Source organism: Erwinia sp. Leaf53 (genome assembly GCF_001422605.1).
Taxonomy (GTDB): domain Bacteria; phylum Pseudomonadota; class Gammaproteobacteria; order Enterobacterales; family Enterobacteriaceae; genus Erwinia.
The window spans coordinates 114,004-344,689 of the sequence record NZ_LMLK01000023.1 but is presented as its reverse complement, the minus strand read 5'-3'; the positions used below and the strand labels follow the sequence as shown (position 1 = coordinate 344,689).

Here is a 230,686-nt window from a genome sequence, read left to right as displayed (position 1 = left end):
CTACCCGAACCTGCCGAAAACGCCGGTGCTGTACGCGATTGCCGACCAGAACCAGGCGATGGCCGACCAGGCCGCCCGCCGCTTTGGCGCGCTGCACGCATTTGGCGACTGGCGTGAAATGCTGCAGGATCCGAATATCGACGTGATTGATATCACCTCCCCCAATCATCTGCATCATCAGATGGCGCTGGAGGCGATCGCCGCCGGTAAACACGTTTACTGCGAAAAACCGCTGGCGGTAACCGAGCCGCAGGCGCGCGAGATGGCGGAAGCGGCGCGCCGCGCAGGGGTGAAAACCATGGTCGCCTTTAACAATATCAAAACCCCGGCGGCACAGCTGGCCCGGCAGCTGATCGAACGCGGCGAGATCGGCACCCCGGTGCGCTTCCGTGGCACCTTCGATCAGGGCTTCTATAACGATCCGGAGCTGCCGTGGTCGTGGCGCTGTTCAAAAGAGCTGGCCGGTTCCGGCTCGCTGGGCGACCTTGGCGCGCATACCCTGTCGGTAGCACAGTACCTGATGGGCGGCGTCAGTGAAGTGTGCGCCAGCGGCCAGACCCATCTGCAAACCCGCCCGGTACCGGGTGTGGACAGCGGCTACGCCAGCAAGGTCGAGGCCAACGCCGAACGCCGTACGGTAGAAAACGACGACCAGATGCAGTGCCTGGTGACCTTTGACAGCGGTGCCGCCGGGGTGATTGAGTCCTCACGCATCGCCGCCGGCCGCATTTTCGGCGTCTACTGGGAGGTCTCCGGCACCGAAGGCACCCTGTATATGGACGGCGAGCGCTTTAATGAGCTGCAGGTGTTCCGTTTCAACGACGACAAACGCGATCGCGGCTTTAAAACGCTCTACGCCGGCAGCCAGATCCCCGCTTACTCAGCGTTCTTCGGCTTCGACTTTGGCGGAGGTGGCTTAGGCTACTTCGACGTCAAGGTGCTGGAGGTCCATGACCTGGTGCAGGGGATCTGCCGCGACGAAGACTGCTACCCGAACTTCGCCTTCGGCTGGGAGAATCAGCGCATTCTGCAGGCGATTGAAGACTCAATGGAACAGCGCCGCTGGGTGAACGTGACTAAAGGCTAGCTCGGTATCGCTGACAGAAGTCGCTGCAGATCCCGGTGCCCGGCTTATCGGGTCTTTCCGGAACGCGGACACGCTATGAACACGTCCGTGTGCGCTCGGCAGCGGCCGTCCCTGGCCGCTGACGGTCCGCTTATCCGGAAAGACCCGATTGCCCGAAATTTCTGNGGACACGCTATGAACACGTCCGTGTGCGCTCGGCAGCGGCCGTCCCTGGCCGCTGACGGTCCGCTTATCCGGAAAGACCCGATTGCCCGAAATTTCTGACGTCGCTGCCTTAACTCGGTCCGGATAGTGATCCTGTAGCAGCTCTTACAGACGTCTCATGTAGACAATGCCTTTTGCGTCCTTGAGGAAAGCACAGCCCTTCGACGCCGGATACAGTGTTTTCGGCCAGACGACTCGAAACGTAAAGCGAGGGGAGCCTGTACACGGAGCAAAGCATCGCGGGCCAGGGATGGCCCGCGCTGAGCTGTCAGGGATGACGTTTTTTGCGTCTTTGCGGAGTGTACAGGCTCCCTGAGNGGGAGCCTGTACACGGAGCAAAGCATCGCGGGCCAGGGATGGCCCGCGCTGAGCTGTCAGGGATGACGTTTTTTGCGTCTTTGCGGAGTGTACAGGCTCCCCGAAGCCGGATGCGGTGTTCCAGCAGACAATGCTTTTAGCTTTTAGCGACTTCGTATCTGATTACAGCGCGTGGAACCACGCGGCGATTTCCGCACCGTGGCTGTCGTACAGCAGTTTGGCGCTCATCACCGCCGAAACGATAACGATCATCGGGCGGATCAGCCTCTGCCCTCTGCTCAGCACCATCTTCGCGCCGAGCCGCGCACCTAACACCTGCCCCGCCATCATCACCAGCCCGACAACCCACACCACCTTGCCACCGATAATAAACAGCAACAGCCCGCCGAGGTTAGAGGTAAAGTTCAGCACCTTGGCGTGGGCGGTGGATTTAGCGAGGTTATAGCCGCACAGGGTAACAAACGCCAGCGCGTAAAAAGAGCCCGCACCGGGGCCAAAGAAGCCGTCGTAAAAACCCACGCAGCCCCCGGCCACCAGCGCAAACGGCAGCCCGTGCAGGCGACGCTGGCGATCCTCTTCACCGATCTTCGGCATCAGCAGGAAATAGAGGCCGATGGCGATCACCAGCAGCGGCAGCAGCTGACGCAGAATATCGCCCTTCACGTGCTGCACCAGCAGCGCACCGGCCAGCGAGCCGATAAAGGTCATGGCGATATTCAGCTTCTGCTCGCGCAGATTCACCGCCTTCATACGAATAAAGTACAGGCTGGCGGAGAACGAACCGCCCACCGACTGCAGCTTGTTGGTCGCCAGCGCCTGCGCCGGTGACAGACCGGCGGCCAGCAGCGCCGGCACGGTCAACAGCCCGCCGCCGCCGGCGATTGAGTCAATAAACCCGGCCAGCAGCGCCACCAGAAACAGCACGCCCAGCAACCACGGGGCAACGCTAATCCATTCCATAGAGATCCTTAACCATAAAAGCGATGCTGTCGCGGCGCAGGATCACACCGGTCGCAGCAAAGCCATTGAACAGCAGGTTTACAGGAGCGGCACAGGCTGGCCGGATCCGTTTCAAGTGAACTACAGCAGATGTTTATCCAGCAGCGCCTGGCAGGCGGCAGGCAGCGGCGGCGGTTCGCGCTTAACCGGCGGCGTACTGCCCGGTTTCGGCGGCAGGAACCAGCTGTCGAGCTCGGCACCGCAGCCGTCACCGCCCGGCGGCAGCGGCTGGTCTTCGCACTGCAGGCTGCCCGCCGGGCAGCGCAGGCGCACGTGCATATGCGCGCGGTGCTGGAACCACGGCCGCACCTTACGCAGCCAGTCGCGGTCGGCACCGGCGTCGGCACACAGCTGCTTTTTAATCGCCGGATTCACGAAGATGCGCGTCACCTCATTGTCCTTCGCCGCCAGCTTAATCAGGCTGTCGATCTCCGGCCGCCAGTGGCGCGCCATCACGCTTTTACCGTCTGCGGCCACCAGATCCAGCGGCTGCGGCTTCAGCAGCATCTGCTGCGTCCAGCGCTGTTTCGGCAGCTGCAACCAGATATCAACGTCCAGCCCCGACTGGTGGCTGGCGTGGCCGCTGCTGAAGCGCCCGCCGGCCGCCATGCCCATATCACCGACCAGCACTTCGCCCAGCCCGCGCTGCGCGGTCTGGCCGCTGAGCCGCTGAATAAAGGCGATCAGGTCCGGGTGGCCGAAGTAGCGGCGCTGGTCGGTACGCATAACCTGGTAACCCGGTGCCTCCAGCGGCAGCGGCTGCGCGCCAACGATACAGCCGTTGGAAAACGCGCCGATCGCCTGCGGCGCACCGGCGATCGGCTGGTGAATGCTCTGCCACGGGGTGGCGGCCTGCGCCAGCGTCGCCGCCAGCAGCGCGGTCAGGGCGATCAGCGTGTTTTTCATCATTTACCAGCGTGGATAATCGGTGGTGACGTCGGCATTCTGCGCACGGTGGCGCAGCAGGTGATCCATCAGTACGATCGCCATCATCGCTTCGGCGATCGGCACCGCGCGGATGCCGACGCAGGGATCGTGACGGCCTTTGGTGATCATCTCCACCTCTTCGCCGCTGCGGGTCAGCGTTTTGCCCGGCACGGTAATGCTGGAGGTCGGCTTCATCGCCAGGTTAGCGATAATCGCCTGACCGCTGCTGATACCGCCAAGGATGCCGCCGGCGTGGTTGCTCTGGAAGCCGTCGGCACGAATTTCATCGCGGTGCTCGCTGCCGCGCTGGCTGACCACGGCAAAGCCGTCGCCGATCTCAATGCCTTTCACCGCGTTGATGCTCATCAGCGCGTGCGCCAGGTCAGCGTCCAGCCGGTCAAACACCGGTTCGCCCAGGCCGGCCGGCACGTTTTCTGCCATTACCGTCACTTTCGCACCGATCGAATCGCCCTCTTTCTTCAGGCCGCGCATCAGCTCATCCAGCGCTTCCAGCTTATCCGGGTCCGGGCAGAAGAACGGATTCTGCTCGACCTGCGACCAGTCTTTCAGCTCGCAGGCCACGTCACCGATCTGCGCCAGATAGCCGCGCACCACGATGCCGTGTTTCATCTCAAGGTACTTTTTGGCAATCGCTCCCGCCGCTACGCGCATCGCCGTTTCACGCGCCGACGAACGACCGCCGCCGCGGTAGTCGCGGAAGCCGTACTTCTGGTCGTAGGTATAATCGGCGTGGCCGGGGCGGTACAGATCTTTGATTGCGCCGTAGTCCTGCGAACGCTGATCGGTGTTCTCAATCAGCAGGCCGATGCTGGTACCGGTGGTTTTACCTTCAAACACGCCGGAGAGGATCTTCACCTGGTCCGGCTCGCGGCGCTGGGTGGTGTAGCGTGAGGTGCCCGGGCGGCGACGGTCGAGATCGTGCTGCAGATCGGCTTCGGTCAGCGGAATGCCCGGCGGCACCCCGTCAACAATGCAGCCAAGGGCGATGCCGTGCGACTCGCCAAACGTCGTGACCCGAAATACTTGTCCTATCGTATTACCCGCCATACTGGCTCCTCACTCAATCGGTGTTTTTAATTAATCTTTGTAGATTTTGAAGTGGTGCTGCGCCGCCACGATCTGATCGCGGGTCAGCATAAATACGCCGTCGCCGCCGTTTTCAAACTCCAGCCAGGTGAAAGGCACGTCCGGATACTGGTCGATCATATGCACCATGCTGTTGCCCACTTCGCACACCAGCACGCCTTCTGCGGTGAGGTAATCCGGCGCACAGGCCAGGATACGCCGTACCAGCTTCAGGCCGTCGCTGCCCGCCGCCAGGCCCAGCTCCGGCTCGTGGCGGAACTCGTCCGGCAGGTCGTCCATATCTTCCGCATCAACGTACGGGGGATTGGTGACGATCAGGTCGTACTGGGTTTTCGGCAGTTCGCGGAACAGGTCGGCACGGATCGGCGTCACCTGATGATCCAGCCCGTGGGCGGCGATGTTCTGCTCGGTAATCGCCAGCGCGTCGGTGGAGATATCCACCGCGTCCACTTCGGCTTCCGGGAAGGCGTAAGCGCAGGCGATGGCGATGCAGCCGCTGCCGGTGCACATATCCAGAATGTGCTGCGGCTGGCCGCTGATGATGCCGGCAAACTGACCGTTAATCAGCTCACCGATCGGCGAACGCGGTACCAGCACGCGTTCATCGACGTAGAATTCGTGGCCGCAGAACCAGGCCTTGTTGGTCAGATAAGCCACCGGGATGCGGTCGTTAACGCGACGGATCACCCGTTCAACGATGCGCTGGCGCTCGCTGGAGGTCAGCCGCGCGCGGTACATCTGCTCCGGGATATCCAGCGGCAGGTAGAGCGTTGGCAGCACCAGCTGAACGGCTTCGTCCCAGGGATTGTCGGTGCCGTGGCCGAACCAGATTTCAGCAGCAGAAAAGCGGCTGACCGACCAGCGCAACATATCCTGAATAGTGTGCAGTTCACTGACTGCCTCATCGACGAAAATTTTGTCCATAGTGCCCTCCGCAGGCCGTACTGTTAAACCCGGGCGCTAGTTTGCCATGAAGCGGCAGAGAATTCAGCGCGAGGTGGCGAAAAAGCTAAGAATTATTAGAGAAAGAACGGCAGGCTGGTGGCGCGGGAACCGGGATTTGTTGGGGAACAACGCGGAGATTTACTTAAGCCTGAGGGCGGGAACAGGTAGACTACCGCCAGGAATATGAGATGACGACGACCTGCCGGGACACCGTTACGCAGCAGGCTGAGAGAGCAGTGACTGAAAAATGAATAAAAAAGAGAAGCTAAGCGTTGAAGACCAGGCGCTTTTTCGCGGGCTGATGACCGGCACGCGCAAAATCCACCAGGACACTATCGTCCATCCGCCCGAGCGTAAGAAAGCGCGCGAGCTGCCGCAAAAGCGGCTGTTGTCCGAGCAGATGGACGCCAGCCACTATTTCTCCGATGAGTTTCAGCCGCTGCTGCCCGCCGAGGGTGCGGTGCGCTACGTGCGCAGCGACGTCAGCCATTATGAGCTGAAAAAGCTGCGGCGCGGCGACTATTCGCCGGAGATTTTTCTCGATCTGCACGGGCTGACGCAGAAGCAGGCCAAGCAGGAGCTGGGTGCGCTGATCGCCGCATGTCGCCGCGAGCACATCTTTTGCGCCAGCGTGATGCACGGCCACGGCAAACATATCCTCAAACAGCAGACGCCGCTGTGGCTGGCGCAGCATCCGTGGGTGATGTGCTTTCACCAGGCGCCAAAACTGTTCGGCGGCGATGCCGCGCTGCTGGTGCTGATTGAGGTGGAAGAGTGGCAGCCGCCGATCCTGCCCTGAGCGATATGCACCTGACCACAGCCAGACGTATCTGTTGAGAAGCCGATGATGGCTGAAGCCGTTGCTTTGCCGTCGTAGGGTACAGGCCGACGAAAGTAGTCGGACATTCGGACATTCGGACAGCCGGACAGCCGGACAGCCGGACAGTCGGACAGCCGGACAGTCGGACAGTCGGACAGTCGGACAGTCGGACAGTCGGACAGTCGGACAGTCGGACAGTCGGACAGTCGGACAGGGAGTTTACGTCGTCGGGGGGAGTCGTGCCACTGACAGCGAGCGGCCCGGGTTTAGCGGGCCGCCTGCCGGGGATTACATCGCCTTCGCCAGTTTGGCCGGGCTGACCTGCCACTGCAGGGTGCCGTGGCCGCTGGCGTCGAGATCGACGCGGGCGATGGCCGAGGTGGCAAACATCGGCGGCGACTCCTGCGGGCAGAGCTCCGCCACCAGGTAGCCGACCAGCGGCAGGTGTGAGATCACCAGCACCGATTTTACTCCCTGATCTGCCAGCATCTGCAGATAGCCACCGACCGATTTCGGATCGCCACCCGGCGTGAGTTCCGGCAGCACATCTTCCCCCGCCGGCAGCGGTAGCGCTTCGCGCACCGCGTTCAGCGTTTGCCGCGCGCGCAGATACGGGCTGACCATCACCCGTTCAATCGTCACCGACTGGCCGTGCAGCCAGGCTGCCATCTGGCGCGTTTCGTTACTGCCGCAGTGGGTCAGAGGTCGGACAGAATCACTGGCTGCATCCAGAGCCGCATCGCCGTGACGCATTATGAAAACTTGCATAGAGCACCGCTGTTGTTAAACAAAAACGCCGGGGGACAACGCCACCCGACTCTTCATTCATTGAATGAACGGTGTGTTGTACCCCAATGGCTTGAGTATAGTCAACCGATTGTTTACTTAGTGAACGATGGCCGAAAAAACGCCCCGCTCACTCCTGCTGCCTGGCCAGATTAACCCGCTGCCCCGGCGTCATCCGCCAGCGTAACCGGCGGTGATAAGAAGCTTTCCCGCGCTTCCATCATTTTTTTCAGCCGTTCACAGGGGGCGAAACGCGGCCCGTAACGACCGGCCAGCTGTTCAAGCCGGCTGACCACCGTTGCTGCGCCCAACTGGTCGATATAGCGGAACGGACCGCCGAGAAACGGCGGGAAACCGATGCCAAACACCGCACCGATATCGCCGTCGCGCGCGGAGCGGATCACCGCTTCATCCAGCGTGCGTACCGCCTCATTTAACAGCATCATGACACAGCGTTCTGCCAGATCTTGTGCGCTGAGACAACTTTTTGGCGTAACGGCCAGCAACCGGTAAATGGCCGGATCCGGCCGCCTGCCACGCGGCCAGCGCTGGCCGTACAGGTAGAAACCTCGCCCGTTTTTGCGCCCTTTGCGGTCATCCTTCTGCAGCGCCGCCATCGCCGCCGGCAGCGCGAAAAGATCTCCCCAGGCCTGCTGCAGCACCGGCATCATATGGCTGGCGATATCGATGCCCACCTCATCCAGCAGCTGGAACGGACCGACCGGAAAGCCAAACTGCACCAGCGCGGCGTCCACCGCATCGATCGGTTCGCCCTCCAGCAGGCAGTGCAGCGCCTCCAGCATATAGGGGGCCAGGATCCTGTTAACGTAGAATCCGGCGCGGTCGGCCACCACAATCGGCGTTTTTCCCTGTTTTTTCGCCAGCGCCACCACCGTCGCCAGGGTCGTGTCTGCACTGCCCGCATGGGGGATCACCTCGACCAGCGGCATTTTTTCCGGCGGGCTGAAGTAGTGCAGGCCGATCACATTTTCCGGCCGCTGCGCCTGGCGGGCGATATCGGCGATTGGCAGCGAGGAGGTATTGGAGGCAAAAATGGTGGTCTCTGCACAGTGTGCCTCCACCTCCGCCACCATCTGCTGCTTCAGCGCCAGGTTTTCGAACACCGCTTCAATCACTACGTCGCGCTGGCTGAACCCCTGCCAGTCGGTGCCGCCGCTGAGCAGCGCCATCTGCTGCTGGCGCTGTGCGGGGCTGAGGCGGCGGCGCTGCACCTGCTTGCCGAGCACGTCCCAGCTGGTTTTCAGCGCACGGGCGACGCCCGCAGGCTGCAGATCTTTGATGCGCACCGGTAGCCCGGCGCGGGTGGCGGTAACGCAGGCGATACCGCCGCCCATCAGGCCGCCGCCCAGTACGCCGATGCTGCGCAGCGGGCGGGGTTCTGCACCCGCCCCGCTCTCTTTTTTCAGCGCGGTGCTGGCAAAGAACAGCCCGCGCAGCGCGGCGGACTGCGGGGTCATCGCCAGTTCACCAAACGCACGCGCCTCGGCGGCGTAACCGGCCGCGCTGCCCTGCTCCAGCCCGCAGCGCACCACGGCGATAATGCTGTCCACCGCCGGATAGTGGCCGTGGCTTTTGGCCCGCGCCCGGCGCTGCACCAGTGTAAACAGCACGGCGCGCCCCGGCGGCGTGGCCAGCAGGCGTTCACGCAGCGGCCGTGGCCGCGGCTTCGACTGTCGCCTTAACTGTGACTGTGACTGTGACTGTGACTGTGACTGTGACTGCGGCGGTGCCTCACCCGTCTGTGGCTGTGGCTGCGGCCGTGCCTTACCCGTGTGAGTCCCCTGCAGCGCCAGCGCCACCGCCGTTTCCAGCAGAATGGCGTGCGGCACAGCGTCGTCCACCAGGCCGCATTTACGCGCCGCCGCCCCGCGCAGCGTGCGGCCGCTGAGCATCAGATCCAGCGCGGTGGACGCACCGATCAGCCGCGGTAAGCGCTGAGTGCCGCCTGAGCCGGGCAGCAGGCCAAGCTGCACCTCGGGCAGGCCAAGGCGGGTAGTATCTTCCAGCGTGCAGACCCTGTGGTGGCAGGCCAGCGCCAGCTCCAGCCCGCCGCCCAGGCAGGCGCCGTGGATCGCCGCCACCACCGGCACCGGCAGCGCCGCAATCTCCGCCATCACCTGCTGCCCCTGCTGCGCCAGCGCCTGCGCCTGTTCTGCCGTGCGGCAGGCGGCGATCATGCCAATGTCGGCACCGGCAATAAAGGTATCCGGCTTGCCCGAGATCAGTACCACACCCGCCAGCTGCGGGTTAGCGCGCGCCTGCTGCAGCACCTCACGGATCTGCCCGGCAAACTCGACCTTCAGCGTATTGACCTTCTCACCGGGAACGTCAATGACGATCACCGCCACGTTATCCAGCCGCATTTGCAGCGTAAATGCCGATCTCTGTTCCATTATTCCGCCTCCAGAACCATTGCCGCACCCAGACCACCCGCCGCGCAGGCGGTGACCAGCCCCAGCCCGCCGCCGCGCCGCCGCAGCTCGTGTAGCGTCTGGGTAATCATCCGCGCGCCGGTGGCGGCAAACGGGTGGCCGTAGGCGATTGAGCCGCCCAGCACGTTAAATTTCTCCATATTCACCTCACCGAGCGCGTGCGGCCGCCGCAGTATCTCGCGGGCAAAGCGTTCGTCGGCGAAATGCTTGAGGTTGGCCAGCGTCTGGGCGGCAAAGGCTTCGTGCATATCAATCAGCGTCAGGTCGTTCAGGCCGATGCCGGCGCGATCCAGCGCCAGCGGCGAGGCGTAGGCCGGCCCCAGCAACATATCCTGGCGCACATCAATCGCGGTGAAGGCGTAGCTGCGCAGCCAGCCAAGCGGCTTCACCCCCAGTTCGCGGGCGCGGGATTCGGTCATCAGTACCACCGCGGCGGCGCCGTCGGTCAGCGGCGTGCTGTTGGCGGCGGTCACCGTGCCGTGCCGCCGGTCAAACGCCGGGCGCAGCCGGGCGTAATCCTCCGGCTTTGAGGCCTCGCGGACGTTGTTATCCTGGCGAAAAGGCTCGCGCCAGGGCGGCACGAACGCGGTCATCACTTCGTCGTCCAGCAGCCCCTGCTGCCAGGCTCTGGCGGCATGCAGGTGCGAGCGGTGCGCCAGCGCGTCCTGCTGCTCGCGGCTGATGCCGTGGCTTTTCGCCATCTGTTCGGCGGTATCCCCCATCCGCAGGCCGGTGGAATACTCCGCCACCGCCGGCGGCACCGGCAGCAGGTCACCGGGGCGCAGCCGCGTCAACAGCTTCAGTTTTGCGCCCAGCGAGCGGGCGCGGCTGAGATCCAGCAGCAGCCGCGCCAGGTTTTTACTCACCCCCACCGGCAGCACCGAAGTGGAGTCCGCCCCGCCGGCAATGCCGGCCTGCACCTGGCCTGCCAGCATACTCTCCGCCAGGCTGGCTACCGCCTGAAAACTGGTGGCGCAGGCGCGGCTGACGCTGTAAGCATCGGTATGCACGCTCAGCCCGGCGGCCAGCACGATTTCACGGGCAATGTTCGGCGCCTCCGGCATCTGCACCACCTGGCCAAACACCAGCTGTTCAATTGCCTCCGGCGGCAGTTCGCTGCGCACCATCAGTTCGCTGACCACCATCCGCCCCAGCTCCAGCGCCGGGATGCCGTGAAAGGCGGTAGCCTGACGAACAAAAGGGGTGCGCAGCCCGTGGGTGATGGCGATACGATCGCCCTGTCGGGTCAGTAAAGGGTGTGAGCTCATTATTTTCACCTGTTCGCATCGGTGCCGGCATCATTGCCAAAGAGGTCTGACCTGATCAGTGTTAACCAGAACCGTTATGGGTGCCACGGCAGAAGGGAAAAAATGCGAGACAAAACACGCTTATGGCAGTGAAAAGAGCGGGGCAGCCGGCGGTAAGCCGACCTTCAGAGTCGTCCCTTTACGTTAATCGCCGCTGCACGGAGCAGCGGCCGGGTCAGGGTGCGGCTGGCCGCAGGGTGATTAACGCAGGGCGAGCTGGAAAATCAGCGACTCCGCCTGGCAGCAGAAGGTAAATTCGCACTGCAGCTGCACGCCCTGCGGGCTCTCCGTCAGGCGGCTGGTGATTTCGCAGGGGTCGGACGCCACCGCCTGTGCACGGGCGCTCAGCGATTCCAGCATCGCCCGGGCGTCAGACTGAAAGGTGAAGTGCTGGCTGTAGCTGGCGGTACAGTCGCTGTTGTCGATCACGGTGCCGACATCGACACAACAACAGGCCGCCGTTTCACGGGCGGTACAGGCATTCAGGGCATCGCTCATCAGTTCCTCCGGTTAGCCACCCCCAGCGGGCGGCCGTCGCATTCAGATGCGATTGAGTCTACGCCCGCCGGGGGGAATGGCTCCAGCCATTCAACGAAGATCGCGCGCTTTATGATGAAAATCACGCTATTAATTGATCTGAAACAGGTGATACTGTGCCCGCCAAAAACATACCTGTAAGTTTTTGTTAGCGAGATCTCTTTTCTTGCATCATTTTAGCAATAACACGAAAACATGATTGCAACATGTGTACGGGTCAGTCCTATACTCTGGCAACTGGTCTGATTTGTTGTGCATGGGTCAGTCTGTGACATTCATGTTTCCTTGTTACGTCTGTAACAACGTTTAATAATAAATTATGAGGGTTGTGGTCATGAACCATAAAAACCTGTTTACCAAGTCTGCGCTGGCAGTGGCAGTGGCGCTGGTTTCAACTAACAGTCTGGCGGCTGGCTTTCAGCTGAATGAATTCTCCTCCATCGGTCTTGGCCGCGCCTATGCCGGCGAAGGTGCAGTCGGCGATACCGCCGCCTCCGCCAGCCGTAACCCCGCGACCATGGCGCTGATGGATCGGCCGATGTTCTCGGTTGGCGCGGTATTTATCGATCCGGATGTTAACCTTGACGGCACCAGCGGCCAGGGTAACAGCCTGAAGGCGGACAACATCGCCCCGACCCAGTGGGTGCCGAACATTCACTACGTGCAGCCGATTAACGACCAGTGGTGGATTGGCGCGTCATCCACCACCAACTATGGCCTGGCGACGGAGTTTAACGACGGCTACGCCGGCGGCCCGTTCGCCGGTAAAACCGACCTGATGACCCTGAACCTTAACCTGAGCACCGCCTACCGCCTGAACCAGCACTTCAGCTTCGGCGTCGGTTTTGATGCGGTTTATGCGCGGGCCAAAATCGAGCGTAACATTGGTGAGCTGGGTGCCGTATTGCCGGCAGCAGGGCTGCCTGCGGCTCCCGCGAACACGCAGATCGCCCACCTTAAAGGTGATGAATGGGGCTACGGCTGGAATGCCGGCGTGCTGTATGAGGTGGATGATAAAAATCGCTTCGGCCTGACCTATCGCTCTGAAGTTAAAATCGACTTTGACGGTGACTACCGCAGTGATATCCCGGTCGCCTATAACCCGATTGGCGGACAGTTCGGTCTGCCAACGGGCACTGGCGGCGCGACCATTCCCGGCTCCCTCTCGCTGCATCTGCCGGAGATGTGGGAAGTGTCCGGTTATCACAAAGTGGCACCACAGTGGGCGGTTCACTACAGCATGGCTTATACCAGCTGGAGCCAGTTCCAGGAGCTGAGAGCCACCGGCAACGACGGCAAAGAGCTGTTCTATAAAGATGAGAGCTATCACGACGCTTACCGCATCGCGCTTGGCACCAGCTACTACTACGATGACAACTGGACCTTCCGCACCGGTATCGCTTTCGATGACAGCCCGGTACCGGCGGACAAACGTTCAATCTCAATCCCGGATCAGGATCGTCTGTGGCTCAGTGCCGGTGCCTCTTATGCCTTTAACCAGAATGCCTCGGTCGACGTCGGTGTTTCCTATATGCACGGCAAAAAAGTCACCATTGAAGAAGGTACTGACCCGGTCGCCACTGCGCGGAACGGCGGGGTCGCCACGCCTTATACCTTTAACTCGGAAGGGAAAGCCCTGCTTTATGGTGCGAGCTTTAACTATAAGTTCTGATCGCATTTCATAAACGGTCGTGATCTGACGCCTTGCTCTTGCAGGGTGTTTTTTTAGTGCTGTTTATTATCGTAAAATCTTTATATTCACGAAGCGCACTTGACTGCTATTACCTCAATCTTTACTTTCACCCTGCTAAATTAGCGCACACAGATAAATTGAATGATATTAACAAGGAGCAGTTAAATGAAAGTTTTATCCCAGAGTGATATTGAACAGGTAAGCGGTGCAGGTGCGTTTAAGGATTTTCTGGTTGGCATCACTGAAACGACCTCAAAATTTGCTTATACCTGCGAAAAGGCGTTTGGCACCCTGAAAAACCCAACAGAGACCAGTAACGCTTATGTGGCGCGCCACACCCAGCCGGTGAAAGTATTTAGCGAAGGCGTGGAAAGCTTCTTCCAGGGACTTTTCGGCAACTCTGCCGCTTAATAATTCGCTCTGCTGTACGGGATAATTATTAGCACAATAAAAAAAGCATCTCATTTGAGATGCTTTTTTAACGTCATTCAGCCACGTTATTCTGCGTCAATGTCGTTCAGTTCGTCCTGAATTGCCGCCGCGTTCGGGTTAGTCTGCGGGGTCAGCTTGCCGTCGCTGGCGAGGAAGTCATGATGCTGGAAATAGGCGGCGCGCACGAAGGCGTACGGATCTTTCGAGTTGCTCAGCAACGCATCGGAGTCCAGCAGCTGGGCACGGGTTTCCACCCCTTCCAGCGCCCACTTACCGGCGGACATCCACCAGGTCAGCCAGGCCAGCGGCGGGTAGACGTCATCCACCAGCCCGCCGATATCCTCACGCGGGGTGGCGCTGCCATAGCCCGGCACCACCACATAGGTGCCGTAACCGACGCCGTAATGGCCCAGCGTGCTACCGAAGCCGCGCGGCTCTTCCTTAGCCAGTTTCGGGTTGGCCATGGTCGCCACGTCAATAAAGCCGCCCATCCCCAGCAGGGTATTCAGGAAGAAGCGGTTGAAGTGCACCATCGCCTTGTACGGATTACCCTCAATAAAGTAGTTCACCATCGTGGACGGTTCATCAAGGTTGCTGAGGAAGTTGCCCAGCCCGGTACGCGCCGGCACCGGCACGTAATCGCGCCAGACCACCGCCACCGGCCTCACCACGTAGGGATCCAGCACGTTGTAGTTGAAGTTAAACATCGTGCGGTTGAAGCCTTCCAGCGGATCTGAACGGCCCTGTGGATCGTCGGCATTTTTCGAGCTGGCACAACCTACCAGCAGCACGCTTGCCAGCGCCAGGCCCGTCAGGCGATAGTTCATCATGTTCTCCCTGTACTGATTTATTGATTACCGCCCGTCACCTGCTGGTTAATCTCCACCGCAAGCTGCTGCTGACCGTCATAGGGGGTGACCGCGCTCTGACCGAACCAGTCACCCGGCTGCGGGTTGGCGCTGCCGTTGCGCGATATGCGCACCCGCACCTGCACCTGATGCTGCGCCGACAGCAGCCGCTGCGGCATCATGGCGTTGCTGTCATCCAGCGTGAGCGATAAAGGAAAATGGCTTAACGGCATCTTTTTTACCGCGACGGGAACCGGCGTGCTCCCGTCAGAGACGGAAATATACAACACTCCGCCCGCCGGTAACATTTTTTCTGCCCCGGCGGCCAGGCTGACCGTTAACGCCAGGTGACTGTTCTGCTTGCCGGATTCCGTCTTTGCCTGCTCGATACTGCGCTGAATCATCGCCACGCGCGCATCGTCAGGCGGTAATAACTGTAACATTTTTTGCCAGACTTCGATGGCCTGCGCATAGCGCTGACGCTCAAAAGCATTAAATGCCAACAAGCCCAGAATGCGCAGGTTACTGCCGTCCGCGGCCGCCATCTCATCCAGCAGCGCGGTGGCCTGCTGGTTATCCTGCGGGTCGGAAGAGCGGGTCAGCACTTCAGCATAGCTCAGCTTTGCCTCGGCATCCTGCGGTGACAGCTGCAACGCATGCCGGAACGCCTGGCCGGCGGTAGCGGCGTTGTTCAGCACCATCCCTAACCGGCCCAGCATCATCCAGTCGTTGACGTTCTGCGGATCCTGCTGCAGCTCGCTGCGGATACCCAATGCCAGCCGCGCCAGCTGCTCCATACTGAGCGGCTTCGCGTTCGGGTCCATCACCTGGGCGCGCAGCGCCGGCAGTTCGTTTTTCACCTGCTGCCAGGCCAGCACCTGCGGCAGCCCGCCGGTCTGCAGGTACAGCCCGAGGCTGGCCAGCACCAGCACCAGCGCCCCCGGCAGCAGCCACAGGCGGCTGACCTGCCGCGCCTGAGGCGGCTGCTGGCCCGGCACGTCCAGCAGCAGGGTTTGCTGCAGCTCACGTACCATCTCCGGCCGCTCCGCCACCACGCCCTGTGCCTCATCTTCCTCCAGCTCCTGCAGGCGGCGCTGGTAGAAGGCGGTATTCACCGTATCACGATCGTCGGTGACGCCAGGCGGGCGCCGGCTGCCGGCGATCAGCAGCAGGGCCACCGCCGCGATCAGCAGCAGCAGTATCGTCAACATCAGGGCGCTCATGGTTGTTTCCTGTCTTTCTGCAGCAGCGCATTGAGGCGCTGCTGCTGCTGTGGATCCAGTTCGGCGGGCTGCACGCGTCTGCGGCTGCGCAGAATAATCACCAGCGCGCCGATCGCCACAAACAGCGCCGGGCCAACCCACAGGATCAGCGTTGAGGGGGTGACCGGCGGCTGATAGGAGACAAAGTTGCCGTAGCGGGCCACCATCCACGCCTTGATCTGTTCCGGCGTCTGCCCCTGGCGCAGCAGCTCATACACCTTCAGCCGCATATCCGCCGCGATCATCGCATTGGAGTCGGCAATGCTGTTGTTCTGGCATTTCGGGCAGCGCAGCGATTCAGTAATGTGGCGGTACTGCTGCTCCTGATTTACCGAATCAAATTTATAGGTATCAATATTGTCCGCCAGCGCACAGAGGCTGCTGACCATCAGCGCCAGCAGTAGCAGGTAACGTTTCACGATCCGGCCCCCTGGCTGTATTTCTGCCACAGCGGCTTCACCTGCTCATTCCACACGCGTTCGTTGAGATCGCCGGCGTGACGGTAGCGAATAATGCCGTTGCCGTCGATCAGGAAGGTCTCCGGCGCGCCGTAGACGCCGAGATCCAGCCCGAGCATGCCGTCACCGTCGTACAGGCTCAGCGCATAAGGGTTGCCCAGCGTATTCAGCCAGTTCACCGCCTTTTGCCGGTCATCCTTGTAGTTCATACCCACCACCCGCACGCCCTCAGCGGCCAGCGTATTCAGGTACTGGTGCTCGGCGCGGCAGGTCGGGCACCAGGTGGCCCAGACGTTAAGCAGCAGCGGCTTGCCGTCATGCAGCACCGACTGGTCAAAGGTTTTTCCCGGCTGGTCCAGCGACTCCAGCGTAAACACCGGCACCGGTTTACCCACCAGCGCCGACTCCAGCCGGGTGGGATCGTCGCCGTTGGCGTTACGGGTCAGCTGCCACAGCAGCGCCGCCGCCAGCAGCAGAAACAGCACCAGCGGGATATAAAGAATTTTCTTGTTCATGCCAGCTCCTGCGGCGCTTTCTTACGCGCACGGTAGCGCGGGTCGAGCAGGCAGAAAATGCCGCCCAGGGCCATAAACAGGCCGCCGAACCAGATCCAGCGCACAAAAGGTTTGTAGTAGATGCGTACCGCCCACGACCGGTCGTCCAGCTGTTCACCGAGCGCCGCGTAGAGGTCGCGGGTGATACCGCCGTCGATCGCCGCTTCGGTCATCATGGTACGCGCCACGCTGTAGTAGCGTTTCTCCGCCCGCAGCGTGGCCTCCGGCTTGCCGTTGCGGGTGACGTCAATAATGCCGACCCCGCCCGAGTAGTTCGGCCCCTGCAGGTTATGCACGTCGCGGAAGGTGAAGTGGTAGCTGTGGATGTCCACCGTATCGCCGGCCTTCATCCGCACGTCGCGCTCGACGCTGTAGTTCTGGCTGAAGGCGATGCCGATCACCGTCACCGCCACGCCGAGGTGCCCGAGCACCATCCCCCAGTGGCTGCGCGACAGATGGCGCAGGCCGCGCAGCAGGCTGTGACGGTGGGTGGCACGCTCGTGCAGCTCCATCAGCGTCAGGATAATCACCCAGACCGCCATCAGCAGCCCGACCACGGTCATCGCTTCGATACGGTCCTGCATCAGCCACGGCAGCAGCACCGACAGCAGCAGCGTTGCCAGCATGGCGATCGCCAGCCGCTTCCACAGCTTCTGCGGCTCATCGCGCCGCCAGCGCACCAGCGGGCCGATGCCGAGCATCAGCGCCAGCGGTGCCATCAGCCAGCTGAACAGCAGGTTAAAGAAGGGTTCACCAATCGAGATGCTGCCCAGCCCCAGCTGCTTATGCACCAGCGGCAGCAGCGTGCCGAGCAGCACCACCAGCATCGCGGCGATCAGCAGCACGTTGTTGCCCAGCAGGAACGACTCGCGCGACCACACCTCGCTCTGCACGCGGCTGCGTACCTTGCCGCCCTTAATGGCGTACAGCAGCAGCGAACCGCCGATGACGATAATCAGGAAGGCGAGGATAAACATGCCGCGCGCCGGATCGGAGGCGAACGAATGCACCGACACCAGCACCCCGGAACGCACCAGGAAGGTGCCGAGCAGGCTGAGCGAGAAGGCGGTGATCGCCAGCAGCACCGTCCACGCCTTAAAGGTGCCGCGTTTCTCGGTCACCGCCAGCGAGTGGATCAGCGCGGTGCCGGCCAGCCACGGCATAAAGGAGGCGTTTTCTACCGGGTCCCAGAACCACCAGCCGCCCCAGCCCAGCTCATAGTAGGCCCAGGCGGAGCCAAGCACGATGCCGATGGTCAGGAACACCCACGCGGCGGTGGTCCACGGCCGCGACCAGCGCGCCCAGGCGGTATCCAGCCGGCCGGCCATCAGCGAGGCGATGGCAAAGGCGAAGGCCACCGAGAAGCCAACGTAGCCCATATAGAGCAGCGGCGGATGGAAAATCAGCCCGATATCCTGCAGCATCGGGTTCAGATCGCTGCCGTCAATCGGCAGGTCCGGCAGCGTGCGGGTAAACGGGTTGGAGGTCAGGGTGATAAACAGCAGGAAGCAGAAGTTAATCATCCCCATCACCGCCAGCACGCGGGCGATAGCGTCGGCCGGCATGCTGCGGCTGAACAGCGCCACCGCCAGCGTCCAGGTGCTGAGCAGCAGCACCCACAGCAGCAGCGAGCCTTCGTGTGCGCCCCAGGTGGCGGCCACGCGGTACCACACCGGCAGCAGCGTATTGGAGTTATTGGCCACGTAGGCGACGCTGAAATCGTTGACCACAAAGGCGTGCACGAGGATCAGAAATGCCCCGGCGATGCAGGCAAACAGGCCGTAGCTGAGCGGACGCGCCAGCCCCATCAGCCGCTGGTCAAGGCGCGACGCCCCCCACAGCGGATAGACGCTGAGCAGCAGTGACAGCCCCAGCCCGAGGCACAACAGGAAACTGCCGATTTCCGGGATCATGGCTGCCCCTCCGCCGGCGCGGCGGCCGGATGGTTGTTCTTCATCGCGTCGCTGATCTCCGGCGGCGTGTACTTCTCATCGTGCTTCGCCAGCACCTCTTTAGCGACGATATGCGTGCCGTCCTGCAGCACGCCCTGCGCCACCACGCCCTGCCCTTCACGGAACAGGTCGGGCAGGATGCCCTCGTAGCTGACGCTGACCACGCCGCTGTTGTCATACAGCTGGAAGCTGACCTGCAGCGTTAACGGGTCGCGGTGTACGCTGCCCGGCATCACCATGCCGCCGACGCGCAGGCGCTGGCCCGGCTGCGGCTTCTGCAGGTTTTCGCCCTTGCCGTTGATGATTTCACTCGGAGTGTAGAACAGGTCGATATTCGAACGCAGTGCGTACATCACCAGCGCCGTTGCCAGCCCCAGCCCGACGATCACCAGCAGCACCAGCAGCAGGCGGTTTTTACGGCGCGGATTCACGGTGCTTCTCCTGCCGCAGCGGCGGCTTTTTTGGCTTTGGCGGCGCGGATGCGCTGCTCGCGTAACTGGCGCTGGCGGATCTCATCCAGCAGGCTGCGGCGCTGCAGCAGGGTGTGCAGCAGCAGCCCGGCCAGCGGGATCAGCGTGCAGGCCACCGCCAGCCAGACGTAAAAGGCGTAGCCGCCCATGGCGAAGAACTGCGCCCATGAAGAAAAAGCCGGCGTCATGCTTTGCGCCCTCCGTGGTTAACCAGCGCCAGCACCCACGGGCGATGGCGTTCGGCGGAGAGCAGCAGGTTGCGCAGGCGCATCAGGGTCAGAGAGACGAACAGCAGCAGGTAACCGAGGATCGACCAGCGCAGCGGAATGCGCATGCTTGGATCTATCGCCTGCTGCAGCACGCCGGAGGAGCCCTGGTGCAGGGTGTTCCACCACTGCACCGAGTAGTGGATGATCGGCAGATTCACCACGCCAACCAGGATCAGAATGCTGGCCGCGCGCCCCGCCGTGCGGCGGTCGTCAAAGGCGTGATACAGCGCGATGGTGCCCATGTAGAGGAACAGCAGCACCAGTTCCGAGGTCAGGCGCGCGTCCCAGATCCACCAGGTGCCCCACATCGGTTTGCCCCAGGCCGAGCCGGTTACCAGCGCGATAAAAGTGTAGACCGCGCCCACCGGAGCCATCGCCGCGGCGGCGAGGTCGGCGGTTTTCCACTGCCACACCAGCCCGGTGAAAGCGGCGATGGCCATTGAGGCATAGATGCCCATTGACCACATCGCCGCCGGCACGTGAAGGTAAATGATACGGTAGCTGTTGCCCTGCTGATAATCGGCGGGAGCAAAGCCGAAGCCCCACGCCCAGCCGAGCAGCAGCGCGGCAACGCCGGGCAGGGCAAACCACGGGATAAAACGCCCGCATAACCGGTACAGCCGCTCAGGCTGGCCCAGCTGATGGATCCATTTCCACATTGTCTTCTTGCTCACAGTAAAAATAATCGTTCTGAATCAGGTGCGCCGTCAAGGGTGACAGTCGGTTTTATTATTTTCTTAACGTTTACTGCACGCTTACCCGCAGCGCGGCTGCGGTAGCAAAAGGTGCCAGCGCCGCGCTGCCCGCCAGCAGCGCGCCGAGGATCGCCAGGTAGCCGTCGATCGGCAGCCCCTGGCCGGCGGCATCGATCGCCGCCGTGGCAAAAATCAGCACCGGTACCGCCAGCGGCAGTACCAGTAAACTCAGTAACACCCCGCCGCGCCGCAGGCCGACCGTCAGCCCGACGCCGATCGCCCCGAGGAAACTCAGCGTCGGCGTGCCCAGCAGCAGGGTCAGCGCCACCGCCCGCCAGCTGGCCATATCCAGCGACAGCAGCAGCGCCACCAGCGGCGACAGGATCAGCAGCGGCAGCCCGGTCACCATCCAGTGCGCCGCCACTTTTCCCAGCACGGTCAGCGGCAGCGGCGCGGGCAGCAGCAGCAACTGCTCCAGCGATCCGTCGATAAAGTCATCGCGGAACAGCCGCTCCAGCGCCAGCAGCGAGGCCAGCAGCGCCGCCACCCAGACGATGCCCGGCGCGATGCGCGCCAGCAGCTGCGGCTCCGGCCCCACGCCGAGTGGAAACAGCGTAATCACGATCAGAAAGAACCACAGCGGATTGGCAATCTCGCCGCCGCTGCGCAGGGCGATGCGCAGCTCGCGCTTTAACACCCGGATAAACATCAGGCGGCCTCCGGCGCGGTGAGGCAGATGCGGCCGATCGGGTGCATCGCTTCCGGCAGATCCTGGTGGGTGGTGAGGATCACCGCCCCGCCCTGCCGCGCATGGCGCACAAACAGCGCCGTCAGCGCCGCCACGCCGGCTTTATCGATCGCCGTCAACGGCTCATCGAGGATCCACACCCGCGCCTGGCTCAGCCACAGTCGCGCCAGCGCCACCCGCCGCTGCTGGCCGGCGGAGAGCTGGCCTGCCGGCACCGTTTCATAACCGGCGAGGTCCACCTGTTCCAGCGCCTGCCACAGCGCGTCCTGGCTGTGGTCAGGGTGGTAAAAACGCAGATTCTCAAACGGGGTCAGCACCGCCTTCACCCCCGGCTGGTGGCCAAGGTAGAGCAGCTGCTGATGCCAGCTCTCCCGCTGCTGCAGAATACTTTTCTGCTGCCACAGCACCTCGCCCTGCTCCGCGCGGCTCAGCCCGGTCAGCAGGCGCAGCAGCGAGGTCTTACCGGCACCGTTCGCCCCTTCCACCTGCACGATATCCCCCGCAGCCACGGTAAAACTGAGATCGCAAAACAGCACCCGCTCGTCGCGGACAAGGGTCAGGTTTCTGGCTTCAAGCATGAGGGAAGCATCGCGTGATGTTAAATTTGATGGCGGATAGTACCACAAAGATCGCGCCTTCCGAAGGCAGGGCAGGCCTGCAACCCCCAGCCGGTCGGGTATTAAGGGCTTTTTCTGCTCAAAATCGCGCCGTTTTTAAAGCTTTGTTACCCTTTTAAACGACTGATGTTACGTGTTGATGTCCGTCCCGCCCTCCCTGACGCGCCGCGTATTTTCTTCTTTTTTGCACCCGAGTGCAAGAAAAGCCGGGCTATGCTTACTATTTGACACTCAGATTGCCGGGGAAATGATGGAAAACGCTCAAAATGATAAAAACGAAACCAACGAAGTCGACAGCGAAGAGAGCGAGCGCGGGGAGGAGATTGAGGTAGACGAAGAGGCCCTGCCCTCGCGGGCGGCGGCGGTGCATGAACAGATCCGCCAGGAGGGCGAAAAGGAGCTGGAGCGCGACGCGATGGCGCTGCTGTTTTCCGCCATCGCCGCCGGGCTGTCGATGGGCGCGTCGCTGATGGCCAAAGGCATTTTCCAGGCCAACCTGGAGGGGGTGCCCGGCGCGTTTCTGCTGGAGAACCTCGGCTACACCTTCGGCTTTGTGATCGTGATTATGGCGCGCCAGCAGCTGTTCACCGAGAACACCGTCACCGCGGTGCTGCCGGTGATGCACAAGCTGAACGGCGGCAACCTGCTGCTGCTGCTGCGCCTGTGGGGGCTGGTGCTGGCCGGCAACCTGCTCGGTACCGGGCTGGCGGCGCTGGCCTTCAACCATCTGCCGGTATTTGACGACGCGGTGCGCGAGGCTTTTGTCAGCATCAGCATGAAAATCATGCATAACTCGCCGTGGGAGATGTTTGCCAACGCGATGATCTCCGGCTGGATCATCGCCACCATGGTATGGATGTTCCCCTCCGCCGGGGCCGCGAAGATCTGGGTGATTATTATGATGACCTGGCTGGTGGCGCTGGGCGACCTGACGCATATCGTGGTCGGATCGGTGGAGATCCTCTACCTGGTGTTTAACGGTGACATCAGCTGGCAACAGTTTATCTGGCCGTTCGCTCTGCCGACGCTGGCCGGCAATATCATCGGCGGCACCTTTATCTTTGCGCTGATCAGCCACGCGCAGATCCGCAACGATATGAGCAATAAGGCCAAAGCCAAGGCGCAGGCCGAGGCGAAGAAGAAGAAGAAACAGCAGGAGCAGGGACAGAAACAGGAGCAGGAGCAGGAGCAGGAGGGTTAAAGTTTAGCCGCCCTGCCCCCCGGGCAGGGCAATGCTTTCTGTCAGCCAGCCGGCAAAATCGCGCATCGCGTCGGTCTCAACACGGGACTGCAGGCGGGTCAGCCAGTAGCCGCCGAGGCTGACGGTGGTGGCAAACGGCTGCACGATCCGCTCGCCGCGCAGCAGATGTTCAAACATCGACGGCGGGGCGAGCGCGATCCCCAGCCCGGCCTGTGCCGCTTCCAGCATATTCACCGACGAATCAAACATCATCACCTGCTGGGTGGGCAGCGGTGCGGGTTCCCCCACCGCCGCCAGCCACGTGGCCCACTCGTCGCGGCGATAGGACCGCAGCAGCACGCAGCGCTGCAGATCGGCAGGCTCACGCAGCCCGGCCGCCAGCGCCGGCGTGCACAGCGGGGCCAGCGGCGCGTCACAAATCAGCTGCGCCTCGGTGCCGTGCCAGGCACCGCTGCCATAACGGATGGCATAGTCCAGCCCCTCGGCAACGCTGTCCACGCGGTTGTTATGGGTGGAGAGCTGCACGTCGATATGCGGATAACGCTGGCTAAACGCCGCCAGCCGCGGCAGCAGCCAGCCGGTGGCAAAGGTGCCCACCACGCCAATCTTGATTTTTTCCCGCAGCTGCCCGCGTAAAAAACGATCGAGGCTCTCGGCGATACGGTCGAAGGCGTCGTTCAGCACCGGCAGCAGGCTTTCGCCCTCCGGGGTCAGCACCAGCCCGCGCGAATTGCGGATAAACAGCTGACGCTGCAGCTGCTGCTCCAGCGACTTAACCTGCTGGCTAATCGCCGCGTGGGTGACGTGCAGTTCGATAGCCGCCTTAGTAAAACTTAACTGCCTGGCCGATGCTTCAAACGCACGCAGCGCATTAAGGGGAAGATAGCTGCGGGTCACGGGGTTTCCTGTTAGATTTTCTATTATCAGCCGTTATTTATCATCGATTGCCCTCGCCGGTCAATCTCTGCACAATCCACCACAGGAACCCGTACCCCGCCGGGCCAGATCACCCTCCATGGAAGATGACACAATGCTAAAGAAAACCTTAACCACCCTGCTGTTCACCGCTTTTGCCAGCGCACCGCTGATGGCGCAGGTGCAGACGCCGCTCAGCCAGCAGCAGGTGGCAAAAATCGTTAACGACACCCTTAGCCCGCTGATGGCGGAACAGCAGATCCCCGGCATGTCGGTGGCGGTGCTGGTCAACGGCACGCCGCACTACTTCAACTACGGCGTGGCGAATATCAAAAGCGGCCAGCCGGTAACCGCCGGTACCCTGTTTGAACTGGGCTCGGTCAGTAAAACCTTTACCGGCGTGGCCGGCGGCGTAGCGGTGCAGCGTGGTGAAATCCGCCTCGATGACCCGGCAGCGGACTACGCGCCACAGCTGAGCGGCCACTGGCGCGGCATTACCCTGCTGCAGCTGGCCACCTACACCGCCGGCGGCCTGCCGCTGCAGGTACCGGATGCGGTGACCGACCAGGCCGCGCTGTGGCACTACTACCAGCAGTGGCAGCCGCAGTGGCCGGCGGGCAGCATGCGCAACTACTCCAACGCCAGCATTGGCCTGTTTGGCCAGCTGGCGGTGCAGCGCAGCGGGCTGTCGTTTGAAACCTATATGAATAAATACCTGTTTACGCCGTTAAAGCTTAACGACACCTTTATTACGGTGCCCAAAGCGAAAGAGGCTGACTACGCATGGGGCTACCGCGACGACAAACCGGTGCGCGTCACGCCCGGCATGCTCGATCAACAGGCCTACGGCGTAAAATCGACCGCACGGGATATGGCGCGCTGGATGCAGGCCAATATGGATCCGCTAAGCCTGCCCGCCGGCGACGCCACGCTGAAGAAAGCCATCGCCAGCGCGCAGACCCGCTACTACCGGTTCGGCGATATGTACCAGGGGCTGGGCTGGGAGACGCTGGACTGGCCGGTTGATGCAAAACGGCTGGTTGCCGACAGCGCCAACGGCGTTGCGCTGCAGCCGAAGAAGGCCCAGGCGCTGCTCCCCGCGCAACCGCCCGTCGCCGCCTCGCTGGTCAATAAAACCGGCAGCACCAACGGCTTCGGCAGCTATATCGCCTTTGTGCCGCAGCAGAAGATCGGCATCGTGATGCTGGCCAATAAGAACTTTGCGCTGCCGGTGCGGGTTGAGGCGGCACTGAAAATTCTGCAGGCGCTGGACCGGGAGCAGAGTACGGCGAAGGAGCAGCAGCAGAGCGCGGCGCAGCAGTAAACGGAGGCTCCTGGTGCGGTTTCGCACCGGGAGATTTCGATAGTGCAGGGCTGACTAAGGCCGACTGCTGGTTTAATGCGCAGTCAGCCGGGTAAGTGGTTAATCTTTGTCGAGTATTGCGCTATACTGCCCGCCGCTGTCTCCTTAGTTAAATGGATATAACGAGCCCCTCCTAAGGGCTAGTTGCAGGTTCGATTCCTGCAGGGGACACCATATCGACATCCAGCCACATCTTCCCTAGTCTACAAAACCCCATCAAGCCATGATTATTAAAGGATTTTCGTTATCCTGACGTCCAGTTACATCTATTGAAATCCAGTGCATGTATGGGGCATAATCCGGGGCACTTCTGGTTCGATGTAAAATATGCCCCCAAAATGAATAGAAACGTCCGTGACAAACTCTCAGCACAAACCTGTAAAACAGCCAAACCCAAAGAGAAAAGTTACAAACTATCTGACGGTGGCGGCTTGTATCTTGAAGTATCCCCAACAGGTTCTAAATACTGGCGTATGAAGTATCGCCGTCCTTCTGACAGAAAAGAAGATCGCCTTGCCTTCGGTGTGTATCCCGATCTGAGTCTCGCTGGTGCCAGAGTAAAACGAGATGAAGCCAAAGGTCTCCTCCTACAAGATATCGATCCGAAGGCGAAGCAGAAAGAAGAGAAAGCAACTGCTAACGGAACCTATACTTTTGAAGCTATCGCACGCAGCTGGGCAAACCATCAGATGTGGAGTGCAGATCATCAGAAACGGGTATTAAGCAGTTTAGAGCGATACATTTTTCCTGCCATCGGCACATTAGATATCCGTAAACTGGAGAGCTTCACCATTACACCGCTATTTCAGAAAGTGCACGAGATGGGAAAGCACGATACTGCAGATCGATTGAAACAGCGGGTAAAAGATGTGGTGCGCTACGCCCGATTGAGTGGTGCTAAAACTGAGATTATCCCTGATGACCTCAATATCCGGTTAAAGAAGCGTGATACAAAACATCATGCAGCATTAAAAACAGGCGACCTAGCCCTATTTTTCCAAAAGTTAGCAGACTTTAACGGAAACCAGATAACACGTCTGGCTATCGAGTTAACCATGCTGACCTTTGTTCGCTCAAGCGAACTTCGCTTTGCTCGCTGGAGTGAATTTAATCGCGATGAATCTCAATGGGTAATTCCTAAAAAAAGGGAATTAATCGAAGGTGTAAAGTTTTCCGATCGTGGTACTAAAAAGGGAAAAGTCGAACACGTTGTTTTCCTCAGTCGACAAGCGGTCTCTGTAATCGAACGTTTAAGGCAAATCACTGGTAACTATGATGTGGTCTTTCCCAGTGAACGCAATCCTAAAGGTGTGATGAGCGAGAACACTATCAATAAATCACTCCGTTTGATGGGGTATAACACGCAAGAAGAGGCTACCGCTCATGGCTTTCGTACCCTCGCCTGTAGCGCTCTCTATGAGTCAGGTTTATGGCAACAGGATGCTATAGAACGGCAGATGAGCCATAGAGAAAAAAATGATGTCAAGGCGACTTACAGCCGCGATGCAACCTATAACGAAGAACGCGCAACCATGATGCAATGGTGGGCTGATTATCTTGATGCCAATCGCGAAACACATGTCACACCCTATGAATTTGGAAAGTTGAATCACAATGGATAGAGTTACAGGACTAACCGCATTTTTTCATAACTCAGAAGATGCTATTTATTTTGAAAACTTAATAAATCAGCTTTATATAAAGAACAAAAAACATATAGATAATCTTGATAAAGAAACGATTACTGCTGCAATCTTAAGCAACTACAGATTAAGCAAATCAGAACTAAACTCCTTTGGTCGTTTAGGCTTATACCAATATGATCGATCGTCAGAATTAACGACCAGCGAAGAGTTCGAAATGCAATGTATTGAATTTTTAGGCTACATTGCGAAGGGTTACGAATATCGTGAAAACCCTATTCCGGGGAATGAAGGCTCTTTTCACATACGTAAAGGTAGAAATTTTCCATATCCAGACGATGAAGATGTTTGGTATGGAAATTATGAGGGATTTTTCTTTCGACGATCTGAATTGGTGAAATTCTTCCCAGAACTTGAAATTGATATCTCTGATGATATTGACGATGAAAAATTAGTTAGTACCGAGTGTGTTTCTGAAGATTGGCACGGTAAAGAGACTGCATGGAAAATGATCGCAGGGTTAGTTATTGCACTTGGTGAAGTAGATAAGGAGTGCAGAACTGCAGCAAGTGATAGAGTAAAGATATCGTCGATATATCATCGAGCAGCGAATACGCTTGTAAAACATGAAGGTATTGAGGTCGAGACAGAAACCTTAAAAAAACTACTGGCAAATGTATTAAAAAAATATGCTACCAATTTTTTGGAAAATAATAAAACCCCCAAGAAATAACCTTCCCAAATTAACAAAATCCTTTCCCAAAATGCGCCCAGCATGGCGCATTTAACTTCCCTAATATTTTTCTTCAAATGCCCAGCATTCCATTCTAAACAATGATTTACTACCTCACATCGTCAAGCAACGTATTACGAGGTCAACATGAAAAACTCCCTGATTCGTTTACATGAGGTATTGAATCGTACTGGTTACAGCAAGGCATGGATCTACGCTCTGATGAGCAAAGGTGAGTTTCCCCAGTCGGTAAAAATAGGCACTCGTGCCATCGCCTTTATCGAGAGTGAGATCGATGACTGGATTGAACAACGCATAGTCGAGTCTCGTGCACACTGGCAGTGCCATAGTTAAAAAACTGATTTAGTTGTGTACAACGAAACGCCAATATGAAAACGGAAAAATAATGAACAGCATTCACAAGCTGAACAAAAATCAGTCATGGAAAGCCAAAGCAGCATTAATACTAAATGACATGGAAGTAAAATCAGCAAAATTCGTCGACATTGATTCATTTTGTGTAGCGATCAGTTTGCCAAAATCCACTATGCGCCAAGAAGATGGTGACATCATAATCCATGATGTTTATTTGAACGATAAGCACCTCATGGCAATTTCTACCGGAAATACTCATCTCATTACAAGAATGAGTTAGTAAAAAGGTTGCCAGTCAAGACATTATCGATATATCTTAATCGTGATTGAGCAGGAAGCTCAATCACCACTTACATGATGTAAGTGGTGATATTTATAAGGAATTAGAATGAAAGATCAATATCTGGTTGCAGACGATGCAGCCGCTCATCTCAATATCAGCCGCGCCCGTTTTTTCGACTTTCGCAGATTCATCCCCACTTTTCCCAAACCCATCAAGACACGTGTAAATGGCTCTCGCCCTCGCCTTGTCTGGACACCTGATCAGCTAGATGCCTTCGCGTTATCTTTCTGGGGAGATCGCTCACATGGTTAATCTGACACGAAGCGAAGTAGCCAAGCTTATCCGGGACAGACTGCTAAATGGCAGCACACTGACCCCAAAGCAGTTTGACCGCATATTGCAGAAGCATGGTAATCACGAGCGTAGCCGCGTTCTGGAGCTGTTGCGCTGTAAGTGGGGCATTCCCATCACCATAGACCGGAAAGGCTGTTACAGCATCGCCGAGAGTCATTTACAATGCTTTAGAGATGACCCCGATGATGTTCTATCTGGCTGGAAGGAAGACGCGACAAAGAATCGTGAATATCGCCAGCTTTACCGCTTTGTTGCGACGCTTTCCAATTTAACTGGTATCAGCCGTGGGGCAAAAGGCGAAGTTCTGGCAGCAGTGAAAGCTCGGATTTAAGACAAAGAAAAGCCCGCTTTGCAGAGCGGGCTAGTAACACTTACTAATTGAATGTATTAGAAAAACACTGTGAAATCATACCACTTATCGCCAGAAAAGCCAAAAGCAAAACACGCCTTTAAATCCAATGACAACCACGCCAGCGTATTTGTGCGCAGAGAGGGGCATATCATTACAGCGGAGCATCGGGCATCAATGGGAGCAGGCAAAGCCAAAAGAAAAACCAGCAGACTCCCGCACAGCGCCGCAAAGCTTACAACGTTCAGGAAAAACGCCCGCCTTATCGATCTGAACAAAACACCCGGCACGCCTTATTTCTTCACGCTGAAGCCTTTGAACGATATTGAACCGGGACACCTCAACAAGGTGTTGATAGGGTTAACAAGGCTTCTGAGAACCGCCTGCGCAGAGTATATCTACATACAGGAATGGGCAAAGCATGAGAAGACGCCGCACGTCCACCTTGTCGCCAATATACCTGGAGACACGATTGCAGAGGTGGAAGCATTTGCAGAGAGGGTTATCCGTTATTGGCTAAAGGAAATGCCGAAGAATACCAGCACCAGAATCAAGCAGGACGCCAGACCCGTTTACGATGCAATTGAATTATTTGGCTACATGTCGAAGGGAACACCCGACGAGTTCAACGACAGAGCGATAGCGACAGGCAAAGACTGGTCAGTAATTAACGTTACGGGTCGCTCAAGAGGCTGGGAGGAATCTAAGTTCATCGTTACCGAGGTGAGCCGCGAGATTGGGTTAGAAGTAAAACGAGAGATGAAGCGTGTTTCCAGTTCCAGAGGCGTAAAGCTGAGTAAGCGACCCAAAGGCTGCGACGACGAGACGAAGAGAACCATCTCGGAGGTTTCGCCTTTTACCATATCTGGGTTGTCGCGCACAGAGTCTGCGCGGTTGCTTGCTCAGGTCATTGACAACCAGCTACAGAAAGAACGGCAATTTCTCATAGAGATGCGTGATTTGTATCGCCAAGCACATGAGCGGGGTTCTCAAGAGGTAAAGGGCGAAATAGAACGGCTGTTACTCAACAAAGGCTATGACATGCACCATATGTTCTCTAAATGGGAAGCGCCGCAAATGAACAGGTCTGAACGATACAATGCCGATCCCATTTTCAAACGGGTGTGTAACGCCCTGAAAGTGGTAAAGGCAGCGAGAACAAAGTCTCTGGTTTCTGTTAGTAGTATGAGGGAATGACAGTTATTTGGTTATCGACCAGTAAGAATCATCGATACAAAGTAGTCGCAAGCGGCGGTATTCACCGCCAAAAGCGACATAAGAATAAGTTAAGGCAACAAATGGTCATCAAGCGCAAACGGCGGTTTCACCGCCAAAGTCGCAAAACGTCCACGGTCAATCTAGGCGCTCCGCGCCAACGTTGAGAACGGACGGAAACGGAAAACCAAAGTCCTAGAAAAAAAGCTAACTATCTCGAAGGGCATCCGTAGAGAGAAACTGAATTGAGGGAAAAATACTTACACCTTTTTATTGATTGTCTTTGTTTATCAAAAGTCAAAAATTTGACATTAAAACGTTGGTTCTATAAGAACTGTTTGATCATCACTTGATGTGCAGCGAAAGCACGCCGGAAAAGGCATGAGAGGTTAAAACGTCGTGAAAGCCTTGCAACGTAAGGTCAAAAGAAAACCATTTTTTTATCTGTAAGAACAAACGGAGCAATTTCGCCCCGCTTAGTACTCATAAAAATCACCGCTGGTGGTTTCACCAATCGAAATCAATATCCAGTGGTTCGATCTCAGGTATCGTTTCAGCGGCAAGGGAAGCGGTCAACGCTGCGAGTTCAGGTTCCCAATTTGCCAGTTGCTTTTCGACCTCAGCCATAGACACGGCGAGGTCTCGTTCCAGTTCAGCCAAAAACTCAGCATCCGCCAGAGTGAATCCAGTATTCATATTAAAGTCCTTTTTTTAAGGGCATCCATTGCCCAACTAAATCATTATCCCATATCTGCCGTGCTGTGTCGGTATTTTTCAGCTTTTCCCCCAATGGGGATTTTTGCTAAAAACAACAGGTTATCCTCAGATTGAGAGAAAACCACCAGCAGACCAGAGCCGTTCTAATAAAGCACCCTATTTCACTACACTTAAATTTGGAATAAACCGTAGTGATTTGTCTTGATTTTTATCTGACACATGCGTAGTGTTCAGGCGCTAGGGCAAATCACCACAAAAGGTTTTCGCATGGCTAATATTGGTTACATCCGCGTATCATCCGTCCAGCAGAACACAGAACGCCAGTTAGCTGGTGTTACCCTTGATAAGGTGTTTGAAGAAAAAGCTAGCGGAAAGAATATTGAGCGCGAACAGTTCAAAGCCATGATGGATTATTTACGTGAGGGAGATACTTTACATGTTCACAGCATCGATCGTCTTTGTCGTAAAACTTCTGATTTGCTGGCAACCGTTGAAGAACTTACCAAGCGCGGCGTAATCGTCCAGTTTCACAAAGAGGGTGTTAAAACAGGTAAAGAAAGTGCATTTGGTAACTTTATGTTAACTGTTCTTGCCGGGGTCGCCCAGATGGAGCGTGAATTTATGCTTGAACGCCAGCGAGAAGGCTACGAAGCAGCTAAGCAAGCTGGACGTCTTACTGGGAGAGGAAAAAGCTCAACTATAGATCGTAGAGCAGTCATGAACGAAATTTTAGCAGGATTGTCAGTTAGAAAGACCGCCGAGAAATTTAGAATAAGCACTCAAACTGTCATGAAAATAAAGAAGGAATTGCGTTAGCTTTTAGTTATTAACATAACAAAATTAAAATTTTGATAAAAAAGAATCACCAGAATAATTTGCAGGCAACTTTTGGAAAAAAATCATAAAAATAAAATTTTATTGTGGGCTGACTCAATGGTCAGCCCTGTACATATCATTTCAATCCAATAATAAATCTTTCGTATGAACCTTGAGCGTTACTTAGATGAGTATTTAATTCATGCAGTGGTCGTCCGAGTTTAAAGCGTCTTTGTTGTCCAGAGCCGCGATTTTCGATTTCTTCAACTACACGAGAATCGATTAGTTCTGGCAGAGTAAAGTCAATAAATGAACGCCCCTTTTCACCTAACTTTATTTTAATCACAGACTCACTAATATGCGTACTCCTCATGAAATAGCGAAGTAATTTTTCCACACTCATTAATTTCTCGTCCATAGACAAAAAACTTATATCGGTTGAAATGTCAGATAAATCATTTAGAGAAGTGATATTTTGTTTTTTAAGATAAGCATCAATCGCTCCTGGCTCCCAAATCTCTATACCTGACTCTTCAATTTTTAATGAGTCAAAAGAACAATCGATGAATTTATTTCCACTTAAAACGGTTGATGAATGGATTCTCATTTGTCCTAAATTACAATCTTCAAAACTGCTATTTTTTATTTTAGTTCCTTCATAACTTCCATGTGAAAAATAACAGTTTTTGAAAAGTACATTGTCAAGCTTACAATCACGCATTGCATCGACACCGAAGACCATATCTGACAACTCGATCCCTTCGGAATTAATATCGCTCAATATCTTTAAAATTATATTCCCGCAATTTTCCTTAGTGTATGAAGCTTGTCCATCAAGTTTATTTACAGAAGAAATAAATCTTGCAATTTCGATTAATTTTTGATCGCAATCACGTTTCAAGTTTCTAATTAATGCAGATAGAGAGTTTTCTGGTAAAACTCCTCTTCGCAGAATGCTTAATGTCTCGGAAGAAGAATCTTTATTCAAAGGACGTATAGAACGAGCTAGTCCATCACCTAAAAAATATTGGCGAAACTCATCATGATCAAACTCCACAGCAAGATTTACATCTGGTGAAGAAATCAATAAAGCATGACCTTTGATTCTCTCCGTGACTTGATATGCTTGTTGAGATGTAAGCCTTTTGGATTCACAAAAATACTCTGTAATTGATTCAAGATGATCGTTCTTAAGATATTCAACACGAGTTTCCCACATATTTACTGCAATAAATGATAGCAGTTCACAATGTTCATCGACGGTTATCAAAGTAGCACCAACATCACCTGAACGGTCAATCCATTTTTCATTAGCTTCTCGCTCAATTATACTTTGAACAAAAAATGCAAAGAAATCAGTACCAGATGAATAAATTTTCTCGATGAATTTATCCAGAGATTCACTTTGCTGAGCAATGTCGACTAATCGCTTGGCTAACACAGGACGAGTTAGCAAGGAATGATCGTGACCTAACCGGTCGGCTACTCTATCGTAAATATTTTTAGCATCTGATAAATTACGATTTTTACAGTAGGCTAAAAACTGCGCCTCCTGCCAACGATTTAATTCAAGCTTTGAAAAACCTACTGAAAAGCTACTTATAGTATCGTATAGCTTTTCTTGTGACCTCAAGTTTTCAAACTCAAAATATGCCTTACGTGCAGCAATCGCTACTGTCCCGGTAGAATCTAACGAGTTAACTAGTATCCCCATTGCTGATAAAGCTTCACCAGAGCTATTCTCAACAAACATTTCTTCAAATCCATCAAAAGCTGGCACGATAACCCCCATTCGTACTAATGCCAAGAAGGAATTGTAATATAAGAATGGGAAACGATATTTATTCTGTAATGCACCTACAGTAATATCATCAAATCGCAAAAAATGTCTACCACCTAAAATAATAGGAACCAGAAGCCAATCCGAAGATCCTTGACTAAATTTTTTCGCTTGTTTTCTCGCGGCTGCATTAATTAAAGATGTTTTACCCTCACCTGCGTCACTGGTGATATACAAAACAGAAGTTTCGAATGAACTTTGTGAGCCTAAATTTTTTAAAACCTCATCAAGAGCATCTTCCACATGAACTGTCTTTTCTTCAGGACTTAAATCTAAAGAGTTTAGTAAATCTGCAGTTGGAGATACATAATTACTATGCTCTGGTATCTGGTCCAAGATACGCGAACTTAGCAAGTCTAATTTCGCTAGTCGCTTAACAATCCATTTACTTGCAGGTATTCTATCTACAGAGTCATTTTCGATAACATAAATATCCCCAAAATCTGAATGGATCCGAATCTCAATCAAATCACTATTAATAGTGAACATTACAACTTGAGAATCATAAATTATTTCGGTTCCGGGATCGGAAAAAGTTGAAATAATCGATTTAAAAGTATCAATTTGCATACTAAATTCCTAATTCTATTAGAGTTGAAGTCCCGACCCTTATTGGTTTAATCTCATTGCTAATTTTAGGATGAACACGGATTATTTTCTTCCCTTTGAGCAATAATGTTCTGATCGGTGGTAAGAAATCATCGTCAGCACTAATTATAAAAATCAAATCATTATTCTTCCCTGAAACATGTATTAGATCACATGTCAGCATCGTATCTACAAGTTTTTGCTCGTGTCTATATACGACAGAGGTACTTGTTGAACAACAATTTTGTACAGTACAACGTCCTTTTTGTAGGATTCTTTTTACAATCGGTAATGGGCAACATGTAGAGTCACAACCTACAACAGCTGGAGTTTCAACTCGAATATTACTGGGTCGTCCTTTTCGACGATATGTATTGAACAACTGATGACTAGGCTCTTCCAATAAAGATACTGCAAGCTCTGCAGTAGTTCTAACAACCGCTGTTTCTCCATTATCTCGGAGTATACGCATTATTGCAGGAAATTCATTTTGGATACTCACCGTTAGTTTCTGTGAAAGAACACTGAGAGTGTCGCCTTCATACCATCCTCCATACAATCTTATTTCACAAGAAACAATATTTTCAAAAATATGAGAAGAAGACTGAGTCAAGGTTTTTTGTACAATATCGAAAACCCCAGAAGTTTTTTGTATGGTACTGAGATTATCATAATCAATAAATATAATAATATTCATGTATAAAACCTAAAGTTTAAAAAATAATTAATTACTATTCCTGTCAAGATAAATTAAATTTCTTTGAATCTTATTACATAAACACTTTATAAACTACCATATAAAAATGATGTCACGTCACGTCACGTCACGCCACGCCACGCCACGCCACGCCACGCCACGCCACGCCACGCCACGCCACGCCACGCCACGCCACGCCACCAATACACCTCTAGACTATGAAGTCAAGGAAATTTATAGTAACAACCTTAATGAAGGTATCGTAGCTTTTTTTACTATATATCATTCTCTAAATGGCACCATACTCAAAGCTGAAAAAATCCTGAATCCTAGTGAGGTTACTATGATTTAGATGGTCAATGGTCTGATCATAGAGTAAAAAACTTCAGCCCCCCTAAAACCAAGGGGCACATTAGGGGGAACGCAAGTAATTACAAAAAAATATATTCAAAAATATCAATTATTTATATACAGATTCGATTCCTGCAGGGACACTTTCCTACAGTTCGCCACCCTCCGTAGTAGTTCGCAATAACCCTTTAAACTCAAGTAGTACCATAAACATCAGTTCGTGCCAGTTCGCAACAGTTCGTTGACAGCCGCACGCTTCAGCGGGTAAAAAACGAGTAAATAAATTTACTCACCGGAATTTTACCCATGCTCACGCTAAAGCAGGTAGACGCAGCCAAGCCCACAGAGAAGTCCTACTGACCTCTTCCCTTCGTTCATTACCGGCGTAAAGTAGGAGGTCCGACCTTTCTTTCTCTGAACAAATGAGGTCATCCGGCATGAAAAAAAACACAGTGTTCAAAAACAACCGCAGTCAGGCGATGCGCCAGACCAAAGCTGTTGCCCTGCCTGATGATATGAAGCAGGTCGATATCGTGGCAACTGTCCGCACGCGTATCATTACGCAAGCAACTGAAAGCTGGGACTCCTGGTTTGACGGCAACGCTGTCACCTCTGATTTCATGATCACCAGGGAACAACCAGCTGACCAGGTCAGACAGACTGGTCCCACCCCCACAGACGATGCTATCCGCGACTAACCCGAACCTTTAGATCTCTCCGCCCTACCTGGCAACCGCACTCTGAACCGATTCTCCCCCTGCTGATGCTCCACCTCAATATCCCCACCATGCAGCTGCACAATTGCACGGGTAATCGCCAGCCCCAGCCCGCTGCCGGGGGTGTGGCGGGCGTTGTCGGCGCGCCAGAAGCGGGTGAAGAGTTTATCGGCGTCCGCGATTGGGTCGCCGCAGTTAGTCACGCTGAGGGTAACGCCGTTATCGTCGCGGTCGCTGTCGATCCGCACGGTTTCCCCTTCAGGCGAGTGGCGGATGGCGTTGGTCAGCAAGTTGGTCAGCGCCCGCTGCAGCAGCAGTTCGTCGGCCAGCACCTCGCCGCTGGCGGTGACCTCCAGGCGGATCTCGCGCTCTTCCGCCAGCGGCGTCAGAAACGCCACCACTCTGTGGGTAAAACGTTGCAGATCGACCGCCATCAGGTTGAGGGCGATGTTGCGGTGATCGGCGCGCGACAGGAACAGGATGTTTTCAATCAGCCGGGTCATCTGCTCCAGCTCTTCTATATTGCTCTCCAGCAGCCCTTCATACTCTTCCGGCGATCGCGGGCGTTGCAGCATCACCTGATTCTGCGCCAGCAGCACGTTGACCGGCGTGCGCAGTTCGTGGGCGAGGTCGTCGGCAAACTGCGTCAGCCGGGTGAAGTCCTCCGCCAGCCGCTGGCGCATCTGGTTAAGCGCGCTTCCCAGCGGCAGCAGTTCGGCAGGCAGACCCTGCAGCGGCAGCGGCGCGGCCAGCCCGCGGCTGTCGGTTTGCGCGGTTTGCTGGCTGAGCTGCGCGATGGCGCGCAGGCTGCGGCGGATCGCCAGCGGGCCGATCGCCGCCGCCAGCAGCACCGCCGCCAGGCAGAACAGCAGGCTGTGCTGGCGATACTGCCGCAGCACCTGCTGACGCTCTTCGGCGATACGCGCCACGGTAATGATCAGCGGACCCTCGGCGTCGCGGCCGGTCAGCGCCAGCGCCGCGGCATCGGTGCCTTTGCCGGTTTGCCACTGGTGTAGCCGCGCAACGGTGGGGGCGACGTCGGCCGGCAGCGCGTCCATCGCCGGCAGCCGCAGGCCGCTGTGGTTAATGTCGACGATCGCCCCCTCCTCCCCGCGCGTGATGCGCAGGATATCCTGCCGCGTGTTCATCATGCGGTTAAAGTAGAGCGGCAGCGTGCGCGCTTCCGCGCCGTCGAGCAGCAGCTGGCGCAGCTGGGCGGCGCGGTTGACCAGCGTCTGGTTATCGCGCCAGACCAGTTCGGCGGCCAGCGAGCGGTAAAGCGAAACGCTGACCAGCCCGCAGGTCAGCGCCACCAGCAGGGTAAAGGCCACGGTCAGTCGAACGGTCAGCGAGGGGCGCAGCATCTCAGCCCTCCCCCACGCTAAGCCGGTAGCCCATGCCGCGCACCGTCTCAATCAGTTTGACCTCACAGGGGTCGTCAATTTTGCGGCGCAGGCGGCGGATCGCCACGTCGACGATGTTAGTTTCACTGTCAAAGTTGATGCCCCACACTTCGCTGGCGATCAGCGTGCGCGGCAGGATTTCGCCGGCGCGGCTGGCGAGAAACCACAGCAGCGCAAACTCCTGCGGCGTCAGGGTAATCGCGGTGCCGGCGCGGCTGGCGCTGTGGCGTAGCGCATCAATCTGCAGGTCGGCGAGGGTCAGCTGGCTGGCCACCTGGCTGTGGCGGCGCAGCTGCGCGCGCACCCGCGCCAGCAGTTCGGCAAATGAGAAGGGTTTGATCAGGTAGTCGTCGGCCCCCAGCTCCAGCCCCTTTACCCGGTCGGCCACCGAATCACGGGCGGTCAGGCACAGCACCGGGGTGGATTTGGCGGTGCGCAGGGTGCGCAGCACCTGCCAGCCGTCCATGCCCGGCAGCATAATATCCAGCACGATCAGCGCGTACTCCTGCTCCAGCGCCAGCTGCAGCCCGTCGCGGCCGTCGGCCACCGCGTCCACCTGGATGCCCGCTTCGCGCAGGCCTTTGACCAGCCACGCCTGAGTGCCGGCGTTATCTTCAATCAGCAAAATTTTCATGGAGGAATTCTGGCAGAGTTCCCGGCGTGCGGCACCGGCTTTTTGCTCAGATGACAGGATTGTCATCAGGCTGTCAGCATGGGCGGCGGCCGGGCATGCGAGGATGGCGGTCACTTACTCAGGAGAACTACGATGAAATACACACTGTTAAGCGCGACCTCCGCGCTGCTGCTGGCCGCTGCCTCCCCGCTGCAGGCCGCCACCCCGGCCGCTAACCTGCTGAGCGTCCACGTGCTGAACGAACAGACCGGCAAACCGGCGGCGGGCGTTACGGTTACGCTGGAGCAGAAACAGGGCAGCGGCTGGAAATCCCTCGCCCGCGACGTCACCGATGAACAGGGCCGTATCAAGGCGCTGATGCCCGACGCGGTGAAGCAGACCGGTACCTATCGCGTGGTGTTCGCCACCGGCGACTATTTCCACGCCCACCAGCAGGAGAGCTTCTTCCCGGAGATCCCGGTGGTGTTCACCATCTCCAGCACCCAGGAGCACTACCACGTGCCGCTGCTGCTCAGCCAGTACGGCTATTCCACCTATCGCGGCAGCTAAGTCCCGGTATCTGTGACCGCTTCCCCCGGCTGAACGGGGGAAGCCAGCCGCGCTGGAGGTAAACCCGGATATCGACGATTGTGGAACCTCTTCAGAACCTGCCTTTTATCTCCACTATCGCGGTGGAAAATCTGCTTATCCACTCAATTTCCTCCGCCAGCTGCCGATAACCCTTGCCTGAGCATCCAACTCCGCTTACTTCACCGCAAAGGGATTTCCTATGACCATCCGTTCCCGCTCTGAACTAAATTTCCGTTACACCGCTGGCGCACTGGCAACGGTAGAGATTAACCTGGACAGCCTGGAGCGCGCTGGCTTCGGGCTGGAGGATATTCTTGCCCCGGCGCTGGCCCGGCTGGCGGCAGAGGATCCGGCTGCGTCCGCAACGGTCTACAGCCAGTCTCTGGCCAGCGTTAATTTCGGCCAGCCGTGCTGGTCGCTGTTTCTCGCCGTCTGCGGCAGCCCTGCGGCGCTGCGCGCGCTGGCCGCTGCGTTTCGCCCGTTGCCTGGGGTTGAGTCCCGTTTCAGCGATGAGATTGCGGTTAAGCGCGCTCAGGCCCGCTATCACCTGCAGGACGGTGCGCTGTGGCTGCCCGCCGACGAGTTCAGCTGGCAACGTTTCGCGCTGAACGACTCAGAGGGAGAAGATGGCGATGCCGTTGAACCCGCAGCCTCAGCGGACTCTGATGATTGTGCTTATGCCGACAGCGATGATGATAAAAGCCATCTGCAGGTGGGTAAGACGAAGACGAAGACGAAGACGAAGACGAAGACGAAGACGAAGACGAAGACGAAGACGAAGACGAAGACGAAGACGAAGACGAAGACGAAGATGAGTCTGAGCCGGACGACAACGGCGCGTCAACAGATACCGCACGCCGCAACGGCCGTAAGGTTCGCCGCCAAATCGCCCGCGCCGATGCCAGCGTGGGTACCATCAGGCAAACCATTGAGGAGCTGTTTGGCCTGCCTGCCGGATCGGTCGCGCTGCGCGGTCCCGATGGTCGCCCGCTGCGTGCCGATGCCACCATCAGGACGTTACGTAACCGCTGGTGGGGTGCTTAACGGCAAGCCTGAAAATCGCCCGGCACAGGCCGGGCGTTGTCGGCGCACCGGCTCAGTAAATCCGGTCGGCCTTCGCCTCGTCCAGCCAGGTCTTGAACTCCTCCAGCAGCAGGTCGTAAAGCCTTTCGTCCGGCAGGCTGGCAACGTCGTCGATGGCGAAGAAGTGGGTGTTATCTATACGCCGGTCTGTGAAGCGAAGTCGTCATCGCCGCGGACCTTACCGGCCGCGTTGAGCAGGAACACGCAGGTGTCGGGTTCACTGCGAAACGCGGCGCCTGCCTCATACTCCAGCCGTAGCGTCAGCGTCGGGCGGCTTAACGGTATGTTCTGACCAGCCTGCAAATCCATCGGGCCATCTCCTCAAAAAAAAGCTAAAAAAAACCCCGGACCGGCCGGGGTTTGCTGCTGCGGGGTGATTAGATGTTAACACCGTGCTGGGAAGCCAGCGCGGAGAGGCCACCGGCGAAGCCCTGGCCGACCGCTTTAAACTTCCACTCTGCGCCGTGACGGTACAGCTCACCGAATACCATCGCGGTTTCGGTTGAGGCATCTTCAGACAGGTCGAAACGGGCGATTTCGCCGCCGTTGTCGTTGTTGAAAATGCGCATGTAGCTGTTGCTGACCATGCCGAAGTTCTGCTTACGCGCTTCCGCATCGTAAATGGTGACCGCGAACACCAGCTTTTTCACCTCTGCCGGCACCTGAGACAGGGTAATTTTAACCTGCTCATCGTCGCCGTCGCCTTCACCGGTGCGGTTGTCGCCCTGGTGCTCAACGGAGCCACAGGCGCTGGTTTTGTTGTTGAAGAAGATAAAGCTGCTGTCGCTCAGCACTTTACCGTCGTCGCCGACCATAAATACGGAGGCATCAAGGTCAAATGCCTGACCGTCGGTGACGCGTGAATCCCATCCCAGACCCGCCATGGCAACGTTCATGGTTGGTGCTTCTTTAGTCAGGGATACGTTACCGCCTTTTACCAGAGAAACTGCCATTTTAAAGCTCCTGCATATGAGTGGTGGAGACGGGCGACGCGTGGCCGCCCGCGATGAGCATTAGATTAGGATGCGTTGATGCCGTACTGCGCGCAGACGGACGCCAGACCACCGGCATACCCCTGGCCGACCGCACGGAATTTCCACTCCGCGCCGTGGCGATAGAGTTCACCGAACAGCATTGCGGTCTCGGTAGAGGCATCTTCGGTCAGGTCGTAGCGCGCCACTTCCGTCTTGTCATCATCGTTAACCAGACGGATAAAGGCGCCGGAGACCTGGCCAAAGCTCTGACGACGGGTCTGCGCGTCGTGGATGGTGACAACGAAGACCACTTTGTCGACGTCGGCCGGGATCAGGTCGAGCTTAATTTTCAGCGATTCATCATCACCGTCGCCCTCACCGGTGCGGTTGTCGCCGGTATGCGAAACGGAACCGTCTTTTGAGGTCAGGTTGTTGTAAAAGATAAAGTCAGTGTCACCGCGCACTTTTCCGCTGGCCGTCAGCAGGAAGGCAGACGCATCCAGGTCAAAGTCCTGACCATCGGTGGAACGTGCATCCCAGCCGAGGCCAACGAGCACGTTCTTCATGGTTGGTGCCGCTTTGCTCAGCGAAACGTTACCGCCTTTAGAAAGAGAAACGCCCATTGTTATTACCTCTTAGTTATCTTTACTCAGATTAGTCGATGGCTACCGCGATCAGTTTCCTGCCTTTTCCTCGGGCTTGCCGGGGAACATCACGCTGATGATGATACCCGCTGCCAGCACGCCAAGGACGACAAACAGGCTTGCCGTGGCCGAAATACTGTAACCGTGGTGCCAGATGTGATCGGTTGCGTTGAGGCCCAGCTTCACCGCGATAAAGAACAGCAGCACGATAACCGCTTTCTCCAGGTGAACCAGATACTGCTTCAGGGCTTCCAGTACAAAGTACAGCGTACGCAGGCCGAGGATAGCAAACATCATGGCGCTGTACACAATCAACGGCTCGCGGCTGACGGCGATAATCGCCGGTACGGAGTCGAAGGCGAACATCACGTCCGAGAGTTCAACCACCGCCACACACAGGAACAGCGGGGTGGCATAGAACGCCGCTTTGCCGCCGCGGCCGATGGTCACGTCTTTGTTTTCCGGCTTTTTCAGCTCCTCATCCACTTCATGCTGCTTCAACAGGAACGCGTTGCCGCGCAGCTTCGGCCAGATCGGGAAGAACCGTTTCACCATGCGGTACGCCAGGTGCTGAGAGTAATCTTCGATCTCGTCGCTGTCATCGCCGCTTTTCAGCATCATCACCGCGGTCCACGCCACGATCAGCGCGAAGACGATTTCAACGTACGGGCCGAGGCTCAGTAAGCCGGTACCGATGGCAACGAAAATGCCCCTGAAGACGATCGCGCCGATAATGCCCCAGTAGAGCACGCGGTGACGATAGCGGTCCGGTACGGCAAACCACGAGAAGATCGCCATCATCACGAACAGGTTGTCGACCGAGAGGACTTTCTCCAACGCATAGCCGGTAACGAACAGGCTGGCGACTTCAGCACCGTGGTGGATGTAGAGGAAGCCGGCGAAACCCATGGCGACCGCCACCCAGAACAGCGACCACAGCGCCGCGCTTTTCAGCGAGATGGGCTTATCGCCCCGGTGCATAAACAGGTCAATCAAAATAGCGCCGACGGAGAGGGCGATAAACACAATCACCGTTTCAGTCGGGAAGCCGATATGCGTGGAAACCATAGAAAATCCTTAGAGAAAAACGACGTTACAGACCGAAAATGGTCGGATCAAAGCCCAGCGCGACGGCAATTTCGCGCACGGCATTTTGTTCATCAGCATCAAAGTTGCCGTCACTTTTACCCACGGCGATACCGACGCGGATCGCCAGCTGGGCGGCTTCAGGCTGGTCTTTCAGCGCGAGAATGTATTTCATGGTCTCGCCCTTACCCACTTCAATGTCGAAATCGAAGCTGGTCACCAGCTTGTTGAAGAATTCGATCACTTCCGTGGTGTCAAACACCTTCAGCTCTTCGGAGTTGCGTAAAAAGCCGATCATTTTCTGCTTCTCATCGGCGCTGACGCCGTCAGAGGCCACCGCGATACGGGCGCAGACGGCGACGGTACCCTGCATAAACTTCTTGTTTTTGAAGCGGCTAACCTGTTTAGTCAGCTCTTCGCGGCCGGAGTTAAATGCCCCTTTAACCTTGTTTAAAAAACTCATGTTTAATCCTCTGTCAGTATTTATTTGGAACCCGCGCGCCAGTTGAATCCCCAGCCGAACGCGTTGTCCATATCAGAATGGCCGCTAAAGAACTGGTTGATACGCTCAACCCGGATGCTGCCGTTATCGTTGACCAGCCGGGCAATCGCGCACATGTTGCGGCGGTTTTGCCCCTCGGTGAGACGGGTTTCAATCGGCGGCTGGTCGGGAACGTGCAGCGTGACCACGCCGTCGGTTTTGTCCCAGCTGGCCGCGCCTTCATAGATAAAGGCGAAAATCAGCACCTCACGGATGTTTTTCCACTCGCGGCCGTTAACGTGCAGCCACTCACCGCTGCTGACGTCGCCGGTGCGATCGTCGCCCTGCAGCTGAACGTAAGGTTCCTGCTGCAGTGAACCAAAATTGCCGCCCAGCGCCTGGATCACGCATTTGTAACCGTCATCCAGCTCAACGAAGGCACCAAGGTCAAGATCCACGCCCTTGTTACCGCCAAACATGCCGCGCAGGCCGCCGCCCGAGGTGGTGTCGCGGTGCCAGTTGAGGTTGATGCGGATTTCGCCAAAGTTATCCCGCTTGGTCAGGCTGATCGACGGTTTTTCCTTGGTCAGCGAAACCTTGCTCAGGCTGATTTTAGCGGCCGGTGGCGCGGCAGGAGCCGGGGCTGGCGCAGCCGCTGGCGTCGGGGCAGACGCTGGCGTCGGGGCAGGCGCTGGCGCCGGCGCGTCCGAGATATCTACGCCAAAATGCTCGGCCAGCGGCTTCAGGCCGCCGTTAAAGCCCTGGGCGATAAAGCGGAACTTCCATTCGTTATTACGGCGGTAAAACTCGCCGAGGATCAGCGCGGCTTCCTGACGGCCGTGCAGCTCAACGTTGCCGCTCAGCAACAGCGTGCCAGCCTGTTCAATATGGATCGCCAGCCGCTGCAGCCCGGCCACGGTCTGGTTGCCGTCACAGGTGACGGTAAAGGCGATCTTCTGCACGTCCGCCTGCAGGCGGTTGAGGTCAACGGTAAACGCCGTGTTATTCCCCGCGCTGCTCAGGCTGACGGTCTGGTCATCATTTTTTGGCTGACCGTAGAACACCATATCCGCGTCGCCGTTGACCTTGCCGCTGGCATACAGGCGGAAGGCCGAGGCGTCAACCGCGGCACCGGCGAGCACGCGAACGGTCAGCTGCGCGGCAGGAACGGCGGCATTGCTGCCCGGAGTCATGGTCATTAGCGCACCACCGTGGCGAGGATATCGCTCTGCATCGCATCGATGGTTTTGCCGCTGCTCGCCTGGCCATGGGCGGTGAAGTCCCACTGGCCGCCGTTGCGGCGCAGCGAGGCGATCACAATACCGGTATGGCTGCCCTGCTCGTTCAGCTGATAGCGGGCCAGCTCTTTACCGTTCTGATCGACCACGCGGCAGAAGGCATTTTCCACTTCGTTAAAGGTCTGGCCGCGGAAGCTGTTGACGGTGAAGGCGAGGTACTCGACCTGCGCCGGCAGCCGCGTCAGGTCGACGTTAATCACTTCGTCATCGCCATCGCCTTCGCCGGTGCGGTTATCGCCGCTGTGCACCACCGATCCACAGGAGGAGTCGAGGTCGCGGAACCACACCGTATCAATTTTGTGCCCGGAGGCGTCGAGCAGGATGCAGCTGGCATCAAGGTCGATGGCATCGTTACCGCCGCCAAACAGCTTGCCCATCAGACCTTTCTTTTTGATCGGATCCCAGCCCAGGCCGAAATGCAGTTTGTTCAGCGCGGAAGAGTGCTTACTCAGTGAAACCGTCTGGTTCTTGCTTAATGAAACCATGTCATCATTCCTTCAAAAGGGGTTTGAAAAGGCAATGGTGTTCACCACCCTGCTCCATAAGTCAAAAATCATATCATGATGCCCATTTCTCACAAGAATAATTTTTTACCATTGCAGAGAAATTTTATTTATATATTATAAACAATAAGTTAATAACTTATGCGAATGAGTAACGACGCCCGGTAAATGACATTACTTTACATTAAAATGTCTATATTTACCCAACCAGTCTTTCATCATATTATGATTGACAGCATTTTGACGGCTTACTACACTGCTACCCCATTCCCATCCGCAAACCCTCAGCACGGAACCGACTAATGACGCGTAAAATTTGGCTTATGGAAGGATTATCCTCCCAGCGGGATATCATTCAGGGCATCCAGGCGGGTGCCGGGCAGTACCCGCATCCGGTATCCGTTTATGCCTCGCACCGCCATCAGCGTCATGAGATCCTCTCGCTGGCCGATTATGCGCTGAGCGAACCGGCAGACGATGAAGAGCGTCTGGCCTTTATCCTGCACACCGTGCGCAGTCACGGCATTGAGGCGATTCATACCGGCCGCAACGTGCGCTGGTTTGCCGCACGACGCGAGGCGATCGAAGCCAGCGGTGCCCGCCTGACCACCGGCGCGGTGAGCGATGAGTGGCTGGCGCTGGCGGATGATAAGGTCGCCTTTGCCCGCCATATGGAGAGCCTGAATCTGCCGGTGGTGCCCTCGCTGCGCGCCGACTCCGCCAGCCAGCTGCGCGAGCTGATCGCCAGCCGTCCGTTTGACGGCCTGCCGCTGTGCGTAAAACCGGTACAGGGTATTTATGGCATGGGATTCTGGCGATTTGATGACGGTGCGTCGCCGATGGCGGCTTTCAGCCAGCCGGATTCGCGCCGGGTGCAGACCGCCACCTACCTGCAGGCGCTGGAAGCGGCGCCGGAGAGCGAGCCGCTGGTGCTGATGCCGTGGCTGCCGGGGCCGGAGTACTCGGTCGATATGCTGGTGGAGCGCGGAACGGTGCTGGCCGCCGTGGCGCGGCGCAAAGAGGGCGCGCTGCAGCATCTGGAGAACAGCGGCGCGGCCTTCGAGCTGGCGCAGGCCTGCGCGGCGGCGATGCAGGCGGACGGTCTGGTCAACGTACAGACCCGCAACGACCACAGCGGCAATCCGCTGCTGCTGGAAATTAATATGCGCCCCTCCGGCGGCATCGGCTATACCCGCCTGAGCGGAATCAACCTGCCGGCGCTGTTTGCCCTGCGCCAGTTTGGCCTGCTCAGCCAGCAGCAGGTGATGGATGAGGCCCGCCAGGGTTTCACGCCGGCCACCGTGCGCGCGCTGACCACGGCAGTCACGTACTGCCCGTCCCTGACCAACCGCATTGATTAAGGATAGCTTTATGACATCCCCCTGGAGCCGAACGCTCTCCTGCGGCACGCTCAGCGTTACGCCGACCGGCGGCCACAGTCTGCCGGACGATCTGTTTGAGATCGCCGAACGCCGTAACCCGAAGCGGGCCTTTCTGTTCGTCAGCAAGGTGCTCGGCCGGCATATTCCGGTCCGCCCGCAGACCATGCGCGGCGTCTATCGCCAGCTGGCCGACCGCTTCCCGCCGGTTGCCGATGGCCCGGTGCTGTTTATCGGCATGGCCGAAACCGCCGTCGGGCTGGGTGCCGGGGTGTTTGATGAGCTGCGCGGCCGCTTCAGCGAAGCGATCTATCTGACGTCGACACGCCATCCGCAGCCGGGCGAGCTGCTGTGCGAGTTTAAAGAGGCGCACAGCCACGCCACCGATCATCTGATCTACCTGCCGGCCGACCCCGCGCTGCGCCAGCGCGTGCTGGCCACCCGCACGCTGGTGCTGATCGACGATGAAGCCACCACCGGCAATACCTTTATTAACCTGCTGGAGGCGCTGCAGAAAGAGGGCGGCCTGGATCAGGTTGAGCAGGTCATTGCCGTGACGCTGACCGACTGGAGCGGCGACGCGCTGCCGCAGCGCAGCCCGGTGCCGGTCAGCAGCGTTTCGCTGATCCAGGGCCACTGGGACTGGCAACCGCTGCCGGACGCGCCCCTGCCGGTGATGCCGGCGGTGAACGTCAGCGCCGCCGGCAGCGTAACCATCACTGGCAGGCAGAGCTGGGGCCGTCTGGGGATGACCGCACCGGCCGCCGATCTCGGCCGCCACCTGCAGGCGCAGACGGGCGAGACCATTCTGGTGCTGGGCACCAGCGAGTTTGTCTGGGAACCGTTCCTGCTGGCAGAACGGCTGGCGGCGCAGGGGGCCGAGGTGCGTTACAGCTCCACTACCCGCTCGCCGATCGCCCCCGGCTTCGCCATTGAGTCGGCGATCGCCTTCAGCGATAACTACGGCCAGGGTATTCCTAATTTTGTCTATAACGTGGCGCACCAGCGCTTTGACCGCATTCTGCTGTGCAGCGAGACGCCGGCAGAGAGCATCGATCCGCAGCTCACCGAGGCCCTTAGCCGCGTTGCCGACCGCGTGGAGATCGTCAGCTATGATTAAACCAGTAATTTTTTCCGATCTCGACGACACCCTGTTCCAGACCCGCCGCAAAATGGTCGACGAGCTGGCGCTCGAGCCGTTCCGCACCGGCGCGCTGGATCGCAGCCTGCAGCCGCGCAGTTTTATGACCGAAGAGCAGGCGATGCTGGTGGACTGGATGCTGGAACACGGCGAGCTGATCCCGGTGACCGCGCGCGGAACCGAAGAGATCGCCCGCGTGAAGATCCCGTTTCACTCCTGGGCTGTCGCCACCCACGGCGCGGTGATCCTTAACCCGCAGGGTGAGGAGGACGCCGGCTGGCGCGCGCAGATGCTGGAGCAGCTGCGCCCCTATCGCGACGAACTGCTGGCCATGCAGCAGACGATTACCGCGCTGATGGCCGAACGCAATATTAACGGCTGGGCGCGGATCAACTACGAGTATGACGACACGCCGGTGTACCTGGTGATGAAGCACCGCGACAGCACGCAGCTGGATGAGCTGTACGCCATCGCCGATGAGATCGACCGGCGCTTCCCGGCGACAAAATATTACCTGCACCGCAACAGCAACAACGTCGCCTGGCTGCCGCTGGTGGTGGAAAAAGGGCTGGCGGTCAGCTACCTGCTGGAAAAGCTGCGCGCCGAGCGCGGGGTATTCCCGGTGATCGGGCTGGGCGACAGCCTGAGCGATCACCGCTTTATGAAGCTGTGCAGCTGGTACGGTTTACCGCGCCAGAGCCAGTTTGCCGAACGTATTAACCAGACTATTTTTGGAGAATCGCCGCATGGCTGAGTCGGGCTCTTTTTCCGGATCGTACCGGGCGCAGGACGTCCATTTTCTGCTGAAGCCGGTAGAGATCGAGATGACGCCGGTCGAACGCAAAGAGCAGCTGATCCAGTCCGGCTCGCGCCACTACTCTGAGATGCTCAGCCAGGAGCCGGAGCCGGGGCGCGAGCATCTGGCGCTGTTTGAACAGGCGCTGGAGCAGGGAGCCGACCGGCTGGCGCGCGAAGTCACGCAACTGGCGCGGGCGCTGGCCGCACAGTATGGCGAAACGCCGGTGGTGCTGGTCAGCCTGGTGCGCGCCGGCGTGCCGCTGGGCGTGATGCTGCACCAGGCGCTGCGCGCGATGGGCCACCCGTCACACCACTACGGCATCAGCATTATCCGCGATCGCGGCATTGACAGCGCGGCGCTGAACTGGATTGAGGCACGTCATGGCACCGCGGGCACGGTGTTTGTCGATGGCTGGACCGGTAAAGGGGCGATCACCGGCGAGTTAATTCGCTCGCTGCGCGGGCGGCCCGGCTATCCGGCGCAGCCGCGGCTGGTGGTGCTGGCCGATCCCTGCGGCCGCGCCTGGCTTTCCGCCAGCGATGACGACTGGCTGATCCCGTTCGGCATTATGGGCGCGCCGGTCTCCGGGCTGATTTCACGCTCGCTGTGGGCCGATGAGGGGCTGCACGGCTGCGTGCTCTGCAGCCATCTGGCGCAGTACGACTGCAGCCAGCGGTTGACCGATCTCGTTGCCGCCCGCGCCGCACCGCTGGCCGGGGAGCCCCTGCCCGCCTGCGTGCAGGACCCGCTAGCACAGCAGCGCCTGGCAGCACGCAGCGACGCCACCATCGCCCTGCTGGCGGCGCGGTATCAGGTCGACAGCGTTAACCGTATCAAGCCGGGCATCGCCGAAGCTACCCGTGCCGTTTTGCGCCGGGTACCCGATCACGTGTTAGTGCGCTCGCTGGACGACGCGGACGTAGCGCTGCTGGTATCGCTGGCGCGGGAAAAGGGGCTGACCATTACCGTCGCCGGTGACGATATCGGTCAGTATCGTGCTGTGACTATCATCAAAAAGGTGCTGTGATGACGCCACGTCTCTCCCCCTGGCAGCTGGGGGCCACGCTGTATATGCCCGCCGTACGCGATGATATTGCGGACGTTATTCTGCATAACAAAATCCCCGGCCTGCGTTCGCTGGTGATCTGTCTTGAAGACGCCATCGGCGAGGACGATCTGCCGCAGGCGCTGCACAACCTGCAGCAGGTGCTGAACAGCCTCAACGCGGCGCGCCAGTCCGCCGGCGGCGCGCACTGGCCGCTGGTGTTTATCCGCCCGCGCCACAGTGAGATGGGCGCGTGGCTGGTGGAAAACTGCGATCTGGCCGCGGTAGACGGGCTGGTGCTGCCGAAATTTACCCGCGATTCGCTGCCGGTCTGGTGGCAGATCCTCGAGCACAGCCACCTCAGCCTGATGCCAACCCTGGAGACGGAAGAGGTGTTTGACGTGCTGCAGATGCGCGAGCTGGCAGAGACGCTGCAGCAGCATCCCGTAAGGTCGCGTATCCTGGCGCTGCGCATCGGTGGCAACGACCTGATGAACATTCTTGCGCTGCGCCGTTCGCGCCACTACACGCTGTACGACAGCCCGATGGGTTACACCATTCAGATGCTGATCGCCGTGTTCGGCTCGCGGGACTTCGCGCTGACCGCACCGGTCTGTGAGCATATTGACGACCGGCAGATTATGGACAGCGAACTGGCGCTGGATATCGCCCACGGGCTGGTGGGTAAAACCGCCATCCACCCCAGCCAGATCGCCATTATTGAGCAGGCGCTGATGGTGTCGGCCAGCGATCATGAGGATGCGTTACGTATTCTTAACTCCAGCCAGGCGGTGTTTAAGTCGCAGGGTGCGATGTGTGAACCGGCAACGCACCGGCGCTGGGCGGCGGCGATCCTCGCCAGGGCGCAGGTGTACGGCATCGCGCCGGAAGCGGGCCAGCCGCTGCGCCGTTTTTCCGCCGGTTATTTACCTGAGATTTAAGAAATTACTGATATTGTCACCCGGGTTGATGCCAGGAGGGCGCCACATCACCTTCATCTATTAACGCAGGCGTTTACAGAACATGCAGCTGAGTACCCGTCAGGCACGTATTTACCGGTTAGCGTCACTGCTCGGCAGTGGCAAACCCGTCTCGGCAACCGCGATTTTAAACGATCTCGACTGTTCGGAACCGACCCTGACGCGGGCGTTGAAAGAGCTGCGCGACACCTGGTCGGCCGAGATCAGGTACAGCCGCGCCAGCCACACCTACCAGCTGACCGTCGCCGGGCAGCTGGATAAAAAGAACCTGCGGCGCATGACCGAAGCGCTGGAGGTGAACGCCCGGCTGAAGCAGAGCGAACAGGTCAGCCACGTGTCGCTGGATAAAGAGAAGAAAAAAGCCGTCTCGCTGTCGCTGCGCATGTCTGTGCTGCGTAAAATCGACCGCATCGTCCGGCTGAGCGAAACCACGCGCAGTGAGGCGGTAGAGATGCTGGTGGAGAGCGGCCTGGATGACCTGCTGAAGCGCCTGCAGGCGCAACAGCCGCCGCGCAGATCCTGATCTCAGGCTTGCCCCCCACCCTGCCGTTACCTGCCGCCGCCTGGCGGCGGGTAACGGCAGAACGGCAGGCCATTTACCCTATCCTCACCTGTTACTCCCCCTGCCGCAGCGCCGCCAGCGACCGCAGATCGCTGCCGGTCGGTGACTGGTGAATGCGCAGGCCAAACTCGTCGACCACCGCAAAGATATGGTCGAAGATATCCGCCTGAATGCTCTCATACTCCAGCCACACCACGGTGCTGGTAAAGGCATACACCTCCACCGGCAGCCCTTCTGCGCCCGGCGCCAGCTGGCGCACCATCAGCGTCATATCCTGGCGGATGCGCGGATGCTGACGTAAATAAGCGTTAAGGTAAGCGCGGAAGGTGCCGATATTGGTCATCCGCCGCTGGTTAAGCGCGGAATCATCCGCCTTGTTATCGACGTTCCAGCTGGCGATCTGCTCGCTGCGCTCGGCCAGATAGGGCTGCAGCAGCCGCGCACGGGTCAGCCGCTGCAGTTCATCTTCGGTGAGAAAACGAATGCTGGTGGTATCAATGTTGATACAGCGCTTAATGCGTCGCCCGCCGGAGGCCGACATGCCGCTCCAGTTTTTGAAGGCGTCGGAAACCAGCGCATAGGTCGGAATAGTGGTAATGGTGTTATCCCAGTTGCGCACCTTCACCGTGGTCAGGCCGATATCGGTCACCGCGCCGTCGGCACCGTATTTGGGCATCTCCAGCCAGTCGCCGAGCTTGAGCATGCTGTTCGCCGACAGCTGAATACCGGCCACCAGCCCGAGGATCGGGTCCTTAAACACCAGCATCAGCACCGCGGCCATCGCGCCCAGCCCGCTGATCAGGATCGCCGGTGATTTACCGATCAGCAGCGAGATAATCATAATGCCGAGCAGAATCGCGCTCAGCAGCTTTATCCCCTGAAACAGGCCCTTCAGCGGAAACTGTGAGGCAAAAGCAAAGCGGTGCGACAGGCCGAAGATTACATCCAGCAGCGAGAAAAAGGCCATCAGCGCGAAGACCATCACCCACAGCTGGGCACAGGTGGTGACGATCGCCGCCACGTCGCTGCCCGGCTGCAGCCACAGCAGCGCCTGCACGTTGACAATCACCCCCTGCAGGGTAAACGCCAGCCGCTGGAACAGCTTATTGCCGGTAATCACCTGCAGCCAGAGATGGCTGCTGGCGGCGGCGCGCTTCTCGAAGGTGCGCAGCACCACGCGGTGCAGGATCAGGTGAACCAGCAGCGCGGTGAACAGGATGATGCCAAAGATAACCAGCGGCGAGGTGGTCGGGGTCAGCACGATACCGACGTGCCCGAGGAGTGATTCCAGATGCTGCATGATGCCTCCATAATTTCCAGCGAGGAGGAATGATGCCCAATGATAGCCGGGGGTTCAAGCCTGACGGCCTGCGGGATCGCTGGCCGCCAGGCGAACGACGGCTAAAATAAACGTTTCAGCGCCTCCATCAGCACCTGTTTCAGCGGTTTTCGCGGCCCGCGCTGCGCCTTTTTCAGCGCCTTCTGTTCTTTCTCCCACGCCAGCAGGTCTTTATAGTTACCTAACAGGCCTGACTTTTTGTGGTGAGAAATGGGTTTTTTGAATTCGCCAAGATAACCACGGGCGATAGCCGGCAATAACGTACGCTTGCCGCCATTATCAAGATCGAGAAAACTGTTAGTTTCGTCAAGCTTTTCAGGGATAGACATAACCAATTCCTCAGGCAATATTGATAAAATAGATGAAAACAGCAAAAACAATAAACCCACAGCCGGTAAAAATCATATCATTAAATGCTTTTCCGACCAGTAACGACTTCGCGTTATATTGAACCTCAACGTCTTTAATCACTGCTGAGTACCAGTTAATCAGTAATGAAAGAGTACGCTCCCGATCTTCATTATGAAAATCATCATCCACCTCTTCAAGAGGAAATTCGGCCCGATTGGCGGATGCAACAGCTCTGAATACATAAGACCAGGCGCTGCAAAGAGTAACGAAGGCCACGCCTGCTGCCGTCAGTGCAGCGGCCTGCGCGGGTGAAGGAGCCACATGCAGAAGGACCCCGGTGTTATAGCGGATAATAATCACAAATACCGTGACAAAAATGCTCAGTGATGAAAAAAGCTTAAGCACGTTGCTCTCAAGATTTTTTAACGTCTCAAGAACATCCTGATAACGACTCGTCTTATATTGATACAGAAGAGTGGCACGGGCAATCTTCTCCTCATATTCATCAATAATGTTACTGACGCGGTTAACCTCTTCCATCCTTCACCTCAGTGCGCTAAAAAGCCACCCTACCACCCGCACTGATTTTTCAAACCCGAAAAAAAATTATTTACGACACTGCACGCAAAATAGATTTTGATTTTCACCGATTGCATAAAAAACCCCGCTATTACGCGGGGATGTTATTAATACAGGTTACTCATTTATCCAACCTGTTTACGCGACTTTAAATACCGCGATATCCTCTGCCAGCTGTGAGGCTTCGGCGTGCAGCGCGTGGGTATTTTCCGCGGTCTGGTTAATCAGCATCAGGTTTTGCTGATTGCTGCGCTCCATCTGCGAGACCGCCAGCGTGACTTCGGCGATGCCTTTGCTCTGCTCGTCGCCGGCGATGCGAATTTCGCCCACCGCCTCTTTCACCTTATGCACGTCCTTCACCAGGTCGGCCAGCTGGCGGCCCGCCCCCTCCACCAGCCGGCTGCCGGTCAGCACGTTGCCGTCAGACTGACCAATCAGCGCCTTGATCTCATGGGCGGCCGTGGCGCTGCGCTGGGCCAGCGCTCTGACCTCGGCGGCCACCACCGCAAAGCCGCGCCCCTGTTCGCCGGCGCGGGCGGCTTCCACCGCCGCGTTCAGCGCCAGGATATTGGTCTGGAAGGCGATACCGTCAATCACGCTGAGGATCTCGCCCACCTGACCGGAGGAGGTCCTGATGGTTTCCATGGTATCGATCAGCTGACGCATCGCTTCGCTGCTGGTCTGCGCGATCGCCGCCGTCTGCTCGGTGAACTCATCCGCCAGCCGGGCGTTAACCGCATTCTGCTGTACGGTGGCGTTCAGCTGCTCCATCGCCGCTGCGCTCTGCTCCAGCGCGGCCGCCTGGGCGCTGATTTTATCGGTCAGCTCCTGGTTACTCAGCTCCAGCCCGCTGGCGTTGTGCGCAACGTGCAGGCCGCTGGCCTGGACCCGCACGATTACCCCGGCGATCTTATCGACAAACTGGTTGAATGAGTCGGCTATCTGCGCGATCTCATCGTTACCGCGGGTATCCAGCCGGCGGGTCAGATCGCCGTCGCCGTGGGCGATATCGTCCAGCGCCTGACGGGTCGACTCCAGCCGTTGCGACATCTTACGGGCGATAAACCACGAGGCCAGCAGCAGCAGCAACATCGCCGGGATCAGCAGCATAAAAATATCCTGCATGATGTTGCGCGACAGCGCCGTCACCTGCCGTTCGGGCGTGACCAGGCCAATCACCCAGCCGGTGCCCGGCATGCGGAACAGCGTCAGCTGGCTCTGCTGACCGAGGTAGCCATCCTGCAGAGCGTTGATGATGGCAGGCGTCGCCGCCAGCGACGGCAGCGCCCTGGCCACCGGCTCCAGCCAGCGCTGCTGCTGCACCAGCGTGCTGAACTTACCCAGCTCGCCCGCTTTTACCCCAGGGAACCAGAGCACGTTACCTGCGGCATCCAGCGCAAAGGCGTAACCGCCGGTGACGCCGCCGCTCTGCTGCATAAAGGCGGAGAGGTTATCCAGCAGCACGTCCAGCGTGGCGACGCCGGCAAACTTGCCCGCCTGCTGCCAGGGCACGCTGCAGGTAACCATATTGACCTTTGAGACCGGGTCCTGGTAAACCTCAGACCAGCTGCAGCGATTGGCGGCGGCCTGGCGGCCAGCGGTGTACCAGCTCTCCTGGTGGTAGCTGCTGGCGGCCGGGTCGTTGTAGCCGTCGGAGTAGTCGAGGGTACCGGCCGGGTTACGCGCCCAGAAGAAGCTGCGGCGCTCCACGCCGGCCGTAAAGGCGGCGGGCTCCGGCCAGATGCCACCGCCGGCAATATTTTTATCGCCGCTGCTGTTAATCAGCCCCGGCAGCAGCTGCCTGACCAGCGCCTCATCGTGCGGCACCGCCTCAGCCAGCCGAGCAAGGCTCACCGCTTCCCCCTCAATCCGCAGCAGCTGCTGGTTAAGCTGGCCGACGATGTTCTGCCCGCTCTGCTCAATCAACCGGTTGCTGGCATCGGTAACCCGCGGCTGACCGCGCAGCACCATCGCCAGCCAGACAATAAGCAGGGTCAGCAGCAGCATCAGAACCCCGCCTGCAGTTAATTTCCCTGATAAACGAACCGGCACCCACGACATAATGATTTCCTTGCTAATGAAAGTGAAAACACCCGATCAGAGATAAGTAAAAGGCTTATAAGTTGTTGTAATGGCCTTTTGCGCAGCGCCTTATGCGCAATCTGCAAAAGAGATCATCGGCCGGGGGTGGGGAAAGCTTTAGCTTTTTCAATAAATTGATGCAGATCAAACTATTACCCACAGGCTGCGGTAGCGAAAAAAACGGTCAATGTCATTCATGGTGCCAAATATGCATTTCATTCCCTCACCACGGCATTTCATGCCGTCTGCAGCCGTCCGCGGCAAGCGGCGTTTTATCATGGCCCCAGTGAAGTTTTTTAATTTTCCCCGGGAGAAACCCATGAGTCGATCAACCCCACGCCCTGGCAGCCACCGCACCCGCTGGTTTACCCTGTGCGGCACCATCATCACCCAGTTTGCGCTGGGTTCGGTGTACACCTGGAGCCTGTTTAACGGCCAGCTGTCGCAGAAGCTGGACTCCACGGTCAGCCAGGTGGCGCTGGCCTTTGGCCTGCTGAGCCTCGGCCTGGCCGTCGCCTCTTCGCTGGCCGGCAAGCTGCAGGAACGTTTTGGCGTGCGTAACGTCACTATCGGGGCCGGGGTGCTGATGGCGATCGGCCTGATGCTGACCTCCCAGGCAAATAGTCTGTGGATGCTCTATATCAGCGCCGGGGTACTGGTAGGGCTGGCCGACGGTGCGGGGTATCTGATGACGCTCTCCAACTGCGTGAAGTGGTTCCCGGAACGCAAAGGGATGATCTCCGCCTGCGCTATCGGTGCCTACGGTCTTGGCAGCCTCGGCTTTAAGTTTATCTGCAGCTATCTGCTCAGCGTTTTCAGCCTGGAGACCACCTTTATGATCTGGGGCGCGATGGCGATGACCCTGATCGTTTGCGGCGCGCTGCTGATGACCGAAGCACCGAAGCTGAAGGCCAGCACCAGCCTGGCACATACCGCACGGGATTACTCGCTGGCCGAGTCGGTGCGCACCCCGCAGTACTGGATGCTGGCGCTGATGTTCCTGACCGCCTGCATGAGCGGCCTGTATGTGATCGGCGTAGCGAAGGATATTGGTGAAAGCCTGGTGCACCTGAGCGCCGCTACTGCCGCCAGCGCGGTGACCATTATCGCCATTGCCAACCTCAGCGGCCGCCTGGTGCTCGGGGTTCTGTCAGATAAGATGGCGCGTATCCGGGTGATCAGCATTGCGCAGGTGGTGTCGCTGGCCGGGATGAGCATCCTGCTGTTCGGCCAGATGAATGAAACGCGCTTCTTTATCGCCGTGGCCTGCGTGGCGTTCAGCTTTGGCGGCACCATTACCGTTTACCCTTCCCTGGTCAGTGACTTCTTTGGCCTGAATAATCTGACTAAAAACTACGGCCTGCTCTACCTCGGGTTTGGTATCGGCAGCGTGCTCGGCTCGCTGATCGCCTCGCTGTTTGGCGGCTTTACGGTCACCTTCAGCCTGATTATGGCGCTGCTGGTAATCTCACTGCTGATGTCTGCCACCATCCGCCTGCCGCATAAACCGGTGGAGGAGCGTGCTGAATTGCAGCATGCCCGCGCTCAGTAATTTTCCCGCCCGCATCGTTTACGGTGCGGGCTTATTTCGTCCTGCGGCATAAAGGGTTTTAGTTGACGACCGCTGATATTTGGGATTATTCTCACCACCGGCTCACTGCTTTCATCTTATTCTTATTCAACAATCCTACCTTTCCTTTTCAATGCCCTTCTGCTGAATTATTTTGAAATACCTTTTCCAGTAACTCGACATTCGCTGCATTATTCCTCCACTTTCCTGGCGTAATCTTGTATTCATTGCAAAAGCGCAGGAGAAGTATCATGAAAAATATAATCAAAGCGACCTCTGTTCTGGCACTGGTAGTGATGCTCAGCGGCTGTATTGTTGCCCCGCCTCACCACGGCGGCGGTGGCGGCTGGCACGGCGGTGGCTGGCACGGGGGCGGACATCATGGTGGTGGCCCGCGCGGCGGCTGGCACCGCTAAGGATTTCCGGGTGAGTCATTCACCCGACGCGGGCAAAGCCTGCACACGGCAATAATAAAAAAAGCAGTAAAAAATTGGGCGGGGATTTCCCCGCCCTGCTTATTTTAACTTTTTATCTGATAGTTGCACTGATACCAGGCTTTCATCAGCCCGGGCACGTTGCTCTCTTGTGGATTCAGCGCTTCAACCTTATCAAACCCGCGGTCGCTGCAATAACGTTCAACGTCCTGCGTCATCGCCGTACGATTCACCTTCTGCGGGTCAAAACGATACTGCACGGTATTTACCGCCGGATCTTCATCCACTTTTTCAAATGCGCCGGGCTTACTGGCGGTACAACCGCTGAGTAATAACAGTGCCAGCGCGGACGTAATACATTTTTTCATCATGGCTCCCCTCTTGCAGTGCAACATGATAACAACCCGGTCTTCTGCGCCTATCAGACAATGGCCTATTTGCACTCCTTTACCTTTAACCGGCGTGGCACGCACGCGGCAATCCGCCCTGTGCCGGATAAAAGATAAGCAATGCAAAATTTTACCGATGGAATTGATACGGGAAGACGTTTAGCGTTATCCGCGCTGCGGTGCGACTATGCACTCAGACATCGCGAGTTGTCTGCACAACACCAAGGTTTGTTACTAAAATTAGACTGTTTTATGCCCGCGGCGAGCGGGCTTTTTTTTGGAATCAACTACCTGTTCCACTAATAATTATACGTAAAACACTGGCAGCATCTTTACCAGGAAGTGCCAGAACCGACTGATAAAGGTCGATAGTCATATCGCATAACTTACCCCGATCCACATCCGCTTCCGCCGGTGCGTTCAGCGTTTGCAGATCGCTGCCCCAGCGCGCATAGAGTTTTGCCACCACCGTCTGCAGCTGGCTGCGCCCCAGCGACGCATCGAAAGGTTGCCCAGCCTGGCTGTTAGCCAGCAGGCTGTCCATTGCCCGCATCTCCCGGGCCACCAGCCCGGCGGGTAACACCTCCGCCACGCTGACGCCTCCCTCAACCTGCGGGAACAGGTAACGGAAGCACAGCCCGGAGCCGGACTGTTTAAACTGCTGCATCTCCTCCAGCACCACCTGCATATAGCGCAGCAGATCTTCATCACGCGCGTCGTTGACGCGCTGGTTCAGCAACTCGGCCATCAGCGGACGCAGGCCGTCAGTCGCCTGTTTCTCCTGCACCCCGGCGCGCAGCTGGCTGACCAGCTGCTCGTTCGCCTGCTGCCAAAGCGCAGGCTGCTGTACTTTGATAATCCGCCACACCGGCTGCGTGGCAAGCCGCGCCTGCGCATCGGCGATCGCGACGGCCCGCTGCTGCTGGGGCTGCAGCCAGCCGTAAAACAGCAGATTACCCGCCAGTAGCGGTAACACCGCCAGCAGCAGCGCCGCGATACGGCTTATTCTGGCGCGTTTCAGCAGCCAGAACACCAGCAGCAGCCAGATTGCCGCACTGAGGAGTGAAACGGGGATTGCGTAATGATTCACAAAAAATATCCTGAGCCGGGCCGCCGTTTGGGCAGGCCCGGAGAGTGAGGGTTAGTCCGCGCGGACGTCAATCAGCACCGGGCAGCCGGCGCGTTCGATCACCGCCGCGCTGCACGAGCCTTTTAACAGGCGGTTAAACGGCGAGAGGTGGCGGCGGCCCATGATAATCATCGTTGCATCAAGCAGCCGCGCCTGCGCGACGATAGTATCCGCAGACTCACCGGCGACCACGCGACCACGGGCGTTGATCCCGGCGCGCTGCAGTTCGGCCAGCGCACCACGCACCACCGATTCAGCGGTGTTCTGCTCGTCCTGGGCCAGGCTGAAGTCGCCGGGATCTTCACCGGCTTCAATTTCGTTGATGCCGCTAACCGCATAGCTGGCATCCACGCAGCACAGCACGACCACCCTCGCCTGCTGCGCCAGCGCCTGTTCAGCCGCCAGCGACACCACCTTGCGCACCGCCGGCGAATTATCAACGGCGACCAGTAACGTTTTCATATCCCTCTCCTTAATCCCGTAAAGCGGCTTTGCCGATTTCGTCAATCAGCGCCAGTTTGCATTTGAGAATTTCGGCGCGGTTACGCGCTTCATGCTGCGCGAAACGCGCGCCGGGGATCAGCAGGCTGATGGAAAAGCGCCCGAGGATGGTATCGATGGCCACCGCCATGGTGGAGATACCTTCCAGCGTTTCGCCGCGGTCATAGGCCAGACCGGTACGGCGGATTTCCGCCAGGTGAGCGGTAAGCGCCGGGAAGTCGCGCACCGTCAGGTCGGTCATCGCCTCGTAGGCTTCACCAACCAGCTGACGCGCGGCGGCGTCATCTTCCAGCGCCAGCAGCGCCCGGCCACCGGAGGTGCTGTACAGGGGCAGATTCATGCCGATACGCGGCACCACCCGCAGTTCGCGGTCGGCGACCACGTAATGCACGATCGCCAGCTGCAGGCCGCTGGCCCTGGCCAGCGACACCGTTTCGCCGGTAGCATCAGAGAGCGCCTGCAGCCACGGCTGGGCAATGGCCACCACGTCGGTATGCACGCTGGCAATCAGGCGCAGCAGCGCCGGGCCGAGACGCACGCCACCGGCAGTACCGTTGCTGCGCACCAGCTGCACCGAATCCAGCGCGCTGACGATGCGCTGCACGGTGGAACGCGGTAAATCAACTTCCTGAGCGATCTCACCGAGGCTCATGCCGTTCGGTGTCGCGCCCAGCGCATCAAGAATTCTGGCCGCGCGGCTGATGACCTGAATTCCACTGGTCTTATCATCATCGCGGCACTGTGCAGATTCAGCCATAAAAAAGTCTCTTTCCTTGCTATCGCAGCCCACTTTACCACTAAATGCACGTCCGGACACGCTGTACCACATTGCAATACAGCGAATCACGCTGTAATATTCACGACCAATGTACCACGATGCAATACATTGCATCGATAATGAAAATTTCGGAGTCCTGCTATGAATCCCCAGCCCGCGGTGCTGCCGCCGCCGCATCCCTTTTCGCTTCGCCTGGCGCTGGGGCTGGTCGGCGTGCTGATGGCGACGCTCTGTTCCGGCTTAAACGATCGCGTCACCGACATTGCTCTGGCCGATATCCGTGCGGCGATCGGCATCGACTATGACGCCGGCAGCTGGATCACCTCGGCCTACCAGGCCGCCGAAGTGGCGATGATGATGCTGGCACCCTGGCTGGCGGTGACCTTTTCCCTGCGCCGTTTTACGCTGGTAATCACGCTGGCATTTGCGCTGCTGGCCGCGCTGCAGCCGCTGGTGGTTAACCCGACGCTGTTTATCGGCCTGCGGGTGGTGCAGGGTCTGTCTGGCGGCGCGCTGCCGCCGATGCTGATGACGGTCGCCCTGCGCTTTCTGCCGCCGACCATCAAGCTGTATGGCCTGGCGGCCTATGCGCTGACCGCCACCTTCGGCCCGAATATGGCCACTTCGCTGGCGGCGCTGTGGACCGACTCGGTCGGCTGGCAGTTCACTTTCTGGCAGGTGATCCCGCCGTGCCTGATTGCCGCGCTGCTGGTCGGCTGGGGCATCCCGCAGGACCCATTGCGGCTGGAGCGCTTTCGTCAGGCCGACTGGCTGGGCGCGCTGACCGGCTGCAGCGGCATCGCCCTGCTGGTGTTGTCACTCACCCAGGGGGAGCGGCTGGAGTGGTGGGATTCGCCGCTGATTAGCGGCATGTTGCTGGCCTCGCTGGCGCTGCTGCTGGTGTTCTTTATTAACGAATGGTTCCACCCGCTGCCGCTGTTTAAGCTGCAGATGCTGGCGCGGAAAAATCTCACCCACGGCCTGCTGGTGCTGGCCGGGGTGCTGATGGTGTCGCTGTCCGGTTCTGCGCTGCCTTCCGCCTATTTTGGCCAGGTGGCCGGCTTCCGCAGCGCGGAGTTTGCCCCACTGGCGCTGACCATTGGCCTGCCGCAGCTGCTGATTGCGCCGCTGGTGGCGTCGCTGCTCAATCTGCGCTGGATCGACTGTCGCTGGGTGCTGACCGCCGGTGCCGGGCTGATAATCCTCTCCTGCCTGCTGGGCAGCCAGCTGACCGGCGACTGGGCGCGGCAGAACTTCTGGCTGATCCAGAGCCTGCAGGCCTTTGGCCAGCCGATGCTGATCCTGCCGGTGCTGATGAGCGCCACCAGCGTGGTACAGCCGCCGGAAGGGCCGTTTGCGTCGGCGATGTTTAACACCGTGCGCGGTTTTTCCAGCGTGGCGGCCGGCAGCCTGGTGGAGAACTTTCTCAGCCATCGCGAGAAATTTCACTCGCAGGTGCTGGTCGACGGACTGGGTAACCGCCCGTGGCTGCTGACCGCCGCAGACGCCAACAGCGCCAGCGCGCTGCGGCCGCTGCTGGCCGACGGGTCGGTGAGCTCCGCGGAAAACCTTGGCCACTTCAGCACGCTGCTCAGGCACCAGGCGACGATCCTTAGCATCAGCGACGCCTATCTGATGATTATCGGCTTCGCGCTGCTGCTGGTGCTGCTGACCGCCTGGCTGCCGAAGCGCGTCTGGCCGCCACAAACCCTTTTATCCCCCGTTATGCCATCCGCGAGAACATAATAATGAGCTTTACACCTGCGAAACGCACCGCCCTCCTCGTTCTGTTACTGCTGATTTTGCTGGCGGCCGCGTGGTGGGTCTGGCTCGCCGTCAACCGTCACAGCTACCGCACCGATGATGCGGTGGTCAGCGCCGACTACACGCTGGTGGCACCGAAAATCTCCGGCTATATCCGTGAGGTCAACGTGCGTGATAACCAGCAGGTACAGGCCGGTGACGTGCTGGCCACGCTGGACGATCGCGACTACCGCGTGGCGCTGGAAACCGCCGAAGCCAGCCTGCAGGTCAGCGAGGCGAAGCTGAGCAGCGTGCAGGCGCAGCTGGAACAGCAGCAGGCGAGCATCGCCCAGGCGGAAGCGGCGGTCAGCGCCAGCCAGGCCTCGCTGAGCTATGCCGGGCAAAACGCGGCGCGCTACCGTCAGCTGTTGAAAAGCGGCACCGCCACCGCCGATGAGCAGCAGAAATCCAGTTCGACCATGCTCAGCGCCGCCGCCCAGGTGAAGCAGTATCAGGCCGCCGCGCTGGCCGCCCGTAAAGAGGTGGCGGTGCTGCAGGCCAGCCTGAAGCAGGCGCAGGCGGATATCGCCGTCTCGACCGCCAGCGTCGACCAGGCCAGACTTAACCTCTCCTATACGCGCATTACCGCGCCGATCGCCGGTACCGTCGGCCAGCGCGCGCTGCGTCAGGGAGCGTGGGTGTCGGCCGGTACGCGGATGCTGGCGGTGGTGCCATTGCAGCAGAGCTACGTGCTGGCAAACTTCCTTGAAACCCAGCTGGCGCACGTCAGCCAGGGGCAGCCGGTTAGCATCATCGTGGATGCGCTGCCGGGGGTGACCCTGCGTGGTCATGTGGACAGCATCGCGCCGGCCACCGGTTCGACGTTTGCCGCTATTACCGCCGACAACGCCACCGGGAATTACACCAAAGTGGTTCAGCGGCTGCCGGTAAAAATCGTTCTGGATCAAGGGCAAGCCGATCTGGCCCGGCTGCGCGTGGGGATGTCGGTGGTGCCTGAATTAGAGATGCCATAAATGTGATAAAGATCGCAGCAAGATGATCTTTATTTTGCAAGGGTTTGCGGGTAGATTAGCCGACGATCCTGCCGTGAGTTACTCACGGCGACCCGATCCCGCTACCGTGGTGCTCTGCCCGGCCGGGATCGATTCTGTTCGCGTTACGCAGGTCCGGGATCGCCATTGCCGTAACCGCGCAGAGGAGCAGTACGTGAAATACGCGATGATGGGGATCTCTTTTATCCTGTTTATCTGGGCAGGAACATTTTACCTGATGCTGTAGCAGGTAAAACGGCGGGGCAAGCCGTGGCCTGCCCCGCAACGTTTCTCAGCCCTCTTCCGCGCCCGGTTTTGCCACCGGCGGGGCAATGCCGTCGTCTCGAAACATCGCCTTAATTCCTCTGACCGCCTGACGAATGCGATCGCTGTTTTCAATCAGCGCAAAGCGCACGTGGGTGTCGCCATAATCACCGAAGCCGATGCCCGGCGAAACGCAGACTTTGGCCTTCTCCAGCAGCAGTTTGGCGAACTCCAGCGAGCCCATCTGCGCATAGCGATCGGGGATTTTCGCCCAGACGTACATTGAGGCTTTCGGGTTATCCACCATCCAGCCCGCCTCATGCAGCCCTTTCACCAGCACGTCACGGCGGCGCTTGTACTGCTCGGCGATATCACGCACGCACTGCTGATCGCCCTCCAGCGCGGCGATCGCCGCCACCTGCAGCGGTGTAAAGGTGCCGTAGTCGTGATAGCTTTTGATGCGTGCCAGCGCCGCCACCAGCTCTTTGTTACCGACCATAAAGCCGATACGCCAGCCGGCCATATTGTAGCTTTTCGACAGGGTAAAGAACTCCACCGCCACGTCGCGCGCCCCCGGCACCTCCATAATCGACGGCGCTTTCCAGCCATCGTAAACGATGTCGGCATAGGCAAGGTCGTGGATCACCAGCACGTTGTACTGCTTCGCCAGCGCGATCACCCGCTCGAAGAAGTCCAGCTCCACGCACTGCGCGGTCGGGTTAGACGGGAAGCCGAGGATCATCATTTTCGGCTTGGGATAACTTTCGCGGATCGCCCGTTCCAGCTCGTTGAAGAAGTCCACGCCGGCCACCAGCGGCACCGAACGCACCTGTGCCCCGGCGATCACCGCGCCGTAAATATGAATCGGATAGCTGGGGTTCGGCACCAGTACCGTATCACCGTGATCCAGCGTGGCCAGCATCAGGTGCGCCAGCCCCTCTTTCGAGCCGATGGTGACGATCGCTTCCGATTCCGGGTCGATCTCCACCTGGTAGCGATCGGCGTACCAGCGCGAGATCGCCCGGCGCAGGCGCGGAATGCCGCGCGAGGTTGAGTAGCCGTGGGTGTCGTCACGCTGCGCCACCGCGCAGAGCTTCTCCACGATGTGCGGCGGCGTCGGGCCGTCCGGGTTACCCATGCTGAAATCGATAATATCTTCGCCGCGTCGGCGCGCGGCCATTTTCAGTTCGGCGGTGATGTTAAATACGTAAGGGGGCAGGCGTTCAATACGGGAAAAACGGCGAGCGGAGCTGTTATCAGCCATAGTTATTTTCTCTCTTAACGTTAGCGCCCGGACCATCCGAGCGACGCTGACCACTGCGGTGGTCGAGCAATGAACATAACCGGAGAACGGAACCGCTGTCGAGAGGCTGATTAAAATTTTTATTCGCCGGGATTGATGCGTCCGAACAGCCAGTCGTTGACCCAGCGGCCGCGCAGCAGGTAGTTATCACGCAGCGTGCCTTCCAGTTCAAAACCGTTTTTTTCCAGCACCCGGCGTGATGCCCTGTTGCCCTCCACCACCTGCGCCTTGAGCTTGTGAAACTCACAGTCGGCAAACAGCCAGCGGCTCACCACCCCCAGTGCTTCCGTGCCGTAGCCCTGGCCAAAGGCGTCGCTGCACAGGGTGTAGCCGATCTCTGCCTGGCGGTACGGTGCCCACTCGGCGGTAACGCCGATCATCCCCAGCGACCGCCCGTCCTGCCGCCGACGGATGACGAGGCACAGCATATGAAAACTGGTCACCTGCCAGGGTGCCAGCCGGTCCTGGAATCGCTGACGAATATCCGCCAGCTGCGGTACGGCGCTGATAAATTCCATGCACACCGGATCAGAGTGGATCTGCAGGAACAGCGGCCAGTCTGTCGGCTGCATCAGGCTCAGAGTCAGTCGTTCACTGTTCAGCTGCATTTTTTGCTCACTAAAAGGGGAAGTCTCAACGAAAATGCCTCTCTATTACCTGCCGCTTTTCGTCGTGTAGTGGACCATCATCGCAGATAACTTCGCGAAGAACGACCATGACCCGTCTCAGAATCGACAATATTCCGGACGCGATTCGACCGATCGCCGCGCGGCTGCGCAGGGCGCTGCCGGAGCATGTTCAGATCTTTCAACCGGCCAGCAGCTGGACGACGTGGCGGACGATTTTGAGACGGATTTTCACGGCCGCCTTACGCCAGCCGATCTTACGGTGACGGGAGAACGGCAGATGAAGTAGCGGATTACGCTGGCTTTCCCTATCATAGGCCTATTCTGTTCCGCCAGCCGAGACGCCCGTGCATTCGATGTTTGAGATGTTGCTCGCCGTGTTTGATCGCGCAGCGCTGATGCTAATCTGCCTGTTTTTTATCACCCGCACCCGCCATTTTCGTCAGCTGTTGCAAAAGGAGGAGCACTCCCGTCAGGAGCTGGCGGCGGTCACCGCCATCTTCTCGCTGTTCGCGCTGTTCAGCACCTGGACCGGCGTCAACGTCGACGGCTCGCTGCTCAACGTGCGCACCATCGCCATTATGTCCGGCGGCATTCTGTTCGGCCCCTGGGTCGGCATCGCCACCGGGGTGATTGCCGGCACCCACCGTTTCCTGATCGACATCCACGGCGTCACCTCGGTGCCCTGCCTGATTACCAGCATCACCGCCGGCATTATTTCCGGCTGGATCAACCTTAAGGTGCTCAGGGAGCAGCGCTGGACCGTGGGTATTCTCGGCGGCATGCTGTGCGAATCGCTGACCATGCTGCTGATCGTGCTGTGGGCGACGCCGACCTCGCTGGGGGTGGCGATCGTCAGCGATATTGCGCTGCCGATGATCCTCGGCACCACCAGCATCGGCATTATCGTGCTGCTGGTGCAGAGCGTGGAGGGAGAGCGCGAGGCGATAGCCGCCCGCCAGGCCAAACTGGCGCTGGATATCGCCAATAAAACCCTGCCGCTGTTTCGTCAGGTCAACAGCCAGTCGCTGAGCCAGATTTGCGCCATTATCCGCGAGGATATTCACGCCGACGCGGTAGCGATGACCAGTAAAGAGCAGATCCTCGCCTACGTCGGCGTCGGCGAGGAAAATTACCATAACGGCGATGACGGCATCAGCCCGACCACCGCCACGGCGATCGCCGAGGGTAAAATCATCATTAAGAACAATGATGAGGCGCACCGCACGCCGGAAATCCACTCGATGATCGTCATCCCGCTGTGGGAAAAAGGCGAAGTGACCGGCACGCTGAAAATCTACTACCGCCACGCGCACCGTATCACCTGGTCACTGAAGGAGATGGCGGTCGGGCTGTCGCAGATTATCTCCACCCAGCTGGAGGTCTCCCGCGCCGAACAGCTGCGGGAAATGGCCAATAAAGCCGAGCTGCGCGCGCTGCAGAGCAAGATTAACCCGCACTTCCTGTTTAACGCGCTGAACGCAATTTCCGCCTCGATCCGCCTCAATCCGGACACCGCCCGCCAGCTGATCACCAATCTGTCACGTTATCTGCGCTATAACCTTGAGCTGAATGACGATGAGATAATCGATATCAAGAAAGAGCTGTATCAGGTGATGGATTATATCGCCATTGAGCAGGCGCGCTTCGGCGACAAGCTGTCGGTATTTTACGATATTGAAGAGGACGTCAGCTGCTCGCTGCCCAGTCTGCTGATCCAGCCGCTGATTGAGAACGCCATCGTGCACGGCATCCACCCCTGCCGCGGCAAAGGCGTGGTGACGCTCGGCATCAACGACCTCGGCGATCGGGTGCGGATTACCGTGCGCGATACCGGCAACGGCATCAGCGAAGAGGTGATGGCGCGCGTGAGAAACAACGAGCTGCCCGGCAATAAAATCGGCCTGCTTAACGTTCACCACCGGGTCCGCCTGTTATATGGCGAGGGGCTGTCCATTCAGCGCCTGAATCCCGGTACCGAAATTTCCTTCTGCGTGAGTAAAAACGGCGACCTGCTGCCGGGAAACCCACGCGTAACGCTGTCGGTCTGAGGCGGATAAACATATGAAAGCGATTATCGTTGAGGATGAGTTCCTCGCCCAGCAGGAGTTGAGCTGGCTGGTGCGCCAGCACAGCCAGATCGAGATTGTCGCCACCTTTGACGACGGGCTGGAGGTGCTGAAGTACCTGCAGACCCACCAGGTGGACGTGATTTTTCTCGACATCAACATTCCGTCGCTGGACGGCATGCTGCTGGCACAAAATATCAGCAAGTTTGCCAGTAAACCGCTGATCGTGTTCATTACCGCCTACAAAGAGCATGCGGTGGACGCCTTTGAGCTGGAGGCGTTTGACTACATACTGAAGCCGTATCACGAGATGCGCATCATCACCCTGCTGCGCAAGCTGGAGAGCCACAGCCAGCAGCATCCGCCGCTGAGCAGCGCGGCGTCACGCCCGGCGGCGCACACCGTCAATCTGGTGAAGGATGAGCGGATTATCGTTACCGATATCAATGATATCTACTACGTGGAAGCCCATGAGAAGCTGACGTTTGTCTATACGCGGCGGGAAGAGTATGTGATGTCGGTGAATATCAGCGAGTTTTGCAGCCGGCTGCCGGAAGCGGAATTCTTCCGCTGCCACCGCTCGTACTGCGTCAATATCAGCAAGATCCGCGAGATCGAACCCTGGTTTAACAGCACCTATATCCTCAAGCTTCGCGACCTGGAGTTTCAGGTGCCGGTCAGCCGCAGCAAGGTGAAAGCCTTCCGCCAGCTGATGCGCCTGTAGCGCAGCGGCTGGCGAAGCTTAGGCTTACAGCACGCGGCCCAGCGCCTGGCGCAGGTGCGCACCGGCGCCCAGCAGGCCCGGCTGATCGTGGGTGATCAGGTACACCGGGATATCGGCAACGTACGCTTTAAAACGCCCTTTATCTTCAAAGGCCGCGCGGAAGCCGGAGGCCTTAAAGAATTCGAGGAAGCGCGGCACGATGCCACCGGCGATATAGACGCCGCCGAAGGTGCCAAGGTTCAGCGCCAGGTTGCCGCCGAAGCGCCCCATAATCACGCAGAACATCGCCAGCGCGCGGCGGCAGTCGGTGCAGCTGTCGGCCAGCGCGCGTTCGGTAACGTCGCGCGGCTTCAGCGGTTCCGGCACCCGGTCATCGGATTTGACGATCGCCCGGTAGAGGTTAACCAGCCCGCCGCCCGACAGAATGCGTTCGGCGGAGACGTGGCCCAGCTCGCCGCGCAGCACTTCCAGAATCTGGTCTTCTTCTTCACTGTTGGCAGCGAAGTCAACGTGGCCGCCCTCGCCCGGCAGGCTGACCCAGCGCTGGTCAACGTGAACCAGATGCGCCACCCCCAGCCCGGTACCGGCACCGTAAATCGCTACCGGCTTGTCTTTGACCGGCGCGCCGCCGCCGAACTGCAGCAGATCGTCGGCAGACAGCATCGGCACCGCCATCGAAACGGCGGTGAAGTCGTTGATGATCTCCAGCTGATGCAGGCCAAGGTTGCCCTGCATCTCGCGGGTGGAGAAGCTCCAGTCATGGTTGGTCATCTCAACCCGATCGCCGGTAATCGGGCAGGCGATAGCGATGCACGCCTCGCGGATCTCCAGCTTCTGCTCGTCCAGGAACGTGCGGATCACCGCCTCCAGACTGGCGTAATCAGAGGTTGAAAAAGTTTTGGCCTGTGAAATGGCCCCGGTTTCGATCTCGCACAGCGCGAGACGCGCGTTGGTGCCGCCGACGTCGCCGACTAGGGCAAACTGCGTCATGGTGGTTTAGCTCCGCTGAAAAGAATGAGCGTTACTATAAGTATCTGCAGGCAAAACAACAACTGCCGCCCTCACTCCACGCTGTTACGCTGCTCCAGCGACTGCGTCACCGCCGCCAGCAGCGGCGGAACATCCTGCTGCGGCAGCACCACCTCAATCAGTGACAGGCGCGAGGCATCCGCAATCTGTTCCAGCACGCCGTGCAGCTGCACGCCCTGGGTCACCCGCCAGCACTGCGCCTGGCTGCCGAGCTGCATCGCCTGCGGCAGGCGCGTCCAGTCCCAGCCGGGGATGTCGTTGTAGCGCTGTTCGGCACCGTGGATCGCCCGTTCGACGGTGTAGCCGTCGTTATTCAGCACGAAGATCAGCGGGTGCAGCCCGTCGCGCTGCATGCTGCCCAGCTCCTGGATGGTCAGCTGGGCGGCCCCGTCACCGATAATCAGGATCGTACGGCGCCCGCTGTCGGCCGTCTGCGCGCCAAAGGCGGCGGGCAGCGTGTAACCGATCGATCCCCACAGCGTCTGTACCACCAGCCGCGCCTCCGCCGGCAGACGCAGCGCCGCCGCGCCAAACGCGGCGGTGCCCTGATCGGCCAGCAGGATATCGCCGGGGCGCAGGAAGGCCTGTATCGCCTGCCAGAACCCCCGCTGGGTCAGGTCGTCCGCGTCCTCCTGCTCCATCTCCGGCGGGGCAATAATCTGCCGCTGCCACCCGCTGCCGTACCGCAGCGCCAGCCGGTGCAGCTCCGCCAGCGCCTGCGCCATCGGGATGCCGCTGAACTCGCGGCCGGCGACCTGGCTGCTGAACAGGCCAACGTCGATATTTTTTTCCACGGGGATCTGCTGGGTGAAACCGGCGGTGATGGTATCGGTGTACTTAACGCCGACGGTGATAATCACCTCGCTCTGTTCAATCACCTCGCGGGTGGCCGGGGCGCTGCAGCGGCCGGCATAGGTGCCGGCAAAGCCGTACAGCGACTCCGGCAGCACGCTTTTGCCCATCAGCAGGGTGGCAAACGGCATCGGCACCTCGCTCAGCCAGGCGCTGAGCCGCTCGCGCTGCTGCGCCCGGTCGGCGAGAAAGTCGGCCAGCAGGGAAACGCGTTGAGCGGCGGCCAGTTGCCGCTCTGCCGCCACGCTAAAAGCCTGCAGCTGTTCGCTATCCACGCTCTGAGCGCGATCCAGCGGCGTTACCGGCGGCAGGATGCGGCTGGCCGCTACGTTGGTCGCCAGCAGCAGGTAGACCGGGCGGCGCTCGCGCAGGGCGCAGACCAGCACCCGGTCAATTTCCGCCGCAGCGTTGTCGGCGGTCAGCACGCTGCTGGCGACCACCACCTCCTGATGCATACGCAGAAAGTGGCGGAAGTCGCCGTCGCCCAGCGTGTGGTGCAGCAGTTCCGCGCTGCGCTGCGAGGCCTGCGCCGGGGCACCGACAATGTGCACCACCGGCAGATACTCGGCGTAGCTGCCGGCCACGCCGTTCAGCGCGCTCAGCTCCCCCACGCCGAAGGTGGTCAACAGGGCCCCTGCGCCGCGGCAGCGGGCGTAACCGTCTGCCGCGTAGGCGGCGTTCAGCTCGTTGGCACAGCCGACCCACGCCAGCTGCGGATGCGCAATCACGTGATCGAGAAACTGCAGGTTGTAGTCACCGGGCACGCCAAACAGATGATCGATGCCGATCTCATTCAGGCGGGCCAGCAGATAGTCGCTAACGGTATAGCTGTTCATCGCACACTCTCCGGTTGAGCTAACGCTTTGAGTATCTGCGATAATCAGACCTCTGGCCGCAATCGAACGTGCGACAGCCGCAGAATTCCCACGGCAAAACTGGCAAGCCAGCGTTACGCGCTACAAAGTCTCTGAGTTGCGATCTGCCGCGCGCTTTCGCATAGTGTAAACGTATACACTAAACCGCTGCGTTACCGGACTCATCTTCTTTTTATGGGATAATATTATGTTTTATCAGGCAGATGGACATCGTTATGACGGCATGACCTACCACCGCTGCGGGCGCAGTGGCCTTAAGCTTCCGGCGATTTCTCTTGGGTTATGGCACAATTTTGGTGACAGCACCCGCGTCGATAACAGCCGTGACCTGCTGCGCCACGCGTTTGATAACGGTATCACGCATTTCGATCTGGCCAATAACTACGGCCCGCCGCCCGGCTCCGCCGAGGAGAATTTTGGCCGCATCCTGCGCGAAGACTTTCGCCCGTGGCGCGATGAGCTGGTGATCTCCAGCAAGGCCGGTTACACCATGTGGGATGGCCCTTACGGCGACTGGGGTTCACGTAAATACCTGATTTCCAGCCTTGATCAGAGCCTGAAGCGCATGGGGCTGGAGTACGTGGATATCTTCTATCACCACCGTCCCGATCCGGAAACCCCGCTGGAAGAGACCATGACCGCACTGGACCACATCGTGCGTCAGGGCAAGGCGCTGTACGTCGGGCTTTCCAACTACCCGGCCGGGCTGGCGGCAGAGGCGATTACGATGCTGAAACAGCTGGGCACCCCGTGCCTGATCCACCAGCCGAAGTATTCGATGTTTGACCGCGCGCCGGAAGGTGGCCTGCTGGACGTGCTGTCTGAGCAGGGCGTTGGCTCAATCGCCTTCTCACCGCTGGCCGGCGGCATGCTTACCGACCGCTATCTGAACGGTATTCCGCAGGACTCGCGCGCCGCCAGCGGCAGCCCGTTCCTCAGCAGCGACCGCTTAACGCCGGAGACGCTGGATAAGGTCAGCCGCCTGAACGCGCTGGCGCAGCAGCGCGGGCAGAAGCTGTCGCAGATGGCGCTGGCGTGGGTGTTGCGCGGCGACCGCGTGACCTCGGTGCTGATCGGTGCCAGCAAGGTCAGCCAGATCGACGATGCGCTGGGCATGCTGCAGCAGCGCACCTTTAGCGAGCAGGAGCTGGCGCAGATCGACGCTATTCTGGGCTGACACGATCCTCTGAGCGAAACCGTATTCTTTGCAGTCTGTTACGGGCGATGGGCCCTGACAGGCTGCCCTGAATCCTGCTTTATGCCCCAGGCTGACGGGAGCCTGAAATCTGACGGCTCCCGGACCTGTTACCAGGCTGTTTTGCACTTTCAGCGTATCCGGACCTGTGCTTACCCGTTAGTTCCCGGCCGATCTGCCCAGCCGGTTTCACGTTGTCATAACGTCTGTAGCAGCGCAGTGAACCCCGCCCTGTGTCCAGAGACCTTCTCCAGACAACTCTTAAATCCGCGCCGGGGCCGATTTTTCAGAATCAGCCAGATAGTCTCACCGGACGACGCCTTATACTCTCCCCGTCAGAGCGGTGACGTTATGCCGCTGATAAGGAGAAACAATGAAACGCTTTCTGATTATTGCCAGCCTGCTGGCAGGTTTAGCACTTCCGCTTTTCAACACAGCACAGGCCACCGGTGCCAGCATTTCACTGCTGCCCGGCGTCACCCTCCATTTAGGCGACCAGGACGATCGTGGCCGCTACTGGGACGGCGGCCGCTGGCGCGACCGGGGCTGGTGGAAGAATAATTACCGCTACGACGAAGGGCGCTGGTGGCGGCACGCCGAATGGCGACGCCATGAGCAGATGCGCCGCCATCATCAGTGGGAAAAAGAGCGCCGCTGGCACGAGCGTGAGCGGCAGCGCGAGTGGCGTCACCACGAGAAAGAACGTCGCCATCACGAAAAGGAGTGGCGTCGTCACCATTAACCCACAGCACAGCGCATCATGGCGCAGCTAACTGAACGCCATCGCTAAGGCATCATGCGAGTGACAGCGTTGCGCAGTTAAAAAAAAGCGGCTCATCAGGAGCCGCTTTTTTGCGTAAGGGTTCAGGTCTTCCCCGGATGAGCTCAGGTAACGCCATCAGCGCAGGTGGTGACGATCGCAGCGTTGCCTAGCGCAGCATCGATACCAGCAGATAGCCGTTCAGGATCACCACCAGGATGACGATCAGCCAGCCGATGTTCTGCATCAGCCGCGAGTTGGTCATGTCGCCCATCAGCTGACGGTTGCCGGTAAAGGCCAGCAGCGGCACCAGCGCCAGCGCGATACCAAAGCTCAGCAGCACCTGGCTCATCACCAGAATGCGCGTTGGCTCGATCCCGGAGAGGATCACGATAAACGACGGCAGCATGGTGATCACCCGTCGCACCAGCAGCGGGATATGGAAGTGGATAAAGCCCTGCATCACCACCTGGCCTGCCATGGTGCCGACGACCGTCGAGGAGAGCCCCGCCGCCAGCAGGCTCAGGCCAAACACCAGCGCGGCGGAGCGGCCCAGCAGCGGGTCGAGGGTGACCCACGCCTCCTCCAGCTCGGCCACGCCGCTGTGGCCGCTAAAGTGGAAAGCGGCGGCGGCGGTGGCCATCATCGCCAGGTTAACGAAACCGGCGATGGTCATGGCGACCGCCACATCCATCCGCGTGGCGCTGTAGCGCTCGCCGCGCGTGCCGCCTTCATCCTTTTGCGTCAGCGACGAATGCAGGTAGATGACGTGCGGCATAATGGTGGCACCGAGCACCCCGGCCGCCAGCAGCACGGCGTCCGCCGTCGGCAGTGACGGGATCGCCATCCCTTTCACCAGCTCGACCACGTTGGGCTGCGAGAAGAACAGTTCAATAATGTAGGCCGCGGCAACGAACAGCAGCAAGCCGCCGATCAGCAGCTCCAGCGGTTTCTGCCCGCGGTTCTGCAGCATCAGGATCAGGAACGTGGCCACGCCGGTCAGCACCGCGCCCTGCAGTAAGCTGACGCCAAACACCAGTTTAAAGCCGATTGCCGCGCCGATAAATTCCGCAAGGTCGGTGGCCATGGCAATGATTTCCGCCTGTACCCAGTAGAACCACACCAGCGGGCGCGGATAGCGGTCGCGGATATGCTCACAAAGGTTTTTGCCGGTAGCTATGCCAAGCTTGGCGGACATCAGCTGGATCACCATCGCCATGATATTGGCCCACACCACCACCCACAGCAGCGTGTAGCCGTAGCTGGCGCCGGCCTGGATATTGGTGGCGAAGTTGCCGGGGTCGATATAGCCGATTGCGGCGATAAAAGCCGGCCCCATCAGGGCAAATTTGACTTTTCGCTGGCTGCGGATGCGCTGTTCTGCAGTACGACTTTCCTGCATGGTGGTTACCCCTGGTTGGCGTGGCTTCACGCCCGGTTCTGACAACGTAGTGATGAATACACCGGCATATCGGGTGTTTTATATCCACCAAAATAGCAAGCGCTAAAAGTTATAGCAATGGCTATAATTTGTATAAATATGTCAGCATGGCGCAAAAATGCGTCCTCAGACACTGTAGGGGATTGAGAATCTGCTTTCCAGACGCAGGCTGTTTTTTTCATCATCATTGAGCGCGTATTGCACTAAAGGCCCCCCTGCGCGGATAATCAACCACGCTGACGGCCGTTTACGGCCAAAAACCTGTGACGCCTCAAGCTTTTCTGCAATCCCATGCAATAGGTAATTGTTATATTGCGACGCAGTTCTCGTTTTTCCGCTCCTTGTTACATAGAATGTGCAACGAAATATAACTGCCCTCAAATTTGGAGCATACATGTCCCGCTATCTTCACTTCGCTTTGGCGCTGGCGCTGGTTGCCGTGCTGGCCTTACTGGTCAGCCGTGACCGCAAAAATATCCGCGTCCGCTTTGTCATACAGCTGCTGGTGATTGAAGTTGTGCTGGCCTGGTTCTTCCTGAACTCAGAAGCCGGCCTTGGATTCGTGAAAGGCTTTTCGGATCTGTTTGAAAAACTGCTTAAATATGCCGCAGAGGGGACTAACTTCGTCTTCGGTAATATGAGCGATAAGGGACTGGCCTTCTTCTGGCTGAACGTGCTTTGCCCGATCGTGTTTATCTCCGCGCTGATCGGTATTCTGCAGCATTTCCGCATCCTGCCGATCATCATCCGCGCCATCGGTACGGTGCTGTCGAAGGTGAACGGCATGGGGAAACTGGAGTCATTTAACGCGGTCAGCTCGCTGATTCTGGGACAGTCAGAGAACTTTATCGCTTATAAAGATATCCTCGGCAAAATGTCTGAACGCCGCATGTACACCATGGCAGCTACCGCGATGTCGACCGTGTCGATGTCAATCGTCGGTGCCTACATGACCATGCTGCAGCCGAAGTACGTGGTCGCCGCACTGGTGCTGAACATGTTCAGTACCTTTATCGTGCTGTCGCTGATCAACCCGTACCGCGTGGACAGCGAAGAAGATCTGAAGCTGAACAATACCCATCAGGGACAGAGCTTCTTTGAAATGCTTGGCGAATATATCCTCGCAGGTTTCAAAGTGGCAGTGATCGTGGCCGCGATGCTGATCGGTTTTATCGCTCTGATCTCCGCCATTAACGCCCTGTTCGACACCATCTTCGGCATCAGCTTCCAGGGCATTCTCGGCTACGTCTTCTTCCCGTTTGCATGGGTGATGGGCGTTCCGGCCGGTGAAGCGCTGCAGGTGGGCAGTATTATGGCCACCAAACTGGTTTCTAACGAATTTGTTGCCATGATGGACCTGCAGAAGATCGCCGGTACCCTGTCGCCACGTGCGGAAGGTATCCTGTCGGTGTTCCTGGTCTCCTTCGCTAACTTCTCGTCGATCGGCATCGTCGCCGGTGCGATTAAAGGTCTGCATGAAGAGCAGGGCAACGTGGTGTCACGTTTCGGTCTGAAACTGCTGTACGGCTCGACGCTGGTGAGCGTGCTCTCCGCTTCCATCGCCGGTCTGGTGCTGTAATTCTCTGGCGGGGCCGCCCGGCCCCGCCCGTAATTGCTGATTTTTTCTTTCTTATCAATTATTACGCATTTCCCCTCGCTGCCTTTCGGATCCAGGATTGAGCCTCACCTCCCCTGCCCCGCGAACGACGCTCGCGTCATCGCCCCGATTCGGAACCGCTGATATGTCTGAGAAAAACCTGTTAATCCGTGATACACAACACCTCCTGAACGCGCTGAACGCCGGCGAAGAGCTGGCGCTGGTCGACGCCCGTGAAGAGGTGCCGTTTGCCGGTGGACATCCGCTGTTTGCAGTCAATATCTCGGTATCAAAGCTGGATATTGAGATCCTGAACCGCATTCCCCGGCTGAACACGCCGGTCACCCTGTACGATAACGGCGAGGGCCTGGCACGCGTGGCGGCCGAGCGGCTGCGGGAGATTGGTTATACCGACGTCGCCCTGCTGGCCGGTGGGCTGGCAGGCTGGGTGGAAGGCGGCGGTGAGCTGTTCAGCGGCGTTAACAGCCCGGCAAACGGCTTTGCCAGCCTGGTCGACAACTCTACGGCCACCCCACTGCTTGGCACAGAACAGCTGGCGCTGCAGCTGGAGAGCCAGGACAACGGCGCACGGTTAAGCGCGGTGGAAGCGCGTACGCTGGCCGATCGTGCCGGGGTGCAGCGCATCACGCTGGCCGGGTTGCAGCAGTGGCAACAGCAGGAGCGGACGCTGTACCTGTTTGATGTACGCGTGCTGGCGGAGTATCAGCAGGGGCACCTGCCTGGCTCACGCTCCGTACCTGCCGCGCAGCTGGTAAAAGAGACCGATCAGTTCGCCAGCGTGCTGAATGCGCGCATCGTGCTGATCGACGACGGTGACGGCGTGCGTGCCACCGTCGCGGCCAGCTGGCTGGCGCAGCAGGGCTGGCAGGTGGCGATCGTTGATGGCCTGCAGGCGGCAGACTTCAGCGTCAGCGGTGGCTGGTCACCGAAGGTGCCTGAACTGGATGCTCAGCCTCAGGTGACACCGGCCGAACTGACGGCGCGGCTGGCGGAAGGTGATACCCAGGTACTGGACTTCACCACCAGCGCCAACTACGTCAACGCGCATATTCCCGGCGCGGCCTGGCTGCAACGCGCGGCGCTGACCACCGCCGGGGCAGACGCGCTGCCCGCAGCAGAGCGCTACGTAGTGACCTGCGGCAGCAGCCTGCTGGCCGCTTACTCTGCGGAGCAGCTGCGCCAGCTGACCGGCAAAGAGGTGCAGGTGCTGACCGGCGGCAATACCGCGTGGAAAGCGGCCGGGCTGCCGGTGGAACAGGGTGAAACCACGCTGCTGCTGCCACGCATCGACCGCTTTCTCCGCCCGGAGGAGCGCAGCAACCCCAGCGCGGCAGAAATCGCCCTGCAGGACGCCTGGCGCCAGGGCCTGCCTGCGCAGCTGGCGCGTGACGGCAGCCACCGCTTTAAGGTGCTGGCCGCGTAAAGCGCAGCGTGGTGAGCGGCCAGCCACGAACGGTGCATCGTCAAACGTGAACTGTGAACTGTGAACTGTGAACTGTGAATCGTGAACTATGGGTTGCAGGCTGTAAGCGGTGAGCAGTGAGCAGTGAGCAGTGAGCAGTGAGCAGTGAGCAGTGAGCAGTGAGCAGTGAGCAGTGAGCAGTGAGCAGTGAGTGATGAATAGCGGGTGGCGGGTCGGCAATGCCGGCCCGTTCTGTTTTCGGGGCGTGATTAAAATAGCCACCCGCCGATTTCAGACCGCAGAAACGACAAAAATCCGCCTGAGCAGATTTTGTGTTAAATCAGAAGATTTAAGAATTTTGGTGGAGATAAGCGGGATCGAACCGCTGACCTCTTGCATGCCATGCAAGCGCTCTCCCAGCTGAGCTATACCCCCACTGCATAAAACTTCGGCTTTCGGTGCCACCTCATCCTCTGGTAAAGATTTGGTGGAGATAAGCGGGATCGAACCGCTGACCTCTTGCATGCCATGCAAGCGCTCTCCCAGCTGAGCTATACCCCCAGTCCGAAAAGCCGTGTCGTGTTGACGGGGTGCATATTATGGAACGGGGGCCGGAGTGTCAACGGCAAATTTTAAAACTGCGACCGATCGCTGAAAAAGCCGCCACCGCGCTGAAAAAAGCACTAATTTGTCGGTTAATTCAACAGGCTAAGGCAAAAAGAAGGCGGCAATTCGCACCACTGCGCAGAGCAAAAAGGCGTTTGCAGACAGCAACTGGAGAAAAGAGTGCGGGCCGACAGGCAGATGAGCATGACAACGGCTTTACCCTGTGAGGCAGATAACCGTGATAATGGCTTTTGCCCTGTGAGGCAGATGATGACGATCGCGGCTCATGCTTTAGTCAATGGGTGACAAGGGTGAGAAGTGCCTTGCCAGTTCGCAGACAATGGAAAGATCGGCGGCGGTGGGGACATCATTAAGTGAGTCACGTCACGGCTTTTGGGCGAATGCGCAGCAACGCACATTGACCACAAAGCGGGCAAGGTTAAGAAATAGCACTACACATCAGTAATTTAGCATTTTCTGTTAAGTAATCGTTATTATGAAGAAAATTCACACTTGTATTTGTTAAAATCCCATGCAAAACTGCGCCCGCTTACGGATACCGGGGCCGTTATCGCGCAGGATAAGCGCCGCCGCCTCCGGTAGTTTCTCCTGTTACTTACATCCAGAGTCTCCCATGTCTTTGCATACACCAAAAGAAATCGCCGCCATTGCCGTGCAATCCGGCGTGGCGAAAAGTCATACCCCGATCTCCGCCATTCTGATCCTCGGTTTCATGGCCGGTTCCTTTATTAGCTTCGGCTTCCTGCTCTATATCCATATTGTTTACCAGTTGCCTGCTGAATGGGGTTCATTCAGCCTGCTGCTGGGCGCTGCGGTGTTTCCGGTGGGGATTATCCTGACCGTTCTGTGCGGCGGTGAGCTGCTGACCGGTAATATGATGCTGCTGCCGATGGCCTGGTTCTCACGCCAGATCCAGCTGAAACACGTGCTGCAAAACTGGTTCTGGGTGACGCTGGCCAACTTCCTCGGCAGTATTACCGTTGCATGGCTGTTTGGCCATATGCTGGGTATGACCGAAGGCGTGTTTCTGAAGAAGACGCTGGCGATTGCCAACGCCAAGGTCAACGCGGATTTCCTGCAGGCGTTTATTTCCGGCATCGGCTGCAACTGGCTGGTGTGCCTGGCTACCTGGCTGGCGTACTCCAGTAAAGACGTGGTCGGCAAGATCCTCGGCATGTGGTTCCCGATCATGGCCTTCGTGGCGATCGGCTTCCAGCACGTGGTGGCTAATATGTTTGTGGTACCTGCGGCAATCTTTGCGGGGTATCTGAGCTGGGGCGAGTACCTGCCTAACTTTGTTGCCGTGTTCCTCGGCAATACCGTTGGCGGCGCGGTGTTTGTTGGCCTCGCCTACTACCTTGCTTACCGCCCGCGCCCGGAAGAGAGCGCCCTTTCCCGCTGATCGCTCCCTCCCCTGCGGTCAGCGGGGGAGCATTTCCCGTCATTTCGCTCTTTTTCGCTCGTTTTGCTGCAAGGTTCGGCATTCTAATTGGTTGTTCGCGTGATGAATTGTTGTAATATGTTCAATTACTTTATTCGGCAAAAGGGACATTAAAGTGAAAAAGGATTGGTTAACACCGGAAGAACTGGCACAGCAAACGGGCTTCAGCAGACAAACCATCAACAAGTGGGTGAAGAAAGAGGGCTGGACCACCGCGCCGAAACCGGGCGTTCAGGGTGGAAAAGCGCGCATCATCCATATTGATGAGCGGGTAAGGCAGTATCTGAAATCAACACGCCACGCTGCCGAGCCGGCGGCGCATTATCGCGTTAATCAGAATACGTTACCGGCGCTGCTGGTCAGTTCGTTACAGCAACTCAGCAACGAAGAGCAGGAACAGCTGGCGGCACTGCTGTTGCGGGAAGGGATTCAGGGTATTCTGCAGCGGCTGGGCATCGGTAACAGCTGAAAAAAAACCGGCCATCAGGCCGGTTTTTTATTGCGCTTACTGCGCTTCGCGGGCGCTGATGTACTCCAGCGCTTTGCCAATCCGCGCCACGCTGCGCGACTGACCGATAGCGTGAACGGTTACGTCCAGCCCGGGTGACTGCCCGGCACCGGTCACCGCGACGCGCAGCGGCATACCGACTTTACCCATCCCCACTTCCAGCTCATCCGCGCTGGCCTGAATCGCCGCGTGCACGTTTTCCGCCGTCCAGTCGCTCAGGGCGGCCAGCTTGTCGCGCACCACTTCCAGCGGCTGACGCGCTACCGGGCGCAGATGCTTCTTCGCGGCGTCCGCGTCAAACTCATCAAATTCTTCATAGAAGTAGCGGCAGGAGGCGGCCATCTCTTTCAGCGTCTTGCTGCGTTCGCCCAGCAGCCTGACCAGCTGCGCCAGCTCAGGCCCGGTGCGGGTGTCGATGTTTTCCTGCTCGATATGCCACTGCAGCTGGGTAGCCACGTATTCCGGCGCCAGCGTATTGATATAGTGGTGGTTCAGCCACTGCAGTTTCTCAGTATTAAAGGCACTGGCAGACTTGCTGACCTGATCCAGCGAGAACAGTCTGGTCATCTCTTCCACGCTGAAAATTTCCTGATCGCCGTGAGACCAGCCCATGCGCACCAGGTAGTTCAGCAGCGCTTCCGGCAGGTAGCCGTCATCGCGGTACTGCATCACGCCCACCGCGCCGTGGCGCTTGGACAGTTTTTTGCCGTCGTCGCCGAGGATCATCGACACGTGCGCATAAACCGGAACCTGCGCGCCAATCGCCTTCAGGATGTTGATCTGACGCGGGGTGTTATTGATATGGTCTTCACCGCGGATTACGTGGGTGATGCCCATATCCCAGTCGTCAATCACCACGCAGAAGTTGTAGGTCGGCGCGCCGTCGGTACGGCGAATGATCAGGTCATCCAGCTCCTGGTTGCTGAACTCGATCGGTCCGCGGATCTGGTCGTCGAAAATCACCGAGCCTTCCTGCGGGTTACGGAAACGCACCACGTGCGGTTCATCATCCGCGTGATGGTCGTGGCTGTCGCGGCAGCGGCCGTCATAGCGCGGCTTCTCGCCGTTGGCCATCTGCGTTTCACGCAGGGTTTCCAGCCGCTCTTTTGAGCAGTAGCATTTATAGGCGCTGCCCGCTTCCAGCATCTGGTCGATCACGCTGTTATAACGGTCGAAGCGTTTAGTCTGGTAATACGGGCCCTCATCCCAGTCAAGATTCAGCCAGTTCATCCCATCCATGATCGCATCGATCGCCTGCTGGGTGGAACGCTCCAGGTCGGTGTCTTCAATACGCAGCACAAACTCGCCGCCGAGGTTACGGGCAAACAGCCAGGAGTAGAGCGCCGTGCGTGCGCCACCAACGTGCAGATAGCCGGTTGGGCTGGGAGCGAAACGGGTTTTGATTTTCATTAATGACTGCCTTATTACGCGAATGCTTTGGCCTGAGGCAGAGCCGATACCGGCCCTGCTTTGAGTGGCACATATTCTATCACCGCAGGGCGAATCCTCAACGCCAATCCCCCCTTATGCCGCAGTTGCATGAATAAAATCCGCCAGCCCGCGGCGGTTTTTGCCTGCAAACACAGCAGGTTGATTATTTTTACGACGAACGCACCTTTTCCCCGTAAAAAGCGTTGACTCATTTTGGCGGTTCCCTATAATGCGACTCCACACAGCGGGGGTGATTAGCTCAGTTGGTAGAGCATCTCCTTTACACGGAGGGGGTCGGCGGTTCGAGCCCGTCATCACCCACCATTCAAATTGAATGATGCCCGCAGTGTTAAGCAGTACCCGGAAATTCGCGTTATGGGTGATTAGCTCAGTTGGTAGAGCATCTCCTTTACACGGAGGGGGTCGGCGGTTCGAGCCCGTCATCACCCACCATAATTTGCGATATGTCCGGCAGCAGTAACGATATGGGTGATTAGCTCAGTTGCCCGTCATCACCCACCATATCGGGTCGTTAGCTCAGTTGGTAGAGCAGTTGACTTTTAATCAATTGGTCGCAGGTTCGAATCCTGCACGACCCACCAGTGTTAAGAAGGCGCCCTAAAGGCGCCTTTTTGCTGTGCGCAAATCGTCAGGGTTCGAACCTGCAGCAGGTTCGGGTCGAGCGACAGCGAGACAACGTTGCCAGCGGCAACGGCTTCCCTTTCACTTTCTTATCGCTTCTTTTACGCTTTACTGCCTCAAGCTCTGCGCCCCCGCTCCGATAACCGTTAATGGTTAACCAGAAAGGAGTAAACCATGTCCACTATCAGTACCAGCACCCCCTCGGTGACGTCCGGTTCATCTTCCGGCAGCGGCGGGGCTTCCCAGACGGCCAGTATTGCTAAACAGATCACCGCCCTGCAGCAGCAGTTGAAGGACCTCAGCTCGGACAATACCCTGACCACCGAGCAGAAACAGGAAAAACAGCAGCTGATTCAGGCGCAGATCCAGCTACTGGAGGCGCAGCTGGCGCAAATCCAGCAGCAGCAGGCGGAAAAGGCCGCCGCCCAGGCGCAGCAGAGTAAAGCCGCCGACAGCGGCAGCAGCAAGGTGGCCGACGGCGTCAACCGTCCAACCGAAACCAATACCCTGAACGTCTATATCTAAAACGGTGATGTCAGGCGGCGCTGTTGCGTCAGCAGTTCGGCCTGCTGGCGCACCAGCTGCCAGATTGCCTCACCGGCGGGCGTCAGCGAGCGGTTTTTACGCCGTACCAGCATAACGGAACGGTTTATTTCCGGCAGCAGCCGCCGCACCAGCAGCGGCCGTCCCTCCGGCAACGGCAGTGCCAGTGCGGGCAGAATGCTGATGCCGATGCCCGCTTCCACCATCGGATAGAGGGTCACCGGGTGACCGATCTCCTGAGCAATCTCCGCCTGCACCCGTTGCTCCCGCAGCGCCCGATCGATCAGCACCCGACTACCCGAGGCATAGTCCTGCAGCACCAGCGTACGCTGGTTGAGCATCTGCCAGCTGACCGCGGCTTCCCGCGCCAGCGGATCGTCGCGGCGACACAGCAGCAGAAAGGGTTCTTCCAGAATCGCCTCGCACTCCAGGTCGTCATCCTGCAGCGGACCGATAACGATGCCAAAATCCACCTCGGCGTTACGCACGCTCTGCAACACCCACTGCTGCGGGCGATCGCGCAGCATCACCTTAATCTCCGGGTAGTGCTGCTGGCCGGCTGCAAGGCACTGCGGCATAAGATGGGCGGAAACCGTCTGGCTGGCCGCCACCCGCACCGTCCCGCTGCGCTGCTGACCGTAGCTGCGCACGTCGAGCAGCGTATTGTTCAGCTCCTCCAGCAGCCGCTCAAGCCGGCTGGCCAGCTGCTCGCCGGCTTCGGTCAGCAGGACTTCCCTTGTGGTGCGATCCAGCAGACGGATGCCCATCTCCGTCTCCAGCTCTTTAATGCTGTGGCTGACCGCCGACTGGCTGAGGCCAATCAGCTGCCCGGCCCTGCTGAAGCTGCCCTGCTGCGCCACCGCCACAAACACCCTGAGCTGACGTAAGGAGTAATTCATCTGTTTATTTCATATATGGATTCAATAAATCGATTTTATTTATAAACCGGCCAGATGCACAATAGCATCCATGATTTTTTAACCAGGCATTAACAATGGGCATTTTCCGTATCGATCCACTGATGTTGAAACTGATTATCACCGTGTTGCTGGCCAGCTTTCTGCCGGCGCGCGGTCACTTCGTTGATTTCTTTGAGTGGCTGACCACCGCCGCTATCGCCCTGCTGTTCTTTATGCACGGTGCCAAGCTCTCTCGTGAGAAGATCATCGCCGGCGGCGGCCACTGGCGGCTGCACCTGTGGGTGATGTTCAGCACCTTTGTGCTGTTCCCGGCGCTCGGCATGCTGTTTGTCTGGTGGCACCCGCTGCCGCTCAGCACCGAGATGTACACCGGCTTTATGTATCTGTGCATTCTGCCGGCCACCGTGCAGTCATCGATTGCCCTGACCTCACTGGCCGGAGGCAACGTGGCCGCCGCCGTCTGCAGCGCCTCAGCCTCCAGCCTGCTTGGGGTGTTTATCTCCCCCCTGCTGGTCGGGCTGCTGATGAATGTGCACAGTGACGCCGCCGGCGGCAGCGTTGAGCAGATTGGTAAAATTATGCTGCAGCTGCTGCTGCCGTTTGTACTTGGCCATCTTTCACGCCGCTGGATCGCCGGCTGGGTTGAGAAAAATCGTGGTCTGATTGGCAAAACCGACCAGGCGTCGATCCTGCTGGTGGTCTATTCCGCCTTCAGTGAAGCGGTGGTGAACGGCATCTGGCAGCGCGTGAGCGGCATGACGCTGCTGTGGATTGTGGTAGGGAGCCTGGCGCTGCTGTTCCTGGTGCTGGCGATTAACCTCGCCGCCGCACGGCTGTTTGGCTTCAACAGGGCTGACCAAATCACCATCCTGTTCTGCGGCTCGAAAAAGAGCCTCGCTAACGGCGTGCCGATGGCCAATATTCTGTTCCCGTCCGCAGCGGTGGGGATTATCGTGCTGCCGCTGATGATCTTCCACCAGGTACAGCTGATGGTCTGCTCTATGCTGGCGCAGCGCTATAAAAAAGCCGGTGAGAAGCAGGCTAAACGAGAAAAAACGGGCAGCGTGGCGGTGGAATCGCAAAAATAACGCCCTGCGAGGGCCGGTAATGCTGACAGGCTTTACCGGCTCCCCGTTGAGCGTTTACGCCCGTTAAGAGCCGAGCCCGCGCCCCGGCAGGGTTTTACAGGCCGGAGCCTTGTCCGGCGGTGCTACGGTCGGGAATTTATCGTCCGGCGTGATGTACACTGGCGTCGTTGCAACATAGCCATCACTGGAGGTGGCTTCGACAAAGGTCGCCTGCCAGCCCTTCTCCTGCGACGGGAGCATCAGGTTAAGCTTATCGCTGACCGGTAACGACGAGGGCTGATAGGTGATATCACAGGCAAAGCGGAAATCACGTGCCTCCGGGTTGACCGCCTGCCACATCTTTATCGACGCGGGCGTTTCTGAAAATGCCACGTTCAACTGACCGTTCTGCACCGCAGAGGTTACCTCAGGCAGCGCACTCCCCTGCTGAATCCGCTTCACAAAGGTGGTCAGCGACTGCTCAGCGTAATTCCGGATGCCGGCATGCCCGGTATTTGGCGCATAGCGCAGTGATTTAACCCCTGGCAGGCTATCGAAGTAAAACCGGGAATTATCGGGTACGTAAAAGTCATCGCCGCTGGCGTTGATGATGTACTTGGGAATCGACAGTCGTTCGCCATATTCGGTTTGCTGATAGGCCAACGGATCCTCGATCTGCAGCAGGCTGGCAAACTCGCGGGTTTCCACGCGGGTATCGATCCCTTCCTGATAATAGGGATTAAAGGCCATCGGCCAGTTATCACCATAACTGTGATACATATGGGTTAATGATGATTGGATCCCCAGCAGATCCATGACAAACGGTGCGATCGCCTCAACGCGTTCATCCGCTATCGCAGTCAGCCAGGTTGCCCACCCGCGCTTGGATAATCCCGAGACGATAAATTTATCCACTTTCCACTGCCACAGTTCACGCTCCGCCAGCGACATAACCTGTGAGACCGCTGCCGCCATTGGCACATGCAGAGACATTCGCGGCAGGGCGTCGGGCGCTTTCATAAACAGTGACCAGCTGTGCGCGACGCTGTCGTCTTCGGCGCGGGCGCGCTGGTCATCGGTGTAGGTCAGCAGCTGATTGGGTACATCGCTCACTGACACAATGATGGTACGGGTGTTGCGCGCCAGCGAAGCCAGCTTATCCGGGGTCATATCGCTGGGAACGCCCGGCGGTTTTCCTGCGGCCGGTTTGTTGGTGCCGTTATTGATAAATACCACCGCACGCCGGGTCAGCGGGTTTTCCGGAATGTAGATATCCACATTGTGGAACCACTCGGCGGGCAGCACCATTCCGGCGGGGGACCAGGACTGGGACTTCAGGCGGTAATGGGTCAGTACCACATCCGTCAGGGTTTCATTGCCGACAAAATGATAGTCCAGCGGAGCATTCGCCAGCTCGGCACGATAGCATGGGATCACCGCACTAAAGCCGTCGGCGGGATTATCGCAGCCTGGCGCGACAGGCTGGGCAAAGGCAGCGGTGGTGCACAACAGCAGCGCGGCCGGGGCGGCCAGCGGCAGGGTATGTTTTATAACAGGCATAATAATGTCCCTTTTCAGGTCAGGTAGTGACTCATTTTCAGGAGTCTCACTCTGGCTAAAAAAGGGACAGCGGAGAACCTTAACCTTATTATTTAAGGAGTTTTAATGCGGCTCAACCACGTTTTAAGGGGTTTATCAGCCCCTCCAGGCCTTCGATCTTAATCGCCAGCGTCAGCTGCATCAGCTCACCCAGGTGCCCTTGCGGGAACTCATCCTTGCGGGCAAACCACAGCAGATACTCCTCCGGCAGGTCGATCAGCACCCGTCCTTTGTATTTACCGAACGGCATCTGCGTATTGGCGATCTCCAGCAGGTGCTGCCTTTCCATCTTACTCTCCCAGCAGGCGGACCATCTCCGCTTCGTCAATCACCGCAATGCCCAGCTCCTGCGCTTTCGCCAGCTTGGAGCCAGCGGCTTCACCGGCGATCAGCAGATCGGTCTTTTTCGAGACGCTGCCGCTGACCTTAGCACCCAGCGCCACCAGCCGGTCTTTGGCTTCATCACGTGACAGGATGCTCAGTGAACCGGTCAGCACCACGGTTTTACCGGCGAACGGGCTGTCGATCTCCTCCGGCCTCACAACCACCACGTCCGGCCAGACGACGCCCTTCTCAATCAGCAGGCGGATCACCTCACGGTTGCTCTCCTCATCGAAGAAGTTACGCACGTGGCTGGCGACCACGCTGCCGACGTCCGGCACCGCGATCAGCGCTTCCAGATCGGCCGCCATCAGCGCGTCCAGCGTGCCAAAATGCGCGGCGAGGTTGGCGGCGGTCGCTTCACCGACTTCGCTGATGCCCAGCGCGTAGAGGAACCGCGCCAGCGTGGTCTGCTTCGCCTTCTGCAAGGCATCAACCACGTTTTGCGCCGACTTTGGCCCCATACGATCCAGCCCGGTCAGTTTCCCCGCCGTCAGGTCGAACAGATCGGCCGGATTTTTGACGTACTCTTTATCCACCAGCTGATCGATGATCTTCTCGCCCATGCCGTCGATATCCATCGCGCGACGCGAAACGAAGTGTTTTAAGGCGCCTTTACGCTGTGCGCCGCAGATCAGGCCGCCGGTGCAGCGGGCGATCACTTCACCTTCGACGCGCTCAACGTCCGAGCCGCATACCGGGCAGTGGCGAGGAAAAACGACCTTACGCGCATCAGTGGCCGATTCCACCACGCTGACCACTTTTGGGATCACGTCGCCGGCGCGGCGGATCATCACCCGATCGCCGATCTTCAGCCCCAGCCGTTCAATTTCATCGGCGTTATGCAGCGTGGCGTTGCTAACCATCACCCCGGCCACCAGCACCGGCTCCAGCCGGGCAACCGGCGTGATCGCCCCGGTGCGCCCGACCTGGAACTCCACGTCACGCACGGTGGTCAGCTGCTCCTGCGCCGGGAACTTGAAGGCCACCGCCCAGCGCGGCGCGCGGGCAACAAAGCCCAGCTGCTCCTGCAGATCCTGCGAATCCACCTTGATCACCACGCCATCAATATCAAAGCCCAGCGTCGGCCGGTCGGCTTCCACCTGCTGATAGAACGCCAGCACCTCCTGCGCCGTATGGCACAGGCGCACCCGGTCACTGACCGGCAGGCCCCAGGCCTGCAGCTGCTCAAGACGCGCCAGATGGCTGCGCGGCATCTCGCCACCGTCCACCACGCCAACGCCGTAGCAGAAGAAGGTCAGCGGACGTTTGGCGGTGATGCGCGGGTCCAGCTGGCGCAGCGAGCCGGCCGCCGCGTTGCGCGGGTTGGCAAACACCTTACTGCCGGTGCGCCGCGCCTCGTCGTTCATTTTCTCAAAGCCGTCCTGCGGCATAAACACTTCGCCGCGCACCTCCAGCCGCGCCGGGATCTGCTCCCCGCGCAGCACCAGGGGGATGGCGCGGATGGTGCGCACGTTACTGGTGATATCTTCACCGGTCGTACCGTCGCCGCGCGTGGCCGCACGCACCAGCAGGCCATTTTCATACAGCAGGCTGACCGCCAGGCCATCCAGCTTCAGCTCGCAGCAGAAGGTGACCTCATCGCTGCTTTTCAGCCGGTCCTGTACGCGCTTGTTAAAGGCGAGATAGCTCTCTTCATCGAAGGCGTTGTCCAGCGACAGCATCGGCACCTCATGCCGCACCTGGCCAAACGCCGCCAGCGGGGCCGCACCGACGCGCTGGGTCGGGGAGTCCGGCGTGATCAGCTCAGGGTGCTCGGCTTCCAGCGCGCGCAGTTCACCGAGCAGCCGGTCATACTCGGCGTCCGGCACCTCCGGCGCATCAAGCACGTGATACTGGTACTCGTGGTGGCGCAGCAGGGTGCGTAAATGGGTTAGTTGGTCGTGTACGGATTGCATAGCGGCACCATCAGAGATAAAAAACCCCCGGCGGGCGGGGGTTCAGAAAACGGGTCGGTGAGTGAAACCTTAGTGACTGTTGGCGTCAATCACGTCGCGAATGCGCGACTTGTAGGTTTCCAGCTTTTGCGGCGTCATCATCCGGCGGTCGTCATCCAGCACCACGCCGCCGACGTCGTCGGCGATACGCTGGGCAGACTGAAGCATCAGCTTGAAGTTCTGATGCGCATCACCGTAAGAGGGCACCATCATAAAGATTGATACGCCAGGGGTGGTAAAGTCCGACATGTTATCCGGGTTAAAGGAGCCGGGCTTAACCATATTCGCCAGGCTGAACAGCACCGGGCCACTGCCCGCCGGGTTCAGGTGACGATGGAAAATATTCATTTCGCCAAACTGGAAGCCGGCCTGCAGCACACCCTGCAGCAGCGCTTCGCCGCTGATGGTGCTACCGGCGTGGGCGGTAACGTGCAGCACCAACACCGTCTCTTTACGGCGCGCCTCTTCACGTGGCGAGGATGCGGCAGGCTGTGCCGGTTGAGCATGCGGCTCGTGGCGAGGCGCACTGGCCTCAACCCGCGGCGCCGCCGGCGCATGCGTCGGCTGAGCAGCAGCCGGGGCATGTGGCACCACCCCAGGCTGATGCTGAGGCTGATGCGGCGCTGTTACCGGCGCTGGCGCGTGCGGCTGAGGTGCAGCCGTATGAGGCTGAACCGGAGCAGCGGCGTGCGGCTGAGGAGCAGCCGTGTGAGGCTGAACCGGAGCAGCGGCGTGCGGCTGGGGTACGGCGTGAGCCGGCTCACGCGCCGGGGCGTAATGTGGCTCCTGCGGGTCGGCATAGCGCGCTTCAGGGCGCGGCGTACCGAACAACGGATCGGATTCCGCTGCAGGCGCTGGCGGCGCATAATGGGCCGTTTCCTGACGAATTTCAGGCTGACGCGGTGGCTCATCCCCGGCGTTAAATCCGCTGAGCGACGGTTCTGACGGCTCCGGCTGGCTGCGATGCACGCGCACCTCACCCACGCCTTCGTGGTCATCCTCGAAAGACTCTTCTGGTTCCTGCTTTAAGCGCTTGTGCGGGCGATCGCGAAATACCGATGAGCGCTCTTTACGGCTGGTCCACAGACCGTGCAGTAACAGCGCTATGATTGCGATCGCGCCAACAACGATTAATATCAGACGCAAATCCTGCATCATTGTATTCTCTGTTGTTCCAATACCTTGCCACCGCGGCAAACTTTACCCTCTAACTGTATTTGCCAGCGTACACAAGTGCAAGTCTGTGCAGTATTTTCTGACAAATATCTCATTAATCGGGCGTTTTATCGCTGTTTTTTCAGCCAGCGCCGTCCTGTAAAGCGGAAAAAGCTGAGTTATGATAGCGAATCATTGACCGTTCACAGGAGTAACGCCGTTCATGGCACGTCCAAATAGCGATCCGGATCATAGCGGAATCCATTATTTCACCGAAGGCTGGCGGCTGATTACGCTGCCCGGTATTCGCCGATTTGTCATCATGCCGCTGCTGGTTAACATCCTGCTGATGGGTAGCGCGTTTATCTGGCTGTTCCGTCGCCTGGGCCAGTGGATGCCTGACCTGATGGCGCGGGTGCCGGACTGGTTGCAGTGGTTGAGCTATCTGCTGTGGCCACTGGTGGTGCTGTCTATCATTTTAGTCTTTAGTTACTTTTTCTCCACCGTAGCTAACTGGATTGCGGCACCTTTTTGCGGGCTGCTGGCGGAACAGCTGGAAGCACGGCTTACCGGCGAGGCGCTGCCGGACGGCGGCTGGGCCGGAATGGTGAAAGATATTCCCCGCATTATGAAACGCGAATGGCAGAAGCTGGCGTATTACCTGCCGCGGGCGCTGGTGTTACTGCTGCTCTATTTTATCCCGGGATTTGGCCAGATCGTTGCCCCGGTCCTGTGGTTCCTGTTCAGCGCATGGATGCTGGCGATCCAGTATGGCGACTACCCGTTCGACAACCATAAGGTGAGTTTTCCGCAGATGCGGGCCGCGTTGCGCCAGCATAAAACGGTGAATATGCAGTTTGGTGCGCTGGTCAGCCTGTTTACCCTGGTGCCGGTGCTGAACCTGGTGATTATGCCGGTTGCCGTCTGCGGTGCCACGGCGCTGTGGGTGGATCGCTATCGCTCGCAGCTGGCCAGCAGCGCTTCGGGCCGTTAACCTCCCCCCTTCTCACGACGCCAGCGGTTGATCTACCGGCATCATCACCACCTTTTGCGGTTCAGGGCAAAAATGGTGGTGATGGTGCCCACCTCTTAGTCCGCCCGCGCTTATGCCTTTTCTTCAGGGCTTATTTCAGCAGAACATATATATATACGATTTCTTCACTTCCTTGAGAAATTGAACAAGGTATGCTCTAGGTCGTTCCCAATATTTCATACAGTTAAGGACAGGCTATGAGTAAGATCTATGAAGACAATTCTTTAACAATCGGTCATACGCCGCTGGTTCGACTGAACCGCATCGGTAATGGACGCATTCTGGCTAAAGTGGAGTCGCGTAACCCTAGCTTCAGCGTCAAATGCCGTATCGGTGCCAATATGATTTGGGACGCGGAAAAACGCGGCATCCTGAAGCCGGGTATCGAACTGGTTGAACCGACCAGCGGTAACACCGGTATTGCTCTCGCCTACGTGGCCGCGGCGCGCGGATATAAACTGACGCTGACCATGCCGGAAACCATGAGCGTCGAGCGCCGCAAGCTGCTGAAGGCGCTGGGTGCCAACCTGGTGTTGACCGAAGGTGCTAAAGGCATGAAAGGCGCCATCGCCAAAGCGGAAGAGATTGTCGCCGGCGATCCGAACAAATACGTGCTGCTGCAGCAGTTCAGCAACCCGGCCAACCCGGCGATCCATGAACAGACCACCGGCCCTGAAATCTGGGAAGATACCGAAGGCGAAGTGGACGTGTTTATCGCCGGCGTCGGCACCGGCGGCACCCTGACCGGGGTCAGCCGTTACATCAAGAATACCAAAGGCAAAAAAGCGCTGATCTCCGTGGCGGTTGAGCCAACCGACTCACCGGTGATCGCCCAGGCGCTGGCCGGCGACGAAATTAAACCGGGCCCGCACAAAATTCAGGGCATCGGTGCCGGTTTTATCCCGGGTAACCTCGATCTGAACCTGGTTGACCGCGTAGTGGCGATCTCTAATGAAGACGCTATCGCTACCGCCCGCCGTCTGATGGAAGAGGAAGGCATTCTGGCCGGTATCTCTTCCGGTGCCGCCGTAGCTGCCGCACTGAAACTGCAGGAAGAAGAGGCTTTTGCTGGCAAAAACATCGTGGTGATTCTGCCCTCTTCCGGTGAGCGTTACCTCTCTACCGCACTGTTTGCCGACCTGTTCACTGAAAAAGAACTTCAGTAAGCCCAATACCGCCATCTGCACAAAAAAGCACCCATTTGGGTGCTTTTTTGTGGCATACGTCAAAGTTTTGCCACGTTACAGATTGCTTTTACCCTCGGGTGTCTGGTATTTAAGCTGGCAATTATTTCGATCCGTAAAATTAATCGTAGCGTGACATGGATCGGGCTGAATCGATTTACTGATTTGGCGCATTACGGCAAAGCGCGGCATAATGTAAAGTGGAAAAACGGTGGCGAGTCCGTGATTTTCTCCCGTTTTGATTCCTGCTTACCCGCGTCTTTTTGCAACGTTATTGCCGGACGCTCACCCATACAGGCCAGAGCCTCGTTAACCCGGAGCTTTGGACTTACAACACCAAACCTAATTAGTTGGGGAAACACCATGTTCCAGCAAGAAGTGACCATTACCGCACCAAACGGCCTGCACACCCGCCCTGCTGCTCAGTTCGTTAAAGAAGCGAAAGCCTTTGCGTCTGAAATCACCGTGACCTCTAACGGCAAATCCGCCAGCGCGAAAAGCCTGTTCAAGCTGCAGACCCTGGGTCTGACTCAGGGCACCGTGGTGACCCTGTCTGCTGAAGGCGAAGACGAGCAGAAAGCCGTTGAGCACCTGGTTAAACTGATGGCAGAGCTCGAGTAATCAGACCGCTTTCAGCTCGTGAGCCGCAGCGTTGTGGCGCAGAGTGCAGTTTTCTTGATCGCGGACAGCCTGTCCGCGATGTTATTTGCGTACTCTGACGCGGATACCTAATAAAACGGCGCTCAGGCCAGTACGCTGACTGGATAAACTGATGCAGTCATCCTGCGCACAGCGCCGGTGATAATCTAAGACAGAATAGGTAAGGTTATGATTTCAGGCATTTTAGCATCACCGGGTATCGCTTTCGGCAAAGCGCTTTTGCTGAAAGAAGATGAGATTGTTATTAACCGGAAAAAGATTTCTGCTGACCAGGTTGAGCAGGAAGTTCAGCGTTTTCTTGACGGTCGTGGCAAGGCTGCCGTGCAGCTGGAAGCGATCCGCATTAAAGCCGGGGAAACCTTAGGCGAAGAGAAAGCGGCCATCTTCGAAGGGCACATCATGCTGCTGGAAGATGAAGAACTTGAGCAGGAAATCATTGCCCTGATCAAAGACGATCACGCCTCTGCCGATGCGGCTGCCTTTTCTGTTATTGATGGCCAGGCGAAAGCGCTGGAAGAGCTGGACGATGAATACCTGAAGGAGCGCGCGGCGGACGTGCGTGATATCGGTAAACGTCTGCTGCAGAACATTCTCGGCCTGCACATTGTTGACCTCAGCGCGATTCAGGAAGAAGTCCTGCTGATTGCCCACGATCTGACCCCGTCAGAAACCGCACAGCTGAACCTGAACAAGGTGCTGGGCTTTATCACCGACATCGGTGGCCGTACGTCGCACACCTCGATCATGGCTCGCTCTCTCGAGCTGCCGGCAATCGTCGGTACCGGCAACGTGACCAGCGTGATCAACAACGGTGACTACATCATTCTGGATGGCGTAAACAACGAAGTTTACGTTAACCCGACCAGCGAGAAAATCGACGAACTGAAAGCGGTTGCCAATCAGTATTTGTCTGAAAAGAACGAGCTGGCCAAACTGAAAGACCTGCCGGCCATTACGCTGGACGGCCATCAGGTAGAAGTGTGCGCTAACATTGGCACCGTGCGCGACGTCGCCGGCGCAGAGCGTAATGGCGCAGAAGGCGTGGGCCTGTACCGTACCGAGTTCCTGTTTATGGACCGCGACGCCCTGCCAACCGAAGACGAGCAGTTCCAGGCGTACAAAGCCGTGGCTGAAGCCGTGGGTGCGCAGGCGGTGATCGTGCGTACCATGGATATTGGCGGCGACAAAGACCTGCCGTACATGAACCTGCCGAAAGAGGACAACCCGTTCCTCGGCTGGCGCGCCATCCGTATCGCGATGGATCGTACCGAAATTCTGCATGCGCAGCTGCGCGCCATCCTGCGCGCCAGCGCCTTTGGCAAGCTGCGTATCATGTTCCCGATGGTGATTTCCGTTGAGGAAGTGCGTTTCCTGAAAGCAGAGCTGGAACAGCTGAAAGTGCAACTGCGTGCGGAAGGCAAAGCCTTCGACGAGAGCATTGAAGTCGGCATCATGGTCGAAACACCTGCTTCAGCCGTGATCGCCCATCACCTGGCTAAGGAAGTTGATTTCTTTAGTATTGGGACAAACGACCTGACGCAGTATACTCTGGCAGTGGATCGCGGTAACGATCTGATCTCCCATCTCTACAACCCAATGTCACCATCCGTACTGACGCTGATTAAGCAGGTTATTGATGCTTCGCATGCGGAAGGTAAATGGACCGGCATGTGTGGTGAGCTGGCAGGCGATGAACGTGCTACACTACTGTTATTGGGAATGGGGCTGGATGAGTTCAGCATGAGTGCCATTTCTATCCCAGGCATCAAGAAAATTATTCGTAATACGAATTTCGAAGATGCTAAGGCATTAGCAGAGCAGGCGCTGGCTCAACCGACCGCGGATGAGCTGATGCAGCTGGTTAACAAGTTCATTGAAGAAAAAACACTCTGCTAAGGCCCGGAGACGCTGGCCCAATATGACTGCTTAGGAGAAAAACATGGGTTTGTTTTCAAAACTTTTTGGCGATAAGTCGGATTCCGCATCTGGTGCCATTGAGATCGTAGCGCCGCTGTCTGGTGAAATCGTCAACATCGAAGACGTACCGGACGTGGTGTTTGCGGAGAAGATTGTTGGCGACGGCATCGCTATCAAACCATCTGGCAATAAAATGGTTGCGCCGGTTGATGGCACCATCGGTAAAATTTTCGAAACCAATCATGCGTTTTCCATCGAGTCTGACAGCGGCATTGAGCTGTTTGTCCACTTTGGTATCGACACGGTTGAGCTGAAGGGCGAAGGCTTTAAGCGCATCGCTGAAGAAGGTCAGAAAGTGAAGAAAGGTGACGTAGTCATCGAATTCGATCTGGCACTTCTGGAAGAGAAAGCGAAATCTACCCTGACGCCTGTCGTGATCTCTAACATGGATGAGATCAAAGAGCTGGTCAAACTGACGGGTAGCGTCACCGTAGGTGAAACGCCGGTTATCCGCATCAAAAAGTAATCTGATGCGTCACAGAAAGCCCTCTGGCCAGCCGGTCAGAGGGCTTTTTTTATGGCTCAAATGAGAGCGCTTCACGCAGGTTATCGGGGACAGCGTCGCTGTCGGTCACCCGCAGCAGATCCTCCAGCAACGCCAGGTGGCTATGCAGCAGCACCTGAGCCTGCTCCTGCTCCCCTGCCCTGAGCGCGCTGATAATCGCGGCGTGCTCATCCGACTGACAGCAGGGTGAGGCGTTACGCTGATAGAGCGAGACGATTAGCGCGCTGCGCACCATCAGGCTGGTCAGCATCTCATCCAGCACCCGGTTATCTGCTATACGGGCCAGTAGCAGATGAAATGCACTCAGCAGCCTGACCACCTCACGGCGATCGCCGCTGGCAATCGCCTGTTGTTCAGCCTGCATATGTCTGTCGATCGCCGCCTGGTGACGCTGCATTTTTTCAACGGTGATCTCCGCCAACAGCGCGCGCTCAAGCGCATGCCGCGCGCTGAACACTTCCCGCGCCTCACGCGCGCCGGGCTTTGCCACCCGCGCGCCGCGGTTGGGGGAAATCGTCACCACGTGCTGTAAGGCCAGCCGCTGCAGCGCAGCCTGAACGTGATTGCGGTTAGCCGCCAGCGCGTCAACAATCTGCGCCTCGACCAGCCGCGTTCCGGGCGCAATGCGCTGTTCGGCAATCGCCCGTGAAAGCGCATCGATAATGCGCTGTACTTCCTGCTGCCTTGCACTGATGACCCGAGTGCTCATCGCGCTCCCCCTCCAGGTAAAAATTAAAAACGGGCGATCCGGCCCTCAAATAACCCAGTGTGGCAAACGTATGGTGAGCTCCAGCCCACCATCACGGGCGTTAACGGCCTTCACTTCACCCTGATGTGCCAGCACCACTTTACGCACGATCGATAACCCGAGGCCATAGCCTTTGCCTGAAAGTGGTGAATTAACGCGCACAAAGGGATCAAAAATACTGGAAAGCTTTTCGGCGTCAACGCCCGGCCCGCGGTCGCGCACGGTAATACTCAGCCAGTGATGATCGCGCCGCAGGTCGATAGTGACCTGCTGCCCCTGCAGCGAGAAACGCAGCGCGTTGCGTACCACGTTTTCCACCGCCGAGCGGATCAGATTGGCATCGCCCTTCACCGTGTAATCCTGCTGCTGATCGGCGTGCAGCAGCACCTCCACGCCCGGGATCTGCGCCTCGTAGCGGGCGTCGTTGGCCACCGCCTCCAGCAGCCCCAGCAGGTCGAAATACTGCTCATCAGGCAGCTTCTGGTGTTCGGCGCGCGACAGCGACAGCAGTTCGCCGATCATTTTATCCAGCCGCCGCGCCTCTTCATCGATGCGGTCCAGCGAGGCCTCCACCGAGGCCGGGGTCTGACGCGCCAGGCCGGTGGCCAGCTGCAGACGGGCCAGCGGCGAGCGCAGTTCGTGGGAGACGTCGTGCAGCAGCTCTTCGCGGGCGCTGACCAGCACCGACAGGCGTTCCACCATTGCGTCGAAGTCGGCGGCCACCACCGACAGCTCATCGTGGCGACGGCGCATGGCCGGAAAAAGCCGCACCGAAAGATCGCCTTTCGAGATGCGCGCAAAACCTTCGCTCAGCTGACGCATCGGCCGGGTCAGGTTCCACGCCAGCAGCAGGCTGAACAGCAGGCCGCAGCCGCCGCCGGCGATAAACAGCGGCAGCGGCATATTGAGAATGTCGCCGTGCCGCCGCTCCTGACGCTCATCCTCACGCAGGCTGGCAACGTCATAGCTCAGCTGCCACTGCTGGCCCTGCGCATCAGTGACACGCTCCGTCAGTCGGGCAGGAAACTCACCCGGCGGCGCGCCGCTGGGCTCTGCGGCGTCCTCCGCCGCTGTCGATTGCGGATCGCGGCGTGGCGAACCTTCACCGGTGGTTAAGAGTGGCGGAGAAGCGGCCCCGGCGGCAGGCGATCGCTGGATGGCAGACGCCGACGCCCCTGCGCTGGCGGACGGATCGGGCGATATGCTGCCCAGCGGCTGCACCGAGAAGAAGCGGCGCTCGTCCTGGGTCCAGCCGGCGATGGTCCCCTGCAGCGCGTTCAGGCCGCCGTACTGCAGCACCGAGGCCGCAGAGGCCATCTGCAGCTCGGCGATGCGCCGGGCGGCCTGCATCTCCGGCGGCTCGTGGTGTTTGTTGCCGTAAAAGTTAAAGCTCAGCCACATAATCTGGCTGATGCCGATAAAGGTTAACCAGAAGCCGAGCAGAATTTTCCAGAACAGAATGCCGCGAAAGCGAGACTTCATCGGATACGGTAGCCGATACTGCGCACCGTTTCGATATTGACCGTCTCCCGGGTCAGGGCCGACAGTTTCTGACGGATATTGCTGATATGCACGTCAACGCTGCGATCGTAGGCTTCGCGCGGCCGTCCCAGCCCTTTTTCCGACAGCTCATCCTTCGACACCACCCGATCCGGCGAACGCAGCAGCAGGTCCAGCAGGTTGAATTCGGAGGCGGTCAGGTCGAACGGAACATTTTTCCACTCGCTGGTGCGGGTAGCCGGATTGAGGGTCAGATCGCCCCAGCCGATGACGTCTTTGTTCTCCACCACCGCCGGTTGCTCTTCCACCCGGCGCAGCACCGCGCGCAGGCGGGCGACCAGTTCACGCGGATAGCAGGGCTTTGGAACGTAGTCATCCGCGCCCATCTCCAGGCCGATCACCCGGTCAATGTTGTCACCTTTGGCGGTCAGCATAATCACCGGCAGGCGGCTGTTCTGACGCACCTGGCGCAGCACGTCGATGCCGCTCATATCCGGCAGCATGATGTCGAGGATCATGGCGTTAAAGTCGCCGGACAGCGCGCCCGCGACGCCGGCTTTGCCGGTCAGCACCAGCTGGGCGTCAAAACCTTCGGCAATCAGGTACTGGCTGAGCATGGTGCCCAGTTCAAGGTCGTCATCGACCAGTAAAATTTTCATACGGGATCTCTCAGTGGTATCGCCGCTATTTTCACCTGGCAAGGGTGAAGACGCAGCCGCTTTTACCCAATCCTTACAGTTAGCACAGGATCGGGGGCCGGTGTTATCCCCGTTTGAGCCACACCGGCACAAATAATTCCACGCTCAGCGAGAAATAAACCGCTTGCGGCTCAGTAGACGCCGGTTGAGAGATAGCGATCGCCGCGATCGCAGATAATCGCAACCACCACGCTGCCCGGCTGTTCAGCCGCGATACGCAGCGCGCCGGCCACCGCACCGCCGGAGCTGACGCCGCAGAATACCCCTTCCTGACGCGCCAGTTGCCGCATGGTCTGTTCTGCCTCCTGCTGCGACATATCCAGCACGCGGTCAACCAGCTCCGGACGGTAGATCCCCGGCAGGTAGGCGGCCGGCCAGCGACGGATGCCGGGAATGCTGCTGCCTTCGGCAGGCTGCAGGCCAACCACCTGCACCTCGGGGCTTTGCTCTTTCAGGAAACGGCCAACGCCGCTGATGGTGCCGGTGGTGCCCATGCTGGAGACAAAATGGCTGATGCGCCCGGCGGTCTGCTGCCAGATTTCCGGCCCGGTGGTCAGATAGTGGCCAAGCGGGTTATCCGGGTTATTAAACTGATCCAGCACCTTACCCTCGCCGCGCGCTGCCATCTCCAGCGCCAGGTCACGCGCCCCTTCCATTCCCTGTTCACGGCTGACCAGGATTAGCTCCGCACCGTAGGCGCGCATCGCCGCCTGCCGCTCAACGCTCATGTTGTCCGGCATCAGCAGCTTGAGCGCGTAGCCTTTCATGGCGGCGATCATCGCCAGCGCTATGCCGGTGTTGCCGCTGGTGGCCTCAATCAGCACGTCACCCGGACGGATCTCATCGCGGGCTTCGGCCTGCTGGATCATCGACAGCGCCGCGCGATCTTTCACCGATCCCGCCGGGTTGTTGCCTTCCAGCTTCAGCCAGATCTCACTGCCGTTGTCAGGCCCAAGCCGCTGCAGGCGGATCAGCGGCGTATTGCCGATAGTTTGTTCAAGTGTGGTCACAGTCGCATCCCGTACGCCGAAAACAACAGGGGCTGGAATTATCCAGCCCCTGTTTATAAGCCCATCAAAATATCAGGCGCTTTGCGCGAAGGCAACCGCGCGCAGCGCGGTATCACCCTGATAGAGACGCGCCTGCGCCAGGCCAACAAACAGGCGCTCGCCGCGCAGCGGCGAGGTCTGCTCTCCCTCCAGCACCACGGTGATCGGTTCGCTGCTCCAGCCGTCCGGCTGCACCACCAGCTGCCAGTAGTGGCCGCGCGGGCTGATCTCCAGCACCTTCACCGGCAGCGGTGACTCCAGGCTGCTCTGACGGCTGACGCTGATTTCCCACGGACGCAGAAACAGCTCCACCGCCCCCTGGTGCGCCGGCGTGTAGCCCAGCGGCCAGTGGTGCGCACCTACGTGGAAATGAGAACCGTGCACTTCGCCGTCAAAACGGTTTACTTCGCCAAGGAACTCCAGCACAAAACGGGTCGCCGGGTCGCGCCACACCTCTTCCGGCGTGCCGACCTGTTCAATGTTGCCCTGGCTCATCACCACCACCCGATCGGCCACTTCCATCGCCTCTTCCTGATCGTGAGTGACGAACACGCTGGTGAACTTCAGCTCTTCGTGCAGCTGACGCAGCCAGCGGCGCAGCTCTTTACGCACCTGGGCATCCAGCGCGCCGAACGGCTCATCCAGCAGCAGGATCTGCGGCTCCACCGCCAGCGCACGGGCCAGCGCCACACGCTGCTTCTGGCCGCCGGAGAGCTGTGACGGAAAGCGGTTTGCCAGATGAGCCAGCTGAACCATCTCCAGCAGGCGGGTCACCTTCTGCTTAATCTCAGCCGTCGACGGGCGTTCGCGGCGCGGCAGCACGGTCAGACCAAAGGCGATGTTGTCGAACACCGTCATATGGCGGAACAGCGCATAGTGCTGGAACACAAACCCCACCTGACGGTCGCGGGCGTGTACCCGGCTGACGTCCTTACCGTGGAAGCTCAGGCGACCGCTGTTCTGGTTCTCCAGCCCGGCGATAATGCGCAGCAGCGTGGTCTTGCCGGAGCCGGACGGCCCGAGCAGCGCCACCATCTGGCCGGAAGGGATATCCAGCGAAATATCGTTCAGGACTTTCGTCTTGCCGAAGGATTTGTTGATGCTACCAATCTCAATGCTCATGATTCCCCTCCTGTTGCAAACGCTTTTGCTGGCTCTCTAATCGCCACTGCACCGCGCTCTTTAAAAACAGCGTCACTATCGCCATCAGGGTCAACAGCGCCGCGGCGGTAAACGCGCCGACGGTGTTGTAATCCTGATGCAGTAATTCAACCTGTAACGGCAGCGTGTAAGTTTCCCCGCGCACCGATCCGGATACCACCGACACCGCACCAAACTCGCCGATGGCGCGGGCGTTGGTCAGCACCACGCCGTACAGGAGCGCCCAGCGGATGTTCGGCAGGGTCACGCGCCAGAACATCTTCCAGCCGGACGCGCCCAGCAGCACCGCCGCTTCATCTTCGTGACTGCCCTGGCTGAGCATCACCGGCACCAGCTCACGCACCACGAACGGACAGGTGACGAAAATGGTGACCAGCGCCATCCCCTGCCAGGAGAACATCAGCTGGATATTGTGCGCATCCAGCCAGCCGCCTGCCGGACCATTAACGCCCCAGAACAACAGGTACATCAGCCCGGCCACCACCGGCGACACGGCAAACGGAATATCAAACAGCGTTAACAGCAGCTGGCGACCAGGGAAGGTGAAACGCGTCACCAGCCAGGCCAGCAGCGTACCGAATACCAGGTTAACCGGCACGGCCACCAGCGCAATCAGCACCGTCAGCCAGATCGAGTGCAGCATGTCGCTGTCCTGCAGGTTGCTGAACGTCGCCAGCAGCCCTTCAGAAAAGGCGGCGGCGAAGATCGCTACCAGCGGCACCACCAGCAGGAAAATAGAGATCAGCATGCCCAGGCCAATCAGGATCCATTTGCCCCACGGCAGCGGGGCGCGTCCGGCCTGTTTCAAATCGGTTACCTCTGCCATCAGTGACCTCCGATACGGCGGCCAAAGCGGCTCTGCAGGGTGTTAATCGCGAACAGCAGCAGCAGCGACGCGGCAAGGATCACCGAGGCGATGGCGCTGGCCGCCGGGTAGTCAAACTCCTGCAGACGTACGAAAATCATCAGCGAGGTGACTTCGGTTTTCCAGGCGATATTGCCAGCGATAAAAATCACCGCGCCAAACTCGCCGAGGCTGCGGGTAAAGGATAAGGCGGTGCCGGCCAGCAGCGCGGGTGCCACTTCAGGCAACACCACGCGGCGGAAGCTCTGCCACGGGCTGGCACCGAGGGTTTCAGCCGCCTCTTCATACTCCGGCCCCAGCTCTTCCAGCACCGGCTGAACGGTACGCACCACAAAGGGAATGCTGGTAAAGGCCATCGCCACCGCGATGCCCAGCCAGGTGTAAGAAACCTTAATACCAAACTGCGCCAGCCACTCACCGTACCAGCCGTTCACGGCGAAGATGCCCGACAGCGTCAGGCCGGCCACCGCGGTCGGCAGCGCAAACGGCAGGTCCATCAGGCCATCCAGCAGCGCGCGGCCAGGGAAACGGTAGCGGGTGAGGATCCACGCCATCAGCATGCCAAACAGCGCGTTGAAGATTGAGGCCACGCCCGCCGCCAGCAGCGTTACCTCATAGGCGGCCACCACCTGCGGGTTGGTGACTACCTCCCAGTACTGCGCCAGCGTCATCTGCGACAGCTGCATCAGCAGCGCGCTGATCGGCAGCAGCAGGATCAGGCAGGTGAAAAACAGGCTGCTGCCGAGGCTCAGTCCAAAGCCGGGCAGCACGCGCTTACTCGTGTTTGCAAACATCAATTAACGCCCCGCCGCCAGCAGCTTGTCCAGCTCGCCACCGCTGACGAAGTGGGTTTTCATCACCTGCTCCCAGCTGCCGAACGCGTCTTCAACCCGGAACAGGTCGGTCTGCGGGAAACGGGCTTTCTGCTCGGCCATCAGCTGCGGGTTGTTCACGCGGTAATAGTACTGGGTGATAATCTGCTGTGCCGCCGGGGTGTAGAGGTAGTTCAGGTAGGCTTTCGCCGCCTCGGTGGTGCCGTTGGCCTCAGTATTTTTGTCGACCCACGCCACCGGGAATTCCGCCAGAATATTGGTTTTCGGCACGATCACTTCGTAACCGTCTTTCTCATACTGGTTACGGATGTTGTTCACTTCCGACTCAAAGCTGATCAGCACGTCACCCAGCCCGCGCTCCACGAAGGTGGTGGTGGCACCACGGCCGCCGGTATCAAACACCTGCACGTTTTTCAGGAAGCGGGTCATAAACTGTTGGGTTTTTGCCGCATCTTTGCCGTCGGCTTTATCCGCCGCGCCCCAGGCCGCCAGGTAGGTATAACGGGCGTTACCGGAGGTTTTCGGGTTCGGGAAGATCAGCTTCACGTCATCACGCACCAGATCGTTCCAGTCGTGAATGTTTTTCGGGTTGCCCTTGCGCACCAGGAACGCCATGGTCGAATAGAACGGCGAGCTGGCGTTCGGCAGGCGCTGCTGCCAGTCGGCCGGGATCAGCTGGCCTTTGTCGTGCAGGATCTGCACGTCGGTCACCTGGTTATAGGTGACCACGTCGGCTTTCAGCCCCTGCAAAATCGCCAGCGCCTGCTTTGAAGAGCCGGCGTGCGACTGACGGATGGTCAGGGTGTCGCCAGGGTGCTGCTCCGCCCACTGTTTTTCAAACGGCGTGTTCAGCGCGGCAAACAGCTCGCGTGACACATCGTAAGAGCTGTTAAGCAGCTCGGTCGCGGCGGCAGAACCGGATAAGAAAAGTGCCAGTACGGCGGCGCTGAGCCGTGTTTTAAGCGTCGGTAACGTCATGGTACACCCTGATAAGCTGAACTGGCTCGCGCCCGGAGACGTTCAGTTTATTTATAACCTCACTAAAAGCAGTAGCGGTTTTATATACCGTTTCGTGATTTGGAATGAGAAAACGCTATAAGGGTGTGGAAATGATTATGCGAAGAAGCGCTAAGCCACGGGCTGACTGCTGGCAGCCTCGCCCGCCGGGGCAGGCAGAGGGCAGCTGGGGGGAGCAGAAGCCAGCCGCTTCCTGCACTGCAGGTACTAAGGGCATTCAGCATTCAGGCATTCAGGCATTCAGGCATTCAGGCATTCAGGCATTCAGGCATTCAGGCATTCAGGCATTCAGGCATTCAGGCATTCAGGCATTCAGCCGGGCATAGTCCGTTAGCCCGGCGCGGGATGCAAGGAGGTTCAGCCCACGTCTTGCGGAGAGGCCGTAAACGCCGGCTGGTCAAACACGGTGATCGGCGGCAGCGGCTCCCGCCAGGCTTCAATTTCCACCCGGCAACTCTGCGCGCTACAGCCCTGCCCCAGCCGCGAGCTGCCGCGATCTTCGGTCAGCACGTTAGGGTTACCGTGTTTGTCGAGCGATCCGGGCTGGCTCGGGTCCAGCGGATCGTACCAGGCACCAGTGGAGATCTGCACCACGCCGCGCAGGATCTGATCGCTGACCTGCGCCCCGGCGAGGATTGCGCCGCGCTGATTAAATACCCGCACCACGCTGCCGTGCGTAATACCACGGGCGGCGGCATCGTCCGGGTGCATCCACAGCGGCTCGCGCCCCTGAATCTTGGTGGCGCGGCTGACGCTGCCGTGGTCGAACTGGCTGTGCAGGCGGGTGCGCGGCTGGCTGGAGAGCAGGTGCAGCGGCCACTGCTGCGCCTGCTGCTGCTGATACTGCGCCTCTTCGTCATCCCACCAGGCGTGGCCCGGGCACTCGCGGTAGCCGAAAGCGGCCACGGTGTCCGAGAACAGCTCGATTTTTCCGGACGGCGTGGAGAGCGGATAGCGCTGCGGATCGGCGCGGAATTCCGCCAGAAACACCTGCGGCTTCGCCGGCGGCGCGTACTCCAGCACTCCCTGCTGCCAGAAATCGTCAAACGGCGGCAGCGTAATCCCCTCCTCCTGGGCGCGCGGCCGCGAATCATCATACAGCTTGCGCAGCCACGCCGCCGGGCTGCGCCCCTCGCTGAACCGTTCGCCGAAACCGAGCCGCTCCGCCAGCCCGCAGAAGATCGCGTAGTCGTCACGCGCTTCCGCCACCGGTGCAATCAGCTGGCGCATGGCAATCATAAAGCCGTCGTGGCCGCCGCTGCCGATGTCCTCGCGCTCCAGAGAAGTGGTCACCGGCAGAATAATGTCCGCGTGGCGCGCCTGCGCCGTCCAGTACTGCTCGTTAACCACCACCGTTTCCGGCTGCCGCCAGGCCTCGACCAGCCGGTTCAGATCCTGATGGTGATGGAAGGCGTTGCCCCCCGCCCAGTAGACCAGGCGGATATCCGGATAGCGCAGCGTCTGGCCGTCAAACGCATACTCGCCGCCGGGGTTAAGCAGCATATCGGACAGCCGCGCCACCGGGATTACGCTGTTAACCTGATTTTTACCGGCGGGCAGCCGCGGGCCGGAGAACACCGCGCGCGCCGCGCCGGCGAGGTTGGTGCAGGCGTAGCCAAAGGCCAGCCCGCCGCCCGGGGTGCCGATCTGGCCGAGCAGCGCGGTCAGCGCCACGGTCGCCCAGTAGGCCTGCTCCCCCTGCCGGGCGCGCTGGATCGACCAGGAGATATTGATCATCGTGCGGCTGGCGGCCATGGTGCGCGCCAGTGCGGTAATGTCACCGGCGTCCAGCCCGGTAATCGCCGCCGCCCACTGCGGCGTTTTCACCACGCCATCGCTCTCGCCCAGCAGATAGGCGCGGAACGGCGCAAAGCCGACGGTGTGGCTGGCGATAAAGCCGTGGTCGACAAGGTCTTCACTGACCAGCACCTGGCACAGCGCCAGCAGCAGGGCGGTATCGGTGCCCGGCTTAATCGCCAGCCACCTGGCGTCCGGCACCGCGCTGAGGTCGTTTTTCACCGGGCTGATGTTGATAAAGCGCACGCCCCGCTGCTGCAGGCGATCCAGCCAGTGTTTCAGCATATGGTCGTTGGCCGCGCCGCCGTTAACCTGCGCGTTGCGCAGCGGCAGGCCGCCGATGGCGACGAACAGCTGGCACTCGCGCTCCAGTTCCGACCAGTGGGTATGCTGGCGGTGCAGCGGGCTGAGCGGGCCGAGAATGTGCGGCAGCACGCGCTCGCCCGCCGCGCTGCTGTAGGTGTTGGTGCTGGCGGTATAGCCGCCAAAGCCTTTCAGAAAGCGGTGCAGCTGGCTCTGCGCGTGGTGAAAACGGCCGGCGCTGGCCCAGCCGTAGGAGCCGCCGAAGATCGCCTCGTTGCCACAACGCGCCTTGACCGATCGCATCTCCCGCGCCACCAGGTCCAGCGCCACCTCCCAGCTCACCTCAACAAAGGGTTCTTTGCCGCGCCCTTCGCGCGATGCCGGGCCGTGCTGCAGATAGCCGAGGCGCACCGACGGGCGCTTCACGCGGGCCTCACTGGTGACGCCGTCCGCCAGCGACTGCCCGATGCGAGACGGATTTTTATCCCACTCAACCGGTGAGACGCTGGTAATGGTTCCGTTATCGGTGGCGACGCGGTAGGTGCCCCAGTGCATCACGGCAAGGTGGTGTTCGTCTTTCATCTCTGGCTCACAAAAAAGGGAAAATACGGCAATTCGCCATCATAGCGCAGGCGTAAAATGGCTTATATGAATTAATTTCACTTTCGACATGAAGAAAGTCGAATATCCTCGACGGCTGTTTTCCTTTATAACATTTTCAGCTATAAGATAGACGCTTTTGTTATTTCGGGTTGCCGGGCTGAATTGTCATGCTAGCCGTCCACCAGTTTACTACTTACACAGGGTTATAATAACAATGAAACACAACGTAAAACTGTTGCCGGTTGCCGTGGCATTATTATCGCTTGCCTCCGCCGCCACTTACGCCGCTGACGCCCCGTCCCTGCAGGGTAAAACCATCGGTATTGCGGTGGTTGGCACCCAGCATTTCTGGGATCGTGAAGCCTATAAAGGCGCCACGGAAGAGGTGGAGAAGCTTGGCGGCAAGGTGGTCGGCGTTGACGGCGGCAGAGATAACCAGGTTCACGCCAATAACCACGATATTCTGCTGTCGCGTAAAGTCGATGCGGTGATCAGTATTCTCGGCGACAGCGCCGTTGAACCGAAATTTAAAGCGCTGCGCGCGGCGAATATTCCGGTCTTTACCGTTGACCACGTCTCCGAATATTCCGTGAATAACACCACGTCAGATAACTATACGCTGGGTTCGACCATCGGCCGTTATATGGCGGACGAACTGGGCGGTAAAGGCAACGTGGCGGTATTTAACGCCTTCTCCAATGCCCTGCGGATCTGCGGCATTCGTTACGATCAGTGGAAGTATGTGCTGAAAGACTACCCGGGCATCCATATTATCCAGCCTGAACTGGCCGAGCAGTTTGCCAACTCGCCGGAAGACGCGCGTAAGAAAACCCTCGAGCTGTTAAGCCAGTATCCGAAAGGCAAGCTGGACGCGATCCACGTGGCCTGCTGGGACCAGCCGGCAATCGGTATCGTACAGGCGCTGGAAGAGACCGGCCGTGACAAAGACGTCAAGGTGACCGCCATCGACGCCGGCCCGGAAACGCTGGAGATCATGGCCGAGCCGGGCAGCCCGCTGGTGGCCAACGTCGCCCAGCAGCCGCACCTGATCGGTCAGACCTCGGCGGATAACGTGGCCCGCTACTTCGCCGGCCAGAAGCTGCCAACCCAAACCTTTATCCCGGTGCTGCCGGTGAAGGGTGAAGCGGAAGCGAAGGCCGTCTACAAACAGCTGGGTTACGGTGAGCTGAAGTAGTGAGCGCTGACAACCTGCAAACTACGGCAGCGGCTACCGGTCTGGTGATGGACCAGATCGGTAAACGTTTTGCCGGCGTGGCCGCCTTAACGGCGGTCACGCTGCGTATCGCCCCCGGTGAAATTCATGGCCTGATCGGCGAGAACGGCGCCGGGAAATCCACCCTGATTAAGATCCTCGCCGGCGTATACCAGGCCGACAGCGGCAGCGCCACGCTGGACGGCGTGAGCCTGCCGCTGGGCGACCCGGCCGCCATCGAGGCGCGCGGTATCCGGGTGATCCATCAGGAGCTGAACCTGATCCCGCACTTTACCGTGGCGGAGTCGGTGTTCCTCGGCCAGGAGCTGCGCCGACCGTGGGGCGCGCTGAACCGGCGGGCAATGATCGCCGCCACTGAAGCCTTTTTCCGCGATAACTGGCAGCTGCCGATTAACGCCAACCGCCTGATCCGCGATCTCAGTCTGGCCGAACGCAAGCTGGTGCAGATCGCCCGCGCGCTGATCGACGGTGCGGCAAGGCTGGTGGTGTTTGATGAACCGACCGCCCCGCTGGAAGCCCACGAGGCCAGCCTGGTGACCGGGGCGATCCTGCGCCTGCAGCAGCAGGGCATCGCCATTCTCTATATCTCCCACTATCTCAATGAGATCGCCTCGCTGTGCCACAACGCCACCGTGCTGCGCAACGGCGAGGTGGTCGGCTACCCGGACCGTGAGCTGCTGCAGAACACCGATGCGGTGATCAACATGATGGTCGGCCGCGATATCGCCCAGCTTTACACCCCACGCCAGCCCCGCGCCGCCGCCGTGCAGTCGCCGGTGCTGGAGGTGCGTAACCTTTCTGACGGCCAGCAGCTGGATAACATCAGCTTCGCTATTCAGCCCGGCGAAATTGTCGGCGTGGCCGGGTTGCTCGGTGCCGGACGCGACCTGCTGGTCGACACGCTCTACGGCCTGAAGCGCGCGCGCCAGGGTGAGATTGTGCTCAACGGCCGCGTGCGGCGCATCCGTTCGCCGCAGCAGGCGATCAAGGCCGGCATGGCGTTAGTGCCGCGCGACCGCCGCCATCAGGGGCTGATCCTGCCCTTCAGCGCCACCGACAACATCAACCTGGCAACGCTGCCGCAGACCGCCACCTTCGGCTGGGAACACCGCGGCCGCGCCCGGCAGAACGCCGAACAGTGGTTTGAACGGCTGAGCATCCGCCCGAATAAACCGGCGCTGCCGGTGCGCCATATGAGCGGCGGCAACCAGCAGAAGGTGATCCTCGCCCGCTGGCTGGGCACCGACGCGCGGCTGTTTATCCTTGATGAACCGACGCTGGGGGTGGACATTGGCGCACGCAGCGACATCTATCTGCGCACCCGCCAGCTGGCCGACCAGGGCCGTTCGGTGCTGGTCTCCTCCAGCGACGCCAGCGAACTGCTCGGCCTGTGCGACCGCATTCTGGTGATGTGGCGCGGGGCGCTGGTGGCGAATATTCCCACGCAGGGGCTCACTCTCGATGCTCTGCTGATAGCGATTAACGGCGGGCAGGAACAGGCACTATGAGTAATCTGATTCACAGCCGGGGCGCGCCGCGCCTGACGGTTCTGCTGGAAAAATTTCCGCTGCTGCTGTTTGTCGCGCTGCTGGTCTGGCTGAGCGTGCAGTCGCCGTACTTCCTCAGCTGGCAGAATATCAGCCTGATGCTGGTGCAGAGCGTGCCGCTGGCGATCTTAAGCTTTGGCCTGGTGTGCGTGGTGGCGGTGGGCGGCGACGATGTGGTCTCCGGCGGCATCGACCTGTCGCTACCCGCCATCGCGGTGTTTGGCGTGGCGCTGCTCAGCCTCGGCATGGTGGAGTGGCACACGCCGTATCTGCTGCTGCTGCTGGCGGTAGTGGCGCTGTCGCTGGCCTGCGGCGCGGTGAACGCGCTGCTGGTGCTGGTGGCCGGGCTGCCGCCGCTGCTGGCCACCCTCTCTACTTCGGTAGCCTTTACCGGGCTGACCGATCTGCTGACCGGCCAGCGCCGCATCAGCGTCAGCGATCCGCTGATGAGCGCCTTCCGCGACAATACGCTGCTGGGTATTCCTTACCCGCTGCTGTGGCTGGCGGCGGTGTTTATTCTGTTTCAGTTTATCGTCCACCATTCGCGTTTTGGCCAGCATATTCAGGCGGTAGGCGGCAATGCCGATATGGCACGGATGTCCGGCCTTAAGGTGCGTGGCCTGACGCTGCGGGTGTGGCTGCTGGCCGGCGTGGCCGCCGGGCTGGCGGTGCTGCCGCTGCTGGCGCAGGGCTCCGGCAGCTCCAGCGGCACCGCCACGCCGCTGCTGCTGGAGACGGTGCTGGCGACCTTTATCGGCGCGGCATTCTCCCGTCGCCGGGTGGTGACCATCTGGGGCGCGCTGCTCGGCGCGGTGCTGGTCAATGCGCTGTCTAACGGGCTTGGGCTGCTCGGCGTCAATATTTTCTGGATGGGGGCGATTAAAGGCGTGCTGATCCTGGTGGTGCTGGCCGCGCCAGCCTTGCTCAATCGGGGGAGCGCACAGTGAGTCAGATCCTGCAAAATAGTGCGGCGGCAGGCAACCGCAACAACCTGCTGGCGTTAGCGTCACGCGGCGGCTTTGGTCTGCTGATGCTGCTGGCGGTGGTGCTGTTCAGCTGGGCCAATCCGGTGTTTTTGACGCTGGATAACTGGGGCAACCTGCTGCAGGGCAGCGCGGTGCTGCTGATCGTGGCGATGGCGATGACGCTGGTGGTCAGCGCTGGCGCGATTGACCTGTCGGTGGGCGTGGCGCTGGACTTTGGTGCCGCCTTTGCGCTGGTGGCGCTGAAAACCTGGGGGCTGCCGTGGCAGGCGGCGGTGCTCTGTGCCCTGTTTGGCGGTGCGCTGATCGGTGGCTTTAACGCCCTGCTGATCCTGGTCTTCCGCATCAGGCCGTTCCTCGCCACCCTCGGCACCTGGTTTATCGCCAGCAGCGTCGAACGTATCTATACCGACGGCGGCGGCGCGATCTCTTACCGCCGGATGGCGACGGAGTACCATGACCTGGCGGTAGGCAATCTGTGGGGCATCCCGATGCCGATCGTGATTGCGCTGCTGCTGTGGCTGGCGGTGTGGCTGCTGACCGAGCGCACCCTGTTCGGCAAGCGGGTGCGTGCCATCGGCCAGAACAGCGAGGCGGCACGGATTGCCGGTATTCGCAACGCGCGTACCCTGCTGCTGGTGCTGGTGGCCGCCTCGGCGCTGTGTGCGGTGGGCGGGGTGATCCTCTCCGCCAACCTGCGCCAGTTTACACCGCTGGCCGGGCAGGCTTATCTGATGGACGCCATCGCCGCGGTGTTTATCGGCACCGCATTTAACCGCTTTGGCCGCGCCAGCATTGCCGGCACGCTGGGCGGGGTGCTGTTTCTGGCGGTGGTCGACAACGGCCTGAACCTGATGGGGCTAAACTATCTGGTGAAGGATGCGCTGACCGGGGTGATCCTGGTGGTGGCGCTGGCCGTCTCCTTCTGGCAGGCGCGCGTGCGCCAGCAGCACGTCTGATTTCACGCCCGCCCAGTGCGGCGGGTATTTTTTCCGGAGCGTAACCATGTCCAAATTTGATGCCGTGTTTGTCGGGCTGACCATTCTTGATATTGCCGGGCGGCCGGTGCAGGCCATTCCGCAGGGCGGCAACGTGACGTTTATCGAGCAGATCCGCCTGAATCCGGCGGGTACCGCGGCCGGGGCGAATATCAACGCCGCCAAGCTCGGCATCCGCACCGCGGCGGTGGCCTGTCTGGGGGACGATGAGAAAGGTGACCTGATTCAGAGCAGCTATCGCCGGCTGGGCATCGATCTGTCGCTACTGCAGTTCAGCCCGCAGCGGGAAACCTCGGCGACCATTCTGCCGATCCGCCCCAACGGCGAGCGCCCGGCGCTGCACTATCGCGGTGCGTCTGACGATCTGTTCGTCAGCAAGGCGCAGTTTGACGCAGTGCTCGACTGCCGTTATCTGCACCACGGCGGCAGCGGTTTGCTGGCGGCGATGGACGGCGGCCAGAGTGCGCTGTTGCTGGCAGCGGCCAAAGCGCGCGGCATCGTGACCAGTTTCGATCTGATCGCCCCCGGCCCGGATACGCTGGCGCTGCTGAGGCCGCTGCTGCCGTACGTGGACTGGTTTATGCCGTCGCTGGAGGAGGCCGCCGCGATTTCCGGGTTGAGCGATCCGGAGGCGATTGCGGCGTTTTTCTTTGATTTGGGCGCGGGCAACTGCATCTTTAAGGACGGCGAGCGGGGTTCGTGGTTGTTCCAGTCGGGGCAGCCGGGGCAGCGTATTCCTGCCTGGCAGGTGGTGGTGCAGGATACTACCGGTTGCGGCGACGGTTACTGCGGCGGGTTTATCGCGGCGCTGGTGCGAGGTCTTGAGCCGGCGGCGGCCTGTCGGGTGGCTTCTGCGGTGGCAGCGCTGGTGGCAACCGGGTTAGGCTCTGATGCCGGGGTGGTTGACTGGGATCATACCGAGGCGTTTATGGCCGAGACGCCGTTGCTTGGTTGACAGATTAAGGGCGGGCTACCTGCCCTTCGTCGGTCACGCTTACTGAGATTCGCGTTGCTGCTTAAGGGCATGGCTTTGGGTTCTGATGCCGGGTTCGGCCGTTGGTGGCAGAACGCCGGGTCGCCGTGAATCCGTCCGTGGAGGCTCGGACGGCGCATCCCTGCGCCGTACGCCCGGCTAACCTGTCCACCAACGTCCTCCCTTTTCAGTCATTGAGTTGCTGCCTTAAAAACCTAAAAGACCCGTATTAATGTTTTGATGTTTGATGTTTGATGTTTGATGTTTGATGTTTGATGTTTGATGTTTGATGTTTGAGCGCAGATGTAGAATATTTCAGGGCAGCAACACCAATGATTACAGGCAATCGGGGTTATCCGGGTTAGCGGACCGTCGGCGCGCAGGGACGCGCGCCGCCGAGCGCACACGGACGTGTTTACAGCGTGTCCGCGTTCCGGATAACCCCGATTAAGCCCTGCACCCGACCTCAAAGCGCCCCTGCCCCAAAGCCACTATCATTTAAACCAGACACCCAACCTCAAAGCGGCCGGCCCTGAAGCCGCTCTCACTTAAACCAGGCCCCCAACCTGAAGCGACCCGCACCGCGCCAGCGCTAACCGTATCACTTCCACTGATAAAGCAGCGGCTCCCCCGCCACAAAGCGCTGCAGATCGGCGGCGATCATCGCGGTGTGCTTCTCAATGCTCTCGCGGGTCGCACCGGCAATATGGGGCGTGATAATCACGTTTTCCAGCTCGCTAACGAACGGATGATCGCGCCACAGCGGCTCCTGATGATAAACGTCCAGCGCCGCACCGCCCAACGGCCCCTTGCGCAGTGCGTCGATCAGATCGGCTTCTACCACCACCGCCGCCCGCGAGGTATTAATCAGCAGCGCCCCCGGCTTCATACTGCCCAACAGCGCGGCGTTCACCAGACCGTCGCTGTGCGCGCCGCTGCTCAGATGCAGGCTGACGATATCCGCCTCTCGGAACAGCGCGTCCAGCGTGGTCTTCTGCAGCCCCGGCTCGTTAATCTCCTCCGCCGCCACAAACGGATCCACCACCAGAATCGCCATGCCAAACGCGCGGGCGATACGCGCCACCCGGCGGCCGATATTGCCGTAGCCGATCAGACCGAGGGTTTTATTGCGCAGCTCGCTGCCCTTAAACACTTCATACGGACTCTCCGGCGTCACGTCCCACACCACGTCGCGCTTCAACCCGGCCGACGTCTGCTGCTCCTGCTGCGCGTCTCGGGTGAAGTCACCGCGCTTCAGCGCCGCATGCGCCTGTGGAATATGACGTACCAGCGCCAGCATCAGACCAAAGGTCAGCTCGGCGGCGGCATCGGCGTTGCGGCCGGGGGTAAACAGCACCTTAATACCGCGCGCTTTGGCGGCGGCGGTATCGATATTCACCGGATTGGCGCGGGTACAGGCAATCACCTTCAGCTGCGGGCAGGCGGCAATCACCTCGGCGGTGACGTTATCGTAACTGGTGACGATGACGTCAGCGTCGTGCGCCAGCGCGATCAGCTGTTGCGGCGTAAACTTCGGCTTGCCGATGGCCCAGCCGTCCACCACCAGCTCTCCCAGCTGGCGAAACGCCTGTAAATCACCGGCGTACTCGGCGGTAAACACGATCTTCATTATTATGATTCCTTTAAACGTTGCAGGGCCTGGTGGCGTGCCTGCCACACCGGCTGCAGCTGGTCGCGCAGCAGCCGGTAGACCGGGAACAGCTCCCGGTAACAGGCGTGCGCATTAGGGTCGGGTTGATAACGCGTCTGTGCCACCGGCGGCACCTGACGCAGTGCGCCAACGCTACGCGCGGCCAGCAGCGCCGCGCCGCGCGCGCTCAGTTCGTTGAATTCGCTGGCGATCACCGTTCTGCCGGTGCAGTCGGCGATGATCTGCAGCCAGGTGGCCGAGGCCGCGCCGCCGCCGGTTAGGTAGAGTTCGCCGCCGGACGGGTACTCCTGCAGCGAGTCGACGATCGCGTAAGCCAGCCCTTCAAACACCGCGCGCTGCAGTTCGGCGCGGGTGGTGTGCTGGCCGATGCCAAAGTAGCCGGCGCGGGCGGTCGGGCTGTAGAACGGGGCGCGTTCGCCATTGAGGTAGGGCTGCCAGAACACGCCGTTACTGCCGGGCGCTACGCCTGCTATCTCAACCTCCAGCTGCTGCAGGTCCGGCGTCAGCGCGATCTGCTGGCGCAGCCAGTCGATATTCGGCGTGCCGGCCTGCATCGGGAACAGATTAATAAAGCTGCCCGCCTCGGTGCTGCCGACAAAACGCGTGCCGTCACTGACCGTCTCGCGGCTGGTGCAGACGATGCCGGTGCAGCAGGTGGTGCCCAGAATGGTGTAGATGTCGCCGTTGTGTACCGCGCCGCAGCCCAGCGCCGCGCTGCTAACGTCCAGCGCGCCGGCGGCCACCGCAATGCCCGCCGGCAGGCCGCAGCGTTGCGACATTTCAGCGGTCAGCGCACCCGCCGGGGCATCCGCCGCCAGCAGCGGCGGAAACTTATCGCGCAGGTGGCTGAGGCCCAGCTCGTCGAGCATCAGCGAGGAGAGCGTACCGGCCTGCTGATCGAGCAGCGAGGCGCTGGCATCGGTCAGCTCCAGCGCCGCCACCCCGGTCAGCCGGAAGCGCACCCAGTCTTTGGCGCAGAAGATATAGCGCGCCGCCGCCAGCCGCTCCGGCTGATAACGCGCCAGCCAGTGCAGCTGCAGGCTGCTGTTGCACGGCTGCAGGTGGGTGCCTGTTTCGGCAAACAGCCGCCGGTCAAGGCCCGGCCGCTGCAACAGTTCGTGCATCAATCCGGCGCTGCGCGTATCGCTCCACAGCATGCCCGGCCCAACCGGATTGCCGTCGGCGTCGCTCAGCCAGACGCCCTCTCCCTGACCGGCCAGCCCGATCGCCGCGATACGCCCCTGCGCCAGCAGCGGTGAACGCGCTACCTCGCTAAGGGTGCGCAGCACCGAATCCAGCATCAGCTGCATATCCTGTTCGGCATGGCCGCAGGCCGACAGGTCAGGGGCGGTATTTTCCGCCGCTCTGGCCACGGCGTTGAAGTCAGCGTCAAACAGCACCGATTTGACCCGCGAGGTGCCAATATCAATGCCGAGATAAAAATCCATAGGTCAGCACCTGTTCACGCTGCCCGGCTCCCGCTTACGGCCTACAGGCGGCAATGCGGCGGGCAGAAATAGACGTCTAAATGGCTAATCTGTGATGCTAACACCGGGAACAGAGGCGGGCAAACCCGAACGTCCGCTGACAGACAGCGTCTTATAGCGCGAATTCACGCCAGATAATCTTGCTGATTTTCCAGCTTTTCAGCGTATCGTCCGCCGGCATCAGCCCTTCCGGGCCGTGCCATTCGCCGCTGAACAGGTAGCTGATATGCTCGCTGCCCGGCGCTTTACACTCGACACCGTCGCCGTCCGCGCCCTGGCCTTTGCGGCAGGCGCCAAAGGCTTTGCCGTAGAGGTCGCTGAACGGCGTGCCGATGCTGACGCCGGCTTCGCTCACCTGCAGCGACGAGCCAAACCAGTGGGTCAGCGACAGGCTGGACCACGACCAGGAGATCGGATTCCACCAGGTCGAGGCGCTGGGGGAGTCAGCGGCTGGAAGTAAAAAAAGGATCTCAAGAAAATCCTTCTTTATTAGGTATATAGATCGCCTATTTCATTGACAGCAACTTGTCATAATCAGGGAAAATATTCGGTACATCCTCACTGCTACCATCAGGATAAGTTGCTGTCAGATCGCCTGGATGATCAGGCGGATTTAATACAACAACTTTCATAAGATGAACAGCAGGTTCTATAGCTATATATCGTGTATTACTTAGACTAAAACGTCTGCGCCACCTTTCTGTTCCGGTCTCCCCCCCAAAAAACTTCAAGCTGACCGTATTGTCGATGTGATTAGAGACAATAGGGAAAAAGTCTGTTTTCAGTTCCTGCCGCACCCCGCTGAATGCTTTGGCCAGCCCGGTCCCGTAACCGTCACTGAGTCCGTAGTCACCGAAATCGAAGATATAACTGGTATCGATAACCTCTTTCCCCTTCACCAGTGGAACATCGTCCGCAATTCTGAAGCTCACCCTCAGCGAGTTCAGCTGCCACTGGCACGGGCCGCCACCATCCACGGCGATCCGCAGACGCCGGACATTGTTGCCATCGGGCGCACCGAATGGCCGTTCAACATCGTTATAGCCCGGAATATCATGCGGTTCACTGCTTGAGTTATAGCGGACTGATTTGCACTGCGCCGAACGGTAAAGCAGCTCGGCGGGCTGCAGCGTTATCCCCTCCGGGACACGGAAAGTCACATCCACCCACTTTGCGCCAGACGGGGGGGAGAGCGTCCTGTCAGGGCGGTTATCACACCCGGAAAGCAGCATCACAGCTGACGCGATGACGGTGGTTTTACTGAGAAAGTTCAACTTCTTCCTCCGTTACCGCCGCAAAACGCAGCAGGGCATTTTTCCCGGTCTCATCTGCCTCTGTCCGCCTCAGCGCCACCGGCAGCATGTCCTGAAGTACCAGAAATTCGCGGTTACGTTCAACCTCATCCGGATTGCTGTAGGCCGCGCCCCTCTCAACCTGATCCCGGAACATGACCCGCATCTCTTTCCGGTGCATCTCCCTGCCCGGATCGGCCAGCTCCAGCACCTGATTGTGAATATAGGGCAGGTAGCGGTGCGCCATCGAGTGGCTGCGGGGGTCGGTTCCGATGCCGTTCAGCGCCGGATTAGTATTCTGCGGAAAGGTCTTTGCCAGGCTGGCCGGGTTCAGGCACTGGATAAACGCTGCCTGATGCTCAGCGGTGGATTTCAGGCACTCTTCATTCAGGGACGGCACGACATACAGCCTGGTGGACACAAAATGCCGGGTATAGACCTGCCCGTCGACCAGGCTTTTCTGGTTCGGACTGGCGGCCCGCATCGCGCACTGCTGCGCCCGGAAAAATATCACCGTACTGCCATGGTGCCAGTACGGGTCTTTTTTCTCCACAAGCCCTGTCGACTGGAACGTTAGGTCCCGCACCGCCACACTGAGTCCGGCGGCCGTAGTCAGTGACCAGTCAAACCCCAGTTTGTCGCCCAGGGGCCCCCATGACCTGTAAAACGCGTTATCAAGATCGGCATCCGGCGGGATCTGCGTGATCGTGTCATTGTCGTTGACGTGACGGAAGTGCGTGATGCCATCCAGAGAGGCGATCGCCGCGCGGGTGAAGGTCCGCGGCATTCCGTAGGTGTACAGCACGGGGTTAAAGGCTTTCATCTCGGCGGCATACAGGAGCGCCAGCGCCCCGCCCAGACTGTGACCGCAGACGAACAGCTTCTTTCTCATACCTAAACCAGTCTTAACAGCGTCAAGCTTATCCCCGAACTTCCGTTTAGCCAGTTGCCAGGCTTCCAGAAAACCACCGTGCACGTTGCCCGCCCCAGCCAGCTCCGGCAGACACCGCTTCGGTGCGAAGGACAAATCAGTCAGGATATTCAGCAGAGTGTCGGTACCGCACCAGGCAACCAGTACGTGCGCCCCGCATTCCACCGTAAACAGGCGGGCATCACCTTCCCCCGTTGCCCCCACCCCAGTATTCATGTAGACAGGAGGCTGGTAGCGCTCCCGGAACGGTACATCCACCGCCAGTGTGTGAAAGTAAGACGGATACTCGGCAAACTGCGGGATGCAGGACAGATCCAGGCACTTCTGCCGGAAAAAATAATCGATGGTCGGGTCCTTCGCCTCGGCGGCATACACAAGGTCGGCCATGATGCCGAGGTTCAGCGCGTTCGCCAGGTCATAGTCCTTTGTGTCGTGCAGGGGCAGCACCCACGCCCGGAACGGGCAGACCTCAATCACGTGGCGCTGCTCCAGCGCATCCCGCGCAATTTTCGTCCCTTTCAGCGACTTTCCGGGCGGAAAATGGAACACCGGTGGCTCAGGCGAGTCCCAGCCCGGCATCTCCGGTAACCGGTCGCACAGCTCCCCGATGGTCACATAGTGATGCCGGTATCCGGCGACCTCCGCCTTCTCCTGCACGTCCGTGCGCCAGCTTTTGTCCCGCGTCTCCCGCCGAAAGGCATTACCACTCACCGGCTGGCTGTTCGGGTTACGCCTGATACCCAGCGGGCGCTGCTCCATTTCATCGGCCAGCTGTTGCCCGTCCATTTTCACGTCAACGGCCAGCCAGTACAGGTCATCGAACCGCACTAGCCCCTGGCTGTCGGTGACGCCAGCGGGCGGATTAGGCGGCGGTGTGGGATCGAACCGGGTGTCGCCACCCCGCCTCAACATCGCCATTTCTGCCGCCGTGGCCAGCGGATGGTATTCCAACTGCACGTTCAGGCCGGAAACCGGGTTGTTGTTCTCATCCACAAACTGCAACTCCAGTCAGTGTTTCAGTTGCCTGCCACAAGGGACTTCTTTGTACTTCATCTTGTGACTCAGACAGGTCACTGTCGTATTGTCTGTCTCGTCTGCCATAGTTTTAAATCCTTTTAATTTCTCTGGTTAAATACCGGTCGATCATACATCAGGCAAAACTTAACCCAAACCTATTAGACGTCAACAACCCTGACATAGAGGGGAAACACACACCTTGCACAAAACCGTTCCGTCAATGTGAGTCCACAAGATGCTTAACCTCTAAATGGCTAATCCACGTTGCTAACATCGGGAACAGAGGCGAGCAAACCCGAACGTCCGTTGACAGACAGCGGCTTATAGCGCGAATTCAGCTTTATTCACGCGTCTGTATTACAGGTGAGAGCAATGACCGCAAGATCGTCAGAAAATGGCGGCTTAATTGCGATTAAATATTTTGTCGGCAGGATAGCAAAGGGCAACGGCTACCCGCGGCGGGATAACTGCGATGACACGTTTTCTCAGGAGGGAGCGCAGTGCGCGCGCGTGAGGGGTCGGTCACGGTGAAATTACGGCAGATGTGGGGCCAGCAGGAGCAACATCCGCGCCAGATAATCTTGCTGATTTTCCAGCTTTTCAGCGTATCGTCCGCCGGCATCAGCCCTTCCGGGCCGTGCCATTCGCCGCTGAACAGGTAGCTGATGTGCTCGCTGCCCGGCGCTTTACACTCGACGCCGTCGCCGTCCGCGCCCTGGCCTTTGCGGCAGGCGCCAAAGGCTTTGCCGTAGAGGTCGCTGAACGGCGTGCCGATGCTGACGCCGCCGGCGGTTTTCACCCCGGCGTCGCTGACGTCAATGCGGCTTACCGTGCCCTGCCCGCTCAGCTCTATTTTCACCTGCTTATCGCCGTTAATCGCCTGCCAGAACGACACCACGTTGCCGCCCTCGCTGCGCATTCCCTGGCGCAGGCCGTAGTTGCCGTCCAGCCCTTTACCGATGGCGGCTTCGGTCATGGCGGTGCTGCCGGTGACCTCACCGACGCCCGCTTCGGTCACCTGCAGCGACGAGCCAAACCAGTGGGTTGGCGACAGGCTGGACCACGACCAGGAGATCGGATTCCACCAGGTCGATGAGCTGGCAGAGTCAGCGGGCGCAGAGGAACCGGCGCAGCCCGCCAGCAGCAGCGTGGCGATTAACAGCGCCGGACGAGAATTTTTCATAACAACTCCTGATTTTCAGTATTCACAGCTTCCGGTGCTTGGAGTGCAGAACGCTGAAAAAGTTTAGACGGCAAAGGATCGCGCATAAACCGGGCCATCATCCCCCCTGTTTACAGACGGCCTGTGGCCCGGATGCGGAGATACGGCTCCGACGATACGGTGGTTAAGGGTACCGCTCACCGGCTCTGCCAGCCCGGCTGCGCAGGGTTTAGCAGTGCAAAATTACTGATTTTCCAGCGGATCTAAGCAGTCGCGCAGGCGGCGCTGCCACAGTAATGCGCAGAGTGCCAGCACGTCCAGCAGCATCACGCCGATAACCGGCGGCGACGGCGGTTCATCCCCCTGCCACAGCAACGCAGCCTGCAGCGCCAGCATCACCAGCAGCGTGGCGCACAGCACCCAACGCCACGCCTGCCACAGGCGCGGCAGCCGCTGGCGATAGCCGGTCAACAGCAGGCCGGCGGCGGCGGGCAGCCCCAGCGCCAGCCCCAGCCAGAAGGCGTGGGTATCCGGATAGAACAGCTCCAGCAGGCTGGCCCCCTGCTGACGTGAGGCACCGGCCACCACAAACAGCACCCAGGTGCGGGCCTGCAGCAGCAGGATCGCCCAGAAGCTCAGCGGCAGGCGCAGCTGGCCTTTATTATCGTAATCATCGGGGGAGTAATTCACGGCGGTACGGTTATTATCATCATCAAATATGTCAATTGCGGCAACAGTGCCATCTTGGGCACGTGTAAGGCTGCGATGGCCCTGTAATTTTTAGCAGGAGTTTTGCCACGCCGGCACCGTCATCATCAGCAACATTTATACGACATGGCCCCTCTCCATCGTGAGCATTGCTCCGGCGGCACCAGCAGGCGCTTCGGCACAGCCGGCGCGATCTTTCTCAGGGCTGAATCAGGGCATCCCGCGTAAGCGATCAATACTCGCGGTCTTCGATCAGCCGTTTGCCGAGCAGCATGCTGTCGACGGTTTCATACTCCAGCTTCTCGTAGAAGCCGACTACCGCATCGTTCTCTTCCCGCACCATCACGTGAATTTTCGGGCAACCGCGTGCGATCAGCTTCTTCTCCAGCCGGTTGATCAGCGCGTTGGCAAAGCCGCGCCCCTGATAGTCCGGATGCACGCCGAGATAGTAGGCAGACCCGCGATGGCCGTCGTAGCCACCCATCAGCGTGCCAACAATTTCGCCGCCGACCACCGCCACCAGAAACAGGTCGGGGTCGTGATTCAGCTTACGCTCAATATCCATTTCCGGATCGTTCCACGGCCGTAACAGATCGCAACGCTCCCAGAGCGTGATCACTTCTTCAATATCTTCCTGGCGGAAAGCGCGGATTTCCATGGAATTACCCTGACCTTAAGCACAATTTGCTGATTATCACGCATTATTTCACGCGTGCAACCCCTGTAACGCCGCCGGTGGCAAAAAAACCTTAATCCCTGAGGTATTACCTTGAAATAAAGCTTAAAAGTCTGAAACAGTTCCCGTCTCGCGGCGCACGGATTGTTACGCTATAACAGCTGCCATTAACGGATCCATTCGTACTTACTTACCGCCAACGCGCCATTCAGGATGCTGCTATGAAAATGATTTCCAGGCTGACGCCGCTGACCACCCGCCGCCAGCTGCTGCTTTCCGGGCTGGCGCTGGCGCTGTTCGGCCGCAACGCCAGCGCACGTGAGGAGGATGTCACCCTGCACGTCGGCCAGCCGCAGCGTAAAACGCCGGCCAGCCCGCCGCCGCGCCCGGCAGGCAGCAAAAAAATCGTGATGATCGACCCCGGCCACGGCGGTATTGACTCCGGGGCGGTCGGCCATGAAGGTTCGGAGGAAAAGCACGTGGTGCTGGAGATCGCCAACCACATCCGCCAGCGGCTGAGCAATCATCCGCGTATTGAGGTGCGGCTGACCCGTGAAACCGACCACTTTATCCCGCTGGGTGAACGGGTGGAGATCGCCCACCAGCACGGTGCCGACCTGTTTATGTCGGTCCACGCCGACGGCTTTACCAGCCCGACGGCCAACGGCGCGTCGGTGTTTGCCCTCTCCAACCGCGGCGCCAGCAGTACCATGGCGCGCTACCTGTCGCAGAAAGAGAACGCCGCCGATGAGATTGGCGGCGCGCAGGTGGCAGCGAAGGATCACTATCTGCAGCAGGTGCTGTTTGACCTGGTGCAGACCGACACCATTAAGAACAGCCTGATCCTCGGCAAACACGTGCTCGGCCAGATCCGTCCGGTACACCACCTGCACAGCCAGCACACCGAACAGGCGGCGTTTGCGGTGCTGAAATCGCCTTCCATCCCCTCGGTACTGGTGGAAACCTCATTTATCACCAATCCGGCGGAGGAGCGGCTGCTCGGCACCACCGCCTTCCGTCAGAAGATTGCCGCGGCGATCTCAGACGGTATCGTCAGCTTTTTTGATGAGTATGATGCCAGCCGCCGCACCGGCTGAGGTATAATCCACGCGTCTCTCGCTATAAGGTCACTTCATGAACGCACCGGATATCGCCCAGGTTAAACAGTTTCTGCTCATGCTGCAGGATAATATTTGCCAGCAGCTGGCTCAGGCCGACGGCAGCGGCCGTTTTGAAGAGGACAGCTGGCAGCGTCCGGGCGGCGGCGGCGGGCGCAGCCGCGTGCTGCGTCAGGGAAGCCTGTTTGAGCAGGCCGGCGTCAACTTCTCGCACGTCTACGGCGAGTCGATGCCAGCGTCGGCGACCGCGCACCGTCCGGAGCTGGCGGGCCGCAGTTTTGAAGCGCTCGGCGTGTCGCTGGTGATCCACCCGGAAAACCCGTATGTACCGACCAGCCACGCCAACGTACGCTTCTTTATCGCCGAAAAGCCGGGTGCCGATCCGGTGTGGTGGTTCGGCGGCGGCTTCGACCTGACGCCATTCTACGGCTTTGAACAGGATGCCGTGCACTGGCACCAGACCGCCAGCGACCTGTGTCAGCCGTTTGGGGACGACGTTTACCCTCGCTATAAAAAGTGGTGCGACGACTACTTTCTGCTCAAACACCGCAATGAGCAGCGCGGCATCGGCGGCCTGTTCTTTGACGATCTGAACACCCCGGATTTCGATACCAGCTTCGGCTTTATGCAGGCGGTGGGCAACGGCTTCCTCGACGCCTATCTGCCGATCGTCGAGCGGCGTAAAGCGCTGCCGTGGGGCGAGCGCGAGCGGCAGTTCCAGCTTTACCGCCGCGGCCGCTACGTTGAGTTCAACCTGGTGTGGGATCGCGGCACGCTGTTTGGCCTGCAGACCGGCGGGCGCACCGAGTCGATTCTGATGTCGATGCCGCCGCTGGTGCGCTGGGAGTATGACTATCAGCCGGAAGCGGGCAGCCCGGAAGCGGCCCTCTACAGCGACTTCCTGCCGGTAAAAAACTGGATTTAAGTCTGTTCCGCCATGATAAACGATGGATCCCCTCACCGCCGCGTGCGGCAGGCACGGTGAGGTGACAGACGGCCGGGCGGGCCCCGGCCGTCGGGTTCAGAGCGGGGAGGTTTGCGCTTCGACCACCGCCAGCGCCACCATATTGATGATGCGCCTGACCGAGGAGATCGGCGTCAGCACGTGGACCGGTTTGGCAATGCCCATCAGCACCGGGCCGACCGTCACGCCGTCCGAGCAGGAGACGCGCAGCAGGTTGTAGCTGATGCGCGCCGCTTCAACGTTGGGCATGATCAGCAGGTTGGCCGAGCCTTTCAGCGGGCTGTCCGGCATCAGGTCGTGGCGGATGCTCTCCACCAGCGCCGCATCACCGTGCATCTCACCGTCAATTTCCAGATCCGGCGCACGCGCCTTCACCAGCGCCAGCGTTTCGCGCATCTTGCGCGCCGCCGGCGCGTTCGATGAACCAAAGCTGGAGTGCGACAGCAGCGCCACCTTCGGCTCAATCCCAAAGCGGCGCACGGTCTCCGCCGCCAGCAGCGTCAGCTCCGCCAGCTGTTCCGGCGTCGGGTCCTCATTGACGTAGGTATCGGCAATAAAGGTGTTGCCGCTCGGCAGCTCAAGCGCGTTCATCGCCCCGGCCACCCCGGCCTGATTGCGGAAACCAAACAGCTTTTCAACGATCTCATAGTGCTGCCGGTAGTCGCCGACGGTGCCGCAGATCAGCGCATCCGCTTCGCCGCGATGGACCATAATCGCGCCGATCAGCGTCGGATTGCCGATCACCGCGCGCTGTGCCTCCTGCGGTGAGACGCCACGGCGTTTCATAATCTGGTAGTACTCATTCCAGTACTCTTTAAAACGCGGGTCGGATTCGTTGTTCACCACCTCCACGTCTTTCCCCAGCTCAAATTTCAGGCCAAGCTTCTGCATGCGCATCTCGATCACGCTCGGGCGGCCGATCAGGATCGGCTTCGCCAGCCCAAGGCTGACCAGCTCCTGGGTGGCATGCAGCACCCGCGCCTCTTCGCCCTCCGCCAGCACCACCCGCTTCGGATCCTTACGCGCCTGCGAGAACACCGGCTTCATAAACAGGTTGGTTTTGTAGACGAACTCGGTCAGCTTCTCGCGGTAGGCGTCAAAGTCCGCAATTGGCCGCCGCGCCACGCCGGAGTCCATCGCCGCCTTTGCCACCGCCGGGGCGATCTGTACGATCAGCCGTGGATCAAAGGGTTTCGGGATCAGGTACTCGGGGCCAAAGCTCAGCTCCTGATCGCCGTAAGCAGAGGCCACCACCTCGCTCTGTTCGGCCAGCGCCAGCTCGGCGATGGCGTGTACCGCCGCCAGCTTCATCTCTTCGTTAATCGCCGTGGCGCCCACGTCCAGCGCGCCGCGGAAGATAAACGGGAAACAGAGCACGTTGTTGACCTGATTCGGGAAGTCGGAACGACCGGTGCAGATAATCGCGTCCGGGCGCACCGCCTTAGCCAGCGGCGGCAGGATCTCCGGCTCCGGGTTGGCCAGCGCAAGGATCAGCGGGTCGCGCGCCATTTTTTTCACCATCTCCGGGGTCATCACCCGCGGTCCGGAGCAGCCGAGGAAAATATCCGCCCCGTCGATCACCTCATCCAGCGTGCGCTTGCCGCTGTCCGCCACCGCGTAGGCCGCCTTGGTGCGCTCCATACTGGCCTCGCGCCCCTGGTAAATCACCCCTTTCGAATCGCAGACCACGATGTTGCGCGTCTGCATACCCAGCGCCACCAGCAGATTGAGGCAGGCTATCGCCGAGGCCCCGGCACCGGAGACCACCAGCCGCACATCGGCAATCTGTTTATTCACCACCCGCAGGCCGTTAAGCACCGCCGCGGTACAGATAATCGCCGTACCGTGCTGGTCGTCATGGAACACCGGAATTTTCATCCGTTCGCGCAGCTTCTGCTCGATATAGAAGCACTCGGGCGCTTTGATATCCTCCAGGTTGATGCCGCCAAAGGTCGGCTCCAGCGCCGCCACCACCTCAATCAGCCGGTCCGGGTCCAGCTCATCCACTTCAATATCAAACACGTCGATACCGGCAAACTTCTTAAACAGCACCCCCTTGCCTTCCATGACCGGCTTGCTGGCCAGCGCGCCGATATTACCGAGCCCGAGCACCGCCGTGCCGTTGGAGATCACCGCCACCAGATTACCGCGTGCGGTGTACTTATCCGCCGCCTGCGGATCGGCGGCGATCTCCAGGCAGGGGGCCGCCACGCCGGGGGAGTACGCCAGTGCCAGGTCTCGCTGGGTTGCCAGCGGCTTGGTGGGGGACACCTGGATTTTTCCCGGCACCGGATACTGGTGGAAATCAAGCGCGCTCTGTTTTAACTGGTCGTCCATTCGCAGTTCCTTTTTTTCGGAGAGGTTTGACCAGTCAGTATAGAGGGGCGTAAAGACGTAAAAACTTGAAGTAGCGCAAAAAAACGGCAACAGGTTTTGGCAGCCTCTGCGGCCATTGGGGAAAAGCACATCGCGTATGAATGACTTTCGCAGGCAAAAACGTGCTGTCGGGCCAGTCACTAAACGGAAGCCCTCAGTGGCTCGGCCGCCCCCCCCGGCAGACCTTCCCCGCCACGTAATTTTCCTCATCTGCTATGCTTTATGGTGGCTTCGTCGCCGATGTTGCTGAGATAACGCCGCGCTGTCCGTACTGCAACCGGCACCGTTCAACAAAACAGGATGAGCGCAGCGTGGCAAGGTGGAGTGCTTTTGCCCCACTGCGGCCGCTGCAAGGCACCATTGGACTGACCCATTGCAACAATCAGAAAAAGCGTATTTCTATTGTCCTGCGCCTGTTGCAATGTGATCCCCCTCATCCTGTTCACCCCGAGACTGACCCGCTTTACAAGGAGCTTAAACCGATGAACCAGTTAGACGCACTGAAACAATTCACCACCGTGGTGGCTGACAGTGGCGATATCGAATCGATTCGTAACTACCATCCTGAAGACGCGACCACTAACCCGTCGCTGATTCTCAAAGCTTCCGGTCTTGACTCCTACAAGCACCTGATTACCGATGCCATCGACTATGCCAAACGGCAGGGTGGCAGCAAAGAGACGCAGATCATCAACGCCAGCGATAAAGTCGCCATCAACCTCGGTATGGAGATCCTGAAAAGCGTACCCGGACGCGTCTCTACCGAGGTGGATGCGCGCCTCTCCTTTGACCGCGGCATGTGCGTGACCAAAGCCGAGAAGCTGGTGCGGATGTATGAAGAGAACGGCATTCCGCGCTCGCGCATTCTGATCAAGCTGGCCTCCACCTGGGAGGGGATCAAAGCGGCGGAGGAGCTGGAGAAAAACGGCATCCAGTGCAACCTGACGCTGCTGTTCTCCATGGCGCAGGCGCGCGCCTGTGCTGAAGCCGGCGTATTCCTGATTTCGCCGTTTGTCGGCCGTATTTATGACTGGTACAACAGTCGCAAGCCGCTCGACCCGTACGTGGTGGATGAGGATCCGGGCGTGGTGTCGGTACGCAACATTTATGAGTATTACAAACAGCACCGCTACAACACGGTGATTATGGGCGCCAGCTTCCGCAAGGTGGAACAGATCCTGGCGCTGGCCGGCTGCGACCGCCTGACGATCTCCCCGGACCTGCTGAAAGAGCTGCAGGCCAGCGATGCCGCGGTAGAACGTAAGCTGACACCGTCCACTCAGGTGCTGAACCCGCCGAAAGCGCTGTCGGAAGCCGAGTTCCGCTGGCTGCATAATCAGGACCCGATGGCGGTGGAAAAACTTTCCGACGGCATCCGTAATTTCGCCAGCGACCAGCAGAAGCTGGAAGACGTGCTGGCCGCCCGGCTGTAACCCCCACGGTTTTACCTCCTCTTCGGGCGGGTCACCGACCTGCCCGACTCACACGTCATGGAGAACCTTATGTCTTCACGCAGAGAACTGGCCAACGCCATCCGCGCCTTAAGTATGGACGCGGTACAAAAAGCTAAATCCGGCCACCCGGGTGCCCCAATGGGCATGGCCGACATCGCCGAAGTGCTGTGGCGCGAATTCCTGCACCACAACCCGAATAATCCGGCGTGGGCCGATCGTGACCGCTTTATCCTCTCTAACGGCCACGCCTCGATGCTGCTTTACAGCCTGCTGCACCTTAGCGGCTACGATCTGCCGATTAACGAGCTGAAAAACTTCCGCCAGCTGCACTCGAAAACCCCGGGCCACCCGGAGCTGGGCTATACGCCGGGCGTGGAAACCACCACCGGTCCGCTGGGCCAGGGGCTGGCTAACGCCGTCGGGCTGGCGATTGCCGAGCGCACGCTGGCCGCGCAGTTTAACCGCCCGGACCATGAGATTGTCGATCACTTTACCTACGTGTTTATGGGCGATGGCTGCCTGATGGAGGGGATTTCCCACGAAGTCAGTTCGCTGGCCGGCACGCTGGGGCTGGGTAAACTGATCGGCTTCTACGATCACAACGGCATCTCAATCGACGGTGAAACCGAGGGCTGGTTTACCGATGATACCGCGAAGCGCTTTGAAGCCTACCACTGGCACGTGGTGCACGAGATTGACGGCCACGATCCTGACGCCATCAGCCGCGCGATTAAAGAGGCGCAGAGCGTCACCGATAAACCGTCGCTGATTATCTGCCGCACGGTAATCGGCTTTGGTTCGCCGAATAAGGCCGGCAAAGAGGAGGCGCACGGCGCACCGCTGGGCGATGAGGAAGTTGCGCTGGCGCGTAAACAGCTGGGCTGGAATCACCCGCCGTTTGAGATCCCGAAAGAGATTTATCGTCAGTGGGATGCGAAAGAAGCCGGTGCCAAAGCCGAGCAGGCATGGCAGGAGAAGCTGAATGCCTATCGGGCCGCCCACCCCGAACTGGCCGCCGAGTACACCCGCCGCATGAGCGGTGGCCTGCCGGAGAACTGGCAGCAGGAGACGCAAAAGTATATCGAAGGGTTGCAGGCTAATCCGCAGAAAATCGCCAGCCGTAAGGCGTCACAAAACGCGCTGGAAGCCTACGGTCCGCTGCTGCCTGAGCTGCTGGGCGGCTCCGCCGACCTGGCACCAAGCAACCTGACGCTCTGGTCGAAGTCGACCTCGATTAAAGAGGATCCGGCCGGTAACTATATCCACTACGGCGTACGTGAATTCGGCATGACCGCGATTGCCAACGGCCTCGCCCATCACGGCGGCTTTGTGCCCTACACCGCCACCTTCCTGATGTTTGTCGAATACGCCCGTAACGCGGTGCGCATGGCGGCGCTGATGAAGGCGCGGCAGATTATGGTCTATACCCACGACTCGATTGGTCTGGGGGAAGACGGGCCGACCCACCAGCCGGTGGAGCAGCTGGCCAGCCTGCGCGTTACGCCGAATATGAGCGTCTGGCGTCCGTGCGATCAGGTGGAAACGGCGGTAGCGTGGAAGCACGCGGTAGAGCGCCATCACGGACCAACCGCGCTGATCCTCTCCAGGCAGAACCTGGCGCAGCCGCCGCGCAGCGCGCAGCAGCTGGCCGATATCTCACGCGGCGCTTACGTGCTGCAGGAGAGCGACGGCACGCCGGAGGTGATCCTGATCGCCACCGGTTCCGAGGTGGAAATCACCCTTGGCGCGGCGGCGAAGCTGCAGGCCAGCGGCCATCGGGTGCGGGTGGTGTCGATGCCGTCCACCGACCTGTTTGACGCGCAGGATGCCGCCTATAAAGAGTCGGTGCTGCCGGCAGGCGTAAGCGCGCGGGTGGCGGTGGAGGCCGGTATTGCCGACTACTGGTATAAGTACGTCGGGCTGAACGGTGCGATCGTCGGCATGACCGGTTTTGGTGAATCAGCCCCGGCGGAAAAACTGTTCCCGGAATTTGGCTTTACGGTGGAGAATATCGTTAGCCACGCTGAAGCCCTGCTCAAACCGCACTAACCCTGTTAACCACCCGTTTCAGGCCCCCGTTCGCGGGGGCTTTTTTGTTACTGTCCCTGCGCCAGCATTTCAACCGTGCCCGCCGCCGCCGCCGCCGCCTCAGCGCGCTGCGTTACCCACAGCGTCGGCCAGCGTTCGCTACCGTTCCAGCCGTCACACAGGCTTTGTTGCGCGTACTCCGCCAGGCGGAACTGATGGCCGTCGTACTGCCAGCGTGTGGCGACGCCGCAATCCCCCAGCCCACGGGTTTTACTGAAGGTCTGTAGCTCACCGCGGGCGGCGTCAAATTCGGCGTTCACCAGCTCCAGCTGGCGACCGGAAGCGCCGGAGGGCACAAAGGGCAGCGTCAGCGTCAGCAATCGGGCAATAAACGGCGGCTGACGGCTGACTTCAAAGGCGAGATAAATCAGGTTGTAAGCCCCCATTTCACAGCTGACCAACAGCAGGGCTTTATTATCACTGAGCGGGGCTACCTGACTTTCGCGACGCAGCGGGTCGAGCGAACAGAGGTCGTTATCCAGATGCCAGCTGGCGTAATCCAGCAGCTGGCGGCTTTCCCGGCCGCTCAGCGCGCGTGGCGGACGCGGCGCGGAGGAAATCTGTGGCACGTCGGGCGGCGGCGGAAGATCGCTGACGTCCCCCGCACCGGAAGCGACCCACGCGCTGCCACTCTTCACCCGCCCCTGCACTTCATCCATCAGCAGCAGCGCCGCCTTCAGTCCGTGCAGGGAGATCGCCGCCTGCGGGCGATACAGCAGCTGCAGGTTATCGGCATCCCGCACCTGCTGCAGAAACTCTTCAATGGCGATGGCATCAGCGGTGGACCAGTGGTGGGCGGTGACCTGCCAGTTTTTGAGATCGGGCTTCAGGCGCTTGCCGTCCAGCAGCAGATTGTCCTGCAACGTGCCGCCCGGCCGTTCACCGCTGTCGCGATTGCCATAATCAATGCTCAGCCGCGGCCGGTCATCCTCGCCGGCATCGCGCGTCAGCTGCATCACCAGGCCGTTACTGGCGGGGAAACTGCGCACTTCACAGGTGTTCAGGTTATTACAGGTGATTTGCCAGTCGGCGAAGATCTTCTGCAGCGGCTCCGCCTGCAGGCTGGCGATGCAGAACAGCGGTGCCAGGCCGAGCCAGACGCCACGCAAAGCCACGAGTTGTGCGATCCCTGAAGTGCTGAACATGGCGCGTATCACCTCCGGCGAGGGTAAACGCCCATCATCGCGGCAAGCGGCAGTGGCCTCAATCGGATTTATCGGACTGTGGGCCAGAGCGCAGAGCGCATCACACTCTTGCCCTCTCTTATCCGTAACTGAACAATTACAGAGGCGGGTGCTGGCAGGCTGACAGGGTTACAGGCGTTAGCCCACCCGCCACCAGCGTAATTAAAAAGTTCAGAGGTGCAGCCAGCCTGCCAGCAGCGCATGCTGCAGCAGGGTGACGGTTTTGCCATCCTGAATACGGCCATCTTTAACCATCGCCCACGCCTGCGGGAAGGTCAGCTCCAGCACGTCGATATCCTCATCGTCGACGCCGCCGCCCGCATTGGCGCGCTGCGCATCGCTGTATTCGGCGGCAAAGAAGTGGATCAGCTCGGTGACGCCGCCCGGCGACATATACAGCTCAAACAGTTTTTCCACCTCACCCACCGCGTAGCCGGTCTCTTCAATCGCCTCTTTACGGATACAAATTTCGGGTGAGTCGTCGTCCAGCAGCCCGGCGCAGGTCTCGATCAGCATCCCGCTCGGGTTACCGTTCACCCAGGTGGCAATGCGGAACTGGCGCGTCAGCACCACGCTGTTTTTTTCTCGGTTGTAGAGCAGGATGGTCGCGCCGTTGCCGCGATCGTACACTTCACGCTTATGACGCAGCGTGGCGCCATCTTTCGCCGTCAGGTCGTAGGTGTAGTTACGCAGAACGAACCAGTTTTCAGAGAGGATTTTGTTTTTGATGAGGTCGATTCTGGCGGACATGAGGGGCTCCTGGCATTTTTCGGGAGCCTGTCATTTTAGACAGCTTGCTGCGGGAACGCTATCTGAAACAGACGGGGCAGTCGCCTGCCCCGTCTGACGCTGTAACGTCTTAGCGGTTCATCTCTTCGTCAGCCGCCGCGTGCTGCTCTTCGCTCAGCGAGTGGACACGCTTACGCACCGCGAACCAGCCAATCACCAGCATCACCGCCAGCAGCGGGATAGAGGCGATGGTGTAGGTGCCGTTCGGGTAGTCGAACGCCATCAGCACCAGTACGCTGACCAGGAACAGCAGGGTCAGCCACGAGGTAAACGGCGCGAAAGGCATTTTGAAGCTCACCTCTTCCGCTTTCCCCTCTTTAATTGCCTTACGCAGGCGCATCTGGCAGACCACGATAAACGCCCAGGAGGAGATAATCCCCAGCGCCGCCACGTTCAGCACAATCTCAAACACGCTGGAAGGCACGATATAGTTCAGGTAAACACCGATGATGTAAACGCCAACGGTGACCAGAATGCCGACATAGGGCACGTGCTGTTTGCTCATCTTCGACATGCTTTTTGGCGCAGAGCCGCCCATCGACATCGAACGCAGAATACGGCCGGTAACGTACAGGCCGGAGTTCAGGCTGGAGAGCGCGGCGCTGAGTACCACGATGTTCATGATGCTGCCCGCGTAAGGCACGCCCAGTTTAGTGAAGAAGGTCACAAACGGGCTCTGACCGGCCTGGTAGGCATTCCACGGCAGCAGCAGCACCAGCAGCACCACAGAACCGACGTAGAACAGGCCGATACGCCAGATCACACTGTTGATCGCCTTCGGCAGCATGGTTTTCGGGTCTTTACACTCGCCGGCGGCGGTACCGACCATCTCGATTGAGGCGAACGCAAACACCACGCCCTGCACCAGCACCAGCGCCGGCAGCAGACCGTTCGGGAACATACCGCCGTTATCAGTGATCAGGTGGAAGCCGGTGGCGTTACCGTCCAGCGTTTTACCGCTGCCGAGGAACACCACGCCGACCACCAGGAAGATCACGATCGCCGCTACTTTGATTAGCGCGAACCAGAACTCCATTTCGGCGAACCACTTCACGCCGATCATGTTCATGGTGCCGACGATCGCCAGCGCGCCCAGCGCAAACACCCACTGCGGCACATCGCCAAACGCGCCCCAGTAGTGCATATAGAGCGCAACGGCGGTGATATCAACGATACCGGTCATCGCCCAGTTAACGAAGTACATCCAGCCGGCCACATAGGAGGCTTTTTCACCGAGGAATTCACGGGAGTAAGAGACAAAACTGCCGCTGGTTGGGCGGTGCAGCACCAGCTCACCCAGCGCGCGCAGAATAAAGAACGAGAAGATACCGCAGACTAAATAGACCAGCGCCAGCGCCGGACCGGCGGCCTGCAGACGGCCACCGGCACCAAGGAACAGGCCGGTACCGATGGCACCGCCGATCGCGATCATCTGCACGTGGCGATTGTCCATCGCCTTTTTATAGCCGGTATCGTGGGAGTTTAACCAACGTCTTTTCGCCGCACGGGTGTCCGCGCCGGCATTGTGATCTGCTTTCATATTTGACCCTATTGTCCTGTCCACAAGTGATGCGGTTACCTGTCCTGGGTAATCCTGTTTTTTTTATGTGCCATACAAACGTTTGCGTTGACTGCTGCAAGTCTGAACAATATGCCTGGTTTTATCGTCAGGACGATTTACAAATCCCAGGAAATTGCGGCGATGCATCCTAACCGTTCTGTGGAGGTGACGCAAAATATCCGCCGGGTAATTCGTGAGGTTTTGTGATTTTTGTCCGTTTACGCATAAAAAAACCGGCCACATATTGCGGCCGGACAGTGAAATCACTAAGGGACTACTACAGGGATAGGGGTACTGGACGGGATTAACACAAATTAACGATAGATTTCAGCGGTGCCGCTCCACAGGCTGGAATCACCGGGGGTGTCCGCGCTGACCACACGGTAGTGGCTGGCGCCGAGCGCATCGGCTTTCTTCGCCAGCTGATGGGTGGCGTCATCCAGAGTGCCTCTGACGCCAGAGACCTGCACGCTGCCGATGCTTTGCAGGCTAGTGGCCTGGCTGCCATTGACCTGGGTCGCTGCTAAAGTGGTAAACGAGGTGCCAGCCAGCAAAGTGGCCGCCAACAGTATCGGGAGTGTTTTTTTCATCTGGTGCTCCTCAGGGTGTTTGAACGTTACGGGATTGATTATTCACTTTTCAGTGAAAAGCAGCGTTCGGCGATGGTAAAAAGCGGTGCGAGTTTTGCCAGCAAACGTCAGCAATTGTGGTAAATCAGCATGGATGTAAGCAGATATTGCTCTGGTAACACCTGTCGGTGGCAGGTCAGCCGGGTCGGCGGCGTTACAGCACGTTCTGCCGCTCTGCGAGCGGCGTTAAGGTAAAAAACGCCCCCGTTTCAGCGAGGTGAATTTACACATTCTCCTCATTTTCTCCACGATTCGTGCTGCCGCTGCGTCTACAGTGTTATGCTGACGGAGTCTGTTGAATAAACTGATAAATTTGCTCCGCGATGAATGACCACCACGCCACATAAAAGCGGCGGCTTTCTTTAGTAATTCTGACTATCAGCAGCGGAGCCTGATAATGGCCAACTTTTTTATCGATCGCCCGATATTTGCCTGGGTGCTGGCGATTCTGATGTGCCTGACCGGCGGGCTGGCAGTGATGTCTCTGCCGGTGGAACAGTACCCGGACCTCGCTCCGCCAAACGTACGAATTACCGCTAACTATCCCGGCGCCTCGGCGGAAACGCTGGAAAACACCGTGACTCAGGTCATTGAACAGAACATGACCGGCATCGACAACCTGATGTATATGTCGTCGCAGAGCAGTAATACCGGCCAGGCCACCATCACCCTGACCTTCACCGCCGGCACTAACCCCGACGAGGCGCGCCAGCAGGTGCAGAACCAGCTGCAGAGCGCGCTGCGCAAACTGCCGCAGGCCGTGCAGTCGCAGGGGGTGACGGTGAACAAGACCGGCGACAGCAATATCCTGATGGTGGCCTTTGTCTCCACCGACGGCAGCATGGATAAGCAGGATATTTCCGACTACGTCGCCAGTAATATTCAGGATCCGCTGAGCCGTATTGACGGCGTTGGCCAGGTGGACGCCTACGGTTCCCAGTACGCCATGCGCATCTGGCTCGATCCGAACAAGCTGATTAACTTCGCGCTGACCACCGCCGACGTGGTCAGCGCCATTGAGTCGCAGAACAGCCAGGTGGCGGTCGGCCAGCTCGGCGGCCTGCCCTCAGTCGACCGCCAGGCGCTGAACGCCACCGTCAACTCCCAGTCGCTGCTGCAGACCCCGCAGCAGTTCCGCGACATCACGCTTAAGGTCAATACCGATGGCTCGGTGGTAACCTTAGGCCAGGTAGCGCAGGTGGAGCTGGGGGCGGAGAAGTATGACTACCTCAGCCGCTACAACGGCCTGGCGGCCTCCGGCCTTGGCGTTAAGCTGGCCTCCGGCGCCAACGAGTTGCAGACCGATACGCTGGTGCGCGCACGCCTCGACGAGCTTTCCCGTTTCTTCCCGCACGGCCTGGAAGCCAAAATCGCCTTTGAGACCACGCCGTTTGTAAAAGCGTCGATCGAGGACGTGGTCAAAACCCTGTTTGAAGCGGTATTGCTGGTGTTCCTGGTGATGTACCTGTTCCTGCAGAACTTCCGCGCCACGCTGATCCCGACTATCGCCGTGCCGGTGGTGCTGCTCGGCACCTTCGGCGTGCTCTACACCTTTGGCTACAGCATCAACACCCTGACCATGTTCGCCATGGTGCTGGCGATCGGCCTGCTGGTGGATGACGCCATCGTGGTGGTGGAGAATGTCGAACGCATCATGAGCGAAGAGGGGCTGTCGCCGCGCGAAGCGACGCGCAAATCGATGGGGCAGATCCAGGGGGCGCTGGTCGGCATCGCGCTGGTGCTGTCGGCGGTGTTTGTGCCGATGGCCTTCTTTGGCGGCACCACCGGGGCGATCTACCGCCAGTTCTCCGTCACCATCGTCGCGGCGATGGTGCTGTCGGTGCTGGTGGCGATGATCCTCACCCCGGCGCTGTGCGCCACGCTGCTTAAACCGCTGGAAAAAGGGCAGCACCACGGCCGTCGCGGTTTCTTCGGCTGGTTTAACCGGGTGTTTAACCGCAACGCCGAACGCTACGAGCGCGGCATTGGCCGTATCATCGCCAGAGGCGGCCGCTGGCTGCTGCTCTATCTGGCGCTGATCGGCGTGATGGCCTTCCTGTTCCTGCGCCTGCCGACATCGTTCCTGCCGCTGGAAGATCGCGGTATTTTCACCACTCAGGTACAGCTGCCCCCGGGTTCCACGATGCAGCAGACGCTGAAGGTGGTGCAGGACGTGGAGCATTACTACCTGACCGAAGAGAAAAACAACGTGGTGTCGGTGTTCGCCACCGTCGGCTCCGGCCCCGGCGGCAACGGCCAGAACGTGGCGCGGCTGTTCGTGCGCCTGACCGACTGGAAAGCGCGCAGCAGCGAGCACGACTCCTCGTTCGCCATTATCGAACGCGCCACCACCGCCTTTAAAAAGATTAAAGAGGCGCGGGTGATCGCCAGCAGCCCTTCGGCGATTACCGGGCTGGGCAACTCAGCCGGGTTTGATATGGAGCTGCAGGATCACGGCGGGCTGGGCCACGACGCGCTGATGAGCGCGCGTGACACGCTGCTTGAAATGGCGCAGAACAATCCCTCGCTGACCCGCGTGCGCCACAACGGACTCGACGACAGCCCGCAGTTGCGCATCCATATCGACCAGCGCAAGGCGCAGGCGCTGGGCGTGTCGCTGGACGACATCAACGACACGCTGCAAACCGGCTGGGGCTCGACCTATGTGAACGACTTCCTCGATCGCGGCCGGGTGAAGAAGGTCTATGTGCAGGCAGCGGCGAAGTACCGCATGCTGCCGGACGACATTAACCGCTGGTACGTGCGTAACGGCAGCGGCGAGATGGTGCCGTTCAGCGCCTTTGCCAGCTCGGGCTGGGAGACCGGCTCGCCGCGGCTGGAGCGTTACAACGGCTACTCATCGCTTGAGATCGTCGGCGAATCGGCGGCGGGGGTCAGCAACGGCGCGGCGATGGACGTTATGGAGGGGCTGGTCAGCAAGCTGCCCACCGGCATCGGCCTGCAGTGGACAGGCGCCTCGCTGCAGGAACGGATGACCGGCGCACAGGCCCCTGCCCTTTACGCGCTGTCGCTGCTGGTGGTATTCCTGTGCCTGGCGGCGCTCTATGAGAGCTGGTCTATTCCGTTCTCAGTGATGCTGGTGGTGCCGCTGGGGGTGATTGGCGCGCTGGTCGCCACCTGGCTGCGCGGGCTGGAGAACGACGTCTACTTCCAGGTGGGGCTGCTGACGGTAATCGGCCTGTCGGCCAAGAATGCCATTCTGATCGTCGAATTTGCCAACGAACTGAACACCCGTGGTAACGACCTGGTGGAGTCGACGCTTGCTGCCTCACGCCAGCGCCTGCGGCCGATTCTGATGACCTCGCTGGCGTTTATCTTCGGCGTGCTGCCGATGGCCACCAGCAGCGGTGCGGGTTCGGCCAGCCAGCACGCGGTGGGCACCGGGGTGATGGGCGGGATGATCTCCGCCACCGTGCTGGCGATTTTCTTTGTACCGCTGTTCTTTGTGCTGGTACGCAGGCGCTTCCCGCTGAAGACGAAACCTGGTACAAACACACCAGCCTGACCGGAAATGAAAAAGGCAGCCCGTTGGGGGCTGCCTTTCGTTGTACGGGTCACTGAAGATAAAGCAGGTGAATAACGTCGCCGCGCTTTTCTTAGCTGAAGCCAATTACTTGCGTAACATCGCTTCAATAAAGTCTTTCCAGTTCCCTAGTTCTAAATCAATCATAACGTCCTCACTTTTATTGTGGGGCCATGATAGTTGCTTTTTTGTGCAAAGAAAATACGGAAATTTCATTTGCTGCTATCGCTGAAACCATTTATGCCGGTTTATTGAACGATTTGTGGGGTGGCGCACATTCCGTTGCTGATGATTTCGCAGGGGATTATCCGGGTAAGCTTGCTGTCAATGGCTGGAGCGGATGCCATGGCCCATTGTCTGCCCCTGTTCAGCGAGCAGCCGAAGGATGCCAAACGCGGCGGGCGGTGGATTGGCTTCGTTGAGGGGATATCTGGCGACGTTTACCAGCCGGACTGTAGGATATCTGGTGGCGTTCAGCTGCCGCGTTGAGGATTACATGGAAGAGTTTACCGACCCCGCTACGGGGGCCGTAAAGGCATTACTTCAGGATGATCACTTTATCGTAGCCGCCGCTGTCGCTGTCGATGTGGGTTTTAGCATCCGGATGATCCTTGATCACCGCATCGACAACCAGTGCGAAATCATCGCAACGCGACAGTTTTTTACGGGTAATCACAATGCTGGACTGCGTCTCTTCAACCGTATGCGCGGCTGACTCTTTCAGATAGTTCATCGCTCCCTTCCTCCTGATACGGGTTCTCTACCCTGTGGATGTTGCGCTCGTTTTTGTGGTCATGCATTGAGCCAGATCCGAATATAGATGAATCCCACAAAAAACAGAAGGGTACGAAAGTCTGAGAATGGGCTTTGCCAGCATTAACGGCCACAGTTGCTTGTAGCCTGAGGGATGTGGTGCCATAGGAGAACATCTTACGGAGATGACATCAGGGAAATGGCATCGGTAAGCACCACTGTATATCAATGCCTGAGGGGCTTTGGGAGCAGGTCAACGCCTGCCCGACAGGGTGGTACTAAATGCGCGCAAGCTCATCATCGGAAAGGCCCGTAAGCTCCTGAACCGAAACCCGTGGCATCCCTGACAGAAGCAACCTCCCAGCAATTTCGAGTTTGCTTTCCAGGCGACCTTTCTGCTCACCAAGCAGGATCCCTTTCTCCAGACCTTTCTCCAGACCTTTTTGTTCAAGTTGCTGTGCGATAGTCATCAGTTCTTCCTCATGCTGTGGCACTTTCTGCGCCAGTCCGCGTAAGAAGGCTTCGGCATCTTTTGCCTCACCTGCCTGAGTAATATAGTTTATCAACGTGACCAGCTGTTGTCCCGTAATATGACCCGCTATCAGGATCGTAGCCAGTCGGTCAAGCAGCTCAGCGAGATCGCGCTGATGGATATGCTTTTGAATCAAGGTCAGCGCAGCCATGCTGCGATGATTCATAATTTCATCATCAGGGATCACTGTCACATCAACAAGCGGAAAATCACCACTGTAGAGCCGACCAGCCAGCTGTGGGTCGTCGAATGCCTGCAGCCAGTTAGTTGAATGAGGATAGGGGCTGCGCTTACCGGTATAAAACAAAATCGGTATCACCAGTGGCAGCGCCCGATGGCCCGCTTCCAGATGACGCTGCATCGCCGCCACCGCGTAACGCATCATCCGAAATGCCATCATTTTGTCCGGCGTAGACTGATGCTCGATCAAAACGTGGATGTAGCCGTCGCCAGTGCGGGTCTTCAGGCTGTATAGCACGTCACTGTAGAAGGCGTGCAGGCTCCTCTCTACAAAACTGCCTGACTCAAGCTTAAGCGAACTGAGATCGCAAACAGCCCGGTATTCTGCCGGCAAATGCAGCTCGATAAACTCACGCGCCGTTTCCGGGTGGGTGAGAAAAGCTTTGAAGGTAGCATCATGAGGTATCGCCGTTGTTTTCTTCATCTTACCTCCCTGTTGTATCAGTACTTCCTGTTTCGCGAACTTATAAGCATCGGCTTATTTCAAATTAATTGAATCGTAATTTCTTGAATTTTAGCGACGAACTGAGACGTTAAAGGCCTCTTCAGGACGACAAGGTGCATGAACCTTTGCGTACAGTGGTGGCTTTCAGTGGTGACCCCCTGTTGTGCAAACAAGCGGAACGATTCCCGTCAGAGATGGATCAATCCCTGCGCATGGTGCATGATCTTCCTCATCCCGCAGCATGTTACGACTTTCTGCCCAGCGCGCTAAGACCGTAGCTGTTGCGCCATCATTCGACAGGGGACTCAATGAACAACAATAATGAAAACAATGTGCTGACCATGTACGGCATCAAAAACTGCGATACCATCAAAAAAGCGCGCAAGTACCTGGAGAGCCAGGGCGTTGACTACCGGTTTCATGATTACCGCGCCGACGGGCTGGATGCGGCGCTGTTAGCCCGCTTCGTTGAGGTGCTTGGCTGGGAGGCGCTGCTTAATACCCGCGGTACCACCTGGCGTAAACTGGATGAGGCGACGCGTAATGCGGTGAATAATGCAGCAGCCGCGCAGGAAGTGATGCTGGCGCAGCCGTCAATCATCAAACGCCCGTTGCTCTGCAACGCACAGGGCTCTATGCTGCTGGGCTTTAGTGAAGCCACTTACTCGTCGTTTATCCAGGAGAAGCCCTAATTATGTACTGTCCGGTCATTGAGCTGACGCAGCAGCTTATTCGTCGCCCTTCCCTCAGCCCCGATGATGCCGGTTGTCAGGCCATTCTGATTGCGCGCCTGCAGGCGCTGGGCTTCACCATTGAACCGATGACCTTTGGCGATACGCTGAACTTCTGGGCGTGGCGCGGCCAGGGGGAAACCCTCGCCTTTGCCGGCCATACCGACGTGGTCCCCACCGGTGACGCCAGCCGCTGGATCAACCCGCCGTTTGAACCGACCATCCGCGACGGCATGCTGTTTGGCCGCGGTGCCGCCGATATGAAAGGCTCGCTGGCGGCGATGGTAGTGGCAGCCGAACGTTTTGTGGCATCAAACCCACAGCATAAAGGCCGTCTGGCGTTTCTGATCACCTCTGATGAAGAGGCCAGCGCGGTTAACGGCACGGTTAAGGTGGTGGAAGCGCTGATGGCGCGTAACGAGCGCCTGGACTACTGCCTGGTTGCTGAGCCATCCAGCACCGAGGTGGTCGGCGACGTGGTGAAAAACGGCCGTCGTGGCTCGATGACCGCCAGCCTGACGATCCATGGCGTGCAGGGGCATGTTGCCTACCCACACCTGGCCGATAATCCGGTCCACCGGGCGATGCCGGCACTGAATGAGCTGGTGGCTACCGTGTGGGACCAGGGTAACGAGTTCTTCCCACCGACCAGCATGCAGATTGCTAACGTGCAGGCCGGTACCGGCAGCAACAATGTGATCCCCGGTGACTTCTTTGTGCAGTTTAATTTCCGCTTCAGCACCCAACTGACCGACGCGCTGATCAAACAGCGTGTGCAGGAACTGCTGGATCGTCACCAGCTGCGCTACAGCATTGAGTGGAATGTCTCCGGCCAGCCGTTCCTGACGTCACGCGGCAAGCTGGTGGATGCGGTGGTTAACGCCGTTGAGCACTATAATGAGATCAAGCCCCAGTTGCAGACCACCGGCGGCACCTCCGACGGGCGCTTTATTGCCCGTATGGGTGCGCAGGTGGTGGAGCTGGGTCCGGTAAATGCCACCATTCATAAGATCAATGAGTGCGTGAAGGCCGCCGATCTGCAGCTGCTGAGCCGCATGTATCAGCGCATTATGGAGCAGTTGATCGCATAAAGGTGAAACGATGGAATTTTTAAAAGAGTACTGGTGGATCCTGGTGATCCTGCTGATGGTCGGCATTCTGATGAACGTCTATAAAGATCTGAAGCGCATCGATCATAAAAAGTATATGGATAACCGTCCCGAGCTGCCGCCACATCGTGATTTCAACCACAAGTGGGATGACGAAGACGACTGGCCGAAGAAGAAGTAATCCTCTCATAAGGGCCAGCGGCGCTGGCCCTTTGCGTATTACATCAGCGTAATCACATCATCTTCGCCCGGCTTACCGCCGCCGAGCGCTTCATCGAAGTAGCGGCGCGGCACGGTGGTCTGCAGGCGGTGGAGAGCAAACTGCATCGCACGGTCGTCGATGGCGTGCGGCAGATCGTCGACGATATCCAGGGTGACGTCGCCGCCCAGCGCGGTTACACGCTCATCCGCCTCAACCGCGTGAGTCAGCGGCATCACCCGGTCGTCATCACCGTGGATCAGATGGATGGTGGTACGGTTATCCGCGCGCAGCGGCAGCGTGGCGTAGCCCCCGCTAAAGGCCACCACCCGCCCGGCCAGCTCTGGCTGCGCTTTAACCGCTTCCAGTACCATCGTGGCCCCCTGGGCGAAACCGACCAGCGCGGTGGCGTCAGCCCGTAAACCACTCAGCTGCTGCCAGTGGCGGACGCCGGCGATAAAGGTCGACATCACCGCATCCACCCGCGGCTGAGGGTCGTTATCCTCAGCGCTGAGCGGTGTGAACCACTGATAGCCGCCGTCGGGCGCCTGCTGCGGCCCGCCAAGGCTGACCACCAGCGCACGCGGGAAGGCGCCGGCAAACCAGCGGCCGATCTGGCCCATCGCCACCGGGTTATCCCCCGCCGCATGGTAGAGCAGAAACAGCTGCGTGGCCGGCAGCGACGGCTGTTGCACCACCACGTGGTGGCGTTCGTGGTTATCGTTCATGGTGTTCTCCTTAAGTGCTGGCAGGATCATACGCCCGCTACGGACAAAGAAAACTGGGAATTTTTGACCGGGTTAGTGAATTTATTGCAACGAACCCACCCACTCACGCCAGGCGGATGCCCGCTGCGGGTCCTGCGTCTGCAGCCCCTGCTGCGCCTCCTGACGCCAGGCGGCCAGCAGCGCCTTACGGCCGCTCAGGCCATATTGCTGGCAGATCTGCGCCGGGCTGCGCTTTTCCAGCATCAGCGCCCGCAGCAGCGGTAACCCGCTATCAGGCTGGCTGACCAGCCGCCCCAGCGCCGCAAGGCTGGCCTCCCACGGCCGGTGCGCCCAGGCGAAGCCGGCCAGTTCGCGCCAGTCGTCTTCTTCCAGCTGATTATCGCCGCCAGCCGCCAGCGGCAGTGCCGGATCGTCCAGCCACTGGCGCAGCCAGTAGCCTTCGCGCTCCAGTCGCCGTTGCGCCAGCTGCGCCAGCTGGTGGCCCGCTTCGCTCAGGGGCAGGATCGCCATTGCGGTGTAGCAGCCGCTGCTGGCTTCGCGCTGGCTGCCGATGCGCACCAGCAGGAAGCCGCAGCGCTGCCAGAACTGCCACAGCCCGGCGGTAAAGCCGAAGCTGACCGAAAGGTAGTCCAGTCGCGCAGCCGCCTGCAGCGCGTGCGCCACCAGCTGCTGGCCGATCCCCTGACCGCGCAGCGGCGCGGCCACGGCGATACGGCTGATGCGCCGCGAGCGCAGCTGAGCCGCAACGCTGAAGCCCGCGTGCGCCGCCAGCGACTGCGCCAGCAGGTTTCCGCGCGGGCGGCGCAGCCCGGCCCACACCGCGTCGGCCAGCGCTGCAGGCAGTCCGCCCTCCTCCACCAGCCATAACGCCCCCTGCACCGTGTGTTCACGCTGCGCGGCGATAAAGTGCTGCCCCGGCGCATCCATCATCCGCCGTAAATCGAGCGGCGAGGTACGGTAATGGGCGCTGGTCAGCAGTTGATAGACTGCGGCCATAAGTTGCGGCTGCCGCGCCCAGTCCGCTTGTTCAAGCGGCAGATAGCGCGTGGCGCACGCCGGGGCATCCGCCACCCGATCGTCCAGCAGCAGCGCCTCAGAGATAAACGCTTCCAGCGGGTCGTCGGCCGCCCAGCGCAGCGCAGGATCCAGCCGCCAGTAGTGGCATTCCGGCAGCGCCGCGCAGAACTTCAGCAGGAAGCCGCGTCCGGTGCCCTCATAGCCCTGCACGGTGGTGGTCAGCAGCACGCGCGGGAAGCGGGTGACCAGCTGCTGGAGAATCGGAGCGGGGATCGCCGCCGCCTCATCAATCAGCAGCCAGTCGGCAGAAAAATGAGAGAACCGGGTTGCTGCGGGTGGCTGCGGGGCTGGCCCGGTCATAACGCCCTTTTTCATCGGCGGGCAGCCATCAGAGGGTAATGGCATGGGCTGAAGCGCATTCGGCCCCGTTGCAGCCGCTGAATCAGCAGCGCTGTTCATCTCAGCTAAGAGCCGATCCGGCGCGATAAAGTGAAACGCCTCACCGGCAAACTGCGCCAGTACGTCGGTAGCCACCCTGGCCGGCGCGGTGACCAGGCAGCGCCCCGGCCAGCGGGCGGCAAGCAGGCCGGCCAGCGCCGATTTTCCACGCCCGCGCGGGGCAGTCAGCACCTGGATGCCGGGCGGGCTACGCAACAGCTGTGCAAGGATCTGCTGCTGCTGGCTGTTGTCGGGCAGCCAGGCGGGCGCGGTGGGCAGTGGGGAAAGCGCCAGCGGCGCATGCTGCCGCCAGACCGCCACGCGCGGGTCCTCAAGCATCAGCCGCTGCAGCCGCCGAACAAAGCGTGGGCTGGACTGCGGCTCTGCGCCTTCACTCCAGCGCAGCGAGTCTTCATCCGCCTGCTGCGGCCAGCCGTGCCACTCCGGTACCAGCAGCAGCAGCCAGCTGCCGGCGCGCAGCGTGCCGGCCAGCGCGGCCAGCGCCTCAGCGTGAAATCCGCGTCGGGCATCAAACACCGCGTGCTGAAACTCGCGGCCAAGTAGGGTGCGTACCGCAGAAGGTAAGCAGTGCGCAGGTTGTCGCGGAAGACTCTCTGTAACGTCCTCACTGCAGCGATCGTCTGACGTGGCCGCACCGGGGGCAACAACATATCGCCGGGAATATGATGCCGCAACGGACGGCGCAGCGCCGGGCGGCATATCCCCCACATAAAGCCAGTCGCCCGGCAGCTCCGCCATCACCGCCTGCGCACGCTGGGCCACCCAGGTGTCGTCACCGCTGATTACCAGCAGCCGCCGCCAGCCCTGCAGCAGCAGCTGCGCGGTGGCATCCTGCAAATCCATCGCCGCTTACCCGCTAAAGGTGTTGCACTGCGCGGGGTTGCCGCTGTCAAAGCCCTGTTTAAACCAGGTCTGGCGCTGCTGTGAGGTACCGTGGGTGAAGCTGTCCGGCACCACCTGCCCCTGCCCACGCTGCTGCAGTCTGTCATCGCCGATCGCCTCAGCCGCATTCAGCGCTGACGCCAGATCCCCTTCCTCCAGGATATTCTCTTTCATCATGTAGTGCCCCCAGACGCCGGCAAAACAGTCCGCCTGCAGCTCCATCTTCACCGACAGCTGATTAATCTGCGTCTGGCTGGCGCCCTGCTGCATCTGCCGCACGCGTTGCTCAATGCCCAGCAGGTGCTGCACGTGGTGTCCAACCTCGTGCGCAATCACGTAGGCCTGCGCAAATTCGCCGCCCGCGCCGAGTTTGGTTTTCATTTCGTCGTAAAAAGAGAGGTCGATATACACCTTGCTGTCCGCCGGGCAGTAGAATGGCCCCATCGCCGACTGGCCGGTGCCGCAGGCGGTGGCGGTCTGGTTGCGGTACATCACCAGCACCGGCGGCTGCCAGGGTTTGTCCATCTGCTTAAACAGCTGCTGCCAGGTATCTTCGGTAAAGGCGAAGATGGTACGGCTGAAGCGCGCCGCTTCGTCATCCTGCGGCGTGCTGCGCTGCTGTTGCTGGCCGCTCTGCGACAGCGAGCTGCCGTCGCCGGTTAGCAGCGGCGTAAGGTCGTAGCCGTAGTAGCCGGCCACCATCACCAGCAGCAGCAAAACAATACCGCCCTTGCCGCGCGGAATGCGCATACGCCCACCGCCGACGCTACCCGACTGGTTACGTCGGTCTTCCACATTGTCGCTTTCGCGACGTCCCTGCCAGCGCATAGCGGCCTCTTTGATGTTCAGTGCGTTTGATAGGGCAATTCTAGTCGTGCCTGGGGGGGAAAACCAGCGGCAAAGGCGTTAACGATGGGAGGAGCACAGGGCAGACACCAGACCCACCCTGCCAGATAGCGAAAACAGACGCCCTTTCCACGCCGGTCAGGCGGGGAAAGGGCTGCTTACCCGGAGGAAAGATGGCGCGGCGTTAGTCGAGCTTCACGCCGAGACGATTAGCCACTTCTTCGTAGGCTTCAATCAGGCCACCGAGGCTCTGACGGTAACGGTCTTTGTCCAGCTTCTCAAGGGTCTCTTTGTCCCACAGGCGGGCACCGTCCGGCGAGAACTCATCGCCGAGCACCACTTCACCGTTAAACAGGCCAAACTCCAGCTTGAAGTCAACGAGGATCAGGCCAGCGTCGGCGAACAGCTTGCTCAGCACGTCGTTGGCCTTATAGGTCAGTTCGCGCATCCGCGCCAGGTTCTCTTTGTTCACCCAGCCGAAGGTCTCGCAGTAAGACTCATTGACCATCGGATCGTGTTTGGCATCGTCTTTCAGGAACAGGTCAAACAGTGGCGGGTTAAGGATCAGGCCCTCTTCCACACCCAGACGCTTCACCAGCGAGCCGGCAGCACGGTTACGCACTACGCACTCTACCGGCACCATATCCAGCTTTTTCACCAGCGCTTCGTTATCTGAAAGCAGGGCTTCCATCTGCGTTGGGATACCGGCTTCCTGCAGTCTGGTCATGATGAAGTGATTGAACTTATTGTTAATCATTCCCTTACGATCAAACTGCTCGATACGCTCACCGTCCAGCGCTGACGTATCATTACGGAATTCGAGTACCAACAGATCCGGGTTTTCGGTGCTGTAAACGGTTTTCGCTTTGCCGCGATACAACTCAGCTTTTTTTTGCATCTTGTTTAACTCCAACGTGAGTACCCTGAACATCGACCGGGTAGTGAATACTGTCGGGTCGGCATCGCCAACCGCTACAAATTTTCTGCGGGGGAATTATATGTGCCCCGGCTTAAAAACCGAAGCAATCGTTTACGTAAACTGAAAAGAAATAAAAAAAGGCCGGGATTTCTCCCGGCCTTCTGGCTTACCTGAATGCCGCCTGGAACACGGCCACCAGCGCATCGTTCTGCGACTGGGTGAGCGGATGCCCCTTCGGATCGAGGAACTGCAGGCTGCTGCGGTTGTCGAGGTCACCGACCTGCAGCTTGTACTTGCCGTTAGTCAACTGCGGGTCTTTCGCGCCCAGGGTATCCCAGGTGCTGTCGGACGGTGCCTTGTAGGTAACCTCCAGGCTGCCCTGTGAACGGTTGCTGTCAGTCACTTCCATGCCGACACGGTTCAGCGTGGCCGGCAGACGCTGCCAGACCGCGTTAAACGGTGCGCGGACGATCAGGTTTGGCAGGCCGGTATCATCGGCACCACTCTGCACGTCGATCTGGCTGACGCTGCGATTAGCGGCGGCATCTTCACGGCGTGTTTCGTCTTTATCCAGGCCGGTGCTGATTTCGTTCAGCATCTGCGCGGTGTAACGCTGCAGCTGCACCGGCGAATTAACGGCTTTACCTTCCTGCTCCAGCTCCAGCAGCTTGACGGTCAGCGCCTGCTGATAACCCTGCTGCTGCACGCTTATCTGGTAACGGCCACGGTACTGATGGTCTTCATCGGCACGGTTCCACTGCACCCAGTCAGTGGTCAGCGACTGGCTGGCATCCTGACGGCTGGCAACCGGGAACTTCGCCGCTTCCACCGCACTTACCACCTGCGGCCACAGTGAACCGCTGCGGCTGTCCACCAGCAGAATTCCGCTGTTGCCGGCAAACTGGGTGCGGGTGCCGTTCATTAGCGCCAGCGTCTGGGACGGCGGACGAATATCCAGTTGCTTACCGACCTGGCCCTGACTGCTTGCGGATGGGATCTCATAATCGCCATTTTCCACCGGCAGGATCATGCCCGCAGGTGCGTGCAGATCGCGGAGCTCCGGCGATTTCAGGTAGGATTCATCACCGCTAACCTGACGCTTATAACGCTGGTCGCTTGAACATGCTGCCAGCAGCATCACTAACGACAGCCCCACCGCTTTCGCTACCGTGGACTTTTGTACTGAGTAAGCCATTACTTCTCCCTAAATTTACAGCAGGCCGGCTTTGATCAGCGCCTGCTCTACAACCGGACCACCGGCATCGGTCAGCGGCGTCATTGGCAGACGCAGCGTGTCGGTTGCAATTAATCCTAAACGCTTCGCAGCCCACTTGACCGGAATAGGATTGGGTTCAACAAACAGCTTCTGATGCAGGTGCATCAGGCGCTGGTTCAGGCGGCGCGCGTCGGCAAACCTGCCCTCTTTTGCCAGAGCGCAAAGTTCAACCATTTCACGCGCGGCGATGTTCGCCGTCACCGAAATCACCCCGTGGCCGCCCAGTTGCATAAAGTCCAGCGCCGTTGCGTCATCGCCGCTAACCAGCACAAAGTCTTCATCAACCAGCTCTTGGATCTGACTAACCCGCGATAAGTTCCCGGTGGCTTCTTTGATTCCGATAATATTTTTAATTTTAGCCAGGCGACCCACGGTTTCCGGCAGCAGATCGCAGCCGGTACGGGAAGGAACGTTATACAGCATCTGCGGCAGGTCGGTGCTTTCAGCAATCGTTTTAAAGTGCTGGTACAACCCTTCCTGCGTCGGACGGTTATAGTAAGGCGTCACTGACAGGCAGCCAATAACCCCTGAATTATTAAAACGTTTAGTGAGAGAAACGCCCTCGGCAGTGGCATTGGCCCCGGTGCCGGCAATGATCGGAATGCGACCGTCAGCGAGTTCCAGCGTCAGCATCACCACGTCGCCGTGCTCTTCATGGCTCAGGGTGGCAGATTCGCCGGTGGTTCCTACAGAAACAATTGCCGCGGTTCCGCTGGCAACATGGTAATCAATCAGTTTTTTCAGGCTCGCACGGCAAACGTTGCCTTTGTCATCCATTGGCGTGATGATCGCTACAAGACTTCCCGTAAACATTGGTCATTCCCTCCACAAACAAGTGCTTCATGGTACGGGGGAGCACGTCATAAAAGCAAGGGGACAAGGCGGCTCAGGCGCTTGTCAGCAGTTTTTTTTATGTTTACCTTAGGGTTATTAGTTTTTAGACAGGAAGCCCGATTTTGCCACACTCTTCACAACAGCATCTGGTTATCACCGCGCTGGGGGTTGACCGCCCCGGCATCGTTAATGCCATTACCCGCCACGTCAGCAGCTGCGGATGTAATATCGAGGATAGCCGGCTGGCTATGCTTGGCGATGAGTTCACCTTTATCATGCTGCTTTCCGGCAGCTGGAACGCCATCACCCTGATTGAGTCGACCCTGCCGTTAAAAGGGGCCGAGCTGGAGCTGTTGATCGTGATGAAGCGCACGCATGCTACCCCACGTCCGCCGATGCCGGCCACCGTGTGGGTGCAGGTTGAAGTGGCCGACTCGCCGCACATCATCGAGCGGTTTACCGACCTGTTTGACAGCCATCAGATGACGATTGCAGAACTGGTTTCCCGCACGCAGCCGGCGGATGAAAACCAACCCCCGTTACTCTATATTCAGATCACGGCACACAGCCCCGTCAGCCCGGATGCCTCATTTATCGAGCAAGCGTTCAACCGCCTATGTACAGAACTTCAGGCTCAGGGCACTATTAGGACCGTCTCTCATCATGGTGCCTGATCGGCTACCATCCTGATGAGAAACCGTTCGGATCTTACCCACAGCATGACGAATAAATACGGAGAGTAGTAATGAATCCACTGAAAGCCGGTGATGTTGCACCGAAATTTAGTTTGCCCGATCAGGATGGCGAACAAGTTAATTTAGCCGACTTCCAGGGACAGCGCGTTCTGGTCTATTTCTACCCGAAGGCGATGACGCCGGGCTGCACCGTACAGGCGTGTGGTCTGCGCGACAGCATGGATGAGCTGAAACAAGCAGGCGTTGATGTGCTGGGGATCAGCACCGATAAACCGGAAAAACTGTCGCGTTTTGTTGAGAAAGAACTGCTGAATTTCACCCTGCTGTCCGATGAAGATCACCAGGTTTGTGAACAGTTTGGTATCTGGGGCGAGAAGACCTTTATGGGTAAAACCTATGACGGGATCCACCGTATCAGCTTCCTCGTGGGCACTGACGGTAAGGTTGAGAAAGTCTTCGATGATTTCAAAACCAGTAACCACCACGATATTGTGATGGATTACCTGAGAAGCGCCTGACGGTAAGCGGGCCGCAGGGTCACCTGCGGCCCGCTTCAGACCTCAGTGGGTCAGAGTGTGGCTATCAGCAGGTAGTTCAGAGCACCCGCCCGCCAGCGTCACGCGGTTGCGCCCGGCATTTTTCGCCTGATAGAGCGCGTCATCTGCCTGCTTAAACGCCTGCTCCATGGTGCCGCCGCCGGCAGACCACGACGCCACACCAATCGAAATAGTAACGTGGCCGACCGGCTCCAGTGAGCGCTCACTAATCCGCATCCGTACCCGCTCCGCAATTGCCAGCGACGTCGCACGATCGGCGGCGGGCAGGATCATCAGGAACTCCTCACCGCCGTTACGGCATACTACATCACTCTGCCGCGCCCCCTGCTGCAGCTGAGCCGCAATCGCTTTGATCACCTCATCACCGACGTCGTGGCCCCAGGTATCATTTACCCGTTTGAAGAAATCAATATCCAGCGCCAGTACGGCAAACGGCTGCGCGGTAGCGAGGAAGTAATCCAGTACCGCATTCAGACCGCGGCGGTTGAGCAGCCCGGTCATCGGATCGGTTTGCACCTCACTTTTCAGCCGGCCAATTTTATCCTGCATCACGCTGATTCCGGCCAGCATTGCCCGTTTGATTTGCGAGGCCTCATAGTACCAGGAGCGGATGCTGTTGATCTCGCCCGAAACGCCCGAGGTGTCCATTTTGCTGGCCTTACGCGCCAGCTGCCACAGCGGCATGGCAATCAGCCGCGCCAGCAGCAGGGCGATGATCAGCGTCAGCAGCGCAAACGGCACCGAGTGTTTCAGCACCTGTAACAGCAGGCTGTTCAGCGGCGTGAGGGTGGCGGCGACCGGTTTCAACGCCACAATCGTCCAGCCGGCGGCCGGCACGCTGGCATAGCCGGCCAGCATCGGCTCGCCGTTACTGCCTGCTACCCGCTGATAACCGTTGACCTCGCGGGCACGTTGTTCATCGCTGACCGGTGGCAGCATTTTTTGCCCGATCATCTGCGGGTCCTGGTGATACAGCACCCGATTGCCGGCATCAATCACAAACAGCGACGAGCCGTCACGATAAAACTGTTCGCCCAACAGCTCGTTAAGAATACTTTTCTTTTTCAGGTAGATGGAGCCGCCAACATACCCCAGGTAGCTGCCGGTTTTCGACCAGATGGGCCAGGAAACAAACACCATCAGGTTACTGGCGGCAGAGATGGTCGGCTCGCTGATCAACGGCTTACGCTGTGACAACGCCTGGCGCGCGGCACCCGAATTCAGGTGCATGCCTTTCAGCATCAGCGACTCAGGGGAGATCGCTTTGACCCAGCCGTTAGCGTCAACGATCACCACCGAGTTAAAGCTGTTGGTTTGCTCACGCAGCCGGTCTACTTCCGCCTGCAGTGTCGCATCGTTGTCGATGCCCTCACTCAGCGTTCTGGCACTGTAGGCCAGCTGTGACTGGGCCAGCTGGAAGAACAGTTCAGTGGTGGAGGCCAGCTTGGTGGCGTAAACGCGGTTTGCTTCCAGCGTATTACCGATCAGCACGTCGCGCTGTACCCGCCAGCTGGCGTACAGGGAATTGGCGAGCGTAATCACAATGCTTGCGACCGCCAGCAGCGTGATCAGGGTGCGCAAGTCGGTTTTGAGGCGCAGAATCCTCATCACCGGCTCACCGTTGTGATAAATGTCATGATAGCGCCTTAATATTTTTTTATGCGCGTTGTAATAAGCGTGTGTGTAATGCCCTGGTGAATTGCCCGTCAATTGTACACGGCTGTACGGGTTTGGAAACAATTTACGTGAGCGCGGTAACAGAATGGACGCGTTTTTCGGTGCTCCCGTCGAGGGGGCATCGCAACGGGTCATTAGCCATTTCCATCACCGCGCCTGATGGTTAAGATGGCAGGAATACGTGCTCTGCGTTGCGGCACGGGAAAGAACATTTCGGCGTTTTGCCGTTCAAATCTGGATGTCCTTATTAGGGTTTACCTATGCTTATGCGATTGAAAAAAAGCCTGCTGGCCGCAACAATCCTGACCGCCACGGCCCTGCCCGCGCTGCCGGTGGCCGCTGATATTAGCGACAATCTGCCGGATATTGGCACCACCGCGGGCGCCACGCTGTCGATCGGCCAGGAACTGCAGATGGGCGACTTTTACGTGCGCCAGCTGCGCGGCAGCGCGCCGATCATTAATGACCCGCTGCTTAGCCAGTACATCAACCAGCTGGGGCAACGGCTGGTTTCCCACGCCTGGTCGGTGAAGACACCGTTCCACTTTTATCTAATCCGCAACGATGAAATTAACGCCTTTGCCTTCTTCGGCGGCAACGTGGTGCTGCACTCTGCCCTGTTCCGCTACAGCGATAATGAAAGCCAGCTGGCCTCGGTGATGGCGCATGAGATCTCGCACGTCACCCAGCGCCATCTGGCGCGCGCAATGGAAGATCAGCAGCGCAGCGCTCCGCTGACCTGGGTCGGCGCGCTGGGGTCGATTCTGCTGGCGATGGCCAGCCCGCAGGCGGGCATGGCGGGGCTGGCTGGCACCCTGGCCGGCACCCAGCAGGGGGTAATCAGCTTTACCCAGCAGAACGAACAGGAGGCTGACCGCATTGGCATTCAGGTGCTGCAGCGGGCGGGGTTTGACCCGGAAGCGATGCCGGCCTTCCTGCAGAAGCTGGCCGATGCCTCGCGGTTTACGTCTAAACCGCCGGAAATTCTGCTGACCCACCCGCTGCCGGACAGCCGCCTGGCCGATGCGCGTAACCGCGCCAACCAGATGAAGCCGGTAGTGGTGCAGTCGTCACAGGATTACTACATGGCCAAAGTCCGCGCGCTGGGGATGTTCGCCACCGGCAAAAATCAGCTGGGCGAAGACCTGCTTGCCACCCTGGCGAAGGGCAATACACGCGAGCAGGCAGCGGCGCGCTATGGTAAAGCGGTACTGCTGCTGGGCGAAAGCAAATTCGCTGAGGCCGGCAAACAGATCGCCCCGCTGCTGGCCAGCCAGCCCGGTAATCCGTGGTATCTGGATATCATGACCGATATTGATATTGGCCTGCATCAGCCACAGCAGGCCATTAACCGGCTGTTGGCTGCTAAGGGCATTAACAGCAACCCGGTACTGATGCTGAACCTGGCGAATGCCTATGTTGAAGCGAAACAGCCGGCTAACGCCAGTAAGGTGCTGTATCGCTATACGTTCACCAATAAGGATGATCCCAACGGCTGGGATCTGCTGGCGAAGGCCAGCGCCGATCAGGGGCTGTCGGACGAAGAGCAGGCGGCGCGTGCGGAAGGGCTGGCGCTGGACGGCCAGCTGGATCAGGCGATCCGCAGTCTGAGCAGCGCCAGCGCGCAGTCTCCGCTCGGCAGCCTGAAACAGGCGCGCTACGATGCGCGTATAGATCAGCTGCGGCAGCTGCAACAGCGCTTCCGCCAGTATCAGAAATCGTAGTTTGTATTAAGGAGGAAGGGAACCATGTCACAGGTTCAGATTTATCATAATCCACGCTGCTCAAAGAGCCGTGAGACGCTGGCGCTGCTGAATGAACGTGGCGTTGAGCCGGACATCGTGCTCTATCTGCAAAATCCGCCGGATGCAGAGACGCTGAAAATCCTGTTGAAACAGCTTGGATTCAGCAGCGTGCGTCAGCTGCTGCGCGGTAAAGAACCGCTCTGCAAAGAGCTGGGATTGCATGATGAAACGCTGAGCGAAGCGCGGTTGTTGCAGGAGTTAATCGCGCACCCGCAGCTTATTGAGCGTCCGATTGTGGTGGCCAACGGTAAAGCACGGCTGGGCAGGCCGCCGGAACAGGTGCTGGAAATACTGTAAAAGAAGGGCGAGGCGGTTTACGGTGAGTGCGGGTTGTTAATAAACCAACCCGTTACAGCGCCAGCGCTTCCTTAACAAACGGAATGGTCAGTTTGCGCTGGGCGCTGATCGAGGCACGGTCCAGCTGATCGAGGGTGACAAACAGCGTGCGCATTTCGCGATCCAGCCGTTTAAGCAGGAAACGACCGACGTCTTCAGGCAGCTCAAACCCGCGCAGTCGTGCACGCAGCTGCAGAGCCTGCAGCTTATCGTCATCCGAGAGCGGCTGTAGTTTATAGATTTGCCCCCAGTCGAGGCGAGAGGCCAGATCCGGCAGCTGCAGATTCAGCTGCCGCGGTGGGCGATCGCCGGTGATCAGCAGGCGGGTTTTACCGGTTTCCAGAATGCGGTTGTAGAGATCGAAGATCGCCATTTCCCACGGCTGATCCCCGGCGATGCACTCAATATTGTCAATACAGACCAGCGCCAGCTGCTCCATACCGTCCAGCACTTCCGGCACAAACCAGGTACGTTTATCCAGCGGTACATAGCCAACCGCTTCGCCCTTAGCCGACAGCTCGGCGCAGGCGGCGTGCAGCAGATGGCTGCGTCCCCCGCCCTGACGCGACCAGAAGTACAGATAGCTGCCGTGTTCCTGGTGTAAAGCGCCCTGGAGCGCCGCTAACAGCGAAGGGTTCTCCCCCGGCCAGAAGCTGGCAAAGGTTTCGTCGTCGGGCAGATAAAGTGGCAGTGAAAGCTGTGCCGGCGTGTTCAGAATCACCTCAGGGTTTACGCTTGCAGAAAACCGCAAAAGTTTACCACAACTCCCCTGCGATCATGAAACCTTAACCCGAAATGCGATCTCCGGGTTTATGGCTCGATCGGCAATTGCCGATGGCGTCTGTAATCCTTAGAGTGACAATGATTTCGTTTCGTCACTATCTCCACGCGTTAACAGGGAGCGTTTATGTCTTATTTATCCTCGCTGCGCAGCGGGCTGCTGATTTTCAGCCTGCTCGCCGCTCTCAACAGCTATGCAACTGATCTGCAGCACTGGCCGGAAAAACAGGCAACACAGCTGAATGCTCTGATTAAACAGCACGCGAACCAGGGTGAATTTGCGGTATTCGATCTCGATAATACCATCGATCAGAATGATATTGAGGAAGCACTGATCCCCTGGCTGGAACAGCGCCAGCTGCTGACGCGCAAAACCATGCCGGTTTCACTGCAGCTGATGCCGTTCGACGATCGTCCCGGTGCGCCGGAGAGTCTTTTTAGTTACTACCACCGCCTGTGCGAACAGGATGAAATGATCTGCTATCCGTGGGCAGCGCAGATTTTTGCCGGTTTTTCCATCGCCGAGCTGAAAGGATTTGTCACGGCAATGATGAAAGAGCAAAAAGCGATCGCGGTAGTGAAAATGCATAATGGCCAGCCACATCCCGGCCTGGTCTGGCCGCCAAAGCCGCTGCCGGGTATGCAGGAGCTGTTCAGTAAGCTGCGTGAGAATGGCATTCGCGTCTATATCATCAGCGCCGCGCATGAAGAGCTGGCGAGGATCATCGCCAGCGATCCGCAGTACGGTTATAACGTGCCGCCGGAAAACGTGCTGGGGATCAACACGCTGCTTCGCGATCCCGTCACCGGCGCACTGACCACCGCGCGTAAGCAGATCCGTACGGGAGTTTATACGCCCGGAGGCAACGACAGGCTGGTACTGACCCCTTATCTGATCGGCCCGATGACCTGGTACGAAGGCAAAGCGGGCACCATTCTGGCCTATATCGATCAGTGGCGTAAGCCAATTCTGGTGGGCGGCGATACCCTTGGATCAGATACGTTTATGCTGCTGAACGGGGCCAACGTGGCACAGGGTGGGCTGCGGCTGTGGGTCAACCGCAGCGAGGAGACACGCAGCCGGCTGAAGCTGTTTTTAAGGAAGGTGGTTTCCCGGCAGAAGGCAGCGGGCGCCACGCCGGACGGGGAGCAAAACTGGGTGATAGTGCAGCAGAGTGAACTGCAATAGGTGCCGGCATGAATAGCGTTAAGGCACACAATGACAGTGAAAATTTACAGCTGTAGCGTTTATTTGTACCAGAAGTTAAACCACTACATTCTTCTACAAGGAGCCATGTATGAGTAATGATAAAGGTTCTATGACGGTGACCGGAAATGTCGGCCCAGGCAGGCCACCGGGTGGCAACGGTAACAATGGCGGCCATAGCGGCAACAAAGGAGACGGTAATGCTGGCAACAATAAAACTGGCAGCATGGTAGCTAAATCTGTTGGCGATCAACTAGCCAGAGGGGCAGGACTGGATCCCTCTATTTTTAAAAATTATTTTATTGGTGACGAGGGAGACATTATAGGGGTGAGATTTGTCGATGGCTCCCCTACGGTCCCTGCAGGCGCCACTGTAATTGGTACATACGGTGTACGACTTGGCCCTCCTCCTTCAGGGATAATTAATGGAACAGGTAACCCGGGGGCTACACCTAAACCTGTAATTAATGATAATATCAAATTTATGCTGACATCTCCCAGAATTAATTTTAAGGGTGACATCTCAGACGCCAGATTAAAAACACTTAACAATACCATTGCTTTTAATAAACTTGATGCTGAAAGTGGACAGGCAGGGCAGAGCGTTAGAAACGCAAAAAAAGCAACCAGTCAGGCCAAGGCTGAAATAAGCCTGATCAATGAAATTCGCGATAAAAATAAAAATGACGAGGGGGATTTTCTGTTAAAATCAAGTTATATCTTATCCGGAACAGGTAATGAACTCGGTAAGTTGCTTGGTGATAAATACAGCACTATCGCAAATGAAATTGCAGAAGACATCAAAAATTTCCAGGGCAAGAAAATAAGAAGTTATGATGATGTTCTGAAATCAATCAATAAAATAACTAAAAACCCTGCAATGGTTATAAATGATGCCGACAAGGTCGCCATCACCAACGCAATTAAGTCACTGGAAGCTGATGACATAGCAAAAAATATTAAGGGGATAAGTAAGTCGTTTGCATATGCAAACCTGGCCGTTAAGATAGAAAACGTTCGCCAGAAAACTATCATCGGTTTTGAAAACGGTGACTGGGGCCCCCTGATGCTTGAAGTGCAATCATGGGTTGTCGGTGGCCTTGTCGCGGGTGGCGCTTTGGCTATACTCTCAAACTTTGTTGCACCTTACCTTGCTCTCCTTTTAGGAATTCCTCTCACTGCGGTGACAATTGCCGGGGTTATTATCATTGGAATATTAGCCTCTTTCATAGATGATAAGCTTGTAGATCGTATTAACAATGAGCTAATCAAGCCTGCGCATTGACAGGCTGATATCAGGGGGAAAAGTGCCCCCTTTTTTTATCCTTATAAAACAAACATGTCACATAAGGAAATAAAAAAAGAAAATAGGTCAACATTGACACAGAAAAATGTATACATGCAAAATAAATCAACAGAAAATACTCATTTCTCGATATGTATTTCACAAACCTGCCAGACTCCGTAATATCATGATTGCAAAATATCATAAATAAAACCACAGCAACATAAAAAAAAGGAAAAAGCAGACAGGAATGCAGCAGTTTTTTAAAATCACCTTTCCCTTTCATTACTACTTTCCCAATCGAAAAAATGAACCATAACAATCCAAAAAAAGGTGCCGTCTTGACATAAGCACTCAAAAAAACGCTTAGTGCATAATGATGATATGATATTATTGCCGGCCAGTCACTCACGTATCGAATCACCCATCGCACAAAGTCTGACTCGGGGGAGATGACATAAAAAGAAAAAACACAAACCGAGGAAAATACTGAAAAAAACACATTTAAATAAAATAAGTTACTTATTCTATAACCGTCATGGCCATCCCTTTTTCTCGCATTCATAAAACCTCCTGTAAAAACCACCAGCCATTAATTGTAAAAAAATCAACTTATCATAGGTTACTGCACCGAAAAACGTTTCCAACCTGAACATTAAAATTTCAATATTCATGTTTTCACAATGCCATACAATTTAGGTGAGGGAAAGTGATAATAATAGAGGAATGGCAACCTGATAAAAAACCCAGGTTTATTAACAGCCTGGGTCATTATTTTCCGGAGGATAATACGCCGTTCTACGTTACTTCGCGTCGCCGCGCTCGTCCGCCACGTCGATCACCTCTTCTTCTTTTCTGAACAGGCTGATGACTTTGAAGGTCAGGCTCAGCCCCACGCCAACGATGGTGGCCAGCGCCATCCCTTTCAGTTCGGCCGCGCCGATATGTACCTTGGCACCGCTGACGCCGATAATCAGGATCACCGAGGTCAGGATCAGGTTCTGCGCTTTGTTGTAATCCACTTTCGATTCAATCAGCACGCGGATACCGGAAGCCCCGATCACCCCGTACAGCAGCAGCGAGACGCCGCCCATCACCGGCACCGGTACCGCCTGAATCGCCGCCGCCAGTTTGCCGACGCAGGAGAGCAGGATCGCCAGGATCGCCGCGCCGCCGATCACCCAGGTACTGTAGACGCGGGTAATCGCCATCACGCCGATGTTTTCACCGTAGGTGGTATTCGGCGTTGAGCCGAAGAAGCCGGAGAATACCGTGGAGATACCGTTAGCAAACATCGAGCGGTGCAGGCCCGGATCCTTCATCAGGTCTTTTTTGACGATGTTCGCGGTCACCACCAGGTGGCCTACGTGCTCGGCAATCACCACCAGCGCCGCCGGCAGAATGGTGAAAATGGCATACCACTCAAAGCGCGGGGTATAGAAGGTCGGCAGCGCGAACCATGGCGCATTCTGCACCGGGGTCCAGTCGACGATGCCCATGCCGTAGGAGAGCGCGTAGCCGACCAGCACGCCGATCAGAATCGGGATAATCGCCAGGAAACCGCGGAACAGAACCGACCCAAATACGGTAACGCCCAGGGTCACCAGCGAAATAATAATGGTTTTGCTGTCCACCGCCGCGCCGTCAGCCGGCAGCAGGCCGGCCATACCGGCCGCGATGCCCGCCAGCTCGAGGCCGATCACCGCCACAATCGCGCCCATCGCCGCCGGCGGGAACATCACGTCCAGCCAGCCGGTACCGGCCTTTTTGACGATCAGCGCCACCAGGCAGAACAGCACGCCACACATGATAAAGCCGCCCAGCGCCACTTCATAACCCAGCGGCAGCAGCAGCAGCACCGGGGAGATAAAGGCAAAGCTGGAACCGAGGTACGCCGGAATTTTACCTTTACAGATAAACAGATACAGCAGCGTACCGATGCCGTTGAACAGCAGCACGGTGGCCGGGTTGATGTGGAACAGGATCGGCACCAGTACCGTCGCGCCAAACATGGCGAACAGGTGCTGGAAGCTGAGTGGAATGGTCTGCAGCAGCGGTGGCCGCTCGTGTACGCCAATTGCGCGACGCGTCATGTTTTCATACCCCTATGAGTGTTTGCCATAAAAAAGCCGACTCTGCGGTCGGCTTATTCAAAAAAAAGAGTGTTTCAGGTCAGGCGTTATCGTCGCAGCCAGTCTGGACACGGCCAGCGCGCAGGGACCGGAGCGTACAATCAGTACGTGACGGTCACGAGCGCTGCCCGGGTGCAAAATGGCAAGTAAGATAGCCTGAAGCATAGTTACTTAGTACCGAAGATCTTATCGCCGGCGTCGCCGAGGCCGGGGATGATATACCCCTTCTCGTTCAGGCCCTGATCCACCGACGCGGTATACACCTCAACGTCCGGGTGCGCTTTTTCCAGCGCGGCCAGGCCTTCCGGCGCCGCAACCAGCACCAGCACCTTAATGCTGTTACAGCCGGCTTTTTTCAGCAGGTCGATGGTGGCAATCATCGAACCACCGGTGGCCAGCATCGGGTCAACCACCAGCGCCATGCGCTCTTCGATGTTCGACACCAGCTTCTGGAAATAAGGTACCGGCTCCAGCGTCTCTTCGTCGCGGTAGACGCCGACCACGCTGATGCGCGCGCTTGGCACGTGCTCCAGCACGCCTTCCATCATGCCGAGACCGGCACGCAGGATCGGCACCACGGTGATCTTCTTGCCTTTGATCTGCTCAATCTGTACCGGTCCGTTCCAGCCTTCGATGGTGACGGTCTCGGTTTCCAGATCGGCGGTTGCTTCATAAGTCAGCAGACTTCCCACTTCTGACGCCAGTTCACGAAAACGTTTGGTGCTTACGTCATGTTCACGCATCAGACCCAGTTTATGTTTGACCAGCGGGTGTTTGACTTCCACGATCTTCATTGTTGTACTCCCGGAGTGTTAAGCTGCAAAAAAAAATCGCGAGATTATAGCGCCATTTATCCGAAGCGCCATATGTCTTAGCGCAATAGTTTGCACTTCTTCGGCCACACCCTAAGGATTAACGAAAATCTGACTATCCGCAACGCACGCGCAGATGGCGCTCGCAAACGTTTGCCTGCGCTGGTAGAATTGCCGCGCTTTATTTTCAAACCACCAACCGCAAACCGCGTGGGGATTTCGCAGTGACCGACAAAACCTCTCTCAGCTATAAAGACGCCGGCGTAGATATCGATGCAGGCAACGCTTTAGTCGACCGTATCAAAGGCGTAGTGAAAAAGACCCGCCGCCCGGAAGTGATGGGTGGGCTGGGCGGTTTCGGTGCCCTTTGTGCACTGCCGCAGAAATACCGTGAACCCGTGCTGGTTTCCGGCACCGACGGCGTCGGCACCAAGCTGCGTCTGGCGATGGATCTGAAACGCCACGACACCATCGGTATCGATCTGGTCGCCATGTGCGTCAACGATCTGGTGGTTCAGGGCGCGGAGCCGCTGTTCTTCCTCGACTATTACGCGACCGGTAAACTGGACGTGGATACCGCGGCCAGCGTGATCACCGGCATCGCCGAAGGCTGTTTACAGTCTGGCTGCGCGCTGGTCGGTGGCGAAACCGCTGAAATGCCGGGCATGTACCACGGTGAAGATTATGACGTGGCCGGTTTCTGCGTCGGCGTGGTGGAAAAATCAGAAATCATCGACGGCAGCAAAGTGGCTGACGGCGACGTGCTGATCGCCCTTGGCTCCAGCGGCCCGCACTCTAACGGCTACTCGCTGGTACGTAAAATTCTGGAAGTCAGCAACACCGACCCGGAAACCACCCAGCTGGAAGGCAAGACGCTGACCGACCATCTGCTGGCCCCAACCCGCATCTACGTGAAAAACATCCTCAGCCTGATCGAGCAGGTTGACGTGCACGCCATCGCCCACCTGACCGGCGGCGGCTTCTGGGAAAACATCCCGCGCGTACTGCCGGATAACACCCAGGCGGTGCTCGAAGAGTCAAGCTGGCAGTGGCCGGCGGTATTTGGCTGGATGCAGCAAGCGGGTAACGTCAGCCGTCACGAGATGTACCGCACCTTTAACTGTGGCGTGGGCATGGTGATTGCGCTCTCCCCGGCGGATGCGGATAAAGCCGTAGAGCTGATGACCGCTGCCGGTGAAAAAGCCTGGAAGATCGGCGTGATCAAAGCGTCTGACTCTGAAGAGCGTGTGGTTATTAACGCATGAAACGCATAGTCGTGCTGGTTTCCGGCAATGGAAGCAACTTACAGGCAATCCTGGACGCCTGCCAGCAGGGACGCATCGCGGGCAGCGTGGCCGCCGTGTTCAGCAATAAAGCGGCCGCCTTCGGCCTGGAGCGCGCCCGCGACGCGGGCGTCCCGGGCCACGCGCTGGCTGCCAGCCAGTTTGCCGACCGTGAAGCGTTCGACCGCCAGCTGATGCTGGAGATCGACGCCTATGCGCCGGATCTGGTGGTGCTGGCCGGCTATATGCGTATCCTCAGCCCGGCGTTTGTTCAGCACTACGCCGGGCGGATGCTGAATATCCATCCGTCGCTGCTGCCGAAATACCCGGGGCTGCATACGCACCGCCAGGCGATTGAAAACGGCGATAACGAGCACGGCACCTCGGTGCACTTCGTTACCGAAGAGCTGGACGGTGGCCCGGTGATCCTGCAGGCCAAAGTGCCGGTGTTTGCGGAAGACAACGAGGAAGACGTCGCCGCACGCGTTCAGCATCAGGAGCACGCGATTTATCCGCTGGCGATCGGCTGGTTCCTCAATGGCCGCCTGACCATGCGCGATGATGCCGCGTGGCTGGACGACCAGCCCCTGCCTGCCGAAGGGCATGCGTTCGAGTAATTCCCCTACGGGCAGACGATGGTTTGCCCGTCATTTTATCTGCTGAACTTTTCTTGCCTCCCCTGCCGGATACTATCCCTTACTGACCAGGTTCATGTTAAGTGAGACGGCCTTTGCGCACGCTTTGTTCAGCTGCGATAGGGATAGCCCGTTTCATCCCCGGCTGGCCGGAATCGGACATTAAGACCCGATCAGCCAAACCGCCCGGTAATATAGTCTTCCGTTTTGCGCTGGCGCGGCGCGGTAAACAGGTCGTCGGTTTCGCCAAACTCCACCACGCTGCCCTGATGCATAAACGCGGTGTAGTCGGAGACGCGCGCCGCCTGCTGCATATTGTGGGTCACCAGCACCAGGGTGAAGTGCTGCTTCAGCGTGCTCATCAGCTCCTCGATCACCAGCGTGGAGATCGGATCCAGCGCCGAGGTCGGCTCATCCAGCAGCAGCACCTCCGGTTCGATGGCGATCGCCCGGGCGATCACCAGCCGCTGCTGCTGGCCGCTGGAAAGCGTCAGCGCGTTCTGCCACAGGTTATCCTTCACTTCCGGCCACAGCGCGGCGGCGCGCAGCGCGCGCTCCACCGTTTCATCCAGCACGCGGCGGTCGCGGATGCCCTGCAGGCGCAGGCCGTAGACCACGTTGTCATAGATGCTTTTCGGGAACGGATTAGGGCGCTGGAACACCATGCCCACCCGGCGGCGCAGCGCAGAGAGATCCTGACCGCTGCCAAGAATCGACCGCTGCTGCAGGCGGATATCGCCTTCAATCCGGCAGCCGTCGATGGTGTCGTTCATACGGTTAAAGCAGCGCAGCAGCGTCGACTTACCGCAGCCGGACGGGCCGATCAGCGCGGTAATACGGTTCTTCGGCAGCCGCAGGCTGATGGCGTTGAGCGCCGTTTTGCTGCCGTACCATAAACTGAGTTTGTCTATCTCAAGCGCGGTATCCGCGTCATCAAACGTTACCACCATCACTTTATCCTGTATTAGTGCATCAGCGCACGATAGCGCTCACGCAGGCGGTGGCGCAACAGCATCGCCACCAGGTTCAGCCCCAGAATCAACAGTACCAGCAGCAGCGCGGTGGCAAACACCAGCGGCTTGTCGGCTTCGGCGTTGGGGCTCTGGAATGCCAGATCGTAGATCTGGAAGCCCAGGTGCATAAATTTCCTGTCGAGGTGCAGCCACGGGAACACCGCGTCCACCGGCAGTTCCGGCACCATTTTCACCACCCCCACCAGCATCAGCGGCGCGGTTTCTCCCGCCGCGCGGGCCACCGCCAGGATCAGGCCGGTGAGCATCGCCGGCACCGCCAGCGGCAGGGTCACGTGCCACAGGGTTTCCGCCTGGGTGGCGCCCAGCGCCAGCGAGCCCTGGCGCAGCGAAGGCGGAATGCGCGACAGCCCCTCTTCGGTGGCCACGATCACCACCGGCAGCGTCAGCAGGGCCAGCGTCAGCGACGCCCACAGCAGGCCGGGGGTGCCAAAGGTCGGATTGGGCAGCGAGTCGGCGTAAAACAGCCGGTCGACGCTGCCGCCGACCAGCCAGACAAAGAAGCCCAGCCCGAAGACGCCATAGACGATCGACGGCACCCCGGCGAGGTTGACCACCGCAATGCGCACCAGCCGCGTCAGCAGGTTGTTGCCGGCATACTCGTGCAGCCAGATGGCGGCAATCACCCCTAACGGCATCACCACCACCGACATCAGCAACACCATCAGCACCGTGCCGAAAATCGCCGGAAAAACGCCACCGTCGCGTTGGTTCTGCGCGCCTGAGTCACTGACAAAATGCCACAGCTGCTGGCCAAAGTGCCGCCACTTCTGCCAGACGCTCATCGTATTCGGCTGCCAGGCCGCAATAATCTGCACCAGCGGTATGCTGTGCTGTACGCCTGCCGCATCGCGCAGCAGCAGCGTGGTTTCGGCGCTCTCTCTGTTCAGCGCCGCCAGCCGCGCGGCATAGCGGTCGAACTGCCGCTGCAGCTCGGCGCGATCGGCCTCATAGACCGACTGCGCCTGCGGGGTGAAGCGCTGCCCGGCGCGCTGCTGCTGCTGGCGTCTGTCCAGCTGGGTCAGCTGCACGTTCAGCCGCGCCATCTGCACCCGGCGCAGGCTGTCCGCTTCGGCGCTGCGCTCACTCGTCTGCTGCAGCAGCTGCTGCAGAGTGAGGGCCAGATTTTCCGCCATCAGCGGCTGTTGTCCTTCCCGTAGCCCCTCAAACCAGCCGTAGGCGTTACCGCCTGAGCGGCGCTGCAGCACCATCGCCTGCGGCGGATAGCTGATGCGGGTCACCTGGCTTGCGAGCACCGGCCTGAAATCCGGTGCGGCGAAATCACGGTTGCCGGTTTTCAACAGATAGCGGGTCACCGGATCGGGCAGCTTATCGGTGAACGGCAGGCCGCTGGCCTGCAGCTGCTGGCGGGAAACCTGATGAGTCTGGGCAATCTCACCCAGCAGGAAACTCTGTCCGTCAGGGGTACTGACCGCCATCAGCGCCACCGGCTGCGGCCAGAAGTAGCGAAGCCCCTGCCAGCCGAGCAGGCCGATCAGCAGCACAAACGCCAGCAGGCTGAACGCCACCGCGCCGCCGGTCAGCCAGCGCCAGCGGTGGTTATTGTTAGCCGCGTTGATCATCCCTGCACCTCCTGCTGGCCGTAGCGCTGCCGCAGCCGCTGCCGCACCATCTCCGCCAGGGTATTCACCACCAGCGTGAAGATCAGCAGCACCAGCGCCGACAGGAACAGAATACGATAATGACCGCTGCCCGCCGCCGCTTCCGGCATCTCCACCGCCACGTTAGCGGCCAGCGAGCGCAGCCCGTCAAACAGGCCACCGTCGGTGATCGGCGTGTTACCGGTGGCCATCAGCACGATCATCGTCTCGCCCAGCGCGCGGCCAAAACCTATCATCAGCGCGGCAAAAATGCCGGACGACGCACCGGGCAGTACCACCCGCGTCAGGGTTTGCCACTGGGTAGCCCCCAGCGCCAGCGACCCCTGCCCCAGCGAGACCGGCACGCTGAAGATAGCATCCTCGGCCAGGGTGAAGATCAGCGGCACCAGCGCAAAGCCCATCGCCACGCCGGCGATCAGCAGGTTACGCTGCTGATAGCCGCCGCTCAGACGATCGGCCAGCCCCTGCCCCCACAGCGCCTGCTCGGCCAGCGGCACCGCCCACAGACAGAACAGCGCGGCCAGCAGCAGCAGCGGCAGCAGGATAATCACCTCCCGCCCTTCGCCGAGCAGCCCGCGCCGCCAGCGGGCGGGCAGCCGCTGCACGGTCCAGCCACACAGCAGCAACACCAGCGCCAGCATCAGCGGCAGCAGCAGTACGCCAGAGAGGCGGCTGGCCACCTCAGGCGCCAGCCACAGCCCGGCGATCAGGCCAATCACCACGCTGGGCAGCGCGCCCATCATCTCAATGGTCGGTTTTACCCAGCGCCGCAGCGCCGGTGACATAAACCAGGCGGTATACATCGCCGCCGCCAGCGCCAGCGGCGTGGCAAACAGCATCGCCAGCCCGGCGGCTTTCAGCGTGCCGGCCACCATCGGTACCAGGCTGAATTTACCCTGGTAATAGTCGTTGGCGGAGGTGGACTGCCAGACGTAGTCTGGTGCCGGGTAGTTTTCATACCAGACTTTCTGCCACAGGCTGTTCCAGCTCAGGTCCGGCCAGGGATTATCCAGCCGGTAGTGCAGCCAGCTGCCCTCGCGCTCCAGCAGCAGACCGTCGCCTTCCGGACTGAACTGCGCAAAGGTGGCACCCGCGGGCAGCATATGGGTGAGCACCGCACCCGGCTGTTTGCTGGCGTACAGCTCCAGCTCGCCTTGCGGGCTGAGGGTGGCAAACACGCGACGGTGTGGTTCAGCGATCAGCAGCGGCTGCCAGCGCGCGCCGTCGAAGCTGCGGATCTGGCGTAAATGCGGTCCGGCGGGGCCGGCCACGTCAAACCACTGCGTCACCGCACTCTCGTCGGCGATCAGCAGCGAGCTGCCGCCGCTGAGGATCGCCATACTGTTCGCCGGGCGGGCTAAGGTCAGCGCATCACGCAGCTGCGGTGCACCCTGCCCGAGCCGCCAGACGCGCAGCTGAACCCCCGACAGTGCAAACAGCAGATTGCCGTCGGGTGACAGCAGCATCTGGCTGACGTTACGCAGGTTGATGCGCGTGCTCTGCGCCGGCTGCCCCTGCTGCAGCTGCACCAGGGTAATGTGGTCGTCACCGGCCAGCGCCACCCGCCAGCTGTCGGCAGCCGACTGGGCTACACTGAGCTGATGCACGCGCGTTTCCCCTACCGACAGCGGGACGTCGCCCAACGGAAAATGCCAGGCGGGGGGGCGATCGCGGGCAAACAGCGGCTGCACCAGCTGCAGGCTGCCGTTCTCCGCCAGCAGCAGCACGCTCTGATTATCGCTGCTGCGGCTGGCGACCACCGGCCCGGCCAGCAGCGCGGCCGGGGCCTGTTCTGGTTTACCGGTCAGCGAAATAAAGCGCCCGCGGCCCTGGTTATCAATGCGCCAGCCCCACTGCTGTGCTTTATCGCTGCCCATGGCAACGACGGGCTGGCTCTGGCCGAGGGCAATCACCGTACCCTGCTGCATGGACGGCGCAATAAACAGCGGCACCACCACCCAGATCAGCCAGAAAAACAGCAGCATCATCACCAGCAGAATGGCGACCCCGCTCGCGGTCACCACGCGCCGCGTCAGCCAGTCGGTCAACTGGCGGCGGCGGGCGTTGTCGGGAACGGCAATGGGGTGTTCAGTCATACCGGATCGGGTTTCCATTAGGGAGTCTGGGCGCTATGGTGCCCGTATGTCGTTAATAAGACAATCAACAATCGTCGCACGATAGACAACGCTGCCATACTCTCGCCATAATGTTTCAGAATAATGGATACCTTAATCCTGAAGCAGCCAAACGGAGTAAAAATGGGTCAGGAAAAGCTGTATATAGAGAAAGAGTTAAGCTGGCTTTGCTTTAACGAGCGGGTGTTACAGGAAGCAGCGGACAAAACCAACCCGCTGATCGAGCGTATGCGCTTTTTAGGGATCTACTCCAATAACCTCGAAGAGTTCTACAAGGTTCGCTTTGCCGACCTGAAACGCCGCATTCTGATCGGCGAAGAGCAGGGTTCACCAAGCACGCCGCGTCACCTGTTGAAAAAAATTCAGGCGCGGGTGCTGAAGGCCGATCAGGAGTTTGACGGCCTCTATAACGACCTGCTGCTGGAAATGGCGCGTAATCAGATCTTCCTGATTAACGAACGCCAGCTCTCACCGAATCAGCAAAGCTGGCTGCGCCACTACTTTAAACATCATCTGCGCCAGCACATCACGCCTATCCTGATAAACCACGACACCGACCTGATCGAATTCCTTAAGGATGATTACACCTACCTGGCGGTAGAGATTATCCGCGGTGAGGATACGCGTTACGCGCTGCTGGAAATTCCGTCTGACAAAGTGCCCCGCTTCGTTAACCTGCCGCCGGAAACGCCGCGCCGTCGCAAGCCGATGATCCTGCTGGATAACATTCTGCGCTACTGCCTGGGCGATATCTTCCGCGGCTTCTTCGATTACGATGCGCTGAACGCCTATTCGATGAAGATGACCCGCGACGCCGAATACGATCTGGTCAGCGAAATGGAGTCCAGCCTGCTGGAGCTGATGTCCTCCAGCCTGAAACAGCGCCTCAACGCTGAACCGGTGCGTTTTGTTTATCAGCGCGATATGCCCAACGCGATGGTCGAGCTGCTGCGCCAGAAGCTGAATATCTCCAGTCAGGATTCGGTGGTGCCGGGCGGCCGCTACCACAACTTTAAAGACTTTATCGGCTTCCCGAACGTCGGCAAAGCCAACCTGGTTAACAAACCCCTGCCGCAGCTCCGCCACGTCTGGTTCGATCGCTTCCGCAACGGCTTCGATGCCATCCGCAATCGCGACGTGCTGCTCTACTATCCGTACCACACCTTTGAGCACGTGCTGGAGCTGCTGCGTCAGGCGTCGTTCGACCCGGCGGTGCTGGCGATCAAGATCAACATCTACCGCGTGGCCAAGCACTCGCGCATCATGGATGCGATGATCCACGCCGCCTATAACGGCAAAAAGGTCACGGTAGTGGTTGAGCTGCAGGCGCGCTTCGATGAAGAGGCCAATATCCACTGGGCCAAACGCCTGACCGAAGCCGGTGTTCACGTGATCTTCTCCGCCCCGGGGCTGAAAATTCACGCCAAGCTGTTCCTGATCTCCCGTAAGGAAGGCGACAACGTGGTGCGCTATGCACATATCGGTACCGGCAACTTTAACGAGAAAACCGCCCGCATCTACACCGACTACTCGCTGCTGACCGCTGACGCGCGCATCACCAACGAAGTACGCCGGGTGTTTAACTTTATTGAAAACCCGTACCGCCCGGTGACCTTCGAGTACCTGATGGTGTCACCGCAGAACTCCCGGCAGATGCTTTACCAGCTGGTTGATAACGAGATCGCCAACGCGCAGAAAGGGATACCTGCCGGCATCACGCTCAAAATCAATAACCTGGTGGACAAAGGGCTGGTCGATCGCCTGTACGCCGCCTCCAGCTGCGGGGTAAAAGTCGATTTGCTGGTCCGCGGCATGTGCTCGCTGATCCCCAATCTGGAAGGCATCAGCGAAAATATTCGTGTCATCAGCATCGTTGACCGTTATCTTGAACACGATCGCGTCTATATTTTCGATAACGGCGGTGACAAAAAAGTCTTCCTTTCATCCGCAGACTGGATGACCCGTAATATCGATCACCGTATTGAGGTGGCAGTTGCCCTGCTTGACCCGGTGTTGAAACAGCGCGTGCTGGATATCATCGCACTGCTGCTGAGCGACACCATGAAGGCACGCTACGTTGATAAAGAGCTGAGCAACCGCTACGTGCCGCGCGGCAACCGCCGTAAGGTGCGCGCACAGCTGGCTATTTACGACTACATCAAATCCCTTGAGCAACCAGACTAATTAACTATGCCAATATCCCATAAAAGTACGCCCAGGCCACAGGAGTTCGCCGCTATCGACCTGGGTTCGAACAGTTTTCACATGGTGATTGCCCGCGTAGTGGACGGTGCCATGCAGGTGCTCGGCCGCCTTAAGCAGCGGGTGCACCTGGCAGACGGGCTGGACAGCAATAACGTGCTGAGTGAAGAGGCGATCCAGCGCGGGCTGAGCTGCCTGGCGCTGTTTGCCGAACGTCTGCAGGGCTTCAGCCCGGCCAACGTGACTATCGCCGGTACCCACACCCTGCGCCAGGCGGTGAACGCCGAGGATTTCCTGCAGCGTGCCGCAGACGTGATCCCCTATCCGATCGAAGTGATCTCCGGGCACGAGGAAGCGCGCCTGATCTTTATGGGCGTGGAACATACCCAGCCGGAGAAAGGCCGTAAACTGGTGATCGACATCGGCGGTGGTTCGACCGAGCTGGTGATCGGCGAGGACTTTGAGCCAAAGCTGGTGGAAAGCCGCCGCATGGGCTGCGTCAGCTTTGCCAATCTCTACTTTCCGGAGGGAGCAATCAGCAAAGAGAACTTCCGCCGCGCCCGGCTGGCCGCCGTGCAGAAGCTGGAGACCCTCGCCTGGCAGTACCGCCTGATGGGCTGGCAGTACGCGCTGGGCGCGTCAGGCACCATTAAAGCCGCCTGTGAAGTGCTGGTGGCGATGGGTGAGAAAGACAAACTGGTCACGCCGGAACGGCTGGAAAGGCTGTGCGATGAAGTGCTTAAGCACAAATCTTTTGACGCGCTGAGCCTGCCGGGGCTGTCTGAAGATCGCAAAAGCGTTTTTGTGCCGGGCCTCGCCATTCTGTGCGGCGTGTTCGATGCGCTGGCGATCCGTGAACTGCGTCTTTCCGACGGCGCGCTGCGTGAAGGCGTGCTGTACGAGATGGAAGGCCGTTTCCGCCACCAGGATATCCGCAGCCGCACCGCGCAGAGCCTGGCAAACCACTACGCCATCGACAGCGATCAGGCGCGGCGGGTGCTGGAAACCACGGTTGAGCTGTACGACCAGTGGCACGCGCAGAACACCCGTCAGGCCAATCCGCAGCTGGCCGCGCTGCTGAAGTGGGCGGCGATGCTGCACGAGGTCGGGCTGACCATCAACCACAGCGGCATGCAGCGCCACTCGGCCTACATTCTGCAGTACACCAACCTGCCAGGATTTACTCAGGATCAACAACTGCTGCTGGCAACGCTGGTACGCTACCACCGTAAGGCGGTGAAAGTGGACGATTTGCCGCGCCTGACGCTGTTCAAGCGCAAGCAGTTCCTGCCGATGGTGTTCCTGCTGCGCCTTGGCACGCTGCTGAACAACCAGCGCCAGGCCACCACACGCCCTGAAAAGTTAACGCTCACCACCGACGAAGGCCACTGGACCCTGACCTTCCCGCGTGACTACTTCAGCCAGAACAACCTGGTGCAGCTGGATCTGGAACGCGAGCAGATTTACTGGAATGAAGTGGTGGGCTGGCAGCTCACTATTCAGGAAGAGTCCTGATCCTCAGGCGAGCCCCGCAGGTTCGGGCTCGCCTGAACCTGTTCAACTTATCGTGACCCTAACACCATGACCGCAAGATCCGACACCTTCTTTAGTGAAAAATATCAGCTTACCGCCCCGCATTCGGAAGTGGTGGCCGCCCTGCCACAGCTTACCCCTGGTCACGCCCTTGACGTAGGCTGCGGCAGCGGACGCAACGCCCTGTTCCTGAACAGCCACGGCTTTACGGTGACGGCCTGGGATAAAAACCCGGCCAGCCTGGCGACGCTTAACCATATTATCGACGCGGAACAGCTGACCGGCATCAGCACCGCACAGCAGGACCTCAACGACCTGCGCTTTAACGGCAGCTACGAGCTGGTGCTGTCAACGGTAGTGATGATGTTTTTACAGCCCGAAACCATACCGCAGCTGATTGCGGATATGCAGGCCAGCACCGTCAGGGACGGCTACAACCTGATCGTGGCGGCAATGGACACCAGCGACTATCCCTGCACGCAGGGCTTCCCCTTCACCTTTAAATCCGGCGAGCTGAGCAACTATTACCGCAAATGGCATATCGTTAAATACAACGAAAACGTCGGCCAGCTGCACAGAACCGACGCGCAGGGGCAACGGATCTCGCTGCGTTTTGCCACCCTTCTGGCGCAGAAAGGCAGCGTGAAAGCCTGATTCAGCGACGGGTCTCCGCCTGGCCGGAGACCAGCTCAGCCAGGGGTACCGGCGCACCGAACAGATAGCCCTGCAGATAGTCCACCCCCAGCTTGCGCAGCGCGCTAGCCGTCTCTTCCGTGTCGACAAACTCGGCGACAATCTGCATTCTTTTCAGCCGGGAGATCACGCAGATCGACTCGATGATCTGATAATCGAGGCTGCTGTGCAGCATATTGCGCACGAAGCTGCCGTCAATTTTCAGCATGTCGACCTGCACCTGTTTCAGGTGTGAATAACTGGCGTGGCCGGTACCAAAATCGTCTATCGCTACACGGCAGCCCAGCTGCCGCAGCTGGGCAATGGTGCGGTTGCCCCAGCTGTAACCGTTGAATATCGGCGACTCCTGCACCTCAACGATCAGCTGCCACGGCTCAATCTGGCTGGCCTCCAGACGGGCGGCGATCTCCTGCGCCAGCTTTGGACGGCATAACGAGGCAGCAAACAGGTTAACCGCAAAGCGAATACCCGGCAGTTGCTCGCGATGGCGGGCAATAAAGGTCAGGGTCCGATCCAGCACCAGCCGATCCACTTCCCAGGTCAGGCCAAACTCCTGCACCACCGGCAGGAAATCCGCCGGTTTAATATGCTCTCCCTCGATATTGACCATCCGCAGCAGAATTTCGTAGTAGTCATCACCCCGTACGCCCTGAATTTTCTGCGTCATCAGATGGAAACCGTCATTTTTCAGCGCCAGCTGGATATCCTGCACCATCGCCAGCTTTTCGCTCAGTTGCCGTTGTGCCGGCACGTTGAGCTTCTGCTGCAGATTCTCCGCGTGTCCGCTGTGCAATGACACCTCCGCCATCGCGCTTAACTCCCCCAGCAGCTCGTACAACCAGGTCACCGGCGGATACACGCTACAGTAACTGATGCCGACGTCAGGATGGATCGGCAACCCGTCCCAACTCAGCTGATACTCCTTCAGCCGAACTTCCAGCCCCTCAATCCGCGCCGCATAGCACGGCAGCTTCAGGCGCAGCACCAGGTCAAAGCCCGGCAGCTGATAAATCCCCTCCCCCGGCTGCAGCCAGGGCGCAAGGTGGCGGGCGAGGTTGCGTTTGTACTCAATGCGCAACTGCAGGCCGTAGGTACGGCTCAGGCGGTCCAGATCGGGAATACGGATATAGCAAAGCACCGACCCACTCTGTTCGGTAAGGTGCTGGCCGAGCGCGCGCACGTTAAGCAGGCCGATCACCGGATCGGTTAAGGCCATCTGCCGCGCCTTTCTCAGCAACCGCCGCTGACGGGTGCTGATCGCCGACATCAACAGGATGGTCAGCGTAAACACTAGCAGATTGGCAGAGATCACCGCCAGATGATGCGGCTCCGTCGCCGGCGTCAGGAAGCGGTCACGCAGCTGGTAAAGTACCACCAGCAGCGTGCCCCAGCTCAGCGAGGTAAACAGATAGCCGAACCGGGTCGCCGCCCACAGCATCAGCGGCAGCAGCAGCGGAATGCCGTAGTCGGTCGCCAGCAGATTTTCTTTGCTGGAACTGAACTGCGTGAGCATCACCAGCAGGAACCCGACCAGCAGTAACCACAGCAGCCACTCTTTCAGCGTCACCCCGGCGGCAAACTGATCGTGGCAACGGCGCTTCAGGGTGCGAATAAAGCGCGGGTTACGCACGATGCGAATCAAAAAATAGAACGGATGGGTCAGCGACAGCGACGCCAGCAGTACCGACTGATAGTTAAGCAAGGTGTGCAGCGACAACAGATCGGCCGGAAAAACGGAGCGGCTTAGCGGCAGAATATTCAGCGGCATCACCGCCTGCATCAGCACAATAAACAGCGTCGGCATGGCGAAAGCCAGCCAGAACAGGCGCAGCGCCGCCACATGCACGTCGGCCAGGCTGTCCCGCCAGGGGCGGCCCGCCTGCCAGGTATAGCCCGCCCAGCACACCACCAGGGTTACCAGAAAAATAGCGACAATCACCGCCGCCTGCGGCCCGGTATAACGCTGGAAATAGTACAGGCTCAGCGCCGCGGCAATGCCGGGCAGCGCCGCCCAGTTGAACACCATCAGCAGTGCGATGGCCAGCGCCAGCGGCAGATAGATCAGATAGACATAGCCCATCGGCAGCCATAATCTGACCGAAAGCAGCGATGCGGCAGGCAACAGCAGCAGCGCCAGTAGCAGGGGTAATCCCCAGAAACGGGCGATGAAGGATTTGAGGAAAACAGATTTTTTCATTGTTGTTATCGTGATGTTCGAAAGACTGCGCAGGTTTTTGCCACTGTTACAGGTAAATTATACTGGATGATTACGGGAATTCACTAACTTACTGCGGCGTAATAGTAGGTGGCAAAGTGAAGAATTGATTGATGCAGATCAACTTTAACATGACTGGCGGACTGAACACCGCACTAATCCGTTAAACTGCTGCCATCGCACGACAATATTTTCATCTCAATTTTCTTGTAAGGCAAAAAGTGCGCATTGACCTCTCCGCCGGGCTGTGTCTAAATTAACCACCGCCTGCGGGTATTAAAAGGAAACCCTGCGTGAGTAACGCTATGACATTCAGAAAACGCTCCAGAACAGGTCGTATGACCCGCGTGGTGCTGCTGGTCAGCTTTATCATTCTGGCCGGACGGCTGATTTTTGTGATCCCCGGTGCCATTGAACATCATCAGCAACGGCAAAACGCCCCGGTGCCCACCCTCAGCACTGAACGTTAGCGCGATCGCGACGTAAGTACACCCCCGGCAGATTGCAGTTCACTGACCCCCGTATGGCTAAAATCAGCTACGCTTAAGCTCTGTTTTCGCTTCCCAGACTCAAGGACGTTGTATGTCTGTTGTGCCCTCTCACGTTCAGCAACTGGCCGAAATTCGTAGCCGCCTTCTCAACCTGCTTCTCACCGATGACGACCTGGTCGATGCCCTGCTGCAACGTCAGGGGACGGACGCCCACCAGCAGCAACAGATAGACGAAATCGGGCAAATCCTGCCGCTGCTGCACCCCGCCGATATCGCCGACCTGCTGGAAGCACTGCCGGAGGAGCAGCGCCTGGCGCTGTGGAAACTGGTAGGCAACGACCGGCGCGGCCTGGTGCTGGTGGAAGCCTCCGAGAGCGTGTGGGAAAGCCTGATCGAGGAGATGAGCGACCGCGACCTGCTGCGCGCCATCGCGCCGCTGGATATCGACGACCAGGCATGGCTGGCGAAATACCTGTCACGCGACCTCACCGGCCGGCTGCTGACCTCGCTGCCCGCTTCGATGCGCTCACGCGTGCTCGACGTCATCAATTTTGACCGCGACCGCGTTGGCCGCATCATGGACTTCAAGCTGCTGACGGTAAGGGCGGACGTCAGCCTGGCCACCGTGCAGCGTTTTCTGCGGCGGCGTAAAGCGATCCCCGGCGGCACCGATAAACTGTTTATCACCGACAAAAACAATACCCTGCTCGGCGAACTGCCATTAACCGATATTTTGCTGAACACCCCGGAGAGGAGGGTGTTTGAAGTGATGAACCCCCATCCCACCACCTTTTTGATTGATGACAAAGCCGAAGAGGCCGCAGGCTCGTTCGAGCGCTATAACCTGATCTCTGCCGCCGTAGTGGATGCCAAGGGCAAACTGATCGGCCGCGTTACCGTGGAGGACGTGCTCGATCTGGTGCGCGAGGAGAATGACAGCAGCATCCGTAAAATGGGCGGCGTCAACCCCGATGAGGACGTGTTTGCCCCGGTGCGTAAAGCGGTACGTAACCGCTGGACATGGCTGGCGGTCAACCTCTGCACCGCGTTTGTGGCCTCACGGGTAATCGGACTGTTTGAAGCGACCATTGCGCAGCTGGTGGCGCTGGCAACGCTGATGCCGATCGTCGCCGGCATTGGCGGTAACACCGGTAATCAGACCATCACCATGATCGTCCGTGCGCTGGCGCTGCACCAGGTCGAGCCCGGCAACTTCTCCTTCCTGATTGGCCGCGAACTCGGCGTGGCGCTGATTAACGGCCTGTTCTGGGGCGGCATCATGGGCGGTGTGACCTGGGCGATGTACGGCAATCCGGCGCTGGGCGGCGTGATGATGCTGGCGATGGTGCTCAACCTGCTGCTGGCCGCGCTGATGGGCGTGCTGATCCCGTTGCTGATGACCAAAATGAACCGCGACCCGGCGGTGGGTTCCAGCGTACTGATCACCGCGCTAACCGACACGGGCGGCTTCTTTATCTTCCTCGGCCTGGCGACCCTGTTCCTGCTGCACTAACCGCAGGTCGCAGAAGAACTCATTCACGATCGTCGTGATGATAACGGGCGATCTGCTGGCTGAGGTTAATGTTTAACGCGACCTGCGCGGTCTCCTGTACGGCGGGCGGCCAGCGGTAGCCGCCGCGATGCTCCAGCCAGCCCAGTACGTCGGCAAGGTGCCAGAGGCTGGCGTTGCCTTCCGACAGCGGTAACGGGAAGCTCTGGTAGTGGGTCAGCATCAGCTTACGCATATTTTGCCGTGACACGCCGATCAGATCGGCTACGTCGGTCAGGCCGACATAATCCGGTGCCACTTCAATTAAACGTGCCGACGGCATCACGCTCTTAACCTGGCGCAGGGCGCTCTCTATCGCCTGTTCAGCCGACAATGCTTCACGCATAAATTCAAGCGCCATGCGCCCGGCAATGCCCAGCCCGATCAGCGCGTCATCACAGCCGGCCACCGCCAGTCGTTCCACCAGCAGATCGCGATCTTCCGCGTCTTCGGCCAGCTGGTATTTCAGTGTAAACGTGTATTCCATTGTTATTTTCTCCCCTGTTCACCGCTGAACTGTTGCCACAGGCTACAGTGCTCCACCACCCGCCGCAGTTGCTGCGCATGGTTGTGTGCGTTCTTTGGCGTCGACCAGACACAGCTGATGCAAAACTCTCCGCACCGGCACTGCGCGTCATTCCAGGGGCAGTACATTTTCCCCCAGGCGTGACTTCCGCCACTGACCACTCGCCAGCCCTGATGTTCGGCGAACTTCAGAACGGCTTCGATTTCCTTATTAGCATGAGTATGACGCGCCACGATGTTCTCCATTATGCTGGTCATTATTTTGGTTGTCAACTGACAACCTGTGAGTTTCATGGTTCACTGTGCCCGCGAAACCGGCGACGTGCCACAGGGAATAAGGGGAATGTCGAGAGAGGTCGAGGAGAAACTCAGCGTCTTGCAGACTCAACAGGGTTAATTGCGAGACGTTTCGCACAGAAAAATGCATTAGTCAGGTATCCGGTCGCTGAGTCAGGCAGTCAGGCAGTCAGGCAGTCCAGAATGCCCCGGAACGGGGCTCCTGGCTAGCGCATAAACAGGCCACCGTTAACATCCCAGGTCGCACCGCTGACCGAGGCGGCGGCGGGGGACGCCAGCAGCAGCACCATCTGCGCGACAAACTCCGGATCGCCCAGCTGATGCACCGGAATAGCCGCCAGCAGCGCCGGCAGGTTCTCCGGCGGCACCAGCGCGCGCACCGAGGGCAGATCCTGCGGGCCGGGCGCGATGGCATTCACGGTAACGCCATCGCCGCTGAGCGCGCGGGCAAACACCTTGGTCAGGGTGATGATCCCCCCCTTCGAGGCGGCATAATGCGCCCCCGAAGCCGTGCCGCCGTTCTGCCCGGCCAGCGAAGCCAGATTAATGATGCGTCCGTAATGCTGTTGAGCAAAATAGCGCCCGACCCGCTGGCACCCCAGAAACGTGCCACGCAGGTTGGTGGTAATAACGCGATCGAACTCGTCGGCTTCAATCTCCATCACCGGGGTAGCCAGCGTCAGCGCGGCATTGTTAACCAGCACCTGCAGCCCGCCAAAACGTGCGGTGATCTGTCCGATGGCGGCAGTAAAATCCTCCGGCCGGCGAACGTCCAGCTTTAGCCCCAGCGTGCGTTCACCCTGCGGGTCGATCGCCTCTGCCGCCTGCTGCGCGGCCTGCAGCGACAGATCGCCGAATGCAACAGCATAACCGCTGCGCCAGAGCGCACGGCAGATCAGCGCGCCGAGGCCGGAAGCCGCCCCGGTCACCAGCGCCACCTGACTCATCGGCGGCCTCACAGGATGTAACCTATTGCCAGCAGATAGTCTTCAGCGTTGATCAGCCTTACCACCTTCTGCTGGATCAAAAAACTGTCCCCCTGCGGCACCAGCCACTGCGCATCCGCGGTAAACAGGCGACCAGTCTCCTGCGCCACCTCGCCGCTGGTCAGGCTTTCGCACAGGTGCAGAGAGTCACTGACCAGACGACGAATCGCCGCTTCGGCTTCCAGCGTGGCCAGCCGCGCCATCAGCAAGGATTGCTCGCTCATCCGCTCCTCCTTACAGATAGCCGGGCAACGGCGCGCGGCCAAACAGCATCTGCCCGGCGTTGATCAGGGTTAGCTCGCCCATAAACGCATGCTGGGTAATCACCAGCGTATCGCGCACGTAGCGCTGCAGCGGGCTGCGCATCGCAATGCCGCCCATTCCGGAAAGCGCCAGCATGGCGGACGCGACCTTCGCCGCGGTGCGGGTCAGATGGGTTGACGACAGGCGCAGCGCGCTGACCTGCGGCGAAGCGGGCTCATCGCCCCGACACAGCACCTGCCACACCTGCTCAATAGCGTCGTAAAACCAGCAGCGGGCCGAGGCCAGCCCGGCTTCCGCGCGGGCGACGGCAATCTGCGCAAACTGGCGATCGGCCAGCAGCGGCGCGCCGGTCACCGAACGCTGACGTTCGGCAATCGCCAGGATTTCATCAATCGCGGCGCGGGCAATGCCCGCACTGACCACCGCCAGCACCTGGGTCGCCAGCGACAGCGCCGGGTAGCGATACAGCACGCCCTCCAGGTTGAGTGCCCCGCCGCGGATCAGCGTCCACTCCTCCGGTACAAAGGCGTTATCCAGCGTCAGGTCGTGGCTGCCGGTACCGGCCAGCCCGACGCTGTTCCACACCGGATCGATGGTCAGCTGCGCCGCAGGCAGCACCGCCATCCGCGGCAGCGCGGTGGCCTGCGCACCGGTGGGCTGAATGCCCACGCCGATCAGATCGGCCCCCATGCAACCGCTGGCAAAACTCCAGCGGCCGGAAACGCGATAGCCACCCGGCTCCACCGCCGCAGGGTGTGACGGAAACAGGCCGGCGGCGAACACAACATCGGGGCAGGACTGCCAGACCCGATCCAGCACCGCCGGGGGTAATCCGCCGAGGTAAAAAGGGTTCATGCCAAAGCTGGCCACCCAGCCGGCGGAACCGTCAGCGGCGGCGATACGCTCAATGAGGGCGCAGAACCGGCCGGGCGACATCTCCATCCCGCCATACTTTTTCGGCACAAACGCCCGGTAAACCCCGAGCGCGCGGAATTTCTCAATCACATCCGCGCTGATAAATTTCTGCCGTTCAAATTCTTCGGCCCGCAGCTTGATGTCGGCCAACAGGCGGGACAGTTCAGCCGTGGGAACATCACCCCCGAAGTTCTCCTGCGCTGATAAAGAAGAAGTGTGCACATATCCTCCCTACTTCCCGTCCCCCTCTTACAGGGCGGATTAAACGGATGAGATCGATCGCGTTGGAGGGGGCGCTGGCTTTAACCGCGTGGAGGGAGCGGCGCCCGTAAAGATGACCGGATCGGCAACGGCCCTTTAGCCCTGAAGCGATGATTTTTCATACAAACATGAGGGGTAATCCTGTCACTCGCGGCAGTGAATACAAGAGGCTCGGCACGGATGGCTTACATTATCGCTGGCTGTCCACTTTTCTGAGATGCAGGGCCGGGAACCGCGGCCCCGAAGGGGGATTACTTCACGGAAGAGACGGAAGAGCCGCTCTGCAGATTATCGTCACCCAGTCCGCCGATAAACGGCAGGCGCAGCTGTAACGGAGAAAAACCGACGCCGAGGTTCAGCCCGAGCAGATTGATCTCGATCCCCTCCTTCGCGCCCAGCGTTACCCCGGCTACGCCGAGCAGAGAGACCTGCAAACCGCGCCCGGAAGGCGGCAACCCCACCGGACGGGTCAGCGGCCGGTAATCTTTGCCCAGCGCATTAGCCGGCAGGTTCAGCTCCAGTGACGGCACCTCACGGCCAATATGGGCAAGGAAAGTATTGCTGTTGGGGCCAGGCCAGGCGTGATAGGTCTGCGGCCACGGGTAAGAGGCAATCGCGGCTTTAATCGCCGGGATCATCGCTTCGGCGGCCGGGCCACGATGATCGACCAGAATGCGCGGGCGCGCCCCATACCAGTAGCCGTCCGGCAGGTTGCTGTTCAGCCGCACCTTATCGCCGCTGCCCCAGCTGATCACCTCATAGCGGCTGTAGCGGGTTTCCCCGGCACGCTTAAAGATAATCCACGGATGCACCGCCACCTTGCCTTTCCAGCCAAAGGTGGGTGCGGCATATACCTGTACGATCGCCAGATTAGCAAAGCGTTGCGGATCGAGTGCCAGCCCGGACGAATCGCGCCGCGCCGATGCCCAGCCCTCGCTGCTTTGTTGCTGATGGCCGGCCGCCCGGGTCAGGCTGGCGGCCAGCGACAGCAGGATAATGGCCAGCAGGGCCAGGCTAAACGCTTTTAGTGCAAACATCGTAAAACTCCCGGGCGAAAGTGACCTGCCAGCATCGTGTATTTTACGAAATTATGCACTCAAAAATTAACCGCCGGTCTGCTCTACCCCGCCTGAGAGCAGGCGTGCCGCCCCTTTCCTGAAGCAAGGCCGCAAAACCGAAACATGACCTCTTTTCGGCATAGCCTTGCGGTGAGTTTACATTCTACGGTAGTGCTGTTACCGTACCTCTCGTGATATCATTTTTTGATATCAAGAGAGGGGTTATCATTCACGGAGGATGAGATGAACCTTCTAAACAGCAAACACCAACAGACTATCGCGGTGATATTTACCACACCCACCCACTGCACGCTGGAGTGGCAAAAAGTAGAAGCGTTACTGATGGCATTAGGTGCAGAGGTGTCTGAAGGCAGAGGGTCGCGTGTACGCTTTATGATCAAAGGCGTGATGGCCACTTTTCACCGGCCGCATCCGGCAAAAGAGGCCAAACCCTATCAGGTACGCGACGTCAGAAAATTTCTTGAAACGATTGGAGTCACACCATGGGTACTATGAGCTGGAGAGGCTATGCCGCCAGAATTGAGTACAGCGATGAAGATCGCTGCCTGATTGGTCATATCGTCGGCATTCGCGATGTGATCGGCTTCCATGCGGACAACGTCACCGATCTGCGCCGCGCCTTTGAAGAGGCGGTGGATGACTATCTGGCCTTCTGCGCGGAGCAAGGCATCAAACCGCAGCGCCCGGCCAGCGGTAAAATCAGCCTGCGCATCCCGCCGGAAATTCATGCGGCGGTTAACGTGGCTGCGGAACTGGCTGGCAAAAGCGTCAATCAGTGGATTAGCGATACGCTGGTCAAGGCGACGCATTAGTCGCCCTGCGCGACGCTGACTGCTGACTGCCCTCACCCGCATGTTTCAGTCCGGCTAACCTGCGTGCCGCCCAGCCGATATGAACCCGCGATCGCCAGCAGCACGATCGCCGCGCCTGCCCCGATCGCTACGCTGAATCCGGCCTGCAAGCCGAAATAATCAACCAGCCGACCGGAGACCGCAGCCCCCAGCGCCACGCCGATATTCAGCCCGGCCAGCAGCCAGCTCATCCCCTCGGTAAGCTTCTCCACCGCGACCAGCCGTTCCACCAGCGACATCGCGATAATCATCGTCGGTGCAAAGCTCACACCGGCCAGCAGCACCGCGCCCGTCAGCGTGGTGATGCTGGCCGCCAGCCACAGCGGCAGGGTCGTCAGCGCCACGGCCAGCCCGCCGACCAGCAACTGCCGGTGCAGCGGCGTGGTCAAACGCAGCGCACCAAACAACAGCCCGGCGCTGCAGGAGCCAAACGCATAGGCTGACAGCACCAGGCTGGCCGCCGCCGGTTGCCCGCTCAGCTCTGCGAAGGCGACGCTCACCACGTCGACGCTGCCCACGATGATGCCCATCGCCATCATCAGCAGCGCCAGCAGGCGCACGCCCGGCTGACCAATCGGCGAGCCACCGCGTACCGCTGCCGTCGGTGCTGAAGACGTTAGCGGTTCCGTAGCGCGCAGCCTCACCAGCGCCAGCGTGCCGCCTGCCAGCAGCAGCGCCGCCGCCAGCAGCCCCGCCTGTGGAAACGCGGCCACCGCCAGCCCGACCGACAGCGGCGGCCCGGCGATAAAAGTCACCTCATCCAGCACCGTCTCCAGCGAATTCGCGCTCTGCAGGCGCGGCTGGCCGCGATACAGCGCAGCCCAGCGCGCCCGCACCATTGCCGACATACCGGGCATAAATCCAGCCAGCAGCGCGCCGACAAACAGCAGCCCGTCCGGTGCCTGCAGACAGGTGGTCGCCGCCAGCAACAGCATCCCGGCCAGACTGACTGCGCTGGCAACCGGCAGCACACGATGCTGTGAATGGCGGTCCGCCAGCCGGGCGACCTGCGGCGACAGCAGCGCATAGCCCAGCACAAAGGTGGCGGACACCGCCCCGGCCAGCGTATAGCTGCCGCGCAGCTGGGCCAGCAACGTGATAATACCGATACCGGTCATCGGCAGCGGCAGGCGCGCCAGCAGCCCGGCCAGCAGCAGCCAACGGGTGCCGGGGGCGCTAAACAGTTCGCGATAGGCTCTGAACATCTCTTCTCCCTGGTTTTTGCCTGCCATCACAGAGGGTGGCAAGGACAATACATACAAAACGTATGTTTAAGCCTATAATCATACGCAATGAATGTAAATAATCATACGAGATGTATGTAAGAGGTAATCATGGTTCGCCGTACCCGTGCTGAGATGGAAGAGACCCGCGCCACCCTGCTGGCCACCGCCCGTACTTTTTTCTGTGAACACGGCTATGCCGCCACCTCGATGGACGATCTGACCGCCCACGCCGGCCTGACCCGCGGTGCGCTGTATCATCATTTTGGTGATAAAAAGGGGCTGCTGGCGGCGGTAGTAGAGCAGATTGATGCCGAGGTCGATGGCCGCCTGCAGGCGATTTCAGACGGTGCCGCCGATACCTGGCAGGGCTTCCGCCAGCGCTGCCGCGCCTATTTGCAGATGGCGCTGGAACCTGAGATCCAGCGCATCGTACTGCGCGACGCCCGCGCGGTACTGGGTGGCGCGACGCCGGAGTCACAGCGCTACTGCCTGGAGTCGATGCAGCGGCTGATTAGCGATCTGATGCAGCAAGGCATTGTGGTAAAAGCCGACCCGCAGGCGCTGGCCGCGCTGATCTACGGCAGCCTGGCAGAAGCGGCGGTGTGGATTGCCGGGGAAGAGGATGGCGATACGCGGCTGGAGAAGGGGCTGGGGGCGCTGGAGCTGCTGTTGCGGGGGATGCTGGCGAAGGAGTAAGAGGACGAAAAACTTGCAGGGATAAACACGGCTTTAGCCACTTCTTCCGGCTCACCGATCCTTACAAGCGGCTAAATCAGTCTGATCATTCCGCCGGAAATCCATGTGGATTTGGCCGTACTATTAGTAACAGCTGTTTAGTTCCGTAACAACTCGACGTAGCGACTGTATACATAACTTCTGTGGCGAGCTTTACCCGAGGTTTCAACAAGGATTGCAGCGTCGACCAGGGTTTTCACTGCAGCATTTGCCGTCGGGTAGGTTACTTCCAGTAGTTTGACTGCGCGTTCTACGGTCAGTTTAGGCATCGTCGGCAAAAACTCAAACAATCGGATGCTGTGTACGGACGTTGATCTCATTGAAAGAATCTTCTTCCTGTCGTCAGCAAACAGGGACGCAATTTTAATGATGCTTTGCTGCGCTTCATCTGCAGTATAATTAACCGCCTCTAGGAAAAAGGTCAGCCATTTCTCCCAGTCCCCCTCATTCCTGATATTTGTTAAGCACTGGTAGTAGTACTGCTGATGTTGCTTCAGGTAGCCAGAAACGTACAGCAGAGGCTCCTTCAGCAACTGCCATTCTTCCAGCAGCATGCTAATCAGCAGACGACCGATGCGTCCGTTCCCATTAAGAAAGGGGTGAATGGTTTCAAACTGTGCGTGTACAAGCGCTATTCGAACCAAAGGTGGCAGGGAAGGATTGATTTCATGAATATACTTCTCAAGTTCTGACAGTAAGTCGCCCACGCTTTCAGGGGGCGGCGGTACACAGGATGCGTTACCTGGCCTTGTACCCCCGATCCAGTTTTGGGTCGTCCTCACCTCACCGGGTTGTTTCGCTGCTCCGCGGGCACCTGACAGCAGCACGTGGTGAGCCTGTTTTAAGAGCCGTACACAGACTGGCAGGCCGGAAGGAGAGTTCAATTCATCACTGACAAATCTGTATGCCCGCAGATAGTTAGTGACTTCTTCAACGTCTTCAACATTCGCTACCACAAGACCCGCTTCTTCATCAAAAATATCGTTAAGTGTCGCCTGAGTACCTTCCAGTTGAGAGGTGAGTAGTGCCTCTTTACGGATAGCACTGTACACGAGCCATTCGCTTGAGGAGACAAGCCCGGACATGCCCGCGAGTCTAGCTAAGGATTTTTCAGCTTTCTCGTTCAGCTCAAGGTATGAGGCAGGGTCAATCTCCGGCGCGGTGGGCGGTAAGGAGGCCGGTATAAAAGCATTGACCGTTTCATCATAACTGACGGTTTTGATAAAGTGACCGGATGCGCGCTTCATTAAGAAATCCTTTGATGTCTGGGGATGTTATTAAAGCCTGCTTGAACTATGTCATACCATATTAAAATATTCTTTAATAAAAGATGTCTCAGTTAAACATCCTTTACTTAGCATCCATACGGCAGTTGCCACGCTGAGCTTCTTACGCATGCGCCCTCCCTCTTCAACCACACATCTCTCCCACACCCGTCACCGCCGCCAGCAGCTGTTGCTTATACGCGTGTTGTGGATCTCGCCAGAACTGCCCGACTTCAGCGGCCTCCACGATTACGCCATGGAGACGACCAACCAATACGATGCGCTGGAATCCGAAATCCAGCGCATCGTATTGGGCGGAGCGACGCCGGCATCGCAGCGCCACTTTCATTCGCCGCGACGACGAAGATATTCAGTGAAAAAGAGGCACCGAGAAATCAAGGTATCCATGGTCTGTACTGTAGATCATGCCCTTGGAAATGATATTGGCCCGTGCAGGTCCCAGCGATGACCGATCGCGTTCCATCTCCTTAGCAATACTTGCCATTGAATAGGGTCCATCACCCAGGGCAGCCATCGCCTTAACAAACTGGATTTCAGCCCTGGTCAGTCGGTCATACCGAACTTTGAAGAAGCCTGTATCAAGGCCGGCGAGTGTTTCAGGGTAAGCGCGCTCTACATCAGCGAGCGTGATCGTTGGACCAGATCAGCCTCAAGCTGAGATACGATCATCCCCTGCTCTCTTGCGATATTACCGATTTCGTTGAGTAATACCGTCTTACCGACTCCACGCAGGCCCAGGAGCATCAGCGATCGTGCAGGTTTTCCTATTAATGCACGGCCCGCAGGAAATGCGAGCCATCTTTAAGACAGGATCCCGGCCAGCGAGTTCGGGTGGAGGAAAACCAGCACCAGGGGCAAAGGGATTGCGATAGGGGTCCATACCAACCTCATCATAGAGTAGCGAAAAATAATGAAAAATAGTGTTTTTTGCTAGTGCTGCATAGAGATTGCTACTTTCCAATAATAACGATCAAACGTAGCATTTTTCGGGGGCCTGGGGGCCGAAAGTGCGCTGCTCCTGTAAGCCTCCCAAAACAACTGCTTGATGGGGGGCCTGTTGCTAACAGATGCCAGAGATTAACAGACATAAAAAAGCCCGCAGTGATGCGGGCTCAGAGAGTGCATTATGTTTAGGCGTGCCAGCGAATGCCAGCCGCTAAATCATTCCCACTCAATCGTCGCCGGTGGTTTACCTGAAATATCATAAACCACGCGGGAGATGCCGTTCACTTCGTTGATGATGCGGTTGGAGACGCGCCCGAGGAAGTCGTACGGCAGATGCGCCCAGTGCGCGGTCATAAAGTCGATGGTCTCTACCGCACGCAGGGAAACGACCCAGTCGTACTTGCGGCCATCGCCCATTACGCCAACGGAGCGTACCGGCAGGAACACGGTGAAGGCCTGGCTGACCTTGTTGTACAGGTCGGCTTTGTGCAGCTCTTCGATGAAGATCGCATCGGCGCGGCGCAGCAGGTCACAGTACTCTTTCTTCACTTCACCCAGTACGCGAACGCCAAGGCCCGGGCCCGGGAACGGGTGACGGAACAGCATCGCGTGCGGCAGGCCCAGCTCAAGGCCGATTTTGCGTACTTCGTCTTTGAACAGCTCTTTCAGCGGCTCAACCAGGCCCAGCTTCATCTCTTTCGGCAGGCCACCCACGTTGTGGTGTGATTTGATCACGTGCGCTTTGCCGGTGGCAGAGGCGGCAGATTCAATCACGTCCGGGTAGATGGTGCCCTGCGCCAGCCACTTCACATCCTGCAGCTTGGTGGCTTCTTCGTCGAACACTTCCACGAACACGCGGCCGATGATTTTACGCTTGGCTTCCGGATCGTTCTCGCCGGCCATCTGCTCAAGGAAGCGGTTTTCGGCGTTAACGTGGACGATATTCAGGCCGAAGTGGTTACCGAACATCTCCATGACCTGCTCGGCTTCGTTCAGGCGCAGCAGGCCGTTATCAACGAATACGCAGGTCAGACGGTCGCCGATGGCGCGGTGCAGCAGCATCGCGGTCACGGAGGAGTCCACGCCGCCGGAGAGGCCGAGGATCACTTTATCTTCGCCAACCTGCTCACGCAGGCGCTCGACCGCGTCTTCGATGATTTTGGCCGGGGTCCACAGCGCTTCACACTGGCAGATATCGCGCACGAAGCGCTCCAGCAGACGCTGGCCCTGACGGGTGTGGGTCACTTCCGGGTGGAACTGCACGCCGTAAAAGCGTTTTTCTTCGTTGGCCATAATGGCAAACGGGCAGGTATCGGTGCTGGCAACGGTAACGAAGTCAGCCGGGATGGCGGTGACTTTATCGCCGTGGCTCATCCACACGTCGAGCAGCGAATTGCCGTCGGCGCTGATGGCGTCTTCGATATCGCGGATCAGCGCGCTCTGGGTCTTCACTTCCACCTGAGCGTAACCAAATTCACGCTCGTTCGAGCCCTCTACCGCACCGCCCAGCTGCATCGCCATGGTCTGCATGCCGTAGCAGACGCCCAGCACCGGCACGCCGGCGTTGAACACGTACTCAGGAGCACGCGGGCTGTTGTGTTCGGTGGTGCTTTCCGGGCCGCCGGAGAGGATGATGCCGTTCGGGTTGAAACCGCGGATCTGCTCTTCGGTGACGTCCCACGCCCACAGTTCACAGTACACGCCCAGTTCGCGCACGCGGCGCGCGACCAGCTGAGTATACTGTGAACCGAAATCGAGGATCAGGATGCGGTGTTTATGGATATTTTCCGTCGTCATTGGGCTATTCCAGGGCGATGTAAACAAAATGGGATGTAAAACGCCCGGCTGAGCCGGGCGGGGAAATCAGGGGTTATCAGGAACCCATGCGGTAGTTCGGCGACTCTTTGGTGATGGTCACGTCGTGGACGTGGCTCTCCTGAATGCCGGCACCGCTGATACGTACAAATTCCGCTTTGGTGCGCAGTTCATCGATGGTACCACAGCCGGTCAGACCCATACAGGAGCGCAGGCCGCCCATCTGCTGGTGAACGATCTCTTTCAGGCGGCCTTTGTAGGCAACGCGGCCTTCAATGCCTTCCGGCACCAGCTTGTCTGCGGCGTTATCGGTCTGGAAGTAACGGTCGGAGGAGCCTTTCGACATCGCGCCCAGAGAACCCATACCACGGTATGATTTGAACGAGCGGCCCTGGTAGAGTTCGATCTCACCCGGGGACTCTTCGGTACCCGCCAGCATCGAACCGACCATGACCGCAGCGGCACCGGCCGCGATGGCTTTGGCGATGTCGCCGGAGAAGCGGATACCGCCGTCGGCGATAACCGGAATACCGGTGCCTTCCAGCGCTTCGACCGCGTCAGAAACGGCAGAGATCTGCGGTACGCCCACGCCGGTCACGATACGGGTGGTACAGATTGAGCCAGGGCCGATGCCCACTTTCACCGCGCTGACGCCCGCGTCGGCCAGCGCACGTGCGCCGGCACCGGTGGCCACGTTGCCGCCCACGATCTGCAGGTCAGGATATTTAGCACGGGTAGCGCGGATGCGCTGCAGCACGCCTTCAGAGTGGCCGTGTGAGGAGTCGATCAGCAGCACGTCAACGCCGGCGGCAACCAGCGCGTCCACGCGCTCTTCGTTACCGGCACCGGCACCGACGGCTGCACCGACGCGCAGGCGACCCTGCTCATCTTTACAGGCGTTAGGCTTACGCTCGGCTTTCTGGAAGTCTTTCACGGTGATCATGCCCAGCAGATGGAAGCTGTCGTCCACCACCAGCGCTTTCTCAACGCGTTTTTCGTGCATGCGGTGCAGCACCACGTCGCGGGCTTCGCCCTCTTTCACGGTAACCAGACGCTCTTTCGGCGTCATCACCGCGGAAACCGGCAGGCTGAGGTCGGTCACGAAGCGCACGTCACGGCCGGTGATGATACCGACCAGCTCGTTCTCGCCGTTGACCACCGGGTAGCCGGCAAAGCCGTTCTGCTCGGTCAGCGCTTTCACGTCGCTCAGCGGGGTGGTTGGCAGCACGGTCTGCGGATCGGTGACGACACCGCTCTCGTGTTTTTTCACCTTACGCACTTCTTCGGCCTGGCGTTCAATGGACATATTCTTGTGAATAAAGCCCAGACCGCCTTCCTGCGCCAGTGCGATCGCCAGATTGGCTTCGGTCACGGTATCCATCGCTGCGGAGAGCATAGGGATGTTCAGGCGAATGGTTTTGGTAAGCTGGGTGCTGAGGTCAGCCGTGTTTGGCAGAACGGTCGAGTGAGCAGGAACGAGCAGAACGTCGTCGAAAGTCAGGGCTTCTTTGATGATTCTTAGCATGGCAATATCTCAACCTCAGGGTGAATGAGAACTTGTAAAATATTGCCGCGGCATTATACAGGCCGTAATCGATTGCCTCCAGTACTTTTTACGAAAAACTCTTGATCCCTCCGCTGGGGCATGTAGTATCGGTTGATTAACCCTCTGATTTGAAATTTGATCTTCATCACAATGTCGCTACCGCCAACCGCCAATATTTTTACCGTCAGCCGTCTCAACACCACGGTGCGCAAGCTGCTGGAGATGGAAATGGGCCAGGTGTGGCTCAGCGCTGAGATCTCAAATTTCTCGCAGCCCTCTTCCGGCCACTGGTACTTCACGCTGAAGGATGACGGTGCCCAGGTGCGCTGTGCGATGTTCCGCAACAGCAACCGCCGCGTCACCTTCCGCCCGCAAAACGGTCAGCAGGTGCTGGTGCGCGCCACCATCACCCTGTACGAACCGCGCGGCGACTACCAGCTGATTGCCGAAAGCATGCAGCCCGCCGGCGACGGCCTGTTACAGCAGCAGTTTGAACAGCTGAAACAACGCCTCACCGCCGAAGGCCTGTTCGAACAGGCTCACAAACAGCCGCTGCCCACCCCGGCACGACGGGTGGGCGTCATCACCTCGCCCACCGGTGCAGCGCTGCACGACGTGCTGCACGTGCTGCAGCGCCGCGACCCGTCGCTGCCGGTGGTGATCTACCCGACCCAGGTACAGGGCGCAGAAGCGCCCTCAGGCATCGTACGGGCCATTGAACTGGCTAACGCCCGCAACGAGTGCGACGTCCTGATCGTCGGCCGCGGCGGCGGCTCGCTGGAAGACCTGTGGAGCTTCAACGACGAACGCGTCGCGCGCGCCATCTTCGCCAGCCGCATCCCGATCGTCAGCGCCGTCGGCCACGAAACCGACGTCACCATCGCCGACTTTGTCGCCGACCTGCGCGCGCCCACCCCCTCGGCCGCCGCCGAACTGGTCAGCCGCAACCAGCTGGAACTGGTACGCCAGCTGCAGTCACAACAGCAGCGGCTGGAAATGGCGATGGATTACTACCTCGCCCAGCAGCAGCGCAGCTTCAGCCGCCTGCAGCACCGTTTACAACAACAGCACCCCCAGTTGCGCCTTGCACGCCAGCAAACCGCTCTAATCAAGCTACAACGCCGTCTCGACGATGCCATGCAGCTGCGCCTGCGCCAGGCCGGCCGCCAGCAGGAACGCGCCCAACAGCGCCTCAGCGCCATTCGCCCTGAACTGCGCTTAGAGCGCGCCCGCCAGCACCTCCAGCAGTGGCAGCACAGGCTTCAACAGGCCATGACCCAACAGCTCAACGCCAGCAAACAGCGCTTCGGCAACCTCACCGCCCAACTCGACGGCGTCAGCCCGCTGGCCACCCTCGCCCGCGGATTCAGCGTCACCACCGCCGCCGACGGCGAAATCATCAAAAAAACCACCCAACTCAAGACCGGCGACACCCTAAAAACCCGCCTCGACGACGGCTGGGTCGAAAGCGAAGTCACCGCCCTCACCCCAACAAAGAAACCCCGCAAACGCGCCGCCCCCAAGCCATAAAACCTACAGGCACCAAGCCTTAAAACCACCTGCCAAAACCACAGCCCATTTTTCGGGAGGGCAGCGGGATGAGCCCGGAGCGGGGTAACCCGCGGAGGGTCGCCCGCATGACCCTACGTATCTCGATCCAACAGCCAACGAGCCCTGAAACACCCAGCCAAAAAACAAGTCAATTTTTCGGGAGGGCAGCGGGATGAGCCCGGAGCGGGGTAACCCGCGGAGGGTCGCCCGCTGACAGGCCCGGGGTATCTCGATCCCCCAGACAACGGCCCTGAACCCCCAGCCAAAACCACAGCCCATTTTTCGGGAGGGCAGCGGGATGAGCCCGGAGCGGGGTAACCCGCGCAGGGTCGCCCGCTGACAGGCCCGAGGTATCTCGATCCCCCAGACAACGAGCCCTGAACCCCCCAGTCAACAAACAAGTCAATTTTTCGGGAGGGCAGCGGGATGAGCCCGGAGCGGGGTAACCCGCGCAGGGTCGCCCGCTGACAGGCCCGACGTATCTGGATCCAACAGGCAACGAGCCTTTGCCCTTGCCCTCAACCTCAAGGCAAAAAAAAAGCCCCTCCGCAATGGAAGGGGCCTGATTCAGCTCGACGAATTAACCGGGCTTACTTATCCAAACCGTATGCAATCACATAATCACCACGGTCCGGCGACTGACGCGCCCCGCCCGCAGAAATCAGAATATACTGCTTACCGGTCTTCGGTGACACATAGCTCATCGGGCCACCCTGACTACCCACCGGCAGACGTGCTTTCCACACCTCCTTACCGGTTGAACTATCAAACGCACGCAGATAGTAATCCTGCGTACCGGCGATAAACACCAGGCCACCCTGAGTCGCCAGCGTACCGCCCAGCGTAGGCATACCCACCGGCATCTGCGCCTTCATCTTAATACCGAACGGACCGGTATCCTGCACCGTACCCACCGGCACCTGCCAGACGATCTTCTGCGTCTTCAGATCGATAGCGGACAGCGTACCAAACGGTGGCTTCTGGCACGGAATGCCCAGCGGCGACATAAAGCGGTTCTTATTCACCGCAAACGGCGTACCTTTCAGCGGCACCGCGCCCATACCGGTATTCACCGCTTCGCCGCCGTTGCTGGCCGGACCACTGGTGGTTTTCGCCGGGATCATCTGAACCCACAGGCCCAGACGCATATCGTTGGCGAAGATATAGTGGTTGTTCGGATCGGTAGACAGGCTGCCCCAGTTCATGCCGCCCAGGGAACCCGGGAAGCTCAGGGACATATCGGTACCCGGTACGGTGTACAGGCCGTCATAACGCATGGACTTGAAGCCGATACGGCAGGCCAGCTGGTCAAACGGCGTGGCACCCCACATATCCGATTCCGTCAGCGTACCGGCACCAATCTCAGGCATACCGACTGACTTCGGCTGGGTTGGCGTGTACTGCTCATTCGGAATATTGCCAGGCTTAACCGGCACTTCCTTCACTTCGGTCAGCGGCTTGCCGGTCAGACGATCCAGCACGTAGATCTGGCCCGCTTTAGTGCCGATCACTACCGCAGGTTTGGTGGTGCCATCTTTCTGCGGGAAGTCGATCAGGCTCGGCTGCATCGGCAGGTCGAAGTCCCACAGATCGTTATGCACGGTCTGATAAACCCACTTCTCTTTACCGGTGGTCGCGTCCAGCGCCAGGATCGAGGCACCGTACTTATGATCCAGCGCGTTACGGTTGGCACCCCACAGGTCCACCGACGAGCTGCCCATCGGCAGGAACACGGTGTTCATCGCCGCATCGTAGGACATCGGTGCCCACGAATTCGGGGTACTGCGCACGTAGTTCTTATCGCTGCTCAGTGACGCATTCGGATCCGGGTTGCCCGGGTCAAACGCCCAGCGCATCGCACCGGTCACCACGTCAAAGCCGCGCAGCACGCCGCCAGGCATGTCGGTCTGCACGTTATCGGCTACGCGACCGCCTACCACCACGGTAGTACCGGCCAGCGTAGGCGCGGAGGTCAGCTGATACTGCGGGTCTGGCGCATCGCCCAGGCCGGCTTTCAAATCAACAAAACCTTTGTTACCAAAGTTCTGGCACAGCTCGCCGTTGTCGGCGTTAACCGCCACCAGACGTGCGTCGATGGTGTTCATCAGCAGGCGACGCTGGCAGGTATCACCGGCGGCCAGGCTCACAGCCGGAACCGGGGTAGAGTCCGGCACGGTTGGCTGCTGCAGCGGTTTGGTGGCGTCAAAATAAGCCAGACCACGGCAGCGGTTCCACACCTGGGACTGCGCATTGATCTCGGTTTTCCACAGCTGCTTACCGCTGTCGACGTCCACGGCGATAATGTTGTTGTGCGGCGTACACAGGAAGATGCGATCGCCAACCTGCAGCGGAGTCTGCTGATCTTCCGCGCCGTTACCGGTCGGGCTAATTGGCGTATCGCCGGTGTGGAAGGTCCATACCGGTTTCAGATCTTTCACGTTATCGCGGGTGATCTGGTCCAGCGCCACAAAGCGGCTGCCGCCGGCGGTGTTGCCGTAGTTATCCCAGTCTTTCTGCTGCTTGCTCTTATCGACCGGCACCAGCGGCAGTTCCTGACCGGCAAACGGCACGGTCGGGTGCGGCTGGAACATGCCCCAGAAGGTCGCCAGCAGGCCCACCACCAGCACGGCGCTGAAGCCGTAAGCGGGTTTAGCCAGCGTGGTTTTGCCTTCGCGCTTGCGCAGCGCGGGCAGCGTGATCAGCGCCAGCAACAGCATGCCGGCGAAGAACACCACGCGGGAAACCAGCGGCCAGAAGTCAAGGCCGACGTCGGCCAGCGCCCAGATCGCGGTACCGACGGCGGCCACCGCAAACAGGGTGACGGCTGAGGATTTACGACGGAAGAACTGCACGGCAGAAGCCAGCGTCACCAGGCCGGCCAGTACGAAGTACCAGCTACCGCCGAACGAGATCAGCTTACCGCCGCCGATGATGAAATAGAGGCCTGTTGCAAGGAGAATGATTCCCAGCAGGAAGCACCACAAGCCCAGCCCTTTCGCTGACCCTGCATTTGTCTGAGGCATACAGAAATACTCCTGGAGAAAATAAGGCGCTAATCGCTAAGACCTTATTTTTATTAACATCGTACACGGGTATAACCCGTCCTGCTTTGCAAGCAACTGCCGCTATGGCACGGCTGGCGCGCCGGGGCACTGCTGGAAAGCGGCAGGATTGTACCACCAGGTTCATAATTTAATAAACAGAAAATTAACAACCCCTGTATGACTGCGCTCCCTGCTATTGGGTATAGCACAAAATGATTAACTGCATATTTTCCAGGGTTAACACTTTTTTGTGCCCAGCAAAAAGGGCCCCTCGGGGCCCTTTGCGGTATTAACGTTTGTTCTTTTTCAGATGGCTCATCAGGCGCTGACGTTTACGCTGCTGAGTCGGGGTCAGCAGGTTACGCTTGCCTTCATACGGGTTCTCACCCTCTTTGAACTGGATGCGGATCGGCGTACCCATTACCTTCAGTGAACGACGGAAGTAGTTCATCAGGTAGCGCTTATAGGAGTCCGGCAGATCCTTCACCTGGTTACCGTGGATCACCACAATCGGCGGGTTATAACCACCGGCGTGGGCATATTTCAGCTTCACGCGGCGGCCACGTACCAGCGGTGGCTGGTGATCGTCAGTCGCCATATTCATGATGCGCGTCAGCATCGAGGTGTTCACGCGGCGGGTGGAACAGTCGTAAGCTTCGGTTACCGACTCAAACAGGTTGCCCACCCCGCTGCCGTGCAGCGCGGAGATAAAGTGGATGCGGGCGAAGTCGATAAAGCCCAGACGGAAGTCGAGGTTCTCTTTCACCTCTGCACGCGCTTCCTCTGTCATGCCATCCCACTTGTTGACCACAATCACCAGCGAACGCCCGCTGTTGAGAATAAAGCCCAGCAGCGACAGATCCTGATCGGAGATGCCTTCACGGGCGTCGATCACCAGCATCACTACGTTGGCATCTTCAATCGCCTGTAGCGTTTTGATCACCGAGAACTTCTCTACGGTGTCGGTGATTTTGCCGCGCTTACGTACCCCGGCGGTGTCGATCAGAATATATTCACGTTCGTCACGTTCCATCGGGATATAGATACTGTCGCGGGTAGTGCCCGGCATGTCGTACACCACCACGCGCTCTTCACCGAGAATACGGTTGGTGAGCGTTGATTTACCGACGTTCGGGCGGCCAACGATAGCCAGCTTGATCGGTAGCGTGCGCGGGTCAAACTCCTCTTCGGGCTCTTCTTCCACCGCTTCGCCACGGGCTTTAGCGGCTTCACGCTCCAGCTCTGCCCAGTAGGCGGCGTTCTCTTCTTCTTCGGTGATTTCACGCGGGTCGACTTCGTCCATCCACGGCAGCAGCACCATCTCCAGCAGGCTGGTGACGCCACGGCCGTGTGAAGCGGCGATCGGGTGGATCTCGCCCAGACCCAGCGACCAGAAGTCGAGCACGGCGGCATCGGCATCCAGACCGTCGGTTTTGTTGGCCACCAGGAAGGTTGCCTTTTCACGGGAGCGCAGGTGCTTAGCAATGGCCGTATCGGCGGGCATCAGACCGGCACGGGCGTCTACCATAAACAGCACCACGTCGGCTTCTTCAATCGCCAGCAGCGACTGTTCGGCCATACGCGTTTCCACGCCCTCTTCGGTGCCATCGATACCGCCGGTATCAATACAAATAAACTCACGCCCTTCGACCTCGGCGCGACCATATTTGCGATCTCGGGTCAGTCCAGGGAAATCCGCCACCAGCGCATCTCGCGTGCGCGTCAAACGGTTAAAAAGGGTAGATTTTCCCACATTGGGACGCCCGACCAGCGCGACCACAGGTACCATATTAAAGCCTCATAACTGAAAAATAGGGCCCGCTGCGAAGCGATTTTCTGTCAAACACAGGATTTTAAGTCGCAGGGATCGGGCTGATGGCGCTAAGGATAACACGCCCGGAAAAAAACAAAACGGCTCCTGAACGTTCAGGAGCCGTTTTTTCCGCAATTCAGCCGTGGTTAATCACGGCCGGGTGCGGATGTTACCGCGGTGAGATTAACGCGTAATCGCGTACACTTCGCCGTCTTTGCTCTGGATCAGCAGCTTGTCGCTGGCCACCACCGGCTCGGTCTGGAAACCGGAGCTGTCCAGTTTCTGCTGAGCCACGAAACGCCCGTCTTCGGTGTTGATCCAGTGCAGGTAGCCTTCGCTGTCGCCAACCACCACGTAGCCGTTATAGAGCACCGGTGAGGTCAGGTTGCGGTGCAGCAGATCGCTCTGGCGCCAGATGGTCACGCCACCTTCGGTGCTCAGCGCAATGACGCGGTCATCCTGATCGACAAGGAAAATACGGCCACCGTCGACGATCATGTCGTGAACAGAGCCGATTTCACGCTTCCAGATCACCTGACCGGAACGCAGGTCGAGGGCGGTCAGGTTGCCGTTGTAGGCCAGCGCATACACCACGCCGTTTACCACGATCGGGGTGGTATCAACGTCTGCCAGGCGGTCGATCTCGGTCGCGCCGCTTGGCTGAGAGATGCGCTGCTGCCAGATAATCTGGCCCTGATTCAGGATCACGGCGCTGACGCGGCCGTTATCACCGCCGACGATCGCCGCACCAAAGGCGACGGCCGGGGCAGATTCACCGCGCAGGCTCAACGCCGGCATATCCAGGTTCACCGTCCACTTCACCACGCCGCTGGTCTGGTCCAGACCCTGCAGCATGCCGTTGCTGGTGTGTACCAGCACCAGACCATCGCTAATCACCGGGCGCGACAGCACTTCACCGGCGGCTTTGGTCTGCCAGGCCACGGAGCCGTCGCTGCTGTTCAGCGCGTAAACCTGCGCGCGCTCGCTGCCGACGTAGACGTGGCCGCCGTCAACGGTCAGGCCGCCGGACAGCAGGGCCGGGAGATTGCTGGAGAAGAAGCCGGTCTTTTCAGACAGATCGACCTTCCACTGCTCTTTACCGTCGCCGGCGTTCAGCGCTTTTACCACGCCGTGGCGGTCTGCCGCATAAACGGTGCTGTCAGCCCAGGCCGGATGCAGGTTCGAGTAGAAGTCACCCACGCCGTTACCCACCGAGGTACTCCAGACTTTTTCCGGAGTAAACTGGTTTTGCACGGTTGGCAGAGGGGACATTTTGACCACGTCCTCTTCACCGCTAAACCATGAACATCCGCTGAGTAAAGTGACTGAAATCAGTCCCGGCAACAGTATCTTACGCAATTCCATGAAATCCCTCTTGTGCCTGTGCAGGCCAAATTATTCGCTATTAACCTGGCAGATTATTCATTTTCATTTGCAGCATCTCTTTCAGCGCGGAAGAGGTATCGGCCGCGACGCCTTTGCTCCACGCGTCGCGTGCGCCCTGGGTATCCCCTTTGCTGAGCAGCGCTTCACCACGAACATCGGCGACGATGGCTACCCAGCCGTCACCCTTGATGTTTTCCAGCGTTTTTAATACCGCATCCGGCTGTTTCTGCTGCAGCTGAATACGCGCCAGGCGCAGATTCAGTACCGCCTGCAGGTTGGCATCTTTGGTATCCTGCAGACCGTTCTGCAGCTGGGCTGCCGCTTTATCCAGCTGATTATTGTCAACATAACGCTTCGCGAGGTCCAGCGACGCCAGCGCACCGTAGGTGTTGTTGTTGTCGCTGGCGAACTTCGCCGCCGCGTCAAGCGTAGCCGGTTTGCTGGCATCCAGCGCTGCGGTCACCTGCTGATAGGCCGCCGACGTCTCACGGGAGCCGCTGTCTTCATGACTGCTCCAGTATTTCCAGCCGACCAGGGCACCGACGCCCAGCACCACGCCAGCCACCAGCGCTTTTCCATTCTGAGCGAAGAAATTCTTCAGCGCGTCAACCTGTTCGTTTTCGTTGCTATACGATTCCACGCAGTACTACTCCTTTAAATCGTCTGTTTGCTTTGGGCTTAGTGCTGTAACATCGCCGCCAGCGTGGCGGCTACGTCCTGCTGCGCCAGCGTTTGCTGTTCGCCATTACGTAAATCTTTAATCACGACCTGCGCTTTCGCCACTTCATCTTCGCCGAGCACCAGCGCGACGCGGGCACCCCACTTGTCCGCACGGGCGAACTGCTTCTTGAAGTTGCCGCCGCCAAAGTTGGTCATCAGCTTCAGATCCGGCTGCGCGTCACGCAGCTGCTCTGCCAGCATCATCGCTGCGCCCTGCACCCCGGCACCTGAAGCGATAACATAGACATCAACATTGCGCGTCGGTTCAAATTCCGGGTTAACGGTTTGAATCAGCAGGACCAGACGCTCCAGCCCCATGGCAAAACCGACCGCCGGGGTGGCGCGGCCACCCAGCTGCTCAACCAGGCCGTCATAACGGCCGCCGGCACAGACGGTGCCCTGCGAACCCAGGCTGCTGGTCACCCACTCAAATACGGTGCGGTTGTAGTAGTCAAGGCCACGCACCAGGCGCTGGTTGACGGTGTAAGCAATGCCGGCGGCATCCAGCAGCGCGCACAGGCCGCTGAAGTGTTCGCGGGAGTCGTCATCCAGGTAGTCGGCCAGCGCCGGCGCGTCGTTCAGCAGCGCCTGCACGTCCGGGTTTTTGCTGTCCAGCACGCGCAGCGGGTTGGTGTACATACGGCGCTTGCAGTCTTCGTCCAGCACCTCGATGTGCTGCTCAAGGAAGGCCACCAGCGAGTCACGGTAGTTAGCACGCGCCTCCAGTGAACCGATTGAGTTCAGCTCCAGGCGCACGTGCTCAGAGATCCCCAGGGCTTTCCACCAGCGGGCGGTCATCAGGATCAGTTCGGCATCGATATCCGGCCCCTGCAGGCCAAACACTTCGGCACCGATCTGATGGAACTGGCGGTAGCGCCCTTTCTGCGGACGCTCGTAACGGAACATCGGACCGATATACCACAGGCGCTGCTCCTGGTTATACAGCAGGCCGTGCTCGATACCGGCACGCACGGTGCCTGCGGTACCTTCCGGGCGCAGCGTCAGGCTTTCGCCGTTGCGGTCATCGAAGGTGTACATCTCTTTTTCAACCACGTCGGTGACTTCACCAATTGCGCGCTTGAATAACGGCGTCTGCTCGACGATCGGCAGGCGGATTTCACTGAAACCATAGCTGCCCAGCACCTGCTTGAGGATCTGCTCAACGCGCTGCCACACGGCGGTGTCGGCAGGCAGGTAGTCGTTCATGCCGCGAATGGCCTGGATGTTCTTCGCCACGAATTCTCTCTCAAATTAAATGTGTCAGGGGAACGGCCGCCGTAAAGACCTGTTTTCAGGCCGGCGTGCGTCGCTCCCGGCTCATTACTTTTCGACCTGCTGTACGTTGATCCGACGGGTTTCGTCGAGGATCGTCGCTTTGGCGCGGATACGCGCTTCCAGCTGGTCAATCATATTGTCGTTATCCAGACGCTCGCGCAGGCGCACGCCGTCTTCGTAGAAACCGCTTTTCTTGCTGCCGCCGGTCACGCCCATGGTGGAGACGGTGGCTTCGCCGGGCCCGTTGACCACGCAGCCGATGATCGAGATATCCATCGGGGTGATGATATCTTCCAGCCGCTGCTCCAGCGCGTTGACCGTGCCGATCACGTCAAATTCCTGACGGGAACAGGTCGGGCAGGCGATAAAATTAATCCCGCGCGAGCGAATGCGCAGCGATTTCAGAATATCGAAACCGACCTTCACCTCTTCTACCGGGTCGGCCGCCAGCGAAATACGCAGCGTGTCGCCGATCCCTTCAGAAAGCAGCAGGCCGAGGCCGATGGCAGATTTAACCGCACCGGCACGCGCGCCACCGGCTTCGGTGATGCCTAAGTGCAACGGCTGATCGATCTGCTTTGCCAGCAGGCGATAGGATTCTACGGCAAGGAACACGTCAGAGGCCTTAACGCTGACCTTAAACTGGTCAAAATTAAGACGGTCGAGATGATCAACGTGGCGCATTGCCGATTCCAGCAGCGCCTGTGGCGTCGGTTCGCCATATTTTTCCTGCAGGTCACGCTCCAGCGAACCGCCGTTGACGCCGATGCGGATCGGGATGTTGTAGTGACGCGCGCAGTCGACGACGCTGCGGATACGCTCTTCGTTACCGATGTTGCCTGGGTTAATGCGCAGGCAGTCCACACCGTATTCGGCGACTTTCAAAGCAATGCGATAGTCAAAGTGGATATCGGCAACCAGCGGTACGTTGACCTGCTGTTTGATCAGGCGGAAGGCTTCCGCGGCGTCCATGGTCGGCACGGAAACGCGAACGATGTCGACCCCTACCCGCTCCAGCGCTTTAATCTGGGCCACGGTGGCGGCGACATCGGTCGTTTTGGTATTGGTCATGGACTGGACGGCAATCGGTGCGCCATCCCCCACGGGCACTTTCCCGACGTAAATGCGTGTGGATTTGCGACGGGTAATGGGGACTTCACTGTGCATATTGGTTCTCCATAATTACTCGCGCCGGGGCAGAGGCGTTACTGCGCACCCAGAGTCAGGCGAGCAACCTGGTTAGTACGGATAAAACGGCTCAGATCGACAGGTTTACCCTGGTATTCGATCTGCACTGCGGCAGGTGCGCCGATTTTTAAGCGGTAAGGAGCGGTACCCGCCAGGCTGAGTTTACCACCGCTGCGCTGAACACCGCTGAACAGTTTTTTACCCGCCGCATCGGTGACTTCAAGCCAGCAGTCGTTGGTGAAATTCATCACCAGCGCGTTCGGGTCTGCCGCCGGTGCGCTGACCGCCGCGCTGCCGGTTGGCAGCTGTGCGCTGGCGTTATCCACCGGTGCCTGTGAAGGTGAAACCACCACAGGCTGTGTGTTCGCAGCCTGAGCAGGTGCTGCCGTGGCGGCAGGCGCCTGAGCGGTCGCCGCAGGCGCCGCAGCTGCCGGGGCAGCGCCCGCCGCATCAGCGGCAGGCGTGCTGTCAGACGGCGCTGACGGTTGCAGTTCAATGTTGTTCGCGCCGTCGGCGCTGCCGTCGGTTAACGGAATCGACTGGCCGTTATCGCTGCCGACCGAGGCGTTCTGATCGGACATCGATACCAGGTCGTCCTGCGCGGCCTTGTGGTTCTGATACCACCAGGCACCGGTCAGACCGACCACCACAAACAGCACCAGCCAGGTGAAGATCATCAGCCAGCCATCGCGCTTTTTACGGCGCTTGCCCAGTGAAAAACTCTGCATTGGCTGCACGCGGGCGGCCTGTACCGGTGCCTGTTTAGCCAGCATCGGTAACAGCTCCTCTTCGGGTACATTCACCAGGCGAGCATAGGAACGGATATAGCCGCGCAGGAAGGTCGAGGCGAGATCGGCAGGCGATTTGTCCTCTTCAATATCCCGCACGGTGGAAAGTTTCAGGCACAGGCGCTCAGCAACGTTCTGCTGGGTCAGCCCCTTGAGTTCACGGGCGCTGCGCAGGCGCTCGCCTGTGGAATTTACGTTAGATTTTTCTTGAGTGGCTTCAGTATTCATTAGCTAAAAAATGCTGGTACTGTATCGAAAGTGGAAAAATTCGCGCAAGCCGTGCTCCGTAACGCCTAACGTCATCGGGCCGGTTCTCCTGCGCGGCGAAGCGAATCTCTAACCACAGGCTCTCTGCCGAAGCAGGTAAAGACTGTTGGTAAACATCTAACAGGAGGCGCGATTCCGCACGTCTCCCCTTTCCATAGCGCCTTTCGGCTTCAGCCAGCAACAGCATCCCTCTGGCTGGATCGTACCGTACCGTCTTAGCCAGCGCATCACGTGCTGGCTCAGGCTCACCGGCATTCAGGTAACAGTAGCCTGAATTTTCAATACTGTCGGCCCGCAGGCCGCCTGTTGAAGATTCCGCCACCCGACTGAACTGCCGCTGTGCCGCATCATACTGCCTTAATCCGCAGAGAAACGCACCGTAATTATTAAGCACATAGCCGTTTTGCGGTGCCAGCTGCCGCGCCTGACGGTAGGACTCTGCCGCAGCCGCGGCGTCCCCGCTCTGCTGCTGAAACCGCGCCATGGCCAGCCGGGTGCGATAATCCTCCGGGGCCAGCGCCAGCGCCCGCTGCAGATTGCGTTCGGCGGCGGATAACTCACCGCGCGCCAGCCATGCCAGCCCCAGCTGCAGGCGGGTATCGACCAGCGATTCCCGCTGCGGTGGTCGCTGGCAGCCACTCAGCAGCATGCCCAGCAACACGGCGGCCCACAGTCCCTTGCTCCCTGTTTTCACCCGTCCCTCCCGGCGCTTTATCTGGCTGAAAAAAACCAGCCTGGCACCGTTCAGTGCGGGCGGGAAGCGCAAAGACGGTTATTGCAGCGGATTCATCGCTGTTTTCAGAGCGCCTTCACAGCGATGGATTCACCGGCCATCTTCTTCTTCAGCGTGCGTTTGGTACGGTCGATCACGTCCCCGGCCAGCTGGCCGCAGGCGGCATCGATATCGTCGCCACGGGTTTTACGCACGATAGTGGTAAAGCCGTAGTCCATCAGCACCTTGCAGAAACGGTCGATGCGGCTGTTAGAGCTGCGGCCATACGGCGCGCCCGGGAAGGGGTTCCACGGGATCAGGTTGATCTTGCACGGCGTATCCTTCAGCAGCGCCGCCAGCTCATGCGCGTTGTCGGTGCTGTCGTTGATGTGATCGAGCATCACGTACTCAATGGTCACCCGCCCCTGGTTGGCATTGGACTTGCTGATGTAACGGCTGACCGCGCCAAGGAAGGTCTCGATGTTGTACTTTTTATTGATCGGCACAATATCGTCGCGGATGGCATCGTTCGGGGCGTGCAGCGAGATCGCCAGCGCCACGTCGATCATATCGCCCAGCTTATCCAGCGCCGGCACCACGCCAGAGGTGGAGAGCGTTACGCGGCGTTTTGACAGGCCAAAGCCGAAGTCGTCCAGCATGATCTCCATCGCCGGTACCACGTTATTCAGGTTGAGCAGCGGCTCACCCATACCCATCATCACCACGTTGGTGATCGGGCGCTGACCGGCGACTTTTAACGCACCGATAATCTTCGCCGCGCGCCACACCTGGCCGATGATCTCGGACACGCGCAGGTTACGGTTAAAGCCCTGCTGGGCGGTGGAACAGAATTTACACTCCAGCGCACAGCCGACCTGCGAGGAGACGCACAGCGTGGCGCGGTCTTTTTCCGGGATATACACGGTTTCGACCTGCTGGCCACCGACCTGAATGGCCCACTTAATGGTGCCGTCGGCAGAGCGCTGCTCTTCGGCCACTTCCGGCGCGCGAATTTCGGCCATCTCTTTCAGCTTGCCGCGCAGCACTTTGTTGATGTCGGTCATCTCATCGAAATCATCACAGCAGTAGTGATAGATCCACTTCATGACCTGGTCGGCGCGGAACGGTTTTTCGCCCAGCGCGTGGAAAAATTCACGCATCTGCTGACGGTTGAGATCCAGCAGGTTGATTTTTTCTTTCTTCGGCGTGGCGATGGAAATGGCAGATGCGTCGGACGACGGCGTCACAATCAGTTCAGACATAATGTTCTCTGGCCTCGTTATTACACGTTATGGCACTGGTTTTGATGGGAAAAAGGAAAAAGAAACGCCCCTGACGAGCGAGTTCATCAGGGGCGCATTATTATACTCATGGTGACCGGAGGGTTAAAGCCGTTACTGAAATTATTTGTCAATAACGCGCCGGTCGCCGGGCAGCCGGATTAACGGGTGCGCGGGCAGATCTCGCCTTCGCCGAAGAAATAGGCGATTTCGCGGGCAGCAGATTCAGCAGAGTCTGAACCGTGGGTGGCGTTCTCGGTGAAGCTGTCAGCGTAGTCAGCACGCAGGGTACCGGCCAGCGCGTTCGCCGGGTTGGTTGCGCCCATCAGGTCGCGGTGACGCTGTACGGCGTTTTCGCCTTCCAGCACGGAAACCACTACCGGACCAGAGGTCATGAACTCAACCAGACCATCGAAGAATGGCTTGCCCTGGTGCTCAGCGTAGAAGCCTTCAGCCTGCTCTTTGCTCAGCTGCAGCATTTTGCTGCCAACGATTTTGAAGCCAGCGCTTTCAAAACGGTTGAAGATGGCACCGATGACGTTTTTTGCCACTGCGTTTGGTTTTACGATGGAAAAAGTACGTTCAATAGTCATGTTGACCCCTGTCAATCTGATGAATGTAGCCGTAAAAAGTGTCCGGCCATGAAAAGGCCGCAGATTATAGGGGGCATCTGCCCTGATGCCTATGGGCAATCCGGTGATTTGTTGAAAAACCCGATCGACATCGCGGCTTTTTTGCCCCAACTGCGGCTATTTTACGCAGGCCGCCGACGGATGACCAGAACCGGCACCCTTTTCCTGCGCTGAATTAGTTGACCAGCATCACAGCGATCGGACGGCTGTCGGCGCGGCCGCGGTCGTCAACGGCGCGGATGCGGTACTGACCCGAACGCGTGGGCCGCCAGTCCAGCGGTTTGCGGCTGGCGCTGCTGCCGAGATAAATATCATCGACAAACCAGTACACCGTGCTGCTGTCAGCGTCGGTCACCGCCGCAAAGCTGATGTTCTCCTGCCCCTGGCGCGACTGGCGCAGGGTGTAGGTGGTGTTTCTCAGCGGGGAGGTAATGCGTGGTGCAGCACCGTCCACGCCGCCCGGCTGGCACTGCGCCTGCGGCGGCGGCCTCTTCGGCAATCCCGCCAGCGCAAACACCTGGGCGAGATCGGAGGGCCAGAACTCAAAGACCTGGGTATGCGTCTGCTGCGGGTCCCACGGCGGGCAGGCCACCTCACCGCTGTGGTTATCGATCTGCAGCGGGCGGTAGACCGTATCGACCTTAATCGGCGAGGTGCCGGGAATAAACCAGCTCTGCCCGCGCTGCTGGCACCACTGCGTCGGCAGGTTGCCGCTCGGCAGGCAGACCTCCACCCGCTTCAGCCGCGGCGGGAAGCGGTGCCCCGGCTCGCTCAGCCCCGGATAGCTGGCCTTAACGCTGTCGATAATATTGAAAAACAGCGGCGCGGCCGCCTCAGCGCCGATAAAAGCGCTGTTGCCCTGGCCGGCAAAATTCCCCTGCCACACCACCAGCACGTACGGGCCGAAGATCCCCACGCTCCAGGCATCACGGAAGCCCCACGAGGTGCCGGTTTTCCAGTAGACCGGCAGCGTGGACGGGCGCTGGGCCAGGGTGTCGCCGGGGCGGCGGTGCTGGCGAAGCATGTCCAGGGTCATAAAGCTGGCCTCTTCGCTCAGCAGGCGCACGGCGGCCGGCTGCGGATCGTCAGCGCGGAAACGCAGCGACCGCAGCTCGCCGCGGTTGGCCAGCATCGCATACAGTTTTGCCAGCTCCTGGGCGGTGACCTCCCCGCCGCCCAGCACCAGCGACAGCCCGTAGTGGTTCTCGCTGGCCATGCCGCTGATACCGGCCAGCTGCAAAAACTGATAAAAACCGGGCTGATGCAGCTGCGAGGCCACCCACACCGCCGGAATATTGCGGCTGAAGTTCAGCGCGTCGGTGGCGGTGACCGGGCCGAGGAAGCGACGGTCAAAGTTTTCCGGCGCATAGCTGCCAAACGCGGAGGGTACGTCCTTCAGCACCGTCAGCGGGTGCAGCACCCCCTGTTCAATGCCCAGCGCGAAGATAAACGGCTTCAGCGCCGAGCCAGGCGAACGCTTCGCCAGCGTGCCGTTGACCTGGCCGTGGATGTCGCGGTTAGCATAGTCTGCCGAGCCGACCAGCGCGCGCACCGCCATATCGCGGCTGTCCACCAGCAGCACCGCCGTATTGTGGATGCCGCGCCCCTGGTTGCGGCGGATAAACGCCCGCGCCTGGCGTTCCACCAGCTGCTGCATCCTGGCGTCCAGCGTGGTGCTGACCCACTGCCCGCCCGCCCCACCCGACTGCTGCGCGGCGGCCTGCAGCTGTTCGATAAAGTGCGGGGCGATAAACGGCAGCTGCTGCGGCTGACGCAGCGCCAGCGGCAGGGTAAACAAGGCGCGTTGCCCGGCGTCGGTAGGGTAGCGCCGCTGCCAGCGTTGAAAAAGCCGGTTGCGCGCCTGCAGCAGCGGCGGGTTAAGCTCGCCGACCCGCGGGCTGATGCGCAGGCTCGGCGACTGCGGCAGCACCGCCAGCGTCAGCGCTTCCGGCAGGGTCAGCTGCGCGGGTGGCTTACTAAAGTAAATCAGGCTGGCCGCGCCGATGCTCTCAATGTTGCGGCCATAGGGGGCATAGTTGAGGTAGGCCTGCAGGATATCGTGCTTTGAGTAGCTCAGCTCCAGCTGCAGCGCGCGCAGCACCTGCAGCAGCTTGCCGCCGGGGGTGCGGGTATTAAGCTGCCAGCGCATGCGCGCCAGCTGCATGGTGATGGTCGAGCCGCCCTGCATCCGGCCGCCGGCTACGTAGCTGCGCCAGAAACCGCGCGCCAGGCTGAGCGGATTAAATCCCGGGTGGTAATAAAACCAGCGGTCTTCATGCAGCAGCAGCCCGCGCACCGCCAGCGGCGAGACCGCCTCCAGTGGCGTCCACAGCCGGTAGCGATCGTCGCTGGCCAGCTGCAGGCGCAGCAGGCTACCGTTACGGTCGAGCCACGCCACCGACTGCGGCAGCCCGGCGGCCAGCGGCGGATGCGGCCACAGGCGGAACGCCACCAGCGGTGCCGCCACCAGCAGCAGCGCCATCGCCACGTTTTGCGCCAGCCGCAGGCGGACACCCGGCTTCTGACCGGCCATCACGGTGCGGCTTTCGCCGGCGCTTCAGCTACCACCTCCAGCCGCCCCTGGCCCGCCGACAGCGCCTGGATATCGCGGTTATACATCGCTTCACCGTAGGCCGGCGGGATGACAAAGCTGCCGCTGTTGGTGGCCTTGATCTGGTAGATAAACTCCTGCAGCTCGTTGCTGGCGCTGCCGTAGATAATCACCCGATCCTCACGGATATCGCTGAAGTCCGGGGCCCAGGTCGAGCCGGTTGCCGCCAGCGGTGACCGCCAGCCGCCGGTGGCGTCCCCGCCTTCCTCATCGCCTTCCGGCGCCGGTGGCGTCTGCTGCACCACCTCAAAGCCCCCCGGCAGCAGGTCGACGATCGCCAGGTTGCTCAGCGCCGCCTGGGAGTTGGCGCGGATCTTCAGGTGCACGTTCAGCGTCTGGCCGACCGTGACCTGGCTCACCGGCTTGCCGTCGGCGTCGGTGTAGTCGCGGGCGATCTCCAGCCCTTTGGCGATCGCCTGCTCAGGCGCGTGCAGGTCATAACCCGCCTGCGTCACCACGTACCAGGCCGGGGCCTTGTCCGGGTTACTGAACTGCAGTGAGGTGGCCGCAGAAGTGAACGTCCCCTGGGCAAACTGGCCGTTAAGCGAGGAGATCAGCGCTGCCGCCTGGCCGTTGCCCGCCTGCTGGGTAATGGTCAGCCGCTCGGCGCCGCCCGCCTGCTGCGCGTAGCTCTCCAGCGCCAGCACGCTCATCGCCGCCGAGAAGGTGGTGTAACGCTCTTCGCGCAGCGCCTGCAGCATATTCTCCAGCACCTGTGGCGGGATCTCCGCCACTTTTTCCGGGAAGGCGCGGGTAATCAGGTACAGTCGGGTGGCGTCCTGCACCAGTGGATCGTAATAGTTGTTGTTCCACCAGCCCTTATCCCACGCCCTGCTTAATGCCTGCCAGCTCGGCTGCAGCAGGCGATTCGCCTCGTCATCGGACTTCAGCAGCTTCCACGACGCCGCCAGGTAGAGCGCGCTGAGGTCGGTCTGCCACTGCTCAGGATAACGCTGCTGCAGCGCCTGCTGCACCGCCGCCAGCGCGTTAGTGGTCACCTCGCCCTGGCGGGTCAGCAGCCACACCGCCCAGCTGCGCAGGCGCAGCTGATAGAGATCTTCACCGCCGCCGGCCGCCATCACCCGCAGCGCGGCGTTGGCATCGTCGAGCATGCCGGCTGGCAGCGCGTAACCGGCCGCTTTCGCCTCCAGCAGGTACTGCACCACGTACGGCGTAACGAACGGGTCGGCCTGCGGCGAGGCCATCCACAGGCCGATCGCGCCGTCGGCGTTCTGCCGCGCGCGCAGCACGTCCATTACGCTTTTCACCTGCTGACGCACCTTATCGGCCTGCGGCCCGCCGCGCAGCTCCGGGCGCAGGCTCTGCAGCAGCAGCGGGATTGACTGGCTGACGATCTGTTCGGAACAGTAATACGGGTAGTTTACCAGCCAGCCGGCCAGCCCGCGGGTCAGCACCAGCGGCGAATGCGACACCGCCGCGTCGCGCTGTGCGTAAGCGCTGAACATCTGCCGCAGGTTGCCGACCTGCTGCTCGCTGCCGCTCATGCGCCCCATCACCGTCTGGGTGCGGAACGGCATCGCCGGGCGCACCGAGGTGCTGATGGTGCGCTGGCTGCTGCTGCCGTCAGCGTACGTCGCGGTAAAGTGCAACGGCGCATCCCCCGGCTCGCCGCTGACCTTCAGGCGGAAGTTCACCACCCCTTCCCGCTTAGCCGCCAGGCTGAGCGTCTGCGCGGCCGCACCGACCACCTTCAGCTGCGCCGGTGGCGTCAGTTGCACGTGAATCGGCAGCGGCTGGTCGCCCTGGCCGTCAAGGTTGTTGCTGACGCCGACGCTGACGTCGAACTCGTCGCCCGGTGCCACCATCGCCGGCACGTTCGGCGTCAGGATCACGTCATCACGCACCGTGGTGGCGCTCTGCGCTTTGCCAATTTTGTCCGCGGTCACCGCGATCGCCATCACGCGGATTTTGCCGTTAAAGTAGTCCGGCACCGGATAGCTGAACTGCTGCTGCCCGTTAACCTCGGTAATGCCCGACCAGTAGGCCACCGGCTTATCGCGCTTGCGCTTAAACGGGTTGAGGTGCAGGTCCATACCCTCGCCGCCGTCGCCGCCCGGTGCCGAGGTCAGCGCCATCAGCTTGCTGAACGACGGCAGGATCAGATCGAGGATTTGCGAGCTCTCCACGCTCAGCTCGCGCTTGCGGAAGAAGTAGTCCAGCGGATCGGTCAGCCGGTAGCGCGCCACCTGCAGGATCCCCTCGTCCACCGCGAACACCGCCACCTGCTGCGGCCCCTCGGTGGTAACGTCGATCTTCAGGTCCTGACCCGGCTTCATCACCGCCTGGCTGCTGAGGGTGAAGCGGTTCTGCCGGTGCGCGTTGCTGATTTTAAACGGCATCACCCCGTAGCTCAGCGGGCTCATAAAGATCTCGTCGGAGTTGATGTCCCGCACGAACTGCACGTTGATATAGGCGTTACCCTCCAGTCCGGCGGGGATGCGGATCTTCTGCACCGAGGCGGTGGTATCGGAGTGGAACCACTGCCAGCTGTAAACGCGATCTTTCTCGATGGTGATCAGCCCGCTGCCGGTATAAGGCGCGTTGATCGCCACCTCAATCTCACCGCCCGGCGCATACTCCGCCTGATCCAGCTTCAGCTTCAGTTCGGCGTTACGGTCCAGCGAACGGCTGATATTGCCCTGCCCGGCCACGCTGTAAGCGATGCGGTTCAGCACCTCACCCTTTGCGTTCTCCACCGCCAGCACGAAGTCGCCCGGCTGGTCGGTGGCCAGCGCCAGCGAATGGCCGGCGGCGCTGAGGTCGAGTGGCGCAGAAGAGAGCGGGATCTCCTTCAGCTTCGATTGATACTTATAGACGCCGGACTCCTGGCGGGTCAGCACCGACAGGTATTTCTGCTGCAGCAGACGCAGCGTCAGCCCGTTGACCGCGATCTTCTCCAGCGACGGATTAATGGCGATCAGCTCAAGGTTACGCTGCGCATTCTGATGAATATAACCGAGGTCGCCGTCGGCCTTCGCGCCGATCAGGTAATCATACGGCGACACCAGGGTACGGGCGGTCGCCGCCACCGAGCGCCCGCCGCCGGCGACAAACGCCTCTGACAGCAGCTGCAGCTGGTACGTTGACTGGCCGAAGCCGCTGAGATCCAGCCCGATCGCCGTACGGCCGTCATCGCCGGTGGTACTCTCTTCCAGTTCGGTGTCGTAGCCGTCGCTGGCGGAACGGGCTTCGTAGAAGGCGAAATCCGGGTAGCGGTCAAAGGCCGGCCACACCGGGCGCAGCGTCAGTTTTGAGGTCACCCGCCGCCCCTGCGCCGGGGTGCCAAACAGGTTCTGCACGTCGATGCTGGCCTGCAACTGATCCGGCTTCACCCAGCCCTGCTGGTGATCCGGGGTCAGCGTCAGCTTCACCTTCAGCTGGTCCGGCTCAAACTCTTTCACGTTTACCGCCACGCTGCCGAGCAGTCGGATGCCGTCTTCGTCCTTGCCCGGCAGGTAGAGGTACACCGTCCACTCGCCGGTCGGCGAGCTCTCTTCGGTGGTAAAACTCAGCTCGTTAAAGCCGCTGGCGCTGAGCGTCAGCGGCACGGTGCGCATCAGTTTATCCCGCGGGTCGTGGATTTCGGCCCGCACCGGAATGCCGGTGACCGGCACCACCCAGTCGGCGGCGCGGGTGATCAGCCCGATATTAAAGGTGTCGCCGGGGCGATAGACGCCGCGATCGGAGAACAGGTAGCTGCTGAGCGTGCGGGTGTCCTGCGGCGTGGCGTCGCCCCAGACGTCAAAGCGCGAGAAGTCGAGGCCGCGATCGCTGTTGCTGCTGGTCGGCAGGAAGGAGACGTCACCGGCTTTTTCCACGAGGAACATCACCGGCTGGCGCTCGTTGTTATAGACCTCCAGCGACGGGAAGCTGACGTGGCCGTCGCTGCCGGTCTGCCGTTGCAGCAGCGGCTCGCCGTTTTTCGCGATCACCGTCACCGTCGCCCCGTCCACCGGCTGCCCGCTGGCGATTGACTGCACAAACAGGTCGCGCGTCTGGTCCTGGGAGCGTTTAGCGATAATCCCCAGGTCGGTGACCACCACAAAGCGCGAGTCCCCCGCCGGCGGCGCGTCGCTCTGCTCGTCCTGATACTCGTCGCTCTGCGGCGCGTCCTCTTTCTGCCCCGGGGTCCACGGCGACAGGGTCAGCAGGAAGATGCCGCGATGGGAGTCGGCGTTGGTGGAGAGGTAACGCCCGAGATCGACGCCCTGATAGCTCACCTGGCCCGGCCGGGCATTGGCGATCGCCGTCTGATAACGGAAACGCTCGGTAAAGTACTCGTCGTTAAGGCGGTTAAACTCAGTGGAGGCAAACTCACCGCTTTTGAAAGAGACGATATGCTGCAACTGGCTCGGGATCACCCGGCGAATATCCACCCGCAGCCCCGGCACGTTTCGCGCCGCCACGCTGATGCGCTTATCACCGTTGACCGACAGCAGCGCCCCCTCGGCGGCAAACTGCAGCAGCTGCGGATAGTCCGGCACCTGCACCACCCGCCAGACCTTCTCGGCCATTTTATAACCGCCGGAGGAGGTCAGCGCCGGGTTAATTTCCACCAGCATATAGCGCTGCACCGGAGCGCTGAATTTGAAGCTGAACTGCGGCTGCCAGCTCTCTTCGGCTTCGTTCTGCGTCAGCGCCAGCGGCTCGGCGCGGTCCAGCACCGCCTGGTCGAGGTTATCGAGATCCCAGGCAGCCGGTTCCTGTTCCGCCTGCTTCGGCTGGCGCGGATCGTACTGCGGCAGCAGCCACGCCTGCACCGACCGGCCCAGCTCTTTATCGCGCACGGCATCGCTGAAGCCGATCACCAGCGCGTGCTCGCTCTGGCTGCCGGGCTTATCCACCACTTCGGCGGCCACGTCGCTGACGCCCAGGCTGTAGAGATTCGGTACCGTCACCCAGGCTTCCGCCTTACGATCCGCCACGTTGCCGGGGTGGGATGATTTCAGCCCCTTGCCGACCTGCAGATGCACCACGCCGCCGTGATCCATCGGCTGTAGCGGTTCCGAACGCACCCAGGCGTTCAGCTTTTTCTCATCCCAGTTCAGGGTAAATTTAAGCGGCTTTTCGGCCTGGCCTTTGGCGCTGGCCAGCCCGAGCGTCAGCTGCTTCTCCACGCCCTGCACGTCGGCCGGGGCGCTGAAGCGCAGGTTAAAGATGGCGCTGTGCTGGCTGCTCTGCTCGGGGTTCTGGTAGTACTCGCCGGAGGCGATCTGCCAGTCAAAGGCCGGCACCCGGAAGGTGTATTTCGTCTGCTGCAGGCGAATCTGGGGTGCCAGCAATACCTCCGGCTGCAGGGTAACCGCATACTCCGCTCCCAGCGGCAGCGGCTGCTTTGGCGTAAACAGCAGCGTGTTGGCGCTCTGCCACTGCCACTCGCCCGCAAGCGAAGGCTTCAGGCTGACGCCCTGCTGTACGGCTTTACCCACTTGGGTGACCGGCGCGACCGAGCGGTTAAAGCGCAGCGTTAAGGTCTGCAGCGCCGGTTTCGCCTCGCTGTAATCGACCGGCGGCGGATTAATGACGTCCGCGCGGCTGTTCTCAACCGCCAGCGGTGCAACCTCGATCGGTTGCGGCCGGTTCTGCCACGCGTGCCAGCCGTAAACGCCAGCCACCGCCGCCACGCAGAGTAACAGCAGGCCACCCGCCACCTTTTTCGGATGCCGGGCTGTTCCGCGCTCCATGCGCCGTAGCCCTGCCCCCAGCGCGCTGCCCCAGCGCGGCGCACGCCAGTTAACTTCACCGAACAGCGGCCGCAGCAGCCAGGCAAGACCGCGCAGCAGTCCGCTCAGCAGGCGCCACAGCGCAAAAATCAGCATAAAAGGCAGGCGCAGAAACAGTTTAAGCACATCCATCGGCAGGTTCCTTTTGTCCATCAGGGGGCGTGGCGAAACACGCTGTTACAAACGTCTTAAAATAGTAAACGCTCGGCGGCTGTTTATCTATCACTTGCAGGGGGCAATTTGCCAGCGGTTTCGCAACCGGTGCAGCAAACGGCGCATTTAGTCTTGTACCCGCTCACAAAATCGCTGACACTCAGCCCTACTATGCGAATGACGAGGCTGCTATGACCCCTTCTGCCCTTTTTGTTACCGCCGACTGGCTGGCGGAGCATCTTACCGATGACAACCTGCAGGTGATTGACGCGCGAATGCTGCCGCCCGGCCAGGAAAAGACCCGGGATATCCAGGCAGAATACCTGGCCGCTCACCTGCCGGGTGCACCCTTCTTTGATATTGAAGCGCTCAGCGACCATACCAGCCCTTACCCGCATATGATGCCGCGCGCGGAAACCTTCGCGGTGGCAATGCGCGAGCTGGGCGTCAGCGCCGACAAACACCTGGTGGTGTATGACGAAGGCAACCTGTTCTCCGCGCCGCGCGCGTGGTGGATGCTGAGCAACTTTGGTGCCGGGCAGGTATCGATCCTGGCCGGTGGCCTGGCGGGCTGGAAAGCCGCAGGTAAACCGCTGGCCAGCGGTGCGGTCAGCCTGGCCGACGGCGAGTTCGAAGCGCGTCAGCCGGACCCGGCGGTGATCAGCCGCGTTACCGAGGTGCTGCTGGTCAGCCATGAGGGCGGCGCGCAGATCGTTGACGCCCGCGCCGCTAACCGCTTCCACGGCGAGGTGGACGAGCCGCGACCTGGCCTGCACCGTGGCCGCATTCCGGGCAGCCTTAACGTGCCGTGGAATACGCTGGTTGCCGACGGCGCGCTGAAACCGGCCGACGAACTGAAAACGATTTTCAGCCAGCAGGGCGTCGATCTCTCCCGGCCGGTGATCGCCAGCTGCGGTTCCGGCGTGACCGGCGTGGTGGTGGTCCTCGCGCTGACCAGCCTCGGCGTAAGCAACGTTACCCTGTATGACGGCTCCTGGGGCGAATGGGGCAGCCGCAATGATTTGCCGATTGTGAATGACAGCGTGGGTGAGGCAAAGGCGTAGAAAATGCTGTAAACGGCATCGGGATAACTTCTCACCTTTTCACCCCCGCACCTCGCGTAAATCAAACCTCACCGGCAGCGTGATGCTGAACGTCTCCTGCCCTGTCGCCATCTCTGCGGGTGGCGCGGGCACCGGTGAGGCGCGCAGCGGCAGTTCGCTGGCTTCTTTATCCAGCGCGCTTACGCCGCTGGAATTCAGCAGCTTTACCTTCAGCACGCTGCCCTGGCGGTTGAGGGTGATACTTATCTGCGCCACGCCTTCTCGTTTCTGACGTAATGCGATACCCGGATAGCGCTTAAAGCGGCTGAGGTGTGCCAGCAGCGCGCCGCTCCATGCGGAGGTATTACGGCTCGGCTGCGGCGCGGCCTGATTATGCGGTGCAGCGACCCTTTTGCCCGCCACCGGCGGCGGCGCGCTGGTATCCGGCGCAGCGCTGGCCTGAGAAGGCGCGCTATCTGACTGGCCCGGCTGCCGCACCGGCTTTAGCTCTGGCTTCGGCCTGGGTTTTACCCGAGGCCGGTTATCGGGCCGGGGTGAAGCTGCGGCAAGCCGTTCGGTGCCCTGTTCAGCCTCGGGCAGCTCTGGCGCGGCCTGCGGCGGCGGCGTGGCCTGAGTCTGCGCCACCGCCTGCCATTGACGCACGCCGACCGGCATCTTTTCACTGTCCGGTAGGGATTCAGCCTGCTCTGCCACCGCCAGCATCACCATCGGCTGAGCGGCAGGCAGCGGCGGCGGCACCGCCGCCCGGTAGCAGAGCCAGGCCAGCAGCGCGCCGTGCAACGCCAGCGTCAGCAGGCTGGCGGTGACCAGACGGCATCTTTGCCGGGGTGCAGGGAAGAGGACGGCAGGCAGGACGAGGTGGTTTGACATAAACAGCGTTACCCGGAATAGCGATAAGAGGTGCCCGATAAGCCTGATAAATATCGGGGAATTACTGAGAGGTCACCCACCGGCGCGGAATCGGGTAGTCGGAAGGCAGATTACAGAAGAATACGTGTCATAAACTCATTGGTCCGGAATTAATCGCCAGGCTAAAACCCGTCGAACCCTCTGTGCAGAGTTTCATACCAGACTGAGAGAAAGGTACTGAACCGGAGCGGATGCCATCGCGGCCATCATTTCCGCAGGCCGGCATCAGGCGGTTACGAAACGCTGATCAAGTATGTCGACAGGATATCGATCTGCACCGGTAAAGTGCCGGGCAGTGAAGCGACTATGAAATCATGATCAGGTACGGCGATACGGAGGCGATCCGCACCGGCAGGGTTCCCGGCAGCGAGGCGATAATCGCCCCGGTATCGTTTAGCGGAAACGCCCCCGACAGGCGCAGCCCGGCGACCCGCGAATCACAACGAATAATGCCGTGCCGGTAGCGCCCCACTTCGGCGAGAAAATCATCCAGCCGCATATTGTCCGCCAGAATCATTCCCTGCTGCCAGCCCGGCTCCGCGCTCACCCGGTGCTCGCCGCCGTAACCCGCCGCGCCAAGCCGTCCGCCATAGCCCGCCCGGATCAAAATGCTCTGCGCACTGGCCGGTGAGTGAACGTTTACCTTACCGTGGTATACCGCGATATCGCTGAAGGCATCCCATAACCGCACGCTGAACCGCCCCTGCGCCACCAGTTCACCCTGCGGCAGCACCAGCCCTGGCGGCGGGCTCTCCGGCGCGGTGGTAACCATCATCTCTCCGCTCAGCAGGGTCAGCCGTTGCGGCATAACGCTGACCGCCGTTTGTGTATTGAGCAGCAGCCGCGTGCCGTCATCCAGCATTATCTGACGCTGTTCACCGGTCGCCGTGCGGTAATCGGCCAGCCACGGTCGCCAGGGGAGCGCCCCGGCACCGATGCCGCAGGCACCCACCACGCCCAAACCAGCCAGGCTGCGCAGCAACCGCCGCCGCCCGCGATCGGGCAGATGTGACAGGCTGCGCTGCGCCGCGCTGCCGTTCAGCAGTGAAAAACGCGATGAGAAGGTGGCGATGTGCTGCCAGGCACGCTGGTTTTGTTCGCTGGCCTGCAGCCAGCTCTGCCAGTGGACGTTGTCTTCGGCAGTCGCATCCTCAGACATCAGTTGGGTCAGCCAGCCGACGGCTTCGCGGGCGCTTTGCGGATCGATATCCGCAGCGGCTGACGGCGTACGGGAACCGATCATGCTGACAGCGCAAAGAAGCAGTGCAGGTTGGCTCGCTGCAGATACTGTTTTACCGAGCTGGCTGATACCCGCAGGCGCTCGGCAATATCGCCGTAACGCATCCCCTGCAGGTGCGCCAGCAGGAAGGCTTCGCGGACATGGGCAGGCAGGCCGTCCAGCGCCTGGTCCAGCTGTTCCAGCATCTCAATCGTCTGCTGGCGCACTTCCGGCGAGGGTACGCTGGCCTCCGGCAGCTCGCTGAGCGCCTGCAGGTAACTCTCCTCGATTTTTTTACGCCGGTAGAAGTTGGCCACCAGCCGCCGCGCCACGGTGGCTAAAAACGGTCGGGGTTCCCGAATCGCCAGCAGCTGCGGGCTGACCAGAATGCTGATAAAGGTGTCCTGCGCCAGATCTTCAGCATGATGCGCACAGCTGACCTTCTGACGTAGCCAGTGGCACAGCCAGCCGTGATGCTCCATATAAAGCTGTTGGGCAAAACCGTGAGAGGTCGCGATCTCTTTGCTCGCCATCGGGAAACACCTGGTCTTAATGAGAGTGAAAATAACAATCATTATTATTTAGAAACTGTTACTCAGGGTCAAGCAGTTGCTGGGTTTTAACGCAGATTGCTGCGCCGGAAGACGATTGACTGGGGGAGATAAAATGCAGATTCGGGTTCGGATTGTGGCTCAGGGCAGAAAGGAGTGACGTTACGCCGCCGGTCACGCTGTGGTAACCGGCGGCGGTTCGAGGCCAGTCGGCCCCTGTTCAGGATGGCGTCAGAAACGCTGGCTGACGCTGAACTTGAAGTTACGCCCAACGCCGGAGACCGACTCACCGAGATACGGGTAGTAGTCGTGATTAGTCAGGTTATCGACGGTGACTCTGGCTTCCAGACCTTTCCAGAAGTTCGGCTCCTAGGAGGCAAACAGCCCGTACAGCGCATAGCCGGACGTTTTAGGCAGCGCCCAGACTGACGCCATCGGATCGCCGTCTGCCGGCGAGCGGTCCTGTTTACGCACAAAGTCGGCGGTCATGCCGAAGGCCAGATTCGCCTGCGGCACCTTCATCCCCAGCATCGCGTGGGCGGTGGTCGGTGGGATCTCGGCGATCCAGGTTTCATTAGCCCAGGGGTCACGCGGTGACGCATCGCGCTTGCCGCGAATGGAGGAGAACGACAGGCTGCCAAACGCCCGCTCGCTGTCGTAGAACGACTCGATCTCAACCCCTTCAATCGTGTAACCCGGCAGGTTGCGGTAGTTGGAGAGCGGCTGCCCGCAGCTGCCGCCCTGGCTGGCCTCGCCACACAGCACGCCACGGCGATAGAAAATTTCGTTCTTGCCGCGATTGCGGAACAGCGTGGTGCGGATCTGCAGGCTGTCCTGTTGGGTCAGTACGTCGTTAAAGTCCAGCACCGCCCCCAGCCGGACGCCGTCGATGCGCTCCACCTGCAGGTTACGGCTGGTGCCCGGCACGCTGGACGCGGCGGACTGCACCTCATACTGCTCGTCAATCACCGGCGCGCGCCAGGTGCGGCTGAGGTCAGCAAACAGCGAGACATTCTTCGTCGCTTTCCAGATGGCGCCGAGGTGCGGCGACCAGCCGGTATAGGTGACGCTGCTGTAGTCATGCCCTGCCAGTGGCGCGCTGTCGTTGTAGCGTGGTGCAGAGTTCGGCCGACCGGTATTGGTGACGTGGTCGTAGCGGACACCCGGGGTAATGGTCAGGTCACCCCAGCTCACCGCATCCTGCAGGTAAACGCTGCGGGTCTCCTGTTCGCCGGCCGGCATATAGTACGGCTGGAAGTACCCGTAGTTGTAGCTGGCGTTACCGGCTCCGGTCGGGTAGTACATCAGCGTATCGCGGTGGTGTTTGTGCACCTGTGCGCCCAGCAGCAATTTGTGTTCCAGCGGGCCGCTGCTGAACAGGCTTTCATTACTGATATCCAGCTGACGATCGGTATAACTGACCCAGCTCTCGTTACCCAGGGTGCCGAGATAGCTCGACTGCGAGGCGGAGTCCGGCCGCTTATCGTGCTGCTCGGTTTTCGAATACGCCAGCGCAATGGTCAGGTTGACCAGCGGCTGCGATTCCGGCATCAGGTTCCATTTTGCCGTGTAGTTGCTGTCTTTCTGGTCGCGGTAGACCAGAATTCGCCGCCAGGCTTCGTCGTAGCCGTAGCGGTCAATATTGGCCTGACTCGGCGCGGCGATATCATCACGCTTGGCGGCAAACGGCTGCCAGCCGTCCGATTCTGAACGCATCGCAGACAGGGTTAAGGTCTGCGAGTCGGTCAGGTAGAGGTTGGTCTTGAGCAGGTATGAGGCCTGATCGCTGCTGGAATAAGCAAAGCGCGTGCCGTCCGGGCGCTTAATGCTGCCGCCGTCACGCCTGCTGGCGTAGATCAGCCCGTCGGCAAACCCCTCTTCCGTGCGGCCATACAGCGCGCCGCTGTAAATGCCCTGGCGATCGTTGGTGTGGTAGCTGTACTTCACCAGGCCACCAAGATCTTCCCCCGGCCGCAGCATATCGCCCGCGTCTTTGGTTTCCATGGTGATGGTGCCGCCAAAACCGCCGTTGCCGTTCTGAATATTGTGCGGGCCCTTATCAACGCTGACGCGCTTTAACAGCTCCGGTTCGATAAACACCGAGCCCTGGCGATACTTTTCGAAGCCCTTTGGCGCGCCGTCCAGCACCACCCTGACGTCCTCCATATCGCCCATGCCCCAGATATTCAGGCTCTGCCCGCCCGGGCGCGGCGAACCGGCCATCGAAACGCCCGGCAGTTTGTCGAGCAGCGCGGCGACGTTGTCGGCCTGCACGCGGTCGATATCCTGCTGATCGAGCGTGGAACGCCCGGCGGCGGTGCTGTCGGACAGGCCGGCCACCACCGACAGCTCCGGAATGGCCATCACCGCGTCTGCCGGGGCGGTGGCCGGGGAAACGCCGATCAGCCGGTAACCGCCGGCGGTCGCTTCGGCCTGCAGCCCGCTGCCCGCCAGCAGGATACTGAACGCCTGGTCAACGCTGTAGTTGCCGTGCAAGCCCGGGGTCGTTTTACCTTCGGCCTGCCCCGGCGTGAAAATGATCATCACACCGGCCTGGCTGGCGACGCTGCGCAGCGCTGACGCGAGTTCACCGGCGGGGATCTGGTAAGCGCGTGCGCCAGGCTGCTGTGCGGCCGCCGCTGCGGCCAGTGCACCCGGCACCATTGCCGAGGCCAGCACGCCCGTCAGGGCAATGCCAGGCCAGACGGCCGCGCGTTTTTTAGCGGATGAGCGGAGGTGTTGCGATGCGCTGGCTGAATGGGACGTGCGCCGCGCGCCGCCCTTGTTTTTTATGGCCATAACGGGTTTCCCTGAGTGTATTGTCTGAAAGCTCACTACAGAGGTCACGCGAGGGGAAAAAACGGGCAGAATAAAAACAAAAAAACCGGCGGCAGCCGGTTTTACATGACAACTCTCCGCGAACTCACGCGCTTAGTCGATATTCTTCACCTTGAAGTCGCGCATGAAGCTGCCCCAGCGGCGCTCGTAGAACGGAGTGATATGGGCGATAAAGAAGTGGCTGATGCCCTTTTCGCCCTCCACCACGTGGCAGATATCCACCGGCTCATCTTCCAGCAGCGTATCCGTCGCTACGCTGCCGGTGGCCTGGATGATCGCCTCAACGTCGCCGTCGGCCTCAATGCCGATCAGCAGGTTGGCGGGCTGACCGGCGGCTTCTTTGATATGCGCCATATAAGCGCGGCGCACCGACTTGTGTTTGGCAAACAGCTGGGTCAGCGAGTCAACCATCTGCGCCGGCGGCTCGGCGATCTCAGACAGCAGCAGCGCGCTGCCGCCCTCCAGCACCGTTTTCTCACTCAGCGCGTTGCCCTCTTCGCCCAGCAGGTGGGCGATTTCACGCGCGGAGAACTCCTTGCCGCTCGGCAGCTTCGGGTTGAGGAACAGCGCCTGGCCGAGGGTCATCTCAAACAGCTGGCGCACCGGCATCACCAGATAAGCCTGTTCGCCTTCGATCGCCTGCTCCATCGCCTGTGGCGAGGTGAAGAACGGAATGATGCGGCTGCCGTCCTCTTTTTCCCAGTGCAGCAGGTCGACCTGCGCCGGTTCGTTGCCATGCTGCTCGCTGATGCTCTCGCCCGGCACGATCGCGCTAGCCTCTAACAGCAGCGCAAAAAACTCCGGGCGGTGCGCCGGCTCGGTGGCCGCCAGCGTTAACACCTCTTCCAGGCGGGTATTGAGTTGGTTAATTTCCACGGATAATTACGCCTTCGCCAGCAGCAGGTTAGCCACGGTGCGCACGCCTAAACCGGTGGCGCCGGCCGCCCACTGGTCCACCGCGCCTTTGCGGTAGGTGGCCGAACAGTCGATGTGCAGCCAGCCTTTCTTGTAGTCGCTGACGAAATGCGACAGGAAGGCGGCAGCGGTGCTGGCACCGGCCGAGTGCGCCGGGCTGGCGATGTTGTTCAGGTCGGCGAAATTAGACGGCAGGTGGCTGCGGTGGAATTCGGCCAGCGGCAGGCGCCAGAAGGCTTCGTTTTCAGCGGCGGCGGCGGTCAGCAGCTGTTGCGCCAGCGCGTCGTCAAAGCTGAACAGCGCGTGGTAGTCGTTGCCCAGCGCGGTTTTCGCCGCGCCGGTCAGGGTCGCCGCGTCAATAATCAGCTCCGGCTTTAAGGCGCTGGCGTCGATCAGGCCATCGGCCAGCACCAGCCGCCCTTCGGCGTCGGTGTTCATCACTTCGACGCTTTTGCCGTTGCGATAGCGAATGATGTCGCCAAGGCGGAAGGCATTACCGCTGACCATATTGTCGGCGCAGCACAGGATCAGCTTCACGCGCTTGTTAAGGCCGCGGACGATCGCCAGCGCCAGCGCGCCGGTCAGGGTGGCGGCCCCGCCCATATCGGACTTCATCGAGTCCATAAAGCCGCTCTGCTTCAGGCTGTAGCCGCCGGTATCAAAGGTGATGCCTTTGCCGACCAGGCAGGCGTAAACCGGCGCGTCGTCGTTGCCGCCTGGATTGTAGTCCAGGGTCAGCAGCACCGGGCTGCGGGTTGAGCCGCGGCCGACGGTGTGCAGGCCGCTGTAGCTCTGGTGGCGCAGATCGTCACCCTTGATGATGCGGTAGTTAACGTCATCACAGGCCACCTCGCACAGCAGATCGACCGCGCGGGTCGCCAGCTGCTCCGGCCCGAGCTCTTCGGCCGGCAGGTTGATGGTGTCGCGCACCCAGTCGATAATTTTCAGGCGCTGCTCCAGCTCCTGACGGTCGGCGTCGGCCAGCGTCGGCCACGTCACCTGACGTTCGCCCTTCGGGCCACGGAAGCCCTGCCAGAAGGCCCAGCAGCTCTCCAGATCCCAGCCGTCGCCGCTCAGGCTGACGTGGCGGATGCCCTGGCCGTCGATTTTACGCGCCGCGCGCTGGATAGTGCCCAGCACGTCGCCGCCGTGGGTATGAAGGGTGATCCCGCTGTCGTTGCTGCTGAGGATCGCTTTTTCGCCCCAGCGCGGGTCGGCCTTGGCCGTGGACAGGGTAAGGGTCATCACAGGGGTGGTCATCACAGGCTCCTTGATCGGTTTTATCGTGCGCGCCGGCGCTGTTCAGGGCCGACGGTTCACATCAGTTGTTTGTTGTTTTACATCAGACTATCAGAAAATGGCGGGGAATGTTTTCGGTGGATGCGTTCAGCCGCTTTCACCGTAAAAAAACGAGCGGCATATTTGCCGCCCGTTGGGGTCAACCGCCGTTACAGGGTCGGGGCGCGCTGCCGTTCGGCCTGAAACGCCTGCCATTCCGCTGACAGCTCCCGCAGTCGGGAGACTGATTTACACACCAGCGCAATGCTGTAGTCGATCTCTTCTTCAGTCGTGAAACGCCCAAGGGAGAAGCGGATCGAGCTGTGCGCCAGCGCGTCGCTGAGGCCGATCGCCCGCAGCACGTAAGAGGGCTCCATGCTGGCCGAGGTGCAGGCCGATCCGGTCGAGACCGCCAGATCCTTCAGCATCATAATCAGCGACTCACCGTCGACGTAGCCGAAGCTGACGTTGAGAATGGCCGGCGATCCGCCCTCCAGCTGGCCGTTGACAAATACCTGGTCGAGCTGGCTCAGCCCCTGCCACAGGCGGCTGCGCAGCGTGCCCAGCCGCGCCATTTCTACCTGCATCTCTTCGCGGGCAATACGGTATGCTTCGCCCATACCGACGATCTGGTGCACCGGCAGGGTACCGGAGCGCATACCGCGCTCGTGGCCACCGCCGTGGATCTGCGCGTCCAGCAGCACCCGCGGTTTACGGCTGACGTAAAGTGCACCGATGCCTTTCGGGCCATACAGCTTGTGCGCCGAGAAGGACATCAAATCGACCGGCAGTGCGCCGAGGTCGACAGGCAGCTTGCCGACGCTCTGGGTGGCATCGACGTGGAACAGGATGCCGCGGGCACGGCACATCTCACCGATAGCGGCAATATCCTGCACCACGCCGATTTCGTTGTTGACGTGCATGATCGACACCAGCACGGTGTCGTCGCGCAGCGCGTCTTTAACCTGCTCCAGCATCAGCAGGCCGCTGGCGTTTGGGTTCAGATAAGTGACGCTGAACCCCTGCTGCTCCAGCTGCGCGCAGGTGTCCAGCACCGCCTTGTGCTCGGTGGTACAGGTAACGATGTGGCGGCCTTTCTCAGGATTGGCGGTGGCTGCGCCCTTGATCGCCAGGTTATTGGCTTCGGTGGCACCGGAGGTAAAAACGATTTCGCGCGGATCGGCTCCCACCAGTTCAGCAACCTGGTTACGCGCCACGTCCACCGCCTCTTCCGCCTGCCAGCCGTAACGGTGCGAGCGCGAGGCCGGGTTACCAAAAGTCCCGTCCTGGGTCAGGCACTGCATCATTTTTGCGGCAACGCGCGGATCGGCCGGGGTAGTGGCGGAGTAATCGAGGTAGATCGGTAATTTCATTGCGGGAAAGCTCCGTACATGGGTTCATACCTGCACGGCGAAGTCGGTGACCGGTTCAGCGGCTGAACCCCGGCGTGGCTTACCTGGCGGTAAAAACCAAAACCCTTCACCGTTATCACCCCGGCCAGCGGGCCAAAGTGTCAGCGGTAAAGGGTCATTCCGGGGGCGGGAGCACCCCGCCCGGACTGCGATCAGGCGCGCAGGCGAATATCAATCGTATCCTGAATGCGGCCGTTTGGCACGCGACGGATTTCGTTGCTGTTCTGACGGTCGGCCACTTCCAGGATCTCCTGGTTGTTAACCAGCTCAGCCAGCGTAATGTTGTTGAGGAAGTCGCTGATGCGCTCGCTCAGATCGCGCCACAGCACGTGGGTCAGGCACTTTTCGCCGCCCTGGCAGCCTTCTTTACCCTGGCACTTGGTGGCGTCAACCGATTCATCAACGGCGGTGATTACCGCGCCGACCGCAATCGCGTCAGAGTCTTTACCCAGCAGATAACCACCGCCCGGACCACGAACGCTGGCCACCAGACCGTTCTTACGCAGGCGGGAGAACAGCTGCTCCAGGTAAGAGAGGGAGATACCCTGACGCTCTGAGATATCCGCTAACGGCACCGGCCCCTGGTGAGAGTGCAGTGCAACATCAAGCATAGCGGTAACAGCGTAACGGCCTTTGGATGTCAGTCTCATGGTGTATCAACCTCAGTGGTAATCCGGTAGGGATGTTCTCAAAAGATGGTCGAAGTTTTACATTCCCGAGTAAAACAGTCAAGTATTTATCTGACTAAAACACTCAACTATTTAACCTGGTAATCCACTCAACTATTATCCGCCGTTTTTAGGCTCGATACCCCTACTCGCCCTGGCGTTTTTCCAGCGAGGAGAGCATGCCGCGCAGAATCGCCAGCTCGTCACGCTCCGGACGCGCGCGGGTAAACAGGCGACGCATTTTGCTCATTACCTGGCCGGGCGCGTTTTCGCGGATAAAGCCGCTGGCCAGCATCATCTTCTCCATATGCTGGTAGAAACGCTCCAGGTCATCAACCAGCGGGTACGGGGATTCTTCTGCCGCCGCCACCTGCTCGCCTTCCTGCGCCTGCAGCCACGCCATGCGCACTTCATAGGCGATAATCTGCACCGCCATTGCCAGGTTCAGCGAGCTGTACTCCGGGTTAGCGGCGATCGCTACGTGGTAGTGGCACTTCTGCAGTTCGTCGTTGGTCAGCCCGGTACGTTCGCGGCCAAACACCAGCGCCACCGGCGCCTGCTGCCCCTCTGCCACGCTTTTCAGTCCGCATTCGCGCGGGTCGAGCATCGGCCACGGCAGCGAACGCGAGCGGGCGCTGGTGCCGACCACCAGCGAACAGCCGGCGATGGCGTCATCCAGCGTTTCGACAATTTTCGCATCGCCGATCACGTCGCTGGCACCGGCGGCCAGCGCGATCGCCTGCGAGTCCGGTTTCACCAGCGGGTTGACGAGGTAAAGGTTGGTTAAGCCCATGGTTTTCATCGCGCGCGCGACGGAACCCATGTTGCCGGTGTGGGAGGTTTCTACCAGTACGATTCGGATATTTTGCAGCATGAGAGAGTCAGGTTGAGGAATAATTTGGCGATGCTAACATATTTGCGGGACTTTTTCTTTTTTGTCCTGCTATACTACGCGCCGCTTTATAATCAAATCGCAAATTTTGACCAAACAGCTGATGCTGCAACAAGGCGGCAAGAGCGCGAATCCCGTGAGCTTACTCCAGTAAGCGACTCGGGTGAGTAAACGCAGCCAACGCAGTGGCAGCACCAGATGTGCCGGTCAAAATGTTCTTTAACATCCAGTGAGACGATACATGCATCCGATGCTCAACATCGCCGTGCGCGCTGCGCGCAAGGCCGGTAACGTAATTGCCAAGAACTATGAAACCCCGGACGCAGTCGAAGCCAGCCAGAAAGGCAGCAACGACTTTGTTACTAATGTTGATCGCGAAGCCGAACGCCAGATTATTGAGGTGATTCGCAAGTCATACCCAAAACACACCATCATTACCGAAGAGAGTGGTGAGTTAGCCGGTGAAGACCAGGATGTGCAGTGGATTATCGACCCTCTGGATGGCACCACCAACTTCATCAAACGCCTGCCTCACTTCTCTGTTTCTATCGCCGTGCGCATCAAAGGCCGCACCGAAGTGGCGGTGGTTTACGATCCAATGCGTAATGAACTGTACAGCGCCGTACGCGGCCAGGGTGCACAGCTGAACGGCTACCGTCTGCGCGGCGGCACCGCCCGCGACCTGGATGGCACCATTCTGGCCACCGGCTTCCCGTTCAAACTGAAGCAGCACGCCACACCGTACATCAACATCGTCGGTAAACTGTTCACCCAGTGCGCGGACTTCCGCCGCACCGGCTCTGCCGCGCTGGATCTGGCCTATGTGGCCGCCGGCCGCGTCGATGGTTACTTTGAAATCGGCCTGAAGCCGTGGGATTTCGCGGCAGGTGAACTGCTGGTGCGTGAAGCCGGCGGCCTGGTGACCGACTTCGTTGGTGCACACGGTTATATGCATTCCGGTAACATCGTCGCCGGTAACCCGCGCGTGGTGAAATCCCTGCTCGCCGCTATGCGTGACGAACTGAGCGAGGCGCTGAAGCGCTAAGCCGGCCGGGCGTCGCAGCGTGGAGAAACCTTCCCGCGCTGCGACGCTACTCTGGTTGCGAGTTGATGCCAGGCCCCTTCAGCCCTACCCCCTCTGAGTCAATCCTGACCTGCCTCCTCACTCTGATACCCTGTTTTTCAGCGAAACAGCGGACGAATGCCGCCTGAGATCGCCGGCTGGGCGCTGAGCCACAGCATCACCCCGATCGCCACCAGCAGTATTCCGCCGCTTAGCGCCAGGCAGCTTAACGCCACCTGATGCCAGGCCGCCGCCGGCCGGTTACGGCTGAGGCGCAGCGCCAGCACCCGCGACACCTGCACCAGCAGCGCCATTGCCGAGACGGTCAGCGCGGTACCCGCCGCCATCACCAGCGCCGAGAGTACGCCCCACAGATACACGCCGATCACCTTCGAGAACAGCAGCATCATGATCGCGCCCGAGCAGGGCCGCAGCCCCATTGACAGCACCACCATCAGCTTCGTTTTCCAGCCCACGGCGGCGGCCAGCTGCCGCGCGTCCGGCAGATGCTGATGGCCGCAGCCGCAGTGGGCTGAATGCTGATGGCCAGGCAGCGCCCTGGCGCCATTAGCCGTTGGCTCTGCGTTTCCTGCGCGCTGTAGCAGCGTGGCTGAGGTGATCTTTCCGTTCTGCGACCTGCCGGTCGACACAGCAGCAACGGCGGCGATCCCTACCGCCTGCCCCGCAGCCGCCATCGGCTCAGGCCTGGCAAGGACAGCAGCAGGTTCATTCACCTGCGGTGTGCCATCAGCAGGCCTGCCGGACGTCGGAATGGCATTAACAGATGCGTTGCCCACCGGGACGACCTCAGCCAGTGCGCCAGCGGCCCCCTCATCAACGGGCCGCAGCGCCAGCCGCAGCCGGCCCAGCGCACGCCAGCACAGCCAGACGCCCAGCGCGGCCACCAGCAGATAGCTGCTTTTCTCCAGCCACCAGCTGCTGAGGTGCAGCTGCCGGGAGGAGAGCTGCAACGCCACCAGCATCACCGTAACCAGCGCAATCGCCACCCCGCCCTGCACGATGGCGGCGGCCAGCGTCAGCTGCAGGCTGGTTTTGATGCGGGTGGGATGGGTGGCGAGAAAGGTGGCGATCACCACTTTACCGTGCCCGGGGCCGAGCGCATGCAGCACGCCGTACAGCAGGCTGAAGCCCATCAGCGTCAGCCCGGCCTGATGCGGGTTGGCGGCGACCTGCTGCAGCAGCGCGGTCATCTGCTGGTGCAGCGCCTTCTGCCACAGCACGCTTTGCAGCAGGATCTGCGGCCACGCCTGCCAGGCGAACAGCGCCACCCCGGCGAAGAGTATCACCAGCAGCCACAGCGGCCAGGCCTGCCGCCAGCGCGGTGCCGTAACCGGCATCACTGACATGTCAGCGTCACCGTCTGGGCAAACTGGCGGCCGAGATCCATCTCTTCCGCCGGGGCATCGGCTTTATCCAGCGACAGGGCATACGCCTGCATTGAGGCATCCGGTTTAGGGGTGTGCAGCGCCAGGCTGCACTGCGGCAGATCGGCGGGGACGGTCAGCGATTTTTCAGAGTCGTAATACATATCCACAAAGTAGGTCGGGTCAAAGGTGGTAAAGGTGTAGCGCTGGCCGCGCAGCGGCTGCGGGTGGGCCAGCGGCAGAATAAACTCCAGCACCGCCTGGTGCCCCTGGCGCGACAGATGGTACTCCGGCGGCAGGTTGTCGAACTTCACCGGCTGCTTCTGCTGATAAAACTCGCTGAAGTAGTGCTGGCCGAGCACGTTGGCCATGACCTCCGCCGCCAGTTTTTTCCACACTTCAGAACCAGGTTTCGCCTCACCGGCGTCGTACAGCAGGTCGGCTGAGGTGATTTCATCCATCACCCAGCGCATTTTCAGCCCGGTCAGGTTGTCTCCCTGGTGGACCAGCGTGGTCTGCATATCGATAAAGCTGTGCGGATGCGACCAGGCCAGCGGCGACAGCAGTACCGTGGTCAGCGCCAGTCGCTTAATGTAACTGTTATAACGTAACAATATCAACCTCTCGACGGTTTTCGACTCTTTTTTGTGACCTGACTTGAAAAGCGCTGAATAAACTCCGCCAGTTCCGGCCGGATGCGCGCGCTAACGCTATTCTTAGAGGAATAGTTAATTTCAGGGAGCGCCGATGATGAGTGAATGGCACCCCGCCGCCGCTATCCTGTCGAGCCCGCAGCGCCGCAGTCAGCTGATCCTGATGCTGTGCCTGCCTGGCCTTCCGGTCACGCTGGCGTCCGTCTGCCGGAATAACGGCGTCGATGACGCGCTGGCCCGGCAAGATATAGCGGAGGTGGCGCAGGAAATCCAGCGTTATCACCGCCTTGCTATCGCAGAGAATGCCGAGGGCCAGCTGGCGCTGAGCGGCACGCCGCTCGACCAGCGCTTATGCCTGTTGCACGGGCTGCGCCGCGCGCTGCGCCTGTCACCGGACTTTGTGCAGGGCTGGTTTGCGCAGCAGTTAAGGCAGCATCTGCTGAGCGGTCTGCCGGACAAGGCGCTGTACGACGAACGTAACCTGGGTGCGCTGATCGCCCACGCGGCGAAAACGCTGACCCGCCAGTTTAGCGAGCGTGACGGCCAGCTGATGCTGCTGTACCTGCAGTACGCGCTGGTGCACCGCAGCCCGCTGCAGTTAACCCCGGCGCAGCAGCGGTGGCTGGCGGCGAAAAACGAGTATACGCTGGCGCTGCAGATCGTCGCCTGCTGGCAAAAACGCGGCTGGCAGGCAACGGGAGAGTCGGACGCCGCACAGCTGGCGCTGCTGTTCAGCCAGCTGCATATGCCCAGCGCGGCCGCGCTGCTGGGGGATCACGAACGGCAGCTGCACGCGGCGGTGGAGCAGTTGATCGCGAACTTTGAACAGCTGGCCGGCATGCGTTTTCACCATCCGGCGGGGCTGAGCGAAAAACTCTACAGCCACCTGGCGCAGGCGCTGGAGCGCGGCCTGTTCGGCATCGGCATCGACGGCGACCTGACGGAAGATATCGCCAGCCACTATCCGCGCCTGATGCGTACCACCCGTGCGGCGCTGGCCGGCGTGGAACAGCAGTACGGGTTGCAGTTTTCGTCGGAGGAGCTGGGGCTGGTGGCGGTGATATTTGGTGCCTGGCTGATGCAGGACGGCGCATTACAGGAGAAGCAGGTGCTGCTGCTGACCGGCGACAACCCGCAGCTGGAGCAGCAGATCGAGCGCCAGCTGCGCGAGCTGACCCTGCTGCCAATCGCTATCCGCTATCTGGACGTCGTCGACTTTCAGCGCAGCAGCGCGCCAAAAGGCATCGCGCTGGTGATCACCCCCTACGCCACGCCGCTGCCGCTCTACTCACCGCCGCTGATCCACGCCGAGCTGCCGCTGGGCGAACACCAGCAGCTGAGCATCCGCGCGCTGCTGGAGTCCTGACGGGGCTACGCCACCTTCGGCCGCAGAAAAAGCGCCGGCACGACCAGCAGCGCCATCACCCAGAACATGCCCGCCTGCAGGTGCTGGAACAGCACGCCGCAGACCATGGTCATCAGCGCGATCCCGCCGCCCATTGCCAGCGCAGAATAGAGCGACTGCAGGCGGATCACCTCCGCCCCCTGCCGGGCGGCGATAAAGCGCATCGCTGCCAGGTGGCAGACGGTGAAGCTGCCGCAGTGCAGGATCTGCGCCGCGATCAGCCAGCCGAGATCGGTGGTGCTGGCCATAATGCTCCAGCGTACGATGCCGCTTACCGCCGACAGCAGCAGCAGATCGCGCGCCGACCAGCGGCGGAACAGGCGATGGCTGGCGGCGAAAATCACGATCTCCGCCACCACCCCCAGCGACCACAGATAGCCAACCACGCTGGCCGGGTAGCCCGCCTCCTGCCACCAGATTGCGCTGAAGCCGTAATAGGCGGCGTGCGCCCCCTGCATCAGCGTCACGCACAGCATAAAGCGCCAGACGGCGCTCTCCGTCAGCAGCGCCGTCCAGCGGGTCTGCCCCGCCGGGCCGCCCTGCTTCGCCTCGCCCTGCGGCATCACCGCCGGCTGCAGCAGCATGCCGAGGATCATCGCCCCGCTGCCGGCACAGAGCAGCACCAGAATCGCCTGGTACGAGAAGTGGCTGACCAGCACCCCGGTCAGCGCCGAGCTGATCACAAACGCCAGCGATCCCCACAGCCGCACCGGCCCGTAAGGCAGCGCGATCTGCCGCTGCCAGGTGGCGGCCAGCGCATCGCTGAGCGGCACCAGCGGCGAAAAGAACAGGTTAAAGCCGATCATCACCAGCAGCAGCCACAGCCACTGGCTGCCGAGCCAGAAGCCGGCGGCAAACAGCAGCGTTAACACCGCCAGCAGGCGCAGCGCGCCGACCAGCTTCGCCGGATCGTTAACGCGGGAGGCAATCAGCAGGCTGCCGGCGAAGCGGGCAACCAGGCCGCTGCCCAGCAGCAGGCCAATCTGCTCCGGCGACAGGCCGCGGCCTTTCAGCCATACGGCCCAGAACGGCAGGTAAACCCCATAGGCGAAGAAATAGGTGAAGTAGCTCAGCCCGAGCCAGTAGGTGGATCGTATCGTCATTTTCCCTCCGACAAAGTGCGGCTACTCTACACGCTGGCGGCGGATAAAAAAATAGCGGGGCACTGGCGTGTCCCGCTATCTGTGGGGCAGCTTCCATAAAGGAACCGCCCTGCCTCACCGGAGGCCTTATGCGGCCGGCCGGTGGGTTATCTCACTTACGCGTAAACCGGGAAGCGTGCGCAGATTTCCAGCACCTGCTTCTTGACGCGCTCGCTGACCGCTTCATCGCTGATATTGTCGAGAATATCGCTGATCCAGCCAGCCAGTTCACGCACTTCAGCTTCTTTGAAGCCGCGACGGGTCACCGCAGGAGAACCGATGCGGATACCGGAGGTGACAAACGGGCTCTTCGGATCGTTAGGCACGCTGTTTTTGTTGACGGTGATGTTGGCGCGGCCCAGGGCGGCGTCAGCTTCTTTACCGGTCAGGTTCTTGTCCACCAGGTCCAGCAGGAACAGGTGGTTATGCGTGCCGCCGGATACCACGTTGTAACCACGGGACAGGAACACCTCAACCATCGCTTTGGCGTTTTTTGCCACCTGCTGCTGGTAGGTTTTGAACTCCGGCTCCATCGCTTCTTTGAACGCCACCGCTTTACCAGCGATTACGTGCATCAGCGGGCCGCCCTGGCCGCCAGGGAAGACGGCTGAGTTCAGCTTTTTGTAGAAATCTTCGTCACCGCCTTTCGCCAGGATGATGCCGCCGCGCGGACCTGCCAGGGTTTTGTGGGTGGTAGAGGTGACGATATGGGCATGCGGTACCGGGTTCGGGTAGACGTCTGCGGCGATCAGGCCCGCCACGTGCGCCATATCCACGAACAGGTAAGCGCCAACCGAGTCTGCGATTTCACGCATTTTGGCCCAGTCGCACACGCCGGAGTAAGCAGAGAAGCCGCCAACGATCATTTTCGGCTGGTGCTGTTTCGCCAGCTCGGCCAGTTCGTTGTAGTCGATCTGACCGGTCTCATCGATGCCGTAAGGAATGACCTTATACAGTTTACCGGACAGGTTAACCGGGGAACCGTGGGTCAGGTGACCACCGTGCGCCAGGTTCATACCCAGAATGGTGTCGCCCGGCTGCAGCAGCGCGGTGTAGACCGCGAAGTTAGCCTGAGAACCGGAGTGCGGCTGCACGTTAGCGTAGTCGGCACCGAACAGCTCTTTGGCACGGTCGATAGCCAGCTGCTCAACGATATCCACGTACTCACAGCCACCGTAGTAGCGCTTGCCCGGGTAACCTTCGGCATATTTATTGGTCAGCTGAGAGCCCTGAGCCTGCATCACGCGTGGGCTGGTGTAGTTTTCTGAAGCAATCAGCTCGATGTGCTCTTCCTGACGCACTTTCTCCTGCTCCATCGCCTGCCATAACTCGGCGTCGTAATCGGCAATGTTCATTTCACGCTTTAACATCTGCATCTCCTGACTCAACTGACTTTAAATAAGAAATGACCCCCTGAGGGGTGATGGGCAACAGTGTAAACTGTTTACCTACCCGTTGAATAGCATCAAAACTGCCTTTTTACGCAAACGATTGGCTCCAGCAGTGGCAAGGGTTAGTTACGCTTTTTGCAACCCCTGATTTACGGATTTTTATTCATCTGCAGGATGCGGTTTTCCTATCCGCCGGGTGCGGCCTGCCGCTGAAAAAACAGTCATCACGCCAGAAAATGAGCGGGAAACTCAGCTCAGCCGCGTGAAATCAGCTTCGGTGGGTGAAGTGGAGTCTGGAGTCTGGAGTCTGGAGTCTGGAGTCTGGAGTCTGGAGTCTGGAGTCTGGAGTCTGGAGTCTGGAGTCTGGAGTCTGGAGTCTGGGAGGATACAACAGAGAGTGGTCAGCAACGGCTTGCTAATCAGGCAACCGGCAAATCCAGCCCGGTGACCCGGGCTGACGCACTGGCGAGATTCAGCGATCAGATCGCCTCTTCGTCTTCCTCACCGGTACGAATGCGCACCACGCGCGCCACGTCGAAGACGAAGATTTTACCGTCGCCGATTTTGCCGGTCTGCGCGGTGTTCATGATGGTGTCGACGCAGGTGTCGACGATGTCGTCCGCCACCACGATCTCAATTTTCACCTTCGGCAGAAAATCGACCATGTACTCGGCGCCGCGGTACAGCTCGGTATGGCCCTTCTGGCGGCCAAAGCCCTTCACTTCGGTTACCGTCATCCCGGTGATGCCGACTTCCGCCAGCGCTTCGCGCACGTCATCCAGTTTGAACGGCTTGATAATTGCGTCAATCTTTTTCATGGCAGACCTTTTTCTTCCCGCCGCGTCCGGACGGGTATTCATATGAGTATTCACCGGACAGGTCACGCTTCGCGGTCTGTCTCTGCTCTGAGGCAGCTAAACTACCATATCCAGGGCGACTAACGGCACTGAAAAATTACTCTTTAAAGTCGGCGGCATCCAGTTCATGTCGCGAGAGCAGCTTATAGAACTCGGTGCGGTTGCGCCCGGCCAGCCGCGCGGCGTTAGTGACGTTGCCGCGGGTCATCTGCAGCAGCTTGCGCAGGTAGTTCAGCTCGAACTGGTTGCGCGCTTCGGCAAAGGTCGGCAGCGCGGTGTTCTCACCGGCCAGCGCCTGCTCCACCAGCGCGTCGCTGATGACCGGCGCGGAGGTCAGCGCCACGCACTGTTCGATCACGTTGACCAGCTGGCGCACGTTGCCCGGCCAGCTGGCGGCCATCAGCCGGCGCAGGGCGTCGGTGGAGAAGCTGCGCACAAAGGGTTTATGGCGTTCGGCGGCCTGCTTGAGCAGGTGGCCGGCCAGCAGCGGGATATCCTCCGCGCGCTCGTGCAGCGCCGGCAGCTTGAGGCTGACCACGTTAAGGCGGTAGTAGAGATCCTCACGAAACTCCTTCTTTTCCATCGCCTTCGGCAGGTCGCGGTGGGTGGCGGAGATAATGCGCACGTTGATATCCAGATCGCGGTTGCTGCCCAGCGGCCGCACTTTACGCTCCTGCAGCACGCGCAGCAGCTTGACCTGCAGCGCCTGCGGCATATCGCCTATCTCATCAAGAAACAGCGTGCCGCCCTCCGCGGCCTGGAACAGCCCTTCACGGCTGCTGACCGCGCCGGTAAACGCCCCTTTGGCGTGGCCGAACAGTTCGGACTCCAGCAGCTGTTCCGGCAGCGCGCCGCAGTTGATGGCGATAAAGGCGTTACCGGCGCGCGGGCTGGCGGCGTGGATCGCCTGCGCCAGCACCTCTTTGCCGGTACCGCTCTGGCCGTTGATCAGCACGCTGACGTCAGACTGCGCCACCATGCGCGCCTGCTCCAGCAGCCGCAGCATCAGCGGGCTGCGGGTGACAATCGCCTCGCTCCAGGCGTTATCGCTGCCCGGGGCGCGCTGCGCCAGCGCCTCATCAATCGCCTTGTACAGCGCATCGCGGTCGACCGGCTTGGTCAGGAAGCTGAACACCCCCTGACGGGTGGCGGCAACCGCGTCCGGGATTGAGCCGTGGGCGGTGAGAATAATCACCGGCATGCCCGGCTTCAGCCGCTGGATTTCGGTGAACAGCGCCATGCCGTCCATCTCATCCATCCGCAGATCGCTAATCACCAGGTCGAAGGTTTCCCGGTTCAGCAGCTTCAGCGCCTCCGGGCCGCTGGCGGCGGTGGTGACTAAAAAGCCTTCACTGCTCAGGCGCATCCCCAGCAGTTTCAGCAGCGAGGGGTCGTCGTCGACCAGCAACAGGCGGGCGGCGTGTTTGATCATGGGTTAGCATCCTCCCCGGTGGGGTTGCCCGGACGCGGGCTGCCTGCCGGCTCCGCGCGGTCGTCGGCGTGGCTGGTATCGCCGGCATCCGGCGCGCGGCGGGATGAGAGCTGACGTTCAATGTCGGTCAGGCTGTCGAGCTTGCGGCGGGTGTCCGCCAGCTGCTGGCTCTGGCTGCTGGCCTGCTGGCGCAGCGCGTCCAGCTGGGCGTCGCTGCTCTGCTGCAGATGGGCGTAACGCGTGCGCTCCGCAGAAAGCTGCAGCAGCGAGCCCTGCCCTTCCCGCCACAGCGTCAGCAGCGGACGCACGGCGGCCGGGTAATCGCTGCCGTAGCCGTCCAGCCGGTCAAGATACTGACGGCGCTCCACCGGCGTGACATTACCGTTATCCAGCAGTACCGCCTGTTTAAAGGTGCTCTGCCAGTTCTCAGCCGGCCAGCGGTGCGCTTCGGCCCGGGCAGCAGCCGGTGACAGGCGCTCTGCGCAGTCCATCGCCCGCAGCCAGTAGAGCGGATTATGCATCGCAGCCGTATCGTTAAATGACCAGATCGACGCACAGCCGACCTGGTGATAATCCACCAGGGTGCTTTCCGGTGGCGATCCGGTATGAATAGCGTCAGCGCCGCTGCGCGAGGGGGTGTTGCAGCCGGCCAGCAGGCCGCTAAGCAGCGCCACGGCGCAGACCGCGCCGTGGCGCAGGCTCGGTAGTTGAAAAAGAGAAAGTGTCAGTCGCATTAAGATCCGTTCCCGGCGGTGCTATTCAGTTCGATACGAAAGCAGACGTCTGCCTTAGCGTGCTCTGCCAGCTGCAGGTCGCCCTGCAGGCGGTGCAGGCAATCCCTGGCAATACTCAGGCCCAGCCCGCTGCCCTTCACAGCGCCTTTGCGCTGCAGGTTGCCCTGGAAGAAGGGTTCAAAGATCATCGCCCGCTCGCCATAGGGAATCGGCGTGCCGCTGTTGGCCACGTCGATAATCACCCGATCGCCCTGCTGGCGGCTGCTGATCCAGATGGTGCCGGACTCTGCGCCGTAGTGTAGCGCATTGGAGTAAAGATTATCGATGGCGCGCAGTAACAAAGTCGGTTCGGCCATGCAGGCGGCGGCCTGCAGGTCTGTTTCGGTGCGCATCGATTTGGCGCGGGCGGTCAGGC

At 59.5% G+C, this 230,686-nt stretch carries 203 protein-coding genes, 6 tRNA genes and 4 pseudogenes (2 of these 213 running past the window's edge); 81 read left to right on the top strand and 132 right to left on the bottom strand.

Annotated features, from left to right (window positions below; genetic code table 11):
* On the top strand, positions 1–1,087 hold the 3' portion of the coding sequence (locus ASF13_RS17800; protein ID WP_056239356.1) for a Gfo/Idh/MocA family protein. The gene continues 86 nt to the left of window position 1, outside the view; the window shows 1,087 of its 1,173 coding nt (coding positions 87–1,173); its start codon lies off the left edge, out of view; the stop codon is at positions 1,085–1,087.
* Positions 1,088–1,771: 684 nt separating this feature from the next.
* Here the strand turns inward: ASF13_RS17800 and ASF13_RS17795 are convergent.
* From ASF13_RS17795 to prmB, 4 genes are all read right to left on the bottom strand, one after another.
* A complete protein-coding gene (locus ASF13_RS17795; RefSeq protein WP_056239354.1) occupies positions 1,772–2,569 on the bottom strand; it encodes a sulfite exporter TauE/SafE family protein in 798 nt (265 codons plus the stop codon).
* Between the two features lie 120 nt (positions 2,570–2,689).
* Positions 2,690–3,514, bottom strand: a complete 825-nt coding sequence (mepA, locus tag ASF13_RS17790) for a penicillin-insensitive murein endopeptidase (protein ID WP_056239742.1) — start codon at positions 3,512–3,514, stop codon at positions 2,690–2,692.
* 3 nt (positions 3,515–3,517) lie between these two features.
* Positions 3,518–4,603: a chorismate synthase gene (gene aroC, locus ASF13_RS17785; protein WP_056239351.1), complete on the bottom strand. Its 1,086-nt coding sequence runs from the start codon at positions 4,601–4,603 to the stop codon at positions 3,518–3,520.
* Between the two features lie 30 nt (positions 4,604–4,633).
* On the bottom strand, positions 4,634–5,566 hold the full coding sequence (gene prmB / locus ASF13_RS17780; protein ID WP_056239348.1) for a 50S ribosomal protein L3 N(5)-glutamine methyltransferase: 933 nt from the start codon (positions 5,564–5,566) through the stop codon (positions 4,634–4,636).
* A 268-nt stretch (positions 5,567–5,834) separates the two neighbouring features.
* Between prmB and smrB the strand changes: the two genes are divergently transcribed.
* Entirely contained in the window at positions 5,835–6,386 is a 552-nt protein-coding gene (smrB, locus tag ASF13_RS17775; protein WP_056239345.1) for an endonuclease SmrB, read from the top strand.
* A 309-nt stretch (positions 6,387–6,695) separates the two neighbouring features.
* Here the strand turns inward: smrB and sixA are convergent, their stop codons facing one another.
* The 4 genes from sixA to ASF13_RS17755 all read right to left on the bottom strand — a co-directional run bounded on the left by sixA (position 6,696) and on the right by ASF13_RS17755 (position 11,451).
* Entirely contained in the window at positions 6,696–7,175 is a 480-nt protein-coding gene (gene sixA / locus ASF13_RS17770) for a phosphohistidine phosphatase SixA (protein ID WP_056239342.1), read from the bottom strand.
* Positions 7,176–7,345: 170 nt separating this feature from the next.
* On the bottom strand, positions 7,346–9,607 hold the full coding sequence (gene fadJ / locus ASF13_RS17765) for a fatty acid oxidation complex subunit alpha FadJ (protein WP_056239339.1): 2,262 nt from the start codon (positions 9,605–9,607) through the stop codon (positions 7,346–7,348).
* Positions 9,607–10,914, bottom strand: a complete 1,308-nt coding sequence (gene fadI, locus ASF13_RS17760) for an acetyl-CoA C-acyltransferase FadI (protein WP_056239336.1) — start codon at positions 10,912–10,914, stop codon at positions 9,607–9,609. The genes fadJ and fadI overlap by 1 nt, the downstream gene beginning before the upstream one ends.
* A gap of 240 nt (positions 10,915–11,154) precedes the next feature.
* Positions 11,155–11,451: a DUF406 family protein gene (locus ASF13_RS17755; RefSeq protein ID WP_072166426.1), complete on the bottom strand. Its 297-nt coding sequence runs from the start codon at positions 11,449–11,451 to the stop codon at positions 11,155–11,157.
* Between the two features lie 373 nt (positions 11,452–11,824).
* On the opposite strand from ASF13_RS17755, the gene fadL reads away from it, so the two are divergent.
* Together fadL and ASF13_RS17745 are read left to right on the top strand one after the other, a co-directional pair.
* On the top strand, positions 11,825–13,162 hold the full coding sequence (gene fadL, locus ASF13_RS17750) for a long-chain fatty acid transporter FadL (RefSeq protein ID WP_056239333.1): 1,338 nt from the start codon (positions 11,825–11,827) through the stop codon (positions 13,160–13,162).
* 186 nt (positions 13,163–13,348) lie between these two features.
* On the top strand, positions 13,349–13,594 hold the full coding sequence (locus ASF13_RS17745) for a hypothetical protein (protein WP_056239331.1): 246 nt from the start codon (positions 13,349–13,351) through the stop codon (positions 13,592–13,594).
* An 86-nt stretch (positions 13,595–13,680) separates the two neighbouring features.
* On the opposite strand, the gene mlaA is transcribed toward ASF13_RS17745, so the two are convergent.
* The 10 genes from mlaA to ccmA form a co-directional block, all read right to left on the bottom strand.
* Complete coding sequence (gene mlaA, locus ASF13_RS17740) at positions 13,681–14,442, bottom strand: phospholipid-binding lipoprotein MlaA (RefSeq protein ID WP_056239328.1); 762 nt, start codon at positions 14,440–14,442, stop codon at positions 13,681–13,683.
* A gap of 20 nt (positions 14,443–14,462) precedes the next feature.
* Positions 14,463–15,686, bottom strand: a complete 1,224-nt coding sequence (gene ccmI / locus ASF13_RS17735; RefSeq protein WP_056239326.1) for a c-type cytochrome biogenesis protein CcmI — start codon at positions 15,684–15,686, stop codon at positions 14,463–14,465.
* Complete coding sequence (locus ASF13_RS17730) at positions 15,683–16,144, bottom strand: cytochrome c-type biogenesis protein (protein WP_056239324.1); 462 nt, start codon at positions 16,142–16,144, stop codon at positions 15,683–15,685. The genes ccmI and ASF13_RS17730 overlap by 4 nt, the downstream gene beginning before the upstream one ends.
* Positions 16,141–16,698, bottom strand: coding sequence for a DsbE family thiol:disulfide interchange protein (locus ASF13_RS17725; protein WP_056239323.1), 558 nt, complete (start codon positions 16,696–16,698; stop codon positions 16,141–16,143). The genes ASF13_RS17730 and ASF13_RS17725 overlap by 4 nt, the downstream gene beginning before the upstream one ends.
* On the bottom strand, positions 16,695–18,650 hold the full coding sequence (locus ASF13_RS17720; RefSeq protein ID WP_056239320.1) for a heme lyase CcmF/NrfE family subunit: 1,956 nt from the start codon (positions 18,648–18,650) through the stop codon (positions 16,695–16,697). Before ASF13_RS17720 ends, ASF13_RS17725 begins: the two co-directional genes overlap by 4 nt.
* Positions 18,647–19,120 carry a cytochrome c maturation protein CcmE gene (gene ccmE / locus ASF13_RS17715; protein ID WP_056239318.1) on the bottom strand — a complete coding sequence of 158 codons (474 nt, stop codon included), beginning with the start codon at positions 19,118–19,120 and terminating at the stop codon, positions 18,647–18,649. Before ccmE ends, ASF13_RS17720 begins: the two co-directional genes overlap by 4 nt.
* On the bottom strand, positions 19,117–19,347 hold the full coding sequence (gene ccmD / locus ASF13_RS17710; RefSeq protein WP_056239314.1) for a heme exporter protein CcmD: 231 nt from the start codon (positions 19,345–19,347) through the stop codon (positions 19,117–19,119). Before ccmD ends, ccmE begins: the two co-directional genes overlap by 4 nt.
* Positions 19,344–20,087 (bottom strand): heme ABC transporter permease, encoded by a 744-nt coding sequence (locus ASF13_RS17705; protein ID WP_056239311.1) that lies wholly within the window; start codon positions 20,085–20,087, stop codon positions 19,344–19,346. Before ASF13_RS17705 ends, ccmD begins: the two co-directional genes overlap by 4 nt.
* Positions 20,088–20,172: 85 nt before the next feature.
* Positions 20,173–20,832 carry a heme exporter protein CcmB gene (gene ccmB, locus ASF13_RS17700; protein ID WP_056239309.1) on the bottom strand — a complete coding sequence of 220 codons (660 nt, stop codon included), beginning with the start codon at positions 20,830–20,832 and terminating at the stop codon, positions 20,173–20,175.
* Positions 20,832–21,449: a cytochrome c biogenesis heme-transporting ATPase CcmA gene (gene ccmA, locus ASF13_RS17695; protein WP_056239306.1), complete on the bottom strand. Its 618-nt coding sequence runs from the start codon at positions 21,447–21,449 to the stop codon at positions 20,832–20,834. Before ccmA ends, ccmB begins: the two co-directional genes overlap by 1 nt.
* 289 nt (positions 21,450–21,738) lie before the next feature.
* Between ccmA and ASF13_RS17690 the strand changes: the two genes are divergently transcribed.
* A complete protein-coding gene (locus tag ASF13_RS17690) occupies positions 21,739–22,689 on the top strand; it encodes a formate/nitrite transporter family protein (RefSeq protein ID WP_056239303.1) in 951 nt (316 codons plus the stop codon).
* A gap of 3 nt (positions 22,690–22,692) precedes the next feature.
* On the opposite strand, the gene ampR is transcribed toward ASF13_RS17690, so the two are convergent.
* Positions 22,693–23,586, bottom strand: coding sequence for a LysR family transcriptional regulator AmpR (gene ampR, locus ASF13_RS17685; protein WP_056239300.1), 894 nt, complete (start codon positions 23,584–23,586; stop codon positions 22,693–22,695).
* Positions 23,587–23,719: 133 nt separating this feature from the next.
* On the opposite strand from ampR, the gene ampC reads away from it, so the two are divergent.
* The 9 genes from ampC (at position 23,720) to ASF13_RS17650 (ending at position 29,901) form a co-directional block, all read left to right on the top strand.
* Positions 23,720–24,928, top strand: a complete 1,209-nt coding sequence (gene ampC, locus ASF13_RS17680; protein ID WP_072166434.1) for a class C beta-lactamase — start codon at positions 23,720–23,722, stop codon at positions 24,926–24,928.
* 138 nt (positions 24,929–25,066) lie between these two features.
* Positions 25,067–25,141: transfer RNA gene (locus ASF13_RS17675), tRNA-Arg, on the top strand.
* Between the two features lie 164 nt (positions 25,142–25,305).
* On the top strand, positions 25,306–26,589 hold the full coding sequence (locus tag ASF13_RS17670; RefSeq protein WP_056239736.1) for an integrase arm-type DNA-binding domain-containing protein: 1,284 nt from the start codon (positions 25,306–25,308) through the stop codon (positions 26,587–26,589).
* Positions 26,582–27,343: a hypothetical protein gene (locus ASF13_RS23755; RefSeq protein ID WP_072166425.1), complete on the top strand. Its 762-nt coding sequence runs from the start codon at positions 26,582–26,584 to the stop codon at positions 27,341–27,343. The genes ASF13_RS17670 and ASF13_RS23755 overlap by 8 nt, the downstream gene beginning before the upstream one ends.
* 147 nt (positions 27,344–27,490) lie before the next feature.
* On the top strand, positions 27,491–27,697 hold the full coding sequence (locus ASF13_RS17665; RefSeq protein ID WP_056239294.1) for an AlpA family transcriptional regulator: 207 nt from the start codon (positions 27,491–27,493) through the stop codon (positions 27,695–27,697).
* Between the two features lie 52 nt (positions 27,698–27,749).
* Entirely contained in the window at positions 27,750–27,998 is a 249-nt protein-coding gene (locus ASF13_RS17660) for a hypothetical protein (RefSeq protein WP_056239291.1), read from the top strand.
* A gap of 108 nt (positions 27,999–28,106) precedes the next feature.
* Entirely contained in the window at positions 28,107–28,313 is a 207-nt protein-coding gene (locus tag ASF13_RS24480) for a hypothetical protein (protein ID WP_156365615.1), read from the top strand.
* Complete coding sequence (locus tag ASF13_RS17655; protein WP_156365614.1) at positions 28,306–28,686, top strand: hypothetical protein; 381 nt, start codon at positions 28,306–28,308, stop codon at positions 28,684–28,686. The genes ASF13_RS24480 and ASF13_RS17655 overlap by 8 nt, the downstream gene beginning before the upstream one ends.
* A 69-nt stretch (positions 28,687–28,755) precedes the next feature.
* The gene (locus tag ASF13_RS17650; protein WP_156365613.1) at positions 28,756–29,901 is read left to right on the top strand and encodes a hypothetical protein; all 1,146 of its coding nucleotides are present in this window, start codon (positions 28,756–28,758) and stop codon (positions 29,899–29,901) included.
* Between the two features lie 525 nt (positions 29,902–30,426).
* Here the strand turns inward: ASF13_RS17650 and ASF13_RS17645 are convergent.
* Positions 30,427–30,615 carry a hypothetical protein gene (locus tag ASF13_RS17645; RefSeq protein ID WP_056239282.1) on the bottom strand — a complete coding sequence of 63 codons (189 nt, stop codon included), beginning with the start codon at positions 30,613–30,615 and terminating at the stop codon, positions 30,427–30,429.
* A 288-nt stretch (positions 30,616–30,903) separates the two neighbouring features.
* On the opposite strand from ASF13_RS17645, the gene ASF13_RS17640 reads away from it, so the two are divergent.
* Positions 30,904–31,452, top strand: a complete 549-nt coding sequence (locus tag ASF13_RS17640; RefSeq protein WP_056239278.1) for a recombinase family protein — start codon at positions 30,904–30,906, stop codon at positions 31,450–31,452.
* 136 nt (positions 31,453–31,588) lie between these two features.
* Here ASF13_RS17640 and ASF13_RS23750 read toward each other — a convergent pair whose 3' ends face one another.
* Together ASF13_RS23750 and ASF13_RS23745 are read right to left on the bottom strand one after the other, a co-directional pair.
* Positions 31,589–33,862 carry a pentapeptide repeat-containing protein gene (locus ASF13_RS23750; protein WP_072166424.1) on the bottom strand — a complete coding sequence of 758 codons (2,274 nt, stop codon included), beginning with the start codon at positions 33,860–33,862 and terminating at the stop codon, positions 31,589–31,591.
* A gap of 1 nt (position 33,863) precedes the next feature.
* Positions 33,864–34,577: an NYN domain-containing protein gene (locus ASF13_RS23745; protein WP_072166423.1), complete on the bottom strand. Its 714-nt coding sequence runs from the start codon at positions 34,575–34,577 to the stop codon at positions 33,864–33,866.
* A gap of 788 nt (positions 34,578–35,365) precedes the next feature.
* Between ASF13_RS23745 and vapB the strand changes: the two genes are divergently transcribed.
* The gene (vapB, locus tag ASF13_RS17635) at positions 35,366–35,626 is read left to right on the top strand and encodes a type II toxin-antitoxin system VapB family antitoxin (protein ID WP_056239276.1); all 261 of its coding nucleotides are present in this window, start codon (positions 35,366–35,368) and stop codon (positions 35,624–35,626) included.
* Here vapB and ASF13_RS17630 read toward each other — a convergent pair.
* Positions 35,623–37,008 carry a heavy metal sensor histidine kinase gene (locus ASF13_RS17630; protein WP_056239274.1) on the bottom strand — a complete coding sequence of 462 codons (1,386 nt, stop codon included), beginning with the start codon at positions 37,006–37,008 and terminating at the stop codon, positions 35,623–35,625. The two genes, vapB and ASF13_RS17630, sit on opposite strands and share 4 nt — an antisense overlap.
* Before the next feature lies 1 nt (position 37,009).
* A complete protein-coding gene (gene hprR, locus ASF13_RS17625; protein WP_056239272.1) occupies positions 37,010–37,681 on the bottom strand; it encodes a response regulator transcription factor HprR in 672 nt (223 codons plus the stop codon).
* A gap of 132 nt (positions 37,682–37,813) precedes the next feature.
* On the opposite strand from hprR, the gene uraH reads away from it, so the two are divergent.
* Positions 37,814–38,230, top strand: coding sequence for a hydroxyisourate hydrolase (uraH, locus tag ASF13_RS17620; protein WP_056239271.1), 417 nt, complete (start codon positions 37,814–37,816; stop codon positions 38,228–38,230).
* Positions 38,231–39,347: 1,117 nt separating this feature from the next.
* On the opposite strand, the pseudogene ASF13_RS25395 reads toward uraH, so the two are convergent.
* From ASF13_RS25395 to ASF13_RS17585, 7 genes and pseudogenes are all read right to left on the bottom strand, one after another.
* Positions 39,348–39,488 (bottom strand): annotated as a pseudogene (locus tag ASF13_RS25395) (VWA domain-containing protein); the annotation flags it as partial.
* 223 nt (positions 39,489–39,711) lie between these two features.
* Positions 39,712–40,287 (bottom strand): TerD family protein, encoded by a 576-nt coding sequence (locus tag ASF13_RS17610; protein WP_056239266.1) that lies wholly within the window; start codon positions 40,285–40,287, stop codon positions 39,712–39,714.
* A gap of 65 nt (positions 40,288–40,352) precedes the next feature.
* Positions 40,353–40,931, bottom strand: a complete 579-nt coding sequence (locus ASF13_RS17605; protein ID WP_056239263.1) for a TerD family protein — start codon at positions 40,929–40,931, stop codon at positions 40,353–40,355.
* 51 nt (positions 40,932–40,982) lie between these two features.
* Positions 40,983–42,020 (bottom strand): TerC/Alx family metal homeostasis membrane protein, encoded by a 1,038-nt coding sequence (locus tag ASF13_RS17600; RefSeq protein WP_056239260.1) that lies wholly within the window; start codon positions 42,018–42,020, stop codon positions 40,983–40,985.
* A 25-nt stretch (positions 42,021–42,045) separates the two neighbouring features.
* A complete protein-coding gene (locus ASF13_RS17595; protein ID WP_056239257.1) occupies positions 42,046–42,501 on the bottom strand; it encodes a tellurite resistance TerB family protein in 456 nt (151 codons plus the stop codon).
* A 20-nt stretch (positions 42,502–42,521) separates the two neighbouring features.
* The gene (locus ASF13_RS17590) at positions 42,522–43,718 is read right to left on the bottom strand and encodes a TerD family protein (protein WP_056239253.1); all 1,197 of its coding nucleotides are present in this window, start codon (positions 43,716–43,718) and stop codon (positions 42,522–42,524) included.
* Positions 43,718–44,302 (bottom strand): TerD family protein, encoded by a 585-nt coding sequence (locus ASF13_RS17585; protein WP_056239250.1) that lies wholly within the window; start codon positions 44,300–44,302, stop codon positions 43,718–43,720. Before ASF13_RS17585 ends, ASF13_RS17590 begins: the two co-directional genes overlap by 1 nt.
* A 320-nt stretch (positions 44,303–44,622) precedes the next feature.
* Between ASF13_RS17585 and ASF13_RS17580 the strand changes: the two genes are divergently transcribed.
* From ASF13_RS17580 to ASF13_RS17555, 6 genes are all read left to right on the top strand, one after another.
* Positions 44,623–45,681, top strand: coding sequence for an ATP-grasp domain-containing protein (locus ASF13_RS17580; RefSeq protein WP_056239248.1), 1,059 nt, complete (start codon positions 44,623–44,625; stop codon positions 45,679–45,681).
* A gap of 10 nt (positions 45,682–45,691) precedes the next feature.
* Positions 45,692–46,819 carry a phosphoribosyltransferase domain-containing protein gene (locus tag ASF13_RS17575; protein WP_056239247.1) on the top strand — a complete coding sequence of 376 codons (1,128 nt, stop codon included), beginning with the start codon at positions 45,692–45,694 and terminating at the stop codon, positions 46,817–46,819.
* On the top strand, positions 46,812–47,594 hold the full coding sequence (locus ASF13_RS17570) for a hypothetical protein (RefSeq protein ID WP_056239246.1): 783 nt from the start codon (positions 46,812–46,814) through the stop codon (positions 47,592–47,594). The genes ASF13_RS17575 and ASF13_RS17570 overlap by 8 nt, the downstream gene beginning before the upstream one ends.
* On the top strand, positions 47,587–48,666 hold the full coding sequence (locus ASF13_RS17565) for a cysteine protease StiP family protein (protein WP_056239244.1): 1,080 nt from the start codon (positions 47,587–47,589) through the stop codon (positions 48,664–48,666). The genes ASF13_RS17570 and ASF13_RS17565 overlap by 8 nt, the downstream gene beginning before the upstream one ends.
* Positions 48,666–49,625 (top strand): HpcH/HpaI aldolase/citrate lyase family protein, encoded by a 960-nt coding sequence (locus tag ASF13_RS17560; RefSeq protein WP_056239241.1) that lies wholly within the window; start codon positions 48,666–48,668, stop codon positions 49,623–49,625. Before ASF13_RS17565 ends, ASF13_RS17560 begins: the two co-directional genes overlap by 1 nt.
* 82 nt (positions 49,626–49,707) lie before the next feature.
* Positions 49,708–50,187, top strand: a complete 480-nt coding sequence (locus tag ASF13_RS17555; RefSeq protein ID WP_056239237.1) for a hypothetical protein — start codon at positions 49,708–49,710, stop codon at positions 50,185–50,187.
* 91 nt (positions 50,188–50,278) lie between these two features.
* Here ASF13_RS17555 and ASF13_RS17550 read toward each other — a convergent pair whose 3' ends face one another.
* The 4 genes from ASF13_RS17550 to ASF13_RS17535 all read right to left on the bottom strand — a co-directional run bounded on the left by ASF13_RS17550 (position 50,279) and on the right by ASF13_RS17535 (position 54,556).
* Positions 50,279–51,526 (bottom strand): mechanosensitive ion channel family protein, encoded by a 1,248-nt coding sequence (locus tag ASF13_RS17550; RefSeq protein WP_056239235.1) that lies wholly within the window; start codon positions 51,524–51,526, stop codon positions 50,279–50,281.
* A gap of 101 nt (positions 51,527–51,627) precedes the next feature.
* On the bottom strand, positions 51,628–51,894 hold the full coding sequence (locus ASF13_RS17545) for a hypothetical protein (RefSeq protein ID WP_056239232.1): 267 nt from the start codon (positions 51,892–51,894) through the stop codon (positions 51,628–51,630).
* Between the two features lie 10 nt (positions 51,895–51,904).
* Positions 51,905–52,456, bottom strand: coding sequence for a hypothetical protein (locus ASF13_RS17540; protein ID WP_056239230.1), 552 nt, complete (start codon positions 52,454–52,456; stop codon positions 51,905–51,907).
* 177 nt (positions 52,457–52,633) lie between these two features.
* Positions 52,634–54,556: a methyl-accepting chemotaxis protein gene (locus ASF13_RS17535; RefSeq protein ID WP_056239228.1), complete on the bottom strand. Its 1,923-nt coding sequence runs from the start codon at positions 54,554–54,556 to the stop codon at positions 52,634–52,636.
* 340 nt (positions 54,557–54,896) lie between these two features.
* Between ASF13_RS17535 and ASF13_RS17530 the strand changes: the two genes are divergently transcribed.
* The gene (locus ASF13_RS17530) at positions 54,897–56,129 is read left to right on the top strand and encodes an MFS transporter (RefSeq protein ID WP_056239226.1); all 1,233 of its coding nucleotides are present in this window, start codon (positions 54,897–54,899) and stop codon (positions 56,127–56,129) included.
* 269 nt (positions 56,130–56,398) lie between these two features.
* Positions 56,399–56,563 carry a hypothetical protein gene (locus ASF13_RS24800; protein ID WP_200929793.1) on the top strand — a complete coding sequence of 55 codons (165 nt, stop codon included), beginning with the start codon at positions 56,399–56,401 and terminating at the stop codon, positions 56,561–56,563.
* Positions 56,564–56,667: 104 nt separating this feature from the next.
* Here ASF13_RS24800 and ASF13_RS17525 read toward each other — a convergent pair whose 3' ends face one another.
* From ASF13_RS17525 to ASF13_RS17510, 4 genes are all read right to left on the bottom strand, one after another.
* Positions 56,668–56,949, bottom strand: coding sequence for a hypothetical protein (locus ASF13_RS17525; protein ID WP_056239733.1), 282 nt, complete (start codon positions 56,947–56,949; stop codon positions 56,668–56,670).
* 304 nt (positions 56,950–57,253) lie between these two features.
* Positions 57,254–58,060, bottom strand: a complete 807-nt coding sequence (locus tag ASF13_RS17520; RefSeq protein WP_056239222.1) for a hypothetical protein — start codon at positions 58,058–58,060, stop codon at positions 57,254–57,256.
* A 51-nt stretch (positions 58,061–58,111) separates the two neighbouring features.
* Positions 58,112–58,561 carry a universal stress protein gene (locus ASF13_RS17515; RefSeq protein WP_056239218.1) on the bottom strand — a complete coding sequence of 150 codons (450 nt, stop codon included), beginning with the start codon at positions 58,559–58,561 and terminating at the stop codon, positions 58,112–58,114.
* 10 nt (positions 58,562–58,571) lie between these two features.
* On the bottom strand, positions 58,572–59,357 hold the full coding sequence (locus ASF13_RS17510) for an IclR family transcriptional regulator (protein WP_056239215.1): 786 nt from the start codon (positions 59,355–59,357) through the stop codon (positions 58,572–58,574).
* Between the two features lie 162 nt (positions 59,358–59,519).
* Here ASF13_RS17510 and ASF13_RS17505 point away from each other — a divergent pair, with 162 nt between their 5' ends.
* The 3 genes from ASF13_RS17505 to ypdK are packed head-to-tail and all read left to right on the top strand — an operon-like array spanning position 59,520 to position 62,420.
* Positions 59,520–61,124 carry an MFS transporter gene (locus ASF13_RS17505; RefSeq protein ID WP_056239211.1) on the top strand — a complete coding sequence of 535 codons (1,605 nt, stop codon included), beginning with the start codon at positions 59,520–59,522 and terminating at the stop codon, positions 61,122–61,124.
* A gap of 2 nt (positions 61,125–61,126) precedes the next feature.
* Positions 61,127–62,155 (top strand): HlyD family secretion protein, encoded by a 1,029-nt coding sequence (locus ASF13_RS17500; protein WP_056239208.1) that lies wholly within the window; start codon positions 61,127–61,129, stop codon positions 62,153–62,155.
* Between the two features lie 22 nt (positions 62,156–62,177).
* Positions 62,178–62,420: a membrane protein YpdK gene (gene ypdK / locus ASF13_RS25390; protein ID WP_056239204.1), complete on the top strand. Its 243-nt coding sequence runs from the start codon at positions 62,178–62,180 to the stop codon at positions 62,418–62,420.
* 45 nt (positions 62,421–62,465) lie between these two features.
* On the opposite strand, the gene alaC is transcribed toward ypdK, so the two are convergent.
* Both alaC and ASF13_RS17485 read right to left on the bottom strand, forming a co-directional pair.
* The gene (alaC, locus tag ASF13_RS17490) at positions 62,466–63,701 is read right to left on the bottom strand and encodes an alanine transaminase (RefSeq protein ID WP_056239201.1); all 1,236 of its coding nucleotides are present in this window, start codon (positions 63,699–63,701) and stop codon (positions 62,466–62,468) included.
* Between the two features lie 119 nt (positions 63,702–63,820).
* Positions 63,821–64,348: a GNAT family N-acetyltransferase gene (locus ASF13_RS17485; RefSeq protein ID WP_056239198.1), complete on the bottom strand. Its 528-nt coding sequence runs from the start codon at positions 64,346–64,348 to the stop codon at positions 63,821–63,823.
* A 107-nt stretch (positions 64,349–64,455) separates the two neighbouring features.
* On the opposite strand from ASF13_RS17485, the gene ASF13_RS24455 reads away from it, so the two are divergent.
* The 3 genes from ASF13_RS24455 to ASF13_RS17475 all read left to right on the top strand — a co-directional run bounded on the left by ASF13_RS24455 (position 64,456) and on the right by ASF13_RS17475 (position 67,159).
* Positions 64,456–64,632 carry a hypothetical protein gene (locus ASF13_RS24455; RefSeq protein WP_156365610.1) on the top strand — a complete coding sequence of 59 codons (177 nt, stop codon included), beginning with the start codon at positions 64,456–64,458 and terminating at the stop codon, positions 64,630–64,632.
* Between the two features lie 99 nt (positions 64,633–64,731).
* Positions 64,732–66,417 (top strand): sensor histidine kinase, encoded by a 1,686-nt coding sequence (locus ASF13_RS17480; protein ID WP_056239729.1) that lies wholly within the window; start codon positions 64,732–64,734, stop codon positions 66,415–66,417.
* A gap of 13 nt (positions 66,418–66,430) precedes the next feature.
* Positions 66,431–67,159, top strand: a complete 729-nt coding sequence (locus tag ASF13_RS17475; RefSeq protein ID WP_056239195.1) for a LytTR family DNA-binding domain-containing protein — start codon at positions 66,431–66,433, stop codon at positions 67,157–67,159.
* A 24-nt stretch (positions 67,160–67,183) separates the two neighbouring features.
* Here the strand turns inward: ASF13_RS17475 and glk are convergent, their stop codons facing one another.
* Both glk and ASF13_RS17465 read right to left on the bottom strand, forming a co-directional pair.
* Entirely contained in the window at positions 67,184–68,149 is a 966-nt protein-coding gene (glk, locus tag ASF13_RS17470) for a glucokinase (RefSeq protein ID WP_056239193.1), read from the bottom strand.
* Positions 68,150–68,220: 71 nt separating this feature from the next.
* Entirely contained in the window at positions 68,221–69,876 is a 1,656-nt protein-coding gene (locus ASF13_RS17465; RefSeq protein ID WP_056239189.1) for an alpha-keto acid decarboxylase family protein, read from the bottom strand.
* A gap of 226 nt (positions 69,877–70,102) precedes the next feature.
* Between ASF13_RS17465 and ASF13_RS17460 the strand changes: the two genes are divergently transcribed.
* Both ASF13_RS17460 and ASF13_RS17455 read left to right on the top strand, forming a co-directional pair.
* Positions 70,103–71,092, top strand: a complete 990-nt coding sequence (locus ASF13_RS17460) for an aldo/keto reductase (RefSeq protein WP_056239186.1) — start codon at positions 70,103–70,105, stop codon at positions 71,090–71,092.
* A gap of 391 nt (positions 71,093–71,483) precedes the next feature.
* Positions 71,484–71,852, top strand: a complete 369-nt coding sequence (locus ASF13_RS17455; RefSeq protein ID WP_056239184.1) for a DUF2502 domain-containing protein — start codon at positions 71,484–71,486, stop codon at positions 71,850–71,852.
* Positions 71,853–72,039: 187 nt separating this feature from the next.
* Here ASF13_RS17455 and ASF13_RS17450 read toward each other — a convergent pair whose 3' ends face one another.
* Positions 72,040–73,272 carry an Nramp family divalent metal transporter gene (locus tag ASF13_RS17450; RefSeq protein ID WP_056239178.1) on the bottom strand — a complete coding sequence of 411 codons (1,233 nt, stop codon included), beginning with the start codon at positions 73,270–73,272 and terminating at the stop codon, positions 72,040–72,042.
* Positions 73,273–73,705: 433 nt separating this feature from the next.
* Here ASF13_RS17450 and ASF13_RS17445 point away from each other — a divergent pair, with 433 nt between their 5' ends.
* Both ASF13_RS17445 and ASF13_RS17440 read left to right on the top strand, forming a co-directional pair.
* Positions 73,706–74,890 (top strand): NupC/NupG family nucleoside CNT transporter, encoded by a 1,185-nt coding sequence (locus ASF13_RS17445; protein WP_056239175.1) that lies wholly within the window; start codon positions 73,706–73,708, stop codon positions 74,888–74,890.
* 163 nt (positions 74,891–75,053) lie between these two features.
* Positions 75,054–76,352 (top strand): rhodanese-like domain-containing protein, encoded by a 1,299-nt coding sequence (locus ASF13_RS17440; RefSeq protein WP_056239172.1) that lies wholly within the window; start codon positions 75,054–75,056, stop codon positions 76,350–76,352.
* 338 nt (positions 76,353–76,690) lie between these two features.
* Here ASF13_RS17440 and ASF13_RS17435 read toward each other — a convergent pair.
* Positions 76,691–76,766 (bottom strand) — tRNA-Ala (locus tag ASF13_RS17435).
* Between the two features lie 50 nt (positions 76,767–76,816).
* Positions 76,817–76,892, bottom strand: a tRNA-Ala gene (locus tag ASF13_RS17430).
* Positions 76,893–77,571: 679 nt separating this feature from the next.
* On the opposite strand from ASF13_RS17430, the gene ASF13_RS17425 reads away from it, so the two are divergent.
* Complete coding sequence (locus ASF13_RS17425) at positions 77,572–78,360, top strand: formate/nitrite transporter family protein (RefSeq protein ID WP_056239169.1); 789 nt, start codon at positions 77,572–77,574, stop codon at positions 78,358–78,360.
* Between the two features lie 154 nt (positions 78,361–78,514).
* On the top strand, positions 78,515–78,868 hold the full coding sequence (locus ASF13_RS17420) for a YfeC-like transcriptional regulator (RefSeq protein ID WP_056239168.1): 354 nt from the start codon (positions 78,515–78,517) through the stop codon (positions 78,866–78,868).
* 36 nt (positions 78,869–78,904) lie between these two features.
* On the opposite strand, the gene gltX is transcribed toward ASF13_RS17420, so the two are convergent.
* Positions 78,905–80,317 (bottom strand): glutamate--tRNA ligase, encoded by a 1,413-nt coding sequence (gene gltX, locus ASF13_RS17415; RefSeq protein ID WP_056239165.1) that lies wholly within the window; start codon positions 80,315–80,317, stop codon positions 78,905–78,907.
* 14 nt (positions 80,318–80,331) lie between these two features.
* The gene (locus ASF13_RS17410; protein ID WP_056239162.1) at positions 80,332–80,550 is read right to left on the bottom strand and encodes a hypothetical protein; all 219 of its coding nucleotides are present in this window, start codon (positions 80,548–80,550) and stop codon (positions 80,332–80,334) included.
* A 36-nt stretch (positions 80,551–80,586) separates the two neighbouring features.
* Between ASF13_RS17410 and ASF13_RS17405 the strand changes: the two genes are divergently transcribed.
* The 4 genes from ASF13_RS17405 (at position 80,587) to ASF13_RS17390 (ending at position 81,505) form a co-directional block, all read left to right on the top strand.
* A tRNA-Val gene (locus ASF13_RS17405) sits at positions 80,587–80,662 on the top strand.
* Between the two features lie 53 nt (positions 80,663–80,715).
* Positions 80,716–80,791, top strand: a tRNA-Val gene (locus tag ASF13_RS17400).
* 73 nt (positions 80,792–80,864) lie between these two features.
* Positions 80,865–80,940: transfer RNA gene (locus ASF13_RS17395), tRNA-Lys, on the top strand.
* 214 nt (positions 80,941–81,154) lie between these two features.
* Complete coding sequence (locus ASF13_RS17390) at positions 81,155–81,505, top strand: FlxA-like family protein (protein WP_056239160.1); 351 nt, start codon at positions 81,155–81,157, stop codon at positions 81,503–81,505.
* On the opposite strand, the gene ASF13_RS17385 is transcribed toward ASF13_RS17390, so the two are convergent.
* Positions 81,502–82,422, bottom strand: a complete 921-nt coding sequence (locus tag ASF13_RS17385) for a LysR family transcriptional regulator (RefSeq protein WP_056239158.1) — start codon at positions 82,420–82,422, stop codon at positions 81,502–81,504. The two genes, ASF13_RS17390 and ASF13_RS17385, sit on opposite strands and share 4 nt — an antisense overlap.
* A gap of 95 nt (positions 82,423–82,517) precedes the next feature.
* Between ASF13_RS17385 and ASF13_RS17380 the strand changes: the two genes are divergently transcribed.
* Positions 82,518–83,531 (top strand): bile acid:sodium symporter family protein, encoded by a 1,014-nt coding sequence (locus ASF13_RS17380; RefSeq protein WP_056239155.1) that lies wholly within the window; start codon positions 82,518–82,520, stop codon positions 83,529–83,531.
* Positions 83,532–83,594: 63 nt separating this feature from the next.
* Here ASF13_RS17380 and ASF13_RS17375 read toward each other — a convergent pair whose 3' ends face one another.
* The 4 genes from ASF13_RS17375 to zipA form a co-directional block, all read right to left on the bottom strand.
* The gene (locus ASF13_RS17375) at positions 83,595–85,070 is read right to left on the bottom strand and encodes a PhoPQ-activated pathogenicity-related family protein (RefSeq protein ID WP_056239152.1); all 1,476 of its coding nucleotides are present in this window, start codon (positions 85,068–85,070) and stop codon (positions 83,595–83,597) included.
* A gap of 112 nt (positions 85,071–85,182) precedes the next feature.
* Complete coding sequence (locus ASF13_RS17370) at positions 85,183–85,398, bottom strand: DUF3820 family protein (protein ID WP_056239150.1); 216 nt, start codon at positions 85,396–85,398, stop codon at positions 85,183–85,185.
* 1 nt (position 85,399) lies between these two features.
* Positions 85,400–87,409, bottom strand: a complete 2,010-nt coding sequence (gene ligA / locus ASF13_RS17365; protein ID WP_056239147.1) for an NAD-dependent DNA ligase LigA — start codon at positions 87,407–87,409, stop codon at positions 85,400–85,402.
* 69 nt (positions 87,410–87,478) lie between these two features.
* Entirely contained in the window at positions 87,479–88,606 is a 1,128-nt protein-coding gene (zipA, locus tag ASF13_RS17360) for a cell division protein ZipA (protein ID WP_056239145.1), read from the bottom strand.
* Between the two features lie 220 nt (positions 88,607–88,826).
* On the opposite strand from zipA, the gene cysZ reads away from it, so the two are divergent.
* From cysZ to crr, 5 genes are all read left to right on the top strand, one after another.
* Positions 88,827–89,597, top strand: a complete 771-nt coding sequence (cysZ, locus tag ASF13_RS17355) for a sulfate transporter CysZ (protein WP_056239142.1) — start codon at positions 88,827–88,829, stop codon at positions 89,595–89,597.
* A 236-nt stretch (positions 89,598–89,833) separates the two neighbouring features.
* Complete coding sequence (gene cysK, locus ASF13_RS17350) at positions 89,834–90,802, top strand: cysteine synthase A (protein ID WP_056239139.1); 969 nt, start codon at positions 89,834–89,836, stop codon at positions 90,800–90,802.
* 381 nt (positions 90,803–91,183) lie between these two features.
* A complete protein-coding gene (ptsH, locus tag ASF13_RS17345; protein ID WP_034916267.1) occupies positions 91,184–91,441 on the top strand; it encodes a phosphocarrier protein Hpr in 258 nt (85 codons plus the stop codon).
* A gap of 207 nt (positions 91,442–91,648) precedes the next feature.
* Complete coding sequence (ptsI, locus tag ASF13_RS17340; protein ID WP_056239136.1) at positions 91,649–93,376, top strand: phosphoenolpyruvate-protein phosphotransferase PtsI; 1,728 nt, start codon at positions 91,649–91,651, stop codon at positions 93,374–93,376.
* A 43-nt stretch (positions 93,377–93,419) separates the two neighbouring features.
* On the top strand, positions 93,420–93,923 hold the full coding sequence (gene crr, locus ASF13_RS17335) for a PTS glucose transporter subunit IIA (protein WP_056239132.1): 504 nt from the start codon (positions 93,420–93,422) through the stop codon (positions 93,921–93,923).
* Between the two features lie 49 nt (positions 93,924–93,972).
* Here crr and ASF13_RS17330 read toward each other — a convergent pair whose 3' ends face one another.
* The 9 genes from ASF13_RS17330 to ASF13_RS17290 all read right to left on the bottom strand — a co-directional run bounded on the left by ASF13_RS17330 (position 93,973) and on the right by ASF13_RS17290 (position 104,515).
* The gene (locus ASF13_RS17330) at positions 93,973–94,671 is read right to left on the bottom strand and encodes a GntR family transcriptional regulator (protein ID WP_056239129.1); all 699 of its coding nucleotides are present in this window, start codon (positions 94,669–94,671) and stop codon (positions 93,973–93,975) included.
* A gap of 45 nt (positions 94,672–94,716) precedes the next feature.
* Positions 94,717–96,192: an ATP-binding protein gene (locus tag ASF13_RS17325; protein ID WP_056239126.1), complete on the bottom strand. Its 1,476-nt coding sequence runs from the start codon at positions 96,190–96,192 to the stop codon at positions 94,717–94,719.
* Positions 96,189–96,869, bottom strand: coding sequence for a response regulator transcription factor (locus ASF13_RS17320; protein WP_056239123.1), 681 nt, complete (start codon positions 96,867–96,869; stop codon positions 96,189–96,191). Before ASF13_RS17320 ends, ASF13_RS17325 begins: the two co-directional genes overlap by 4 nt.
* Positions 96,870–97,039: 170 nt before the next feature.
* A complete protein-coding gene (gene cysM / locus ASF13_RS17315) occupies positions 97,040–97,918 on the bottom strand; it encodes a cysteine synthase CysM (protein WP_056239119.1) in 879 nt (292 codons plus the stop codon).
* A 72-nt stretch (positions 97,919–97,990) separates the two neighbouring features.
* Positions 97,991–99,079: a sulfate/thiosulfate ABC transporter ATP-binding protein CysA gene (gene cysA, locus ASF13_RS17310; protein ID WP_056239116.1), complete on the bottom strand. Its 1,089-nt coding sequence runs from the start codon at positions 99,077–99,079 to the stop codon at positions 97,991–97,993.
* Positions 99,069–99,944, bottom strand: coding sequence for a sulfate/thiosulfate ABC transporter permease CysW (cysW, locus tag ASF13_RS17305; protein ID WP_056239114.1), 876 nt, complete (start codon positions 99,942–99,944; stop codon positions 99,069–99,071). Before cysW ends, cysA begins: the two co-directional genes overlap by 11 nt.
* The gene (gene cysT, locus ASF13_RS17300) at positions 99,944–100,777 is read right to left on the bottom strand and encodes a sulfate/thiosulfate ABC transporter permease CysT (RefSeq protein WP_056239726.1); all 834 of its coding nucleotides are present in this window, start codon (positions 100,775–100,777) and stop codon (positions 99,944–99,946) included. The genes cysW and cysT overlap by 1 nt, the downstream gene beginning before the upstream one ends.
* 3 nt (positions 100,778–100,780) lie before the next feature.
* Positions 100,781–101,794 carry a sulfate ABC transporter substrate-binding protein gene (locus tag ASF13_RS17295; RefSeq protein ID WP_056239111.1) on the bottom strand — a complete coding sequence of 338 codons (1,014 nt, stop codon included), beginning with the start codon at positions 101,792–101,794 and terminating at the stop codon, positions 100,781–100,783.
* 396 nt (positions 101,795–102,190) lie between these two features.
* Positions 102,191–104,515 (bottom strand): molybdopterin-dependent oxidoreductase, encoded by a 2,325-nt coding sequence (locus ASF13_RS17290; RefSeq protein WP_056239109.1) that lies wholly within the window; start codon positions 104,513–104,515, stop codon positions 102,191–102,193.
* A 235-nt stretch (positions 104,516–104,750) separates the two neighbouring features.
* On the opposite strand from ASF13_RS17290, the gene ASF13_RS17285 reads away from it, so the two are divergent.
* From ASF13_RS17285 to ASF13_RS17265, 5 genes are all read left to right on the top strand, one after another.
* Positions 104,751–105,731, top strand: coding sequence for a sugar ABC transporter substrate-binding protein (locus tag ASF13_RS17285; protein WP_056239107.1), 981 nt, complete (start codon positions 104,751–104,753; stop codon positions 105,729–105,731).
* A 47-nt stretch (positions 105,732–105,778) separates the two neighbouring features.
* The gene (locus ASF13_RS17280) at positions 105,779–107,278 is read left to right on the top strand and encodes a sugar ABC transporter ATP-binding protein (RefSeq protein ID WP_056239722.1); all 1,500 of its coding nucleotides are present in this window, start codon (positions 105,779–105,781) and stop codon (positions 107,276–107,278) included.
* Positions 107,275–108,264, top strand: coding sequence for an ABC transporter permease (locus ASF13_RS17275; protein WP_056239105.1), 990 nt, complete (start codon positions 107,275–107,277; stop codon positions 108,262–108,264). The genes ASF13_RS17280 and ASF13_RS17275 overlap by 4 nt, the downstream gene beginning before the upstream one ends.
* Before the next feature lie 83 nt (positions 108,265–108,347).
* A complete protein-coding gene (locus tag ASF13_RS17270; protein WP_101505281.1) occupies positions 108,348–109,259 on the top strand; it encodes an ABC transporter permease in 912 nt (303 codons plus the stop codon).
* A 46-nt stretch (positions 109,260–109,305) separates the two neighbouring features.
* Positions 109,306–110,253, top strand: coding sequence for a carbohydrate kinase family protein (locus ASF13_RS17265; protein ID WP_056239099.1), 948 nt, complete (start codon positions 109,306–109,308; stop codon positions 110,251–110,253).
* 619 nt (positions 110,254–110,872) lie between these two features.
* Here ASF13_RS17265 and ASF13_RS17260 read toward each other — a convergent pair.
* From ASF13_RS17260 to ASF13_RS17225, 8 genes and pseudogenes are all read right to left on the bottom strand, one after another.
* A complete protein-coding gene (locus ASF13_RS17260) occupies positions 110,873–111,901 on the bottom strand; it encodes a 2-hydroxyacid dehydrogenase (protein ID WP_056239096.1) in 1,029 nt (342 codons plus the stop codon).
* A gap of 2 nt (positions 111,902–111,903) precedes the next feature.
* Positions 111,904–113,391: an FGGY-family carbohydrate kinase gene (locus ASF13_RS17255; RefSeq protein WP_056239093.1), complete on the bottom strand. Its 1,488-nt coding sequence runs from the start codon at positions 113,389–113,391 to the stop codon at positions 111,904–111,906.
* A 151-nt stretch (positions 113,392–113,542) separates the two neighbouring features.
* Positions 113,543–113,782, bottom strand: a pseudogene (locus ASF13_RS25035) (DUF1131 family protein); the annotation flags it as partial.
* 154 nt (positions 113,783–113,936) lie between these two features.
* The gene (locus tag ASF13_RS17245) at positions 113,937–114,704 is read right to left on the bottom strand and encodes a hypothetical protein (RefSeq protein ID WP_056239090.1); all 768 of its coding nucleotides are present in this window, start codon (positions 114,702–114,704) and stop codon (positions 113,937–113,939) included.
* Complete coding sequence (locus tag ASF13_RS17240; RefSeq protein WP_235515038.1) at positions 114,688–116,646, bottom strand: lipase family protein; 1,959 nt, start codon at positions 116,644–116,646, stop codon at positions 114,688–114,690. The genes ASF13_RS17245 and ASF13_RS17240 overlap by 17 nt, the downstream gene beginning before the upstream one ends.
* Positions 116,647–117,238: 592 nt before the next feature.
* Positions 117,239–117,853, bottom strand: a pseudogene (locus tag ASF13_RS17235) (RpoE-regulated lipoprotein); the annotation flags it as partial.
* 222 nt (positions 117,854–118,075) lie between these two features.
* Complete coding sequence (locus tag ASF13_RS17230; RefSeq protein ID WP_056239086.1) at positions 118,076–118,522, bottom strand: DUF2919 domain-containing protein; 447 nt, start codon at positions 118,520–118,522, stop codon at positions 118,076–118,078.
* 250 nt (positions 118,523–118,772) lie between these two features.
* Positions 118,773–119,198: a GNAT family acetyltransferase gene (locus tag ASF13_RS17225; RefSeq protein WP_056239082.1), complete on the bottom strand. Its 426-nt coding sequence runs from the start codon at positions 119,196–119,198 to the stop codon at positions 118,773–118,775.
* A 239-nt stretch (positions 119,199–119,437) separates the two neighbouring features.
* Between ASF13_RS17225 and amiA the strand changes: the two genes are divergently transcribed.
* Both amiA and hemF read left to right on the top strand, forming a co-directional pair.
* Entirely contained in the window at positions 119,438–120,313 is an 876-nt protein-coding gene (gene amiA, locus ASF13_RS17220) for an N-acetylmuramoyl-L-alanine amidase AmiA (protein ID WP_056239079.1), read from the top strand.
* Positions 120,314–120,350: 37 nt separating this feature from the next.
* Entirely contained in the window at positions 120,351–121,259 is a 909-nt protein-coding gene (gene hemF / locus ASF13_RS17215; protein ID WP_056239076.1) for an oxygen-dependent coproporphyrinogen oxidase, read from the top strand.
* A 96-nt stretch (positions 121,260–121,355) separates the two neighbouring features.
* Here the strand turns inward: hemF and maeB are convergent, their stop codons facing one another.
* Positions 121,356–123,635: an NADP-dependent oxaloacetate-decarboxylating malate dehydrogenase gene (gene maeB, locus ASF13_RS17210; protein WP_056239073.1), complete on the bottom strand. Its 2,280-nt coding sequence runs from the start codon at positions 123,633–123,635 to the stop codon at positions 121,356–121,358.
* Between the two features lie 521 nt (positions 123,636–124,156).
* Here maeB and tal point away from each other — a divergent pair.
* Complete coding sequence (gene tal, locus ASF13_RS17205) at positions 124,157–125,107, top strand: transaldolase (RefSeq protein WP_056239070.1); 951 nt, start codon at positions 124,157–124,159, stop codon at positions 125,105–125,107.
* 69 nt (positions 125,108–125,176) lie between these two features.
* Positions 125,177–127,177, top strand: a complete 2,001-nt coding sequence (gene tkt, locus ASF13_RS17200) for a transketolase (RefSeq protein ID WP_056239065.1) — start codon at positions 125,177–125,179, stop codon at positions 127,175–127,177.
* 47 nt (positions 127,178–127,224) lie between these two features.
* On the opposite strand, the gene ASF13_RS17195 is transcribed toward tkt, so the two are convergent.
* The 4 genes from ASF13_RS17195 to ASF13_RS17180 all read right to left on the bottom strand — a co-directional run bounded on the left by ASF13_RS17195 (position 127,225) and on the right by ASF13_RS17180 (position 131,340).
* On the bottom strand, positions 127,225–128,361 hold the full coding sequence (locus ASF13_RS17195) for a DUF1176 domain-containing protein (RefSeq protein WP_082502375.1): 1,137 nt from the start codon (positions 128,359–128,361) through the stop codon (positions 127,225–127,227).
* Between the two features lie 210 nt (positions 128,362–128,571).
* Positions 128,572–129,150, bottom strand: a complete 579-nt coding sequence (nudK, locus tag ASF13_RS17190) for a GDP-mannose pyrophosphatase NudK (protein WP_056239061.1) — start codon at positions 129,148–129,150, stop codon at positions 128,572–128,574.
* A 109-nt stretch (positions 129,151–129,259) separates the two neighbouring features.
* On the bottom strand, positions 129,260–130,729 hold the full coding sequence (gene ansP / locus ASF13_RS17185) for an L-asparagine permease (protein ID WP_056239057.1): 1,470 nt from the start codon (positions 130,727–130,729) through the stop codon (positions 129,260–129,262).
* A gap of 335 nt (positions 130,730–131,064) precedes the next feature.
* The gene (locus ASF13_RS17180) at positions 131,065–131,340 is read right to left on the bottom strand and encodes a DUF1471 domain-containing protein (RefSeq protein ID WP_056239054.1); all 276 of its coding nucleotides are present in this window, start codon (positions 131,338–131,340) and stop codon (positions 131,065–131,067) included.
* Between the two features lie 436 nt (positions 131,341–131,776).
* Here ASF13_RS17180 and acrD point away from each other — a divergent pair, with 436 nt between their 5' ends.
* Complete coding sequence (gene acrD / locus ASF13_RS17175; protein ID WP_056239051.1) at positions 131,777–134,905, top strand: multidrug efflux RND transporter permease AcrD; 3,129 nt, start codon at positions 131,777–131,779, stop codon at positions 134,903–134,905.
* Positions 134,906–135,010: 105 nt separating this feature from the next.
* Here acrD and ypfM read toward each other — a convergent pair whose 3' ends face one another.
* On the bottom strand, positions 135,011–135,070 hold the full coding sequence (gene ypfM, locus ASF13_RS24440) for a protein YpfM (protein WP_101505280.1): 60 nt from the start codon (positions 135,068–135,070) through the stop codon (positions 135,011–135,013).
* A gap of 26 nt (positions 135,071–135,096) precedes the next feature.
* Between ypfM and ASF13_RS24695 the strand changes: the two genes are divergently transcribed.
* Complete coding sequence (locus tag ASF13_RS24695; RefSeq protein ID WP_162237202.1) at positions 135,097–135,345, top strand: hypothetical protein; 249 nt, start codon at positions 135,097–135,099, stop codon at positions 135,343–135,345.
* Between the two features lie 116 nt (positions 135,346–135,461).
* Here the strand turns inward: ASF13_RS24695 and ASF13_RS17165 are convergent, their stop codons facing one another.
* Together ASF13_RS17165 and ASF13_RS17160 are read right to left on the bottom strand one after the other, a co-directional pair.
* The gene (locus tag ASF13_RS17165; protein WP_056239045.1) at positions 135,462–135,656 is read right to left on the bottom strand and encodes a hypothetical protein; all 195 of its coding nucleotides are present in this window, start codon (positions 135,654–135,656) and stop codon (positions 135,462–135,464) included.
* Positions 135,657–135,954: 298 nt separating this feature from the next.
* Positions 135,955–136,872, bottom strand: a complete 918-nt coding sequence (locus tag ASF13_RS17160; protein WP_056239041.1) for an Rpn family recombination-promoting nuclease/putative transposase — start codon at positions 136,870–136,872, stop codon at positions 135,955–135,957.
* A gap of 329 nt (positions 136,873–137,201) precedes the next feature.
* Between ASF13_RS17160 and ASF13_RS17155 the strand changes: the two genes are divergently transcribed.
* From ASF13_RS17155 to ASF13_RS17145, 3 genes are read left to right on the top strand one after another with little or no spacing between them, the layout of a single operon-like run.
* Positions 137,202–137,585, top strand: coding sequence for an ArsC family reductase (locus ASF13_RS17155; RefSeq protein ID WP_056239038.1), 384 nt, complete (start codon positions 137,202–137,204; stop codon positions 137,583–137,585).
* Between the two features lie 2 nt (positions 137,586–137,587).
* Positions 137,588–138,715, top strand: coding sequence for a succinyl-diaminopimelate desuccinylase (gene dapE, locus ASF13_RS17150; protein WP_056239035.1), 1,128 nt, complete (start codon positions 137,588–137,590; stop codon positions 138,713–138,715).
* A 10-nt stretch (positions 138,716–138,725) separates the two neighbouring features.
* A complete protein-coding gene (locus ASF13_RS17145; protein WP_056239032.1) occupies positions 138,726–138,914 on the top strand; it encodes a YpfN family protein in 189 nt (62 codons plus the stop codon).
* A 38-nt stretch (positions 138,915–138,952) separates the two neighbouring features.
* Here the strand turns inward: ASF13_RS17145 and ypfH are convergent, their stop codons facing one another.
* The 6 genes from ypfH to dapA form a co-directional block, all read right to left on the bottom strand.
* Positions 138,953–139,660, bottom strand: coding sequence for an esterase (ypfH, locus tag ASF13_RS17140; RefSeq protein WP_056239030.1), 708 nt, complete (start codon positions 139,658–139,660; stop codon positions 138,953–138,955).
* An 81-nt stretch (positions 139,661–139,741) separates the two neighbouring features.
* Complete coding sequence (locus ASF13_RS17135) at positions 139,742–141,979, bottom strand: tRNA(Met) cytidine acetyltransferase TmcA (RefSeq protein ID WP_056239027.1); 2,238 nt, start codon at positions 141,977–141,979, stop codon at positions 139,742–139,744.
* Positions 141,980–141,985: 6 nt separating this feature from the next.
* Positions 141,986–142,846: a neutral zinc metallopeptidase gene (locus ASF13_RS17130; RefSeq protein ID WP_056239026.1), complete on the bottom strand. Its 861-nt coding sequence runs from the start codon at positions 142,844–142,846 to the stop codon at positions 141,986–141,988.
* A gap of 202 nt (positions 142,847–143,048) precedes the next feature.
* Positions 143,049–143,762, bottom strand: a complete 714-nt coding sequence (gene purC, locus ASF13_RS17125) for a phosphoribosylaminoimidazolesuccinocarboxamide synthase (RefSeq protein ID WP_056239714.1) — start codon at positions 143,760–143,762, stop codon at positions 143,049–143,051.
* A 187-nt stretch (positions 143,763–143,949) separates the two neighbouring features.
* The gene (bamC, locus tag ASF13_RS17120) at positions 143,950–144,978 is read right to left on the bottom strand and encodes an outer membrane protein assembly factor BamC (RefSeq protein WP_056239022.1); all 1,029 of its coding nucleotides are present in this window, start codon (positions 144,976–144,978) and stop codon (positions 143,950–143,952) included.
* Between the two features lie 15 nt (positions 144,979–144,993).
* Positions 144,994–145,872 (bottom strand): 4-hydroxy-tetrahydrodipicolinate synthase, encoded by an 879-nt coding sequence (gene dapA, locus ASF13_RS17115; protein ID WP_056239020.1) that lies wholly within the window; start codon positions 145,870–145,872, stop codon positions 144,994–144,996.
* 143 nt (positions 145,873–146,015) lie between these two features.
* Between dapA and ASF13_RS17110 the strand changes: the two genes are divergently transcribed.
* Together ASF13_RS17110 and bcp are read left to right on the top strand one after the other, a co-directional pair.
* Positions 146,016–146,567, top strand: coding sequence for a glycine cleavage system transcriptional repressor (locus ASF13_RS17110; protein ID WP_056239017.1), 552 nt, complete (start codon positions 146,016–146,018; stop codon positions 146,565–146,567).
* A 71-nt stretch (positions 146,568–146,638) separates the two neighbouring features.
* On the top strand, positions 146,639–147,106 hold the full coding sequence (bcp, locus tag ASF13_RS17105) for a thioredoxin-dependent thiol peroxidase (RefSeq protein ID WP_056239015.1): 468 nt from the start codon (positions 146,639–146,641) through the stop codon (positions 147,104–147,106).
* Between the two features lie 42 nt (positions 147,107–147,148).
* Here the strand turns inward: bcp and ASF13_RS17100 are convergent, their stop codons facing one another.
* The gene (locus ASF13_RS17100) at positions 147,149–148,753 is read right to left on the bottom strand and encodes a sensor domain-containing diguanylate cyclase (protein ID WP_101505185.1); all 1,605 of its coding nucleotides are present in this window, start codon (positions 148,751–148,753) and stop codon (positions 147,149–147,151) included.
* A gap of 329 nt (positions 148,754–149,082) precedes the next feature.
* Between ASF13_RS17100 and ASF13_RS17095 the strand changes: the two genes are divergently transcribed.
* Both ASF13_RS17095 and arsC read left to right on the top strand, forming a co-directional pair.
* Positions 149,083–150,546, top strand: a complete 1,464-nt coding sequence (locus tag ASF13_RS17095) for a M48 family metallopeptidase (protein WP_056239011.1) — start codon at positions 149,083–149,085, stop codon at positions 150,544–150,546.
* Between the two features lie 24 nt (positions 150,547–150,570).
* Positions 150,571–150,924, top strand: a complete 354-nt coding sequence (arsC, locus tag ASF13_RS17090; protein WP_056239010.1) for an arsenate reductase (glutaredoxin) — start codon at positions 150,571–150,573, stop codon at positions 150,922–150,924.
* Between the two features lie 52 nt (positions 150,925–150,976).
* On the opposite strand, the gene hda is transcribed toward arsC, so the two are convergent.
* Positions 150,977–151,678 (bottom strand): DnaA inactivator Hda, encoded by a 702-nt coding sequence (gene hda / locus ASF13_RS17085; RefSeq protein ID WP_212411653.1) that lies wholly within the window; start codon positions 151,676–151,678, stop codon positions 150,977–150,979.
* 192 nt (positions 151,679–151,870) lie between these two features.
* On the opposite strand from hda, the gene ASF13_RS17080 reads away from it, so the two are divergent.
* Positions 151,871–152,932: a haloacid dehalogenase-like hydrolase gene (locus ASF13_RS17080; RefSeq protein WP_072166420.1), complete on the top strand. Its 1,062-nt coding sequence runs from the start codon at positions 151,871–151,873 to the stop codon at positions 152,930–152,932.
* Positions 152,933–153,041: 109 nt separating this feature from the next.
* Positions 153,042–154,235, top strand: coding sequence for a colicin-like pore-forming protein (locus ASF13_RS24085; protein ID WP_082502374.1), 1,194 nt, complete (start codon positions 153,042–153,044; stop codon positions 154,233–154,235).
* A 10-nt stretch (positions 154,236–154,245) separates the two neighbouring features.
* On the opposite strand, the gene cui is transcribed toward ASF13_RS24085, so the two are convergent.
* The 3 genes from cui to upp form a co-directional block, all read right to left on the bottom strand.
* Entirely contained in the window at positions 154,246–154,800 is a 555-nt protein-coding gene (cui, locus tag ASF13_RS25385; protein WP_072166419.1) for a colicin immunity protein Cui, read from the bottom strand.
* A gap of 238 nt (positions 154,801–155,038) precedes the next feature.
* Positions 155,039–156,328, bottom strand: coding sequence for a uracil permease (uraA, locus tag ASF13_RS17070; protein WP_056239005.1), 1,290 nt, complete (start codon positions 156,326–156,328; stop codon positions 155,039–155,041).
* Positions 156,329–156,534: 206 nt separating this feature from the next.
* On the bottom strand, positions 156,535–157,161 hold the full coding sequence (gene upp, locus ASF13_RS17065; protein WP_056239002.1) for a uracil phosphoribosyltransferase: 627 nt from the start codon (positions 157,159–157,161) through the stop codon (positions 156,535–156,537).
* A gap of 242 nt (positions 157,162–157,403) precedes the next feature.
* Between upp and purM the strand changes: the two genes are divergently transcribed.
* Together purM and purN are read left to right on the top strand one after the other, a co-directional pair.
* Positions 157,404–158,444: a phosphoribosylformylglycinamidine cyclo-ligase gene (gene purM / locus ASF13_RS17060; protein WP_056239001.1), complete on the top strand. Its 1,041-nt coding sequence runs from the start codon at positions 157,404–157,406 to the stop codon at positions 158,442–158,444.
* Positions 158,441–159,079 carry a phosphoribosylglycinamide formyltransferase gene (gene purN / locus ASF13_RS17055; RefSeq protein ID WP_056238998.1) on the top strand — a complete coding sequence of 213 codons (639 nt, stop codon included), beginning with the start codon at positions 158,441–158,443 and terminating at the stop codon, positions 159,077–159,079. The genes purM and purN overlap by 4 nt, the downstream gene beginning before the upstream one ends.
* A gap of 191 nt (positions 159,080–159,270) precedes the next feature.
* Here the strand turns inward: purN and pstB are convergent, their stop codons facing one another.
* The 3 genes from pstB to ASF13_RS17040 are packed head-to-tail and all read right to left on the bottom strand — an operon-like array spanning position 159,271 to position 163,864.
* Positions 159,271–160,047, bottom strand: coding sequence for a phosphate ABC transporter ATP-binding protein PstB (pstB, locus tag ASF13_RS17050; protein WP_056238995.1), 777 nt, complete (start codon positions 160,045–160,047; stop codon positions 159,271–159,273).
* Positions 160,048–160,061: 14 nt separating this feature from the next.
* On the bottom strand, positions 160,062–161,711 hold the full coding sequence (pstA, locus tag ASF13_RS17045) for a phosphate ABC transporter permease PstA (RefSeq protein WP_056238992.1): 1,650 nt from the start codon (positions 161,709–161,711) through the stop codon (positions 160,062–160,064).
* On the bottom strand, positions 161,708–163,864 hold the full coding sequence (locus ASF13_RS17040) for an ABC transporter permease subunit (RefSeq protein ID WP_056238990.1): 2,157 nt from the start codon (positions 163,862–163,864) through the stop codon (positions 161,708–161,710). The genes pstA and ASF13_RS17040 overlap by 4 nt, the downstream gene beginning before the upstream one ends.
* A 144-nt stretch (positions 163,865–164,008) precedes the next feature.
* Between ASF13_RS17040 and ppk1 the strand changes: the two genes are divergently transcribed.
* The 3 genes from ppk1 (at position 164,009) to tehB (ending at position 168,274) form a co-directional block, all read left to right on the top strand.
* Entirely contained in the window at positions 164,009–166,069 is a 2,061-nt protein-coding gene (gene ppk1 / locus ASF13_RS17035; RefSeq protein ID WP_056238987.1) for a polyphosphate kinase 1, read from the top strand.
* Positions 166,070–166,075: 6 nt separating this feature from the next.
* Positions 166,076–167,602, top strand: a complete 1,527-nt coding sequence (ppx, locus tag ASF13_RS17030; RefSeq protein WP_056238984.1) for an exopolyphosphatase — start codon at positions 166,076–166,078, stop codon at positions 167,600–167,602.
* 66 nt (positions 167,603–167,668) lie between these two features.
* Positions 167,669–168,274 (top strand): tellurite resistance methyltransferase TehB, encoded by a 606-nt coding sequence (gene tehB / locus ASF13_RS17025; protein ID WP_056238982.1) that lies wholly within the window; start codon positions 167,669–167,671, stop codon positions 168,272–168,274.
* Between the two features lies 1 nt (position 168,275).
* On the opposite strand, the gene ASF13_RS17020 is transcribed toward tehB, so the two are convergent.
* Positions 168,276–170,510: an EAL domain-containing protein gene (locus ASF13_RS17020; protein WP_072166417.1), complete on the bottom strand. Its 2,235-nt coding sequence runs from the start codon at positions 170,508–170,510 to the stop codon at positions 168,276–168,278.
* Between the two features lie 323 nt (positions 170,511–170,833).
* On the opposite strand from ASF13_RS17020, the gene ASF13_RS23720 reads away from it, so the two are divergent.
* Positions 170,834–170,998 (top strand): YfgG family protein, encoded by a 165-nt coding sequence (locus ASF13_RS23720; RefSeq protein WP_369814391.1) that lies wholly within the window; start codon positions 170,834–170,836, stop codon positions 170,996–170,998.
* 112 nt (positions 170,999–171,110) lie between these two features.
* Positions 171,111–172,532 (top strand): magnesium transporter, encoded by a 1,422-nt coding sequence (gene mgtE / locus ASF13_RS17015; RefSeq protein WP_056238979.1) that lies wholly within the window; start codon positions 171,111–171,113, stop codon positions 172,530–172,532.
* A 19-nt stretch (positions 172,533–172,551) separates the two neighbouring features.
* Here the strand turns inward: mgtE and ASF13_RS17010 are convergent, their stop codons facing one another.
* From ASF13_RS17010 to ASF13_RS16985, 6 genes are all read right to left on the bottom strand, one after another.
* On the bottom strand, positions 172,552–173,055 hold the full coding sequence (locus ASF13_RS17010) for an AlpA family transcriptional regulator (protein ID WP_056238977.1): 504 nt from the start codon (positions 173,053–173,055) through the stop codon (positions 172,552–172,554).
* A 2-nt stretch (positions 173,056–173,057) separates the two neighbouring features.
* Positions 173,058–173,327 carry a hypothetical protein gene (locus ASF13_RS17005; RefSeq protein ID WP_056239703.1) on the bottom strand — a complete coding sequence of 90 codons (270 nt, stop codon included), beginning with the start codon at positions 173,325–173,327 and terminating at the stop codon, positions 173,058–173,060.
* Positions 173,328–173,596: 269 nt separating this feature from the next.
* A complete protein-coding gene (locus ASF13_RS17000; RefSeq protein WP_056238974.1) occupies positions 173,597–174,337 on the bottom strand; it encodes an SDR family NAD(P)-dependent oxidoreductase in 741 nt (246 codons plus the stop codon).
* A gap of 8 nt (positions 174,338–174,345) precedes the next feature.
* Positions 174,346–174,600 carry a hypothetical protein gene (locus tag ASF13_RS16995; protein WP_056238971.1) on the bottom strand — a complete coding sequence of 85 codons (255 nt, stop codon included), beginning with the start codon at positions 174,598–174,600 and terminating at the stop codon, positions 174,346–174,348.
* A gap of 10 nt (positions 174,601–174,610) precedes the next feature.
* Positions 174,611–175,777: an acyl-CoA dehydrogenase family protein gene (locus tag ASF13_RS16990; protein ID WP_056238968.1), complete on the bottom strand. Its 1,167-nt coding sequence runs from the start codon at positions 175,775–175,777 to the stop codon at positions 174,611–174,613.
* Between the two features lie 290 nt (positions 175,778–176,067).
* Positions 176,068–176,853 (bottom strand): DUF3750 domain-containing protein, encoded by a 786-nt coding sequence (locus ASF13_RS16985; RefSeq protein WP_056238965.1) that lies wholly within the window; start codon positions 176,851–176,853, stop codon positions 176,068–176,070.
* Between the two features lie 264 nt (positions 176,854–177,117).
* On the opposite strand from ASF13_RS16985, the gene ASF13_RS16980 reads away from it, so the two are divergent.
* On the top strand, positions 177,118–177,390 hold the full coding sequence (locus ASF13_RS16980) for a type II toxin-antitoxin system HicA family toxin (RefSeq protein WP_056238964.1): 273 nt from the start codon (positions 177,118–177,120) through the stop codon (positions 177,388–177,390).
* Positions 177,387–177,707, top strand: coding sequence for a type II toxin-antitoxin system HicB family antitoxin (locus ASF13_RS16975; RefSeq protein WP_235515037.1), 321 nt, complete (start codon positions 177,387–177,389; stop codon positions 177,705–177,707). The genes ASF13_RS16980 and ASF13_RS16975 overlap by 4 nt, the downstream gene beginning before the upstream one ends.
* A 32-nt stretch (positions 177,708–177,739) precedes the next feature.
* On the opposite strand, the gene ASF13_RS16970 is transcribed toward ASF13_RS16975, so the two are convergent.
* Entirely contained in the window at positions 177,740–178,951 is a 1,212-nt protein-coding gene (locus tag ASF13_RS16970) for an MFS transporter (RefSeq protein WP_056238957.1), read from the bottom strand.
* A 129-nt stretch (positions 178,952–179,080) separates the two neighbouring features.
* On the opposite strand from ASF13_RS16970, the gene ASF13_RS16965 reads away from it, so the two are divergent.
* Complete coding sequence (locus ASF13_RS16965; protein ID WP_056238955.1) at positions 179,081–179,668, top strand: TetR/AcrR family transcriptional regulator; 588 nt, start codon at positions 179,081–179,083, stop codon at positions 179,666–179,668.
* A gap of 137 nt (positions 179,669–179,805) precedes the next feature.
* On the opposite strand, the gene ASF13_RS16960 is transcribed toward ASF13_RS16965, so the two are convergent.
* From ASF13_RS16960 to guaB, 3 genes are all read right to left on the bottom strand, one after another.
* Positions 179,806–180,954 carry a Fic family protein gene (locus ASF13_RS16960; RefSeq protein WP_056238952.1) on the bottom strand — a complete coding sequence of 383 codons (1,149 nt, stop codon included), beginning with the start codon at positions 180,952–180,954 and terminating at the stop codon, positions 179,806–179,808.
* 1,200 nt (positions 180,955–182,154) lie between these two features.
* Complete coding sequence (guaA, locus tag ASF13_RS16950) at positions 182,155–183,735, bottom strand: glutamine-hydrolyzing GMP synthase (RefSeq protein ID WP_056238947.1); 1,581 nt, start codon at positions 183,733–183,735, stop codon at positions 182,155–182,157.
* A 76-nt stretch (positions 183,736–183,811) separates the two neighbouring features.
* Positions 183,812–185,278: an IMP dehydrogenase gene (guaB, locus tag ASF13_RS16945; protein WP_056238944.1), complete on the bottom strand. Its 1,467-nt coding sequence runs from the start codon at positions 185,276–185,278 to the stop codon at positions 183,812–183,814.
* 171 nt (positions 185,279–185,449) lie between these two features.
* On the opposite strand from guaB, the gene xseA reads away from it, so the two are divergent.
* On the top strand, positions 185,450–186,829 hold the full coding sequence (xseA, locus tag ASF13_RS16940; RefSeq protein ID WP_056238942.1) for an exodeoxyribonuclease VII large subunit: 1,380 nt from the start codon (positions 185,450–185,452) through the stop codon (positions 186,827–186,829).
* Between the two features lie 611 nt (positions 186,830–187,440).
* Here the strand turns inward: xseA and ASF13_RS16935 are convergent.
* The 12 genes from ASF13_RS16935 to ASF13_RS16880 all read right to left on the bottom strand — a co-directional run bounded on the left by ASF13_RS16935 (position 187,441) and on the right by ASF13_RS16880 (position 208,442).
* Positions 187,441–189,873 carry a glucose/quinate/shikimate family membrane-bound PQQ-dependent dehydrogenase gene (locus ASF13_RS16935; protein ID WP_056238939.1) on the bottom strand — a complete coding sequence of 811 codons (2,433 nt, stop codon included), beginning with the start codon at positions 189,871–189,873 and terminating at the stop codon, positions 187,441–187,443.
* Between the two features lie 310 nt (positions 189,874–190,183).
* Positions 190,184–191,683 carry a ribosome biogenesis GTPase Der gene (der, locus tag ASF13_RS16930; protein WP_056238936.1) on the bottom strand — a complete coding sequence of 500 codons (1,500 nt, stop codon included), beginning with the start codon at positions 191,681–191,683 and terminating at the stop codon, positions 190,184–190,186.
* A gap of 207 nt (positions 191,684–191,890) precedes the next feature.
* Entirely contained in the window at positions 191,891–193,072 is a 1,182-nt protein-coding gene (gene bamB, locus ASF13_RS16925; RefSeq protein ID WP_056238932.1) for an outer membrane protein assembly factor BamB, read from the bottom strand.
* Positions 193,073–193,112: 40 nt separating this feature from the next.
* Positions 193,113–193,733 (bottom strand): YfgM family protein, encoded by a 621-nt coding sequence (locus tag ASF13_RS16920; RefSeq protein WP_056238929.1) that lies wholly within the window; start codon positions 193,731–193,733, stop codon positions 193,113–193,115.
* Between the two features lie 38 nt (positions 193,734–193,771).
* Positions 193,772–195,049: a histidine--tRNA ligase gene (gene hisS / locus ASF13_RS16915; RefSeq protein WP_056238927.1), complete on the bottom strand. Its 1,278-nt coding sequence runs from the start codon at positions 195,047–195,049 to the stop codon at positions 193,772–193,774.
* Positions 195,050–195,133: 84 nt separating this feature from the next.
* Positions 195,134–196,255 carry a flavodoxin-dependent (E)-4-hydroxy-3-methylbut-2-enyl-diphosphate synthase gene (ispG, locus tag ASF13_RS16910; protein ID WP_056238925.1) on the bottom strand — a complete coding sequence of 374 codons (1,122 nt, stop codon included), beginning with the start codon at positions 196,253–196,255 and terminating at the stop codon, positions 195,134–195,136.
* 38 nt (positions 196,256–196,293) lie between these two features.
* Positions 196,294–197,292 carry a cytoskeleton protein RodZ gene (gene rodZ / locus ASF13_RS16905; RefSeq protein ID WP_056238922.1) on the bottom strand — a complete coding sequence of 333 codons (999 nt, stop codon included), beginning with the start codon at positions 197,290–197,292 and terminating at the stop codon, positions 196,294–196,296.
* The gene (gene pilW / locus ASF13_RS16900; protein ID WP_056238918.1) at positions 197,282–197,980 is read right to left on the bottom strand and encodes a type IV pilus biogenesis/stability protein PilW; all 699 of its coding nucleotides are present in this window, start codon (positions 197,978–197,980) and stop codon (positions 197,282–197,284) included. The genes rodZ and pilW overlap by 11 nt, the downstream gene beginning before the upstream one ends.
* 149 nt (positions 197,981–198,129) lie before the next feature.
* A complete protein-coding gene (locus ASF13_RS16895) occupies positions 198,130–199,305 on the bottom strand; it encodes a bifunctional tRNA (adenosine(37)-C2)-methyltransferase TrmG/ribosomal RNA large subunit methyltransferase RlmN (RefSeq protein WP_056238915.1) in 1,176 nt (391 codons plus the stop codon).
* Between the two features lie 179 nt (positions 199,306–199,484).
* Positions 199,485–199,916, bottom strand: coding sequence for a nucleoside-diphosphate kinase (gene ndk / locus ASF13_RS16890; protein WP_056238913.1), 432 nt, complete (start codon positions 199,914–199,916; stop codon positions 199,485–199,487).
* Positions 199,917–200,130: 214 nt separating this feature from the next.
* On the bottom strand, positions 200,131–202,488 hold the full coding sequence (pbpC, locus tag ASF13_RS16885) for a penicillin-binding protein 1C (RefSeq protein WP_056238909.1): 2,358 nt from the start codon (positions 202,486–202,488) through the stop codon (positions 200,131–200,133).
* On the bottom strand, positions 202,488–208,442 hold the full coding sequence (locus ASF13_RS16880) for an alpha-2-macroglobulin (protein ID WP_056238907.1): 5,955 nt from the start codon (positions 208,440–208,442) through the stop codon (positions 202,488–202,490). The genes pbpC and ASF13_RS16880 overlap by 1 nt, the downstream gene beginning before the upstream one ends.
* Positions 208,443–208,654: 212 nt before the next feature.
* Here ASF13_RS16880 and sseA point away from each other — a divergent pair, with 212 nt between their 5' ends.
* The gene (gene sseA, locus ASF13_RS16875; protein ID WP_056238903.1) at positions 208,655–209,527 is read left to right on the top strand and encodes a 3-mercaptopyruvate sulfurtransferase; all 873 of its coding nucleotides are present in this window, start codon (positions 208,655–208,657) and stop codon (positions 209,525–209,527) included.
* 39 nt (positions 209,528–209,566) lie between these two features.
* Here the strand turns inward: sseA and ASF13_RS16870 are convergent, their stop codons facing one another.
* The 9 genes and pseudogenes from ASF13_RS16870 to trmJ all read right to left on the bottom strand — a co-directional run bounded on the left by ASF13_RS16870 (position 209,567) and on the right by trmJ (position 220,191).
* Positions 209,567–210,397 carry an energy transducer TonB gene (locus ASF13_RS16870; protein WP_056238901.1) on the bottom strand — a complete coding sequence of 277 codons (831 nt, stop codon included), beginning with the start codon at positions 210,395–210,397 and terminating at the stop codon, positions 209,567–209,569.
* A gap of 343 nt (positions 210,398–210,740) precedes the next feature.
* Positions 210,741–211,679, bottom strand: a complete 939-nt coding sequence (locus ASF13_RS16865; RefSeq protein ID WP_056238898.1) for a FecR domain-containing protein — start codon at positions 211,677–211,679, stop codon at positions 210,741–210,743.
* Positions 211,676–212,188 carry a sigma-70 family RNA polymerase sigma factor gene (locus ASF13_RS16860; RefSeq protein WP_056238896.1) on the bottom strand — a complete coding sequence of 171 codons (513 nt, stop codon included), beginning with the start codon at positions 212,186–212,188 and terminating at the stop codon, positions 211,676–211,678. Before ASF13_RS16860 ends, ASF13_RS16865 begins: the two co-directional genes overlap by 4 nt.
* Positions 212,189–212,437: 249 nt before the next feature.
* Positions 212,438–215,005 (bottom strand): annotated as a pseudogene (locus ASF13_RS16855) (TonB-dependent hemoglobin/transferrin/lactoferrin family receptor).
* A 132-nt stretch (positions 215,006–215,137) separates the two neighbouring features.
* Complete coding sequence (gene sseB / locus ASF13_RS16850) at positions 215,138–215,914, bottom strand: enhanced serine sensitivity protein SseB (protein WP_056239700.1); 777 nt, start codon at positions 215,912–215,914, stop codon at positions 215,138–215,140.
* A 12-nt stretch (positions 215,915–215,926) separates the two neighbouring features.
* The gene (gene pepB, locus ASF13_RS16845) at positions 215,927–217,219 is read right to left on the bottom strand and encodes an aminopeptidase PepB (RefSeq protein WP_056238894.1); all 1,293 of its coding nucleotides are present in this window, start codon (positions 217,217–217,219) and stop codon (positions 215,927–215,929) included.
* Between the two features lie 188 nt (positions 217,220–217,407).
* Complete coding sequence (locus tag ASF13_RS16840; RefSeq protein WP_056238891.1) at positions 217,408–218,610, bottom strand: IscS subfamily cysteine desulfurase; 1,203 nt, start codon at positions 218,608–218,610, stop codon at positions 217,408–217,410.
* Between the two features lie 191 nt (positions 218,611–218,801).
* The gene (gene iscR / locus ASF13_RS16835; RefSeq protein ID WP_056238886.1) at positions 218,802–219,299 is read right to left on the bottom strand and encodes a Fe-S cluster assembly transcriptional regulator IscR; all 498 of its coding nucleotides are present in this window, start codon (positions 219,297–219,299) and stop codon (positions 218,802–218,804) included.
* A 163-nt stretch (positions 219,300–219,462) separates the two neighbouring features.
* Complete coding sequence (gene trmJ, locus ASF13_RS16830; RefSeq protein WP_056238883.1) at positions 219,463–220,191, bottom strand: tRNA (cytosine(32)/uridine(32)-2'-O)-methyltransferase TrmJ; 729 nt, start codon at positions 220,189–220,191, stop codon at positions 219,463–219,465.
* Between the two features lie 259 nt (positions 220,192–220,450).
* Here trmJ and suhB point away from each other — a divergent pair, with 259 nt between their 5' ends.
* Positions 220,451–221,254, top strand: coding sequence for an inositol-1-monophosphatase (gene suhB, locus ASF13_RS16825; RefSeq protein WP_056238881.1), 804 nt, complete (start codon positions 220,451–220,453; stop codon positions 221,252–221,254).
* A gap of 137 nt (positions 221,255–221,391) precedes the next feature.
* On the opposite strand, the gene ASF13_RS23710 is transcribed toward suhB, so the two are convergent.
* Positions 221,392–222,639: a nickel/cobalt transporter gene (locus ASF13_RS23710; RefSeq protein ID WP_082502373.1), complete on the bottom strand. Its 1,248-nt coding sequence runs from the start codon at positions 222,637–222,639 to the stop codon at positions 221,392–221,394.
* A complete protein-coding gene (locus ASF13_RS16810) occupies positions 222,630–223,250 on the bottom strand; it encodes a DUF1007 family protein (RefSeq protein ID WP_056239698.1) in 621 nt (206 codons plus the stop codon). Before ASF13_RS16810 ends, ASF13_RS23710 begins: the two co-directional genes overlap by 10 nt.
* A 154-nt stretch (positions 223,251–223,404) precedes the next feature.
* On the opposite strand from ASF13_RS16810, the gene csiE reads away from it, so the two are divergent.
* Positions 223,405–224,676, top strand: a complete 1,272-nt coding sequence (gene csiE, locus ASF13_RS16805) for a stationary phase inducible protein CsiE (RefSeq protein ID WP_072166415.1) — start codon at positions 223,405–223,407, stop codon at positions 224,674–224,676.
* A 5-nt stretch (positions 224,677–224,681) separates the two neighbouring features.
* Here csiE and ASF13_RS16800 read toward each other — a convergent pair whose 3' ends face one another.
* From ASF13_RS16800 to ASF13_RS16775, 6 genes are all read right to left on the bottom strand, one after another.
* Complete coding sequence (locus ASF13_RS16800) at positions 224,682–225,818, bottom strand: 3-phenylpropionate MFS transporter (RefSeq protein WP_056238878.1); 1,137 nt, start codon at positions 225,816–225,818, stop codon at positions 224,682–224,684.
* A gap of 155 nt (positions 225,819–225,973) precedes the next feature.
* Entirely contained in the window at positions 225,974–227,227 is a 1,254-nt protein-coding gene (glyA, locus tag ASF13_RS16795) for a serine hydroxymethyltransferase (RefSeq protein ID WP_056238875.1), read from the bottom strand.
* 500 nt (positions 227,228–227,727) lie between these two features.
* A complete protein-coding gene (glnB, locus tag ASF13_RS16790; RefSeq protein WP_056238873.1) occupies positions 227,728–228,066 on the bottom strand; it encodes a nitrogen regulatory protein P-II in 339 nt (112 codons plus the stop codon).
* A gap of 136 nt (positions 228,067–228,202) precedes the next feature.
* The gene (gene glrR / locus ASF13_RS16785) at positions 228,203–229,537 is read right to left on the bottom strand and encodes a two-component system response regulator GlrR (RefSeq protein WP_056238869.1); all 1,335 of its coding nucleotides are present in this window, start codon (positions 229,535–229,537) and stop codon (positions 228,203–228,205) included.
* Positions 229,534–230,271, bottom strand: coding sequence for a two-component system QseEF-associated lipoprotein QseG (gene qseG, locus ASF13_RS16780; protein WP_056238866.1), 738 nt, complete (start codon positions 230,269–230,271; stop codon positions 229,534–229,536). The genes glrR and qseG overlap by 4 nt, the downstream gene beginning before the upstream one ends.
* Positions 230,271–230,686: the final stretch of a HAMP domain-containing sensor histidine kinase gene (locus ASF13_RS16775; protein ID WP_082502372.1), read on the bottom strand. Its footprint extends 1,015 nt past the window's final position; only the last 416 of its 1,431 coding nucleotides appear in the window; its start codon lies beyond the right edge, outside the window; the stop codon is at positions 230,271–230,273. The genes qseG and ASF13_RS16775 overlap by 1 nt, the downstream gene beginning before the upstream one ends.

Coding starts and splice junctions, on each gene's coding strand:
- ASF13_RS17165 (WP_056239045.1), bottom strand. CDS start 135,656: ATGAACTATCTGAAAGAGTCAGCCGCGCATACGGTTGAAGAGACGCAG.
- csiE (WP_072166415.1), top strand. CDS start 223,405: ATGATGAGTGAATGGCACCCCGCCGCCGCTATCCTGTCGAGCCCGCAG.
- trmJ (WP_056238883.1), bottom strand. CDS start 220,191: ATGCTGCAAAATATCCGAATCGTACTGGTAGAAACCTCCCACACCGGC.
- glnB (WP_056238873.1), bottom strand. CDS start 228,066: ATGAAAAAGATTGACGCAATTATCAAGCCGTTCAAACTGGATGACGTG.
- ASF13_RS17380 (WP_056239155.1), top strand. CDS start 82,518: ATGGGCATTTTCCGTATCGATCCACTGATGTTGAAACTGATTATCACC.
- ASF13_RS17670 (WP_056239736.1), top strand. CDS start 25,306: ATGAATAGAAACGTCCGTGACAAACTCTCAGCACAAACCTGTAAAACA.
- ASF13_RS17665 (WP_056239294.1), top strand. CDS start 27,491: ATGAAAAACTCCCTGATTCGTTTACATGAGGTATTGAATCGTACTGGT.
- cysW (WP_056239114.1), bottom strand. CDS start 99,944: ATGGCAGAGGTAACCGATTTGAAACAGGCCGGACGCGCCCCGCTGCCG.
- ASF13_RS17595 (WP_056239257.1), bottom strand. CDS start 42,501: ATGAGTTTTTTAAACAAGGTTAAAGGGGCATTTAACTCCGGCCGCGAA.
- ASF13_RS17555 (WP_056239237.1), top strand. CDS start 49,708: ATGCAGCTGAGTACCCGTCAGGCACGTATTTACCGGTTAGCGTCACTG.
- alaC (WP_056239201.1), bottom strand. CDS start 63,701: ATGGCTGATAACAGCTCCGCTCGCCGTTTTTCCCGTATTGAACGCCTG.
- pilW (WP_056238918.1), bottom strand. CDS start 197,980: ATGCTGCTGAGTGGCTGCCAGCGACCACCGCAGCGGGAATCGCTGGTC.
- uraA (WP_056239005.1), bottom strand. CDS start 156,328: ATGACGCGTCGCGCAATTGGCGTACACGAGCGGCCACCGCTGCTGCAG.
- ASF13_RS17720 (WP_056239320.1), bottom strand. CDS start 18,650: ATGATCCCGGAAATCGGCAGTTTCCTGTTGTGCCTCGGGCTGGGGCTG.
- ASF13_RS16995 (WP_056238971.1), bottom strand. CDS start 174,600: ATGAGCGAGCAATCCTTGCTGATGGCGCGGCTGGCCACGCTGGAAGCC.
- ASF13_RS17570 (WP_056239246.1), top strand. CDS start 46,812: ATGATTAAACCAGTAATTTTTTCCGATCTCGACGACACCCTGTTCCAG.
- ASF13_RS17010 (WP_056238977.1), bottom strand. CDS start 173,055: ATGGAATACACGTTTACACTGAAATACCAGCTGGCCGAAGACGCGGAA.
- ASF13_RS17560 (WP_056239241.1), top strand. CDS start 48,666: ATGACGCCACGTCTCTCCCCCTGGCAGCTGGGGGCCACGCTGTATATG.
- ASF13_RS17755 (WP_072166426.1), bottom strand. CDS start 11,451: ATGAGCGATGCCCTGAATGCCTGTACCGCCCGTGAAACGGCGGCCTGT.
- ccmA (WP_056239306.1), bottom strand. CDS start 21,449: ATGCTTGAAGCCAGAAACCTGACCCTTGTCCGCGACGAGCGGGTGCTG.
- cysK (WP_056239139.1), top strand. CDS start 89,834: ATGAGTAAGATCTATGAAGACAATTCTTTAACAATCGGTCATACGCCG.
- ASF13_RS16985 (WP_056238965.1), bottom strand. CDS start 176,853: ATGTTTGCACTAAAAGCGTTTAGCCTGGCCCTGCTGGCCATTATCCTG.
- fadJ (WP_056239339.1), bottom strand. CDS start 9,607: ATGGAACAGAGATCGGCATTTACGCTGCAAATGCGGCTGGATAACGTG.
- glyA (WP_056238875.1), bottom strand. CDS start 227,227: ATGTTAAAGCGTGAAATGAACATTGCCGATTACGACGCCGAGTTATGG.
- ASF13_RS17000 (WP_056238974.1), bottom strand. CDS start 174,337: ATGAGTCAGGTGGCGCTGGTGACCGGGGCGGCTTCCGGCCTCGGCGCG.
- uraH (WP_056239271.1), top strand. CDS start 37,814: ATGAAATACACACTGTTAAGCGCGACCTCCGCGCTGCTGCTGGCCGCT.
- ASF13_RS17280 (WP_056239722.1), top strand. CDS start 105,779: ATGGACCAGATCGGTAAACGTTTTGCCGGCGTGGCCGCCTTAACGGCG.
- ASF13_RS16865 (WP_056238898.1), bottom strand. CDS start 211,679: ATGATCGGTTCCCGTACGCCGTCAGCCGCTGCGGATATCGATCCGCAA.
- ASF13_RS17545 (WP_056239232.1), bottom strand. CDS start 51,894: ATGTCTATCCCTGAAAAGCTTGACGAAACTAACAGTTTTCTCGATCTT.
- ASF13_RS17295 (WP_056239111.1), bottom strand. CDS start 101,794: ATGACGTTACCGACGCTTAAAACACGGCTCAGCGCCGCCGTACTGGCA.
- ndk (WP_056238913.1), bottom strand. CDS start 199,916: ATGACTATTGAACGTACTTTTTCCATCGTAAAACCAAACGCAGTGGCA.
- ASF13_RS17645 (WP_056239282.1), bottom strand. CDS start 30,615: ATGAATACTGGATTCACTCTGGCGGATGCTGAGTTTTTGGCTGAACTG.
- ASF13_RS17605 (WP_056239263.1), bottom strand. CDS start 40,931: ATGGGCGTTTCTCTTTCTAAAGGCGGTAACGTTTCGCTGAGCAAAGCG.
- ASF13_RS17550 (WP_056239235.1), bottom strand. CDS start 51,526: ATGCAGCATCTGGAATCACTCCTCGGGCACGTCGGTATCGTGCTGACC.
- ASF13_RS17540 (WP_056239230.1), bottom strand. CDS start 52,456: ATGGAAGAGGTTAACCGCGTCAGTAACATTATTGATGAATATGAGGAG.
- amiA (WP_056239079.1), top strand. CDS start 119,438: ATGAAAATGATTTCCAGGCTGACGCCGCTGACCACCCGCCGCCAGCTG.
- ASF13_RS17260 (WP_056239096.1), bottom strand. CDS start 111,901: ATGAAGATCGTGTTTACCGCCGAGTACGCCGGTGATTTACAGGCGTTT.
- tal (WP_056239070.1), top strand. CDS start 124,157: ATGAACCAGTTAGACGCACTGAAACAATTCACCACCGTGGTGGCTGAC.
- guaA (WP_056238947.1), bottom strand. CDS start 183,735: ATGACGACGGAAAATATCCATAAACACCGCATCCTGATCCTCGATTTC.
- ASF13_RS17580 (WP_056239248.1), top strand. CDS start 44,623: ATGACGCGTAAAATTTGGCTTATGGAAGGATTATCCTCCCAGCGGGAT.
- gltX (WP_056239165.1), bottom strand. CDS start 80,317: ATGAAAATCAAAACCCGTTTCGCTCCCAGCCCAACCGGCTATCTGCAC.
- ASF13_RS17600 (WP_056239260.1), bottom strand. CDS start 42,020: ATGGTTTCCACGCATATCGGCTTCCCGACTGAAACGGTGATTGTGTTT.
- cysT (WP_056239726.1), bottom strand. CDS start 100,777: ATGTTTGCAAACACGAGTAAGCGCGTGCTGCCCGGCTTTGGACTGAGC.
- ccmI (WP_056239326.1), bottom strand. CDS start 15,686: ATGAGCGCCCTGATGTTGACGATACTGCTGCTGCTGATCGCGGCGGTG.
- ASF13_RS17440 (WP_056239172.1), top strand. CDS start 75,054: ATGTCTGAGAAAAACCTGTTAATCCGTGATACACAACACCTCCTGAAC.
- ASF13_RS17660 (WP_056239291.1), top strand. CDS start 27,750: ATGAACAGCATTCACAAGCTGAACAAAAATCAGTCATGGAAAGCCAAA.
- ptsH (WP_034916267.1), top strand. CDS start 91,184: ATGTTCCAGCAAGAAGTGACCATTACCGCACCAAACGGCCTGCACACC.
- ASF13_RS17100 (WP_101505185.1), bottom strand. CDS start 148,753: ATGAGGATTCTGCGCCTCAAAACCGACTTGCGCACCCTGATCACGCTG.
- ASF13_RS17745 (WP_056239331.1), top strand. CDS start 13,349: ATGAAAGTTTTATCCCAGAGTGATATTGAACAGGTAAGCGGTGCAGGT.
- ASF13_RS23755 (WP_072166425.1), top strand. CDS start 26,582: ATGGATAGAGTTACAGGACTAACCGCATTTTTTCATAACTCAGAAGAT.
- qseG (WP_056238866.1), bottom strand. CDS start 230,271: ATGCGACTGACACTTTCTCTTTTTCAACTACCGAGCCTGCGCCACGGC.
- ASF13_RS17095 (WP_056239011.1), top strand. CDS start 149,083: ATGCTTATGCGATTGAAAAAAAGCCTGCTGGCCGCAACAATCCTGACC.
- ASF13_RS23750 (WP_072166424.1), bottom strand. CDS start 33,862: ATGCAAATTGATACTTTTAAATCGATTATTTCAACTTTTTCCGATCCC.
- ypfH (WP_056239030.1), bottom strand. CDS start 139,660: ATGAACGATAACCACGAACGCCACCACGTGGTGGTGCAACAGCCGTCG.
- suhB (WP_056238881.1), top strand. CDS start 220,451: ATGCATCCGATGCTCAACATCGCCGTGCGCGCTGCGCGCAAGGCCGGT.
- ASF13_RS17485 (WP_056239198.1), bottom strand. CDS start 64,348: ATGCAGCTGAACAGTGAACGACTGACTCTGAGCCTGATGCAGCCGACA.
- ASF13_RS17160 (WP_056239041.1), bottom strand. CDS start 136,872: ATGAAGAAAACAACGGCGATACCTCATGATGCTACCTTCAAAGCTTTT.
- ASF13_RS17500 (WP_056239208.1), top strand. CDS start 61,127: ATGAGCTTTACACCTGCGAAACGCACCGCCCTCCTCGTTCTGTTACTG.
- ypdK (WP_056239204.1), top strand. CDS start 62,178: ATGATCTTTATTTTGCAAGGGTTTGCGGGTAGATTAGCCGACGATCCT.
- upp (WP_056239002.1), bottom strand. CDS start 157,161: ATGAAGATCGTGGAAGTCAAACACCCGCTGGTCAAACATAAACTGGGT.
- prmB (WP_056239348.1), bottom strand. CDS start 5,566: ATGGACAAAATTTTCGTCGATGAGGCAGTCAGTGAACTGCACACTATT.
- ASF13_RS17445 (WP_056239175.1), top strand. CDS start 73,706: ATGTCCCGCTATCTTCACTTCGCTTTGGCGCTGGCGCTGGTTGCCGTG.
- ASF13_RS24455 (WP_156365610.1), top strand. CDS start 64,456: ATGACCCGTCTCAGAATCGACAATATTCCGGACGCGATTCGACCGATC.
- bamB (WP_056238932.1), bottom strand. CDS start 193,072: ATGGAATTGCGTAAGATACTGTTGCCGGGACTGATTTCAGTCACTTTA.
- ASF13_RS16970 (WP_056238957.1), bottom strand. CDS start 178,951: ATGTTCAGAGCCTATCGCGAACTGTTTAGCGCCCCCGGCACCCGTTGG.
- vapB (WP_056239276.1), top strand. CDS start 35,366: ATGAAAAAAAACACAGTGTTCAAAAACAACCGCAGTCAGGCGATGCGC.
- ASF13_RS17655 (WP_156365614.1), top strand. CDS start 28,306: ATGGTTAATCTGACACGAAGCGAAGTAGCCAAGCTTATCCGGGACAGA.
- ASF13_RS24800 (WP_200929793.1), top strand. CDS start 56,399: ATGAAAAATATAATCAAAGCGACCTCTGTTCTGGCACTGGTAGTGATG.
- ASF13_RS23720 (WP_369814391.1), top strand. CDS start 170,834: ATGACATTCAGAAAACGCTCCAGAACAGGTCGTATGACCCGCGTGGTG.
- ASF13_RS17705 (WP_056239311.1), bottom strand. CDS start 20,087: ATGTGGAAATGGATCCATCAGCTGGGCCAGCCTGAGCGGCTGTACCGG.
- mgtE (WP_056238979.1), top strand. CDS start 171,111: ATGTCTGTTGTGCCCTCTCACGTTCAGCAACTGGCCGAAATTCGTAGC.
- ASF13_RS17145 (WP_056239032.1), top strand. CDS start 138,726: ATGGAATTTTTAAAAGAGTACTGGTGGATCCTGGTGATCCTGCTGATG.
- ASF13_RS17515 (WP_056239218.1), bottom strand. CDS start 58,561: ATGAAAACGTTACTGGTCGCCGTTGATAATTCGCCGGCGGTGCGCAAG.
- ASF13_RS17385 (WP_056239158.1), bottom strand. CDS start 82,422: ATGAATTACTCCTTACGTCAGCTCAGGGTGTTTGTGGCGGTGGCGCAG.
- ASF13_RS17480 (WP_056239729.1), top strand. CDS start 64,732: ATGTTGCTCGCCGTGTTTGATCGCGCAGCGCTGATGCTAATCTGCCTG.
- ASF13_RS17460 (WP_056239186.1), top strand. CDS start 70,103: ATGTTTTATCAGGCAGATGGACATCGTTATGACGGCATGACCTACCAC.
- ispG (WP_056238925.1), bottom strand. CDS start 196,255: ATGCACAGTGAAGTCCCCATTACCCGTCGCAAATCCACACGCATTTAC.
- cysZ (WP_056239142.1), top strand. CDS start 88,827: ATGGCACGTCCAAATAGCGATCCGGATCATAGCGGAATCCATTATTTC.
- aroC (WP_056239351.1), bottom strand. CDS start 4,603: ATGGCGGGTAATACGATAGGACAAGTATTTCGGGTCACGACGTTTGGC.
- ASF13_RS17130 (WP_056239026.1), bottom strand. CDS start 142,846: ATGCGCTGGCAGGGACGTCGCGAAAGCGACAATGTGGAAGACCGACGT.
- purC (WP_056239714.1), bottom strand. CDS start 143,762: ATGCAAAAAAAAGCTGAGTTGTATCGCGGCAAAGCGAAAACCGTTTAC.
- hemF (WP_056239076.1), top strand. CDS start 120,351: ATGAACGCACCGGATATCGCCCAGGTTAAACAGTTTCTGCTCATGCTG.
- ASF13_RS23710 (WP_082502373.1), bottom strand. CDS start 222,639: ATGTCAGTGATGCCGGTTACGGCACCGCGCTGGCGGCAGGCCTGGCCG.
- ASF13_RS17410 (WP_056239162.1), bottom strand. CDS start 80,550: ATGAGTCAACGCTTTTTACGGGGAAAAGGTGCGTTCGTCGTAAAAATA.
- ASF13_RS17330 (WP_056239129.1), bottom strand. CDS start 94,671: ATGAGCACTCGGGTCATCAGTGCAAGGCAGCAGGAAGTACAGCGCATT.
- bamC (WP_056239022.1), bottom strand. CDS start 144,978: ATGGCTTACTCAGTACAAAAGTCCACGGTAGCGAAAGCGGTGGGGCTG.
- smrB (WP_056239345.1), top strand. CDS start 5,835: ATGAATAAAAAAGAGAAGCTAAGCGTTGAAGACCAGGCGCTTTTTCGC.
- ptsI (WP_056239136.1), top strand. CDS start 91,649: ATGATTTCAGGCATTTTAGCATCACCGGGTATCGCTTTCGGCAAAGCG.
- tehB (WP_056238982.1), top strand. CDS start 167,669: ATGACCGCAAGATCCGACACCTTCTTTAGTGAAAAATATCAGCTTACC.
- ASF13_RS16840 (WP_056238891.1), bottom strand. CDS start 218,610: ATGAAATTACCGATCTACCTCGATTACTCCGCCACTACCCCGGCCGAT.
- xseA (WP_056238942.1), top strand. CDS start 185,450: ATGTCGCTACCGCCAACCGCCAATATTTTTACCGTCAGCCGTCTCAAC.
- ASF13_RS17375 (WP_056239152.1), bottom strand. CDS start 85,070: ATGCCTGTTATAAAACATACCCTGCCGCTGGCCGCCCCGGCCGCGCTG.
- ASF13_RS16960 (WP_056238952.1), bottom strand. CDS start 180,954: ATGAAGCGCGCATCCGGTCACTTTATCAAAACCGTCAGTTATGATGAA.
- nudK (WP_056239061.1), bottom strand. CDS start 129,150: ATGTCCGCCAGAATCGACCTCATCAAAAACAAAATCCTCTCTGAAAAC.
- ccmB (WP_056239309.1), bottom strand. CDS start 20,832: ATGTTTATCCGGGTGTTAAAGCGCGAGCTGCGCATCGCCCTGCGCAGC.
- ASF13_RS17390 (WP_056239160.1), top strand. CDS start 81,155: ATGTCCACTATCAGTACCAGCACCCCCTCGGTGACGTCCGGTTCATCT.
- ASF13_RS17325 (WP_056239126.1), bottom strand. CDS start 96,192: ATGAAGTCTCGCTTTCGCGGCATTCTGTTCTGGAAAATTCTGCTCGGC.
- ppx (WP_056238984.1), top strand. CDS start 166,076: ATGCCAATATCCCATAAAAGTACGCCCAGGCCACAGGAGTTCGCCGCT.
- ASF13_RS17450 (WP_056239178.1), bottom strand. CDS start 73,272: ATGCAGGAAAGTCGTACTGCAGAACAGCGCATCCGCAGCCAGCGAAAA.
- dapE (WP_056239035.1), top strand. CDS start 137,588: ATGTACTGTCCGGTCATTGAGCTGACGCAGCAGCTTATTCGTCGCCCT.
- mlaA (WP_056239328.1), bottom strand. CDS start 14,442: ATGAACTATCGCCTGACGGGCCTGGCGCTGGCAAGCGTGCTGCTGGTA.
- ASF13_RS16880 (WP_056238907.1), bottom strand. CDS start 208,442: ATGGATGTGCTTAAACTGTTTCTGCGCCTGCCTTTTATGCTGATTTTT.
- pbpC (WP_056238909.1), bottom strand. CDS start 202,488: ATGGCCGGTCAGAAGCCGGGTGTCCGCCTGCGGCTGGCGCAAAACGTG.
- ASF13_RS17795 (WP_056239354.1), bottom strand. CDS start 2,569: ATGGAATGGATTAGCGTTGCCCCGTGGTTGCTGGGCGTGCTGTTTCTG.
- ASF13_RS17285 (WP_056239107.1), top strand. CDS start 104,751: ATGAAACACAACGTAAAACTGTTGCCGGTTGCCGTGGCATTATTATCG.
- dapA (WP_056239020.1), bottom strand. CDS start 145,872: ATGTTTACGGGAAGTCTTGTAGCGATCATCACGCCAATGGATGACAAA.
- ASF13_RS17565 (WP_056239244.1), top strand. CDS start 47,587: ATGGCTGAGTCGGGCTCTTTTTCCGGATCGTACCGGGCGCAGGACGTC.
- ASF13_RS17275 (WP_056239105.1), top strand. CDS start 107,275: ATGAGTAATCTGATTCACAGCCGGGGCGCGCCGCGCCTGACGGTTCTG.
- ASF13_RS17020 (WP_072166417.1), bottom strand. CDS start 170,510: ATGAAAAAATCTGTTTTCCTCAAATCCTTCATCGCCCGTTTCTGGGGA.
- ASF13_RS16975 (WP_235515037.1), top strand. CDS start 177,387: ATGAGCTGGAGAGGCTATGCCGCCAGAATTGAGTACAGCGATGAAGAT.
- ASF13_RS17455 (WP_056239184.1), top strand. CDS start 71,484: ATGAAACGCTTTCTGATTATTGCCAGCCTGCTGGCAGGTTTAGCACTT.
- ASF13_RS17080 (WP_072166420.1), top strand. CDS start 151,871: ATGTCTTATTTATCCTCGCTGCGCAGCGGGCTGCTGATTTTCAGCCTG.
- cui (WP_072166419.1), bottom strand. CDS start 154,800: ATGAATGCGAGAAAAAGGGATGGCCATGACGGTTATAGAATAAGTAAC.
- ansP (WP_056239057.1), bottom strand. CDS start 130,729: ATGAAAGCAGATCACAATGCCGGCGCGGACACCCGTGCGGCGAAAAGA.
- ASF13_RS16870 (WP_056238901.1), bottom strand. CDS start 210,397: ATGTCAAACCACCTCGTCCTGCCTGCCGTCCTCTTCCCTGCACCCCGG.
- ASF13_RS17180 (WP_056239054.1), bottom strand. CDS start 131,340: ATGAAAAAAACACTCCCGATACTGTTGGCGGCCACTTTGCTGGCTGGC.
- bcp (WP_056239015.1), top strand. CDS start 146,639: ATGAATCCACTGAAAGCCGGTGATGTTGCACCGAAATTTAGTTTGCCC.
- crr (WP_056239132.1), top strand. CDS start 93,420: ATGGGTTTGTTTTCAAAACTTTTTGGCGATAAGTCGGATTCCGCATCT.
- ASF13_RS17640 (WP_056239278.1), top strand. CDS start 30,904: ATGGCTAATATTGGTTACATCCGCGTATCATCCGTCCAGCAGAACACA.
- ASF13_RS16895 (WP_056238915.1), bottom strand. CDS start 199,305: ATGTCTGAACTGATTGTGACGCCGTCGTCCGACGCATCTGCCATTTCC.
- ASF13_RS16800 (WP_056238878.1), bottom strand. CDS start 225,818: ATGACGATACGATCCACCTACTGGCTCGGGCTGAGCTACTTCACCTAT.
- ASF13_RS23745 (WP_072166423.1), bottom strand. CDS start 34,577: ATGAATATTATTATATTTATTGATTATGATAATCTCAGTACCATACAA.
- ASF13_RS16965 (WP_056238955.1), top strand. CDS start 179,081: ATGGTTCGCCGTACCCGTGCTGAGATGGAAGAGACCCGCGCCACCCTG.
- cysA (WP_056239116.1), bottom strand. CDS start 99,079: ATGAGCATTGAGATTGGTAGCATCAACAAATCCTTCGGCAAGACGAAA.
- ASF13_RS17225 (WP_056239082.1), bottom strand. CDS start 119,198: ATGGAAATCCGCGCTTTCCGCCAGGAAGATATTGAAGAAGTGATCACG.
- maeB (WP_056239073.1), bottom strand. CDS start 123,635: ATGGACGACCAGTTAAAACAGAGCGCGCTTGATTTCCACCAGTATCCG.
- pstA (WP_056238992.1), bottom strand. CDS start 161,711: ATGATCAACGCGGCTAACAATAACCACCGCTGGCGCTGGCTGACCGGC.
- ASF13_RS17510 (WP_056239215.1), bottom strand. CDS start 59,357: ATGGCTGAATCTGCACAGTGCCGCGATGATGATAAGACCAGTGGAATT.
- glk (WP_056239193.1), bottom strand. CDS start 68,149: ATGACGCAGTTTGCCCTAGTCGGCGACGTCGGCGGCACCAACGCGCGT.
- ASF13_RS17465 (WP_056239189.1), bottom strand. CDS start 69,876: ATGAACAGCTATACCGTTAGCGACTATCTGCTGGCCCGCCTGAATGAG.
- ASF13_RS17155 (WP_056239038.1), top strand. CDS start 137,202: ATGAACAACAATAATGAAAACAATGTGCTGACCATGTACGGCATCAAA.
- pstB (WP_056238995.1), bottom strand. CDS start 160,047: ATGGTGGTAACGTTTGATGACGCGGATACCGCGCTTGAGATAGACAAA.
- fadI (WP_056239336.1), bottom strand. CDS start 10,914: ATGAGCTCACACCCTTTACTGACCCGACAGGGCGATCGTATCGCCATC.
- ASF13_RS17610 (WP_056239266.1), bottom strand. CDS start 40,287: ATGGCAGTTTCTCTGGTAAAAGGCGGTAACGTATCCCTGACTAAAGAA.
- tkt (WP_056239065.1), top strand. CDS start 125,177: ATGTCTTCACGCAGAGAACTGGCCAACGCCATCCGCGCCTTAAGTATG.
- ppk1 (WP_056238987.1), top strand. CDS start 164,009: ATGGGTCAGGAAAAGCTGTATATAGAGAAAGAGTTAAGCTGGCTTTGC.
- ASF13_RS17475 (WP_056239195.1), top strand. CDS start 66,431: ATGAAAGCGATTATCGTTGAGGATGAGTTCCTCGCCCAGCAGGAGTTG.
- pepB (WP_056238894.1), bottom strand. CDS start 217,219: ATGACCACCCCTGTGATGACCCTTACCCTGTCCACGGCCAAGGCCGAC.
- ASF13_RS17590 (WP_056239253.1), bottom strand. CDS start 43,718: ATGACCATGACTCCGGGCAGCAATGCCGCCGTTCCTGCCGCGCAGCTG.
- sseA (WP_056238903.1), top strand. CDS start 208,655: ATGACCCCTTCTGCCCTTTTTGTTACCGCCGACTGGCTGGCGGAGCAT.
- ampC (WP_072166434.1), top strand. CDS start 23,720: ATGCTAAAGAAAACCTTAACCACCCTGCTGTTCACCGCTTTTGCCAGC.
- ASF13_RS17425 (WP_056239169.1), top strand. CDS start 77,572: ATGTCTTTGCATACACCAAAAGAAATCGCCGCCATTGCCGTGCAATCC.
- ASF13_RS17690 (WP_056239303.1), top strand. CDS start 21,739: ATGGAAAACGCTCAAAATGATAAAAACGAAACCAACGAAGTCGACAGC.
- ASF13_RS17585 (WP_056239250.1), bottom strand. CDS start 44,302: ATGGTTTCATTAAGCAAGAACCAGACGGTTTCACTGAGTAAGCACTCT.
- ASF13_RS24695 (WP_162237202.1), top strand. CDS start 135,097: ATGATAGTTGCTTTTTTGTGCAAAGAAAATACGGAAATTTCATTTGCT.
- ASF13_RS17575 (WP_056239247.1), top strand. CDS start 45,692: ATGACATCCCCCTGGAGCCGAACGCTCTCCTGCGGCACGCTCAGCGTT.
- ASF13_RS17265 (WP_056239099.1), top strand. CDS start 109,306: ATGTCCAAATTTGATGCCGTGTTTGTCGGGCTGACCATTCTTGATATT.
- ASF13_RS24480 (WP_156365615.1), top strand. CDS start 28,107: ATGAAAGATCAATATCTGGTTGCAGACGATGCAGCCGCTCATCTCAAT.
- ligA (WP_056239147.1), bottom strand. CDS start 87,409: ATGCAATCCGTACACGACCAACTAACCCATTTACGCACCCTGCTGCGC.
- ASF13_RS17040 (WP_056238990.1), bottom strand. CDS start 163,864: ATGGAAACCCGATCCGGTATGACTGAACACCCCATTGCCGTTCCCGAC.
- hprR (WP_056239272.1), bottom strand. CDS start 37,681: ATGAAAATTTTGCTGATTGAAGATAACGCCGGCACTCAGGCGTGGCTG.
- ASF13_RS17630 (WP_056239274.1), bottom strand. CDS start 37,008: ATGCTGCGCCCCTCGCTGACCGTTCGACTGACCGTGGCCTTTACCCTG.
- purN (WP_056238998.1), top strand. CDS start 158,441: ATGAAACGCATAGTCGTGCTGGTTTCCGGCAATGGAAGCAACTTACAG.
- ASF13_RS17320 (WP_056239123.1), bottom strand. CDS start 96,869: ATGAAAATTTTACTGGTCGATGACGACCTTGAACTGGGCACCATGCTC.
- fadL (WP_056239333.1), top strand. CDS start 11,825: ATGAACCATAAAAACCTGTTTACCAAGTCTGCGCTGGCAGTGGCAGTG.
- ASF13_RS17505 (WP_056239211.1), top strand. CDS start 59,520: ATGAATCCCCAGCCCGCGGTGCTGCCGCCGCCGCATCCCTTTTCGCTT.
- ASF13_RS17195 (WP_082502375.1), bottom strand. CDS start 128,361: ATGTTCAGCACTTCAGGGATCGCACAACTCGTGGCTTTGCGTGGCGTC.
- acrD (WP_056239051.1), top strand. CDS start 131,777: ATGGCCAACTTTTTTATCGATCGCCCGATATTTGCCTGGGTGCTGGCG.
- ASF13_RS17135 (WP_056239027.1), bottom strand. CDS start 141,979: ATGGATTTGCAGGATGCCACCGCGCAGCTGCTGCTGCAGGGCTGGCGG.
- ASF13_RS17270 (WP_101505281.1), top strand. CDS start 108,348: ATGCTGCTGGCGGTGGTGCTGTTCAGCTGGGCCAATCCGGTGTTTTTG.
- arsC (WP_056239010.1), top strand. CDS start 150,571: ATGTCACAGGTTCAGATTTATCATAATCCACGCTGCTCAAAGAGCCGT.
- glrR (WP_056238869.1), bottom strand. CDS start 229,537: ATGATCAAACACGCCGCCCGCCTGTTGCTGGTCGACGACGACCCCTCG.
- ASF13_RS17725 (WP_056239323.1), bottom strand. CDS start 16,698: ATGAACAAGAAAATTCTTTATATCCCGCTGGTGCTGTTTCTGCTGCTG.
- ASF13_RS16935 (WP_056238939.1), bottom strand. CDS start 189,873: ATGCCTCAGACAAATGCAGGGTCAGCGAAAGGGCTGGGCTTGTGGTGC.
- ASF13_RS17255 (WP_056239093.1), bottom strand. CDS start 113,391: ATGGATTTTTATCTCGGCATTGATATTGGCACCTCGCGGGTCAAATCG.
- mepA (WP_056239742.1), bottom strand. CDS start 3,514: ATGAAAAACACGCTGATCGCCCTGACCGCGCTGCTGGCGGCGACGCTG.
- ASF13_RS17370 (WP_056239150.1), bottom strand. CDS start 85,398: ATGGAAAGGCAGCACCTGCTGGAGATCGCCAATACGCAGATGCCGTTC.
- ccmD (WP_056239314.1), bottom strand. CDS start 19,347: ATGACGCCGGCTTTTTCTTCATGGGCGCAGTTCTTCGCCATGGGCGGC.
- ASF13_RS24085 (WP_082502374.1), top strand. CDS start 153,042: ATGAGTAATGATAAAGGTTCTATGACGGTGACCGGAAATGTCGGCCCA.
- ASF13_RS17530 (WP_056239226.1), top strand. CDS start 54,897: ATGAGTCGATCAACCCCACGCCCTGGCAGCCACCGCACCCGCTGGTTT.
- zipA (WP_056239145.1), bottom strand. CDS start 88,606: ATGATGCAGGATTTGCGTCTGATATTAATCGTTGTTGGCGCGATCGCA.
- iscR (WP_056238886.1), bottom strand. CDS start 219,299: ATGAGACTGACATCCAAAGGCCGTTACGCTGTTACCGCTATGCTTGAT.
- sixA (WP_056239342.1), bottom strand. CDS start 7,175: ATGCAAGTTTTCATAATGCGTCACGGCGATGCGGCTCTGGATGCAGCC.
- ASF13_RS17535 (WP_056239228.1), bottom strand. CDS start 54,556: ATGTCGTGGGTGCCGGTTCGTTTATCAGGGAAATTAACTGCAGGCGGG.
- ASF13_RS17290 (WP_056239109.1), bottom strand. CDS start 104,515: ATGAAAGACGAACACCACCTTGCCGTGATGCACTGGGGCACCTACCGC.
- ASF13_RS16980 (WP_056238964.1), top strand. CDS start 177,118: ATGAACCTTCTAAACAGCAAACACCAACAGACTATCGCGGTGATATTT.
- ASF13_RS17525 (WP_056239733.1), bottom strand. CDS start 56,949: ATGAAAAAATGTATTACGTCCGCGCTGGCACTGTTATTACTCAGCGGT.
- der (WP_056238936.1), bottom strand. CDS start 191,683: ATGGTACCTGTGGTCGCGCTGGTCGGGCGTCCCAATGTGGGAAAATCT.
- ASF13_RS16860 (WP_056238896.1), bottom strand. CDS start 212,188: ATGGCGAGCAAAGAGATCGCGACCTCTCACGGTTTTGCCCAACAGCTT.
- rodZ (WP_056238922.1), bottom strand. CDS start 197,292: ATGAATACTGAAGCCACTCAAGAAAAATCTAACGTAAATTCCACAGGC.
- guaB (WP_056238944.1), bottom strand. CDS start 185,278: ATGCTAAGAATCATCAAAGAAGCCCTGACTTTCGACGACGTTCTGCTC.